Below are 225084 nucleotides of genomic sequence, written 5' to 3'. Positions count from 1 at the left end.
CGGTGCACGAACTGCGGTCGGGTGGCTCCGATCGCGGAGGCCGTCGTCTACGCGGACGCCCCCGGCCTCGTCGCACGCTGCCGGTCGTGTGATCACGTCCTGGCAGCCATCGTCGACGCCGGGGACAAGGTCTACCTGAGCCTGTCCGGGCTGAGCGCCATCGCACTACCGAAGTGACCGACATCCCCACCACAGAGCCCGGAGTGCTGATGGCCGACGCCTTGAGCGCTGTCGTGGACGAGCTGACGTCCGACCCGTCCAACGCCTGGGCACGTGACCTCGGCTACCGCCCGGTGTGGGCCGGGTCCACGTCAGCGCGGATCGCGATCATCGGCCAGGCGCCGGGCCGGCGCGCCCAGGAGAGCGGCATTCCGTGGGACGACGCGAGCGGCGTACGTCTGCGCTCGTGGCTCGGTGTCAGTGACGACCAGTTCTACGACCCCGAGCTGTTCGCCGTCGTGCCGATGGACTTCTACTTCCCGGGCAAGGGCACGTCGGGCGACCTGCCCCCGCGTAAGGACTTCGCCCCGCGGTGGCATCCGCGGATCCTCGCCGCGATGCCGGACATCGCGCTTCGCGTGCTCATCGGTGCCTACGCGCAGCGGTACTACCTCGCGGGGCGGGCCCAGGCGAACCTCACCCAGACCGTGCGCTCCTATCGCGAGTACCTCCCCGCCGAGTTCCCGCTGGTGCACCCGTCCCCGTTGAACTACGGCTGGCACGCCAAGAACCCGTGGTTCACGGACGAGGTCGTTCCCGAGCTGGCCCGCCAGGTCTCGGTCCTGCTGGAACCCCGACAGAAAGTGTGACGATGATGATCGATCTCGAGGCCGAAGCAGCAGCCCGTGAAGAGAACAACGCCGCGCTCATCGCTGCTCTGGACCAGAAGAGCCTCAGCGACGTGGAGTCCACCTGGCAGCTCGATGTCCTCAACGACGCCGAGCACGGCCGCTGGATCGCCACGCTCGGCGCCGAAGCGATCGCCGAGCTCCCGTACCGGTTCGTGGGCGGTCGCGTCGTGCTGCTGTCGACCTGGGTCGACCCCGCCTACCGCAACAACCGCGTGGCCACGGAACTCGTCGCCCGTGTCCTGGACGAGATCCGCGAAAGCGGGAAGACGATCACCATCATCTGCCCGGTCGTGGGCGTGTTCATCGCCCGCCACCCCGAGTACGCCGACCTCATCGACGAGGTCCGTCCCGGCGCCGGCGCCCACCCCGAGCGTGAGCCCGCGGAAGACGACCACGACGAGGAGCTCACGGCGTTCGAGCGTGACCTGGCATAGCCGTGGCAGTGATCAGCCGGACCGGCCGCAGGAGATCGCTCCGGCTGGCGTTCCTGTCGGCGGTGGTCTCGTTGGCGGCCGTCTTCGCCGCGTCGGCCGCGCCGATCCCGCTGTTCAACACGTACCGGGCCGAGGACGGGTTCACCAACGCCGACATCTCGCTGGCGATCGTCGCCTACGACCTGCCCACCCTCGCCGCACTGCTGGTGCTGGGACAGCTGTCCAATCATCTGGGTCGACGGCCCACCTCGATCGCCAGCCTGGGCCTCCTCCTGCTGGGCTGTCTGCTGCTGCTGAACGTGCACGACACCGGCGCCCTGCTGGCCGGCCGGCTGCTCATGGGCCTCGGCGCCGGGCTGGCCAGCAGCAGCGTCACCTCCTACATCGTCGACGCCGCACCCACCAGGCCGGCGTGGCTGGCCTCCGTCGCCTCCAGCCAGACGCCCATGCTGGGTCTCGCCGTCGGCGCCATCGGCTCGGGTGCCCTGGTCCAGTTCGGCCCCTGGCCGCGCGAGCTCGTCTTTCTGGTGGCCGGCGGCCTCGTGCTGCTGTCCGCCGCGCTCGTCGCCATCAGCCCGGAGACCGTGACTCCGACGCCGGGTGCCTGGCGATCACTCCGGCCCAGCGTCAGGGTTCCGGCCCGCGTCCGGCGGCTACTCCCCGTCGCGGCCGCGGTGTTCCTGTCGACCTGGGCGACCGGGGCCTTCTACCAGGCCTTCGTGCCAGCGCTGGTCGAGGATCGACTCCACACCCGCAGCCCGCTCGTCCTGGGACTGGTGTTCGCCGCCTACATGGCCCCGAGCGCGCTGGGCGCTCCTCTCGGCGGCCGGTTCACACCAGCGGCGGCCCAACGCCTGGGCATGCTCGCCTTCCTCGCCGGAATGATCGGCATCATCACCGCGATCGCCACCGGCGCGCTGGCGTTGTTCATCGCCGCGACCATCGTCGCCGGCGCCAGCCAAGGCGTGGCCATCAGCGCCGCCACCCGCGGCCTGCTGCACGGAAGCACCGTCGCCGATCGAGCTCCGATCTTCAGCGCCATCTATCTCATCTGCTACAGCGCCGCCGCCTTCCCGAGCCTCCTCGCCGGCCAGCTCTCCCAGACGTACTCGTTGCCGCAGATCGCGACCGGGTACGGCGCACTCGCCATCGTCGCCACCCTGTTCACCGCCGTCGCCGCACGCAATCCACGGTGAGTGAGCCGAGGTGACGTCGTGGCGTGGCCACGCGGGTCTCCATGGTCCAGTTCCATCGCACCGCAGCGTCGGGTCGCGCGGGCTTCCGTGGCGCGGGTCCAGGACCACTGGAACCGGCGTTCGATCGTTCGGGCCGGTAGCCTTGCGTGCGTGACCAGGTCGCAGAGCGCTGAAGAGGTGTCGAGGCTGACGCCGCGCGGCGCGGCGACGAGGCAGCGCATCATCGCGGCCGCGGCCGAGCTCATGTACGTGAAAGGGGTCAGCTCGACCACTCTGGACGAGGTCCGCGCCGCGAGTGGCACGAGCAAGTCCCAGCTCTACCACCACTTCGCCGACAAGGAGCAGCTCGTGCGCGCCGTGGTCGCACTGCGCGCGGAGCAGATCATGCAGCGCGAGCAGGCCGCGCTGCTACGCCTCAGATCGTTCAACGGGCTGCTGCGGTGGAGGGACGCTCTCGTCCAGCGCAACGCCCTGCAGAAGGGCGCGCACGGCTGCATGCTCGGCTCGCTCGCCGTCGAGGTGTCCGACCAGGACGACGTCGCCCGATCGGCCCTGGCAGAGACCTTCGGCGAGTGGGAAGGGCTCATCGAAGCCGGCCTGCGCCGCATGCAGGAGGCCCGGACACTGGCCGCCGACGCCGACCCTCGGAAGCTCGCGACCGGGCTGATGGCAGCGCTGCAGGGCGGCTACCTGCTGGCCCAGGCTGCTCATGACATCGCACCCATGGAGACTGCGCTCGACATGGCCCTCGGCCAGGTCAGAACCTTCGTCACCACCTGAGGGGCACGCTGCTCACCCGGCGGAATGCGAGCGAACATGGTCTGGACTATATAGTCCATGTAGGTTCGCGCCCGACGAGCTGGAGCGACGCGGTGTCAGGAGAAGCCACAGTGAGCCCCGAGATGAATGTGCGAAAGACCAGCAACACAGGAGCGTACGAGGCCGTCGTCGATGGACAGGTCGTCGGCATGATCGTCTACCACGCGCAAGGAACCGGTCGACGCGTGACGCTCAGCCACACGATCGTCGAGCCCGACCATCGCGGGCGGGGAATCGCGACCGGGCTGGTGAGGCACGTCCTGGACGACCTGCGTGCACAGGACCTGAAGCTCACCAACTACTGCCCGTTCGTGGCGGACTACATCGCCGATCATCCCGAGTACAAGGAACTGGTCGACAGTCGGTTCCCGGGCCGTGCGACGGTGCCCGGCCGCCCTCCGCGCGAGCGCTCCGCCTGAGGGCGACGTGGGCCGGCCGCGTCGGGGGACCAGTTCGTCAACGACCTGCGTCGCCGGTCTGATCGAAGATCTGGCCGATCGGCTCGCGCTTCTCGGCCTGGAAGGCGTCCTCGGCCCGGCCGTATGCCCAGTAGGCCGAGAGCGAGAGGTGTGATCGGTCCAGGCCTCGCTCGGTCATCAGGTAGGGCCGCAGGGACTTCATCGCGCCGCGCTCGCCGTGTGCGAAGACCTGCACGTGTCCGCTGTGCCAGGTGATCTCGCGAACGGCGTCGTGCAGCAGCGTGGTGGTGCCGGCGTGGGCGCCGTTGCGGTGCAGCCACTCGACGCCGATTCCGGGTGGCGCGGCCAGCGCGAGGTGGTCGTCGTCGCCGTCGACCTCGATGACGGCGACACCGCGGGCGTCGGGCGGCATGGCCTCGAGGGCGCTCGCGATGGCCGGGATGGCGGCGTCGTCGCCGGCCAGCAGGTGCCAGTCGGCCGCCGGGTCGGGGGTGTAGCCACCGCCGATGCCGGCGAGCACCAGGGTGTCACCCTTCTCGGCCGCGGCCGCCCACGGGCCGGCGATGCCCTCGTCGCCGTGGACCACGAAGTCGATGGTGAGCTGACCGCTGGTCGGGTCGAAGCGCCGGATGGTGTAGGTGCGCATGCTGGGCAGCTGCTCGGCCGGGAGGGTGCGGCGCAGTTCGAAGAAGTCGTAGGGCGGGGTGAGGCCGGTGCCCGGGTGGGCGAAGTAGAGCTTGGTGTAGGCGTCGGTGAAGTCGTTGCCGGCGATCGTGGCGTAGCCGGGACCACCGGCGACGATGCGGCGCAGCCGGGGACTCAGCCACCAGCCGTCCTCGACCGTGAGCACGCTCTGCGCGCCCTTGCGGCGCGGGGCGGGCGTCGATGCGGTGGCCATGGAGAACCCTTCAGTGCTCGGAACGTGCCTTCTCATCGAGCCTAGTCAGGCGCCCTCAGGCGGCCCGGCGGCGTCGAGGGCCGGCGCCAGCGGCGTCAACGCGGCCCGGACGAGGTCGGGCAGCGAGCCGGACGGCACGACGAGCCCGCTGATCGGTGAGTTCGCGGAGGTCGACCGCAGCCACTCCTGCAGCGCGACCTTGACGGCCGCACTCACGCCGGCGGCCAGCACCGTGGCGGTGAGCCGGTCGATGTCGCCGGCGCGTTCGAGGATGGCGTCGGCGACCGGGCCCTCGATGGTGGTGGCGGTGTCGGCGTAGGAGTCCCGCAGGGCGGGGTGGGACGTGATCATCAGCAGCACGTCTCGCGCGTGCTCCCCGGGATCGGTGTACTGCTCGACGACGGCGTCGATGACCGCGTGGGCGAGCGGGTCCCGTGCGGGGCGGGCGGCGATGGCCGCGCCGATCCGGGTCCCGCGTTCCGCGGTGACCGCGGCGACGATCGCCTGCTCGCGACTGGAGAAGTAGTTGTTGTACGTCCGCGGTGAGACGCCGGCCGCCTCGGCGATGTCGTCGACGCGGACGTTCTCGGGGCCGAGCTCCAGGGCCAGGCGCAGCGCCGACCGGCTGAGCGCTGCTCTGGTGGCCAGCTTCTTCCGCTCGCGCAGGCCGGGACTGTCCGCCGTCACCATCTCAGCATTCCACGACGTTGCCGTCACGCAAAATTGCGTGCACGCAAGTTTGTGTTAGCGTCCTGCCATGCGCTGCAAAGGAATGACCTACGACACCGGCTTCATCCGCAACGGCGGCACCTCCGTGGAGACCTTCGACCCCGCGCGGGTGCGGCGGGAGCTGGCCATCATCAGGGACGATCTGCACTGCACCGCCGTCCAGCTCGTCGGCGGCGACTCGGAGCGGCTCGAGCTCGCCGCCCGCTGGGCCGCTGAGCTCGGATTGGAGGTCTGGTTCTCGCCCTACCCGCTGGAGCTGACCACCGAGGAGATGCTCGCCCTGTTCGCCGACTGCGCCGAGCGGGCCGAACGAGTCCGGGCCAGTGGTGCGGACGTCGTGTTCGTGACCGGCGTCGAGCTGAGCCTCATGAACCAGGGCTTCGTCGCCGGCGACAGCACCGACGAGCGGGTCGCCGGGCTGCTGGGCGACCCGGAGGGCAGGGCCGAGAGGCTCGCCGGCGTCCAGCGCCGGCTGGGCGGGTTCCTCCGCGAGGCCGTGGCCACCGTCCGCAAGCACTTCGGCGGGAAGGTCACCTATGCCGCCATCCCGTTCGAGGGCGTCGACTGGGACCTGTTCGACGTCGTGACCCTCGAACTGATCCGTTCCGCGGAGGTCGCCGACCGGTTCCGCGACGGCGTGCGCTCGCTCGCCGCCCAGCCGAAGCCGGTCGCCGTCACCGGCTTCGGCACCGCGACCTGGCGCGGCGCCGGTGACGTGGCGCCGCGCAGCATGGAGATCATCGAGAACGATCCGGACACCGGGGTCCCGCTCCGGCTGACCGGCGACCACGAGCGCGACGAGACCGGCCAGGCCGCGTACCTGAGCGAGCTGCTGGAGATCTTCGACAGCGAGGGCGTCGACAGCGCCTTCGTGTTCCTCTTCGCCCTGCACAACCTCCCGCACCGCCCGGACGGTCCTGCGCGTGAGGACCTCGACCTCGCCAGCCTGGGCATCGTCAAGGTGCTCGAAGGCCGCAACGGCACCACCTACCCCGACCTGCCCTGGGAGCCCAAGGCCGCCTTCGCCGCGGTGGCCGACAGCTACTCCCCATGACCATTCGCCGCTCAGGTCCCGCTGACGATCACCAGCTCGTTGCCTTCGGGGTCGGCGACCCGCCGGCGTTCCTCCGACTCGTCGAGGAGCCGGCCACCGGCGGCGACGATCGTGGCGAGGTGCGTCCGCGCGAGGTCCGCCGGCACGGCGAGCTCGACGTGGATGCGGTTGCGCTGCCGGCGACGCTCCGTCTCCGACGTGTCGATCTCCTGGAACACCAGCTCCGGGTTCAGCCGCCGCGGATCGTGGATGTCGTTGACCCCGGCGCGCCGGTCGGGGGTGTAGCCGAGGGCGGCGGCCCAGAACCCGCGGACCGCGGCGACGTCGGCGGCGTCGAGGAAGAGCTGGGCGAAGCGCGGCAGCCCCGGATCCGCGGTGGCCCCGAGCTCGCGGGCAGCGGTCTGGAGGTCGTCGGCGAGGTCGGTGAAGTCGAGCCCGAGGCCGTGGGCGTCGTCCTCCCACTGGTCCTTGCCGCTGTCGATGATCACGAGCCCGGGACGCAGATCGACCAGCAGCGGGAAGCCGGCCTCGTGGGCCAGCGCCGCTGCCGCGGCGGCCAGGTCGCCCTGCTGCGCCGGCGAGGTGACGCGGTAGCACGCCATCGCGCTGAACACCGCCTGCCAGTCGGACGTCCCGGTACCGTCGCCGAGCGCCGCGCCCGGCACCAGGTCGACCTCGTTGCCGTCGGGGTCGGCGTGACAGACGCCGAACGGTCCGGACGCCTCGCCGAGGCCCGCCTGTTCGACCGCCGCGGCCGGCCGCACCACGTCGAGGTGGATGCGGTTGCGCAAGGGCTGTGGCTCGGCCGACGGCCGGATCCTCAGGGCGGGGTCGCGCCGCAACGGATCGGCCAGGCCGCCGTCCTCGCCGGGCGCGTAGTCGAGCGCGCGCTGCCAGAACCGCCTCACCGCGGCCGGGTTCGCGGTTTCGATCACGACGCTCAGGTGCTGCAGCACGGCAGGGTTCGCGGACAGCCCGAGATCGCGCGCGGCCGCCGACACCGCCTCGGCGTGCTCGCCCGCGTCGAGGCGCACCCGCAGGCCCGTCGCGCGGACGTCTACCACGAGCTCGGCCGGCAGCTCCGCGATGCGCCCGGCCAACGCGGCCCCCTCGATCAGCGACGGCGCGTCGAACCATGCCGTCGCAACGCCGTCGACCACCCGCCAGTCCGCTCCGAACTCGGTCATGCCCGGCACTGTAGGCCCTCTGCCGGCAGCAGAGCGCTGTCGGAACGCGCGCCTCCGACCCGTAGGCTCGCGCGGTGGACCAGCGGCAGCCGCTCGGGCGGGCATTGAGGAACGTCGTGGCGGCGAACGTCAGCTCGAGCCTGGGCGACGGCATCGCGAAGGTCGCGGCTCCGTTGCTGGCGGTGCGGCTGACCGACGATCCACTGCTCGTCTCCGGCATCGCGGCGGTGGCGCTGCTGCCGTGGCTGATCTTCGCCATCCCGGCCGGGATCCTGCTCGATCGCATCGACCGGCGGCACGCCATGACGCTCGCCAACGGCGTGCGCTCGCTGCTCGCGGTGCTCCTGCTGGTGCTGTTCGCCACGGACGCGTTGACGATCTGGTGGCTCTACGTCGTCGTGTTCGTCTACGGGGCGTTCGAGACGGTGTACGACGGCGCGCTCCGTGCGGTGCTGCCGTCGATCGTCGCCAAGCCGGACCTGCCGCGGGCGAACTCGCGGGTCGAGGCGGGGGAGATCGTCGTCGAGCGGTTCCTGTCCGGCCCGCTGACCTCGGCGCTGTTCGCGGTCTCGGTGGTGGTGCCGCTCGGCATCAACGTCCTGACGTACGCGGTCGCCGGCCTCCTCGCCGTGTTCCTCCCCGTCGCGGCCGCCGGCGCGCACCGCACCGACCCGACCGGCGAACCGCACGTCGCCTGGTACCGGCAGTTCAGCGACGGGTTCCGCTACCTCATGGGCCAGCCGATGCTGCGCCGGCTCTGGATGATCAGCGTGGTGGTCGGGCTGCTGTTCTCGGCGGCGACGGCGACGATGGTGCTCTACGTGCTGGACCGGCTCGGCCTGCCGGAGGCGTGGTACGGCGGGTTCATCCTGGCGGGCGCGGTGGGCTCGCTCGGCGCCGCCGCGATCGCCAACCGGCTGAAGGAGCGGTACCGGGCCGGGCCGGTGATGGCCGTGGCACAGACCGTCGCGCTGGCGGCGCTGGTCCTGATGGGCGCGGTCCCGGTGCTCGGCGTGGTCGCGTTCGGCTACCTCGTGTCCGCCGGCGGCACGACGGTGTGGAACATCCTGGTCATGTCGCTGCGCCAGGCTGCGATCCCGAGCCGGCTGCTGGGCCGGGTCCACGGCACCTGGCGCACGTTGCTGTGGGGCACCATGCCGCTCGGTGCGTTGCTGGGCGGGCTACTGGCCCGGATCGATCTGCGTGCCCCGTTCCTGATCGCCGGCGGGGCGGCGACGCTGGTCACGCTCGCGTCGTTCCGCTTCCTGTCCAGCCTGCCCAACCCCGAGGAACTCGACGACGCCGACGCGCTGTCGCCCCTCGGGCCGTAGCACCGCCTCAGAGATCGTCGAGGTACCCGTCGTCGAGGGCGACGCGGGCGATGTCGAGCTTGCTTCGGACCGGACGCCCCGCGGCGGTGTACTTGGCCTTGACCCGGTCCAGGTACTGCTTGGCGGTGTCGCGTTTGACGCCGAGCGTGTGGGCGACGGCGTCGAGGGTCAGGCCGGAGGCGTAGAGCACGAGCGCCCTCTCCTCCTGGTCGCTCAGCTTGGGGCGGGCCGAGTCGCCGGCGATGATGCCGGCCAGCTCGGGCGTCATCCACTGGCCTCGCCCGAGCACCACCCAGACGGCGGCCAGGATGTCCTCTTCGGAGTCCCGCTTGCCGACGACACCGCTGACCCCGGCCTGCACGACCGACCTGATGAGCGGTGCCGAGGCCAGCGCGGAGAGCACCAGCACGCGGATCCCGGACGCCACGATCGCCGCGACGTCGGCCGGGTCCGCGCTCGGTCCGCGGTCCACGCTCAGGTCGAGCACGAGCAGGTGCGGCCGGGTCTGCCTGTCGGCGGTCGCCAGCCAGCCGAGGAAGTCGGGAAGCGACTCGAGGCTGGACACGATCCGGAGATCGCCGTGCGAGCCGAGGAGCTCCTCGGTGCGACGGCGTTGCAGCAGATGGTCCTCCACGAGGGCCACGCGCCAGTACCCCGGCTCTGGTGCGGCCTCGTCATGCCCGTCGGTCACGCGGCCGCGCCCACGGAGATCGCGCGGCCCGTCACCGACGGCGTCTCGTCGGGTCTGGCCACACAGAGTTCCAGCAGATCCTGGTCACCGAGCCCTCGATGGGTCAGAGGTGATCCGGCCGGCAGCCCGACCCGTGCGGGGACCGCGGCGAGGCACCCGCGCGGGCCGACGATCATCAGGCGGAGCCCCCGGCGGTCCGGAAAGAGCCCGAGGCTCAGCTCGGCGCCCTCGGGCGTGGCACGCACGGCCGCGACGATCACCTGTCCGAGGGACTCGGCCTGCTGCTCGTCGGCGGCGTCCTCGGTGCACCCCCGCACCGTCAGGGACACCGACCTCGACCGGGCGTCCTCCATGGCCTGCCCGATCCAGCGGTTCATCCGGACGATCTCGGGGTTGAGCAGCAGCACCTGACGCAGGTGGCGTTCGGCCTCGGCGCACTCGATCCGCACCCGGCGCTCGGCGGGATTCGCGTCGCCCTCGGCGATCCGGCGCAGGATCGCCAGCGCCCGCCGCACACCGGCCGCGGTCCAGCGCGCCCGAGCCGCGGCGACCGTGTCACGAGCCGCACTCTCGGCCCGGGCGTTCGCGGACTCGCGCTGGTTCTGCTCCCGCCTCACTCCGATGCTGTCCATGACGGGGGAGAAGAAGAGCCAGCAGACGAACAGCCCGAGCAAGGCCGCGGCCCCGGCCGGCACGATGCCCGCGGCACTCGGCGCGAGGTGCCACACGGCGTAGGTGGTCGCGATGGTCGTCAGGATCAGCAGAGCGCTCCCGGCGACGAGCGGTGCCTTGGACCGCACGGTGACCAGCAGCAGGATCAGCGGGGTGGTCATGGTGATGGTCGCCCAGTCGTTGACCTCGGCGGAGCCGAAGTCGACGCCGACGAGGCTCGCCACGAACGTCAGCGGGATGCTCGCCACGACCAGCAGGGTCAGCCAGCCCGGCAGTGCGCTCCCGTCGCGGCAGGAGCGCCAGGCCGCCAGCGACAGCGAGCCCACCACGGCCAGCATCAGGCACTGGCCGAGGGCGGAGTCGGGCCGGCTGATCACCACACTGGCCAGGCCGAACGCCGTCAGGACCGCGGCCCAGATCCAGCAGGCGGTCCGCTTGATCTGTCCCACGACCACCGCCGCGTCCGTGGTGTTCGCCTCTGGATCCGCGGCCGCCGGCGACACCCGATCCAGGGGGATGCTCAACGTCGTGGCGGTGCCCGCGCCGGGCGCGGTGCGGATGGCCACGTCGATGCCTGCGTCCCGGGCACGGGCGACGACCGACTCGGCCAGCCCCCGGCCGGGGATCGGCCGGCCGTCGAAGCCGGCTCCGTCGTCGGAGACCCCGACGATCAGCACCGAGCCGTCGACGTGGACGTCCAGGCGTACGTAGTCGGCGCCGGAGTGCTTGGCGGCGTTGCGAAGGAGCTCGTGCACCGCGCCCCGCACCGCCGTCGGCACGGACCCGGACACCCGGGCGGCGTAGTGCTCCAGCTGGTCGTCGGTCAGGCCGCGTCGGTGCACGTCCAGGGGCCGGGCGGCCTCGGTCGGCGCCAGCCGGAAGCCGGGGGCGTCGTCGAGCCGTCCGTCGAGCCGTCCCTCGAGCTGTGCCTCGACCGTCCGGACGTCTCGGGCGCACCGCTCCCGCACGAGCGCCGTGTCCCTGACGGCGCCGCCGCCGCTGGCCACGGCGCTCAGGGTGTTGATCATCGTGTCGTGCAGCGTCCGGGCGTCCTCGGCCGCGGTGTGCGCCACCGCGCGCCGGACCATCAGCTCACGGCGCTCGTGGGCGACGGCCGCCTCCTGGAGGTCGGTGTCGCGGGTCACCTTCTGCAGTCCGTTCATGAGGACGACGGCGGCGAGCGTCAGTGCCGCCGCGGTCGCGACGACGATGGCCAGGCGCTCCGTGCCCCCATCGGTGTGCCAGAGGATGGAACCGGACGTGATGACGCCCAAGGACAGCACCGATAACCAGCAGGCGGATCGTCGGGGAATCATCAGGATGGGTGTCGCGGTGGTGATGATCGCCCCCCAGACGGTCACATAGGAAAAGGTGCTGCTCGGATCGCCGATCGCCCGGAAATCGACGAGTGTCGCCGCGTAGAGCGCGACGAGCGACGGCCACGCCCGCATTCGGCGCGCGACGATCGGCACGGCGATCGCGAATACCGTCAGATGGCTGAGGGCGATGGGCCACAGGGGTAGCGAGATCTCCGACGCCAGCGCCGCACCGATCGAGACCAGCTGCCACGAGGCGATGCCTCCGGCGATGGCCTGTTGCATCGAGTCGTCGAGCGTGTGCGCGGCCCATCCGTGCTCGCCGGCGTCGTCCCGCATGATCCCCCCGTGACCGTTCCTCGCCGCCGTCACAAACCGGCAGGCGAGTGCAGAAAATGCCGCGAACACGATATCCAATCGTCCCGGCTTCGCGCGCGGACAATTGGCCCATGTGTGCCGCACGTGTTTGCCTTTCTGCCGAATTGTCCGAGTCATTCCGTGACCCCTGAATGGGGGTCAATAGGGCAGACGTGCCGGGCATTCGCCGCGACGGTGTTTCGGGCCGATCTAACGTACGACCGTGTCCGCGGGGGAAATTCGACGCTTGGATCCAGGGCTCACCGGCACGGCCCATCTCGACTTCCTGCGCCGGATCTGTGTGGCACCCGAGGTCAGCGCGGCCTTCGCGGCGCAGCTCGCTGGTGTCGCCGACGACGACGCGCTCGCTCACCTCGGCCGGGCCGAGCGCGACGGCCTCGGTGAGTGGCTGGCCGGCGGCGACGCCGGGGTTCCCGCGCTGTTCAGGCTCGCACCCGCGGTCCGGGCCGCGCTCCGTGACGACCTGCACCGCTCGAGCCCGGCCCTCGCCGACGACCTGCGCCGGCAGTACGCCGACTGGTGCCTGCGCAACGACGACCCGTTCGCGGCGACCGTCGAGGCGATCCAGCTCGGTGACCTGTCGCTGGCCACCCGTGCGCTGCGGACGTCCTTCCTGTCCATCTGCCGGCAGCACGGCGAGGCGATGATCAGCCTGTTGTCCGCGGTACCACCGGCGAACCTGAGGCGACACCCCTTCCTGGTGGCGTGCCTGGCCGGGCTTCTCGACGCCGGCGAGGGCACCCGCACCCGCGGCCGGGACCTGTTCGCCCAGGCCTACAACGGCTCCAAGCGCCGCGGCGGCCGCTACGACGAGACGACCACGCTCGTAATGGGTGTCGTCGAGGCCGCGTCGGCGCGGATGATCGGCCGGCGTTCCGCCGCGACCGCCGCCCTCGGTCGCGCGATGGACGCGTACGGCCGGCTGTCGGCGGCGCAACGCCACGACCTCCGGCGTGAGCTCCCGTCGCTCCTCGTGGTGATCGGGCACACCCACGAGCAGCTGGGCCAGTTCCGCCAGGCGGTGACGGCCTATCGGGCAGCGCACGCGTCGGCTCGAGTCCACCCGGCCGACGAGCTGCTCACCGCTCCGCTGCTGGCGGGGGTCCACGCGGTCGGCGGCACCATGACACTCGCCGACGAGCTGATCGCCCGCGCCCGCGACCTCGGCTGGCCGGCGCGACGACATGGCGGCGCCGGCGTCCTCGACCGGCTGGCCGAGGCGATCGCCGCACTGGAGCGGTTCGACCTCCTCGCCGCCGAGCGGTGCGTCGACGCCGCGGAACGGAGCGTGGCCGGCAATGAGTGCCGGGCATCGCTCGCGCCGGTCCGGGCGTTCGTCGACGCCGCCCGTGGCCGGCCCCTCGAAGGGCTCGCCCGGCTGCGGGGGAGCCGGGCGAGCCGCGGCGCGATCGAGCGGTCACCCGCCGCGGAGGCGCTGCTCGACACGTCCCAGGCACTGCTGCACCTGGCCGCGGGCGAGGTGGCCGACGCCGAGGTCCTGCTGACGAGGTGTCCGGCTCACCTGCCAGGGGTCGCCGTCGTCCGGTCCCTCGTGGCCCTGTGCACCGGCGCACCCGCCGGTGCGGCCGTCGGCACCGAGGGGATGCGGCCGGCCCCGCTCGATCCGCGCACCGAGAGCATCCTGCTGCTGGTCCACGCCGCGGCGGCCGTGCGCTCGGGTGACGACGGGCCGGCCCTGACGAGCATCGCCGCGGCTGCCGCCCTGATGACCGCCAACGGCCTGCACACACCGCTGGCCTTCCTGCCGGCCGGCGATCTCGGCGCCCTGGTCCGGCTCGCCGAGGCGGCGAGGGACGACGCAGCGGTCGCCGTCCTGACCGCGCGCTCAGCGGGCCGGCCGGTGCCGAGCCTGTTCCCGTCCTCCTGATGCGCGTCGCAGGCGAGCGGTACAGTTCGGCACTGTCAGTGCTCGGCAGGGGCAGGGTGACAGGTCGAAGGAGGCGGGCCCACGGGCGTACATGTCGTCGACACGAGCGAGGTCGACGCTCCCGTGCAGTTCGATCACTATCGGCTGGCTCGCTCCGCTGCCGAATTCGGCATCGCGGCCATACAGCCGGGGGTGGCGACGCGCGCCGGCCATGTCGCGTCCTCGACGACCTGGAGCGGGCACCGCAACATCGTGCGCTCCGCCTCGGTCGACGACCCGCATCTCGCGCGCATCGTGCCCATCCGTCATGGCGGCAGCGTGGTCAGCGCGAGCGTCAGCAGCGCGCCCATGGAGATCGTCGCCGACGGCCGGCGCACGGAGTGCGCTCCCGGCGTCCTGGTGCTGGGGTGCGCTGGCCAGGTGCTGGAGGAGCGCCTCGTGGAGCGCGGCTCGGTCGCGACGGTGCGGGTCGACCGTGACGACCTGCGCCTCAGCGACCGCACCCTCGAGGCGGCCGTCACCGGCAACGCCGGCCGCGAAGGGTGGCAGGCGAACTTCGTCACGGCCGCCGGCCATACCATCGCGGGTCTGTGGGAGGACGGGTCACAGCCCGATCCCGCGGGCATCGACGGCTACGCGGCCGGCGTCATCGAACTGCTGATCCGCTCGATCGCCGGCGCCCGGACGGACGCCGTCCCCGTCGACCCGAACCGCCGGCGCCAGATCGCCGAGGAGTTCATCGAGCGCCACCTGCTCGATCCGACGCTGAGCGTGCAGTCGGTGGCCTCGTTCCTGCGCATCTCGCCACGTCAGCTGGCCCGCGACCTCGACGGCGGGCCCAGCGTGACGGTGATGATCCTGCGAGCCCGGCTGCGCCACGCGGACCGCCTGCTCCGCAGCCCGGCGCACTCCGAGCTGATGCTCGCGCAGATCGCCCAGATCTGCCATTTCAGCTCACAGGCCCGGTTCAGCCACGCCTACAAGGAACATTACGGGGTGACGCCGCGAGAGGTGCGCGCCGCCGCCCAGGCCCACCGGCGCGCCCAACGGTGACATAGGGCCTCTCGTTTACCTTGCGTCGACGCTGACTTGTCGAAATGAGCCATCGCTCTGCCGTGGCGTCGATGTGGAAAACACTGCTGTAACTACGGCATTCCACCATTTCGAACGCCACCCTTGTGTCACTCATTTACTCTGAGGCGACGTCGACTTGTCGTGCAACGCCACGCGTGCTGGGGGGCACGTCGGCTCGGCAGGTCCGACGCGAACCTGATCATGACGGCACGCTGCTCCGGCGCGTGCAGGGGAAGGGCATGGGGGATTCGTTGATGACCTCGATGAAGACGAACGCGACAACGGGCAGGAGACGCCGGCTCGGTCGGGCCCTGCGGCTTCCAGCGGCCATCACGCTGGTCGGTGCGGGGCTCGTGGTCCTGCCGGGCGGACTGCTGCCCGCGCAGGCCGATCCCGGGGACGGTCTGGTGACCGTCCGGGTGGTGCAGGAGGTCAACGCCAACGGCCTGGTCGACTCGACCATCATGGAGCCGCCGCTGATCGGGGTGACGGTCACGCTGACCGACGCCGACGGCAACACCCAGACCGGCACCACCGACGATGACGGCCTGGCCGTCATCGACCCGACGACGGGGCCGCTGACCGGCGGCAACTACCGGGTCGACGTCACCAACCCCCGGCCGGGGACGTACTTCCCGGGCTTCGCCGCCAACGGGCAGAGCCCGCAGGCCGACCCCGTCACGGCCGCTGACCTGCAGAACCCGAACAACGCCAAGCTGTCCACCGCGACGGAGTTCGTGAACGTCGCCGAGGACGAGGACGCGTTCGTCAACACGTCGTTCTGGTACCCGGCGTACTACTGCCAGGAGAACGCGCCCGTCTGCGACGCGGTCCAGCCGTGGGACGCCCCGCCGCAGGCGGTCAGCCAGCCCACCGAGCGCACGCTGATCTCGGCGCCCTACCGGCTGAACCAGCAGGACCAGCCGATCGCCACCAAGGCCGACACCGGCACGGTCTTCGGCATCGCCTACGACCGCGAGCGGCAGCGGATCTTCTCCGCGGCGTACGCCAAGCGCGGGTCGGGGTACGGCCCGGGCGGGCCCGGCGCCATCTACGTCACCGACCTGAGCTCGACGACGTTCCCGCTGGCCGGGACGACCAGCCAGTTCGCGACGGTCCCGAACCCCGGTGCCGACAACCACGCGATGACGACCAACCAGGACTACGGGTTCTTCGACAACCCCGGCAAGGAGTCGCTGGGTGACATCGACGTCACCAACGACAGCCGCTACCTGTTCGGCGTCAACCTGTTCGACAAGACCGTGTTCGTCTACGACCTCGAGGACGACTCGTACCAGGACTCGTACCCCATCCCGAACCCGGGCTGCGGCGACGACTGGCGCCCGATGGGGACCGGGGTCGGTCTCGACACCAGCTACGTGGGTGGCGTCTGCTCCGGGCAGAGCGCCCAGGACATGGACGAGATGACCGCCCACGTCTACGAGTTCGACCCGGCCACCGGTGACTTCGGCGCGCAGGTGGTCGAGCAGAGCCTGGCCTACGACCGCGGCCGCGGCTACAACGGCACCACCTGCACCGGCGCCGTCGAGGGCGGCACCGTGGGTCGCTGGTACTCGTGGGTCGACGGGTTCCCGGCCGGCCCGAACGAGCAGCGCGCCAACGGCTGCGACAACATCGGCGGCATCTCGACCGGCAACTACTGGATCGCCTACCCGACCCCGATGCTGAACGACATCATCGAGGAGACCAACGGCGACCTGATCATCTCCTTCCGCGACCGGTTCGCCGACCAGGTCGGATTCCAGGCCGCGCGGCCGAACGTCAACGGCGTGTTCTCGTTCGCCGGTGAGCCCGGCGCGGGCGGCGACATCGTCCGCGGCTGCAAGCTCTCCGACGGGACGTTCGCCCTCGACCCCAACTTCGACCCGGGGACGCAGACCCTCGCTCCGGGGAGCGTGTGCACCGACAACAACGACGGCAGCACCAACAACGGCAGCCAGCCGACCACCTACCGGGAGTACTACACCGGCGACTGGCGCACCGGCTACCACGAGGAGGCCTTCTACGGCGGCATGGCGCTGTCGCGGGTCGAGCCCAACGTGATCAGCTCCGGCTTCGACTCCACGGGTGAGGTCTGGACGCAGGGCATCTCGGCGGTCAACCGCAACGGCGCCCTGCCGGTCGGCAACCTGGGCGTGCGCACCGACGACAACACCGTCGACAACTTCGGCAAGGGCGGCGGCATGGCCGACCTCGAGGTGCTGTGCGACGAGGCGCCGCTGCAGATCGGAAACCGGGTCTGGCTGGACTCCGACGACGACGGCATCCAGGACGCCGGCGAGACGCCCGCGCCCGGCGTGACCGTGCACCTGTACGACGCCGACGGCAACCTGGTCGGCGAGACCACGACCAACCCCGACGGCACCTACCTGTTCGACGACTCCAACGTCGACGGCGGGCTGCTGCAGGACACCGACTACGTCGTCCGGCTCGACAACCCTGCCGACTACGACGTCGACGGGCCGCTCTACGAGTACGCCCCGACGCAGTCCGGCGCCGGTGACGACGACACCATCGACTCGAACGGCGTCATCCCCGACGGCGGCACCTATCCCGAGGCCCCGGTGACCACCGGCGGCGCGGGCGAGAACGACCACACCATCGACTTCGGGTTCGTGATGCGGGCACCGGAGCTGGACATCGAGAAGTACGACACCACTGGCGGCGCCACCGAGGGCGACGCCGACACCCCGGCCGAGGCCATCGCCTACGAGCCGGGCGAGAGCCGCACGATCGACTTCGCGGTCACCAACAGCGGGAACATGGAGCTCGCCGACGTGACCGTCAGCGACGAGACCATCACGGGCGGAGCGGTGACAGAGATGTCCTGTCTCTTCCCGGGTGACTCGGAGCCGACGGCCGGCAGCCAGAGCGGCTCCACCTGGACGGCGGAGTGGGCGGCGACCCACGCCGACCCGCCGACGGCGACGTGGGCAGCCGGTGCGTCCTTCACCTGCACGGCGACGCTGACCCTCGACGGGGACGCCGCACCGCACGCCGACGCGGCGACGATCGACGCCACCGTGGTCGAGACCGGCGAGGCGCTGACGGACCGCGACGACTACCACGCCTTCACCGGTGACGTTCAGCTGGTGAAGTACGACGGCCGCGGCGACTTCGTGCCGACCCAGGACGACGCCGGCATCCCGCAGAAGCCCCTGCTGGACGGCGCGGACCGGGACGCGAACACCGACGACACGGCGGTGACCTACGTCGTCACCCCGCCGAGCACCGACACCGGCCCACAGCCGGTGACGTGGGCCGTCACGAACACCGGGACCACCTGGCTCGGCGACATCGAGATCACCGACGAGACGCTCGACGGACCCGCGCTGCAGGACATCAGCTGCGACTTCTCACCCGTCGGCGGACCGGCCTCCGGCACCACCTGGGCAGGGCCCTGGGAGCCGGGGACGACCTTCTACTGCGAGGGCACGCTGACACTGGACGGCGAGGGCGAGAACTCGACCCACGGCGACCGGGCCACCGTCGACAGCACCGTCGTCGTGCCGGAGCCGAACCCGGACTACGACCCGGACGAGCCCGGCTCGAACCCCTTCACCGACCAGCCGCTGACCGACGGCGGCAACCCCGTCCTCAGCGACGTGCACCCTGACGACGACGACACCTACCACGGTCAGACGACCGTCCCGGGCGTCGACCTGGGCAAGGGTGACGGCGACGCGTCGGCCGGCGTGATCGCCAACGACGCGGACACGATGGACGACGGCCAGGCATACACGCCCGGCGAGACTCGCGACATCGTCCTGAGCCTCACCAACCCCGGTGAGACCGCGCTGTACAACGTCACCATCACCGACGAGTCGACGGCCGGCGCCGTGATCGAGAACCTCGTCTGCGTCTTCCCGGGGCAGAGCGAGCCGACCGAGGGCACCCTCGACGGGACGACGTGGACGGTCTACTGGACCGGCACCTTCGACGTCGACGACGGGGTCGCCTGGGAGCCGGGCGAGTCGTTCTCGTGCACCGCGACGCTGACGCTGGACGGCTCGGCGGATCCGCACGCCGACAATGCCGTCGTGACGACGAACCTGTCGCCCGAGGGGGTGCCCGGCGACCCGGAGAACCCGCTGCCGGAGACCCCGGACGGCCCGGCCGACGAGGACCCGTACCACGCCTTCACCGGCGACATCCAGGTGATCAAGTACGACGGCACCAAGGCCGACCCGGAGATCGGTTCGGGTCCGGCCGACTGGGTCGTCCCGGTCAAGCCGCTGGAGGACGAGGCGCAGGACGCCAACACCCCGGACACCGCCGTCAACTACCCGGCCGACGTGGCACAGCCCGTGCGTTGGGTGGTCACGAACACCGGCGGCACCTGGCTGACGGCGATCACGCTGGCCGACGTCACCGGTGCCGGACCGGCCGTCGGTGCGTGGACGTGTGACCTGTCCGGCGTGGGCGGCCCCGAGGCGTACTCGTTCACCGACTCCGGTCCGTGGGCCGGGCCGCTGGCGCCGTCCGCGTCGTTCTTCTGCACCGGTGACCTGACCCTGCCGGCGAACGTCCTGCACGCCGACACCGTCGACGTGACCGGCACGGTGGTCCAGCCGCTCTTCGACGACGAGGGCGAGCCCATCGTCGACGGCGACGGGGTGCCCGAATACGCCACGGACGGCGACGGCAACCCTGTCGCCAGCGACATCGTGGTGGACGACGACGACCCGTTCCACGCCCAGACCCCTGACGTCAGCCTCGTCAAGGGCGACGGCGACGCGTCGGCCGGTGTGATCGCCAACGACGCGGACACGATGGCCGACGGCCAGGCCTACACGCCCGGCGAGACTCGCGACGTCGTCGTCAACCTCGAGAACACCGGCGCCGTGCCGCTGTACAACGTGACCGTCACCGACGAGAGCACCGCCGGCGGCGCCGTCGAGAACCTCGTCTGCGTCTTCCCGGGCCAGACCGAACCCACCGAGGCCACGCTCGACGGGACGACGTGGACGGTCTACTGGACTGCCACGTTCGAGGGCAGCGACCCGGTGGCCTGGGCGCCGGGTGAGACCTTCTCCTGCACCGCGACGCTGACGCTGGACGGTTCCGCCGACCCGCACTCGGACATCGCCACGGTGACGACGAACCTGTCGCCGGAGGGGGTGCCGGGTGACCCGGAGAACCCGCTGCCGGAGACGCCGGACGGTCCGTCCGACGACAACCCCTACAACGCCTACACGGGCGACATCCAGGTGATCAAGTACGACGGCAACGAGGCCGACCCGGAGATCGGCACCGGCCCGGCGAGCTGGGTCGTCCCGGCGAAGCCGCTGGAGGACGAGGCGCAGGACGCCAACACCTGGGAGACCGCCGTCACCTACCCGGCCGACGCGGAGCAGCCGGTCGACTGGGTGGTCACCAACACCGGTGGCACCTGGCTCACCGCGATCACGCTGGCGGACGCGACGGGTTCGGGCCCGGACGTCGGCGCCTGGACGTGTGACCTGTCCGGTGTCGGCGGCCCCGAGTCGTACTCGTTCACCGAGTCCGGTCCGTGGGCCGGGCCGCTGGCGCCGTCCGCCTCGTTCCTCTGCACCGGTCCGCTGACGCTGCCGGCCGACACCCAGCACGACGACACCGTCGCCGTGACCGGCACGGTCGTCGAGCCGCTCTTCGACGACGAGGGCCAGCCCATCGTCGACGAGAACGGCGTGCCCGAGTACGCCACGGAGGACGACGGCAGCCCCATCGCCAGCGAGATCGTGGTGGACGACGACGACCCGTTCCACGCCCAGACCCCTGACATCAGCATCGTCAAGGGCGACGGCGACGCGTCCACCAACACCATCGCGAACGACGCGAACACCATGGACGACGGTCAGGCCTACGCTCCGGGCGAGACCCGTGACGTCGTCATCAACCTCGAGAACACCGGGTTCGTGCCGCTGTACAACGTGACGGTGACCGACGCCCTGACCGCCGGGGACACGACCGTGCTCGGCCTGTCGTGTGTCTTCCCCGGCCGGACCGAACCCACCGACGGCACGCTCGACGGCACGACGTGGACGGTCTACTGGACCGACACGTTCGCCGTCGACGACCCGGTGGCCTGGCAGCCGGGGGAGACCTTCTCCTGCACCGCCACGCTGACGCTGGCCGGTTCCGCCGACCCGCACTCCGACACGGTCGCGGTGACGACGAACCTGACGCCCGAGGGGGTGCCCGGCGACCCGGAGAACCCGCTGCCGGAGGTGCCCAACGGTCCGTCGGACGACGATCCCTACAACGCCTACACGGGCGACATCCAGGTGATCAAGTACGACGGGAACAAGCCCGACCCGGAGATCGGCTCGGGCCCGGCCGACTGGGTCATCCCGGTCAAGCCGCTGGACGACGAGGCCCAGGACGCCAACACCTCGGCCACGGCGGTCGACTACCCGGTCGACGAGGCGCAGCCCGTGCGCTGGGTGGTCACCAACACCGGCAGCACCTGGCTGACCGGGATCACGCTGGCCGACGTCACCGACGCGGGACCCGCCGTCGGTGCGTGGACCTGCGACCTGTCCGGCGTGAGCGGGCCGGCCGACTACTCGTTCACCGAGTCCGGTCCGTGGGCCGGGCCGCTGGCTCCCGGTGCGTCGTTCTTCTGCACCGGCGACCTGACCCTGCCGGAGGACACCCAGCACGCCGACACCGTCGAAGTGACCGGCACTGTCGTCGAGCCGCTCTTCGACGACGAGGGCCAGCCCATCGTCGACGAGGACGGTGTGCCCGAGTACGCCACGGACGACGAGGGCAACCCCGTCGTCAGTGACATCGTGGTCGGCGACGACGACCCGTTCCACGCGCAGACCACCATCGTCGACATCGTGAAGGGCGACGGGCAGGACGGCACCATCGTCAACGACGCCGACACCACCGAGACCGGAGCGGTGTACGACCCGGACGGCGAGACGCGCACCATCATCACGGTCGCGACCAACCCGTCCCAGGTGGCGCTGCACAACGTGGTGCTGACCGACGTCACCACGGCCGGCTCGGCGCCGACCGCGATGTCCTGTGCCTTCCCGGACGGGACCTCGGCCGACGGCACGTACGACGAGTCGACCAAGACCTGGACGGTTCGCTGGGAGGCGACCTTCGCGCCGGGCACCGAGACGTGGCAGCCGGGCGACGAGATCACCTGCACGGCGGAGCTGGAGCTCGACGGCCAGTCCGACCCGCACCGTGACATCGCCAGCGTCTCGGCGGTCACCCCGGGCGGCGAGGACGTCGGCGCCAGCAACCCGTACAACGCCTTCTCTGGCGACATCCAGGTCATCAAGTACGACGGCAACGGGCCCGACCCCGAGGTCGGCGGCGACGGTGCCTGGACCACGCCGGGCAAGCCGCTGGAGGACGCCGAGCAGGACGCCAACGAGCCGGGGCTCGCGGTGAACTACCCGCTCGACGACGACGGCACCAGCACCGGGCCGCAGAAGGTGCGGTGGGTGGTCACCAACACCGGCGCGACGTGGCTCACCAGCGTCGTCATCAGCGACGTCACCGACCTGGGGCCGAGCATCGACCCGTCGTCGATCAGCTGCGAGTTCCCCGACGGCACCACGGCCGGGGTCGTCGACGGCTCGATCACCTGGCAGAACCCGGAGGGCGTGCTGTTCGCGCCCGGCGCGTCGTTCTTCTGCGAGGGCGAGCTGACGCTGACGCCGGACCAGCAGCACAAGGACCACGTCGAGGTGGACGCGGTGATCGTGCCGCCGGCGCCCGACGCGGACGGCAACCCGACCGACCAGCCGGCCCTCGGGCCGGACGGGCTGCCGGTGCTGGCGACCGACCCCGAGACCGGCGGGCCCTGGACGGTCAGCGACAGCGACCCGTTCCACGCCATGAGCCCGGCGGCGCCGGACGAGCCGCAGCCCGACGAGCCCTCGGAGCCGGACGTCCCGTGGCTGCCGGACACCGGTGCCGGCTTCGTGGGCATGCTCCTGGTGGGCGGGCTGATCGTCGCAGGCGGACTCGGCCTGCTCCTCGCCCGGCGACGGATGAGGCAGGAGGCGTAACACCGGGACCCGAGCGTGGTGAGGCGACGACCACCCTGTCGCCTCACCACGCTCGTCCATGTCACGACGACGGCGGTCAGCGCCCGCCGTTGAGGGTGGTCAGGAAGCGGTGCTCGAAGTCCACGGCGTCCGCCGCGGTCGCGAACACGACCGGCCGGCCGGTGGGGGAGAGCACGGTGCGCCCGGCCTGCGGGCCGGTGGTGACGACGTCGAGGCGCCCCGTCTCGAAGGTGACGATGCCGCGGTGGATGACGCTCATCGCGGTGAGCGGGTCCCACCAGGACATGATTCCGGCGTCGATCAGGGGCGTGACCTCGGGGTGGCTGACCAGCCCGAACACGATCTCGGCGGCGGGGGTGCTGCCTTCGGCGCCGAGTCGTCGGACGAACTGCGGCGTGATCGGGACGTCGTTGGTGGCGTCGAGCGGGACCAGCCGGGCCAGGCTGCGCAGCGCCGCCCGGGAGGCGGGCGGGTCGATCCAGTAGTTGAACTCCTGGCTTCCGTCGAACTCCGGCGGGGTGCCGCAGCACAGGTTGCCGCCGACCCGCACCGCACCGCCCATCGAGGTGACGCGGTGAGGTGGCAGCCGGGCCGCGGCGATGTTGGACAGCGGGCCGGTGGCGATCACGTGGGCGGACGGGTTCCGGGTCACGATCGTGCGGATCAGCTCGTGTGCGCGGATCCGGGACGGCTCCTCGCCGGCGGTGCAGCCGGCGAGGACGTCCTCGAAGACCCGGTCGAACGTCTGGCGAAGCTCGGCGGGGAAGGCGTTGGGGGCGCTGTCGGATCCGTCGGCCACCGCGACGTCGTGCAGTCCGAGCCGCTGCAGCAGGCAGCGGGCGTGCCGGATGGCCAGGCCCGGCAGGCCGTTGCCGTTGTTGGTCACGGTGACGGCGCGCAGGTCGATGCGGCCGAGCCGGTCCTCCTGGGCCAGGTAGGCGAGCGTTGCCGCGTCGTCGAAGTCCATGTCCGAGTCGAAGATCACGACCGGCGGACGGGGATCGGTCCCGTCGGCCGCCTCCGCGGCGCCGGCGACCGGCGCCGAGGTCAGCGCCGAGGTCAGCGTCGCCGCGAGGACCAGCGCTGAGGCGACACGGAGACGGGTGTGACTGATGGCCACGGCAGCGTCCTCTCGTCGAGTGCTGCGAGTGTGGCCGGCCGCGACTTCATCACGGCTTCATTGCGGCTTCACCACGAGGGTTCTGATGTGGTCGAGGGCCAGGTCGAGCGCGATTTCCATCGGGGTGGTATCGTGGGCGGCCTGGGCGAGGAGGTAGCCGCCCTGCAGCGCTGCCATCAGCCCGGTGGCGAGCTTCCGAGGGTCGGCGTCGGCGGCCAGTGTCCGGGCCTCCTGCATGCGGCGCAGGCCGGCTTCGATGAGCCCTTCCCACTCGCCGAAGGTCTCTGCCAGGGCCGATCGGGCGACGTCGTCCTGGTCGGACACCTCGACGGCGAGCGAGCCGAGCATGCAGCCGTGCGCGCCCTTCTGCAGAGCGTTGCGCTGGACGAGAGCGTCCCTCCACCGCAGCAGCCCGTTGAACGATCTGAGGCGTAGCAGCGCGGCCTGCTCGCGCTCGATGATCTGCTCCGCGCGCAGTGCGACCACGGCGCGCACGAGCTGCTCCTTGTCGGCGAAGTGGTGGTAGAGCTGGGACTTGCTCGTGCCACTCGCCGCGCGGACCTCGTCCAGAGTGGTCGAGCTGACCCCTTTCACGTACATGAGCTCGGCCGCGGCCGCGATGATGCGCTGCCTCGTCGCCGCGCCGCGCGGCGTCAGCCTCGACACCTCTTCAGCGCTCTGCGACCTGGTCACGCACGCAAGGCTACCGGCCCGAACGATCGAACGCCGGTCCGCCGATGCTCCGCGCCCGCAGCGATCCCGTGCCTCGATAGTGGACTGAGTAGTCCCAATCGAGATCCCTGTAGATCGGTGTCTACCGGTCGACGCCAGGGACGGACCGCACCATCGCGACAGGTGTAAGTGGACTTGACCGACCAGTTCCGCGGAGACTAGGTTCGGGCCGTGCGGAGGCGCCTGATGAAAGCGATCGTGGTGACGGACGAGGCCGCCGGAACGGCCGGGATGAGGCTCGTGGAGCGGCCCGAGCCGGACGCGGAGAGGCTCGCCGGCCTCGAGGGCGCGAGCTACGGTGACGTCGTCGTCGAGGTCCATGCGTCGGGATTCACCGGGAACGAGCTGGAGTGGCCGTCGACCTGGGTCGATCGCCTCGGCCGCGACCGGACGCCGTCGATCCCCGGTCACGAGCTGGCCGGAGTGGTCACCGCCCTCGGCTACGGCACCACCGGCCTGTCGGTGGGGCAGCGGGTGTTCGGTCTGACGGACTGGACTCGTGACGGCACCCTCGCGGAGTACACGGTCGTCGAGGCGCGCAACCTCGCGCCGCTGCCCGGCGACATCGACTTCACGGTCGGCGCGGGCGTCACCATGGCGGGCCTGACCGCCTGGCAGGGGCTGTTCGAGCACGGCCGCCTCGGGGCAGGGCAGAGCGTCCTCGTGCACGGCGCGGCCGGTGTGGTCGGCTCCATGGCGGCCCAGCTGGCCCGCCAGGCCGGCGCCCACGTCATCGGCACCGGACGCGCTTCCGGCCGGACGGCCGCACTCGACTTCGGCGCGCACGAGTTCGTCGACCTCGAGAACGACGCGCTGGAGGACGTCGGCGGCGTCGATCTGGTCTTCGACGTCCTCGGCGGCGACATCGGGCGGCGCTCGGCAGGCCTGGTTCGGGCCGGCGGCATGCTGGTGACGGTCACCGGTCCGCCCGAGGCGCGGCCCGCCGAGGGTCTGGCGGTCGACTTCGTCGTGGTCTCCGATCGCGCGCAGCTGGGCGAGATCGCCCAGCGGGTGCGGGAGGGACGGCTGCGGACGAACATCGGCCGGGTCGCGTCCCTCGACGACGCCGTCGCGGCCCTCAACCCGGCCGAGCGGGTCACGGGGAAGACGGTCATCCGCGTGCGGCCGTGAGAGCGTTCGAGAACGAGACGACGATGTCGTGCAAGCACGCGAGGATTTCGATGCAAGGAGGCGTCTCATGAAGGCGATCGTGGTGACGGACGAGGCTGCGGGAACGGCCGGGATGACGCTGGCGGAGCGTCCGGAACCGCAGGCGGCGGGCAACGACGTCGTCGTTCGGGTGCATGCCTCCGGATTCACCCCGGGCGAGCTGACGTGGCCCGGGACCTGGACCGATCGGCTCGGCCGTGACCGGACGCCGTCGATCCCGGGGCATGAGGTCGCCGGCGTGGTCAGCGCGCTCGGTTACGGCACCAGGGGGCTGTCGGTGGGGCAGCGGGTGTTCGGGCTGACGGACTGGACGCGTGACGGCACGCTGGCCGAGTACGTGGCGGTCGAGGCGCGCAACCTCGCGCCGCTGCCCGGCGACGTCGATTTCACGGTGGGTGCGAGCCTGCCGATCTCGGGTCTGACGGCGTGGCAGGGCCTGTTCGTGCACGGCCGGTTCGAGGTGGGGCAGAGCGTCCTCGTGCACGGCGCGGCCGGCGGAGTCGGCTCCATGGTGACGCAGCTGGCCCGTGAGGCCGGCGCCTACGTCATCGGTACCGGACGTGCCGCCGACCGGGAGGCCGCGCTCGACTTCGGCGCGCACGAGTTCGTCGACCTCGGCACCGAGGCCCTGGACGACGCCGGCAAGGTCGACCTGGTCTTCGACGTCATCGGTGGCGACATCCAGAAGCGGTCCGCGGGCCTGGTCCGGGCCGGCGGCATGCTGGTGACCATCGCCGGTCCGCCCGAGGCGCAGCCGGCCGACGGTCTGGCGGTCGACTTCGTCGTCGAGGCCGATCGCGCGCAGCTGGGTGAGATCGTCCAGCGGGTGCGGGCTGGGCGGCTGCGGACGAACATCGGCACCGTCGCGTCCCTCGACGACGCCGTCGCCGCCTTCAATCCTGCCCAGCGACCCCAGGGGAAGACGATCATCAGCGTCCGTCCGTGAGGTCTCGCGGCGGCCCCGGGACCAAAACGCACCCCCGCGGTGTTCTTCCAGTAGGCGCCGCAGCCAGCGACGCTCGAAGAGGAGGATCGTGCTACACGACTACAGCAAGACCCCGGAGGCGCTGAGCCGCCTCACGGACAGCCAGTACCGCGTCACCCAGCAGGACCGGACCGAGCCGGCGTTCCGTAACGAGTACTGGGACCACCACGAGCCCGGCCTCTACGTGGACGTGGTCTCCGGCCAGCCGCTGTTCTCGTCGACCGACAAGTACGACAGCGGCACGGGATGGCCGAGCTTCACGAAGCCGATCGCGGCCGACGCCGTTCGCACCAAGACGGACAGGTCGCACTGGATGACGCGCACGGAGGTGCGCTCGGCCGGAGCCGACAGTCACCTTGGGCATGTGTTCGACGACGGGCCGGCCGAGGCCGGGGGCCAGCGGTACTGCATGAACTCGGCCGCGCTGCGCTTCATCCCGGTCGCCGACCTCGAGGCCGAGGGCTACGGCGAGTACCGCGCGCTGTTCGACACGGCCGACACCATCAGCACGAAGGAGGACGCATCGTGACCAGCGGGATCAACGACACCGGACAGATCACGCGCACCCCGGGCACCGAGACGGCCGTGCTGGCCGGCGGGTGCTTCTGGGGCATGGAAGACCTCATCCGCCGCCAGCCCGGCGTGCTGGAGACCCGCGTGGGCTACACCGGCGGTCAGAACGACCATGCGACCTACCGCAACCACCCAGGCCACGCCGAGGCCGTCGAGATCGTCTTCGATCCCACGAGGACGACCTATCGTGACCTCCTGGCGTTCTTCTTCCAGATCCACGACCCGTCGACGCTGAACCGTCAGGGCAACGACCTCGGGTCGAGCTACCGGTCGACCATCTTCCCGCTCACGCCTGAGCAGGAGCAGGTCGCCCGCGACACGATCGCCGACGTCGACGCCTCGGGCCTGTGGCCCGGCAAGGCGGTGACGACCATCGAGCCCGCCGGTCCGTTCTGGGAGGCCGAGCCCGAGCACCAGGACTACCTGGTGAAGTACCCGAACGGGTACACCTGCCACTTCCCGCGGCCGGGCTGGGTGCTGCCCAGGCGCGCCGCCACCTCCGGCTGACCTCGCGGTGGTGGCGCGCTCAGGTGATGGGCGCGCCACCGCAGCAACGGCTTGGCACGGTCGTCGTCACAAGTGGTCCTCGAGGGCGACGACGGTCGAGCTGAGGTGATGCACCGTCAGTTCGCGTGCGGCGTCGAGGTCCTGCTCGATGAAGGCCCGCAGCATGCGGCGATGCTCGGCGTTGGAGACCTTCATCAGCGAGGGGACCGCGTGGAGCGAGAGCGCGACGTAGGGACTCGAGGCCACCCGCAGCATCGTGACGATGCGCGACAGCCAGCTGTCGTCGGACGTGACGAGGCTGTCGTGGAACCGCTGGTTCAGCTCGGCGAAATGGGAGACGCCGGTCTCGACGTCCATCTCGTCGCACAGCTTCTCGAGCTCCTTGGTGCGGCCGGTGTCGAAGAGCGGCAGCGATCGCTCGACGAGCCTGGGCTCGAGCAGGATGCGCAGGTCGTAGATCTCGCGCACCTTGGCGAGCTCGAGCCGCACCACCGTGGCGCCGCGGTGCGGTGCGAGCTCCACCAGTCCCTCGGTGTGGAGGCGCCGCATGGCCTCGCGGACGGGGGTCACGCTGACGCCCAGTTGCTCGGCCACGTCGCTCTGGACGACACGAGACCCGGCCTCGATGCGCCCGGTGAGGATGTCGGTGCGCAAGGCGTGGTAGGCGAACTCCTCGGACGTCGTCGGTCTGTTGGCGCGCACCGGGGCCGGGCGATCGTCCATCCGTCATCCACCATCCCCGTGGTTCGTGCCGCAGGGGAGTGGACCGGACGCGGCGATGTCGTCGAAGGAGGCTCTGACCTCGGGCGTCGACATTCCGCTTGCCAGGAGCGCCCACAGCAGGATCCGGGACTTCCGGTGGTCCAGCGTCCCGCTGAGTATCGCTCCCCGCTTGGTCAGGTCCATCTCCGAGCCTTCGAATCCGTAAGTGTGACGAAGCGTACCGCCGGCCCGCGTCCGCGAGCCCACGACGACCGGAATGTCACGGGCCGTCTTCTCGATCTCCGCCGCCATGGACGCCGAGACATGGCCCACGCCGAACGCCGCGATCGTCACACCGCGGGCTCCGGCCTTGCGCACCGCCCGCAACGTCGCGCCGTCGTCGCCGATGTGGGTCTCGAGAATCGGCACGTACGGATCCGAGGTGGGCCGTTCCAGCCTCGCCCGGGCGACCGGCTGCCGGTGGAGGGTCACCCGTCCCTCGATGAGTGATCCGGCCGGTCCGGCGACCGGGGACGAGAAGGCGCCCAGGGCGGTGCTGTGATCCTTCCGGACGGCGCGAGCCCGGTGGATCTCGTCGTTGAGGACCACGAGGACGCCAGCGTCGCGACCCGGCTCGCAGGCCGCCACCCGGCATGCGGCGACCAGGTTCGCGGGGCCGTCGGCCGACGGCTGCCCGGGTGGGCGCATGGCGCCGGTGAAGACCAGCGGCTCGGGCCGGTTCCAGTACAGGTCGGCCAGGTAGGCGGTCTCCTCCAGCGTGTCGGTGCCCTGAGCGACGACGACGCCGGCGGCACCGCCGTCGACCTCGGCCATGGCCCAGTCGACCGCTGCGAGCACGTCCTGTGCTGAGAGGGAGGCGCCCGGAAGCTTCGACAACGTCGTCGTCGAGATCCGGGCGACGAGGGCGAGCTCAGGAATGCTCGCCACCAGCGACTCCGCGCTGAGCGTGGGGACGACGCCGCCGCGTCCGGCGACCGCCTCCATCGTGATGGTGCCCCCGAGTGCCCCCACCGACACCCTTAGCGAACTGGCGTTGAGGTCCACCGTTCGATCACCGACTTTCTCGTCCTTGCCTGCGGATCCGGCCGCCGCTATCTTATCTCAGGTAAGATATACGATCCCTCCCAAGGAGTGTGATTGTGACCTACGAGACGAGCGTCGTTGGCGGCACACTGATCAACTCCCAGGGCCGGGCCAGGCTCAACGTCGGCATCACCGGCGGCGTGATCGGATACGTCGGGCCCGAGGTACCGGAGAGCCGGACCACGATCGACGCGGATGGACTGGTCGTCCTGCCCGGCGGGGTGGACAGCCACGTGCATCTCATGGATCCGTCGTCCACCGATCGCGAGGACTTCCCGACCGGCACGGCCGCGGCGGCCCGGGCGGGCGTGACGACGATCATCGAGCACACGCACGCCGGGCCGGTCCGGACGGTGAAGGACCTGACGGAGAAACGCGAGTACCTCGACGGCCGCTCCAACGTCGACTACGCACTGGCGGCCCATGCCTGGCCGGGCTACGGCGAGCACGTCGACCCCCTATGGCGCGCCGGCATCGCGTTCTTCAAGGTGTTCACCTGCACCACGCACGGCGTTCCGGGCCACACCCCCGCCGACCTGAGCCGGCACCTGAGCGCGACGTCGGACGCCGGCGCACCGAGCCTCATCCACTGCGAGGACGAGTCACTGACCGAGGACGCGCAGTCCGTGCTCCGGGGCGAGGGCCGCGAGGACTTCGGGATCCTCCCGGAGTGGCGCAACCGGAGCGCGGAGATCATCGCCACGGCGGTGGCGGCGACCCTGGTGCGGCGCAGCCGGGCGGCGGCGACCATCGCGCACGTCAGTCATCCGGAGGTGCTCGACTACATCGCGGCCGAACGGGAGCGCGGCGCCGACCTGGCGGCGGAGGCATGTCCTCAGTACTTCCTGCTGCGTGAGGACGAGGTGCACGACCACGGGGCGCTGCGCAAGTTCACCCCGCCGGCCCGGGCCCGTCATCGTCACGACGAGGACCGGATGTGGGAGCTCCTCCGCGACGGCGCCCTGACCCACGTGTCGTCCGACCACGCCCCGTCGACGCTGCAGCAGAAGGGCTGCGGCAGCATCTGGGACGTCCACTTCGGGCTTCCCGGCATCGACACCACGTTCCCCGCGTTGATCGACGCCGTCGCGCGCCAGCAACTCGCGTGGGAGGACGTCGCGCGCGTCTACGCGGAGATGCCCGCGCGCCGCTACGGCCTGTGGCCGCGCAAGGGCGCGATCCGGGTGGGCTTCGACGCCGACCTGGCCCTGGTCGACCCGGCCGGCACATGGCGCCTCGGCAACGAGGACGTGGTCTCCAAAGCAGGTTGGTCCCCTTACGCGGGCCGAACCTTCACCGGACGGGTCGTTCGCACCGTCCTTCGCGGTCAGACCGTTGCAGAGTCCGGTACCGCCCACGACCGGCGCGGCGGCGCGTGGCTGCCCGGCGCCGGCGCGAAGGGAGCGTAGACGATGACCACCACGACGCACGGCACGTCCTTCTGGGACCGGATCGGCCCCTACTCGGGCGCCAGGAACAAGCTCGCTCTCGGCATGTTCGCGGTCCTGCTGCTGTCCTACGTGCTCAACGCCATGGACCGGCAGCTCTTCTCGATCCTGGCGCCGGACGCACGCGACGAGCTGGGCCTGACGGTGCCCGAGATCGGGCTCGCCACCACGATCTTCACCCTGGGCATGGGGCTCGCCGCGCTGCCGACGGGGTTCCTGCTGGCACGGCTGAAGCGCCGTTCGGTCGTCCTGGTCGGCCTGGTGATCTTCTCGGCCGCGATCGTCCTGACCGCCTTCGCGCAGGGTCTGGCCGACCTCCTCGTGTACCGGTTCGTCCTCGGCATCGGCGAGTCGATGCAGCTCACGGCGCTGCTGGCCATCGGGACGACCTACTTCCTCAACCATCGCGGGATCGCGGCGTCGTCGCTGAACTTCACCTTCGGGATCGGCGCGATCATCGGACCCAACCTGGGGGCGGTGATCCTGAGCGCTCATGGATGGAAGGTGCCGCTCGTCTCGTTCGGCCTGGCCGGCATCCCGGTCTTCATCCTCATCGTCGCCCTGGTCCGCTCGTGGTTCACGGAGTACGACGCGGCGGACGACGGTGGCCGCGCGGCGGTGCGGCCCGCCGACGTCCCGGTCGATCCGGTCACCCATGCGGCCGAGCCGGGCGCATCGAGCCTGCTCGACCGAGGCCCCGTGCTGCTCGCGGTCGCCACCGCCTTCGCGGGCCTGGCGATCTACGGATACCTGGGTCTCTACCCGACCTATCTGCGCGAGCAGCTCGGGTTCAGTCCCGAGGACGCCGGCTTCGCCGTCAGCCTCTACGGCCTGGGCGCGGTGCTCTCACTCGTCGGAGGATGGCTCGGCGACCGCTACGACTTCCGGATCGTCCTCGCCGTGTCCCTGGTGGTCTCGGCGGTATCGGGCTATCTGCTGTTCACCGAGATCTCCTCGCTGGCAGCACACGCCGCGTTGTCCTTCGTCTTCGGTGGCGCGATCTCGGGCATGGTCTACGCGAACCTCTCGGCCGGGATCATCAAGTCGATGAAGCGCTCGCTGGCGAGCCGGGGCTCCGGCCTGTTCGTCACCGCGCTGTACCTCCCGGCGGCGTTCGCCGGATACCTGCTGGGAACCCTGTCCGACCACCTGGGCTGGACGGAAGCGGCGCTCATCCAGCTCAGCGCCTTCTCGATCGTTTCGGCGGTGCTCTCCCTGGCGGCCCGGCCGAAGGTCCGTTCAGGGGACGCCAGGTAACCCATCAACAGTCACGTCGAAGGAGGGTTCGATGACCGACCAGCAATCCAGAGACGACGCCACGCAGAGCCAGCGACTGAGCCGGCGGAACTTGATCAGGGGCGGTGGTGCCGTCGCGGTGGGCGCCGGCCTCGCCGGGCTTCCCTCCGCCGCTCACGCCGGCGAGTCCGCAGCCGAGGGCGCGGCGGCTGCGACCGAGCCGGGCGTTCCGGTCCCCGGGTGGGATCGGGTGGGCATCATCGAGGGGACCGGAGGTGGCACGGTTCCCTACCGGGCCCCCGCCGGACTGCTCGACTTCCTGGACCCGAACGAGTACCTCCACAACATGGAGATCGTCTCGTTCGTCCCCGGCATCCAGATCAGCGGGGGCGAGCCGCTGATGACCATGTGGGCCGAGGGTTCACGGCGGCTCATCGCGGGCGGCAGCGGCTTCCTGGACGTCACCGACCCCAAGAATCCGGTCGCCGTCGGCCAGGGCCGGATCCCGGGCCAGAAGATCGTGGTCTACTCCGACGAGATCGACAAGTGGCTCGTGGTCACCAGCCACCAGCGGGCCCTGACGGCGCCGAACCCGCAGTACCCCCGCGGCAAGTACCACCCGGAGTACGCGCAGACGGCGTGGGACGACAACGGCTTCAAGGGCATTCGCGTCTACGACGCGTCGGACCCCGAGAACGTCACGCTGCTCTCCGAGTTCAGCACGGGGGCGAGCGGGAGCGGCACCCACCACAACTTCTACGACGGCGGCAGGTACGCCTATCTCGACTGTGGCTTCGACGACACCCTCCGCATGGAGAGCAGCGAGCGGGTCCTCAGCAACGGCGTCATGATCGTCGACATGTCCGACCCCACGAAGGTCGAGGAGGTGTCGCGCTGGTGGGTCCCCGGCCAGCGATTCGATGAGGAGGAGGAGTACAACAAGTACCCCTTCGCCGGCGACCAGACCTCGTGGACGGGCAACCACGGCGCCATGACGGTTCCCAAGAGGGTCGAGGACGGCGGCAAGGTCGGCTACGGCGGCTGGGGACGGTTCGGGATGTACGTCCACGACCTGTCGGACATCAGGAACCCGAAGGTCTACGGCAAGTTCGAGCACCCGCTCGAGAACGCGGGCGGCATTCCCTACCACACCATCTATCCGACGGTCGTCCCGCCGGGGGCCAACCCGCGCCTGCGGAACAAGGTCATCGGCGTCTACGAGGGCCTCGAGCCGGACGGCCGCGAGCCCTGGCACACGAGCTACGTGCTGGACGTCAAGAACCCCAGGAACCCCAAGCTCGACGGCATCTTCCCCCGTCCGCTGCCGCCTCGCGACGCGCCCTATGACGACTTCAGCCAGTCCCGCGGCCGGTTCAGCGCGCACAACTGCCAGGGGTGGGTCGCGCCGGGGCCGATGCGGCCGGAGATCGTCGCCCTGACCTACTTCTCCGCCGGGCTCCGCCTCTACGACATCAGCGACACCACCGATCCGAAGGAGGTCGCGTACTTCGTTCCCGCCCGGATCGGCGAGGACCTCAACGACTACACGACCTGGCGGCGGGGCACCTCGGAGACCGTGTTCATCGAGTGGGACCGCAACCTCATCTGGCTGGGCACGCGGCACGGCACGTACTGCCTGTCGTCGCGGGCGCTCGGCACACCGGTCCTGAAGCCGCAGCGGGTCCGCGAGTGGTCGGTGCCGCACGTGAACCGGCCCACGCTCTGAACGGGTCCTCTCGGAGGCCGTGAGCCAACGGTCCGGACGCTGCCGAGGTCCAAGGAGGCGCCCCTCACCTGCGGGAACGCAGGTGGGGGGCGCTTTCGTCCGTCGCGGTGTCGAAACGGGCCGGAGTCCTTCGTAGAGGAGGTGGACGGCCGCCCAGGAGGGGCGCCCGGGGTAACGGAAGGACGTTCCTCATGACCACCATGACGGAGCCGAGGACGGTCGTGACACCCGGCGCCGGCCGCCGGATGTGGGCGATCCTGGGGCTGGTGCTGCTGGCCGACGCGCTCGACGTGATCGATGCGACGGTCACGAACATCGCGGCGCCCACCATCGCCGGCGAGCTCGGTGGCGGTGCGGGTCTGATCACCTGGCTGGGACCGGCGTACATGCTCGCCATGGGCGTGCTGCTCGTGCTCGGCGGACGGCTGGGCGACAAGTTCGGCCAGCGCAGGCTCTTCCTGATCGGCATGGGTGGGTTCACCCTGGCCTCGGCGGTCGCCGGGTTCTCGCCCGACCCGGCCCTGCTCATCGTCGCCCGGGTGGCCCAGGGAGCGTTCGGCGCGCTGCTCATCCCGCAGGGCATGGCGATCATGACGAAGGCGTTCAGCCGCGAGCTGCTCGCCAAGGCGTTCGGGCTGTTCGGCCCGGTTCTCGGTCTCTCCAGCGTCGGCGGCCCGGTCCTGGCCGGGTTCATCATCAGCGCCGACCTGTTCGGTCTGTCCTGGCGCCCGATCTTCCTCGCGAACATCGTCCTCGGCGTCGTCGGGCTGGTCCTGGCGGCCAGGATCCTGCCGCGCGACGACGGCGACCGCTCCACCGTCGTCGACGGCTGGGGCTCGGGCTTGCTGGGAGTCACCATGATCGGGCTGCTGTACGGCCTGATCGAGGGCTCGACCCACGGCTGGGGCGCCCTCGCCGTCGGCTCGATCACCGTCGGCGTCGCCTTCATCGCCGTCTTCGCCCGGCGTCAGCGCACGGCCACCCACCCACTCATCACGCCCTCGCTCCTGAAGAACCGGGGCTTCACCTCCGGAATGGTCGTGGGCCTGGCCGTCTTCGCCGCCGGCAGCGGCCTGCTCTTCGTGCTGTCGCTGTTCCTGCAGGTAGGGCTGCATGCCGGCCCGCGGGACGCAGCGCTCGGCATGGTGCCGCTCACCCTGGGGCTCATCGTCGCCGCGTTCGCCGCCATGGCCGGCCTGGTCGCCACGCTCGGCCGCAGGCTCGTGGTCATCGGCCTCGCCGTCGACCTCGTCGGGTGCGGCTGGGTGCTGGCCCTCGTCGACCACTCCGGGACGAGCCTCGGCCTCTGGGCGCTGGCCCCGGCGTTCTTCGTCATCGGCATCGGCACCGGCCTCTGCTTCGCCACGATCCCCGCCGTCGCTCTCGGCGACGCGAAACCCGACGAGGCCGGCAGCGCCAGCGGTTCGCTCAGCTCGATCCAGCAACTCGCGTCAGCCATCGGCTCGGCCGTGGTCGCCTCGATCTTCTTCCACGCCGCGACCTCCGGCTTGGACCACGCCATGAAGATCGGCCTCGTCGTCGTACTGGCCGTCACCGCCCTCTGTCTCCCGGTCGTCGCCCTGATGCCCCGGACGGCACCATCGCAACCCCAGGAGTGAGCTCGCCGGAGCGGGCCGGCCGGCGTCAGCCGGTCTGGGCCCCCGCGGACCAGTCGGGCAGCTGCTGCAGCGCCCACCCGTTGCCGTCCGGGTCGGAGAAGTAGACGAACCGGCCCCACGGCTGGTCGTCGACGTCGCTGACCTCGATGCCGCGCGCCAGCAGGTCGGCCCGGGCGGCGTCGGCGTCGGCCACCACCATCTGCAGGTTGTCCAGCGACCCGGCCGCCATGCCGGTCAGCCCCTGGCCGATCGCGATCGAACAGGCCGATCCGGGCGGCGTGAGTTGGACGAACCGGACCGTGTCGCTGACCGCGTGGTCGTGGTCGGCGTTGAAGCCCGCCCGTACGTAGAACTCCTTGGCCCGGTCGACATCGGTCACGGGCACGGCCACCAGCTCCAGTTTCATGTCCATGGCGGGAGCGTAGTCCCGGCGGCTCTTCAGTACTTGACGGCGCCGACAGTGTGGCCGCCGGTAGGGGATGACCTTCCTCGACCGCGTCTGGGCAAGGGGTCGTTCAGCGACCACGGGGCGTTCGTCCGGCAGGTCGAGCAGGTCTCGGCCGACTGGATGCGGGCCGGTCGCCTCACCCGCCAGGACCGGCAGGCGGTGCTGGTCGCCGCGGCCCGGGCTCGCGACGAGCTGCGGCCGTAGAACGCGGTCCACGCCGGCCCGGTTGCGTCGTGAGGGACTTGTTCCCGCCATAGCGGGGAAGAACTCCCTCCCGACGCGAGCCGAGGGCGATGCGGGTCGCCTAGATGGTGCCTCGCTCGACGCCCGCGTCGATGAGGTCGAGCATGCCCTCGACCCCGCGGCGCGAGGCGTCGACGTCGGCCGGGCCGGGCCAGCCGACGAACTCGTAGGTGAGCTCGGCCGTCCCGTCCGGGGCGTCGTCGAAGGTGACCGTCACGAGCTCGCTCGGCGACTCGAACCGCAGGGCGACGCGGCGCGGCGGGTCGGCCTCGGCGTACCCGAACCCGAAGGGGATCTCGCTCCGGTCCGCGTCGGAGATCATGACGGCCTCCATCCGCCCGCCCGGCCGGGCGTCGACCCGCATCCGGTCGGCGGGGGTGCGGTAGCCGGGCACGACGAACCACTGCTCGAGCTTGCTCGGCTCGACGAACGCCGCGTAGAGCCGGGCGGCGGTGGCGTGGAACCGGCGGCGGACGGTGAAGCCGCCGCTGTCGTCCTGGTGCTCTGTGTCGCTCATGGTCACCATCGTGGCCGCGCCGCGGTGACGGCCGGAAGTTCCAATCCGGGCCCGCGACACCGGACCAATCAGGCCGTGTGGTCCAGATCACACTGTCGTTCGCGTGCTGTTGCCGCTGCCCGGCCACTCGTCCTTCACGTGGGGTCCTGCCGAAGGCACAGGGAGGCGCCGGGGTGGGCGCTTCGGAAGACGGGGGAATCATGGTGCGCCGCACGCTTGCGTTACTTGCCGCGCTCACGGGGTCGGCGATCATCACGGCTGGTTGCGGGGCGGACGACCCGACGACCACCTCGACGACGTTGACCTACTGGGTCGCGCCGATGACGAGCTCGCTGGAGCAGGACGAGGCCGTCCTCGAGCCGTTCCTGGAGGAGTTCACCCGCTCGACCGGCATCGAGGTCGACGTCGAGGTGGTGCCGTGGAGCAGCCTGTGGGACCGGATCATGACCGCCGTCAGCAGTGGCCGAGGCCCCGACGTCGTCACCATCGGCAAGGCGTGGACCGCGTCGTTGCAAGCCACCGGTGCGCTGCTGCCGTTCACCGACGAGGTGATGGACGAGATCGGGGGAGCGGACAAGTTCGTGCCGGCGACGCTCGAGTCCGTCGGTGTGCCCGGCGAGCCGCCCGCTGCCGTTCCGCTGTACACCACCGCCTACGCGTTGTTCTACAACACGACGCTCTTCGAGGCAGCCGGCATCGCGACCGCCCCGGACACCTGGCAGGAGTTCGTCGACGACGCGAAGCGGCTCACCGTCGACACGGATGGTGACGGCGAACCCGACCAATGGGGCGTGACGATCGTCGGTGGCAGTGGCATCACGGCCGCACACCAGGCGTTCATCCTCGGCCGCCAGCAGGGAGGCTCCCTGTTCGACGACGACGGCGATCCTCAGTTCGACAGCGATGCACAGGTGGCCGCGGTCCAGCGCTACGTCGATCTGATGGCCACCGAGCATGTGGTCGCGCCCGGCAACGCCGAGTACACGTCGGCCGTCGAGGCCATCGACCAACTCGTCTCCGGCGGGGCGGCCATGTTCTTCGGACAGTCGGTGCACGAGAGCGTTCTCGCCGACATTGGCTTCGAGGACTACGCGGTCGCGCCGCTGCCTGTCCTGGATCCGCTGCCGGCGGGCGGCCGCGACGTCCGGAGCTTCGTGGGTGGCAGCAACATCGCGGTGTTCGCCGACACCGGCCACCGGGATGCTGCCCTCTCCCTGGTGGAGTTCCTCACCAGGCCCGGCGTTCAGGCGGACTGGACCGCGCAGATCGACACGCTCCCGGTGGTGACCGCGGCCTACGACGAGGGCGACGACCTGGCCGAGGCCACCCGCGTCTTCGCCTCCGTCCTGCGGGACCATGCCGAGGCGATGCCGCAGGTGCCCGACCACGCCCAGATGGAGACCCTGGTGGGTGGGGCCATCACCGACCTCATCGCCCAGGCCGCCACCGGCCCGGTGACCGAGGACGACGTACGGGCGGCTCTCGCCGAGGCGGACGCCCAGCTGACGGCGTCTCGTTGAGCCGTGGTGCGAAACGGTGGCTGCCCTACGCGCTGATCGGGGCGGCGCTCGTCGTCGAGCTCGTGGTGCACGTCGTACCGGTCCTGCTCGGCATCTGGTTCGCCTTCACCGGGCTGGACCGGGCGACGATCGGCGACTGGACCGGAGCGCCCTTCGTCGGTCTGCAGAACTTCCGCACCGGACTGGACCCGGTGGGCCCGATCGGTGCCGCTTTCTGGGCGACGCTGGCCCGGACGGCGTTGTTCACGATCATCGTGGTGCCTGTCGCATGGTCGATCGGTGTGGTGGTCGCGTGGCTCATGGCGACGCCGTTCCGCGGCCGAGGCCTCCTGCGGGTGCTCTTCCTGGTGCCGTTCGCGGTGCCGGGATTCGCGGCGGCCATCGGGTGGTCGTTCATGTTCGGCCGGGACCACGGCGCCGTCAACCGGTTGCTCGTCGACGATCTGGGGGTTCTGTCCGACCGGCCGTTCTGGTTGATCGGTGACCACGCCTTCTGGGTGGTGGCGATCGTCTGGATCTGGAACGCCTGGCCGCTCGCCTACCTCATGTCGTCCGCGGCGATGTCGGCGATCCCGGCCGACGTCCACGACGCGAGCGTGCTCGACGGTGCCTCGCGCTGGCGGCAACTCTGGAGCATCAGCCGGCCGATCTGCCGGCCGGTCGACGCCGTCGTGATCCTCGTCCTGTCGCTGGGGGCGTTCAACGAGTTCGGGATCCCGTTCGTGCTCTTCGGCCCTCGTCCGCCGGAGTCGGCGACGCTCCTCGCGGGGCTCGTCTACGGCAACTCCTTCGCCAACGCCGAGTTCGGGGTCGGTGCTGCGATGAATCTGCTGGTCGCCACCTTGTTGGTGGCCGGCGTCCTCACCTATGCGCGCACCGCGATGCCCCGCGGGAGTGGCCGTGCGTGAGGGGGCGGGGTTCCGGTGGTTCCGCAGGGTCGCGTTGACGGTGGTCGCGCTGTTCACGGCCGCTCCGCTCTGGGTGATCGTGTCGTCGTCGATCGTGCCGCCGGCCGACGTGCGCGGACCGTTCCACTGGATCCCGAGGAGCGTCACCCTCGCGCCGTACCTCGACACCTGGGCGACCACCGGACTCGGCCGCTCTCTGGTGAACAGTGTGGTCGTCGCGGCCGCGGCGACCGCTGCGTCCGTCGTCGTCGCCGTGTTCGCCGCGTATGCCATCGCGAGGTTCGACTTCGCCGGCCGGCGCGCCTTCGGCCTCCTCGTGCTGAGCACCCAGGTGATGCCAGCGATGGTCGTGTTCCTGCCGCTGTTCGTCGTCTACGCGGCCTTCGACCGGTGGTGGGGCATCGGCCTGATCGGGTCGCACGGCGGCCTGATCCTGACCTACCTCGCTTTCTCCCTGCCGGTCTGCATCTGGGTGCTGACCGGTGTGTTCGCCGACGTCCGCCGCGACCTCGAGGACGCCGCGGCCATGGACGGACTGGGCCGGGTCGGGACCCTCCTGCGGGTGGTGCTGCCGATCGCGCGGCCGGCGCTGGCGGCGGTCGCGGTGCTGTCGTTCGCGCTGGCCTGGGGCGAGGTGATGATGGCGTCCGTCCTGACCACCCAGGACACCAGGACGGTGGCCGTGGGGCTGCAGTCCTATCTGTCGGCCCCGTCGGTCCAGTGGAACCAGCTGATGGCGGCCTGCGTCATCAGCTCGATCCCCGCGGTGGCCGGCTTCGTGGCCATCAGACGGTATCTGATGCGTGGGTGGACGCACCCGCTGTAGTACTGGTCAGAGCCCCGTGCGCGGTGGCAGCAGGCCCTTGTTCCGGGCTGCTTCGACGGCTTCCTCGCGGTTGTTCACCCGCAGCTTCCGGTAGATGTTCTTGCGATGGTTGCGGACGGTGTCGGGCGAGAGGTGGAGCGCGGCCGCGATGGCGGGAATCGTCGTGTTGACGACGAGCAGCTCCAGCACTTCCCGTTCGCGCTCGCTGATGCTGGAGGGCGGCCTGGCGAAGCGGAATGGCGTCGCGGGAAGTCCGGCGAGCTGGCCGAACATCGCGCCTGCGCCTGGGGCGTCCGAGGCCGCCAGCTCGTCGCGAACCCGTTGATCGGTGAGGGCGAGAGTGAAGAGCCACTGATCCGGTGACTCGAGCATTTCGATGGCGGCTCGACGGATCACGCCGGCCCGGTCCTCGTCCGTCGATCCGGAGCGGATGGTGCTGCCCGCATGGATCAGGAGCAGGGTGATCCTGTCTCGCATCGACGTGGCGGCCGGCCAGTCGTCGGGCCGGCTGAGCGTGCGGACCATCGTCTCGCGGCGGAGCACCTCGTTGAACCTGGCCTTGGTGACGATCTCGATGGGGGAGGAACCCATGGTCCGGATCAGCTGTTCGGCGTGATCGGTGTCGCCCAGGCTCAGCCAGAGTTCCGCCTCCGCGGTGTCGAGCAGGATGTGCATCAGCCTGGCCGGGGCGCCCCGGAAGCGGAGTTGCGCGCTCCGATGCCGGTGGATCTCATCAATCGCCACCCGCTGAGTGCCGAGCAGGAGTGCGGCCTTGGCCCGGATGTGGAGCAGGCAGGCGCCGCCGAAGTTGTCGGGCAGGAATGTCCGGGAGACCGCGTTGCGCTGGTGATACTCGGCCCAGTCGAGGCGGTCGAGGGCGAGCAACGCGCGTGCCGCCGCCAGCATGGACCGATCCAGCGGGTGGTAGATCCAGGTGTTGGTCTCGTCGTCGAGGCCGGCGGCTCTCTCCACCCAGTGCGAGGCGACGGGCGCTTCGCCGCGCAACGCGAAGATCAATGCGAGATGCGCGGCGGCAGGGATCCGGCGAGGTCCGGCCATCGAGTTGGTGATCTCGAGGAACTCCGCGGCGCGGAGCAGCTCACCGGCGAACAACAGGCCGACACCCAATTGGAAATAGACCCCATCGCGATGGTGCGCGCCGGCATCGTCGAGGGACTCGATCCGATCGGCGAGGTCGACCAGTTCGTCGAATCTATTCCGTCGACGCAATGCCACCAGCAATGCCGCCAAGGCACTCATGCGCAGATCGGGGTCGTCGATGAGGTGGACGGATCTGAGCAATGGGTCGAGGTGGCGATCGCCGCGGAGCTGGTCGCTCGGGGTGAATTTCCGGATCGCCTCCGACCCGAGGACGTAGATCGGATGCTCGTCGGCGATCTCGGGCGTGATGATGGCGGCCGCCTGCAGCAGGAGCTCTCCGTTCGTGCGGACCACCAGGGGCCAGTCACGGTCGAGAATGCGTGCGGCAGCAGGGGCGTCACCTCTGTCGATCGCCGCCCGGAGCTCGTCTTCGATCATGTCGCTGCCCACCCCCGTATCCCCTCGGCAGCGGAGCCTATACCTGATCGCCGGTGTGTTCGCCGTCACACCGCCGTCGTCCGCGGACCCCGCTGAACCGCCTGTTCGGCCGCTCGCATGAGGTGAATATCCGGATATGAGCGGTATGTCTGAACTTTTCCACCGTTATGTCCGAATCGAGTGATCCGTGATATCCGCAGGATGGCGACCGTGGGACCCCGCAATTCGGACGGGCTAAAGGGGGGCTAGTCATTCCGGTGCAAGGGCTATTTAATGCGATAACCCTTCTGATTCGCGACATTTTCGCGATAGATGTTTCCCCGGCGCTTCGAGCGATAAACGAGCGCACATCGGACATCGATAGAGCCATTGGTTGATCGGCCGCCGACGTGGCTGTGCCGCGTTGCTGGAGGGAGCAGACGATGTATCACACCCCAGGGATCACGACCGGGATCGGCGGAGGCGCCGCCGGAGCCGGGGCGCTCGCCATGACGGGAGCCACGACGTTCGCGTATGTGGCCGCCGGTGTGACGCTGCTCCTGGGCGGCCTGCTGCTCCTGCGCACCTCGCGAATGCGCCGCGCGGCGACGACGCAGGACTGACCCGTGTCCGCTGTGGAGGCCCGCGCGCTGTCCGCGCCGTTGTTGTCGCCGTCCCGGGTCGTCCGCCTCGCCCTGGCCGCCGGCCTCGTGCTGCTCGGCGTCCATCTCGTGATGAACGCCGCGTCGTTCCGGCTCCTCGAGAGCCGTCTCGCCGGTCTGGTCACCGCGGTGGTCTTCGGCCGGGACGTCCATACGATGACGGCCGAGCCGGTCTTCGTCATCCAGCGGGTCGTCGGGGACGACACCACCTGGTTCGCGTTCACACTCACACCGCAGTGCAGCGCGTTGTACTTCCTGATCCCTCTGACCTTCATCGGGGCCTTCGTGCTCGCGTCGGGCCGGTCGACGGTCACCACGCTCCTGGTCGGGATCGTCGCCGCCGGTGCTCTCCTCGAGCTCATCAACCTGGTACGCATCGAGGCGCTGGTGTTCGCCCTGCTCCAGGGTGGCTCATCGATGTTCGGCTGGGTCCACGACACGGTGGGCTCGGCGGCGATGGCCGCTGGTTTCGCGGTCGCGCTCATCGTCTTCTTCAAGCTCGGCTTCTTCGGCCGCCGGGATCGACGTCGCCGGGCACCTGTGAGCGGGGCGCGGCATGTACGCCATTGAGACTGCCGCCAGCGTCGTCATCTGCTTGTCGATGGTCTATCTCCTGATGCTGATGGGCGCCGGCCTCGTCCAGCTCCGCCGTGCCCGCGCGCGCCTCGCGGTGCAGGGCACGGCGACGTACGGCTCGGCGGTCGTCGCGACCCCGGTCGAGACGCCCGTCTACTTCCTGGTGCCCTGCCTCAATGAGGAGGCCGTGATCGGGCAGACCGTCGCGGGCCTCACGAAGCTGGCCGGGACCACGACCGTCGTGATCGACGACGGCTCCGACGACCACACGGCCCGGTGCGCGGAGCAGGCCGGCGGTTTCGGCGTCGAGGTGCTGCGCCGGGACCTGCCGGAGGCCCGGCGCGGCAAGGGCGAGGCACTCAACGCCGGTGTCGCCTGGGTTCGTCGCCGGGTCGCCGAGCTGGGCCAGGACCCGGAGCAGGTGATCGTCTGCGTGATGGATGCCGACGGTCGTCTCTCCGACGGTGCGTTGGATCATGTCCTGCCACTCTTCGCCGACGAGAAGGTCGGGGGAGTACAGCTCCAGGTGCGGATTCGCAACCGCGGCTCGTTCCTGACCCGGTTCCAGGACTACCAGTTCTGGGCGATCGCCGCGGTCACGCAGTTCGGGCGGCAGGCGACGGGGACGGTGAGCCTCGGCGGCAACGGCCAGTTCGCGCGATTGTCGGCCCTGAACATGGCCGGCGAGAAGCCCTGGTCGGCCTCGCTCACGGAGGACCTCGACCTCGCGATCACCCTTGCGCTCCAAGGCTGGGAGCTCCAGAGCACGCCGCACGCCTCCGTCGACCAGCAAGCCGTGGAGAGACTCGGGCCGCTCGTCCGTCAGCGCACGCGCTGGTACCAGGGGCACATGATGGCCATCCTCCGGCTGCCGGAGATCTGGCGATCACGTGAGCTGAGCCACGGGAGGGCCCTCGAGCTCACCTCGTACTGCCTGGTCCCGTGGCTGCTCGACCTGCCGTGGTCGATCCTCTTCCACTACTGCCTGATCATGCTCGTGCTGCGGTGGAACGATCTGTCGATCCTCAGCAGTGGTGACGGCACCGCGACGGTGATCATCGCGGCCGCCTTCTACCTGCTGGCCTTCGCGCCCGCGCTCGCCACCGGGTTGATCTATCACCGACGAGACCGGCGATGGGGACTGCTCAAGAGCCTGGCGATGGGCAATGCGGTCATCGTCACGAACTACCTCTCCTTCGCCTGCGTCTGGCGTGCACTGTTCCGGATCCTGCGCGGGCAGACGTCGTGGGACAAGACCTCGAGGATCCGGGAGACCGGAGGACAGCCGTCGCCTGCAGCGACGGGTGCGGCTGCCGCAGTCGCACCGGTCCTATCGACACAAGCGGGCGTCGACGGCGCCGGTGAGTGGAAACCGTCGAGAGCGAAGGGCTCTCGGCTCGACAGGAAGAGAGCACAATGAGGAAGACACTGCACAGGGCATCGCGGGTGCTCGCGACAGCCGGGTTGTGCGCGGGACTCGCGTTCTCGGGCTCTGCCGTCGCAACCGCCGAGCCCGCGACGGGCACCGGCACACAGGCGAACCTGCTCTACTCGGTCAACGGCTCGGCGTTCTCGGACACGCTGACCGCGCAACGTGGTGATGTGGTCACCGCGCGACTGTTCTACAACACGACGAAAGCCACGAATGTCACGGACGCGTCGCTGACGACCCAGATCCCGGACGGGTTCACCTACGTGCCGGGCAGCACTCGCAACGTGCTCGCCCCGTCGGGCGACTTGGCGGCCGGGATCGCCGGGACCGAGACCAAGATCGCGACCATCGACGACTCGGTGTGGTCGGGCGGCGACCTGCAGGTCTCGCCGTCGGCCGGCTTCTACGGTGAGCCGAACGACTCGCAGACCGGCCTGCTCCGCATGGGCCTCAAGCGCTACCTCAACTTCAACCAATGCCAGTGGTTCGCGACGGACAACTCGATCGACCGGATCTCGAGCGCCGTGCCCACACCGAACGGCAACTTCTCGGCCCACACGAACGTGTCGAACACCGCTCAGACCACCCCCGACTGCACGACGGTGTCTGCCGGTTTCACGCTCAACACGAACCAGAGCACCGTGCTGGCCTTCGACCTGCTCGGCACTCGGTACTTCAATCTCACTCAGTGCCAGTGGTACGACCCGGACAACAGCATCGACCGGATCACCAACTGGCTCCCGACGCCGAACGGTAACTGGTCCGCCATTTCAAACGTGTCGAACACGGCTGACACCACCGCCAACTGCAACACTCCGACGTCGGCTCTGACACTCAACCCCAACCAGAGCACGGTGTTGCCACTGGATCTGACCAGCGGCCGGTACCTCAATCTCACTCAGTGTCAGTGGAACTCGACCGAGGACACGACCGACCGGATCACCAGCCTGGTGCCGACACCGAACGGCAACTGGTCCGCTGGCACGAACGTGTCGAACACGGCCGGCACCACCCCCAACTGCACGACGTCGGCCGGTTCGCAAGGCGATCTGGCCCTCAACCCGAACCAGAGCGACGTGCTGCCGCTGGACCTTTCCGACACGACGCGCGGCGAGGGGTACATCCAGTTCGCGTTCACCTCTGACGCGCCGGTGGCTGCGTCCTGCGACGCCCCGGTCTCGCTGCCGGAGACCACGTCGACCAACACGGGCACGCTCAACGGCGCCGGCACCGGCTCGCCGGAGTCGTCGGCGACCGTCACCCTCGAGGCGTACGCCGACACGGCGGACGACTGCCCGCTGTCGGCGATCGACGACGAGGCGACCACCATCCGCTACACCCCGAAGGAGATCGACGTGCTCGGCAACGACACCGTCCCGTCCGGGGTGACGCCCACGGTCACCGGACCGACGTCAGGCCCGGCGAACGGCTCGGTCGCGTACAACGGCGACGGAACCTTCACGTACACGGCCAACCGGGGCTTCCTCGGCCCCGACTCGTTCACCTACACGATCACCGACGGTGCGGGAAACACCTCGGTTGCCACCGTGACGGTCATCGTGACCGACGAGAACGGGAAGTTCCCGCTCGTCACCCCGCTCATGGCCGCGGCAGCCGGCGTGCTCGGCATCGGGTACCTCGGTCTGCGCCGCCGCCGCGAGGCCGCGTCGCACTGACCTGGTTCCACCCACCCAGGAGACGGGGTGCCCGGTGGTGCGGGTCGCCGGGCACCCCGTCGTGCGACAGGACGTGCTGTGTGATCGGGGGAGCAATGGTGATGAGACTGACCGACGGACGCAAGCGGGTGGCGTTCCTCTACGGAACCAGGCCCGAGGCGATCAAGATGGCGCCGGTCGTGGCGGCGGTGCGGCGAACTGCGGGGTTGATGCCCGTCGTCGTCACCTCGGGGCAGCATCGGGAGATCCTGGACCAGGTCAACGACCTGTTCGGCATCGTCCCCGACCGCGACCTGGACCTGCTGCGGCCGGGGCAGACACTCGACGGCGTGATGGCCGGCGCGCTGCGCGGGTTCGGCGACTACCTGGACGAGCGGCCGGTGGACGCCGTCGTCGTCCAGGGCGACACGAGCACCGCGTTCGCGGGCGCTCTCGCGGCCTACCACCGCCAACTCCCGGTCGTGCACGTCGAGGCCGGGCTACGCACGCAACACCTGTACTCGCCGTTCCCGGAGGAGGGGAACCGCCGGTTCATCGGCGTCGTGGCGGACCTGCACTGTGCCCCGACCCGGGCCGCGGCGGCCAACCTACTGGCGGAGAACGTGCCCGCGGAGCGGATCATCGTCACGGGGAACACGGTGATCGACGCGCTCATGTGGGCGGTCGAGCGCCAGCGGGTGACCGAGGATCCATTCGTCGACGCCGCGATCGCCGCGGGACGGCGGATCGTCACCGTCACCCTGCACCGGCGTGAGTCGTGGGACGGCGGCATCCGCGCGGTCGCCGACGCGGTGGCTCGCGTCGCCCGGCGGCATCCCGAGGTGCTCGTCGTCCTCCCGATGCATCCCAACCCCGTCGTCCGCGCGGAGCTGCGACCGCTGCTCGACCCGGTGCCGAACGTCCACCTCGCCGCGCCGATGGCCTATGCGCCCTTCTGCCGGTTGCTCGCCGGCTCGGCTGTCGTCGTCACGGACTCCGGCGGTGTCCAGGAGGAGGCGCCGACCCTGAACGTCCCGGTGATCGTCACCCGGGAGACGACGGAACGGCCGGAGGCGGTCCACGCGGGCGCGGCCGTGCTCGTCGGGACCGACCGCGACCGCATCGCCACGACGCTGGAGGAGCTGCTCGCCGACGAGCTCCTCCACCAGCGGATGGCGTCGGCGCCGAGTCCGTTCGGGGACGGGCGCGCGGCCGAGCGGATCGCGGTCGCGATCGGCGACCTGCTGTCCGCGGGCCGGCTCGCGGCCACGGACGACCGCGTGGGCGCGTTCGCCTCGTAGTCGTCCGGCCTCCGTCCGGGGTCACCCGCCGCGCAGGGGTCGGCGGGTGACCCGGGCTGGAGGGACTCGTTCCCGCTAGGGCGTGTCTGGCGGATCAAGGCGCGTTCGACGGATCAATGGGCCCGCGGCCCCGGATCCCGGTTGATCATGGAGAAGGTCGGCTCCAGAGGCGCGCCAGACCCGACCTTCTCCATGATCAACAACAGCCGTTGGCGCGGCGTGGCCCTGAGGGTGCCTGACGGACACCCCCGTGGCCGCCTCGTGTCGCGGCCTTCGGCCCGACAACCTCATGCTCCCCACGCGAGTGAGGACGTCCGCCGATGACAGTCGTTCCGATGATCATGTTCTCTCACGGCGGTGCCCGGGTCAGTACTTGTTGCGGTTGGGCAGGCCGAGCTCGTCGCGGAAGGCGTTCTCGGTGTAGTCGAAGTCGTAGTCGGGGTCGATCTCTTCGTCGGTCTCGCCGTCGTCGTCGTGGTCGAAGGGCAGGCCGACGTTCTGCCGCTCGATCAACGGCGTGCCGTCGGAGTATTCCTCGTCGTCGCCGAACTCGTCGCTCGAGCCGCTGCGGTACTGGTTGATGTGGCCCAGCTCGTGGAAGAAGAAGACCGACGGCGGCGTGATGTCGTAGTCCTCGGTGTAGCCCATGTCGTAGCCGGGGGAGGTGTGGTTGACGTCGAGCTCGACGCGGAAGTCGTCGCCGGAGTAGGAGGCGCTGTTGTTGCCGCCGGGGTGCTCGCCGATGGTGACCTTGTCCTTGCCGAACCCGAGGAAGCCGGAGTCGTCGTAGTGCTCGCCCATGCGTTCGAGCATCTTCTGGCCCGTCGGGCCGGACGCCATCATGTGCAGGTCGGCCAGCACGCGGTCCCGGAACTCCGGTGAGCCCCCGACCTCGATCTCGAGCCAGCGCAGGTACTCCTCCTCGGACGGGATCTCGACGATGACGACGTGCTCGTCGCCGGGCGCGCTGTCGCCCTCTTCGGCGTAGACCGTGTCGGACCCGAGCTCGCCGTCGATGGTGTCCTTGCCGCCGCCGGCGTAGACGGTGTCGTTGCCGGTGCCGCCGAAGATGCGGTCGTCGCCGTAGCCGCCGGAGATGGTGTCGTGGTGATCGCCGCCGAAGACGCGGTCGTCGCCGGTCGCGCCCTCGAGGTAGTCGCGTCCGTCGCCGCCGATGACGACGTCGTCGCCGTCCATGCCGTAGATGACGTCGTCGCCGAGCCGGCCGGCGAGCACGTCGTTCCCGGCGCCGCCGTCGACGTAGTCGTCGCCGCGGCCGCTGCTGACGTAGTCGTCGCCGGTGCCGGTCTCGATGGTGTCGATGCCGTCGCCGCCGAACACCTCGACGTCGCCCTCGGAGCCCTGGGCCTCGACGGTGTCGTCGCCCGCGCCGGTGGCGAACCGCACGTGGACGGCCGTGCCGCGGGGCACCAGGATCTCGTCGCTGCCGCGGCCGGTGTTGATGACGACCTCTTCACCCGCCGCGATGCGCTCGGTCGTGACGTTGCCGGACGCGTCGGTGATGCTGACCACCGTCTCGCCGGTGTCGGGGTCGATGGTCACCTCGACGCGGTCGTCGCCGTCGCCCGTGGTGACGACGGTGGTGCCGTCGAGCGAGGTGGTCTGGACGCCGTAGGTGGTGCCGGTCGGGACGTCCCAGCCGGGGTCGGTGCCCTCGGCAGCGTCGGACCACGACTCGGCCAGCGCGTAGACGTCGCGGCCCAGTTCGAGGAGGGTCGCGTCCCGGGTCCGCACCAGGGCGATCGCGTCGTTGACGATGCCCTCGGCGGTCTCGAACTCCGTGTGGACGTGGCTCAGGTCGTCATCGTCGTTCCACGGCGTGAACGTGACCATGCCGTCGACGCGTTCGGCGGACTTCGTGCCGGCCGCGGCCCGGGCGAAGCTGGCGTCGAGGTCCTCCTGGGCGTCGCGCACGTCGGTCTTGAGCTGGCCGAGCAGGTCGGCGATGAGCCCGTAGGTGTCCGACGCGCTGCCGAGTGCGGTGGCGACCCCTTCGGCGTGGGCGAAGTAGCTGTCGGCCATGGCGCACTCCCAGTTGAGGCGGAGCTCCGCCTCGCGGTTGCGCTGGTTGGTCGCCTCGGTGCCGAAGTCGGTCGCCAGGGTCCGCCAGGCGTTCTGGGCGGTGTCGAGGTAGCCGGTGTCGGCCTGCAGGTCCCAGACGTCGGGGAGCGTGACGGTCATCGTTCGCCTCCGGTGGTCATGACCCGGCGCCGACGGCGTCCGGCGGGAGATCGGCGGCCGGCGAGCAGACGAGCCTGCGGCCGGGGGTGTGGTCGGCCATGGTCGGGGCGCCGCTGCCGCCGGTCTCGCCGGGGTCGGGGGCGACCTGGACGCAGAACGACCACGACGTGGCGTCGGCCGGCAGGGTGTCGGGGCCGGGCACCTCGAAGGTCCCGGCGTCGGGCGCGATGCGCCGCAACGGGGTCAGCGCGAAGGCGCGGCCGGTGAGGCTCTGGCCGGGCTCGAGGCGCACCGCGGGCGCGCGGTACGCCGTGCCGGTGTCGCCGCCGGTGGTGGAGAACACCTCTTTGGTGACGAGGATGCTCCCGGAGTCGTCGGCGTAGACCCAGCTGGACTCGGCGGTGTCGGGCAGCGGGACGTCGACGGACGGCGTGATGTCCGCGGGCCGCCGCTCGACCACGAGCACGGCGACGTCGGCGTTGTTGGTGACGGTGTAGTCGGCGACCAGGCCGGACGTGCCCGGCGGGTACTCGGGCCCGGTGGGCGCGCCGGCACCGAGCCGCGCGTCGAGGACGACGTCGAGCTCCACGGGCGGCGACGGCGTGTCGTCGCCGTCGCCGTCGTTGCCGGGGTCGCCTCCGTCGCAGCCGGCGAGGACGCTCACGGCGACCACCGCCACGAGCGCTCGTCGCAGACGCATCGCCGGTCCTCTCGTCCTCGCATGGCCGCCGTCCCTTCGACGCGTCACGGCTTCCTGCGGTTCAGGACCTCGTCGATGTCGCGGGAGGCGCGCTGGATGTTCTCGCCGTCGGACTCGAGGACGGCGCTGATGTTCTCGACCAGCCGGGCGGTGGAGTAGACGGCGGTGGTGTAGCTCTCGTGGATCATCACCCCGACGGTCGCCTGCCCGAGGGACCCGCGGTCGAACGTGCCCTGCTCGGCCACGGCGGCGCCGGACTCGGTGAGGTCGCGCGACGAGGTGAGCATGCGGTTGCCGACGTCGTTGAGTGTCTCCGGGTTGGCCTTGACCGTGCTCATGACATCGTCTCCCGAGTCGAAGGTTCGGCTCGTGCCCGTGTCCGAGCGATCTTAACCGCTGTGACGAGGTTGGGTGCGTTCGGGCAATTCAATCGCCGTCTCACCACCCATCGGTACCGGACAGCCGGCGTCGGCACGGACGGGACGTTCGGCTCTAGGCGCCGAGCGGCCGGAGGGCTATCGAACGAGGTGGGCCGCCTCGCGCCCAGCCCCTGCTGAGAGGCGGCCAAGTCCCCGCGCCGGGTGTGGCCCCCCGTTCCGACCCCGGCGCGGGGGCGCCCCGCTCGGGGGGGTGCCCCTGCTCGGGGGACGGGTCAGTCCGGACGGAGGTCCGTGACCGACAGGCCGTGCCGGGTGTGCAGGCGCGCGGCCACGAGCGAGCGGTGGCAGGCCTCCGGGTCGCGTTCGACGCAGAACAGGGCGGCGGTGGAACCCGCCGGGAGCGCCGCCGCCAGCTCGGCCACCAGCGCGTCCATGTCGAACGGGTCGAGGATGTCCCGCGTGTAGCGCTCGGCGTACTCGGTCGCGAGGACGACGCGGTTGCGCTTGCCCACGCCCTGGCGGTCGTCCTCGCGGTACTGCGCCCGGCGCATCTCGGTGGTCGGCGTCAGCTCCGTCACGTGCCGGTAGCCGACGCCCGCCGCGGCGAGCGTCTCCTGCAGCCGCGCCGAGTTCGCCCAGGCGTACTCGGGTCCCCGGACGCCGCGGCGCTGGCGGAGGTCGAGCAGCAGCCTCACTCCGGCGCCGCCGAGCGTCTCGAGGAACGTCGCCTCGGTGAAGCCGTAGACGCCGATCGTCGCGATGGCGGGCTGGGTCACGCCGGCCCGCCGTCGCCCTGTCGTGGCACGAGGAACGGCTGGTCGACGGCCCAGAGCCACGACCCGTCCGGCTGCCGGCGGGCGACCTCGACAGCCAGCTCGCCGGTGGTGAGCGTGGCCACCGTCAGGGCGAGGTCACCGCTCACCAGTGCGGGATGCCGCATACCGGGCGAGAGTACAGGCGCGGCCGCGACGAACTGCTCGTACACCTTGCGGATCTCGGCGTGCCCGGTCGCGATGCTGCCCGGCGGGAACGCCAGCACGGCGTCCGGCTCGTACAACGCCACCAGTCCGTCGACGTCGCCCGCGTTGCCGCGCTCGATGAAGTAGCGGCCCAGGTCATTCGGCTCGGTGGCCGTCTCGTGTGTCATGCGATCCAGCCTCGCAGCGAATCACGACATCTCATGTCGTGTATTCCGTAGAGTTCTCGCATGCGCGCCGACCGGCTGGTCTCGCTGATCCTCCTGCTGCGCCAACGCGGCCGGGTGTCCGCGACCACCCTGGCCCGCGAGCTCGAGGTGTCGACGCGCACCGTCCTGCGCGACATCGAGGCGCTGTCCGCGGCCGGCGTCCCCGTCTACGCCGAACGCGGCCGGCGCGGCGGGTTCGCGTTGCTGCCCGGGTTCCGGACCGAGCTGACCGGACTGAACCACGACGAGGCCCTCGCCCTGCTGGTCGCCGGCTCGCGGCGCGGCGAGCAGGCGTTCGGCCTCGGATCGGCGCTCGCCTCGGCCATGCGCAAGGTGGTCGACGCGCTCCCCGAGAACCATCGCGACACCGCGACCGGCGCGGCCGCGCGACTGCTCGTCGACCCCGAGACGGACCTCCTGTCACGACGGGTGGGCGCCGAGGAGGTGCCCGCCGCGACCATGGCCGAGGTCCGGCGCGCGGTGCTGGCCGGACACCGGCTGCGTCTGCAGTACGCGGCGGCGGGCCGCGCGCCGGCGTGGCGCACCGTCGACCCGATCGGCCTGGTCACCATCCGCGACCAGGGATACCTGCTGGCCACGCGATCCGGCGCCGACCGCACCTACCGGCTGTCGCGCATCCTCGCCGCTGAGGAGCTGCCCGAGCCGGCGGAGCGCCCGGCCCGGGTCGACCTGGACCGCATCTGGCAGGAGCGGAGCACCCGGTTCCGGACCGGCGGCGACCAGGTCACCGTGCTGCTGCGGGTGGACCCGGCGCGGCGGGAGGACCTGGAGCGGACGGCCCTCGCCGTCCGCTCCTCGGAGGCGGGCGGCGACGGATGGCTGCGGGTCGAGGTGACCTTCCAGGACGCGGAGCACGCGGAATGGGCGCTCTGGCGGCTCGGCACGGACGCGGAGGCGCTGTCGCCGTCGTCGTTGCGGACCTCGCTGCGCGACCGCGCCGCTGCCATCGTCGCCCACTACGACGCCTCCAGCTGAGCGACGACGGCGTCCGCTCGGTCCTCCTCACCCGGGCGGGGTGAGCCGCGCGGCGCGCCGCACCGGCACGGTGGGACCGCGACCGGCGAGGAGGGGCCCGTGCCCGAGGAACTGGCATCGTGGGCGGACGGCCCGGCGAGGGCCGCCATCACCGCGTTCGTCCAGCGCGTCACCACCAGCGGCGGCGACGGGTACGTGGCGCCGGCCGAGCGGGTCGCCGTCGTCGACAACGACGGCACGCTCTGGACCGAGAAGCCGATGCCGATCGAGCTCGGCTTCATCATGCGGCGGCTCGCGGCGGCGGCCGAGCGCGACCCGGACTTGCGCGGCGTGCAGCCGTGGAAGGCGGCGGTGGAGCGCGACCACGGCTGGCTCGGCGGCGCCGTCACGCGGCACTACGCCGGCGACGACTCTGACCTGCACGTGCTGCTGGGCGGGTTCCTCCAGGCCTTCGCCGGGATGTCGGCCGAGGACTACCTCGCGGCGTCAGGGGAGTACCTGCGCGGCGGCACGCACCCGACGCTGGGCCGGGGCTTCCGCGAGTGCACGTTCGCGCCGATGGTCGAGCTGCTGCGCTACCTCGAGGCCCACGGGTTCACCGTCTACATCGCCTCGGGCGGGGACCGCGACTTCATCCGTTCCGTCAGCGACGAGATCTACGGCATCCCGTCGGAGCGCGTCATCGGCACGTCGAACGCGCTCGCCTACCAGGAGGACGGCGACGGCGCGTCCGTCGTCTACCAGGCTCAGCCCGACGTGTTCGACGACGGGCCGGTCAAGGCGGTGCGCATCTGGAGCCGGATCGGCCGGCGGCCCATCCTGGCGGTGGGCAACGCCAACGGCGACATCCAGATGCTCGAGTTCACGGGCGGTCCCCGGCTGCCCGCCCTGCGGCTCGCGGTCCTGCACGACGACGAGGAACGCGAGGCCGCCTACACGCAGCGAGCCGACGAGCTGCTCGACCGAGCGCACCGGAAGGGATGGACGGTGATCAGCGTCCGCTCCGACTGGACGACGGTGTTCTGACGGGTCTCCTGCGGATGCCGGTGCCAAGGTATCGATGGCGGGTGGTTCGGTGGTGCCAGGGCACCACCGAACCACCCGCCATTCACGACCGGGGCCGGGAGCGGCCCGTTACTGCTTCTGCTCGGCTGCGTCCGCGGCCGCGATGGCGGCGTCGACGTCGAGGTCGACGACGGCGTCGATGACCTGCTGCAGCGCGGCGGCGGGAAGCGCGCCGGGCTGGGAGAAGACCAGGTGGCCCTTCTTGAAGGCCATGAGGGTCGGGATCGAGGTGATCTGCGCCCAGCCGGCCAGATGCTGCTCGGCCTCGGTGTCCACCTTGCCGAAGACGATCTCGGGGTGCTTCTCGGCCGCCTGCTCGTACACGGGCGCGAACTGGCGACACGGGCCGCACCACTCGGCCCAGAAGTCGACCAGGACGATGTCGTTGTCCTCGACGGTCTGGGCGAACGTCTGGCTGGTCAAGGTCGTGGTGCTCATGTGGAGGGTTCCCTTCGTGACGGTCGGAAGCCGTCACCTACACAACCCACACGGGGGAGCGGTCATTCCATCCGCTGCCGGAGCAGCTTCGCCGCGATCAGCGAGAGCAGCAGCATCGAGAGCATGACGCCGCCGGCCATGATCTCCGAGCCCAGCTGCGCCATCGAGGCCGCATCGCCGACGATGACGCCCACGGCGCCGACGCGGGCCACCCAGGCCCAGCCCTTCTCGCCGCGCCGGGAGAAGTGGCGGGCGAGGACGAGGTGGGCGGCGGTGAGGGCGATGAACGCGACGGTGCCGGCCAGCAGGTGCGCGACGGCGTGCCAGCTCAGGGTGTCGGGCGTCTCGTCGAAGCCGACGGGCCAGCCGCCGCCGGGATCCATGACGAACACCCCGGCCAGCACGTAGCCGGCGCCGTAGACGGCGGTGAGCCGTGGCACCCACCGGCTCGGCAGTGCCCGCCTCAGGCCGGCCGCACCGGCGATCACGAGCAGCCCGGCGACGATGAAGTTGGTGATCTGGATCCAGCCCGCCGGCCCGACGGCGAGCATGCTGAGCGGGTACTTCGTCAGGTCGAAGCCGTCGTGCGCCACGACCTGGGAGAGGGAGACGACGGCCCACAGCGGGCCGGAGAGTGCGAGGGCGCCGAGCAGCCGGCGGGTGGTGCCGAGGGTGCGGACGTCGGTCGCGGGGGCGGTGATGGTGGTGGCGGTCATGGTCGTGCCTTCCTGGGGCGGCGGCCCGGCGGGCCGCTCTTCGCCCGTAGGTCGAACGGCGCGGCCGCGGATCGACACCGTCACGGCGCGAGCTCGTCCGCCTTCGCCCGCAGCACGGCACGCTCGGCGTCGTTCTCGCACAGCTCGACGGCGCGCAGGTACTGCTCGCGCGCCTCCTCGCGGCGGTCCAGGCGCGAGAGCAGCCCGGCGCGGACGGCGGGCAGCAGGTGCGAGCGCTCGAACGCCGGCGCCCCGGCGAGCCGATCGACCAGCGCAAGTCCCGCGGCGGGTCCGTCGGCCATGGCGACGGCGGCAGCGCGGTTGAGGTCGACGACGGGCGACGGCGCCAACCGGCCGAGGGCGCCGTAGAGCATGACGATGCGGCCCCAGTCGGTCTCGGCGACCGACGGCGCCATCGCGTGGCACTCGGCGATGGAGGCCTGCAGGCCGTACGCCCCCAGCCCTCGGCTGCCGCCGTCGGCACGCGCGGAGGCGGCCAGTGCCGCCCGGCCGCGGCGGATGGCGGCGGCGTCCCAGAGGCCGCGGTCCTGGTCCTCGAGGAGCACCGGCCGGCCCTGGGCGTCGATGCGGGCCGGGAACCGCGCCGCCGTCAGCTCCAGCAGTGCGAGCAGGCCGAGGACCTCACGCTCGGGCGCCAGCGCGGCCAGCACGCGGGCCAGCCGCAGCGCCTCCTGCGCCAGGTCGGTCCGGATCCAGCTGCTGCCGGACGTGGCGGAGGACCCCTCGGTGAAGATGAGGTACACGACGTTGAGCACAGAGCCGAGCCGGGCCGGCCGCTCGGCCGGCGCCGGCACCTCGAACGGCACCCCCGCGGCGGCGATGGTCTTCTTGGCGCGGGTGATGCGCGCCTGGACGGTGGCGACGGGCACCAGCAGCGACCGGGCGATCTCGTCGGTCGTGAGCCCGCCGACGACCTTGAGGGTCAGCGTCAGGCGGGCCTCCTTCGACAGCACCGGGTGGCAGGCGGTGAAGACGAGCGCGAGCCGGTCGTCGTCGATCGCGTCGGGGTCGAAGAGCTGGTCGGCGCCGGAAGAGGACTCGTCGAGCTGGCGGGCCATCGCGGCGTAGCGCTCGTCGGCGCCGGCCCGGCGCCGGAACGCGTCGATCGCCCGGCGCCGGCCGACCGCCGTCAGCCAGTTGGCCGGCTTGTCCGGGACGCCGTCCGTGCTCCAGCTGACGAGCGCCTCGGCCAGCGCCTCCTGGGCGACGTCCTCGGCGAGGGCGAAGTCGCGGGTGTAGCGGGTCAGCGCGCCGACGATGCGCGCTGACTCCGAACGCCACACGGCCTCGACCGCACGTCGCGTCTCACTCACCTGAGGTGCGTTCCCCTCAGAGTTGACCGGTGACCTCACGCCAGGCGCGCTCCTTCTGGACCCACTCGTTGTCCTGCGGCAGTTCGTCGATGCTGGTCACTCTACGGATCTCGACCTTGGTGCCGTCCGAGTAGGGAATGCGCTTGGCCCACTCCGTCGCCTCCTGCTTGGACGCGACGTCGAGGAGGTAGAAGCCGGTGAACAGCTCCTTGGTCTCGCCGTACGGCCCGTCGGAGACGACGGGCGTCTCGCCGGTGAAGTCGACGACGACGCTCGCCTCGGGACTCGGGTCGAGGCCCTCGGCGGCGAGCAGCACGCCGGCGCTGATCAGCTCCTGGTTGAACCGCCCGATCGTCTCGAGCACCTCGCCGAAGTCGAAGCCCTCGCCGGTGGCGAAGGCTGTGTCCGTCGGCCGGAAGATCATCATGTACTTGGCCATCGTGGGTCTCCTGTCGTTGCGATGCATGGTGCCGCACCGAGCGGTCACCGTTGTCCTCCTCAGGTCGAACGGGCGCGGCGCGGATCGACATCACCCGTGGGCGCGTTCTTCGACGAAGGCCTTGATCCCCTCGAGCCAGGTGCGGATGCCCTCGGCGAGGGCCGCGTGGTCGAGATGCGGCGCGACGGCGGACGCGTCCATCGACTCCGCGGCGCGGATCCGGGTGTGCCCCGACGGCGTGCGGTCGAACTCGTACACGCACGACGCCGTCAGGCCCGGAGCGGCGTTGGACCAGCTGAGCCGGGACGGCCGGTCGGTGATCGCGAACCGCGACTCGACGGGGTGCCCGCCGGCCCGCCACCGGAACGCCCGCCCGGCGTCGGCCGGGGCGTCCGCCGGGCCCTCGGTCTCGGCGTCGGTGACGTCGGCGCGGAAGCGGGGCCAGTTCGCCACGGTCGCGAGCGCGTCCCAGACCTCCTCCGGGGATGCGGCGACGTCGATGCCGCCGGTGGCGTGGGCCGGGGCGGCCGGGTCGACCCGGCCTTCCTCGGCGAGCCGGTGTGCGTCCTTGCGAGCTGTCATGATCGGAACCACCTTCGATAATTCGTATCGATACGCTGTATCGATACAATAGAGAGAATGGTCCGGTATCGTCAACGCGTGCGGTTCGACCAGACGGTGGCGGTGCTGTGGGGCGACGACTCCCGGCCCATCGGGCGGTCCGGCCTGACCATCGCCGACTACGTCGCGGCCGCCACGGCGCTGCTGGACGAGGCCGGGACCGAAGGGCTGTCCATGCGAGCGGTCGCCGAGCGGCTCGGCGTGCGGACCATGGCCGCCTACGGCATCGGCAAGAAGCAGGACCTCGTCGCGCTGGTGGTCGACCGGGTGTACGCCGAGGCGTACCCCGCCGGGACCGGGCCGCGGACCACCGGCTGGCGCGACGGGCTGACCGACGTCGCCCGGGCCAACCGCGCGCTCGAGCTGGCCCATCCGTGGCTGCCCGAGCTGCAGTCGGTGCGCTCGCTCATGGGCCCGCACGAGCTCGCCAAGCGCGACCGCGAGCTGCTCCCGCTCGAGGACACGGCGCTGAGCGACGGCGAGCGGGACCAGGTGATCACGCAGCTCCTGCTGCACGTCTCCGGCACCACGCGCATCGAGACGGCGCTGCGGCGCGAGCGGGCCGGCAGCGGCCTCACCGACGACCAGTGGTGGCGCGTGGTCATGCCGCTGCTCGAGAACATCGCCGACCCGAGCGAGTTCCCGGTCGCCGCGCGCGTCGGCCTCGCCGTCCAAGCCGAGAGGAACGGCCGGTTCTGGGGCGAGTCGGCCTTCGAGTTCGGCCTGGAACGCCTCCTCGACGGGTTCGCGGTCCTGATCGACCGGCGCGTTGCAGGCTGAGTGCCGTCAGCTCGGAGCGGTGACCGGGACTCCGTTGTTCTGGGCGGCGTCCGCCAGGCGCTCGTCGTAAGTCACGATCGTCTCCAGATCGTCGCCGAGTTCGAGGGCGGCAGCCAGATGGATGGCGTCGAGAGGGCGCAGAAGCGTCGGGTCCAGCCGTCCTGCTTCCTCGAACGTGGAGGTGGCGAGCTGGATCAGGGTGATGGAGTCGAGCACGACCCGGGCTTGTACGACGCGGTCTTGGAGCCAGGCGCGCTAAAGCTGCTGTCTCCGCCTCGGCGACGACGAGCTTCACGAGTGCGGAGGTGTCGAGGTAGTGGGCCACCTCAGAGCCGCTCGTCTCTCATGGCCGCGAGCTCGTCGGACAGGCTCGGTCCACCCGCGGGCGCGGGCAGATCGCTGAGCCGGCGTCGCGGGGGACGGGCGCGTCCGGCAGCGAGCAGTCGTTGCAGCGACGAGGACGGGATGGCAGACAACTGAGCGACGGGCCGCCCGCGATCGGTGACCTGTATCGTCTCGCCCGCCGCGGCCTGGGCAACGAGGGCAGACGCGTTCTGCTTCAGTGAAACTCATCACGGGGAGGGAGCGCCGAAGGCCGCGCTCCAGCCGCCGTCGACGCCGAGGGACTGGCCGCTGATGTAGGAGGCGTCGGGGGAGAGCAGGAAGGCGACCACGGCGGCGATCTCGGCCGGGTCGGCGATCCGGCGCAGCGGCGGGCCGTCGGCCAGTTCGCGCTCGGCGGCCGCGGGGTCGGGGGCGGCGGCGAGGTGCGCCTCGAGGCTCGGCGTCCGGACTCCGCCCGGGGCGACGGCGTTGGCACGGATGCCGGCCGGGCCGTAGGTGACGGCGACGCTGCGGGTGAGGGCGTCGACGCCGCCCTTGGTGAACTCGTAGGCGGCGTGGTCGCGGTGGCTGGCCCGGCCGTGGATCGACCCGACGTTGACGATCGCGCCCGGACCGCCCTGGGCGGTGAACGTTTCGACGGCGGCCGCGCAGCCCCACACGTAGCCCAGGCCGTTGACCTCGACGACCTCGCGGACCGTCGCCTGGTCCAGGGCGTGCAGCGGCGTCAGCCTCGTGATCCCCGCGTTGTTCACCCAGCCGCGCAACGGCGCCAGCTCGCGCGCCCGCCGGGCCGCCTCCGCGTGCGTCGCGTGGTCGGCGGCGTTGCCCTCGACGACGGCGGCGCACGGCCCGGTGCCGTCGTCGTCCGGGGCGACCTCGACGCCGACGACGGTCCAGCCGTCGGCGGCCAGCCGCTCGGCAATTGCCCGGCCGATGCCCCGTCCCGACCCGGTGACCACGACGCTCCGGCTCATCCCAGCTCCTCCAGCAGGTCTCCCGCGTGTGCCGTCAGCCGCTCCAGCGCCCCGGCCGCCAGCGGCGTCTGCCAGGCCTGGTAGGCGCCGCGGTCGTACGCGTCCGCCGTCGGCAGATACACGAAGCCCGGCCGTTGGTGAGGTTCAGCGCCAGCACGGCCCGGCCGGGGAACCGCATCCGCAGCGAGCGCTGGAACGCCGAGTACGCCTCGCCGGGGTGCGCCGCCAGCAGTGCGTCGCCGATCCGCCAGGCTCAGACCGGATGCCCGACGGTGGTGCCGCCGTCGAGGTAGCCGTCGCGCAGGTGCCGGGCCCGGCGCAGCCGCTCGTCCCGGCTGCGCGGGTCGATGCCGGCCCACTGCCGCTCCAGCTCGGCCAGGGTGGGCAGCGGCCGGACCGGCAGGTCGGTGACGGAGTGGCGGGCGACGAGGGTGGTGGTCGTCTCTGGACGCGCGGCCGGGCGCCAGACCGCCAGGGACGCGCCGGACTCCACCGTTTCGGTCAGCGCCAGCTCGGTGCCCGGGGGCGGCAGGCCGGCCAGCGCGCCCAGCACCGCGTGCCCCAGCGCCCGGCCGTGCCGGTCGGCGACCGCGGGGTCGCCGGTGTATTGCTCGGCCGGCGCGAGCTCGCCGGACGCGCCCTGCAGGAACAGGCACGGCGCCGCGGTGGCGCCCTCGACCAGCTCGCGTATGGCGCCCGCGTAGTCGGGTGAGACCAGCGTGTTCTGCCAGGCCAGCGTCGTCGGATGGCAGGCATAGTTGACGACGGTGGCCAGCATGCGGCCCGATGGCGACGCGGTCAGCCGTCCGACGACGACGGTGTCATCGGCGGCCGCCGCGGGGTTGGCCCCCACGACGGCGCGGCCGCCGAGGTCGAGCTCCCGGTCCGCGGCGAGGGCGCAGCGGCCTGTCGTCCACTCCAGGACGGCGGGCGCCAGGGCTCCGATCGCCTCGCGGCCCGCCTCGACCGCCGCGGCCGCGAGCCGGTCCAGGTAGGCGGGGACGAGCGCGCCGCCGTCGAGGTCGGCGTCGCCCGCGCACAGCACCGGGCCGGCGTGCGTGTGCGAGAGCGCGATCAGCAGTCTTTCCTCTGTCAGCTCGAGCCCGTCGAGCACGGTGGTGCGCACCCGGCGTTCGTCCTCGACCCGCCGCCACCAGGTCCCGTCGACCGCGATGAGGACGAGGGGTGCGTCGCCGTCGTCGCCCGGGTCGGCCGACACCGCGAGGGCCGTCAGCGTCAGCGGCCGGTGCACCCCGTCGGCGATGTCGGTCTCCGCCGGGCCCCAGTTGCGGGTGCGGATCCCGGGCGGCGGCGTGATGTCGCGGCGGGCGACCCCGGCCCGCCCCGAGAACGCCGGCACGTGCACTCGCGACCCGATGCGGACCATGCTCGAACGATGCGTAAAACGACGTTCCATGTCAACGCCGGGTGAGGCTCGCCTCGCCCCTCCCGTGCCCGTTTCGCCCCGCTTTGGTGGGCTGTGGACCGCGATGATCATCAACGATCCGCTACATCACCACGATTACCCGAGCCTCGACACGATTGCAGGCGTGTTGAGGCTCGGGTAATCGTGGTGGGCGGCCCAGAGCGCCAGCAAATCCCACATCGTGGACTGTCGACGGGTCGCTGCCATCGAGGACGCGGCACCCACAAGAGCAACTCCGCGCCTTGGCGTGGCCGGGCGCGAGCACTTAGCGTGTGGAGTCGTCGACACCGGGAGGCGCCCGCCCATGTTGATCGAGCACGACGGCATCCGGCCGGAGGTGGACCCGTCCGCGTACGTCGCGCCGATGGCCGTCCTGTCCGGCGACGTTCACATAGGCCCGGGGTGCCGGATCCTGTTCGGTGCGGTGCTGACGGCCGACGGGGGACCGGTGCGCCTGGCCGCCAACTGCGTCGTCATGGAGAACGCGGTGCTGCGCGGCCGGGCCGGGCATCCTCTCACCCTGGGAGAGAACGTGCTGGTGGGCCCGCACTCGCACCTCAACGGCGCCACCGTCGACGATGACGTGTTCCTCGCCACCGGGGTGTCGGTCTTTCCCGGGGCCAGGATCGAGAGCGGCGCGGAGGTGCGCATCAACGCCGTCGTGCACGTGAACACCCGGGTGCCGGCCGGCGCGACGGTGCCGATCGGGTGGATCGCGGTCGGCGACCCGGCGGAGCTGTTCCCGCCGAGCGCCCACGACGAGTACTGGCCCAAGCTGAAGGCGCTGGATTTCCCCGGCACGGTGTTCGGCGTGCCGCGCGAGGAACTCACCATGGGCCGGATCGCCGCCGCGTACGGCGAGGTGTTCGGGCGGCACACCGGCGACACGGTCCTCGAGTGAGCGTCGCTATACTGCTGCCCATCGTTCCGTTTCTTTGATTGCTCTTCCAATAATTTGAAGGAGCGGCACCATGATCCGGAAAGTCCTGGTCGCCAATCGTGGTGAGATCGCGATCCGCGCGTTCCGCGCCGCCTATGAGCTCGGTGTGCGCACCGTGGCGGTGTTCCCGCACGAGGATCGCAACTCGCTGCACCGGCTCAAGGCCGACGAGGCGTATGAGATCGGCGAGCCGGGTCACCCCGTGCGGGCCTACCTGTCGGTGGGCGAGATCGTCCGGGCGGCGACGGAGTCCGGTGCCGACGCGGTCTACCCCGGCTACGGGTTCCTGTCTGAGAACGCCGGCCTGGCCGAGGCCTGCGCCGAGGCCGGCATCACGTTCATCGGCCCGCCCGCGGACATCCTGAGGCTGACGGGCAACAAGGCGCACGCCGTCGCCGCGGCGCGCGAGGCCGGCGTGCCGGTGCTGCGCTCGTCGGCGCCGTCGGCCGACCCCGAGGAGCTGCTGGCCGCCGCCCGGGACATCGGCTTCCCGGTGTTCGTCAAGGCCGTCGCCGGCGGCGGCGGCCGGGGCATGCGCCAGGTGGCCGACGCCACGCAGCTGCCCGAGGCGCTCGACACCGCGGCGCGCGAGGCCGAGGCGGCCTTCGGCGACCGCACGCTCTTCCTCGAGCAGGCCGTGGTGAGCCCGCGGCACATCGAGGTGCAGATCCTCGCCGACGGGCGGGGCGACGTCATCCACCTGTTCGAGCGCGACTGCTCGGTGCAGCGCCGGCACCAGAAGGTGGTCGAGCTGGCGCCGGCGCCCAACCTCGACCCGGCCGTGCGGGACCAGATCTGCGCCGACGCCGTCCGGTTCGCCCGGCACATCGGCTACCGCAACGCCGGCACCGTCGAGTTCCTGCTCGACCCCCAGGGCCGGCACGTCTTCATCGAGATGAACCCGCGCATCCAGGTCGAGCACACGGTGACCGAGGAGGTCACCGACGTCGACCTCGTGCAGTCGCAGTTCCGCATCGCGGCGGGGGAGAGCCTGACCGATCTCGGCCTCGCACAGGACACCGTCACCGTGCGCGGCGCGGCGCTGCAATGCCGCATCACCACCGAGGACCCAGCCGACGGGTTCCGCCCCGACACCGGCACCATCAGCGCCTACCGCTCGCCCGGCGGCTCCGGCATCCGGCTCGACGGCGGCACCACCCACGCCGGCAGCGAGATCAGCCCGCACTTCGACTCCATGCTGGTGAAGCTGACCTGCCGCGGTCGCGACTTCGACGCCGCCGTGGCCCGCGCCCGCCGCGCGCTGGCCGAGTTCCGCATCCGCGGCGTGCGCACGAACATCCCGTTCCTGCAGGCCGTGCTCGACGATCCCGACTTCCGCGCCGGCGGGGTCACGACGTCGTTCATCGACGAGCACCCGCACCTGCTCGCGGGCCGGGCGTCGGCCGACCGCGGCACCCGGCTGCTCAGCTACCTCGCCGACATCACCGTGAACCGCCCGCACGGCGAGCCGCCCCGGGTGCCCGACCCGCGGCTCAAGCTGCCCGCCGTCCCGAGCGGAGCGCCGCCCGCCGGCTCGAAGCAGCGCCTCGACGAGCTGGGGCCCGACGGGTTCGCCGCCTGGCTGCGCGCGTCGCCGTCGCTGCACGTCACCGACACGACCTTCCGCGACGCGCACCAGTCGCTGCTGGCCACCCGGGTGCGCACGAAGGACCTGGTCGCGGCCGCGCCGGTGGTGGCGCACACGCTGCCGCAGCTGCTCTCGCTGGAGTGCTGGGGCGGCGCCACCTACGACGTCGCGCTGCGGTTCCTGGCCGAGGACCCGTGGGAGCGGCTGGCCGCTCTGCGCACGGCGGTCCCGAACGTCTGCCTGCAGATGCTGCTGCGCGGGCGCAACACCGTCGGCTACACGCCGTACCCGGTCGAGGTGACGACGGCCTTCGTGCAGGAGGCCGCCGCCACAGGTGTTGACGTCTTCCGCATCTTCGACGCGCTCAACAACGTCGAGCCGATGCGCCCGGCCATCGACGCCGTCCGCGAGACCGGGACGGCGCTCGCCGAGGTCGCCATGTGCTACACCGCCGACCTGTCCGACCCGGGCGAGACGCTGTACACGCTGGACTACTACCTGCGGCTGGCTGAGCAGATCGTCGCCGCCGGCGCGCACGTGCTGGCCGTCAAGGACATGGCCGGGCTGCTGCGCCCGCCCGCCGCGGCCCGCCTGGTGACGGCGCTGCGCCGCGAGTTCGAGCTGCCGGTGCACCTGCACACCCACGACACCGCCGGCGGGCAGCTGGCCACGTACCTCGCCGCCGCCGAGGCCGGGGTCGACGCCGTCGACGGCGCCGTCGCGTCCATGGCCGGCACGACGTCGCAGCCCTCGCTGTCGGCCATCGTCGCGGCCGCGGAGGCGTCGGAGCACCCGACGGAGCTGGACCTGCGCGCCGTCGGCGACCTCGAGCCGTACTGGCAGGGTGTGCGCGGGCTGTACGCGCCGTTCGAGGCCGGCCTCAGCTCGCCCACGGGCCGCGTCTACCACCACGAGATCCCCGGCGGGCAGCTGTCCAACCTGCGCACCCAGGCCGTGGCCCTCGGACTGGGCGACCGGTTCGAGGAGATCGAGGACCTGTACGCCGCCGCCGACCGCCTGCTCGGGCGCCTGGTCAAGGTGACGCCGTCGTCGAAGGTGGTGGGCGACCTCGCGCTGCACCTGGTCGGCGCCGGGGTGTCGCCCGAGGACTTCGCCGCCTCGCCCGACGCCTACGACATCCCCGACTCGGTCGTCCGGTTCCTGCACGGCGAGCTCGGCGACCCGCCCGGCGGCTGGCCCGAGCCGTTGCGCACCAAGGCACTGGCCGGCCGCCCGTACACCCCGGCCGCCGCCGAGCTGTCCGACGACGACCGCGCCGGCCTGGACGGCGACCGCCGCGGCACGCTGAACCGGCTGCTGTTCCCCGGCCCCGCGCGCGAGCACCAGGCGCACCGCGAGGCCTACGGCGACACCAGCGTGCTGTCGACCCGCGAGTTCTTCTACGGGCTGCGGTCCAACCAGGAGTACCCCGTCGACCTCGAGCCCGGCGTGCGGCTGCTCATCGAGCTGCAGGCCATCGGCGAAGCCGACGAGCGCGGCGTGCGCACCGTCATGGCCACCCTCAACGGCCAGCTCCGCCCACTGCAGATCCGCGACCGGTCGATCGCCTCGGACCACGCACCCGCCGAGAAGGCCGACCCGGCCAACCCGCGCCACGTCGCGGCGCCCTTCGCCGGCGTCGTCACCCTCACGGTCGCCGAGGGCGACACCGTCGAGGCCGGCGGCACTGTCGCCACCATCGAGGCGATGAAGATGGAGGCGGCCATCACCGCCTCGCAGGGCGGCACCGTCCGGCGGCTCGCCGTCGGCCCGGTCCAGCGCGTCGACGGCGGCGACCTGCTGGTCGAGCTCGCGTGACCCAGTTTTCCTGACCAGCACCAACACCTTCGAGGAGACACGACATGCAACTGATGCGCATCGGTGAGCGGGGTGCGGAGCGCCCGGCCGTCCGCGGGGACGACGGCGTGCTCTACGACCTGTCCCCGGTCACGAGCGACATCGACGGGGCGTTCCTGGCCGGCGACGGCGTGAACCGGGCGCGGGCGGCGCTGGCGGCCGGCGAGCTCCCGGCCCTGCCCGACGGCGACGGCGTGCGGGTAGGCGCGCCGATCGCGCGGCCCGGGAAGGTCGTGTGCATCGGGCTGAACTACCGCGACCACGCCGCCGAGACCGGCGCGGCCATCCCGGCCGAGCCGATCGTGTTCATGAAGGCCCCGAACACCGTCATCGGCCCCGACGACACCGTCCTCGTCCCCCGCGGCAGCGTGAAGACCGACTGGGAGGTCGAGCTCGGCGTGATCATCGGCGCGCAGGCCCGCTACCTCGACAGCCCCGACGACGCCGCCGGCGTGATCGCCGGCTACGCGATCAGCCACGACGTGTCCGAGCGGGAGTTCCAGCTCGAACGCGGCGGGCAGTGGGACAAGGGCAAGTCCTGCGAGACGTTCAACCCGCTCGGCCCCTGGCTGGTCCCCGCCGACGAGATCACCGACCCCGCCAAACTCGGCCTCAGGTTGTGGGTGAACGGCGAACCACGCCAGGACGGCACCACCGCCGACCTCATCTTCGGCATCGACCACGTCATCTGGTACCTGAGCCAGTTCATGGTCCTCGAACCCGGCGACCTCATCAACACCGGCACCCCCGCCGGGGTCGCCATGGGCATGCCCGGCCAGCCCTACCTGCGCGCCGGCGACACCATCGACCTCGAGATCGACGGCCTCGGCCACCAACGCCAGACCCTCCAGGACGCCTGATCCTTCCGGCGGCCCGACGGGGTCAGCTCGCCCCGGCGCGCAGGCCGCCGCCGGGGAACGCTCCGGTCAGCGCGCCGCCGGCCAGTACCCCGACCCCGGCCACGAGGACGTCGTCGATCCCCCTGGCCGGGGTCCGCGGCGTCGCGTAGTCGGCGGGGTCGTCGAGGCGGTCCGGGTCGAGCACGACGAGGTCGGCGTGGCGCCCGGGCGCGATCCGTCCCACCGTCGCGAGGCCGAAGCGTTGCGCGGGGCGGGCGGCCAGGTGCACGGCTGCCTGGCCCCAGGTGAGGTCGCCGCGGTCGCGTACGTGCCGGGCGAGGACCCGGGCGAACGAGCCCCAGCCGCGCGGGTGCGGGTGGGTGCCGACGTAGACGCCGTCGCTGCCGACGGTGTGCCGTTCGTCGCGGACCAGCAGCGCGAGCTCGTCGACGCTCCGGCCCGGCGGCAGGTGCATGACGACGGTGGCCTCGAGCCGGGACCCGATCAGCAGGTCCAGGACGAACGCCTGCACGTCGCCGCCGTGCCGGTCGGCCGCCGCGGTCAGCGTGAGCCCTTCGGCCCAGGCGTACTCGCCGGTCCCGGCATGGGCGACGGTGGTGCGCCTGGCCCAGTCGCGGCTCACCGGGCTCGCGAGCAGCCGGGCGCGGACGCCGTCGTCGCCCAGCACGGCCAGGATGTCCGGCACCGGCCGGTCGAGCAGGTCCGGCGGGAGCACGGGCATGCTCAGCAGCGTGCAGCCGGCCCGGTAGGGGTAGGCGTCGAAGGTGAGGTCCGCCCCGGCGGCCCGGGCCTCGTCGAGCAGCGCGACCAGCGCCGCCCCGGGCCCGTGGTAGTGCGAGATGTGCCCGCGCACGCCGCTGGCCAGGCAGATCTCGCGTACCTCCGCCACGCCGGCGGCCGCGTTGTCCTCGTAGCCGCCGCGCATGTGCGTCACGTACAACCGGCCGGCCGCGGCGACCGGGCGGCACAGCGCCGCCAGCTCCTCGGTGCCGGCGAACCGGCCGGGGACGTAGTCCAGTCCGCTGGACAGGCCGCAGGCGCCCTCGGCCAGGCCGGTGGCGACCAGGTCGGCCATGGCCGCGAGCTCGGCCGGGGTCGGGGCTCGGTCGGCGCGGCCGAGCACCTCGGCGCGGACGGTGCCGTGCGGCACGAGGGAGGCGACGCGGACCGGGACCCGCCCGTCGTAGCCGGCCAGCAGCGCGCCGACCCCACCGCCTCGGTAGTGCGGGTGCCGGCCGAGCAGCCCGCCGAAGTACTCCGTGGCGTAGGCGCCGTCGCCGGGTGCGTAGGAGACGCCGTCCTGACCGGCGACGACGGTGGTGACGCCCTGGCGCAGGAGCGCGAACTGGACGTCCGGCGCGAACACGGCGCCGTCGGCGTGCGAGTGGACGTCGACGAAGCCGGGGAGGACCAGCCGGCCGGTGCAGTCGACCACCTCGGCGTCGGTCGTGTCCCCGGCGGCCCCAGGGGCGACGACGGCGGCGATCCGGCCGGACCGCACGACGACGTCCGCGCGGTACGGCTCGCGCCCGCTGCCGTCGGCGACGAAGCCGCCGGTGACGAGGACGACCTGGTCGGAGGAGCGCACGAGGACCCAGCCTAGGACGCTGCGCGACCTCACACTCCGCCGCCGTCGTTCGTCAGAGGGGAGGAACCGATCGACAGGAGGAAGCATGAGGATCGCGGTAGCCGGGGGAACCGGCCGCCTGGGCCGGCACGTGGTGGACGTCCTGACGGAGGCGGGTCACGAGGCGGTGCCCATGTCGCGGACGACCGGCGTCGACGTCGTCACGGGCGAAGGGCTCGCCGAGGCGCTGGCGGGAGCGGACTGCCTGATCGACGCCGCCACCGGGCCGTCGCCGGTCAGGGACGAGGCGGCGGCGTTCTTCACGGCGTCGGCGGCGAACCTGCAGCGTGCGGCCGAGCAGGCCGGGGTGCCGCGGGCGGTGGTGGTGTCGATCATCGGCGTGGACAAGCTCACCACCAGCTACGGCGCCGCCAAGCTCGACCAGGAGAAGGCCTGGCTGGACGGTCCGCTGCCGGTCCGCATCCTGCGCGCCGACCTCTTCCACGAGTTCGTCCCGCCGGTCATGGAGTGGGGCCGTCAGGGCGACGTCGTCTACGTCCAGTCCAGCCGGCGCCGGCCGGTCGCGGCGCGGGCGGTGGCCGAGACCCTCGCCGCCTACGCGACCGCCGTCGACGCGCCGGACCGGCTGGAGGTGGCCGGGCCGCGGGTCGAGGACGCCGCCGACCTGGCGGCCACGCTGGTCGCCCGAACCGGCGACCCGGCCCGCGTCGAGGCCGTCAGCGCCTCCGCCGACGACCCGGACGGCCTGCTCTACGAGGCGGGCCGGATCCTGCCGGGCCCTGACGCCGTCGTCGCCGGTCCGTCCTTCGCCGAGTGGCTGGCGACCGCAGACGGCAGTCAGGCCACGGGGACGACGTAGGAGTCGACCTGGGCGATCAGGTCGCCGCGGAACGTGAACAGGTCGCTGTAGGCGAACCGGAACGGCCCGTGCTCGCGGTGCCGCCCGGCGCCGGTGCCCGTCACGACGACGACGTCACCGGCGCCGACGGTCCGCTCGACGGTCAGCTCGGGACTGCCCTCGAAGGCCGGGTTCTCGATCTCGTCGTCGAACTCGGCCTTGCCCTGCGTGCTGCGCACGCCGTGGATGTGCCAGACGACGTCGTCGGTGAGGCAGGCGAGGATCGCGGCGTGGTCGCTCTGCCGGAAGCCGTCCATGTACCGGTGGACGGTCTGCTCTCGGGTGCTCATGGAGTGCCTTTCCGTGGGGTGCTGGTGCGCGCGGTGAGGACGGCCTCGAGCCGGTCGAGGATGCCGGCCAGGCCGGTGCGGGCCTGTTCGGTCCGCAGCTCGGGCGGCAGCCGCCGCTGGTGGACGACGAGCGTGGTGCCGTCGCCGGTGGGCTCGAGCCGGATGTCGGTGGTGATCCCGGTGTACGGCTCGGCGAGCACCAGGCGTGCCGGCGGGTCCACGACCTCGTACCGGAAGCTCAGCTGCCGGCTGCCGCCGTCGGGCCCCCAAGTCTGCAGCGAGAACGTCCCGCCGACGCGGAGGTCGACGGCGACGGAGTCCGGCGCGACGGTGGCGTGGGCACCGCCCCAGAACGCGGCCAGGTGCGCGGGCGTGGTGAACATCTCCCACACCAGGGCCGGCTCGGCGTCGAGGTGGCGGGTCGCGATCAGCTGGTCGCCGTCGAGTCGCACGTGCCCCGTCATCGCTGCCGGTCCGCCCTCACCGAGGCGAGGTGCGTCTCGAGGGCGTCGAGGCGCGACTCCCACTGGCGCTGCTGCTCACCGATCCAGCCGGCCAGCTCGCCCATCCGCTCGGCGTCGAGCCGGCAGGGCCGCCGCTGGCCGTCGACCCGCTGGTGGATGAGGCCGCACCGCCGGAGGATGCCGACGTGGCGGGAGACCGCCTGGTGGGTGAGGGCGAACGGTTCGGCGAGCTCGCCGACGGTCGCCTCGCCCTGGGCGAGCCGGCTGATGATCGCCATGCGAGTCCGGTCGCCCAGGGCGGCGAAGACGGCGTCGAGGTCGCCGTCGGCGTCGAGGGTCTGCGTCACGGAGATGACACTATCCGCAACGAATCCCTTGTGCAAACATTCTGTTGCAGAAGCGCCTACGTCCCGAGGTCGTCGGAGCGCCCGGCCCGCAGCCGCGACCAGTGGGAGGTGGGGCGCCCGCCGGTGCTCAGGAGGGCGTCGCCGAGCGGCCAGGACTGCGGCCATCCGTCCGGCGAGTCCTCGTGCCGCTCCTGGCGCCCGTACACCGTCAGGTCCATGAGCGAGTAGCTGTTGTCCATGACCTCGACGCCGCGCTGGGTCGTCCAGTACGTCTCGAAGACGCGGTCGCCGTCGCGCAGATAGCAGACGAGGTGCATCATGCCGACGTGCCGGCCGACCAGCAGGGTGTCGAGCGTGGCGCCCTCCGCCGCGTACCACGGCATCGGCCAGTCCATGAAGTCGTGGTAGCGGCGGCTCTCGGCGTACGGGCCCTGCGCCACGACGGCGAAGGTGATGTCGCGCGAGTGCAGGTAGGACAGCTCGAGGACGTGGCCGGCGCACCAGGTGCAGCCCTCGCACTGCCCGGAGGCGGGATCGCCGGGGTACCACATGAAGTAGTACGCGACGAGCTGGCTGCGGCCCTCGAACGCCTCGAGCAGGGTGACCGGGCCGTCGGGGCCGGTCAGCTCGAGGCCGGCGTCGACCTCGACCATGGGGAGCCGGCGCCGGGCGGCGGCGATCGCGTCGCCCGCGCGGGTGTGCTCCTTCTCGCGGACCCTGAGCTGGTCGATCTCGGCCTCGAAGGTGGCGCGGTCGGCGACCACGGGCCGTGCGGTGTGCGGGGTGTTCATGACGTGCTCCTTTCACTTGGGGGTGCGGGTGAAGCCGGCGGCGGCGGTGACGACGCCGACGATGGTGAGGACGGCGATGCAGGCGAACGCGGCGCGGAAGCCGTCGAGACCGGAGCCGGCCACGAGCACCGTCGACACGGCGGCGACACCGGCGGCGCCGCCCACCTCGCGCATGGTCTCGACGAGCCCGGACGCCAGCCCCGCCTCGGACCGCGAGACGCCGGACAGAGCGCCGATCTGCAGGGCCGGGCCGCAGAGCCCGAACCCGAGTCCGGCCAGCAGGAAGGCCGGCAGCACGTCCGTGACGTAGTCGGCGGCCGCGGGCACCCGGGTCAGCCACAGGGCGCCGACCGCGAGCAGCGCGAGACCGGCGACCAGCACCCAGCGCACCCCGGCCCGGGCGACGAGCCTGGCGCCGACGATGGCGGCCCCGACGATGGTGACCGTCGTCGCCAGCCAGGCCAGGCCGGTCTCGATCGGCGAGTAGCCCAGCACCTGCTGCATGAGCAGCGAGCCGATGAAGATGAACGCGAGGAGCGCGCCGAACGCGAGGAACCCCGTGACATTGGCGACGACGAGGTTGCGGTTGCGCACCGTCGACGGCGGCACCAGCGGGCGGGCCGAGCGGGCCTCGATCCGGACGAACGCGACCAGGAGCGCGGCGGCCGCGGCGAACAGCCCGAGGGTCGGCGCGGTGGCCCAGCCGTGGCCGGCGCCGTGGTGCAGGGCGTAGACGAACAGCAGCAGGCCGCCGGTCACCGTGGTCGCGCCGGGAAGGTCCAGCGGCGTGCGGCGCTCGAGGCTCCGGTCGGGGGAGAGGAACAGCGCGGCGAGCACGACGATCGTCACGCCCGCGGGGACGTTGACGAGGAACGCCCAGCGCCAGCCCGGACCGGCGGTCAGCAGCCCGCTGGCGACCACCCCCACCGACCCCGCGACCCCGCCCACGGCGCCGAAGAGGCCGAGCGCGCGGTCACGGGGCCGTCCCTCGGCGAACGTGACGGCGATCAGCGACAGCCCGGCGGGGGTGATGAGCGCCGCGCCGAAGCCCTGCAGACCGCGGGCCGCGATCAGCAGGGCGGGGTCCTGCGCCGCCCCGGCGATGAGCGACGCGACCGTGAAGATGGCGAGGCCGGTGATGAAGATGCGCCGCCGTCCGCGCTGGTCGGACAGGCGTCCGCCGACCAGCAGGAAGCCGCCGAGCAGCAGGCCGTACGCGACGACGACCCACTGCAGGACGCTCTGGCCGGCGCCCAGGTCGGCCTGGATCGACGGCAGCGCCACGTTCACGATGGCGACATCGATGCCGACCATCAACTCGGCGGCGCAGGCCAGCCCCAGGACGAGCCCGGGTCTGGTGGTGGCCTCGGTGCGGGTGGCTTCGGTACGGGTGGGGGAGGGGGTGCGGGGCAGGGTCTCGAGGTTCGACATCGTCGTTCCTTCGTTCGGCTGGTTGTCGTCCAACCGACGAAGAAAGGCCGCTCACATCGACATCGCCCGAAAATACTTCGAGAGATCTGCGTCGCCCCAGTCCAGACACAAAGTCGATCATGGAGAAAGTCGGGTTCTCGGGCCCTCGGAAGCCCCGTTTCTCCATGATCGACGCCGGGCTGGGCGGGCGGCCGGGCCGCCGCCGCGGGTCAGAGGGCGTCGAGGCGACCGGCGAGGTAGCGGCGCTCGGCCTCGGACGGCGCCAGCCGGAGCGCCTCTTCGTATGCCGCCCGGGCCTCGGCCACGCGGCCGTCGCGGCGCAGGAGGTCGGCGCGGGTGGCGGGCAGCAGGTGGTAGCCGTCGAGGTCGCCCGCGGCCGCCAGGTCGTCGACCACCGCGAGGCCGGCCGCGATGCCGTCGGTCATGGCGACGGCGACGGCCCGGTTCAGCTCGACCACCGGAGACGGCGCGAGCCGGCCCAGTTCGGCGTAGAGGGCGGCGATCTGCGGCCAGTCGGTGCTCGCGGCGTCGGCGGCGCCGGCGTGACAGGCGGCGATGGCGGCCTGCAGCTGGTAGGGCCCGCGCTGTCGCAGCGCCAGCGCGTCGTCGAGGACGGCGACGCCCTCGTCGATGAGGGCGCGGTCCCACCGGGAGCGGTCCTGGTGCTCCAGGGTGACGAGGACGCCGTCGTCGGTGCGTGCCGCCCGCCGGGCCTCGGTCAGCAGCATCAGCGCCAGCAGGCCGCGCGGCTCCGGCTCGCGGGGGAGCAGCCGGACGAGGACGCGGGCGAGGTGGATGGCCTCGGCGGTGAGCGCCCGGCGCCCGTCCTGCTCGTCGTAGCCCTGGTTGAAGATCAGGTACAGGACGGCGAGGACGGAGGCCAGCCGTCGCGGCAGCAGGTCGGCGGGCGGGACGCGGTACGGGATGCCGGCCTCGGCGATCTTGCGCTTGGCGCGGACCAGGCGCTGCGCCATGGTGGTCTCGGCGGTGAGGAACGCGCGGGCGATCTCGGCCGTCGTCAGGCCGCACAACGTCCGCAGCGTCAGGGCGACCCTGGCGTCGAACGGCAGCGCCGGGTGGCAGCAGGTGAAGATCAGCCGCAGCCGCTCGTCCGGGATGTCCTCGGCGGCCGATACGGCGGACGCGGCCGGATCGGCCGGCTCCGGCGCCAGGACGGCGATCTCGCGCAGCTTCGTCCGCCCGGCGGCGTCGCGGCGCAGCCGATCGGTCGCCCGGTTCCGCGCCGTCGTGGTGAGCCAGGCGCCCGGCCGGCTCGGGACACCGTCCCGGGACCAGGTCGACAGCGCGGCCGCGAACGCGTCCTGCGCGCAGTCCTCGGCCAGGTCCCAGTCGCGGGTCAGGCCGATGATCGTCGCGACCACTTGGCCCCACTCGTCCCGGTAGGCCGCGTCGACGGCGGCCCGGACGGCGGCCCGGACGGCGTCGGCCGTGTCGCCGGCCGTGGTCATTCCCAGACGGGGCGGATCTCGACGCTGCCCCACTGCGCGTACGGGTGCCCCGACGCGATGGCGATGGCCTCGTCGAGGTCGGCGCACTCGATCAGGACGACGCCGCCGACGAAGTCCTTCGTCTCGGCGAACGGCCCGTCGGCGACGAGCGTCTCGCCGTCGCGGACCCGGACCGTCGTGGCGTCGGCGACCGGCCGCAGCCGCACACCGAGGCGCTCGGCGTCGCGTCGCTGCAGGTCGGCCTCCCACGCCTGGTGGACGGGATCGGCGGCCATCTCGGCCTGGCTCGGCATCCGGGTCTCGTCGTCGCAGATCAGCAGCATGTATCTCATGCGCCTGAGTCTTGCACTCCCGCCGCCGCCTTCCACTCGTCGGCGAGCAGGGCGTAGCCGAAGCCGTCGAGCCACTCGCCGGAGCGGTGCAGGGACTCGCGGACGTTGTGCTCCTCGCGGCGCATGCCGACGCGCTCCATGAGCCGCCACGACGGCTCGTTGTCGGCGAAGCAGAGGGCGCTGACGCGACGCAGGCCGAGCCCGTCGAAGCAGATCCGCAGCAGCTCGCGCACCGCCTCGGTGGCGTAGCCGTGGCCCTGCTGGGCCGGGTCGAAGACCCAGCCCAGCTCGGCCTGGACGCCGCGGCCGCCGTCGGCGACCTCGGCCTGGGCCCAGGCGTCCTCGACCCGGAGCATGAGGTCGCCGATGACCCGACCGTCGTGCTCGACGATCAGCGTGTCGGCCAGCCGTTGGGGTGTGGCGAACCGGGTCCGGAAGACGTCCTCGTCGACGGGGAGCTCGGTGATCCACCGGGCCACCTGCTCGAGCCGCCGGTAGGCGAAGACGGCGTCGGCGTCGTCCGCCGTCCCGGGACGCAGGACGAGCCGCTCGGTCCGGGCCGGCCAGTCGAGCTTCCGCAGCGCCGCCGCCGGTTCGGGGACCGCCCGGACCGACAGCAGCGTGGTGCCGAGGTCGCGCAGCCGTGCCAGCAGGCCGTGCAGCTCGGCCTGGTCGGCGACCGGGCCGGTCAGCGTCGTGGAGCCGTCGCCGTGGTGGTCGGGGCGCAGGCCGCCGAGCTGCGTGGCCCAGTGCTCGTCGACGTGGCCGTCGACCCGGAACTCGTAGATGCTCATCGAACGCCGAGCGTATCGGGCCGGGCGGCGACGGCGTCAGCGGCACCACCCGCCGGGCGCGGGTCCCGCCACAGCGCGATGCCGAGCCCGATCAGCGCTACGCCGACGGGGATAGCGGCCATGCGGGCGGCGGCGTGCGGGAGGAGCGGGACGGCGAGGGCCGCCGTCGTGCCCGCCGCCAGCAGGACCGAGGCCCAGCGCGACAGGATCCGGGCGCGGAACGACGCGATGCCGAAGCAGACGCCGCCGGCGAGGTAGAGGACCGCGGCGACGGGGTTGGCCACCGTCACGGCGCCCAGGTCTCCGGTGTCCTCGCCGGCGAAGATGCCGAGGAAGCTGGTCACGAAGCGCGGGGCGTCGTCGGTGAGCTCGGGGAGGACGAGGACCTCGATGAGCGAGAAGGAGACCACCGTCAGGTAGAAGCCGCCCAGGAACAGGTACCCGACGAGGCCGAGGACGCCGGCCGCGCGCACCTGCCGGAGGTAGAGGCCGGTCAGGCCGGCCAGCCCCAGGACGGCCATCACCATCGTCAGGAACGAGGTGAACGCCCAGGCGCCGGTCCCGACGACCTCGAGCGTCTCGTCGGGGTGGATGAACTGGATGAGGCCGTAGATCAGGCCGGAGGCGGCGGCGCAGAGGCCGGCGGTCCTGGTGAGGGCGGCTGGGGTGACGGTCATGACGGTGCTCCTCGGCTCCTTCGCCGGCCGGTGCCGGCGGACCCCTCGACGCTAGGAACGGACGTGGTGAGCGCACATCACCAGATGTGGTGAGGTGCGTGGTGATCCGGCTCAGAGCAGCCCGAGGTCGGCGGCGCGGCCGACCGCCGCCCGCCGGGTGTTGACGCCGAGCTTGGTGAAGATGTGCTTCGGGCCCGGTCAGGTTCGTGGCGAGCAGACGGAGGACCTCGAGCTCCCGCCGGCTCAGGCCGTCGCTGTCCTGATCGCCGACGGGGCCTGGGTCGTCCTGAGCGGTGGCGAGCAGCCGCCGCGCGTGATCGGCTGAGTCCGGCCGGAGTGCGGCAGCCCGGAGCAGCTCCACCATGGGCGGCCCCTCGTCGAGGAACAGCCGCACGTACCCGGCCGGAACGGCGCGGGCCAGCGCGAGCGCGAGCCGTTCCTGCGCCTCGCCGGGACGGTCGGGAGCCTGCTGGGCCAGGGCCTGCAGCACGAGCACCTCGGCCACCGTCTCGTCGTGTCCGCGCGGCTCGGCGTGGGCGAGGACGCGGTCGAGCAGGGCGGCGGCCTCGTGGGTCCGGCCCTCGGCGAGCAGCAGCCGGGCGAGCGTGAGCAGCCCGAACTCGGCCAGGTACGTGACGGCGTCGCCCTGCGTGACCTCGTGCTCGCGCGCCCACGCCCGCGCGTCGGCGAGCCGGCCCTGGGCGATCCACACGCGGGCTCGCTGCGCCGCGATGGGCCGCACCGGCGGACCGAAGCCGCGCAGGTAGAGGGCCTCCGCCCGGTCGATCAGCTCGGCCGCTCCGGTGAGGTCGCCCTGCGCCCGCCGCACCCCGGCCAGTGCGAGGAACCACCGGTGCCGGTTCTCGATGAGCGTGCCGGCCTCGCCGAGCTCCTCGGCCGCCCGCAGGTGCTCCTCGGCCGCCGTCAGCTCACCCTGCTCGCGCAGCACGTCGGCGAGCCCGACCTGCAGGTCGCCGATGGTCGTCGGTGCCGGGCCGGCCATCGTCGACGCCGTCGCGAGCGCCTGTTCGTAGAGCCGGCGGGCCTCGCCCGGTTGCCCGCGGGCGACCTGCAGGCCGGCCAGGACGACGGTCCCGCCGAGGGCGTCGGTCAGGTTGCCGGCCGCACGCAGGCTGTGTACCGCCGTCGTGAAGGTGTCGACGGCGTCGACGAGATCGCCGCTCGCCCAGGCGGCGAGGCCGAGGAAGCCCGCGGCGCCGCCCCGGGCGACGTGGTCGTCCGGGGCGGCCAGCGCGAGGGCGCGGCGCGCGTGCTCCACGCTGCCCGCGATGTCGCCCCGGGCCTGGGCCGCCGACGCCCGGTAGACCTCGATGGAGGCGGGGAGGGTCCGCAGCTCCTCGGGGTCGCCGGGCGGCTCGCCCGGCTCGGCCGTGCCGCCCGTCTCCAGTGCCCGCTCGGCGTCGAGCAGCCGCGCCTCGACGCCGTCGAGGTCGCCGTCGACCAGCCGGGTCCACGCGACGCTCACGCTCAGGACCGGCCGCCGCCTGACCACGTCGTCGGGGATCGCGGTGAGCCAGCGGCGCAGCATCCAGTCCTGCCGTCGCCGGCGGACCTCGGGCAGGGCTCGCTCGACCAGGTCGGCGGCCCGCGAGGGGTCGGCGCCGGCCAGGGCGTGCCGCACGGCGTCGTCGAGGAGCCCGTGTTCGGCGCACCACGCGCCGGCGGCGCGGTGCAGGACGGCGACCCGCTCCGGATCCGCGGCGGTCAGCCGCGCCCTGAGGGCGTCGGCGAACAGCTGGTGGTAGCGATACCACTCGCGCCGCTCGTCGAGCGGGACGACGAACAGACCGGCCCGCTCGAGCGTCTCGAGCATCTGGTGCCCGCCGGATCCGCCGGTCAGCGCGTCGCACAGCGACCCCGTCAGGCCGCGCAGCACCGCGGTGTCGAGGAGGAACCGCCGGACCTCTTCGGGCTGGCGGCGCAGGACCTCCTCGACGAGGTAGTCGAGGACGAACCGGTGGCTGCCGGTGAACGCGTCGACGAACGCGCCCGCGTCGGACCGGCCGCGCAGCGAGAGCCCGGCCAGCTGCAGCCCGGCGGCCCAGCCCTCCGTCCGCTCGCCGAGGGCGGTGACGTGGACCGGGCTCAGGTCCAGCGCCATCACCTCGGTGAGGAACGCCTCGGCCTCGTCGGGGGTGAAGCGCAGGTCGGCCGCGCGCACCTCGACGAGCTCGTCCCGGACGCGGAGCCGGGCCAGCGGCAGCGGCGGGTCCGCGCGGGTCGCGATCGCGACCCCCAGCCGCGGCGGCGCGTGCTCGACCAGGAACGCCGTCGCGTCGTGGACGGCCGCCGCCTCGATCACGTGATAGTCGTCGAGCACCAGCACGGTCTCGCCGTCCAGCCCGTCGATCTCGTTGACCAGACCGGTCAGCACCGCGTCCGTGGGGATCGTGCCCGCGGGTCCGGGCGCGACCGGCGAGCCGAGCGCCGCCGTCACATGGGCGAGGAACCGGGCGGGGTCGTTGTCGCCGTCGTCGAGCGAGACCCAGGCGACCCGCAGCCGCGGCCCGGCGGCCGCGAGCCACTGGCCCAGCAGCGTCGTCTTCCCGAAGCCCGCCGGCGCCGCGACCAGCGTCAGCCGGGCCCGCCCCGCCCCGTCGGCCCGCCCCGTCGCCTCGAGCCGCGACGTCAGGCGCGGCCGCGGCACGAGCGCCCGGCGCGGCGCCGGGACGTGCAGCTTCGTGGCCAGGACGACCATGCGAGGAGCATACGAGTGCGCCGGCGGCCGCAGCCGACGATGGGCCGGACTATCTCGGGACCTTCGACCCGGTGACCCGCACTCGCGTCGGCCGTAGGGTCGCGGCTTCTCGTCAAGGCAAGGGGGTCGTCATGGACTCGACCCGGTTCTCTCGCGGTGAATTCGGCTACCTGATCGGGGTGCCGCTCGCCTGGGCGGTGCTCCTGCTCTTCCACCCCGTCGGCGGTGAGGACGAGTACTACGCCGGCGTGCAGGGCCACGCCGACCGCTGGCTCGTCGTCCACATCGGGATGATGCTCTTCATCCCGCTGATGGCCGGAGCGATCCTCCTGCTCGTCCGCGGGATCGAGAGCAGGGCGGCCACCGTCTGCCGGATCGCGGCGCCGGTCTTCGCGCTGTTCTACGTCGCGTGGGAGGTGCTGCTGGGCATCGGCACGGGCATCCTCGTGAAGGACGTCGAGGATCTCCCCGCCGACGAGCGCGCCACGGGGGAGGAGATCGTCAACGACTTCACCGAGAGCATCCTGGTCCGCGACTTCGGCGTCTTCGTCGCCGTCGGGAACCTCGCGCTGCTCACGACGATGGTCGCGGCCGGGATCGCGCTGCGAGGACAGCCCGGCGTGTCCGTGCCGGTCTCGGTTCCGGTCCTGCTCATCGTGAGCGCGTTCCTGATCTCGGCGCACCCGCCGCCCTTCGGGCCGATCGGGCTGCTGCTGTTCGTCGTCGCCGTCCTGCTGTACACGCGCAGCCTGCAGGCAGCGCGGGCTCCCGCCGCGTAGCGGCGCTACCAGGCCGTCCAGCCGCCGTCGACGACGAGGTTGGCGCCGGTCATGTAGCGCGACGCGTCGGCGACCAGGAAGATCGCGGCGCCGTTGTACTCGTCGGCCTCGGCCATGCGCCCGATGGGGATGCGCGCGGTGTAGTTGGCCTGGAACTGCGCGTCCTGGGTGTCGCGGGCGACGCCGGCCGGGGTGAGGGTGTTGACGCGGATGCCGTGCTGCGCCCAGTAGGTGGCGCAGTAGCGGGTGAGGTTGTAGATGCCGGCCTTCGCGGCGCTGGCGGCAACCGGCTTGACGAACGGGACGCCGGTCTCGGCCCCGAGATGGGCGTAGATCTCCTGGACCGGCGAGACCAGGCCGTAGATCGAGCCGACGTTGACGATGGAACCGGACTTGCCGACCCGGCGCATCGCGGCGCCGAAGGCCTGCGTCATGAGGAACGTGCCGACCAGGTCGACGTCGACGACCTCCCGGAAGAGCTCCTCGGGGAAGTCCTCGAACGGACCGGACGCCTGCGCCGGCGCGCTCGGCTGGGTGTCGAGACCGGCATTGTTGATCAGCGCGTCGGGGACGTCCCAGAGCTCCTCGATGCTCGCCAGCGCCGCCTCGACGGCCTCCTTCTCAGTGACGTCGACGGGGACCAGCGCGAGCCGGTCACTGCCCGCGAGGTCGCCGAGCACGGACCGGGCCCGCTCGGGGTCGACATCGCGGGAGAGGACCGCCACCCTGGCGTCGCGCTCGTGGAACGCGCGCACGAACTCCGCGCCGATCTGCCCGAGCCCGCCGGAGACGGCGACGACCTTGTCCGCGACCGAGAAGAGGGGATCCGCCATGGCTCACACCCTAGGCGCGCGGCCCGTCGAGCGGCCGGTAGTGGACGTCGAGGGCGTCGAGGCGCCGCTCGTGGGCGCGCAGCCGGCGCAGCAGGTCCGCGGGGTCGCGGCGAGCGGCCGCCGTCCACCCCACCTCGGCCAGGGCGGCGAGCCGCGGGAAGGCCTGGTACTCGACGGCGTCGGGGGTGGGCATGTACTCGGTCCAGAGCTGGCCCTGCACCCCGAGCACCCGCCCGAGCAGTGCGGGGTCGAGGCCGGCCACCGGGTCCCAGGCCGCGACGTCGTCGACGGTGACGACGGGGCCGGCGGCGAGCGGCTCGTCCGGGCCGGCGGCCTGGTAGTAGTCGAGGTAGGTCACCTCGCACGGGGCCAGCACGACCTCGTGGCCGGCCGCGAGCGCCTCGCCGCCCTTCGCGAGGTTCCGCCAGGCCATGACGACGGTGTCCGCGGGCATGCCGCCGTCGTCGACGACCTCGTCCCAGCCGACCACCCGCCGGCCGGCCGCGGTCACGTCGTCGTGGAGTGCGCGCAGGAACCAGCTCTGCAGCTCGTCGACCGAGCCCAGCCCCAGCTCGGCGGCACGGGCGGCGGCGGCTGGGCTGGCGCGCCACTCGGTGCGCGGGACCTCGTCGCCGCCGAGGTGGATCCACGGGCTCGGGAAGACGTCGAGGACGGCCCGCAGCACCTCGCGGGCGAAGCCGAGCGCCTCGTCGGTGGGCGCCAGCACGTGGTCGGAGATGCCCCAGGTGCGGCGCACCTCGACCGGCTCGCCGGTGTTGCCGAGCTCCGGGTACGCGGCCAGCGCCGCCTGGACATGGCCGGGCAGGTCGATCTCGGGGACGACGGTGACGTGCCGCCGGGCGGCGTAGGCGACGATCTCGCGCAGGTCGTCGACGGTGTAGAAGCCGCCGTGCGGGGTGCCGTCGTACTCGCCGGTGTTCTTGCCGACGACGGTCTCGGCTCGCCAGGCGCCGACCTCGGTGAGCCGCGGCCGCGACGGCACCTCGAGGCGCCAGCCCTGGTCGTCGGTCAGGTGCAGGTGCAGCACGTTGAGCCGGTGCAGCGCCGCGACGTCGATCAGCTTCAGCACGAACGACACCGGCATGAAGTGCCGCGCGACGTCCAGATGGACGCCGCGCCAGCGGAAGCGGGGCGCGTCCTCGACGAGGCAGCAGCCGACAGCATTTCCGGGTGCGGGTGAAGACAGCAGCAGCTGGCGGAACGTCTGGACGGCGCGGGCCAGCGCCGCGGGGGTGCCGCCCTCGATCAACACCCGGTCGGGCGCGACGGTGAGCCGGTAGCCCTCGGGGCTGCCGAGAACGGGTTCGGTCAGCCGCAGGACGACGGAGGCGGCGGGGTCGTCGGCAGGGACGACCCCCGCGCCGCGCACCGCGTCGTGCAGCAACCGTGCGGCCGGCTGGGCGTCGCCGTCGGCACCGATGACCAGGCCGGGTCCAGCGGCGAACACGCCGGGTCGAGGGTCGTGGGTCAACGGCAGCGGGACGAGATCGGTCACGCGCTGCAGGATGTCACGGCGCGACCTGTCGGTGCCGGGCGGGAAGATGAGCGGGTGCAGCCCGTCGTCGTCCCCGAGCCCGATGGCACCGTCCGTGTCGGCGAGCGGCGGGTCGCGGCGGGCGAGCTGCCCGCCGTCGTCCGCGAGACAGCCGCGGAGGCGCGCTGGACCTGGGACGACACCAACCGGTGGTACCCGGGGCTGCTCGCCGCGGGGGTGCGGGTCGAGCGGGCCCACGACCTGCGGCTCTCGCACCGGATCCTGCGGCAGTCGGCGCTCACCGACTGGCCGTCGGGCGACGACGAAACAGCGGCGCCCGGCCCGTGGGACCTCATGAACCCGACGACGCTGATCGCCGCCGCCGACGCGCCGGCCATGTTGTTCGGCGGCCCGGGCGAGCGGAAGGAGACCGCGGCCGAGCCGGACCCCGTCGCCGAGCTCCGGCTACAGAACGAGGTCGTCGCCGCGTCGGCCGCGAGCGGGCGGCTGCGGCTGCTGCTGGCGGCGGAGTCGGCGGGCGCGCTGATCGCGGTCGAGCTGTTCCACACCGGGCTGCCCTGGCTGGCCGACGTCCACGACGCGATCCTCACCGAGGCGCTCGGGCCGCGGCCGCGGCTGGGCGAGCGGCCCGCGAAGCTCGAGGAGCTGGCCGGCCGCATCCGCGCCGCCATCGACGCCCCGGCCAGCCTCAACCCCGACTCGCACCGCGACCTGCTCAAGGCCATGGAGCGCGCGGGGGTCGGCGCGCGGACGCTGCGCAAGTGGGAGCTCGAGAACATCGACCACCCCGTCGTCGAGCCGCTGCTGGAGTACAAGTCGCTGTACCGGCTGCTCACCGCCAACGGCTGGACCTGGCTCGACGCGTGGGTGCGCGACGGGCGGTTCCGCAGCGAGTACGTCGTCGGCGGCGTCGTCACCGGCCGGTGGGCGTCCAGCGGCGGCGGGGCGCTGCAGCTGCCGAAGAACGTGCGCGGCGCGGTCGTCGCCGACCCCGGCTGGACCTTCGTCGTCGCCGACGCCGCGCAGCTGGAGCCGCGGGTGCTCGCCGGCATGGCCGCCGACGAGGTCATGGCGGCGGCCGGCATCGGGCCCGACGGCCGGGGCGCGGACATGTACGCCGGCATCGTCGCGTCCGGCGCGGTGGCGACGCGCGAGCTGGCGAAGGTCGGCATGCTCGGCGCGATGTACGGCGGCACCACCGGGTCCAGCGGCCAGGTGCTACCGCGGCTCGCCAAGGCGTTCCCGCGGTCGCTGGCGTTCGTCGACGAGGCGGCGCGGGCGGGGGAGCGGGGAGAGATCGTCACGACGCACCTCGGGCGCAGCTCGCCGCCGCCGGGCGCCACGTGGCACGAGCTGCAGGCCGGCGCCTACCAGGACGACGCCGGCGAGGACGACGTCGCGAAGGCCCGGTCGTACTCGCGCGGGTGGGGCCGGTTCACCCGCAACTTCGTCGTCCAGGGCACGGCCGCCGAGTGGGCGATGTGCTGGCTGGCGTCGATCCGGCGGCGGTTGTGGGCGCTGGGTATCGACGACGGCGTCAGCGGTGCGGCCGGGCGCGTCCCGGCCCCGTTCGCCGGGCGGCCGCACCTCGTCCTCTTCCTGCACGACGAGGTGGTCGTGCACACCCCGGCGGCGCTCGCCGACGCCGTCGCCGACGAGGTCCGGGCCGCGGCGGCCGAGGCGGGCCGGCTGCTGTTCGGCGACTTCCCCGTGCAGTTCCCGCTGAGCGTCGCCGTCGCCGACCGCTACGCCGACGCCAAGTGACGCCGGCCCGGCCGGCTCGGCGAGCTCAGCGGGTGACCGTCGTCTCCTGTTCGATCCGCGACAGCTTGTCGGGGTTGCGCACGTAGTAGAGGCCGCTCACCAGGCCGTCGTCGACCCGCACCGTCAGGATCCCGTCGACCCGCCCGTCGATCCGGGCCAGCAGCGCCGGGTGCCCGTTGACCTGCACCGGCTCGACGGTCATGCCGGCGCCGAACCGCGTGAGCCCGGCGCGGAGCAGGTTGCCGACCTTCTTCGCCCCGACGACGGGCTTGCGGACCGCCTGCGCGACGCCGCCGCCGTCGCCGAGCGCGACCACGTCCGGCGCCAGGATGTCGAGCAGCCCCTGCAGGTCACCGGTGTCGATGGCGCGCTGGAACGCGTCGAGCGCCGCGCGGGTGTCGGCCCGCGAGGCGGCCGTGCGTGGCCGGCGGGCGGCGACGTGGCCGCGGGCGCGGTGGGCGATCTGCCGGACGGCGGCCGGGGTCTTGTCGACGGCGCCGGCGATCTCGTCGTACTCGAGCGCGAACACGTCGCGCAGCACGAACACGGCCCGCTCGGTGGGGGTGAGGGTCTCGAGGACCAGCAGCATCGCCATCGAGACGCTGTCGGCGAGTTCCACGTCGTCGGCGACGTCGGGCGCCGTGAGCAGCGGCTCGGGCAGCCAGGGGCCGACGTAGTCCTCCTTGCGCCGGTGCAGGGTGCGCAGCCGGGTCAGCGCCTGCCTCGTCGCGACCCGGACCAGGTAGGCGCGCGGGTCGCGCACGGTGCTCTGGTCGACCCCGGACCAGCGCAGCCAGGTCTCCTGCAGCACGTCCTCGGCATCGGCCGCCGAGCCGAGCATCTCGTACGCGACGGTGAACAGCAGGTTCCGGTGCGCGACGAACGCATCGGTGGCCGCGTCCTCACTCATGTCCTGATCCTTCACCTCCATATGACGCCGCCCGGCCCGGTTCTGTGACATCCGAGGCCTTGTCAACGAAAGAACATTGCGTGCAATATATTGAGATGCCCATTCCTGCAGAACCCGCCGCCGCGATCGACCGGCGGTTGCTGCGCGACGACGTGTACCGGCGGTTGCGCGACGCGATCGTCGAGGGGCAGCTCGCCCCCGGTGAGCAACTGCGCGACGGTGAGCTGGCGACCTGGCTCGGGGTGAGCCGCACGCCGGTGCGCGAGGCGCTGCTGCGGCTGGGCGAGGCCGGGCTGGTGGTCGCGCGGCCGGGCCGGTCGACGACCGTCAGCTCGATCGAGGAGCGCGACGTCCGCGATGCGCGGGACGTGGTCGCGGCCATGCACGAGGTCGCCGTCCGCGAGGCCGTCGCCGGCCTGACCGAGACCGACCTCGCCGCCATGCGGGCCGCGAACGGACGGTTCCACGCGGCCGTCCAGCACGGCGACGTCGACGCGGCGCTCGCGGCCGACGACGAACTGCACGGCGTCCCCGTCGTCGTAGCCGCGAACCGGGCGGTCGCCGTCGTCCTCGAGCAGTTCACGCCGGTACTGCGCCGGGCCGAGCGGCTGCGGTTCTCGACGCTCGGCGGCCGGGCGTCGGTCGCGCGGCACGAGGAGCTCATCGACCTCTGCGCCGCCGGTGACGCCGGGCGCGCGGCCGCCGTCGCCTTCGACACCTGGCACTCCCTGCCCACGGCCCGGGAAGGGGGCTGACCATGGCGCTCTCCGACTTCCCGCGCCACCCGCTGACCTTCGGGCCGAGCCCCGTCCACCCGCTGCCGCGGCTGACCGCGCACCTGGGCGGCGCGAGCATCTGGGCCAAGCGCGAGGACTGCAACGCCGGCCTGGCCTACGGCGGCAACAAGACCCGCAAACTCGAGTACATCGTCCCCGACGTGCTGGCGCAGGGGGCCGACACGCTGGTCTCGATCGGCGGCTACCAGTCCAACCACACCCGCCAGGTCGCCGCCGTCGCCGCGTCGCTCGGGCTGAAGGCCGTGCTCGTCCAGGAGCGCTGGGTCGACTGGCCCGACGCGCTGAACGACCGCGTCGGCAACATCATGCTCAGCCGCATCATGGGCGCCGAGGTGCGCCTCGACCCGGCCGGCTTCGGCATCGGCTTCAAGGAGTCCTGGACCCGCGCGATCGCGGACGTCGAAGCGCGCGGCGGCCGGCCGTACCCGATCCCGGCCGGTGCGTCGGACCACCGGCTCGGCGGCCTCGGCTTCGCCCACTGGGCCTACGAGGTCGAGCAGCAGGAGCGTGACCTGGGCGTCTTCTTCGACACGATCGTCGTCTGCGCGGTCACCGGCTCGACCCAGGCCGGCATGATCGCCGGCTTCGCCGCGCTCGAGAAGGCAGGAGGACGCCCACGCCGCGTCGTCGGCATCGACGCCAGTGCCACCCTCGACGCCACCCGCGACCAGGTCGCCCGCATCGCGCGGAACACGTCCGAGCTCATCGGTCTCGGCCGGCCGCTGCGCGACGACGAGATCACCGTCCTGCCCGGCTGGGCCGGCGACGAGTACGGCATCCCGGTGGAGTCGACGCTCGACGCCATCCGGCTCACCGGGCAGCTCGAGGGCGTCATCCTCGACCCGGTCTACGAGGGCAAGTCCATGGCCGGCCTGATCGACCTCGTGACCAGCGGCGACATCGCATCAGACGCGACGGTTCTCTACGCCCACCTGGGCGGCCAGCCGGCGCTCAACGCCTACAGCGGGCTGTTCACCCACACTCAGCGCGTGGATAGCTGACGGGGTTCCCCCGTCCCCCTGCTGCCCATTCTCTTAGCCGCGGGGACCCGCCTCAAGCGGACCGATGGCGCTTCGCGCGGAGGGACCGCTTGACCCGGTTCCCCGCGGCCTAAGAACGGGCAGCTATCAGGGGGACGGGGGAGTCTGGCGACGGGTGGGCGGTGGCTCGCTGGCTGCGGTTGGTCGTCTTCGATGGTGGTGGCCGACTTCGATAGCGCCAGCCGTCCTCTGAGCTCTGGCGCGGCCGCAGAGGACGGTTCTTGCTATCGAAGACGGCTGGCGCTATTGAAGTCGGTCCTTTGACGGGCGTCGTAGGCGGGTTACTACTGCTATGGCGGTAGTAACGTGCCCTCGGCGGCGGGTGGGTGCCTGCTTGCTGGTCTGCCGTCACGTCGTGGTCTGGTGTCACGCGAAACGGCCGGAACGGGCTCGAACGCGTGACGGGGGACCAGGACGTGACGCCAGACCACGACGCGCCGCCACGGAACCGGCGAGGCGTGCCCAGGGTCTTCCCGTCCCCCTGATAGCTGCCAGGTTCTTGGCCGCGGGTGCACGGGTCAAGCGGTCCTCCACGGCGCGAAGCGCCCACCGGTCCGCTTGAGGCGTGTGCACGCGGTTAAGAGACTGGGCAGCAGGGGGGCGGGGAGCCCCACCTCACCACCCCGGCAGAACCTCGAGGCAGCCCGCTTCCGGGCGCTCTGCGATGGCGCCACGGATGGTCCCGGCCTGCCCAGAAACCGTTGTCCAGGCGGCTGTCACGGAGCCATTGACTTGAACACAATATCACGTATCCTCCATTAGCACCGTCTCGTCATGAGTCGCGCGATCTTGTCCGGTATCGAGCTCGAGTTCGACCGCTGGAGGTTCGCCATGCAGAAGAGTCGTGTTCGCCGAGTTCGCCACACCACGCTGCAACTGAGTGCATTGTTGCTGGCCACAGGCCTGTTCGCCGTCGCTTGCGGTGACGGCGACGAGGGCGCGAGCGCCGGGGCCGCCGGCGAGGGAGACGTCGACACCACGCCCGTGGTGATCGCCTGGAACTCCACTCCGGACGAGTCCTACCTTCCCCTGCTGATGGCCATCGACGCCATGCAGGAGCAGGGATACGACATCGAGGCGCAGGTGATGTCGGGCTCCGACGTCAGCTTCCAGAGCCTCGGCGCCAACCAGATCCAGTTCACCGCCGACTCACTCCCGCCCGCCGCGCTCAGCGTCGAGCAGGGTGCGCCGATCAAGGCGATCGGCACCCGCAACGCCAACCTCGTCGTCTGGGTCGCCGAGAAGGACTTCGAGGACTGCGCCGACCTGGACGGCGAGCAGGTCGGCATCTACTCCGAGACCGGCGGCTACACCGTCCTCATGCGCATGTACTTCGACCAGGAGTGCGCCGGGGTGGAGCCGCAGTACACCACCATCCCGGACTCCCCGCTGCGGGCGCAGGCCGTCGCCGAGGGCCGGATCAAGGGCACCGCCCTGGGCCTGCCGGACGCGGTGAAGCTGCAGGACGAGTACGGCGCGGACGCGTTCTTCGTCGTGCCGCTGCGCGAGAGCCTGCCCGGCGTCGGCGACGAGTACGTCTACACCAACGACCAGACGCTCGAGGAGCACCCGGCGATCGTCGAGGCGCTGCTGACGGCCCAGCTGGAGGCGATCCGGTCGATCTACGACGACCCGGACTCGCTGGACGAGCTGGTGCCACAGTTCCTGCCCGACGCCCCGGACGCGTCGGTGGCCAAGCAGTTCGCCGAGGACCAGATCTGGTACGCCAACGGCGGCCTCGGCGGACCCGGGCTGGAGAACACGCTCGAGGCGTTCGACCTGCCTGGATCGCCGGACGACCTGCAGGCGCCCGATCCGCTGGCCGCCGTCATCGACGAGATCTCGACCTCCTCGCTCACGGAGTTCTAGCCGTGGCGGCCGGAACTGCAGCTGTGACGGCGACGGCGGCCGGCTTCCGCCTGCGGCCGCTTGCCGCCCTGCTCCCGCTGGCGGTGCTCGCCGCCGGGGTGCTGGTGTGGGACCTGGTGATCGTGGGGCGGGGGAACTTCGCCACCCCGACGGCCGGCGAGGTGCTCGCGGCGATCCCGCGGGTCTTCACGTCCTCGGCGGCGTGGCAGGCGCTCTGGACGAGCGACCTGTCGCTGCTGGCGGGCTACCTGATCGCCGCCGCGCTCGGGGTGCCGGTGGGCCTGCTGATGGCCCGCAACGCCACGCTCGACCGGGTCCTCATGCCGTACCTCGAGATCGCGGTGGTCATCCCGATGGCGGTGATGATGCCGGTGGTCATGATCGCCCTCGGTCTCACCCGGACCGCGCAGATCGTGGTGATCGTGCTCTTCGCGCTGCCGTTCATCGTCGCGGCCACCCGCGGCGGCGCCCGGACCATCCCGCGGGCGTGGATCGACATGGGCCGGGTGTTCGGCGCCACCGAGTCGCAGACCTGGCGGCACGTCCTGGTCCCCGGCTCGATCGCGACGGTGGTGGCGGGACTCCGGCTCGGCTTCGCCCAGGCGCTGACGGGTCTGGTCACCGTCGAGCTGACCCTCATCGCGCTCGGCATCGGGACCCAGATCATCAGCTACCAGTCGCACTTCCAGTCCGCCGACCTGTTCGCGTTCGTCGGGCTGCTCATGCTCCAGTCCGTCCTCGTCATCGCGGGACTGCACGCCCTTCAAGCACGGGTCGAGAAGCGCTGATCGACAACCAGGAGGAATCCTGATGGGAACAGGTCTGCGACACGGCACGGCGCACGTCGAGATCTCGGGCGTGGGCCGGACCTTCGCGAGCCGCGGCCGACGGGGTCAGGGCGACCACGTGGCGCTCGCCGACGTCAGCCTCTCGATCCGGCGCTCGGAGTTCCTGGTCATCGTCGGGCCGAGCGGCTGTGGCAAGACCACGCTGCTGAGGATGGTCGCCGGCCTGACAAAGGCGACCACCGGCACCATCACCATCGGCGGCCGCCCGATCGAGGGGCCGGGCCCGGACCGGTCGATGGTCTTCCAGCAGGCGGCGCTGCTGCCGTGGCTGAGCGTCACCGACAACGTCGCGTTCGGCCTGCGCATGCAGGGGCTCTCGGTCAAGGAGCGCACCGCCCGCGCCGCCGAGCTGATCGAGCTGGTCGGCCTCCAGGGCTTCGACCAGCACCTGCCCCGGGAGCTCTCCGGCGGCATGCAGCAGCGCGTCGGCCTGGCCCGGGCGCTCGCCGTCGACCCGAAGATCCTGCTGATGGACGAGCCGTTCGGCGCGCTGGACGAGATCACCCGGCGCCAGTTGCAGGGCGAGCTGCTGCGCATCTGGGCGGCGGACCAGAAGACCAGCCTGTTCGTCACCCACAGCGTCGAGGAGGCGGTCCTGCTCGCCGACCGCGTCGTGATCATGGGCACGAACCCGGGCCGAATCGTCGCGGAGATCGCCGTCGGCCTGCCAAGACCGCGCACCAAGGACGTCACCCAGACGGCCGAGTTCCAGGAGCTGCGGAACGAGGTGTGGCGATGGCTGGAGTCGTAACCGCCCGCGGGCGTGCCGCCGTCGTCGCCTACCTGCGCCGCGACGTCGTGACGAGCCTCGTCGCGCTGGCCGCGGGCGCCGTCGTGTGGGAGCTCGCGGCGCGGGTGCTCCGGGCGGAGTGGCTGCCGACGTTCAGCGCCGTCGTGCAGCGGATCGGCGACCTCACCGGTGACCCGCGGTTCACCGACGCCGTCGTCGAGAGCCTGCGCCAGGTGGTCGTCGGCTACCTGATCGCCGTCGTCCTCGGGGTGGGCGTGGGGGTGGCCATGGGGCTCAACGCCTACGTGGACACGGCGCTGAAGTACTTCCTGGACCTGGCGCTGTTCGTCCCGCCGATCATCATGGCGCCGGTGTTCCTCATCGTCTTCGGCCTGTCCGACACGACGCTGCTCTCGATCGTCGTGCTGTTCGCGTCGACGGTGATCGCGGTCAACACGCGGGCGGCGGTCGCGGGCGCGGAGCTGCAGCTGCGCGACGTCGGGCGGGTGTTCGGCGCCGGCCGGTGGACGGTCATCGGCCGCATCGTCCTGCCCGCCGCGCTGCCGCTGATCTTCGTCGGGCTGCACCTGGGCATCGCGCGGGCGGTGAAGGGCATGATCGTCGGCCAGCTCTTCCTGGCGGTCATCGGCATCGGAGCGCTGTCCGCGCGGTACCAGCAGGCCTTCGACGCGACCGGCACCTGGAGCGTCGCCGTCGTCGTCATCGGCATGTCACTGCTGCTGAGCTGGCTGATCAAGATCGTTGATGTCCTGGCCAACAACTGGGCGTACGGAGGCGCGGATGACGAGGATCGATAGGTACGCGGCACCCACCGAGCTGGTCTACGGCGACGGCGTCGTCGACCGGATCGGTGCCGAGATCGCGCGGCTCGGCGGCCGCCGGGCGCTGGTGGTGACCGACGCGGGACTCGCCGGGGCGGGCGTCGCCGACCGGGTGGGGAGCATCCTCACCGGCTCCGACGGCGTCGAGTTCGCCGGCATCTGGTCCGACGTCCCCCAGGACCCGACGTTCGCCGACGTCGACCGGCTCGCCGCCCGGCTGACCGGCGACGCCGTCGACACCGTGGTCTCGCTGGGCGCCGGGAGCGTCATGGCGGCCGGCCGGTCCGCGGCGGTCGCCGTCGCCGAGGGAAAGCCGGTCGCGGAGGTCGCGAAGGCCGGCGCCGACGGGGCCCGCTCGCTGCTGAGCGTGTGCGTGCCGACGACGGCGGGTTCCGGCGGCGAGGTGTCGCGGCAGGCGACGCTCACCGACGACCGGTCGGGGCAGAAGAGCGGGGTGCGGGGCTGGGCGGCCGCGGCCCGGCTCGCCGTGCTCGATCCCGAGCTGCTGGTGTCGGTGCCGCGCGGCCAGGCGATCGCGTCGGGCATCGACGCCATGGTGCACGCCCTGGAGGCGTACTGGTCGAAGCGGGCCACGCCGCTGACCGACGCCCTGGCGCGGCCGTCGTTCCACACACTGGTCACGCTGCTGCCGGAGTCGCTGGAGAAGCGCGACACGGCGACGCTCGGCCCGCTGCTGCTGGCGTCGACCATGGCCAACCTGGCCTGCGGCAACGCCGGGCTGGGCCTGGTGCACGGGCTGAACAAGGGCATCGCGACGGTGACCCACACCAAGCACTACACGGGCCTCTCGTACGGCATGCTGCACGCCGTCCTGCTGCCGTGGGTGCTGCGCTACAACGCCGGCAGCGGCTCCGCCGAGACCGATCGGCGCCTCACCGACCTCGCCGACGACATCGGCGCCGCGGACCCGCCCGGCGGCACCGGCGGCGAACGGCTGACGACGGCGATCACGGCCTGGCTGGACGGGCTGGGCGCGCCGTCGCAGCTGCCGTGGGAGCGCTGCGACGACGAGGACGTGGAGTTCATCGTCCAGGACACGCTCGGCCGCCCCATGTGGAAGGACAACGCCCGCACGGCGACCGAGGACGACGTACGTGAGCTGCTGAAACTCAGCCTGACCGATTGGCGCGACACCGACCTGGGAGGGAATCGATGAGCATGGGGACGATCACGAAGGACGCGGGGATCGCGGTCATCGGACTGGGGAAGATGGGCTTCCCGATGGCCCGCAACCTCGCGGCAGCCGGCTACCGCGTCGTGGTGTTCGACATCGACGCGGACCGGGCCGCGGCGCTGGCCGAGCACGGCGTCGAGGCCGCCGCGAGCCCCGCCGAGGCGGCCGCGCGATCGGCCGCCGCACTGGTCGTCGTCGGCTTCGACAACGAGGTCCAGGCGGTGGTGTCGGGCGAGAACGGGCTGCTCACGTCGCCGCCGGAGGGCTACGTGATCGCCGTCTGCAGCACCGTCGAGCCGCGCACGTCGACCGACGCCGCCGAGCTCGCGAAGGCCCGCGGCGCCCACGTCGTCGACGCCAGCCTCTGCCGGGGCGAGCCGTCGGCCGAGGACGGCTCGCTGCTGGTGATGTGCGGCGGCGAGGACGAGCACCTCGACTTCATCCAGCCCGTGCTCGAGGTCGTCGGCAGCGACGTCCACCGGCTGGGCGGGGTCGGGGCCGGCCAGGTCGGCAAGATGCTCAACAACTTCCTGCTCTGGAACTCCGTCGTGGCGAACTACGAGGCCATGCGGCTGGGCGCCCGCCTCGGCGTCGACCTCGAGCCGCTGCGGCAGTCGCTGCTGCAGAGCAGCGGCAACAACTGGGCGCTGGAGACCTGGCTGCGCTCGCGGCCCATGCCGTGGGCGGAGAAGGACATGCGGATCATGATGCAGTACGCCGACGAGGCGGCCCTGCCGATGCCGCTGGCCGGGTTGATCCGCGAGACGATCAAGGAGATCAAGATCGTCAAGAACGCCTGGACCGAGGGCGGCGGCCGGAAGTCGAGCATGGACGACTTCACCCGTGCCCACATCTGACGCCACCCTCGACGAGGGCCTCTACCAGGTCGTCTTCGCGGCGAAGTCGGCGCCGCTCGCGCAGTGCCTGCTGCGCGGCGCCGACCCCACGCCGGTCGACTTCACCTACGCCTTCTGGGTGCTGGTGCGCCCGGCGGGGGTGGTGCTCGTCGACACCGGGTTCGGCGAGGACGTCGCGCGGCGCCGGGGCATCGGCTACCGGCGCCGCCCGGTGGACGCCCTGGCGGCGCTCGGCGTCGGCGCGGCCGACGTGAGCGACGTGATCCTGACGCACCTGCACTTCGACCACGCCGGCGGGCTGCGCGACTTCCCGCGGGCCCGGATCCACCTGCAGCGCGCCGACCTCGCGTTCTACACCGGCCCGGCCATGCGCTTCCCGCTGTGCGCGAGCGCCGTCGAGAAGGACGACCTCGCCGCGCTCGCGGAGGCCGACGAGCAGGGCCGGCTGCACCTGCTCGACGGTGCCGGCGTGCTGTTCGACGGGGTGACGGTGCACGACGTCGGCGGGCACACGCCGGGCTCGCAGATCGTCGACGTGACGGCGCCGCGGGGACGGGTCGTGCTGGCGTCGGACGTGGCGCATCTGTACGACAACCTCGAGAAACGGGTGCCGTTCCCGGTGCTCCACGACCTGCCGAGCTGCTGCGAGGCGTTCGAGACCGTGGACCGGCTGGCGGCCGAGGGCGCGGTCGTGGTGCCGGGGCACGACGGACGGGTCATGGGCCGGCACCGGACCGTGCCCGGCGCCGACCCCGGCGAGCTCGTCCGGCTGGGCTGACGGCGTCAACCCACCCACAGCGCAAACCCCACCCACAGCGGCCCTACGCACAGCGGGAGGTGACGTGAGCGACACACCTCGGTCGGGCGACCTGGACGTCGTGGCCCGCCTCGCGGCATCGCTGCGCGGCCGGTTCCGGACCGTCGAGGACATGACGCGGTCGTTCATCCGGGCCGCCATCGCGCAGGGCGTGTTCCGTCCGGGCGAGCGGATCGACCCGGTCCTGATCGGCTCCACCCTGGGCGTGAGCCGGATGCCGATCCGGGTGAGCCTGCGCCTGCTCGAGGGCGAGGGGCTGCTGACGTTCCACCCCTACAAGGGCGCGATCGTCGCGCCGATGGGGGTCCGCGAGGTAGGCGAGATCTACGAGCTGCGCGTGCTGCTGGAGTCGCACCTGCTGGAGAACGCGATGCGCGAGCTCGACGCGCGGGTCCTCGACGGCCTGAACGCCATCGCGGCCGACGCCGAGAGCACGGACGACCGCCGGCTCCGGCTGGACCGGTGCGACGACTTCTACCGGACGCTCTACGCCCACGCGGGCCGGCCGCGGGCGCTGGCCCGAGTCACCCAGCTGCGCCGGATCGTCGGCCGCCACCTGCAGGTGCAGTGCGTCGAGGACCGGCCGGTGCACCTGGGGCTGCTGCCGCTGCTCGAGGCGGGCGACCGGCCGGCCGCGAGGGACTGGCTCAGCACGCACCTGACGCAGGTCGCGGTCCGGATCCAGAGGGTGGTGGGCGATGAGCACTGAACAAGCTGTGAGCACCGAGCGGGCTGTGAGCACCGAGCGAGCGACGGCGGCGCGCTGGCTGCGCGTCTTCACGGTGCAGCGGACCGCGACCTGGCTGACCGCGGGCATCGTGATCGCGCTGGTCCTCGTGCCGCTCGTCACCCTGCTCCTCGCGAGCTTCCGCGCCGACGGCGTCACGTTGCCGTTCGACCCCGGCGCCCGGTTCACCCTCGACGGGTTCGGCCGGGTCGCGAGCGACGACCAGCTGTGGATGCTGACCCGCAACACCGCCCTGTTCACGGCGGCGACGCTGGTGGTGGGCATCGCGATCAGCGTGCTGCTGGCCTGGATCGTCGAGCGCACCGACATCGCGTTCCGCAACCTCATCTTCGCGCTGGTGATCGCGCCCATCGGCATCCCGATGATCGTCGCCGGCATCGCCTGGAGCAACCTGCTGGCGAAGAAGGAGGGGTTCGTCAACACCCTCCTGCGCGGGCTGTTCGGCCTGGACGGCAGCGAGGGCCCGCTGAACATCAACACCGTCTACGGCATGGTGTTCGTCGAGGCGCTGATCATCGTGCCGTTCTCGTTCCTGCTGCTGACGCCGGTCTTCCGGTCCATGGACCCGAGCCTGGAGGAGGCCGCGGCGACGTCCGGCGCGGGCGCGTGGGGACGGCTGCGCCGGGTCGTGGTGCCGCTGCTCTGGCCGTCGCTCGTCGCCGTCGTCATCTACCAGTTCATCACCGTGGTCCAGGCGTTCGAGATCCCGGTGATCATCGGGCTCAACGCCGACGTCCGGGTGTTCAGCACGCGGGTGTACGAGGCGCTGCAGCCGACCGCCGGGCTGCCCGACTACGGCGTCGCCAGCATCTACTCACTGCTGCTCCTCGCCGTCTCGCTGCTCCCGATGATCTGGTACTACCGGCTGATCCGCCGGTCCGAGCGGTACACGACGGTGACCGGCAAGGGCTTCCGGCCGCGGCGGCTGTCGCTGGGCCGCTGGCGCTACCCGGTCTACCTCTTCGTCGGCGGGTACCTGCTGGTCGCGTTCGTGCTCCCCGCGGTGATGATGCTCTGGATGAGCGTCCAGCCGTTCTACACGGCACTGACGCTGGACTCGCTGCGGCGGGTGAACCTCGACGGATACCAGGCGCTGTTCACCGCCGAGGGACTCGGCCCGGTGGTGTGGAACACGACGGTGCTGGGCGTCGTCAGCGCCACGCTCGTCACCGTCCTCTCCGTCGTGCACGCGTGGGTGCTGGTGCGGTCGCGGACCCGGCTGAGCCGCGTCGTCGACTTCCTCGCCTTCGCCACCCACGGCATCCCGGGCATCGTCGTCGGCGTCAGCCTGCTGTTCGGCGGGCTCGTGCTGTCGCGGGTCACGCACATCCCGCTCTACGGCCGGGTGTCGATCCTGGTCATCGGCATGCTGATCGTCACGCTCGGCTTCGCCACCCGGATCCTCGTCTCCGCTGTCTCCCGCATCCACCCGGAGCTGGAGGAGGCGGCCCTGATGTGCGGCGCGAGCTGGCGGCGGACGATGACGCGGATCGTCGGCCGGCTGCTGATGCCGGCCATCGTCAACACCTGGGTGCTCGCGTTCGTGTACGCGATCACCAACCTCAGTCTCACGGTGATCCTCGGGACCAGCCAGAACCGCGTCCTGGCGGTCAACCTGTTCACCTTCTGGAACTTCGGGAAGACGCAGGAGGCCGCCGCCATCGCGGTGATCCTCATGCTGGTCAGCGTCGTCCTCACGATGATCTTCCGGCTGCGGCTCGGCGCGGGCGAGGAACGGTAGGAGGCTGTCGATGAACGATCTGACGAGCGCGGCACCGGGGGCGATCACGCTGACCGGGCTGTCGCGGCGCTTCGTCGTGGACTCCGGCGAGGTCGTCGACGCCGTCGCCGGCGTGGACCTCGACATCCGCCCGGGCGAGTTCTTCACGCTGCTCGGGCCGAGCGGCTCGGGGAAGACGACGATCCTGCGCTGCGTCGCCGGGCTTGAGCGGCCCGACGGCGGCGAGGTGCGGATCGGCGGGCGGCTGCTGGCCGGGCCGGGCACGTTCGTGCCGCCGCAGGACCGGGCCATCGGCATGGTCTTCCAGAGCTACGCCATCTGGCCGCACCTGTCCGTCTTCGACAACGTCGCGTTCCCGCTGCGTGAGCTGCCGCGCAAGCGCCGACCGTCCGCCACCGAGATCGAGCGCCGGGTGGCCGAGGCGCTGGACGTCGTCGGGCTCTCCGTGCAGAGCCAGCGGTCCGCGACCCGGCTCAGCGGCGGGCAGCAGCAGCGTGTCGCGATCGCCCGCGCGATCGTCGGGCGACCCGAAGTACTGCTGCTGGACGAGCCGCTGTCCAACCTCGACGCCGTGTTGCGGGCCGGGATGCGGCTGGAGCTGCGCCGGCTGACGAAGGAGCTCGGCATCACCGCGCTGTACGTGACGCACGACCAGACCGAGGCGCTCGAGATGTCCGACCGCATCGCCGTCGTCGACCACGGGCGCGTCCTGCAGTGCGGCCCGCCGGTCGAGATCTACCGGGCGCCCGCCAACGTCTTCGTCGCCGAGTTCGTCGGCACCGCGAACCGGCTCGACGGCGAGGTCGTCGAGCCCGCCGCGGCGGGAGCGGTCGCCGTCGTGCGGACGGCGATCGGCCCGGTCCGGGTCGTGGCCCGGCAGGAGCTCGGCGCAGGTGAGCGGATCCACGTCGTCGTCCGGCCCGAGAGCCTGCACCCGGTGAGCGGCGACGGCGGCGACGGCGCCAACCACGTCGAGGGCGCCGTCACCGCCGTCAGCTTCGCCGGCGCGCACACCCACGTGCGCGTCGACTGCGCGGGCGTCGAGCTGCGGGCCGAGGTGCACCGCCACGACGACCTGAGCGTCGGCGACCGGGTGTGGTTCCGCTTCGGGCCGGAGATGTGCGCGGCGGTGCCCGACACCGGTGCCGCCGCCGTCGGCACGAGAACCGCGAGCGAACTGTCGTCGACCCCGACTGGAGGGTGAGCAGCGATATGACCAGCGACAACGGGTCCAGCGGCCAGACGAGCGGGGTGGCCACCCGGACCAAGGTGCATCCGTACGAGGCGATGTTCCAGTCCTTCCGGTCCCGGCGCGAGCGGGCCGAGACGGGCAGCGTCGTCATCAAGGCCTCGGAACTGCCGTGGCAGCAGTCGCGCCAGGGCCGCAGCCGGTACTACATCCACATCGACGGCACCGGCTCGGCCGTGCAGGACTGGATGGTGTTCGGCAAGGAGGTGCACACCGAGTCCGGGGCGCACACGCACCAGGGCGGGTTGGTCATCTACGTGACCCGCGGCCACGGCTACAGCGTCTTCGACGGCGAGCGCCTGGACTGGAAGGTCGGCGACCTCCTGGTGCTGCCGATCAAGCCCGGCGGCGTCGAGCACCAGCACTTCAACCTCGACCCGTCCGGCAGCAGTGAGTGGATCGGCTTCGTCTTCCTGCCGTTCCTGCACGCCACCGGGTCGATCCTGACGCAGATCAAGGAGCAGAAGGGCTGGCGGGACGAATGAGCGAGACCCTGTTCGAGCACTGGCTCGCCGAGGCGGTCCGCATCCGCGAGCAGCACCGCGCCGGCGCCAGCCTGCTCACCCGCGACGGCACGACGGCGGAGCTCAACCGCATGGGCGCCATGCGCTGGTACCTGCATCCCGCCATCACCGACACCAGCACCCAGTCGCTCTACGTCCACGAGCTGACCCTGCCCGCCGGGTCGCGCAGCGGCCGCATGCGGGTCCAGGGCGGGATCGTCCACTTCGTGCTCGAGGGCTCCGGGCACACCGTCGTCGACGGGCGCCCGCACAGCTGGGAGGCCGACGACGTCATCGCGCTGCCCATCCGCGAGACCGGCGTCGTCTACCAGCACGTCAACGACGGCGACGGGCCGGCCCGGCTGCTCGTGGTCTGGCCGAACTTCGACTCCGCGCTCGGTCCCGAGGCCGGCGTCGAGCTGACCGTCCTCGAGGACTGCCCCGAGTACGGCTCCGAGCACGGCGACGGGGCGGGCTGATGTCGCACGGGCACTCGGCCGGACCGGGGGCCGCCGACGGGGTCGCGGTCCTCGCGACGCTGCCCGACGCCACCTGGGCGGACCGATGGGACGACATCGTCGTCGACCCGGGCGTGAAGTCGCGGCTGCTCGGGCACGCGCTGTTCAGCCTCACCCAGCGCGCCGGGCGGTCGCGGGTCGCGCTGCCGGTCAGCGGACTGGCGCTGCTGGCGGGCGCGCCGGGCACGGGCAAGACGACGCTCGCGCACGGGCTGGCGAACGAGGCGGCCGGCGTCCTGGCGCGGCGGGGGATCGCGGCCGAGACGGTGTTCGCCGTCGTCGACCCGCACGCGTTCCCCAGCGAGTTCCTCGGCGAGAGCCAGCGCGCCGTCGCCCGGCTGTTCAAGCGGACCCTGCCCGACCTCGCGGCCGACGGCCGGCCCCTCGTCGTGCTGGTCGACGAGGTCGAGGCGCTGGCCCCGTCGCGGCACCACGCGTCGTTCACCACCAACCCCGTCGACGTGCACCGCGCCACGGCCGCCGTCCTCACCGGGGTCGACGAGCTCTCCGCGCGGTGCCCGAACGTCCTCATCCTCGTGACGACGAACGAGCCGCGCGCCGTCGACGCCGCGTTCGTCTCGCGGGCCGACCTCGTCGAATCGTTCGACCTGCCCGGCCTCGAGGCCGCCCAGGTGATCCTCGCCTCGACCCTCCGCGAGTTCGGCACCGGACTCGATGGTGACGCCGACGCGGTGAAGCGGCTGGCCGAGCTCTGCGTCGACCAGCACATGGATGCACGTCAGGTACGCAAGTCGGTGCTTCGCGCCGTCATCGGGAACGGGGCCGACCTCGCGCTGTCGCCGGAGGGGCTGAGTCATCAGGACCTCTGGGACGCAGTGAGCGCGGGATCGCCCGGCTGACCCGGCTCTCTACTCCTGTCCGTTCATGTGGGAGGGCAGTTCGATGACATACCAGCTACGGCGCCGCGGCGCCTTTCTCTCGCTCGGGATCGTGGGCGCGTTGTTGTTCTCGGCCTGTGGCGGTTCGGACGAGTCGTCCGACGGGTCGGGCGGCTCGGGTGGCGACTCCACGCCCGTCGCCGGGGCCGACGGCGGCGAGTGCACCATGGACTCGCTCTACGAGGCCGCCCAGGACGAGGGCACGCTCGTCCGGTGGGGCGGCCAGGACCCCGAGGACATGGCCGTCGTCTACGACGCGTTCTCGCAGGAGTACCCCGGCATCGAGATCCAGGACGCCGTCGTCAATCCCGACGAGACGCCGACCCGGCTGCTCACCGAGCGCAGCGCCGGCAACGCCCCGCCCGATCTCTTCCAGGGCCGGGTCAGCTTCCTCAAGCCGCTCATCGACGCCGGCGCGCTGAACCAGGACCCCGGCTGGGCCGACTGCGGCGCCCGCGACGAGATCATCCAGGCCGACGGCGGCCTGACGGAGAACGTCCAGCCCTGGGCGCTGGCCTACAACACCGACGAGGTGTCGCCGGACGACCTGCCGTCGTCCTGGGAGGATCTGGCCGACGAGAAGTACCAGGGCATGATGAGCGTCGACCCGCGCGGGTTCCCGTTCGACATGCTGGCGCTCACGCTCGGTGCCGACGGCGCCGTCGACCTCGTGACGTCGCTAAAGGAGACCGTCGACCCGACGCTCACCCAGGGCGGCACCGCCGGCCTCGCCGAGGTCGCCTCGGGCGAGATCGCGATCCGGCCCGCGCTCGTCCCCGACATCAAGGCCAGCCAGGCCGATGGCGCCCCCGTCGACTTCGTCTACCTCGACCCCGTCCTCGTCCTCAACGACGCCATCTACATGCCCGAGGGGGTCGAGCATCCGAACGCGGCCATGCTGTTCGCGCTCTGGTACGCCGCCGAGGACGGCGGCCAGGCGATCACCCGCGAGCGCAACTTCCGCGACAACTCCCCGCCGAGCGACATCCCCGACGGCGTCGAGACGGTGGCCGCCGAGACCGCCGAGGACGCCGACGAGGTCGTCACCGCCAACCAGGAGATCGTCGGCATCTGGGGCGGCTGAGCTCTGGCCCCTTCCATGATCATCAACCTTTCGGGTCGTCCTGGCAGCTCGAAAGGTTGATGATCACGGGCCCGGCGACGCTACGCGGGCCAGGCGGGGGAGCGGCCGAGGTAGGCGACCAGCTGGTCCAGGCGCGAGCCACCCTCCCAGGCGATCTCGGGACCGAAGGGCGCGCCCGGCGCGAGCCGAGCCGGCCCCGTCGGCACCACGGTGGCGATCTCGTGCGCGACGTCCAGCACCTCGTCGTCGAAGTCGAGGCTGAGCCCCAGGGTGCGGGCGACGTCCCAGGAGTGCACGACGTAGTCGATGAGGTGGAAGCTGATCGCCTGCGCCGCCGGGAACGGGTGCTCGGTGGTGAACTCCGGCAGCGGGAACGGCCGGTCGAGGACGCCGTCGGCGGCGAAGGCGTCGATGACGTGCCGGGCGGACTCGCGGTAGGCGGCGACGGGGTCGTCGCCGAGGGAGCGCAGCGCCCACTGGCCGAGGTCGCCGTCGCCCCGCGAGGCGGCGGCGAAGCCGTAGTGCTGCGTGGCCATGTGCGTGAGCAGGTCGAGCAGGGTCCAGCCGGCGCACGGCGTGGGCATGGCGAGGTCGGCCGGGCTCGCCTCGGAGACCAGTTCGGCGCTGGTGTGGACGGCGCGGGCGTCGAGGTCGACGAGCACCTCGCCGGCGGGAAGGTTCATCATAGGCATGCGCACATCATATGCATGCGCATATGATTGTGCCATTGGTATCGTTCCGACGTGGACAGCGCGGACGAGCGGCGCGACCTCGCCGCGATGATGTACCCGCTGGTGCGCGCGCTCATCGGCGTCGAGACGCCGGTGCTCGCCGTCCACGGCGTGTCCATGTGGGGCTACTCGGTGCTCAGCACGCTGCGCTCGCTCGGCCCCATGCGCACCCAGGCCGCGCTCGCCGAGGCGATCGGCGCCGACAAGACCCGCATCATCGGCACCCTCGACGAGCTGCAGGAGGCCGGGCTCCTCTCGCGCACCCCCGATCCCGACGACCGCCGCGTTCGGCTGCTCTCGCTCACCGACCGGGGGCAGCGGGTGGAACGGGCGATCCGGGCCGGCATCCGCGAGCGCGAGGAGCGGCTGCTCGCCACCCTGCCGGCCGCCGACCGGCGCGGCTTCGTCCGCGCGCTCGAGGCGCTGTCGTCGCTGCCCGCCGCCGAGATCGAGGAGATCGCGGAGGGCTGACGCACGCCTTGTGCGCACCGGCGGGCGGGTTCAGACTGGAAGGACCTGCAGGGGGGATCATGTGGGCAGCGATCTCCCCGCCCGACGGCCGGCCGTACGCGCTGCGGCTGCGCGACGGGCACCACACCATCGGGCGGGGTGCGGACTGCGACGTCCGGGTCGCCGATCCGGCCGTGGCCTGGCACCACGCGCGCCTCGACGTGGTCGACGACGGCGTCTGGCTGGCCGATCTGGGCTCGAGGAACGGCACGGCGGCCGACGGCGTCGAGGTGGCGGAGCCGATCTGGGTCACCGGGCCCGCCGAGATCCGCCTCGGCCGCACGACCATCCGGCTCTCCGACGACGAGCCCGACCTCCCGTCCCGTGCGGGCACCCCGTGGTACCGGCGTGGCCGGGCCGTCGTCCTCGGGGCCGGATCGTTGGCGACGGCGGCACTGGCGGTGCTGGCGCTGTGGGACGAGGTGTTCCCGGCCGACCAGGAGGACGCCGCCACCATCACCTCCGCCGGGGTGACGCGGCAGCTGGCCCTCGGCGAGTTCGCCGCCACGGTCCCGGACCCCGAGATCACGCTGACCTCGGCCGGCGCGGCCCGCTCCGACCCCGTCGCGCCCGTGGCCGGCACCGGCACCCCGCCGGAACCCGAACCGCCGCCCGACCCCGAACCGCCACCGGACCCGGTCACGCCCACCGACCCCGCGACGCCGACGGACCCGGCGACCCCGACGGACCCCGGGACACCGACGGACCCCGGGACACCGACGGACCCCGGGACCCCCACCGGGACCCCCACCGGGACGCCCACCGCCGCGACCCCGGGCGAGCGGGTGCTGTCGCCGGAGTTCCGCACCGACGCCGCCGCCTGGCCGCCGCCGGACGAGTTCGTCGACGACGTCGCCACCGACCCCGCGCTGCGGCGGACCATCCTCCCCGCCGCGCCGCAGGTCGTCACCCAGCTGGTCTCCGACCTCACCGAGGACGACGGCACCACGCTCCCGGCCGACGAGGTCGCCGCCCGCCTCGCCGACGCGCTGCGCGAGGTGGAGTCCGAGGACGACGACGGCAGGAGCGACCCGCTGGGCTGGGTGGTCGCCGTCGACCTCGAGACGAGCGGGCTGGACGACGCCCAGCTGCTGCTGACCTGGTCGCTCGACGGCATCGACGTGCCGGTCAGCTGGGCGGCCGAGACGATCGCCTATCGCATCACGCCCACGACGGCCCACGACACCGGCAGCGTCGACGTGCGGGTGCCGGACCTCGACGTGCCCGGCACCTACCGCGTCAACCTGCGCCTCGCGCTGGAGTCCGACGGCCGCCTGCTCGACCAGGGCGACCCGCTGGAGCTGCCGGACTAGCCCGGACCGGCTCAGGGCGCCTTGCTCAGCCCGACGCCCCGGTCGGCGACGTCGACGTTCGCGGCCAGCGCCGTCACGTCCGCGTTGGCCAGCAGCCGCGACAGCACTGTCGTGGCGACCGCGGGCAGCGGCGAGGCCGTGACCTCCTCCCACCACAGCGCCGCCACGCCGGCCACGTGCGGCGTGGCCATGGAGGTGCCGTTCAAGCTGCGCAGCCCGCCACCGGCGCGGGCGGACTCGATGGCGACGCCCGGCGCGCTGATCTGCGGGAACGTGTTCGAGAACGGCGCGACGGAGAGCCCGGCGGCCGACTCGGCGAGGGCGCCGACGGAGACCACGCCCTCGGCCGCCGCGGGCAGCGAGACGCCGATCTCGAAGTCGGGGTCGACGCCGCGCTCGCTCTCGTTGCCCGCTGCCGCGACGACCAAGGTGCCACCGGAGAAGGCGGCGCGGCTCTGCAGCAGCTGCATGAGCGCGTCGAACATCCGCAGGTTCGCCCGGTACGCCTCCAGCGCGGCCGACGTGGCCAGCTCGACCGGCCAGCCCTGGTCGACCAGGCGCTTGACCAGCCCGGGGAAGTCGAACCCGAGCGACATCGAGATGATCTTGGCGCCGTTCTGGTCGGCCCACTGGATGCCCTGGAAGAGCATGTCGGAGCTGCCGCTGCCGTCGTCGCCGAGGACCTTGCCGATCAGCGCCGTCGTCACGCCGGGGGCGACACCGATGCGGACGCCGTTGACGTCGCGGCCGAACACCGTCCCGGCGACGTGCGTGCCGTGGCCCTGCTTGTCGCCGTTGCCGGAGCCGGTGAAGTCCCGCTCGGTGATCGTCACGCCCTGGAAGGCGGGATGGGTGGCGTCGATGCCGGTGTCGAGGATGGAGACGGTGACGCCGGCGCCGGTGCGCGTCGACGTGTCGGCGCCGACCGCGGTCACACCCCACGTCGGGCCGGCGGCCGCGGGCGTCGCGGCGGGCATCCCGGTGTCGCCGTCGGAGACCGGCCCGATCAGCGTGGTCGGCATGACGGGGGCGACGGCGCGGACCTCGGGGTCGCGCGCGACGTCGCGGACGTCGCCCTTGTCGAGCGGCAGCACGTCGATGCGGGGCTCGCCCGGCATCTCCATGCCCTCGAGTTCGAAGCCGCCGCCGCCGAACGGCTCGCGGCTGGTCGCGCGGCTCATGTCGCGCAGGATCGTGTACGTGTGCTCCATCGCCAGTGCCCCCCTCGGTCGGCGCCGCGCCGGCCGCGCTGACCGTCCCCGAAGCCGGCCGCAGCAGTGTCTACCCCTCTGCACTACTCGCTGCCGCACCCGCTGACAACCCCTCAGCGTCCGGTTTGTCTGCCATGATCGAGACACGTGATCGCTGGGGGTGAGCGACATGCAAGGACGCGATCCGACGGTGGCAGCGGTGCGGCTCCTGGTCCGGCCGCGAGGGGGCGACGACCGCCCCGCCCGGCTGCGGCGCGAGGTCGACCGCGTGCTCGGCGCGGTCGACGAGCACGACCGGCCGTGGGCGGTCGAGCCGCTGTTCCCCGGCACGCCGGACCCGGAGCTGCGCCGGTACTGGGTGGTCAGCGGGGCGGTCCAGGCGGGCCCGGCGTACGACGAGACCCGGGTCGCCTACGACCTCGCTGCCCGGCTGGCGCGCGAGCTGGACGCCGACGTCGAGCCGGACCTGCCGTCGTCGGCCTTCGGCGCCGAGCCCGATCACCGCGAGGACGCCGACGACGTCGACGACGCCGTCGGAGAGGAGTCGCTCGGCGACACCCGCGGCGTCCACCTGGCCGGCTCCGACGACGTGCACTGGGTGGTCGACGCGGTCCGGGCCGGGGCGGCGTGGGCGCTGCTCCCGCACCTCGGCGGCTCCGCCCGGGGCGCGGGTGTGCTCGTCGGCTCCGTCGACACCGGTTACACCGACCATCCGGAGGTGGCCGGCGCGTGGTCGTTCGACCTCGACTACGACGTCGTCGACGGCGACGACGACGCGCGCGACCCGCTGCGCCGGCGCTGGTACATGCCGCTGGACTCGCCCGGCCACGGCACCCACACCGCGAGCGTCATCGGCTGTCGCGGCGACGGCGTCCTGCTCGGCGTCGCGCCCCGGGTGACGATCGTGCCGATCCGCACCGTCAAGAGCGTCGTCCAGGTGCTCGACGGCGACGTCGCGCGCGCCGTCCACGAGGCGCACCGGCGCGGCTGCAAGGTCATCACGATGTCGCTGGGCGGGCGCGGGTTCTTCGGCCTGCGGTCGGCCATCCGGGCGGCGATCGACGACGGCGTGATCGTCATGGCCGCGGCGGGCAACAAGGTCGGCATCGTCGTCGCTCCCGCCTCGTACCCGGAGTGCATCGCCGTCGGCGCGACCAACGCCGACAGCGAGCCGTGGTCCGGGTCGTCGCGCGGGCCGGCCGTCGACGTGTCGGCGCCCGGCGAGAGCGTCTGGGTGGCATCCGTCGACTCGCGAACGAACCCGCCGGTCTTCGGCGAACGCCGTCACCACGGCACGTCGTTCGCGGTCGCGACCCTGGCCGGGGTGGCCGCGCTCTGGATCGCCCACCACGGCCACGACCGCATCGTCGCGAAGGTCGGCCGGGCGCACGTGCATGCGGCGTTCCTGCAGCTGGTGCGCACGCACGGCCACCGCGAGCCGCCCGGCTGGACGGAGCACGGCTGGGACGAGCTGTACGGGGTCGGCATCGTCGATGCCGCCGCCCTGCTCGCGGCGCCGCTGCCCGACGCGGCCGACCTCGTGCTGCCGGAGATCCCGGCGGCGCCCGAGGCCGCCGACCCGGTGAGCCGGCTGAGCGCCGTCCTGTCCGGGCTCGGCCGCGACGAGGTGCGCTCGCGCGTCGGTGAGCTGCTCGGCACCGCACCGGACGCCGTCGACGACCTGCCGCCGGTGACCGTCAGCGAGCTGGTCTACCGGCTGGGCGAGGACGACGCGCTGCGGGCCGGCCTCACGACCCCCATCGGCGACGTCGAGCTGCCGGCTCGGCCCGGCGCCGAGGCACGGCGGCTGCTGGCCCGGACGGCGTCGCGGGCGCTGCGCACCTCGGCCGGTCCCTAGCTGTTCGCGTGTGGTTCTGGCCATTGGTCTCGTTGTGGTCCAGTTCCGCCGGCCGCTCACTGTTGATCATGGAGAAGGTCGGCTCTTGTGTGCCTCTGGAGCCGACCTTCTCCATGATCTCTCTGTCAGGATCGGTTGTGCCGGGGTGCTGCTCGACGGGGCGGTGTGCCGGTGTGGGCGCTGGGTGACTCATCCATGATCTGTCCCGGCTGGTGGCCGGTGGCTTGGTGTTGACCTGTCCATGGTGCTCACAAGGGGGCGAGGGCCCGGCCGGGAGTGACTTGATAGAAGCCTGGGGTTCACGGCCCCAAGAGAGGTATGTCCACCCGGTCTGAACCGCCCCGGGGTTTCCGGACACTTGGGATCGTGTCTCTACCCGGTTGGGGTGAGACGGTTTCGTGCAGCGTAGTGGGCGGCTTCGACCTCGGCTGGTGTGAGGTCGTCGATGGACTCGTGGGTCCGTTCGTGGTTGAACCAGTGAACCCAGTTCAGGGTTTCGATCTCGACGTGTTCGAGGTCGCGCCAGGGCCCGTCGGGGCGGATCAGTTCGGTCTTGTAGGCACCGATCTGGGACTCGGCCAGGGCGTTGTCGTAGGCGTCACCGACCGAACCCACCGATGCGTCGACGCCGGCTTGGAGCAGCCGGGTGGTGAACGCGAACGAGGTGTACTGGGAGCCGGCGTCGGTGTGGTGGACCAGCCCGGTCAGGTCGGTGATGCCGGCTTGGCGGCGTGACCAGATGGCGTGCTCGAGGGTGTCGAGCACGAGTTGTGTGCTCATGCTGGTGGCGGCGCGCCAGCCGACGATCATCCGGGAGAACACGTCGAAGACGAACGCCACGTAGACGGTGCCGGTCCAGGTCGCCACGTAGGTGAAGTCGGCCACCCACAGCTGGTTCGGGCAGGTCGCGGTGAAGTCCCGATCGACCAGATCAGCCGCCCGCGCGTCGCGCGGGTCGCCGATCGTGGTGCGCACACGGCTGCCGCGCAGGGCCCCGTGCCAGCCGTTTGCTGTCATCAGCCGCTCGATCGTGCACCGGGCCACGTCGTGACCGGCCCGGCGCAGGTGCAGCCACATCTTGCGCGCACCGAAGCGGGCGATGAACCGCTGCTCACGCGCCGCGGCGATCAGTTCGACGATCTGCGTGTCGCGCAGCGCCCGCTTCGACGGCCCCCGGCGCAGGTTGTCGTAGTAGGTGGACGGGGCGATCTGGACGCCGTGCTCGGACAGCACGCGGCAGATCGGCTCGACCCCGAACCGGTCCTTGTGCTCGCTGATGTAGTCGATGATCACCGGTGTGGGCGGTCGAGCTCCGCCGCGAAGAAAGCCGACGCGCTCTTGAGGATCTCGTTCGCCCGGCGCAGCTCGGCCACCTCGCGCTTGAGCTCCCGGATCTCCGCCAGCTCCTGCGTGGTCCTGCCCGGCCTAGCACCGCCGTCGATCTCGGTCCGGCGCACCCACTGACGCAGCGTCTCCGCCGAGCCGATCCCGAGCTTGCCCGCGATGGTGCGGATCGCTTCGAACTCACTCGGGTAGTCACCCCGCTCCACAGCCTCGCCAACCATCCGGACCGCCCGCTCACGCAACTCCCGCGGGTACTTCGAGGGACGTGCCATGACCTCATCCTCCAACTAATGAAGTCTCCGGACACCCCGGGGCGGTTCAGTCCGGGTCCTCGCGACACGTTGCCCGTCACAGGCTTGCGAGCAGAAACGGACACCTCATGGTGACAGTGGGGATCGACCCGCACAAGCAGACCCACACCGCGGTGATCATCGACGAAGCGGGCCGGCGGGTCGGGACGCCGCTGACCGTCGACGATGATCCGTCTTCGGTCGCGAAACTGCTGGCCTGGGCCGGGCGGCGCGCCGCCGGCCGGGCGGTGACGTGGGCGATCGAGGACGGCCGCGCCCTGGCGCGGCGCCTGGCGTCGGCGCTGGTTGCGGCCGGGCAGGTGGTGGTGTGGGTGCCGGTCCGGTTGATGGTCGCCGAACGCCACCACACCGGCCCGCGGGGCAAGTCCGACCCGCTCGACGCGCTCGCCGTCGCCAAGGCCGCACTGAACCCGGACAACGCCCGCTACCTGGCCACCCACCGTGTCGACGACCCCGGCGCACAGCTGGCGCCGCTGGTCGAGCACCGCGACCAGCTGGTCGGCGAACGGACCCGGCTGATCAACACCATGCGCTGGCGGCTGCACCAACTCGCCCCGGGCCTGGAACCGACGACGCTGACCACCCTCAAGGCGCCCCGCGAGCTGGCCGCCCGGCTCGAGGAGTTCCCCGACACCCCGCTGCGGCGAGTACTGCTGGCCAACTGCCACCGCCTCGAGACCCTCACCAGCGACATCAACGAACTCACCCGCGAACTAGGCGAACACACCCGCCGCGTCTGCCCGAACCTGCTCGCCATCCCCGGCGTCGGGCCCGTCGTGGCAGCAACCATCCTGGCCGAGCTCGGCGACCCCACCCGCATCCGCAACGGCGCCGCGCTGGCCCGCCTGGCCGGCACCGCCCCGATCCCGGTCTGGAGCTCCGACACCGAACGACACCGCCTGGACCGCGGCGGCAACCGACGCCTGAACAGAGCCCTCCACACCATCGCCAGAACCCAAGCCCGAAGCCACCGCCCGGCTCAAGCATTGATCGCCAAACACCAGGACACGAAGGGCAAACGCGGCGCGATACGAGTGCTCAAACGCCACCTCACCAACGTCATCCACCGCGCACTCCGCCACGACATCCCACCCACGACCTGCCAACCATCAGCAGCTTGACATAGAAGCGTCATCAAGGATTCGACCCCCTATGGTGTGGTCGATCCTTGATGATCATGGAGACCGGCCGGCGGGACTGGGATGTCTAGCCGGTAGGGGCGGGGAGCTGCGCCGTCACGCGGATCCCGCCGGCCGGGCGGCGGACGACGGTGAGCGTGCCGTCGTGCGCCTCGGCGATGCTCTTGACGATCGCCAGGCCGAGCCCGACGCCCCCGTGGTCGCCGCGGATGCGCTCGGTGCCGCGCTGGAACGGCTCGGTGAGGGTCGAGACCAGCTGCGGGGACAGCCGCTCGCCGGTGTTCTCGACCGTGAGCTCGACCGACTCGGGCCCGACGGCGGTGCTGACCTGCACGGTGCCGTGGTCGGGGAGGTTGTGGACGATGGCGTTGTGCAGCAGGTTCGTCGTCAGCTGCAGCAGCAGGGCGGGGGAGCCGACCGTCGGCGCGACGTCGCCGGAGGTCTCGATGGTGACGCCGCGCTTCTCCGCAAGAGGCAGCAGCGACTCGGTGGCCTCCTCCGCCAGCAGCGACAGGTCGACGGGTTCGCGGGTGAAGGAGCGCTGCTCGGTCAGGCTGAGCAGCAGCAGCGCCTCGGTGAGGTCGATCGCCCGGGTGTTGACGGAGCGCAGGCGGTCGACGAGCTCGCCGACGTCGCGGTCCGGATCGTTGCGGGCGACGTCGAGGAGGATCTGCGTGACCGCCAGCGGGGTGCGCAGCTCGTGGGAGGCGTTGGCGGCGAACCTCCGCTGCTCGTCGACGTGCGCCTCGAGCCGCTCGAGCATGGCGTCGAAGCTGTCGGCGAGCTCGCGGAACTCGTCGCGGCGGCCCGGCAGCCGGATCCGGTGCGAGAGCGACCCGAGCGTGGCCTTGCGAGTGGCGGCCGTGATGCGGTCCAGCGGCGCGAGCATGCGCCCGGCGAGGAACCAGCCGCCCAGCAGGCCGAAGAGCAGCAGGAACGCCATGACGCCGGTCGCCGCCGGGGTGAAGGCGCGCTGCAGGTCGCCGCGGTTGGGGATGAACCCGCGGGGTCCCATGACGACGTCGCGCTCGGGCACGTAGCGCAGCAGGAACACCCACACGGCGGCGAGCAGCAGGGCGCCCGCGACCATGAGGAACCCGGCGTAGCTGAGGGTGAGCTTGAGCCGGACGCTCGGCCCCGGCGCCCTAGTCATGCTCGCCTCCGTCCGGCGCGGCGTCGATGCGGTAGCCGACGCCGGCGACGGTCGCGATCAGCCAGGGTTCGCCGAGCCGCTTGCGCAGCGCCGAGACGGTGATGCGCACGGCGTTGGTGAACGGGTCGGCGTTCTCGTCCCAGGCGCGTTCCAGCAGCTCCTCGGCGCTGACGACGCCGCCGTCGGCCGCGACGAGGACCTCGAGGACGGCGAACTGCTTGCGGGTCAGCGCGACGTAGCGGCCGTCGCGGTAGACCTCGCGGCGGAACGGGTCCAGCCGCAGGCCGGCGATCTCGCGCACCGGCGGCCGGTTGTGCGCCCGCCGGCGGTCCAGCGCCCGGAGCCGGAGCACGAGCTCCTGCAGGTGGAAGGGCTTGGTGAGGTAGTCGTCGGCGCCGAGCTCGAACCCGGAGGCCTTGTCGTCGAGCCGGCCCGCGGCGGTGAGCATGAGGATCGGCATGCCGCTGCCGGAGGCGACGATGCTCGCGGCGACCTCGTCGCCCGACGGGCCCGGGATGTCGCGGTCGAGGACGGCGATGTCGTAGGCGTTGACGCTCAGCAGCTCCAGCGCCGTGTGGCCGTCACCGGCGACGTCGGCGGCGATCGCCTCGAGGCGCAACCCGTCGCGGATCGCCTCTGCCATATAGGGCTCGTCCTCGACGACCAGCACACGCACGCTCTCGATGCTACGAGCCCGCGCATATCGCCGGCATATCGAAAACCGGATACGCGCTGACAACACCGCCTTCTCTTGACTCGGGGCATGCCTTCCAGGAAGTCCGCACGCAAGGCGAGGCGCCGCGTCGTCCCGACCCTCCTGACCGGCCTCGCCGCCGTCGTCGCCACGATCGTCGGTGTCGTCGTCCACCAGTCGCTGGAGTCGTCGTCCTCCTCGGCCGCGGCGCCGTTCTCGCCCCTGACGCCGTCGTCGACCGGTGCGTCCTCGTCGGATGTGGCGCCCCCGCCGGACGCGCCGCCTCCGCCGGAGCGCCCGCGCGAGCGCTCCGGCCCCCTCGGCGAGGCGGACGGCGCCGTCCCCGACGACGCCTCGGTCTTCGACGACGAACTCCCGGCCGTGGCGAACCTCGACCCCGACCTGCTCGACGCCCTGCGCGAGGCGGCGTCCGACGCCGAGGACGACGGCGTGCGCATGGTCGTCAACAGCGGCTGGCGGTCTGCGGCGTACCAGGAGCACCTGCTGCAGGAGGCCGTCGCCGAGCACGGCTCGGAGGAGGAGGCCGCCCGCTGGGTCTCCACCCCGGACACGTCGCTGCACGTCTCGGGCGACGCCGTCGACATCGGGCCGACGGACGCCATGGACTGGCTGTCCCGCCACGGCGCCGACTACGGACTGTGCCAGATCTACGACAACGAGCCCTGGCACTACGAGTTGCGCCCCGACGCCGCCGACGACGGCTGCCCGGACCGCTACGACGACCCCACCCAGGACCCGCGCATGCAGTGACGTGGGCAGCCCGCCGGAACCTCCTACCGCTGGTCGCTCACGAGGGCGTCGTCGAAGTTGAGGCCGGCGCCGGCGGTCAGCGGGTCGTCCACCAGCCGCCAGGCGGGCACGGCGAAGTTGCCGACGCCGTAGCGGCCGCCGAAGTGCAGGCCCAGCACGCGGTGAGTAGCCAGGTCGAACACGGGTGATCCGCTGTTCCCGCCCAGCGTCGAGCAGTCGTGGCGCAGGACGACGGCGGGATCGTCGGTGACGGTGGTCCGGCCGGGCTGCAGCCGTTTCACGTTGTAGAGGTCCATGAAGATCCGCCGCATCGGCTCCGGCTCGTTGCGCCGGCCGTCCCAGGCGGGGTAGCCGACGACGTAGACCTGGCGGCCGACGACCTCGTCGGGGGCGACGGCGGCGATGCGCAGCGGCGACGGCAGCGTCCCGTCGCCGCGCGGCTCGACCCGCAGCAGCGCGAGGTCGACGTCGTCGGCGTCGTGGATGCCGACGACCTCGGTGACGGTGAACTCCAGCCGGGCCGCGCTGCCGGCCTCGCGGACGAGGTCGACGGAGGACGCGCGGCCGCCGATGAACGTCCACGCGCCGGCGGTCCCGCGGGCGAACTCGAGCGCGACGTGCCGGTTCGTCATCACCAGGTCGGGGCCGACGAGGAACCCGGTGCCGACCCAGTCGAAGTCGGGATGCCCGGTGACCTCGATCCGGCCGACCCGGGCGATGGAGTCGCGGATGGCGGCCCGCTGCGCGTCGAGCACGGTCCACTCCGCCGGCGGCGTCCCGAAGTCGCCGCCCTGCACCAGCAGCGCGGGCCGGCCCTCGAGGAGCACGATCGCCTCCAGGCCGAACTCCTCGGCGGGCGTCAGTTCCGCGGCCGGGTCCTCGGCCAGCTTCTCCAGGCCGCGGGCGCCGTCGAGCAGTGCCTCGCCCCGGGCCGCGCGGGCGGCCTGCGCCACCCCGGCGGAGGCCGAGCGGACGCCGTCGTCACCCGGCAGCTCGTCGGTGGACTCCGGGAGCTCCAGCTCCGACTCCGCGCGCCGGCGAGCGCGCTCGGCCACGTCACCCAGGTCGGCGAAGACCCGGTCGACATCGGTGGCCACGGGCGATCTGGGTGCCATGACCGTCCCCCTCGTCTCGTGCGCGGGCGCCTACCGCCCGTGCGGTATCTCGTCCCACACCGCGGGGAAGCGCTGCTCGAGGTCGCCGGCGACGGCGGACAGCTGCGTGCCGACGTTGACGTACGAGCTGGGCTTGCCCTGGAACTTGACGTCGACCCGGCGGGCGCCGCGGTGCAGGGCGCACGCCGTCCAGCCGTCGGTCAGCACCGGCGAGCCGGACGAGCCGCGCTGGGTGTCGGTGAAGTAGCGGACGTCGGTGTCGGTGGTGTCGTACACGACGTTGTTGCGCAGCCCGATGCGTTTCGCCTTGCCCTCGGGGTGCTGGATGACGTTGACGGCGACGTTCTCGGCCAGCTCGGCCTTCAGCGGGTCGGCGCGGATCGGGATGGGCGTGCGCCCGGGATCGGCGGCCAGCCGCGCGACGGCGTAGTCCAGCTCCGGCGACCACGCGACGATGCCGCCGCAGGCCGCCTCGACGCCCGCCGCGCCGTCGTCGTCGAAGTCGAAGAGGACGACGGCGTGCGCGGCCTGCAGCGCGAGGTCGGCGTCGGATGCGCGCGGCGCCGGGCCGTCGAGGGCCGACCGCGCGTTGAGGACGTGGTGGTTGGTGATGACGAGGTCTGGCGCGATCAGCCAGGCGGTCCCGGCGTGCGGGTGGGCGGTCCCGCCTCCGGGGTCGGTGCGCGGGGCGCCGTCCTGGTACGGCGGGACGACGAGGCGCCCCACGGCGCGCCCGGCCGCCGTCCCGCCCGCGAGGAACCCGAATGGCACGGTGTCGTCGCCGAAGACGATCTCCTCGGGCAGCTCGGCCTCGGTGGCGGCGGGCAGCTCCGGCTCGCCGGCGGCGGCGCGGGCGACCTGGTCGCGGGCGCGCTCGAAGACCTCGCGCAGCCCGGCCTCGGCGGTGTTGCGGGCGGCGTTGTGCAGCCAGAGCTGGAGCGGGACCCGTCCGTCCACCAGCCGTTCGACGCCGTTCATCCGCATGAGGTCCGACGCGATCTGCAGCGCCGGGATCGGCAGCTGCGGCAGCGTGGACACGTAGAGCGGCAGGACGCCCTGGAACAGCACCGCCCGCCACTGGGGGTCGGGGTAGGCCGCGAGCGCCGCGTCGCGGACGGCGTCGACCTCGGCCGGTGGCAGGTACTCGCTCATGGTGACCTCACGCCCGGTGGCCGGTCGGGCGGCTTGCGCACGGCGGGCGGGAGGTCGGCGGACATCGCGGCGGCGATCCCGGCCCGCAGCGAGCCGCTGTCGTCGCGGACGGTGAGCAGCTCGCGGGCGAGCTCGTCGAGCCGGCCGCTCCGCTCGGCGTCGTGGAGGAGCTTCTCGACGTCGCCGGCCTCCGGCTCCCGCGACCGGTCGGCCAGCGGGTCCGCGACGCGATAGACGACCTCGGCGACGGCGGGCTGCTCGTGCGCCGCGTCGGCGATGGCCCGCGCGAGCGCCGTCCGGGCCGGCGGGTTGTGCTCGGGCAGCCCGACCAGGTCGAGCGCCCGCGCGAGCACCGCGGGGACCGTCTCGCCCACCGCCGCCGCGACCGCCCGCAGCAGCGACACCTGCCCGGCCAGGACCTCCGCGGGCATCTCCTCGACGCGGTGGGCGAGCTCGGTCACGAGGTCGTGCTGGTCGTGGTCCTCCGCTGCGGCCGCCCCGGGGAGCCGGGTCCGCTGCAGCAGCGCGCCGAGAGCGTCGAGGTCGCGGCCCATCCGGGTCGCCGTGGCCTCGGCGAGCGCGAGGTCGTCGTCGGCCCCCTCCACGTCGCCGGACTCGGACGCGATCCGGGCCGAGAGCAGCAGCAGCTCGAGATAGGCGTCGCCGTTCTGCTCGATGCCGGGCTCGGCCAGCGCGTCCGCCACCACCTGCCGGGCCGCGGCGACGTCGCCGGTGCGCAGCAGGGCCTCGGCGCGGACGGCGTGCAACGGGCTGCCGGTGGTCCACGGCCGGCGGGCGGCGAGCAGCGTCAGCGCCTCGGCGGCGTAGCCCTGGGCGAGCAGGTTCTCGGCCTCCTCCGCCGTGCGGTGCTCCCACTCCGCCTGGTCGTCGGGGGCGGCCGGCTCGGCGGGCATGCTGCGCTGCAGCCGGGCCAGCAGCTTGGCGCTGCGCGGCGGCAGCTCGTCCGCGACCCCGTCGAGCAGCGGCGACAGCTCCGGCAGCCAGCGGACCTGGATCGTATGGGCGCCCTGGCCGAGCCGGAGCCGGTGGTAGACCTCCTCGGCCCGGTCCTCCGGCGTCGCGGACGCCGCGTAGAACGCGACGGCGCGGCGCTCGACCTCGCGGCTGGCGTCGGCGCGGTCCTCGGCGACCAGCCGCAGCATCACCCGTCGCACATCGGCGCGGTGGCGCAGCACGTCCGGCGCGACGCGGTCGACGAGGTCGAGCTCGCGGGCGAGCTCCTCGAACAGCTCGTCCGCCCGGCCGGGCCGCGACACGTCGACCCCGCAGACCGGGGCCAGCACCTGTTCGATGAGCGCGGGGGTGATCCGGCGCAGGACCAGGCCCGGATGGGCGAGACGGCGGACGTCGGGGTTGGTGATGTGGTTGAGCAGCCGGTAGTAGAGCACGCCCTGGATGAGCATGTCGTCGACGGCGCCGAACAGCCGTCGGCGCCGGGCCGGCACGTCGCGCACCCAGTCGCCGTCGTCGCCCGCCCGCTGCATGCGCACGGCCACGTCGGCGGCGAGCTGAAGGCTCAGCGGGTTGCCGCCGATGCGCTCGACCAGCGCACGGGCCACCGGCTGCGTGACGCCGAGGGTCCAGAGCAGGTGCACCGCCGCCTCCTCGTCGAGGTCGCCGAGCGTGAGCGTCGGGACCTCGCCGGCGGGTGCAGCGGGGTGGCCGATGGGCGCCCGGCCGGCCACGACCGCGCGGGTCTGCGGGTAGGCGTCGCGCAGCGCGGTGAACATCGCCCACATGCGGTCGAGGATCGGCGAGGCCCGGTACTGCGCCTCCTCGAACGAGTCGAGGGCGACGATGAGCGGCGGCTCGTCGCCGGCCTGTTGCGGGTCGGCCGCCTGCCGGGCGACCGCGCGCCGCAGCGTCCGGCCGAGGGTGTGCGCGGCCTGCGCGTCCTCGTCGCGGCTCTGCGTGTGGTAGCGGTACTTGGCCTCGCGGCCGAGGCTCGCGCGGGTGGTCGCGTAGTCCTCGAGCTCGTCCAGCTCCTCGAACTGCTGGCGCTGCAGCCGGGACTGCGCCCGGGCGGCCGAGCGGAGCTCTTCGAGGGCGTGCGCCTCGTCCGGGTACTGCGCGGCCAGCTGCCGGGCCATCTCGGCGACCAGGCTGACCGGCTCCTGGATGCGCAGCGTCGCGCTCTCGAAGTCGACGTGGACCCAGGGGATCCGCCGTCCGGGCCGGTCGACGTGGTCGAGGAGGAAGCGGGCCATGAGCGTGCTCTTGCCGATGCCGCCGGGCCCGGTGACGACGAGCGGCAGCTCGCCGTTCGTACGGCCGAGCCAGCCGTTCACCGCGTGCCCCGCATCGCCCATGCGTGCCCGCCAGCGCCGGCCCGGCAGCAGCCCCACGTGCCGGCGGAGGACGTCGAGCTCGCGCGCCCGGCCCGCGAACCCGTGCCGCAGCAGCGAGTGCAGCGGCTCGACCAGCCGCCGGTGGTCGAGGAGCCGCTCGATCTCCGCCTCGTCCGGCAGGCCCGTCACGCCGGGGACGAGGGCGAGCCACGAGACCGCCTCGCGGGCGTGGATCAGCGACTCGACGTCGAGGTTCGCCAGCTCCGGCGGCTCGCCGCGAAGATAGCCGAGCGCCAGTCGTTCCGCGGCGTGGTCGGGCGCCGCGGCGATGTTGGCCTCCAGCGCGCGCCGGGCGTCGTCGGGCCCCGCGAACGAGCGCAACGCCGTCGACCGGACGTCGGGGCGCAGCGTCCACGCCGTCCGCGCCCGGCCGGCCCGGGCCGTGCAGTCGTCGACGAGCTGGAACCCCGTCGTCGCCTCCGTCGCCGCCGTCGCGTCCGCCGTCTGCAGGGTCCGCGGGTCGAAGCTGGTCAGCAGCGCGGCCGCCTGCCGGAGCTGCTGCCGCTCGGGCGCCACCTCGGGCTGCGCCGGCTCGGGGGCACGCAGCCGGTCGCGCAGCCGGGCGGTGAGGTCGTCCGCGGACCAGTCAGCCGGCGTAGACATCGAGCACCCCCTCGGCGGCGGTGGCGATCGCGCGCATGTAGCCGGCCCCCTGCTGCCGGCTCGCGTCGGCCGCCGCGAGCACCTCGCGGACGGCGACGTCGACGTGCTCGGCGAGCCGGGCCTCGTCGACGCCGCCGCCGTTCTGCAGGCGTTCGTGCGCCTCGCGCAGGACGACGGTGAAGAAGTCGCGCAGGTCCTGCTCACCGGCCGGGCTGACGGTGTCCCAGACCACCTGCTTCGGGGGGAGCGGCAGGTCCGCGAGGTTGTCGCCGTAGCCGAGCAGCAGCAGCCGCGGCCGGCGCACGCCCCCGGCCAGCGACATCTCCGCGACGACGGACGAGAGCTGCGCGATCAGCTCGACGGCGTCGGAGCCCGGGTCCAGCTCGTCGCACTGGTCGAAGACGAACCACCACCACTGCTCCGGCGTCAGCTGTGCCTGCTGCGCGACCCACAGCGCCCAGTACCGCAGCCGCTTGATCGGGTCGGCGATCGCGTCGTCCGGCAGGCTCTCGCGGGCGATCTGCAGCTGCAGCTCGCGCATGACGTCCGACGCCGTGCTGGACCGGTCGAGCACGACGCGGGCGTAGGCGAATCCGCAGGGCGCGGCCAGGTGCTGGATGAGCTGGTACGTGTAGGACTTGCCGACGTCGCGGTCGCCGATGACCCGCAGCACGATCGGCTGCGGCCGGCCCGGCTCCGGCACGACCATGCGCCGCAGCGAGCCCCGTACCGGCAGCCGGTCGATGAACACCTGGCCCGACCCCGGCAGCACGCGCGCCTGGTACGGGTCGATCTTGTCCAGCGCCTCCTTCTCGCCGCGCAGCCGCTCGAGGTACTCCGTCAGCTTGGCCAGTTCCGCCGGCTTCGCCACCTGGATCGTCGGCAGCCGCGCCAGCACGCCGAGCAGCCGGATCGACAGCGGCTCGTCGTCGGCGGGGGAGGAGCCTCTCGCCAGGTTGACGATCATGCGCGCGTTGTCGCTGGCCACGTTGGTGACGTGCCAGTTCCCGATATCCTCGGGGAAGTAGGTCTTGAGCGTCTGGAACGGGTTGTCGGTGCCCACGAGGTCGTCGAGGACGAGCTGACAGACCAGGTCCCACTCGTGTTGGTCCAGTGGCATCGTGGACCGCCCCCTTGATGCCCTTCTTACCGACGCTGCTCTCTGTCGCCGCTGCTGATCGCGAACGACGCCTCGCCGAACCCGCCGACGGTCAGGTACGCGACCACCAGCGCGACGACGGCGATGACCCCGCCCAGCCCGACCGCCCACCCGGCCGCGCCGTTGCCGTCGTCGGCCCGCGCCACCGCCCACCAGGTCAACGCGAGCGCCGTCGCGCACGTGAGCAGCGAGAACACGAACAACACGACCCGCCACCGCGGACCCAGCCAGGCCGGCTGACTGGCCGACACCTCGACCCCGGGGAGGACCTGACTCAGGCCCTCCTCGTGCCCTCCCGCGCCGTCGTGCGTCACTTCCTGATACCGCTGCCACACGTCGCGGCGCACGTCTTCGTACGCGCCCATGGCGCCCCCCAGAACGATCTCATCCCCATTGTGAACCCGGAGATCGTTCCTGGTAACCCCTCGGCTACCCTTACTCACGCTGGGGTGTCCGACGTTGCGAGGATAGAATCCTCGTTATGTCGGACATCGATCACGACCGGATCTATCAGCAGGCGGAGGCGCAGGCAGGCTACTTCACGGTGGCTCAGGCGGCCGAGGCCGGTATGGACCCGAGCACCCTGCGCTACCACGCCAGGCCGGGCGGTCGGTATGCGCGGGCGCGGCGCGGCCTGTATCGGCTCAGGCACTTCCCGACGAGCCCGACCGAGCACATCGTGGCGGCTTGGCTTCCGCTGCAGGGGGCGGAGGCTGTCGTGTCGCACGCCAGTGCGCTGGAGCTGTACGAGCTGTCCGACCTGATTCCCGATGCGGTGCACGTGTCGGTACCGCGGGCCAAACGGGGCCAGCGGCCGCGCCCGGGGGTGCGGATCCACACCCAGACCCAGCCCTTCGGTGCCGGTGAGGTCCGCATGGTGGCTGGAGTGACCGCGACCAGCCCGGAGCGAAGCATCGTCGACACCCTCGACGACGGGGGACAGCCCGACCAGGTGGAACAGGCGATCACGGCGGCGCTCCGCAGGGGGATCGCCACGCGACGTCGGCTCAGGGCGGCTGCCGAACACCGTTCGAGCCAGGTGCGCTCCTTCGTGGCCGACGCGATGGCTCGGGAGGCGTCGTGAGGTATGCGACCTCGCCCGCCTTCCGCCGCGCGCTGGAGGATCGCCTGAAGACGGGAGCGGACGGCGACGGTGCGCGCCTCGCCCGCGACCGCAAGCGGATCGTCTTCGATCGTATGCTCGCAAGGCTCGTGGCGGTGGCGCCGGAGCAGTGGGTGCTCAAGGGCGGATTCGCACTGGACCTCCGCCTCGACGATCGGGCACGGTCCACCAAGGACATCGACCTCGCCTGGATGGTCGATGCGGAGGAACTCCTCGACGTGTTGATCGAGGCGGCCACTCACGATCTGGGCGACTACTTCAACTTCGCCGTGGAGCGGACGGACGACTCGCCGGAGCGGTTCGGCGGAACCGTCCGGTTCCGGGTCTCGGCGGACCTCGCGGGCCGCCCGTTCGAGACCTTCGTCGTCGATGTCGGCGCCGGCCTCGACGACGTCGGCAGCGACGTCGTGATGACCCCGGATCTCCTCGGTTTCGCCGGCATCGCGCCTGTGGCCGTGCCGGCCATCTCGCTTGAAGGTCAGGTGGCCGAGAAGCTGCACGCGTACACCCGCAGCTACGAGGGCGGCCGGGTGAGCAGCCGTGTGAAGGATCTCGTCGCTCTCGTCCTGATCGCGCAGTGGTTCACCCTCGACGGTGGCGCTCTTCGACACGGCGTGAACACGGTGTTCTCCGGGCGGGCCCTACACCGGCCGCCACCGCGTATGCCATCTCCGCCCGAGCAATGGCAGGCGCCGTATCGACGGCTCGCCGACGCCGTCGGCCTCGATGGCGACATCGATCGCGGACATGACATCGTGTGCGTGATGCTCGACCCGATCTTGGACGGACGCCTCCGATCCGGGGAATGGTGCCCCGATCTCGGGCAGTGGGCCGACGGCAACGGGAGGCGACGATGACGATGTCCATCGAGGGGTGGCTCGAGGGCTACCGCGAGGCGTGGGTGCGGCGCGACCCGGCGGCGGCCGCGGCGCTGTTCACCGAGGACGCCACCTACCAGGAGGAGCCGTACGCCGAGCCGTTCGCCGGCCACGACGGCATCGCCGGCTACTGGTCCGAGGCCACCGCGACGCAGAGCGACATCGAGGTCCGCTACGGCACGCCGCTCGTCGTCGGCAACCGGGTCGCCGTCGAGTGGTGGACGACGCTGACCAACGCCGGCAGCGACGTCACGCTCGCAGGGTCGTTCCTGCTCCGCTTCGCCGACGACGGCCGCTGCAGCGAGCTGCGCGAGTACTGGCACGCCGGCGGCGGCCGGCGCGAACCGTCCGCGCACTGGGGCCGCTGAGCCTGTACATGGAACGCAGTGCCATGTCAGGGTGCTGCGATGAGCGAGCCGACGCTGCACCTCGACGACGACGGCGTCCGGGTGGCGGCCGCGTCGTACACCTGGACGTGGGACCGCGCGAGCGACCTCGTGACGCTGGCCGACACCCGCGGCCGGACCATCGTGACCGGGCCGCTGCAGCCGGCCGTCGTCACCACCGGCGGCGCCACCACCGGAAGCCAAGGTTGGTCGCCGGGTGAGGTCGACGGCGTCGAGGCGGGGGCCGACGGGGTCACCGTCGGCTATGCGAAGGTCAACGGCGGCGACGCACTCACCGTCCGCTGGCGGTTCGAGGCCGAGCGGTGCTGGCTGGGCCCGGTCACGGTGACGCTGTCCGGGCCGGCCGACGTCGTCTCGCTGCACTGGTTCGCGCGCGCCACCGGAGTCGAGACCGACGAGCCCGCCCCCGGCCTGCACTGCCGCTACCTCGTCCACCCGGGCGTGTCCGGATCGGGCGTGGTGAGCCCGCTGATCCACACCCAGTCGAAGCTCGACACGACGACCTGGCTGGGTCGCGGCGGGGGCGGCATCGTCCGGCCGCGGCAGCAGTGGGGTCTGCCCGTGCACTACGTCTGCGGCCTCGGGTCGACCCCGCACCCCGTCGAGCCCGGTGCGCTGACCACGGGACTGAGCGACGCGTTCTGCCTCGGCCTGGGCGCGTTGCCGGCCGGTGACCTGCTGCTGCGCTTCCGCGACGAGCGGTTCTCGCCGGTCCTGCAGCTGCGCGGCGACCTGTGGGGGCACCTGCGCGGGCCGGGCACGTTCGAGCTGGGCGCGCCGCTGGTGTGGACGGTCGGCGCCGACTACACGGAGGCGATCCGCGGCTACCAGCGTGCGCTCGTCGAGACCGGAGCGGTCGCCGTCGTGCCGCCGTCGCCGCGCAAGGAAGCCGCGGCCACCGCGTCGCAGTACAACACGTGGGGCGCGCAGCTCGCCGCCGGCCGGGCGTCGCAGCGGTTCGACCAGGAGGCGCTCGACACCATCGACGCGCAGCTCGTCGCGTCGGGCCTGGACGTCGAGATGGTCGTCGTCGACGACAAGTGGGAGGGCGAGTACGGACGGCTCGAGCATGCGGCCGACCGGTTCCCGGAGTTCGAGGCGACGCTGGAGCGGATCCGCGGGCGCGGCCAGCTGGTGGGGCTGTGGGCGGCGTTCCTGCGCTGCGACGACCCGGCGACGCACGGGCTGACGACGGCGGACCTGCTGCGCGGGCGCGACGGCGAGCCGATCGTGCTCGGGCCGGCAGAGGCGCCCTATTTCCTCTTCGACGTCACCCGCGCCGGCGTGCGCGACGTGCTGCGGCAGCGGATCGCCGCGTTCGTCGCGCGGTACCGCCCGGCGCTGGTGAAGTTCGACTTCGGCTACGAGATCCCGGACCTCTCGATCTGCGCGCCGGCCGACCCGGCCTACGGCGGCGAGCGGCTGCTGGGCCTGGCCCTCGACGTCGTCGTCGGCGCCCTGCGCGAGGCCGACCCGGACGTCGTCGTCATGTACTACGCGCTCTCGCCGCTGTTCGCGCCCTACACGGACGTCCACAGCGTCGACGACCTGTGGCTGAACGCGCACGAGTACCACGCCGAGGCCGGCCGGCGGATCTTCTTCAGCCGCCTGCTCGCCGACCTCGGCGTCGTCACGTACGGCTCCGGCGGCTACGACTGGGTGCACCAGCCCGACATCTGGCTCGACTCCGTCGCCGCCGGTCCGCTGGGCATGCTCGGCGCGTTCACCCGCGACCTCTCCGACAGCACCTGCCCGCCGTCGCACGTGGCGCTGCACACCGGGCTGTCCCGGCTGTCGCGGCGGAGCACGCGCTTCCGGCTCGACGGTGTCGGCTGCGAGCCGGGTGGCGGGCTCGGCCCGGTGACCGGCGCGCGGTCGTCGTCGTGGGTGCGGCTCGAGGACGGGGTACCGGTGCTGGTGGTGCTGCGCCCGCACGCGTACTTCGGAGCGCCAGGCGTACCCGAGCACGGCGGGCTGGTCGCGACCGACGTCGACGTGGCGGTCGGGATCCTGGGCGACGACGGGGGCGACGGCGGCAGCGGCGGCCTCGCGGGGGCGCGGCGGATCGGCGTGGTCGCCCGGCACGCCGGCCGCGTCGTCCTCCCGTTCGTCGCCGAGGGCGAGCCGGTCGCCGTCGTCGTCCACACCCTGAGCGGCGAGAGGGCCGAGTCGGAGCGACGCGGGACGGCGGACGGCCTGGTCCTCGACCTGCCCGCCGAGGTCGACGGCGACCTCGTCACCTGGGTGGAGCTCACCCGCGGCTAGGGCCGTCCGTACAACCGGGCCGTCAGCGGGGCGAACACGGCGGTGACGGCGGCCGCCTCGGCCAACGCAAGGGCGACGTCGGCGCCGGCCGGGTCGCCCGCCAGCAGCGTCCGCACCGCTGTCACCAGGTGCGAGACCGGGTTGACGTCGACGAACGCGGCGACGGCGGCGGGCAGGGTCGCGGGGTCGACGAACACGTTGCTGACGAAGACCAGCAGGAAGATCGCCATCATCCCGATGCCCTGGACCGCACTGGCGCCCCGCACGACCAGCCCGAGCGTCGTGAACAGCCAGGACAGCGCGAAGGCGAACACCGTCACGAGCAGCGCCGCGGCCAGCACGCCGAGCAGGCCGCCGCCGGCGTCGAAGCCGAGCAGCAGTCCGGTGACGAGGATGACGGCGGCGGTCGCGAGGTAGCGGACGGAGTCGGCGACGACGGCGCCGACCAGCGGCGCGGCCCGCCAGCTGGGGAGCGAGCGGAACCGGTCGACGACGCCGGCCGCACGGTCGGCCTGCAGGATGACGCCGCTCGCCACGGAGGTCAGGAGCACGCCCATGACGAGGATGCCGGGCAGCAGAAATTGCAGGTAGTCGCCGGTCGTGCCGGAGATCGCGCCGCCGAACACGTAGGTGAACATGACCAGCAGCAGGATCGGCCCGATGGTCACGTCGATCAGCTGTTCCGGGACGTGGCGGACCTTGAGCAGGCCGCGCCAGGCGTAGGTGGCGGTGGTCGCGACGGCGCCGGCGCGCGGCGGGCGAGGTCCGGCGGCGATGAAGGCGTCGGCGCTCATGTCCGTGCCTCCTTCCTGGTCAGGGCGAGGAAGACCTCGTCGAGGCTGGGCTGGTCGAGCGAGAAGGCGATGACCGGCGCACCGGTCCGGGCGAGTTCGGTGAGGACGGTGGTGGCGCGGGCGGGATCGTCGACGGCGGCGGTCAGGCTCGCGCTGCCCGGCTCGTGGACGGTGTCGAGGCCGAACGCCGTCCGGAGCGTGCCGGCGGCGACGGTCGCGGCGGCGCCGTCGTCGAGGCGGAGGTGCAGGCGGGCCGCGCCGACCGACGCCTTCAACTCGGCGGGCGTGCCCTCGGCGACGACACGGCCGTGGTCGACGACGGCGACCCGCTCCGCCAGCGCGTCGGCCTCTTCGAGGTACTGCGTGGTGAGCAGGATCGTGGTGCCGTGCGCGGCGAGCGCCCGGACCGTCCGCCACACGTCGGCGCGGCTGCGCGGGTCGAGCCCCGTCGTCGGCTCGTCGAGGAACAGCAGGTCCGGCGTGACGACGATGCTCGCGGCGATGTCGAGGCGCCGCCGCATGCCGCCGGAGTAGTGCTTGACCAGCCGCGTCGCCGCCTCGGTGAGGTCGAACGCCGTCAGCAGCTCGTCGGCCCGCGCCCGCGCCGACCGGCCCGGGTGCCCGAGCAGCCGCCCCAGTAGCACGAGGTTCTCGCGGCCGGTCAGGTCCTGGTCGACCGACGCGTACTGGCCGGTCAGCGCGATCCGCTGACGCACGGCGTCGGCCTCGCGGCGGACGTCGTGGCCGAGCACCCGCGCGACGCCGTCGTCGGGGGTGACCAGCGTGGCGAGGACCCGGACCGCCGTCGTCTTGCCGGCCCCGTTCGGCCCCAGCAGCCCGTACCCCGTGCCGCGCCCGACTTCCAGATCGAGCCCGTCCAGCGCGGTGACCGCGCCGAACCGCTTGCGCAGCCCGGCCGCCTCGATCGCCGCTTCCATGGCGCCTCCTCAGTTTCGGTACCACAATCATAATGAAGTAACTTCACTATATGATGACGCCGATTCCTTACCCAAGTCGGGGTGGGCGGTCAGGTGCGCAGGGTCTGGCTCGGCAGCTGGCCGTAGAGCCGGCGGTACTCGGCGGCGAACCGGCCGGGCTTGGCGAACCCCCAGGTCGCGGCGATCCCCGCGACCGTCGCGCCTGCGCCGGGGTCGGCGCCCTGGAGCTCGCGGTGGGCGTGCTCGAGCCGCACCCGGTGCAGGTAGGCGAGCGGCGACGTGTTCAGGTGCCGGGCGAACGCGTACTGCAGGGCCCGCGCCCCCACGCCGGCGGCCGCCGCGATGTCGGCGAGGCCGATCGGAGTGCCCGCGTGAGCCTCGATGTACGCCGTCGCCCGCCGTAGAGCGCGTGGCGCGACGTATCCCGGGCCGGGCACGTACGCCGTCGTCATCGCGGTATTCGGGAAGGTCGCGAGCGCCGCTGCTGCCGCCGTCCGCACCATCTCCTCCGCGATCAGCGGGTGGGCCGCGGCGGAGTCGTCGGCCATGAGCTCGCGGCCGACCATCGCGCACACGTTGCGGAAGTACTGGCCGAGCCGCGGGGTCACTGGCAGCATCGACTCGAACCGCAGGTCGGAGGGGTCGATGCCGAAGCGTTCGGCGGCGAGGTCGGCGGCGGCCGAGATGGGCAGCCGGAGGATGCCGGCGTCGAGGTCGAGCCACTGGGCGGTCACGGGGGAGCCCGGCGGGAACAGGATGACGTCGCCGGCGATGGCGCGATGGTCCTCGTCGCCGATCGAGACGGCGAACACGCCGTGCAGGACGGACATCGCGAACAGGTAGCCGAACGGCTCGGTCGCGGTGCGGAAGTTGACGGTGACGTGGACGCGGTCGGCGCCGAGTGTGCCGCCACGGACCGCGGCGCGCGCGGACACCACCCGGAACTCCGTGCCGGCGTGGTCGCGGCCGAGGCGCGGCTCGTGCCCGATGTAGATCTGCCGGATGACCTCGGCGGACTCGTTCATGGTCCGCGCGACGACGACGTCGCGCTCGATCGGCACCGTTGCGGAGCCGTTCACCATGAGCCACTCCAGGGTCCGGCCACGGGGACCCGGGTCGGACGCCGCGTCACCGACCGGTCGCCGGCCCGTCCGCCCAGCGTACGCACGTTCTGCCCGGAATGCGCAAGGTTCGGGGCATACGTCGTTCCGGCGTGGCGCGGGGCGGGGCTAGGTTGCGGTTGCGGCCGGTGCGAGGTTTCGGGGGATCTGTGCCGGCCGCCACGTGACCCGAGGCGTTCGAGAGGCGGCCTCGGGTCGTTTGGCCCCCGGTCGCGGTCGGCGTCTGCCGGGCCAGGGGCGCGACCGGGGGCTCACGGATCCCGCCGCCGGGCCTCAGTCGTCCTCCCGCCCACGACCTGCAGCCCGGCGGCGGTCCGGAAGTCTCGCCTGCAGAGCGGCGGTCGCATCGGCGACGGCGGCCAGCTGCTGCACCGTCAGGGCGTCGACGAACAGCTCGCGCACGTCGTGCAGGTGGGTGACCGACGAACGGCGGAACGCGTCGGCCCCGGACGGCGTCAGCACGACCCAGGCGCCGCGGTTGTCCGTCTCACACGGCTCGCGGCGCACGAGGCCGCGCCGCTCCATGCGGCCCAGGTGGTGCGAGAGCCGGCTGCGCTCCCAGGCGACCTCGTCGGCCAGCTCCGACGACCGCAGCCGCCGCCCGCCGGCCTCGCTCAGCGCCAGCAGGACCGCGTAGTCGCCGGAGGAGAGGCCGGACGCGGCCTGCATGCGCGATCCGAGCACGGACCGCAGCTCCGCCGTCGTCTCGACGAACGCGCGCCAGACCCGCAGCTGCTCCGTCGTCGGGCCCCGCCGGGAGGTGCGCCGCGTCACGTTCGTCATCTCGAGCCTCCTTGTTGACATGTCAACCATAGCTCGGAATAATTGACATGTCAATCATGTTGGAGGCGGCATGACCAGGGGTTTCGAGCTCGGGCTCAACTCGTTCGGCGAGGTGGCGACCGATGAGAACGGCCGCCAGTTGAGCGACGCCGAGACCGTGCGGCGCCGGGTCCGCTTCTACCACCAATACTCCACGCTCGGCGCGCTGTTCGTCGGCTCGCCCGAGACCGTCGCGCGCAAGATCGCCACCGTTGCCCGCGATCTGCACCTGACCCGCTTCGACCTCGAGTACGACATCATGCGGCTGCCTCGCGCGGCCCGCGCCCGCACCATCGAGCTGCTCGGCCGCGAGGTCCTCCCGCGCGTCCGCGACCTGCTCGCCGTACCGCCCGTCCCTCTTTCCTCAGGAGCACTGTGATGACCGACCTCAGCTTCGGCCTCGACACCTTCGGCGACGTGCCGGAGAGCGACGACGGCGGTGGCCTGGTGACGTACGGCGCGGCGATCCGGCAGGTCGTCGACGAGGCCGTCCTGGCCGACTCGCTGGGCGTCGACGCCATCGCCCTTGGCGAGCACCACCGCCCCGAGTACTCCATCTCCACACCCGAGACGGTGCTCGCCGCCATCGCGGCGCGCACGTCGCGGATCCGGCTCGGGTCAGGCGTCACGGTCCTGAGCTCGGACGACCCGGTCCGGGTGTTCCAGCGGTTCGCGACGGTGGACGCCGTCTCCGAGGGCCGCGCCGAGGTGATCCTGGGCCGCGGCTCGTTCACCGAGTCCTTCCCGCTGTTCGGCTACGACCTCGCCGACTACGACACGCTGTTCGAAGAGAAGCTGCAGCTGTTCACGCAGCTCCTCGACGAGAAGCCGGTGACCTGGCAGGGCGCGACGCGGGCCGCGCTGGACAATGCCGACGTGTTTCCGAAGACCGACGGCGGCCGGCTGACGGCGTGGGTCGGCGTCGGCGGCACCCCGCAGTCGGTGGTGCGGACGGCGTACTACGGGCTGCCGCTCATGCTGGCGATCATCGGCGGCGCGCCGGACCGGTTCGCGCCGTACCTCGACCTCTACCGCCGCGCGGCCGGCCAGTTCGGCACCGTCGCGCACCCCGTCGGCATGCACTCGCCCGGCTTCGTCGCCGACACCGACGAGGAGGCGCGCTCCGTCTACTACGAGCGGTACAAGGTCAACCGCGACCGCATCGGCCGCGAGCGCGGCTGGCCGCCGATCACGCCGCGCGAGTTCGAGCACGAGATCGAGCACGGCTCGCTCTACGTCGGCTCGCCCGAGACGGTGGCGCGCAAGATCGCCCGCGCGGTCCAGGCCCTCGGCGTCGGCCGGTTCGACCTCATCTACACGGCCGGCTCGCAGCCCGTCTCGGCCCGGCTGAAGGCGGTCGAGCTCTACGGCTCCAAGGTCGTCCCCATGGTCCGCGAACTGGTCGCCGACGGCGTTGCCGACGGCGTGGGGGTGGGCTCGTGAGCGGGCCGGTCCGCGGGGACGTGCGGACGATCGGGATCCTCGGCGCCGGCAAGGTCGGCACCGTGCTGGCCCGGCTCGCCGTCGCCGCCGGCTACGAGGTGCTGATCGCCGGCTCCGGCGCCGCCGAGAGGATCGCGCTGATCGTCGAGGTCGTCACGCCGGGAGCGGTCGCCGTCTCGGGCGCCGAGGCGGCCGCGCGAGCCGACGCCGTCGTGCTCGCCCTGCCGCTGGGGAAGTACCGGACCGTCCCGGCCGAGGAGCTGCGCGGCAAGCTCGTCATCGACGCGATGAACTACTGGTGGGAGATCGACGGCGTCCGCGACGACCTCACCGACCCGCGCACGTCGTCGAGCGAGACCGTCCAGGCGTTCCTGCCGGAGTCGCGCGTCGTGAAGGCGTTCAACCACATGGGCTACCACGACCTCGAGGACGGCGCCCTTCCGCCGGGTTCGCCCGGCCGCAAGGCGATCGCCGTCGCCGGAGACTCCGCCGCCGACCTGGCCGAGGTGACCGCGATCGTCGACGCGCTCGGCTTCGACCCCGTCGTCGCCGGTCCGCTGGCCGAGGGGATCCGCATGGAGCCGTTCACCGAGCTGTTCGGCGCCAACGTCTCCGCCGACGAGGTGCGCGCCATGCTGGACCGCTTCCCGTCGTCGACCCGCGGACTCGAAGTGGCTTCGGCGCGGTCCTGAGCGGCGGAAACATCGATACGCTGGCGCGATGGAGCGCAAACGGGAGCGCGACGACCTGCCGCCGGACGAGCGCGCGGCGATCCTGAAGGAGCGCATCTACATCACGTTCACGGCGCTCGCCGTCGTGCTGGCGCTGCGGGCCCACGCCGTCTCCGCCGGTGAGGCGGCCCTCTCGCTGTCCGTCGTCGTCATCGGCACCGTCCTCGCCGTCTTCGTCGCCGACGTCGTCTCGCACATCGCCGTCCACGAGACGCTGCCGGAGGGTGGGGAGCTGCGGCACATGTCCCGGGTCAGCATCGGGGCCCTGGGGGCGCTGGTGCTGCCCGGCATCTTCATCGGCCTCGCCGTCGCCGACGTCTGGACGATCGAGGGCGCCCTGCGGGCGTCCAGCATCGCCCTGGTCGCCGCCCTCGCCGCCATCGGCTACGCCGCCGCCCGCCGGGCACGGCTCTCCCCGTGGCAGCGCGTCATCGTCCTGTTCGGCGAGGTCGTGCTCGGTCTGGTGGTCATCGGCCTGGAGCTGCTCGCCCACAATCTCTGAGGGGTCGCCCGGCCACGGCTCCGCACGACCCGGATCGTTTCGGATGTTTCGGATAGACTCGAGGCGAGGGAAGGGGGCAAGGTGGCGAAGAGTGCTCGTGGTCATGCCTCCGCCGGCCGAATCGTCGGGGCGACCGCACGGGCCGGAATCGTGGCCAAGAAGACGCCCGCCAGTCGGTCGGTGGTGGCCAAGGCCGGCAAGAGCGTGGCTGGTAGTCGGCTCGCCGGCAAGCCAGCGCCCCGCTCGGCGCCCGCTGACCGCCCCGATTCCGCGCCGATCTCCGGCACGTCTGTGCGCGATGACGTCGGCAGGTTTCAGGATCCTGAACGGCGCCAGGACCTGCGCAAGACCATCGCAGGCATCCAGCGGCTGCCTGACGTGTCCCATCAGCTCGGGCCAGATGGCCAGGCGGCGGCACAGGCCCTGGACAGCCTTCTGAGTCGAGGAGATGTGTTCATCTCAGCAAGCGGGGGCCCGGACCTGAAGCTGCCCCCCGCGTTCCACGATGCACTGCGCAGGATCGTGGATCTGGCGAGTGACGGCAGGCCCGCGTTCCTGATCTTCGCCTCCGCCGATGATCCGGACGAGCTGGAGATCGAACCGGCTGTTCCCGTTGAGCTCACCAGCCAGCAGGCTGCCGACCTCCTCAACGTCTCGCGACCGCACGTCGTGAAGCTCGCTCGGACCGGCGAGCTGCCGCACCGGATGGTGGGGAACCGGCACCGCTTCGACCTCGAGGATGTTCTCGAGTACGAGCGCCGGCAGCGTGAGGTGCGCGACCGAGCCCTTGCGGCGATCGTGCCGGAAGACGGCTACACCGCCGAGGACTTCTGAGCGTGGTTCACCGAACGGCTCCGGTGCGCCCGATCGCCGTTCTCGACGCGAACGTCCTCATTCCGCCGGGTCTTCGTGACCTGCTCCTGTCGGCGGCCGACGTTGCTGTCTTCCGGCCGGTGTGGCAGTCGCAGATCGAGGACGAGGTGCGCCGCAACGGAGCCTCTCTGCTCGCCAAGCGGCACGGAATCGATGAGGACGAGGCCGCGCGCCGCATCGGCGCCGTGTTGGCGAGGATGAACACCGCGTTCCCCGATGCGTGCGCACCGACCGAGCTGTGGGTGCCGCTGGTGCCGGCCATGATGTGCGCCCAGGAGGATCGGCACGTTCTCGCGGTAGCCGCCGGCGCCGGAGCTACTCACCTCATCACGACGAACACGAGCGACTTCCCGGCCCGATCTCGTCCGCCGGGCGTGAAGGTGGTGACCGCTGACCGCTTCCTCCGGGAACGGCTCGAGGAAGACCCGGCACTCGTGATCGAAGCGATCGAGTCGATGTCCGCACGGCAGACCAGACCCAGGCAGACGCCACTTCAGATCGCCGACGCTCTTGTCGGTGGCCAGTACGTTCAGCGTTTCGGACGCGAACTTCGTCGTCTGCTCGCCTGAGCCGTCCTCACTCCGAGGACGCCGCGCAAAGGCGGGTGCGGCCCGAAGACCGCACCCGCTCGTGTGACGCACGGCATCAGGCCTGCGGGCGAGGGGTGAGGACGGCGGCGATGACGGCCGACACCGCGGCGGCGACGACCGCGACGACGAAGGCGTCGGTGAAGCCGCCCAGGGTGTCGCCGACGATGCTGGCCGCGGCCACGCTGGACGTGACCGCCGCGCCGCCGGCGGCGCCGAACTCGTGGAAGGTGCTGACGATGCCCGACGCGACCCCGGCCTCGTGCGGGGCGACCTGGCCGAGCGCGGTCGCGGAGGCGACCACGAAGATGGCGCCGGTGCCGGCTGCGGCGACGGAGACCCCGGCGACGACGGCGGCCGTGTTCAGCCAGAGGGCGGGCACGGTCATCCCGAGCGCCGCCACGACGAGGCCGGCCACCGCGAGCCGCCGGGCGCCGAACCGGGCCATCGACGTGCCGGTGAGGTGGGCGCCGATCATCGTGGCGAGCGCGACCGGCAGGAACAGCAGGCCGGTGCGCAGCGGGCCGTACGTGTGCGCGTGCTGGAAGTAGAACGTCCCCAGGAAGAAGACCGCGATCATCAGCGCCGTCGCCAGCAGGATGAGGAACGTCCCGGTCGCGACCGGCCGCCGGGCGAGCAGCCGCACGTCCATCAGCGGCGAGCCGGCCCGCCGCTGCCAGGTCACGAACGCCACGTAACCGACCAGCGCCACCACGACGAGCAGCCCCGTCGTCGCCGTCAGCCAGCCGTCGTCGCCGGCCTGGATGAGGGCGTAGATCAGCGTGCCGGTCGAGGCCGTGACCAGCAGCGCGCCCAGGACGTCGAGCCGCGGCCGGGTCCCCGCGCGCGCCGCGGCCGCACCGGACCCGCCGGGCAGCAGCCGAGCCAGCGCCACCGCGATGACCAGGCCGATCGGCACGTTCACGTAGAACACCCACGGCCAGCCGGGTCCCGCCGTCAGCGCGCCGCCGAGCAGCACGCCGAGCGCCGCCCCGCCGCCGCCCAGCGCCGACCATACGCCCAGCGCACGGTTGCGCTCGTCGCCGTCGAACAGGGTGACGACCCAGGAGAGCGCCGACGGCGACAGCAGTGCGGCCCCGACGCCCTGGGCGACGCGCCCGGCGATGAGCAGCTCGGACGAGTCCGCCAGTCCGGTGAACAGCGACGCCGCGGTGAAGACCAGCAGGCCGGCCAGCACGACGCGCTTGGCGCCGACGAGGTCCGCGAGCCGGCCGCCGAGCAGCATCAGCCCGCCGAAGGCGAGCGCGTAGGCACTGACGGTCCAGGTCAGGGCCTCGCGGCTGGCACCGAGGTCGCCCTCGATCTGCGGCAGCGCGATCGCGACCACCGTCACGTCCAGGATCAGCATCAGCTGGGCGACGCCGAGGAAGCCCAGGATGCGCCAGCGCCAGGGGTGCGGCGCCACCGTCGCCTCGTTCATGATCCACTCCTCAACTCGTATGCGTGCGTACGAGTTGAGGAACGAGGACGGCTAACTCGTATATTCCCGTACGAGCTAAACTTTTCTTCATGACGACGACCCGACCGACTCGACCGCGCCGCCGGGCCGACGCCGAGCGCAGCATCGCCCGCATCGTCGCCGCGGCCCGTGAGCTGCTCGGACGCGACCCGGACGCGACCATCGACGAGATCGCCGCGGCCGCCGGCGTCGGGCGCATGACGCTCTACGGGCACTTCCCGAACCGCGCCGAGCTGGTCGAGTCCGCCCTGGTCGACGCCCTGCGCGACGGCGAGGAGGTGCTGTCCGCCGTCGACCTCAGCGGCGACGCCCGCGAGGCGCTGGACCGGCTGCTGGCGTCCAGCTGGTCACTGGTCGCGGAGTCGTCGTCGCTGCTCGCGGCCGCCCAGGAGGTACTGCCGGCCGGGCGCGTGCGAGAGCTGCACGGCGCGCCGGCGACCCGGCTCGAGGACCTGATCCGCCGCGGCCAGGGCGACGGCGTGTTCCGCACCGATCTGCCCATGGCCTGGCTGGTGAGCGCGGTGCACTACCTGCTCAAGGGGGCCGCGGAAGAGGAGCGGGCCGGCCGGCTCGACGCTGTCGACATCGCGCCCGTGGTGACGGCATCCGTGCGGTCGCTGCTGGCCACACCTGCCTGAGAACGGACATCCGGCTGGTCCGTCGTGGGGTTGGGGGAGCCTGGCGACGGGTGGGTGGTCGGCGGGCCGCTGGCGTCCGCGATGTGGGATTTCGGGGTGTTTTCTGGGCCGCCCACCAGGCTTACCCGAGCCTCAACACGCCTGCAATCGTGTTGAGGCTCGGGTAAGCCTCGTGATGTGCGCGATCCTTGATGATCATCGCTGTCCACAGCCCGCCGAACAGAACGAAACGGGCACGGAAAGGCGAGGCGGAGCCCACCTCACCACCCCGGCCAACCTCAGGCATCCGCCAGCACGGCGTCGAGCGTCCGCCGCGCCTCGGCCCGCCACCGCGGCCCGTCGCTGTCGTAGGTGATGAGCGCCTTCCACAGCGCCCAACCGCGCGCCCGCGCCCACATGCCGTCGTCGGCGATGGGGCCCATCGCGGCCCGGAACGCCGAGCGGGCCGGTCCGTCGAGGAACGTCCAGCTCAGGACGAGGTCGCAGGCCGGGTCGCCGACGCCGCAGGTGCCGAAGTCGATGACGGCGCTCAGCCGGCCGTCGTCGTCGACCAGCAGGTTGCCCGGCGCACAGTCGCCGTGGAACCAGGCCGGCGCGCCCGTCCACGTCGACGCCACGGCCGCGTCCCACACCTTCCGGGCGGCGGCGACGTCGACGCGCCCCGCGAGCGAGTCCAGCGCCCGCAGGGTCTCGGCCTCGTACACCGTCACCGGGGCGCCGCGACGGAAGTTGTGCGTGCCCGGCGGCGGCCCGCCGCCGGCGTCGGCCGACCACAGCGCCCGCAGGAAGCCGGCCACGTCGCGCGCGAAAGCGGCGGACCCGCCCACGGCGGCGGCCGCAGCCGTCGTCCCGGGGAGCCAGCGGTTCACCGACCACGACCAGGGATACCCGAGCCCGGGCGCCCCGACGGCGACCGGGGCCGGGATCGGGACCGGCAGGTGCGGGGCCAGCCGCGGCAGCCAGCGCTGCTCCTTGGCGACCTGCTCGCGGTAGTGCGCGGCGCTGGGCAGCCGGACGGCGAGCTCGTCGCCGAGCCGGAAGGTCCGGTTGTCGACCCCCTGGACCTCGACCGGCCGGACCGGCAACCCCGACCAGCGCGGGAACTGCCCGGCGACCAGCCGGGCGACGAGGCCGGCGTCGATGGCCGGCGGCTGCGGATCCGTCATCGCGGTCCACCGTAGAGATCTCGGGCGGTCCGGCCCACTGAATTTCTCCGCGGTGCCTGGGTATGGCTCGCCCATGCGTCTCGGCGTGCTCGACATCGGCTCCAACTCGGCCCAGCTCCAGGTGGTCGAGGCGACCTCCGGCGCGCCCCCGCTGCCGGCCCACGGGGTGAAGATCCCGACGCTGCTGCAGGATGCCATCGACGACGACGGCGGCATCGGCGCCGAGGGGGTCGAGCGGCTGGCCGAGGCCGTGGCCACCGCTGTCCGCGACGCCGCCGACCAGCGCGTGGACTACCTGTACCCGTACGTCACCTCCGTGGTGCGCGACGCCCGGAACCGCGACGAGGTCATCGACCGCATCGAGGCCCTGGCCGGGGTGCGGCCGCAGTTCCTCACCGGCGATCAGGAGGCCCGGCTCACCTACCTGGCCGTGCACCGCTGGTACGGGTGGTCGGCCGGGCGGCTGCTGTTGCTGGACATCGGCGGCGGCTCCATGGAGATCGCGCTGGGCCGCGACGCCGAGCCGGACCTCGCCATCTCGCTGCCGCTCGGCGCCCGCCGGCTCACGCAGCTGCTGCTCCCGGACGATCCGCCCAGCCGCGACCAGCTGCGGGCGCTGCGCCGCTATGTCCGCGACACCGTCGGCGAGGTCGCCGACCGGCTGCGCTGGGAGGGCCAGCCGCGCCGCGTCATCGCCACTTCGAAGACGTTCAAGCAGCTCGCCCGGCTGGCCGGCGCCGCCCGGCAGCGCAAGGGCCCGTTCGTCCGCCGCGAGCTGAGCCGCCGCGACGTCCGCCACTGGCTGCCCCGCCTCGCCGCCATGCCGGCCACCGAGCGCGGCAAGCTCCGCGGCGTCTCGGCCGCCCGGGCCGGCCAGCTGCTCGCGGGCGCCGTCGTCGCCGACACGACCCTGACGGCGCTCAACGTGTCGCGCGCGGAGATCTGCCCGTGGGCGCTGCGCGAGGGCATCATGCTCAGCCACCTCGAGGCGATCACCGGCCACGTGGCCGACGTCCCGCTGCAGCCCGTCCGTCACCTCGACGAACACCGTCCGGCCCCGTCGACGGTGACGCCGCTGCACCCAGCCCGCTGACGCGATGGCGCTCCTTCTACGGCCGGAGCAGCAGAAGGAGCGCCATCAGGCCGGGGGAGCGACGGCGGGAAGCGGGCGGACGGCGGGACCGGCCAGGACGCGGCCGTCGGTGCCGAACCGGGACGCGTGGCAGGGACAGTCCCAGGTCCGTTCCGCGTCGTTGAAGACGACCAGGCAGCCCAGGTGGGTGCAGCGCGCCGACACGCACTGCAGGCCGCCCTCGTCGTCGCGGTAAGCGGCGATCGCGCGGGCGCCGTCGGTGACCACGCGGCCGGCACCCGGCGGCAGTGAGTCGACGCCGCGCCGGGCGACCAGGGCGTCGACGCGGTCGCCGAGGAAGCGGGACGCGACGTAGGCGTTGGCCTTGACGAACTCCGCCGCCGACTGCCGGACGGTGACCCGCTGCGGGTCGAACACCCCGGTCAGCGGGTTCTCGACGCCCGTGACGAGGTCGCGGAGCAGCAGCCCGGCCAGCGTCCCGTTCGTCATGCCCCAGTGGCCGAACCCGGTCGCCACCCAGACGTTCCTGGAGCGCGGGTGGAACCGGCCGATGTACGGGACGGAGTCGACGGTGGTGAGGTCGTGGGCGAGCCAGCGGTAGGCCGGCTGCTCGAGCCCGAGCCGTTCCCGCGCCCACGCCGCCAGTTGGACGTAGTGCCGCGCGACGCTGGTCCGGGCGCCGACGCGGTGCGGCTCGCCGCCGACGATCAGCAGGGTGCGTCCGTCCTCCGCCGGTGTGGTGCGGACGGAGTGCCGGTCCTCGCTGCTGATGTACATCCCCGCCGGCAGGCCGGCGCCGTCGTCCGTGTACCCCGCGACCACCAGGTCACGCCGCGGCTCCAGCCGGGCGAAGAAGAGGCCGCGGTCGAAGACCGGGTAATGGGTGGCGACGACGACGTGCCGGGCGCGGATCTCGCCCGCGGTGGTCGTCACGACGCACGGGTCGCCTTCGGTCAGCCCGACGGCCCGGGTCCCGGTGACGACGGTGCCACCGTCACCCGGGATCCGGGTCGCCAGCTCGAGCAGCCACCGGCGCGGATGGAACTGTGCCTGGCCGGTGAACCGGACGGCGCCGGCCACCTCGAACGGAAGCCCTGTCTCGGTCGTGAACGAAGCGGGCAGCCCGGCGGCCGCGGCCGCCTCGGCCTCGCGGTGCAGGTCGTCCACCGACGACGATCGCTCGGCGAACACGTAGGAGTCACGACGCGACCAGTCCGCCTCGCCGCCGACGGCGGCCGCCTCGGTCTCGATCCAGTCGATCGCGAGCTGCTGGCCGGCGCCGTACGCGCGGGCCGTATCGGCGCCGAATCCGCTGGTCAGCGACGCGTAGATGGCACCGTGCTGGCTGCTGACCTTCGCCGTCGTGTGGCCGGTGACGCCGGCCGCCAGCCGGTCGCCGGCCTCGATCAGCGTCACGGTCAGCCCTGCCTGCTTCAGCAGATACGCCGTCGTGATGCCCGCGATCCCCGCCCCGAGCACCACGACGTCCGCGTCGGGCAGTGGCGACGGCGGCGGTGCGAGCGGTGGGTCACCGGTGCTGTCCAGCCAGTACGACATGCCGACCCCATACCCGGGCGTCGCCGGGACACACCGCCGTCAGGCATCGGGCCCGGGCACCAGGGGGATCGTCAGGACGAACGTCCCGGACGGCTGGTCGGAGGTGCCGGGCTCGTAGACGACGTCGCCGTCGTGGGCGCGGGCGAGCGCGCGGGCGATGTAGAGCCCGAGACCGGTGCCGCGGGCGCCGTCGCCGGTGCTGAACCGCTCGAACAGTCGCTCGCGGACCTCGGCCGGCACGCCCAGGCCGGCGTCGGTGACCTCGACCCGGGCGACGCCGCCACCGACGCCGATGCCGACCTCGACCGGCGGCGCGCCGTGGTGCGCGGCGTTGGCGATGAGGTTCTCGACCGCCTGCACCAGACGCCCGGGGTCGGCGAGCACCTCGACGTCGGGGTCGAGGTGCGCGGCGATGACGGCGCCCGGACGGGTCGAGCGGACGGTCTCGATGGCCGTCGCCACCAGCACCGCCAGCGAGGTGGGGGCCGGGCGCAGCTGCAGGGCGTCGGCGTCGAGCCGCGACGTGGTGAGCAGGTCGGTGACCAGGCGCTGCAGCCGGATGGCGCTGCTGGACATGCTGTGCAGCAGCCGGTCGCGGTCGGCGCTGCTGAGCTCGGCCCAGTGCCGGCTGAGGGTGTCGGCCGTGCCGCTGAGGACCGACGCGGGGGTGCGCAGCTCGTGCACGGTGACGGCGAGGAACTGCTTCTGCTCGTCGGCGGCCCGCTGGAGCTGCTCGTTGGCGTCGGCGAGGGCGGCCGCCGAGGCGTCGCGCTCTTCCATGGTGCGGCGGGCCTCGGTCATGTCGCGGGTGACCTTCGCGAACCCGATGTGCTCGCCCATCTCGTTGAACACGGCCGTGATCAGCACGTTCGCCCAGAACGTGGTGCCGTCCTTGCGGATCCGCCAGCCCTCTTCGCCGTACGAGCCCGTGCGCAGCGCCTGCTGGAGCTCGTACTCGGGGTGCTCCTCGTCGCGCTTGTCCTGCGGGTAGAAGATGCGGAAGTGCTGGCCGATGATCTCCGTGGCCGAGTAGCCCTTGATGCGCTCGGCGCCGGCGTTCCAGCTGGTGACGTGGCCGAACGGGTCGAGCATGAAGATCGCGTAGTCGCGGACGGCGTCGACCAGCAGCCGGAACCGCTCTTCGCTGCGGCGCAGCTCCTCTTCGGCGGCGCGCTGCTGGGTGATGTCCTGTACCTGCAGGAAGACGTAGAGCGCCTGGCCGCGGGAGTCGCGGACAGGCGCCAGGGTGGCCAGCACCTTCCGGTGCTCGGCGGTGCCGCTGACGTCGTGCTCGAGGTGGACGACGTCGGCGGACATGCGGGTGATGTCGAACAGCGCGGCGTCGAGGAGGTCGCCGCGGCCACTGGTCAGCCGGCCGTAGTCGAGGCCGACCAGCTCGTGCGGCTTGCAGCCCATGAGGTCGCTGAGCGCGCGGTTGGCGCGCACGATGCTGCCGGTCAGCGTCATGGTCGCCATGCCGATGGCGGCCTGCTCGAACACCTCGCGGAACCGCTCGAGGTGCTCGTCGAGGACGCGCTGGTCGTGGCCGGGAGTGGGCGGGCGGGCGGACGGGTCGGCCGACGGGTCCGGGACGACGGTCATGCGGGCCGGCCGGTCGCGCGGGCCGGGCACGACGTGGCGCTCGGGGAGCCGGGCCAGCAGCTCGCCGGCGAGGCGGTCGATGGGCAGCGACTTCTCGATGAAGCCGGCGGCGCCCAGCTCTTCGGCGCTCTGGGCCAGCCCGCCCTCCTCGAACCCGCTGTAGACCACCACTTGGGTCGAGGGCGAGACGGCGAGGATGCCGGGCAGCGCCTCGAGGCCGTCCATGACCGGCATCGAGAGGTCGAGGAGCAGCAGCGACGGCTGGTGCTGGAACGCCAGGCCGACCGCCTCGGTGCCGTCGCCGCCCTCGCCCACGACCTCGAGGAGGCCCGACAGCCGAAGCCGGGCCGTGACCACGGCCCGAACCTCGGTGGAATCGTCGATGACGACGATGGTCGGCAGCTCCTGCGGCATCCTCTGAGTATGCCCGTTCGTTCCCATCGCTCACGGGGCCATTCGGGTGAGTTTGCGCCGTGGCGCGTCAGCGCAGGTCGCGGAAGAATTCGCGCACGTCGGCGAGCAGCAGCTCCGGCTCCTCGAGCGCCGCGAAATGGCCGCCGCGGTCGACGTCGTTCCAGCGCGTGATCCGGTTCTCCGTCTCGGCGTACCGGCGGATGGCGACGTCGTGCGCGAAGACCAGTGCCGCCGTCGGCACCCCGGAGATCTCCTTCGTGACGCCCCAAGCCGGCGCCTGCGCGTACCCGGCGTAGGCCGCCGACCCTCCGGTGCCGGTCAGCCAGTAGAGCATGACGTTGGTGAGCAGGCGGTCCCGGTCGACGACGGTGAGCGGGTCGGCCTCGCGGGGGTGGGTCCACTCGCGGAACTTGTCCATGATCCAGGCCAGCTGCGCGACGGGGGAGTCGACGAGCCCGTACGCGAGGGTCTGCGGCCGGGTCGACTGGATGGCGATGTAGCCGAACTCCTCCTGCATGAACGCCTCGATCCGGGCGACACGGTCCTTCTCCAGATCGGTCAGGGTGGCGCGCTCGTCGTCGGGCATCGGGAACGGCGCGATCGGGCCGGGTCCGCCGTTGGTGTGCACGCCGACGACGCGGTCGGGCGCCACCCGGGCGACGGCGGGCGAGACCGTGCCGCCCATGTCGCCGCCCTGCGTGCCGTAGCGCTCGTAGCCGAGCCGGCTCATCAGCTCGGCCCAGGCGGCGCCGATGCGCTCCATGGTCCAGCCGGGCTCGTTCAGCGGGCCGGACAGCCCGTACCCGGGCAGCGAGGGGATGACGACGTGGAAGGCGTCGGCCGCGTCGCCGCCGTGCGCGACGGGGTCGGTCAGCGGGCCGATGAGGTCGAGGAACTCGACGATCGAGCCCGGCCAGCCGTGGGTGAGGACCAGCGGCAGCGCGTCGTCGTGGGGCGACCGGACGTGCAGGAAGTGGATGGTCTGACCGTCGATCTCGGTCGTGAACTGCGGGTACGAGTTCAGCTCACGCTCCGCGACGCGCCAGTCGTACTCGTGGCGCCAGTACCGCGCCAGGTCGCGTAGCCAGCCGGTCGGCACGCCGGTGTCCCAGCCGTCGCCCGGCAGCGGCGCCGGCCAGCGGGTGGCGTCGAGGCGGGCGTGCAGGTCGGCGAGCTCCGCGTCGGTGATCTCGAGGCGGAACGGGGTGATGGTCGTGTCGCTCGTTGTCGTCATACCTGCACGCTACGGGCCGGTTAGGACAGCTATGGCCCTAGCCGCGTGCGAGAATTCCGAGCATGAAGGAGACGTCCGCGCGCCTGCTCCGGCTGCTGGCGCTGCTGCAGTCCGCCCCCGACCGCAGCGGCGCCGACCTGGCCGAACGCCTCGGCGTCGACGCGCGCACCGTCCGCCGCGACGTCGAGAAGCTCCGGTCGCTCGGCTACCCGGTCGAGGCGACGGCGGGCCTGGCCGGCTACCGCCTGGGCTCCGGCGCCCAGCTGCCGCCGTTGCTCCTCGACGACGACGAGGCGGTCGCCGTCGCCGTCGGGCTGCGCACGGCCGCCGGTGGCACCGTCGCCGGCATCGAGGAGAGCTCGCTGCGGGCGCTCACCAAACTGGAGCGGATGCTGCCGTCGCGGCTGCGGCACCGGGTCGGCACGCTGCACGCCGTCACCGTGCCGCTGCCCGCCGGGGCCACGCCGGTCGACCCCGACGTGCTGACGGCGGTGGCCGCGGCCTGCCGGGCGCACGAGCAGCTCCGCTTCGACTACGTGGCGGCCGACGGTGCGTCCGCGGTGCGGCGGACGGAGCCGCACCGGCTGTTGCACACCGGCCGGCGCTGGTACCTGGTGGCGTGGGACCTCGACCGGGCCGACTGGCGGACGTTCCGGGTCGACCGGCTGCGGCCGCGGATCCCGACCGGGCCTCGCTTCACGCCGCGCTCACCACCTGATGTGGAGGTGAGCGCGGCGGGGATCGCTGCGGGGGGTTATCGGTACGTGGCGCGCATCGTGTTGCACGTGCCGCTTGCCGTGGCCGCCGACAGGGTGGCGCCGTCCGTCGGGACGCTGTCGGCGGAGGGTGGTGACGGCGACAGCTGCGTCCTGGTCGCGGGGTCCAACTCGCTGGACGAGATCGCGGTGTGGGTCGCGCTGTTCGGCTTCGAGTTCGAGGTGCTCGAGCCGCCGGAGCTGGTGTCGCGGGTGGCCGAGTTGGCCGGGCTGCTCTCTCGTGCCGCTGGTCGGTCCTGAGGTTCTGCGGTGGGGTCCTGACGTGGGTCGGGCCCTGCTGTTCTTCATTGTCGAGGGCGCGGCGACGCGCCTCAAGTCTGCGCGCGCCGTGGTGGGGTCGCCGCTGTGGTGGGGGCGCTGGACTTGACCCGCGCCGCCGCGCCCTCGCCTTTCACAGCACCAGGGCCCCCTCCCGGAATGGACCCGGCCCTCAGACCCGCTGGTGTTCTGTTCCGCTGGCCGCTGACGGTTGCGCTGTGGTGTTCGGCCATTGGTCTCGCTGTGGTCCAGTTCCGCCGGCCGCTCACTGTTGATCATGGAGAAGAGCGGCTTCCGAGGCCCGTTTAAGGCGCCCTTCTCCATGATCAACAAGGATCGACCACGTCATGGTGGGGTCGATCCTTGATGATCATGGGCGCGGGCGCTCGTCGTCGAGGTCGGCCTCGAGGTCGGCGATCATCGAGTCGAGCCAGGCGCCGAGGGCCTGTGGGCGCTCGGCGGGCGGGATGCCCTCGCGGCGGACGTGCTCGGCGAACTCGGTGGCCAGGCCGATGGCGTCGAGGTCGAGGTTGTGGCCGTCCCAGTCGGGCTCGGACGGATCCACTTGTTGCGACGTCGGCATGCGGTCCCCGTTCTCCGCGGCGCCCGGCGGAATTTTCCTGGACGTTACGCCGCGATACCCACAAACCGTAATGCACACACGTCACACTGGTCGCGGCCAAGATTGCCGAACGGCTCGGCAAAGATCGACGAAACGGCAGCGCGGGCAGCGTGGCCGGACGACGATGGTTCCGAGCGCGACATTCACCGGCCGAATCCGCATGCCCGCATCCGGGATGGGTATGTGCGCGTGGGGTGTTGTGTCGGTGATGAAGGGGTGGGGCCGAATGGCTGCAGGGGACATTCACACGGTGCCGCGCGGTGATCGCTGGGCGAACGTCTTCGAGGACGGCGAGCGACTGATCGTCAGCGCCGGCACCAAGGAGACGGCGGCGCGCATGGGTCGCGAGCTGGCCCGGCTGCGCGGCGTCCGCCACGTCATCCACGAGCGCGACGACCTCTCCGACCGCCCCGCACGCAGCCGCGACCTCGTCCACGGCTGAGCGCCCTTCAGGTCCTGGCCTCGTCGGGGTGCAGGGCGCCGAGGACCAGCGCGAGGCCGTACTCGAACTCGGCCGCCTGGTCGAAGTCCGGCCGCCCGGCGTACGCGACAGTGACCTCGGCGAGGTGCGGGTACTCGGCGGCCGGCAGGTCGCGCAGCAGCTGACCGGCGATCTGGTCGAGCTCGGCGGCGCCGGTGTACGGCAGGCTCAGCTCCTGCAGCACGAACCCGTAGACGTAGCTGTCGATCAGTGAGATGGCGCGCGCCGCCAGCACGGGGGAGAAGCCGCCGGCCCGCAGTGCGCCCAGGACGGCGTCGTGGTGGCGCAGCGTCGACGGGCCCGGCGTGCTGCGGGAGTCCATGAGGCCGACGGCCCAGGGGTGCCGCCGCAGAGCGGCCCGTGCCGAACCGGCCCGCGAGCGCATCGCCGCCGCCCAGTCGCCCCCCGCGCCCGGCGACGCAACCGGCAGGTCGATCTCGGCGAAGACCGCGTCGACCATGCCGTCGAGGATGTCCTCGCGCCCGGCGACGTGGTTGTAGAGCGACATCGCCTCGACGCCCAGCTGCCCGGCCACGGCGCGCATGGTGACCCCGGCCGCGCCCTTCTGGTCGGCCACCGCGACGGCGGCCGTGACCACCCGCTCCCGGTTCAGCGGGATGCGCTCCCTCATGGTGAGACCCCCACGGCTTGACCTACTTACTTTGTAAGTCTAGCGTTACTTACTAAGTAAGTCCGACGAGGGAGCAGGGACATGAGCAGTGACGGCATCCGCAGGGTCTGCGTCGTCGGCGCTTCGGGCAAGCTCGGGCAGTACCTGGTCCGGCAGGCGCTGGACCGCGGTTACGAGGTCGTCGGGGTCTGCCGTGAGCGCAGCGTCGCGAAGCTCGACGCGTTCGCCGGCCGCATCACCGTCGTGCCCGGCCCCACCAACGACCCCGCCGTGATCGGAAAGGCCGTGGCGGGGTGCGACGGCGTGCTGACGGTGCTCGTGCCGTGGGGCGTGCACCAGTACTCCTCGGGCACGGCGCAGGCGGTGCTCGACCACGCCGACCCGGGCGCGCGGCTGGTCTTCTCGTGCGGCTGGCACGTCCCGCGCGACGAGAACGACCACTACACCCGACGGTTCCGGGCGACGGTCCGCATCACCTCGCGGCTGGCCAGGCTCGCCCGCGTCATCGACGTCGACGACCAGGTCGAGGCCGCCCGGCGCATCTACGCGAGCGACCGGCGCTGGACCCTCGTCCGCGCCAGCGACCTGGAGGAGGGCGAGAGCCAGGGGCTGCCGGTCTGGCGCCGCCACGTCGGCGACCCGGTGCTCGCCAGCAACCTGACCCGGCGGGTCGACTTCGCGCTGTTCATGATCGAGGCGCTCACCGACGACTCCCTGATCCGCGAGGCGCCGGCCATCGTCGGCCGGCTGGCCCCCAGCGCCCAGGGCGCCGCGACGACGTCTCCCTAGCCGGCCACCTGGCCCCGGCCAGCAGTCGATGGGCCGCCGCCGTCGCGAGCATGGTGCCCGCCGCGACGAGCCAGAAGGTGCGAGGGCCGTGCGCGAGAGCTGCGCCCATGAGCGGCGGCCCGACGGTGAGGGCGATGCCCCAGGTGATGCCGTAGACCGAGAAGTAGGCGGCCTTGGCATCCGCCGGCGCCAGCCGCGCCACGAGCGTGGAGGCGTACCCGAGCAGCAGGCACTCGCCCAGGGCGATGACGACCGCCGAGATCGTGTAGCCGGTGAGGTCCGGGAAGGTCCCGGCGACGGCCAGGCCGGCCGCGACGAGCAGGTACCCGCAGACCATGCGCCGGTCCGGGTCGGCGTGACGGCGCAGCACTGGCTGGCCGGCCAGGATGACCAGGGCTCCCAGCGCCGCGAGCAGGCCCGCCTCGGCGGGTTCGCGACCCGCGGCCGCGAGGGCGAACGGCAGCGCCATGGGGACGGCCAGGTAAACGGTGGCGAAGGCAGTGCCGGTGACCGTGAGCGCGAGGAGGCGCCGGTCCGTCCAGGGGCGCGCCCGCGTCGACGGGTCACGGGGGTGGCGCGGTGTCGACGGCATCGCGGTGGCGATGAGCACGGCGCACGCGAGCGCCGTGGCCGCGTCGACGGCGAACAGCCAGGAGAGCCCGGCGCTGCCCACCGCCGCCGCGATCAGCCCTGCGACCAGGCCGGCCGCCGACAGCGTGACGGCGAGCAGCCCGTAGGCGGCAGGAAGGAGCGGGTCGGGTGTGACGTCGGCGATCAGGCCCTGGCTCGCCGGCTCGTAGATCTCGAAGCACAGTCCCAGCAGGACCGCCCCGGCCAGGGCGACGGCCAGGCTGGGTGCGACGGCGACGACGAGCTGGGCGCCCGCGGTCCCGCACAGGCCGATCACCACGGCTGCCTTCGACCCGGCCACCGCGACGAGGCGTCCGCCGAGCAGACGCGACACGATGGTCGCCGCCCCGAAGGCGCCGACGGCGAGGCCGGCGACACCCACGGATGCGCCGTGGTCCTGTACCAGGAGAACCGCGAGGAACGGCATCGAGAAGGCGCCGAGACGGTTGACGAATCGGGCGGCCAGCAGCACCTTCACGGTCCTCGGCAACGTCATGGGCATCGACCGTAGAGCCGGTGACTAGACTGTTCAAATGCGTTTTGACAGTCACGTGGTGGACCTGCTGACGATCGCCGCCGAGCTCGTCAACGCCCAGACCTGCGACCATGCCGGCGGCCGGCCGGCGCATGCTCCGACGGGTCCTGGCCTCCGCGACGAGCTGGGCCGGATCCTCGTGCGGGACGAAGGGCGGCCCGTCGTCGAGGACCGTGACGTGCGGGTGCTCGCCCGCTTCGCGCACGACGCACGGCGGATCTTCGAGGCGGCGGCCGACGAGGACCTCGGCTCGGCGGCGGTCGCGACCAACGCCCTGCTGTCCTGGGCTCGCCCGATGCCGAGGCTGGACCCGCACGACGACACCTGGGACATGCACTTCCACGGCCCGTCCGACCGGCTCGGCGACGGCTGGGCCGCGGGTTGCGCGGCCGCGCTCACCATGGCCCTGGGCAGCGCGGGAGTCGGACGGCTCGGCGTCTGCTCCGCACCGGTCTGTGATCGCGTCTATGTCGACCGGTCGAAGAACGGCACCCGCAGCTTCTGTGGCCTCACCTGTCAGAACCGCGTCAAGAACGCCCGGCACCGCCAGAGCCGGACGACCTAGGCGAGCAGCCGCCGCGCGGTGTGCTGGTCGGTGACCAGAACGTCGATCCAGCCGCCGCGGATCGCCCCGCGGATGGCGTCGACCTTGAGCGGCCCGCCGCCGACCCCGATGCGCCGCGGCACCTGCCGCAGCGCGTCGGCGCTGATGCCGAGCACGCGGTCGTGCAGCCCGGAGTGGACGGGGGCGCCGTCGCCGTCGAAGAAGTTCAGGCAGACGTCGCCGACGGCGCCGCCGGCGGACAGCGCATCCAGGTCCAGCGCCGGGAACGCCGGGCCGGACGGACGGCGCAGCGGTGACGTGCTCATGCTGCCGATGCCGAGCAGCACCGTCGTCAACGAGTCCCACGCCGCGACCGCGCGGGAGATGTGCGGGTCCGCCAGCAGCCCGTCGCGCACCTCCAGGGACGCCACGACGCCGGGCGCGACCAGGTAGACGGGCTCGGCGCCGGTCAGCTCGGCCAGCCGGTCGGTGAGCCGGGTCGCCTGCACCTGCACGGCCGGGTTGCCGATGGCGCCCAGTATCTGCACCACCACCTCGGCCGAGCGGGCGGGGACCGGCGCCATGGCCTCGACGACGGCGAGCAGCGAGAGCGACCGCGACGAGATGCCGATGCGGTCGCCGGGCAGCAGCGTGCTCTCGACGTACGCCGCGCCGGCCGCGCCGACGGCCCCCAGCACCGACGCCTCGTCGTCGGACTGGGTGCCGGCGATGACGACGTCGCGCAGGCCGTACCGCTCGCGCAGCGCGTACTCGAGCTCGGCGAACACGCCGGGCGGGGTGACGACGACGGTGCGGACGACGCCGAGGCTGACGGCCTCTTTGAGCAGTCGCGACACCTTGGACTGGGTGACGTGCAGGCGGGTCGCGATGTCGGGCTGGCGCAGGCCCTCGACGTGGTACATGTGCGCGACCTTGAACAGCAGGGCGAGGCGCTCGGACGGGATGCTCGGCACCGCGGCGACTCTACCGACGACGGCGGATTCAATCACTTGAGCGCTCCCGCCGTCATGCCGGCGATGAAGTACCGCTGCAGGAACAGGTACGTGACGATGACCGGCAGGCAGGTCAGCGTGACGGCGGCGGCGATGGCGGCGCGGTCGGTGTTGTACTCGCCGACGAAGAACATGATCCCCGACGCCACCGGCCGCAGGTTCTCGTGCTGGCCGTAGAGCAGCGGGATGAGGAACGCGTTCCACGTGAACATGAACTGGAACACCGCCAGCGACAGGATGCCGGGCCGGGCCAGCGGCAGCATGACGTGCCAGAACACCCGCAGTTCGCTGGCCCCGTCCACACGAGCGGCGTCGCGCAGTTCGCCGGGCAGGCCCAGGAAGAACGCCCGCATGAGGAAGACGCCGAACGGCAGCCCCAGCGCCAGCGACGGCACGATGATGCCCCAGTAGCTGCCCAGCAGCCCGAGGTCGCGCACCACGTAGTACTGGGGGATCATGATCGACTGGAACGGGACCATGACGCCCAGCAGCATCAGCACGAACAGCAGGGTCGTGATCTTCGTGCGCACCAGCGTCAGCGCGTACGCCGCCATCGACGCCAGCAGCACCACCAGCGGCACCACGAAGGCCACGTACAGGAACGTGTTGCCGAGGTAGGCGCCGAACCGGCCGGTCACGAACGCGTTGTAGTAGTTGTCCCAGTTCAGCTCCGTCGGCAGGCCGAACGGGTCGCGGCCGATGTCGGCGGAGTTGCGCAGCGAGGAGATCCAGATCCACACGAACGGGCCGACGAAGACCAGCGCGGCCCCGATGAGCGCGGCGTAGCGCAGCGCGGTCCAGCCGCCGCGCCGAGGCCGATGGGGCGACGGCGTCAGCTCGCGGTCCGCGGGTGGTGCGGTGAGTGTCGGGACGGCCATCGTCACACCTCGCTCGTTCGCTCGCGCAGCCGCACGAAGACCACGGTCACGATCAGGCAGATCATCGTCAGCACCACCGACAGCGCGGCGCCGTAGCCGACCTGGTTGTCGGCGAACGCGTTCTGGTACGTGTACGTCGCGATCAGCTGGGTGCTGTTCTGCGGCCCGCCGCGGGTCATCACCCACACCATGTCGAAGGCCTGGAAGTTGTGGATGAGCAGCAGCGACGTCACCAGCGTCACGGCGTGCGACAGCTGCGGCACGATGACGTGGCGGAAGCGCTGGACCGCGTTGGCGCCGTCGACCTTCGCGGCGTCGAGCAGCTCCGCCGACACGTTGTTGAGCGCCGCGGAGAAGATGACGAACGAGAGCCCGATCGACGCCCACACCGACGCGGCCAGGATCGCGTACACGGCGACGTCCGGGTCGCCCAGCCAGCCGCGCTGCAGCGAGTCCAGCCCGACGGCGTCGAGGATCCGGTTGAGCACGCCGAAGCTGGGATGGTAGATCCAGCCCCACACGATGCCGACGACGACGGTCGGCAGCACCTGCGGCATGAAGTAGAGCGTCCGGAACACGGCGAACCCGCGGCCCGTGCCCCAGGCCAGCAGCGCCAGCCCCAGCGAGACCGCCAGCGACGCCGCCGTCCCCAGCCCCACCCAGAGCAGGGTGTTGCGGACGCTGACGCCGAACAGCCGGTCGTCGAGCAGGTCGGCGTAATTGGCCAGCCCGACGAACGTCTTGACCGGGTTGACGCCGTCCCACTCGTGCAGCGACAGCCAGACCGACTGCACGAGCGGGACCAGCACGAACACCAGGTACAGCACGACCGCCGGGATGAGGAACGCCGCGGCCAGCCGGGCCGCCGGGCTCCACGCCCGCGGCGACCAGCGGCGTCGCCCGGGCCGCCCGCCCGCGGCCGGTGGACGCGCCGCGGGCGGGGCCGCCGGTGGCGCGGCGGTCCTGCTCACAAGCCCTCCTCCCAGGCCGCCTGGAGGTCGTCGGCCTGCTGCTGCGGCGTCTTGTCGCCGGCGATGATGGCCTGGAAGCCCTCGGTCATCATGTTGAGGAACGGCGCCGCGGCGAGGCCGTGGTTGACCTGGTAGCCGAGGTTCTTCTCGGGGTCGCCGTCGCCCGACGCGGCGGTGGCGATGCGCTGCTGCAGCTCGTTGGTGTCGTAGGCCGACGAGTCGAACTGCACCGGCGGCACCAGCTGGGCCTGCTCGACCCAGATCGCCAGCGCGTCGTCGCTGAACACGTACTCGAGGAAGTCCTGCGCGACCTCCGGCTCGTTGGCGCTGGCCGACAGCCAGAACGCGCCGCCGCTGCCGGCGGAGTAGACGCGGTGCTCGCCGTTCAGCGACGGCAGCGGCATCATGCCGAGCTCGCGGTCGGGCAGCGCCTCCGCATGCGTCCCCGTCGCCCACGAGCCGTTGACCAGCAGGAACGCCTGCTCGCCGGTCCACAGGTCGGTGGCGTCCTGGGCCTTCAGCGCGTTGACGTTCTCGCCGAACACGCCGGCCTGGTTCCAGTCGACGAACACGGTCTGGATGGCCTGGACCATCTCGGGGCTGTTCCAGGCGCCGTCGTTCTCATAGACCAGCTTGCCCAGCGCGTCGCTCTGCATGATGTTGCACGCGACCTGCGAGAACAGCCAGAACGACGTGTAGAAGTCGCCCTGCCCGTAGGCCACGGGGACGATGCCCAGGCCCTTCGCGGTCTCGGTCAGCGCCAGTAGGTCGTCGAGGGTCTCGGGGATCGTCAGGCCGTGCTGGTCGAGCAGCGACTTGTTGTACCACCAGCCGCTGACCTCGGACTCGTTCGGCAGGCCGTAGAGGACGCCGTCGAACGTGGCCTCGCGCAGCGCGAACGGCGCGATCGACGATGTCCAGCCGGCCTGCTCCGCGATGTCGTCGAGCGGCGCCAGCAGCCCGGCGTCGACGAGGATGCCGGCGTTGCCCTTGCCGACGGAGTAGTAGACGAGGTCGGGGCCGTCGCCGGACGCCATGGCCGTCTTCGCCAGCGCGGTGAGCTGGTCGTACTGGACGATGTTGCGGTCGACGGTGACGCCGTCGTTGGCCGCCGAGAAGGCCTCGTTGATCGCGTCGAACGAGGTGTTCACGGGCTCGGTGGTGAACGAGTCCCAGACGGACAGCGTCGACTCGCCTTCGGCGGCCTGCTCCTGCCGGCCGAAGCCGCAGCCGCTGAGGGCGAGGCCGAGGCCGCCGGCCACGGTGGCGCCGAGGAAGGAGCGCCGCGAGAGGTGGGTGCTGGTCATGGGGAGTCTCCCTTGACTCGACGGGGGTCGGGTGGCGTGTGGGGCGCCGGGGTCAGGCGCGGGGGGCGAGATGCAGGGTTTCCGCGACGCGCCGGACACCGAGCTCCGGACTCGTCAGGACGGGGACGCCGCCGGTGTCCAGGCCCGCGGCCGCACCGGCCATGGACGCCTGGGCGAGGACGACGACGTCGTGACGTGCGGTCTGCGCGAGGACGGCCGCGGCGACGAGGGAGTCGTGCGTCGCGCGGTCGCCCGAGCTGACGGCCGCGAACGCGCCCTCGACCAGGACCTCGTCGAGGTCGATCTCCACGCCCAGGAGCGCCGCCCGCTCGCGCAGCAGCGCGGCGGTCGGGGCGAGGGTGGTCGGCAGGGTCGCGACGACGGCGACGGACCGGCCGGCCTCGACGGCGCGGTCGGCCATGGCCTCGTCGATCCGCAGCACCGGGATGCCCAGCTCCTGCTGGAGCGCCACGGCGAAGCCGGAGATCGAGGAGCACGAGAACACCAGCGCCTCGGAGCCGGCGGCGACCGCCGTCCGCCCGAGCGCGCTCAGCCGGCCGGCGACGTCGCGGCCCTCGGGATCGGCGCCGAGGTCCGCGACGATCTTGTCGTCCAGCAGGTGCTGGACCTCGACGCCGGGCAGGTGGGTGGCCGCCAGCTCGGCGAACACCGGGATCACGACGGCCCCGGTGTGCAGGAACGAGATCCGCGTCATGGCTGCTTCCTCCGGAAGTGGGTGAGCTGGGTCAGTGCAGGAGCGGGAGCCAGACGGACATCTCGCCGGGGCCGCGGTTCCCCCAGACGGCGTACGGGACGAGCGTGACGTCGACGGGTCGAGGCGCGGTGTCGCCGAGGTCGGCGAAGAGCCGCCCGTCGGGGACGGAGACCGGGATCGTCGCCGCCCGGCCCTCGAGCAGCACGTGCCCGGCGAACTGCCCGTCGCCGGCCCGCTCGGTCAGAACGGCGTCGCGGGGCAGGTACACCGTCTCGATGCCGGTGCCGGCGGGAAGGTCGGCGGTCTCGACGCAGTAGACGACCGGCCCGCGGGCGACGGCGACCTGGTTGGTCGCCTCTTCCACGAAGTGGTGCGCCGCGACCAGGCGGGGCCGGATCGGCAGCTCGACCACGATGGTGTTCGCGGTCCACGTGCGGTCGATGACGGCGTACCCGTGCTCGACGGCGTCGGCGGGCTCGCCGTCGACGCTCACCCGGGCGCCGGGCGCCCAGCCGGGGATCCGCACCCGGATCGCCCCGCTCACCGGCGCCGACGCGCGGACGTCGAGGCGCACCGTCCCCTCGGCCGGGTACTCCGTGGTCTGCTCGACGGTCACGTCGACGCCGTCGAGCCGCGCGGTGACGGTGCCGGCGACGTATTGGTGCACCCACAGGTCCCGCTCGCCCTGCGAGGCGACGTAGTAGGGCAGCTCGGCGATGAACCGGGCCACGTTCGGCGGACAGCAGAAGCATGCCGTCATGAACTCCTGGCGGACCCGCTGCTCCGACGGCGGCGGCGTGCTGTCGGTGGGGTTGCCGGCCCGGCGCAGCGCGTACGGCAGCGCGCGGACCTGGCGCAGCGGGTTGGTGTAGAAGTACGTCTTGCCGTCCAGGCCGATCATGGCCGGCAGGGCGTTGTAGAGGACCCGCTCGATCTCGTCGGCGTACTTCGCGTCGCCGGTGAGCGCGAGCATCCGCCAGGCCCACATGATGAGGCCCAGCGACGCGCACGACTCGTTGTACGCCGTCGTGTGCGGCAGCTGGTAGGCGCGGCCGTAGGCCTGGTGCACGCGGGTGACGGACCAGAAGTCCTGCGCGCCGTCGGGGGAGGCGCCGTCGTACAGCGCCCCGCACCCGCCCGTGAGGTAGATCTTCGTGCCGACGAGGTCGTCCCACATGCTTTCCAGGGCGGTGCGCATCTCGGCGTCGCCGGTCTCGAGGACGTAGTCGGCCATGCCCGCGTACAGGTAGTTGGCCCGGACGGAGTGGCCGACGGCCTTGCGCTGGTCGCGCACCGGCAGCACGTCCTGGTTGTCGTCGCTGCCCTCGCGGCCCTTGCCGCCGTGCAGGTCCAGCAGCGCACCGGCGAGGTCGAGGTACTGCCGGTCACCGGTGGCGCGGTAGACCTCGACCAGGCCCATGTAGTGCGACGGGCAGATGTTGCAGTCGGCGAGCGTCGCGGGGTCGGCGTCGAGCACCGAGCGCAGGTAGCCGGCCACGTTGGTCGCCAGCGTCAGGTAGGCGTCGTCGCCGGTCATCCGGTGGTGGACGCAGGCCAGCGTCATGAGGTGGCCGAAGTTGTAGGTCTCGAAGTCCATCCGCCGCTGCAGCGGGCGCAGGTCGCCGCCGGTGCGCTCGGAGATCGTGGTCTTCGTATGGACGTAGCCGTCGTCCTGCTGGGCGGCGGCGATCGCCTTCGCGGCCCGGCGGATCCAGTCCGAGAACGGCGACTCGCCGCCGGCCTCGCCGTCGACCACGACCGCCGCCTCGAGCCACTTGTAGAGGTCGCCGTCCATGAACGGCGGGCCGACGTGCGTGCCCTCGACCTCGCCCGCGGCCACGAGGAAGTTCTCGTAGGCGTGGGCGATGTCCGCGTCGAACATGATCTCGCCCATGGTCGGGATCGTGACGGCGAGCGCCTGGTCGCGCAGCCGGGCGAGCGGGCCGCCGCCGGTGATCGCCGCCGACCGCGGCCGGAGCGAGGTCATCGTCGCGAAGGGACTGCTGCTGGTGTCGGTGAGCATCCGTGTCCTTCAGAGTCGTCGGGGCCGGGCGGTGCGGACGTCGTCGAACAGGTCGTCGTGGCCCTGCTGGCCGCCCTTGAGGACGACCTCGACGGGCCGGTCGAACGGGGCTCCGCTCGCGTGGCAGAGGGCGACGTTGCCCCAGGGCAGCGCGGCGACCGCCAGGGAGTCGGCGCCGAGCCGGCGCAGCACGTTGCCGGAGGTGTCGCCGCCGCAGACGATCAGCCGGGTGCGCGGGTCGCGGGCCAGGCAGGCGGCGCCGATGCGGGCCAGCCGCTCCTCGATCTCGCTGCTGGTGGCCGTTCCCGTGCCGGGCGTCGCGGGCCGGGTGGTGTGCACGACGACGTCGTCTCCGGCGGCGTGCAGGGCGACGGCCTCGTCGACGGCGCCGGGCGTGAGCAGGTGGACGGTCGTCCAGCCGGCCCGCTCGGCCGCCACCACCTGCGCGGCCGTGCGCGGCGAGCCGCTGCCGCTCAGCACCAGCGTGGGACCGGGCGACGGCGTCGTGCTCGTGGGTGGGGGCGTGGCCGCGCGGCCGAGCGCCCGGCCGATGCCGAGGCTCAGTCCGCCGGCGCCGAGCACGAACGGGGAGTCGCCCGCGAGGACGGCCCGGCCGATCAGCTCGAGATGCTCGTCGGTGAACCCGTCGCAGACGACGGCGGCATCGTCGCTCTCCTGCCAGAAGCGGGCGACGGCGTCCGCTCCGGCCTCGTACGCGGTCCAGGGCAGCGACCCGACCGGCAGCGCCGTCTGCGCGCCGAGGTGCCGGGCGAGGTCGGACTCCGTCATCGGCGTCACCGGATGGGTCGACATGGTCGGCTGCCGGTCCAGCCGGTATACCCGCTCGCCGTCGCGGGCGAAGTGGTGGCCGAAGACGGTGTAGCGGCCGAAGTCGGGCTGGGCGAACAGCGCCGGGACGGTCGCCGGGCCGAACACGTCGCGGGCGATCTCGAGGACCCGGCCCAGGCTCCCCACGGACGGCGAGGAGTCCGCCGTCGAGCAGGCCTTGTACTGCACGACCGGGACGCGCAGGTCGCGCAGCAGCACGAGCGCGGGCCGCACCTCGGCCTCCAGCTCAGCCGTCGGCAGAGACCGCGCGACACCTGCGATGCCCACCACGTCCGGGTCCCCGCCCAGCGCGCCTTTCACGCCGTCGGCCGAGGTCACCAGGACGCCGTCGCACCCGGCCCGGCGGAACTGGACCAGCGCGTCGACAGAGCCGGTGAAGTCGTCGCCGTAGAAGCCGGCCGCGGTCATGGCCTCGCCCCGAACTGGGCGAGCGACGCCGCCAGCGCGGGGGAGCGCTCGGCCCGGTCGGCCAGCGCCTCGCCGGTGACCGCGGCGTCCCACGCGTCGCGCATGGCCGTGACCCCGGCGCCGGAGCCGCCCGGGTGCGCGTGGATGCCGCCGCCGGCCAGCACCAGCAGGTCGCCGGGGTCGCCGACCCGCGCGTACGTGACGTCGGCGATGGCCGGCGTCTGGCCCGACGAGAGCACCGGCACGACGTGGTAGCCGCCGAGCAGTGGGGCGCGCACGTCGGTGATGGACGCGACGACCTCGTCGTCGGTCTCGTAGAACTTGTTCGCGATGCCGTTGGTGTGCAGGTGGTCGACGCCGACGAGGCGGGCCAGCTTCTGGAACACTCGGAACGCGATGCCCAGCTGCGGCGACCGGGCGAACGCGCCGAACATCGCCCGGTGCCCGTGGATGGGCAGCTCGGACCGCTCGCGCAGGTACTGCACCCCGGCGAAGCCGACGGAGTTGATGACGATCATGACGCAGCTACCGCCCGCGGCCCGGACGAGGTCGTGGTTGCGGGCGAGGTTCGAGATGTCGTCGGTGATGTTGAACGCGTACATCGGCATGACGCCGGTGCGGTCGGCGGTGCGCTTGAGCACGTCCATGACGACGCTGACCCGCTCGGCCAGCGGGAACCCCGGCGGGTTGCCCTGCAGCTCATCGTCCTTGATGAAGTCGATGCCGGCCAGCGCCAGCTCCTCGACCAGCTCGGCCAGTTCCTCGGGGCCGAGGCCGATGCTCGGCTTGACGATGGTGCCGATGAGCGGACCCCGGTCGCCGCTCTTGCCGACGAGCCGCTTGGTGCCGTCGACACCGAAGGCCGGGCCGGCGTAGACGGAGCCGAAGACGTCGGGGACGTCGAGGTCGACCAGCCGCAGCTCGCCCAGCTCGCGCAGCTCGAACAGGTTGCCGGCGACGGCGGCGAGCAGGTTGGGCACCGACGGGCCGAAGTTGACGACCGGGAACTCGACGACGATGCGGGAGCGGCGGGCCGCGGACCAGTCGCCGACGGCGCCGGGGAGCGGCGGGCGGCCGCTGAGCGGCAGCTCCTCGATGGACCGGACGGTGGCGGCGTGCCGGGCCTTCAGCTCACCGGTCTCGCGCGCCACGGCGACGAACGTGCCGCTGGACTGCTCGCCGGCGATGACGGCGGCCGCCTTCTCCAGGGGGAGCGCGGTCGCGATCTCGTACGTCGCCAGGACGTTCACCGTCACGCTGCCTCCATTGGCACATCTCAGATGGTGCATATCTATGCGCAAGCGCATGTTCGTGCAGTGACCATACAGTCGGGCCAGGGCTCGCGCAAGTGGTCAGACCATAGGAGTAGGTTCGCTCTCGTGACCTCCGTCATCGACCTCGACGCACTGCGTGCCGCGGTGGGATCCGCCCAGGTCAGCGAGCGCATCGCCGACCGAGCGCGGATGGCCCACGACGCCTCGCACTATCTGCTCACGCCGGCCGCGGTGGTGACGCCGTCGTCCGTGCCCGAGGTGGCCGCGCTGCTCGCGACCGCGCACCGCGACGGTGTGCCGCTGACGTTCCGCTCGGGCGGGACCAGCCTGTCCGGGCAGGCCGGCACCGACGCCGTCCTCGTCGACACCCGCCGGCACTTCGGTGGCGTGACGGTGCTCGACGACGGCGCGCGGGTGCGGGCCGAGCCGGGCGCCGTCGTGCGCCGGGTCAACGCCGCGCTGGCGCCGTATCGCCGCCGGCTCGGGCCCGACCCGGCCAGCGAGGCCGCCTGCACGGTGGGCGGCGTGGTCGCGAACAACTCCTCCGGCATGACCAGCTCGACGACGGCGACGGCGTACCGCACGCTGGCCGGGCTCGAGCTGGTGCTGCCCAGCGGGACCTACCTCGACACCGCAGCGCCCGAGGCCGACGGGCGCCTGGCGGCGCTGGAACCGGCGCTGCACGCGGGACTGGCGCGGTTGCGTGACCGGCTGCGTGCCGACACCGTGCTGCGCGGGCGCATCGAGCACCAGTTCTCGATGAAGAACACCATGGGCTACGGCCTCAACGCCTTCCTCGACCACGACACCCCGGCCGACATCCTGGCCCACCTGGTGGTCGGGTCCGAGGGGACGCTGGCGTTCGTCGCGTCGGCGACGTTCGACACGCTGCCGGTGCTGCCGCACGTCGCGACGGCACTGCTGGTGTTCGACGGCATCGACGCCGCCGTCGACGCGCTGCCCGCGCTGGTCGGGGCCGGAGCGGTCGCCGTCGAGCTGATGGACGCGACGTCGCTGCGGGTGGCCGCCGCCGACCCGGGTGCGCCCGCGGTCATCCGGTCGCTGCGCATCGAGCAGCACACGGCGCTGCTGGTCGAGGTGGCGGCGGCGTCCGATGTGGAGCTGGCGGCGATGGCGGCCGGCGTCGGCGCCGTCGTCGACCGGCTGCCGCTCAGCGTGCCGGGCGGCCTGTCCTCCGACGCGGGCGAGCGGGCCGCCGCCTGGCACGTGCGCAAGGACCTGTACGCGACGGTGGCCGGTGCCAGGCCGCAGGGGACGACGGCGCTGCTCGAGGACATCGTCGTGCCGGCTGCGTCCCTGGGGCCGGCCGTGCGCGACCTGCAGACGCTGTTCGACCGGTACGCCTACGGCGACGCCGTCATCTTCGGGCACGCGCGCGACGCGAACCTGCACTTCATGATCACGCCGCGGCTCGACGACCCGCGCGAGCTGGACGCCTACGCCGCCTTCACCGAGGACCTCGTCGACCTCGTACTCGGCGCCGACGGCTCGCTCAAGGCCGAGCACGGCACCGGGCGCATCATGGCGCCGTACGTCCGCCGGCAGTACGGCGAGGAGCTGTACGCCGTCATGCGCGAGGTGAAGGCGCTGTGCGACCCGCGCGGCGTGCTGGCGCCCGGGGTCGTGCTCGACGAGGACTCGCAGGCGCACCTGCGCCACCTCAAGACCGTGCCGCCGGTCGACCCCGCGCTCGACACCTGTGTCGACTGCGGCTACTGCGAGCCGGTGTGCCCGTCGCGCGGGGTCACGACGACGCCGCGACAGCGGATCGCGCTGCTGCGCGAGATCGCGGTGGCGCCGCCCGCGGTGCGCGCGGAGCTGGAGAAGGAGTACGAGTACCTCGCCGTGCAGACCTGCGCGGCGGACTCGCTCTGCGTCACCGCGTGCCCCGTGAAGATCGACACCGGGCAGGCGATGAAGGCCCGGCGGGCCGACGGGTTGGGGCCGGTGGCGCAGAAGGCCGGCTCCGTCGCCGCTCGGCACTGGGGTGTCGGCGTGGGTGCGGCGCGGGCCGGGCTTCGGGTCGCCTCGGCGCTGCCCGACTCCGTGGTGTCCGGGGCGTCGTCGCTGGCCAGGGCCGTGCTGGGGACGGAGTGGATCCCGTCGGCGGACGGTGGGCTGCCGGGGCCGGGCCGGCCCCGACCGTCGGTGTCCGTGGGCGCCGGCCCGTCGTCGGCGGCCGAGGTGGTGTTCTTCCCGGCCTGCATCGGGGCGCTGTTCGCGCCCGAGGGCGACGGCGAGGGCGCGACCGCGGCGTTCCTGGCGTTGGCGAAGCGGGCCGGCGTGGCGGTGGCCATCGCCGCCCGGACGCCGTCGCTGTGCTGCGGCACCCCGTGGTCGTCGAAAGGGCTGAAGGCAGGCGCGGCGGTCATGGCGCAGCAGGTGTTCGACGCGCTCTGGCCGCTGACCGCCGGCGGCTCGCTGCCGGTCGTCGCCGACGCCTCGTCCTGCTCGCACGGACTGGCCGGGCTGGCGTCGCTCCTGCCGTCGCCGGACGCGGAACGGTGGGCGCGGGTGCGCGTGGTGGACGTGGTCTCGTTCGTGCGGGCGGAGGTGCTGCCGCGGCTCGGGCCGGTGGCTCCGGACCGGCTGATCGATCGGCTGGTGCTGCACCCGACGTGCGCCAGCGTCCACCTCGGTGAGGTCGACGACCTCGTGGCGCTGGGCAGCGCCGTCGCGCGCGAGGCCGTCGTGCCCTCGAACTGGGGCTGCTGCGGCTTCGCCGGCGACCGCGGACTGCTGCACCCCGAGCTCACCCGCGCCGCCACGGAGGCCGAAGCCGGCACCGTCGCCGCCGCCGGGGAGGCCGACCAGTACGCCTCCTGCAACCGCACGTGCGAGCTGGGGATGACGCGGGCGACGGGCAGGCCCTACCGCCACGTCCTCGAGCTGCTCGAGGAAGCGACCCGCCCGAAGCGCAACTCGGGGAAGTGAGCGCCGGTGCCGACGGTGCGCGGGCGGGCCAGCTCGGCCCAGAGGAGCTCGCGGCTGCGGTCGGCCTGATCGGGGTCGGCGTCGCCGAACGAGTGCCACGTCGGCTCGGCCAGCTGGACCGGGCAGGTGATGGCGTCGCCGACGAGGATCGCGCGGTCGCCGCCGCCGGAGACGACGACCGCGAGGTGGCCGGGCGTGTGCCCCGGCGTCGCGACGACGTCGACCCCCGGCGCGATGGTGTGGTCGCCGTCGACGGTCTCGGCGTCGGTCGTGCCGGCGCGGAGGCCGGCCCGGACGTGATCGGCCAGCTCACCGTCGTCCTCGCCGGCGCCGAACCACACCGTCGCGGCCGGGAACACCGTCCGGCCGTCGTGGTCGAACAGCCACCCGACGTGGTCGGAGTGCAGGTGCGTGCAGACGACGTCGGTGACGTCCTCGGGTCGCGTGCCCGACGCCAGCAGCGCCGTCGGCAGCTGGCCGCCGACCAGCGCCATGCCGTCGGGCAGCTCCGTCCGCGCCGGGCCGAGGCCCGCGTCGACCAGCACCACGCGGTCGCCGGTGCGGACGAGGAAACAGCCGATCGGCAGCCAGGCGACGCCGTCGGGGCCGAAAGGGGCGGGCGGCGGATCGGGGACCGGGCCGCGGGTGAAGTACGCGGGCCGGGCGACGAAGGTGCCGTCGGACATCGGCAGCAGTTCGAGGTCGCCGATCCGCATCGCGCCTCCCGTCGTCAGCCTTGCTGGTCTGCCTGGGTCGCCGTCCGGACGAAGCTCGCCAGCTCCGCGGCCATGGGGGCCGGCTCCCAGCTGTGGAACGCGCCGGGCATCTCCTTCTTGACGCTACCCGGAACGGCGGCCAGCACGGAGGCGGCGGCGACGTGCATCTCGTCGAACGTCTCGGTGCCCAGCAGGTACTCGACCGGCACCCTGACGTCGGCGAACACCTCGGCGTGCGGGCCGGAGTCGGCCCACACCAGCGACTCGCCGTCGGCGCGGTAGCTCACGACCATGGCGACGAACTGCGGGTACATGGGGTCCTTGCGCGACTCCTCGAGCCAGACCGGCGGCATGTCCTTCATGTAGTGCGCCAGCGCGCCCTCGAGGTCGCCGGCGTCCATGCGGCGCTCGACCTCGCCGATCCACTCCGCGACGGTGCCGACGGGAGCGATGGGCGCCTCCCACAGTGCGAGCGCGGTGACGGGGAGGCCCTGTGCGGCGGCGGCCAGCGAGATGGAGCAGCCCGACGAGTGCCCGCACAGCGCGGCGCTGCCGCCGAGGACGTCCATGAGGGCGCGGAGGGCGGCGAGCTCGCGGTCGAGGCCGATGGGTGCGGTGCCGCCGTCGTCGCCGGGGATGCTCTCGCCGCGGCCGATGCGGTCGTAGACGACGGTGGCGACTCCCTGCTTGGCGGCCAGCTCGGCGGTCTCGGTGGTGATGGGGTCGATGGCGCGGAACGGGCCGGCGCCGGCGACGAAGATCAGGCCGGGGCCGTCGCCGTAGCGGTCGAAGGCGATGCGGTCGCCCAGGTCGGTGGTGAGGAACTCGGTCATGACGGGGTGCTCCTTCGTGTGCGTGTCGTCAGCGCTGCCGCAGCGAGATGGCGACGTCGTCGCCGGGGCCCTTGCCGATCGCCTTCCGCAGTGCGGCCTTGACGGGGAGGATGTGCGTCCCGTCGCCCATCGGCAGGATGGTCGTCTCGAACGGCTCGCCGTCCATGTGCCCGGCGACCTTCACCGGCTTGCGGGTGCCGAAGATCTCGGCCGAGTTCGCCACGACGACCACCACCCAGCCGCCCGGCTCGACGTCGCCCTGCGTGAGGGTGGCGGTGAATTCTGTAGCAGTGGAGGACATGGATCTCACCTCGGCTTACGCTCATACTGGACCGTCCAGTATGGCCAGACTAGACTGTCCAGTATGATGACGTCAACAGGTGGCGTCGGAAGGGGAGAGCGATGGCGGAGGCGGGCGCCCGGCCTTGGGCGCGGTCCGACGAGAAGCACCTGGCGATCGTCCGCGCGGCCCGCGAGGTGTTCCTGAGCAACGGGTACCTCGGCACGAACATGGACCTCATCGCGTCCCGGTCCGGGGTGTCGAAGCAGACGGTCTACACGCACTTCGGCAACAAGGAGGCGCTGTTCCTCGAGATCGTCGGCTCCATGACGGGCGACGCCGGCGACCTCGTCCACCACGACCGCCCCGAGCTCGGCGCCGACGAGGACCTCGAGGCGTTCCTGGTCGCGTTCGCCCAGCGCCAGCTGCTCGTCGTCATGACACCCGACCTGCTGCAGCTGCGCCGGCTCGTCATCGGCGAGGTCGGCCGGTTCCCCGAGCTGGCCAGGGTGCTCTACGAGCGCGGCCCGCAGCGGGCCATGGACGAGATCCGGGCGATGTTCGAGCGACTCCGCGACGCCGGCCGCCTGGCCGTCGACGACCCCGCGGCGGCGGCCGAGTGGTTCAACTGGCTGGTCATGGCGGCGCCGCTGAACCGCGCCATGATGCTCGGCGACGACGCCGTCCCACCCGAGGACGACCTGCGCCGCCACGTCGAGGAGGCGGTCCGGATCTTCCTCGCCGCCTTCCCTCCGCCGCACTAGATTGCGGCTCGCGTCGCCAAGGCCTAGTCGAAGGTCACCTTCGTCAGGTCCTCCGAGATCTGCCAGACGCGGGCCGCGGTCTCGGTGTCGCGCAGTCGGCTGTAGAGGCGCTGCTCCGCGGGCGGTCCGCTGAGGTGACCGAGCCCGCTGGGTCCGTAGAAGCGCCCGCCCTCGGCGTCCGGTGAGGTCGCGGCGTGCAGCGCGGGCAGCAGCGCCGTCTCGGGGGTGCCGAGCAGGATGCCGTGCCGGGACAGCCAGCGGATGAGCCGCACGTCCCGGGTGTCCTGGTCGCGGCCGAGCTCGGGGCGGGCGGCGAGCAGGTTCGTCGGGGCGACGCCCGGGTGGGAGAGGTTGCTGGTGATGCCCCATCCGCGGGCCCGGCTGCGCCGGTCGAGCTCGAGGCCGAAGTACCCGAAGGCGATCTTGGACTGGCTGTAGGCGCGCGCCGGGTGGTACGAGCGCTCCCAGTCGAGGTCGTCCCAGTTGATGGCGTTGCGGTTCGCCGCGATGCTGATCTGCGACGTCACCCGGGCACGGCCGGCGCGCAGCAGCGACAGCAGGTGGCCGGCGAGGGCGAAGTGGCCCAGATGGTTGGTGCCGAACTGCAGCTCGAACCCGTCGGCCGTGGACTGGCGGGTGGGCGGGGTCATGACGCCGGCGTTGTTGACGAGGACGTGGATCGGGCGGCCCTCGGCGCGCAGGGTCTCGCCCAGCGCGGCCACGGACGCCAGCGACGACAGGTCCAGGTCGCGGAGCGAGACGTCCGCCCGCGGGTGCCGCTCGCGGATCGCCGCGATCGCCGCCGCGCCCTTCCGCGGGTTGCGGACGGGCAGGACGACCTCGGCGCCGGCCGCGGCGAGCCGCGTCGCGAGCTCCAGCCCGATGCCGTCGCTGGCTCCGGTGACGACGGCGCGGGTGCCGGTGAGGTCGGGGACGGTGATGTCGGGGTGACGGCGTCGCATGGGGTTCTCCTCGTGGTCGGGTCACCTCGAGACTGCGGCGGTCGCGGGACGGCTACCACGGCCCGCTCATCCGGGGATCGGCGATCCGTGGCTACGGGTGCGGGCCCGGCGGTAGAAACGAAGCACCAGACGAGGGGAGACGCACATCGTGATCGATCGGGCCGGGCTGGCCGAGTTCCTCCGGCGCCGCCGCGAGGTCCTCCAACCCGAGGACGTCGGCATGCCGCGCGGGCGGCGCCGCCGGACCGCGGGGCTGCGGCGCGAGGAGGTGGCCGTCCTCTGCCACATGTCGACCGACTACTACTCGCGGCTCGAGCGCGAGCGCGGCCCGCAGCCGTCGGAGCAGATGATCGCCTCGATCGCGCAGGGCCTGCACCTCTCCCTCGACGAGCGCGACCACCTGTTCCGCCTCGCCGGCCACAATCCGCCGGCCCGGGGCGCCGTCAGCGAGCACATCAGCCCCGGCCTGCTGCGCATCCTCGACCGCCTCGACGACACGCCCGCCGAGATCATCACCGAGCTCGGCGAGACGCTGCGCCAGAGCCCGCTCGGCATCGCCCTCACCGGCGACTCGACCCGGTTCACCGGCCCGGCCCGCAGCCTCGGCTACCGCTGGTTCACCGACCCCGGCGCCCGGGCGGCCTACCCCGAGGAGGACCGCCGGCACCTCTCCCGGGTCTACGCCTCCGGCCTGCGCGAGATCGTCACCCTCCGCGGCCCGGCGTCGCGCGCGGCCCAGCTCGCCGAGCTGCTGCTGCCGCGGAGCGAGGAGTTCCGCACTCTGTGGGACGGGCACGAGGTCGGCATCCGCCCCGGCGAGTTCAAGCGCTTCCTCCACCCCGAGGTGGGCCTGCTGGAACTGCACTGCCAGACGCTGCTCGACCCCGACCAGTCGCACCGCCTGCTCGTCTACACGGCCGCGCCGGGCAGCGAGAGCCACGACCGCCTGCGGCTGCTCTCCGTCATCGGCCCGGTCGCCTCTCGAGTTCCGTGATCAGTCCCGTCGTGTGGCTCGGGTGAGCGGGTGAACGGTGTGGGATCGCTGCGCCGACGATGTGAGATCACTGTCGCGGACGCGACAGTGATGGCGCAGCGTTTCAGCAGCGATGCCACGGCGATCGCTGCATGGTGACCCGGAACGGCCCGTCGCGCCGGCGTGTCGTCGGCTCGGCCACGGTGTGGCGACGCTGCACCCGGTGGGTGGGCGAACTGTCGCCCTGGCAACAGCACCGCCACCCACGTCCGGCAGCACCGCCACACCGTCGACGCCTCGCCCGCACCGCCGGATCGCGGAGCACGCGGCAGGCACGCGCCCTCGCGTCGGGTCGAGGAGCCCTTTCCCCACACGTACGAAGAGGTCGATGATCATTGGCCGCCGCCGGCCTCGGTGGGCAGGGTCGTCCTCGATGTCGAGAGCCGGCCTCTGCGAGTCTCGAGGACGATTCTTGCCATCGAGGATGCCCACGGCCTGCGCCGCCACCGCCCACGTCACGACGTGAGACCAGCCCGCCCGCCGATCGGGGTGCGGCCGAGCAGGATCCACGTGCAGACGATGACCAGTCCCGGCCCGGCCGCGATGGCGGCCAGCCCGACGACCCCCGTCAGCACGTAGGCGACCGCCACGAGAACGACCAGGACCAGCGCGATCGTGCCGGGGATCCGCGAGACGGCGCGGTCGGCCCAGGCGAGCCAGCCGATGCCGGCCAGCGAGACCAGCACGCCGTACCAGGGGATGTACGGGCCGAAGTCGGTCAGCATGAAGTACACGTACAGGCCGTTCTCGTCGAAGTAGTCGGCCTCGTTCCCGCCGGGGCCGTAGTTGCCGAGCGCGCCCTTCCACGCGTAGCCGAAGGTCAGGCCGGCGGCCGCGACGACCAGGCCGGCGCTGACCACGCGCGCGGCGACCGAGCGCGGCAGTGCCGGCTCGACGTGGGTGCGCCACGCGGCGTGGAACACCAGCAGCGCGGCGACGGCGGCGAAGCCGACCAGGAAGCCGGCGTAGTTGCCGAAGCGGTCGATGTCGGCCATGTCGGCGGGCGAGACGAGGTAGTCGCGGCCGTCGGCCATGGCGTCCTTCTCGCCCTGCGGCCGGACGTCGAGCAGGGCGGTCGCCGCGAAGCCGAGCACTCCGGCGGCGATGCCCCAGACCAGCCAGGCGCGCTCGCGCAGCGGCGACCGGGCCGGCGCCGCGGCCGGGGCGATGGTGGGCAGTCCGTGCGTCATGGTGTGTTCCCCCCGTGGGACGGGACGGCGCGATCCGCCGTCGAGACAATTGGTCACCCTAGCAGGGTGGTGAATTTGCTGCGACCGCCGTGAGGAACCCCCGCAAGCTATGGTTAGGCTGGCCTGAGTTAGGGTCGCCTGCATGAGACTGACCGCGCGTTCGTCCCGGTTCGTCACCGTCGCGCTGGCCCTGGCGCTGGCCGCCGGTCTGACCGCCTGTGGCGGCGACGACTCCGCGCCCGCGTCCGGAAGCGAGATTGCAGGCGAGACCGGCGACGGCGCCCAGGCGATCACCGTCGACCACATGTTCGGCAGCACCGAGGTCACCGGCGTCCCACAGCGGGTCGTCACCATCGACCTGCAGTGGACCGACGTCATGCTGGCCATGGGCGTCGAGCCGGTCGGGTACTCCGTCGACTCGTTCATGCCCGAGACCGGGGTGCCGTGGCAGGACCTGCCGGCCGACGCTGTCGGCCTGCCGCTCGACGACGGCCCGCCCATCGAGCAGATCGCCGAGCTGCAGCCCGACCTCATCGTCGGCAGCTACTCGATCGCCGACGAGGGCGTGTACGACCAGCTCTCCGGTATCGCGCCGACCATCGCGGGGCTCGACGCGCAGCAGGTGACGCCGTGGCAGGACCTGCTCCGGACGGCGGGGGAGATCCTCGGCGAGCCGGACCGCGCCGAGGAGATCATCGCCGACGTCGACGGCGAGGTCGACGCCGTCGCCGCGGACCTGCCGGGCCTCGAGGGCAAGACGTTCACGCTGGCGCAGTACATCGTCGGCGACTCGATCTACGCCGTCGCCGACGAGCAGGACGGCTCGAGCGTGTTCTTCCAGCAGCTCGGCATGACGATGTACGGGCCGGTCAAGGACGAGGGCGAGTCGTCCGGCGACACCCGGATCATCGTCAGCACCGAGCGGTCGGACCTGCTGCAGGCCGACCTGCTGGCGTTCCTCGTCAACGGCGGCGACGAGAGCGACCTCGCCGACATCCCCGGCTTCGACCAGCTGCCCGGCACGGTCGCGGTGCTCGACTACCCGACGATCGTCGGGCTGAACACGCCGTCGCCGCTGTCGCTGCCGTACTCGCTCGAGCAGCTGCGGCCGTACCTCGAGGAGGCGTCCGGCGGTCCCGGTGCGGGGTGACGGCGCGCGCCCGGCGCCGCGGGTGCGCGGCGTCCGGCTGAGCTACAGCGAGCTGCGGGTGGCCGGCTGCGAGCTGGTGACGCCGCGGATGCGCCGCATCGTGTTCGACGGCGACGGCCTGGCCGCGTTCACGCCGGTGGCGCCGGACCAGCAGGTCAAGCTGTTCTTCGCTCGCGACGGCGGCGCGCCCGAGGTGCCCGATCCGCCGGCCGCGCTCGACGACGTCGCCGGCTGGTACCAGCGCTACCTCGCCTTGCCCGACGACCGGCGGCCGTGGATGCGCACCTACCCGATCCGCCGGCACCTGCCGGACGAGCGGCGCGTGGTCGTCGACTTCGTGCTGCACGGCGACGGTGACGGCGGGCATGGCGGGCACGACGGACCGGCGACGGCGTGGGCGGCCGGCGCCCGGCCGGGTGACGTCATCGGGCTGTACGGACCGTCGGTGAGCCACGTCCGCACGCCCGGCGCGCACGACTGGAAGCTCTTCGTCGGCGACGAGACGGCGCTGCCCGCGATCAGCGCCTGGCTGGAGTCGCTCGGGCCGGACGATCACGCCGTCGTCGTCGCCGAGGTCGCCGGCGCGTCGGAGGAGCAGGCGCTGGACTCCGCGGCGTCGGTCTCGGTCACGTGGCTGCACCGCGACGGCGTCCCGGCCGGCCGGTCCGGGCTGCTGCTCGGCGCCGTCCGCGCGATGTCATGGCCCGGCGGCGACGTGTTCGCCTGGGTGGCCGGCGAGGCGTCCGTCGTGCGCGAGATCCGCCGGCACCTGGTCGGGGAGCGCGGCCTGGACCGGACGGCGGTGACGTTCGCGGGCTACTGGCGCACGCACCTCGCCCAGGACGCCGCGCCGACGGCCGAGGAGCTGGCCGACTACGCCGACGACGTCGGCTCGGGCTGATCACTCCGCTCGCGGTCGCGATCGGAGCCGAGGTCGCCGACGGTGTCGCGGTCGCGATCGGAGGGTGTCGGTGCCTGCCCGTAGGGTGGGGACCCTCCCTCACGGGGCGGGGTACGGCCAACGCCGGCGCGGCCGACGGCGGCCCGGTGTGCACGCACCACGGCGACAGCCACGACCAGCGCGAACACGACGAACCCGGTCCACACCATCGCCTGCGTCGTGTTGAGCGGAGCGCCGTCGACGCCGCGGGTGCGCCCGCCGTCGCGGCCCGACGCGGCCACCACCAGCAGCGTCACCACGGTCGCGGCGACGGCGGCCCGCGCCGTCCACCGTCCGGCCAGGTCGAGGCGGCCGCGGTGCGGGCGGTGCGCCGGCGCCAGCAGCCGGATCAGGAGCAGCGCCGCGACCGGCAGCTGCAGCAGCCAGACCGTCGTGCGGAACCAGCCGTCGTACCAGACGTTGGTGCCGTAGAGCAGGGTGTGCCAGACGCTCAGCACGTAGACGACGATGATCGACGCGTGCAGCGTGCGCCACACCCGCGGCCCGAGGGCGCGGCGCGCGTAGAAGGCCAGCCCGAGCGGGACCGCCAGGTACAGCGCCAGCAGCCCGATGAGGATCGCGATCAGCCCGGTGCCGCTGCCGTACGCGCCCGGGACGAAGGTGTTCACGAACGCCGACCACGTGCGGCCCGCCACCCCCAGCCCCTCGGCGTTGCCGCGGACCTCCTCGGCGAAGAACCAGAACGCGTGCATGAACATCAGCACGACGGTGGTGAGGCTGGTCGTGCGGTGCCACTTCTCCAGCCGTGCGGGCGACACCGGCAGCCAGGACGGCGGGCTGCTCGACCGGATCATCCCGAGCATCACGGTGATCCACGCCCACAGCAGCCCGGACCAGCCGAACGCCTGGCACAGCCAGTACATCCAGTAGGTGTCGGCGCCGCCCAGCAGGAACGGCATGACGTCCACCGTCGCCGACGTGCCGGCGTCGACGCGCTGGTACAGCCAGGCGAACAGCAGCAGCGTGACGACCAGCGCGGCGCTCGCGTCGAGCCAGGCGGCCCGCAGGTCCTGCCGGAACGCCGCCCCGTCGAACCACGAGCTGCTCATGCGCCCTCGCTCTCTGCCGCCTTTGGCAAGTTGCTGACGAACTTTGACCAGTGGCGTCACAAAGTAGGCGACTCCGGGTCAGACCGCCAGCAAGGGTCCACGGCTCGACGCGCTCAGGCCGCGGCCCCGCTGAGCTCACCCAGCGTGTGCCGGACCGGACAGGTGGCCTCGAGCAGCGCGCGGTCGTGCGACGCGATGAGCGCGGCCGCGCCGGTCTCGACGTGCCGGGCGATCACCCGCATCACCACCGCGGTCGTCGGGGCGTCCAGCATCGCCGTCGGTTCGTCGCAGAGCAGCACCCGCGGCGACCCCGCCAGCGCGCGGGCCAGGCAGGCGCGCTGCAGCTGCCCGTCGGACACCTGGTGCGGCAGCCGGTCGAGCAGGTCGGGGGAGAGCTGCACGAGGTCGGCGAGCTCGGCGATCTGCTCGGCGTGCGCCTCGGCCTTCGGCGTGCGCAGCCCGGCGGCGAACGAGAGCGGCTCGGCGATGATCCGGCGCAGCGTCAGCCGCGGGTTCGCCGACGATCTCGGCGACTGCACGACGTACCCGATGGACCGGCGCACCGCCGCCGGCACCGCGAACCGGGTGCCGCGCAGCTCCGTCCCGTCAATCACGACCGTTCCCGACGACGGCGCCAGCAGCAGCGCCGCGACGCGCAGCAACGTCGTCTTCCCCGAGCCCGACGGCGACAGCAGTCCGACGGCGACACCGCCCGGCACGTCGAGCGTGACCCCGTCCAGCACCGGCCGGCCGGCGCCGGGGTAGCTCGCTGAAACGTTCCGAAGGCTCAGCATCAGGACCTCCCCGCGGGAACACAGGCGACCAGGTCGGCGGCGGTCGCGACCGGTCCAGGAGCGCAGGCCAGCCCGACCCGCGTGTGCCAGGCGCACACCCCGGGCTCCGGATCGACCAGCGACGACGGCGTCCCCGGCGCGGGCCGCAGCCCGTTCTCGGGCAGCGCCGCCAGCAGCGTCGCCGCGTAGTCGTGGCGCGGCTCGTGCAGGACGGTCGCGGCCGGGCCGACCTCGAGCAGCCGGCCCGCGTACATGACGCCGACGGTGTCGGCGACCGTCCGGGCGGCCACGAGGTCGTGCGTGATGAGGACGACGGCGCTGCCGTTGCGGGCCTCCTCGGCCAGCCGGGCCAGCACCAGGTCCGTCGTCTCCGGGTCCAGCGCCGATGTCGGCTCGTCGGCCACCAGCACGTCCGGGTGCAGCGCCAGCGTCAGGGCGACGAGCACCCGCTGGGCCATGCCGCCGGAGAGCTCGTGCGGGTACCGGTGCGCCGTGCCGGGCGGCAGCCCGACGTCGGCGAGCACCTCGTCGACGCCCGTGCGGACGCCATGGAGTCGCAACGTTTCAGCCATGGTCGACCCGACGGTGCGCACCGGCGTGAGGTGCGTCGCGGCCGACTGCGGGATCAGCCCGACCCGCTTCCCGCGCAGCGGTTGAAACGTCGCGTCGGACAACGCGAGCAGGTCCAGCGAGCCGAGCCGGATGGACCCCGACGTCCGGGTGCCGGCCGGCAGCAGCCCGGCGATCGCCTGGGCCAGCACCGACTTGCCGCAGCCGGACTCGCCCACGATCGCCGTCACCTCGCCCGGCGCCACCCGCAGGTTCACGCCGTCGGCGGCATGGACCCAGCGCCGCGGCGTGCCCGGTAGCGGGATCCGGATCGACACGTCGTCGAGCAGCAGGCCGGTCATCGCGTCACCTGCGCCTCGACGGCCCGCTTGGGCATGGCGGCGTCGCGCAGCCGGCCGCCGATGCCGGCGATGGCCAGGCAGGTCGCGGTGAGCAGGCCGGCCGGGAAGACCAGCAGCCACCAGCCGCCGGCCAGGATCGCCGAGCGGGCGTCCTCGAGCAGCGTGCCGAGCGACGGGTCGTTGGGCGGCAGGCCAACGCCGAGGAACGAGAGCGCGCTCTCGTGCCAGACGGCGTGCGGCAGTAGCAGCACGACGGCGATCAGCGCCTGCGGCACGACCGCCGGCAGCAGGTGCGTCGACCAGACCTGCACCCGTGAGGCACCGGACACGATCGACACGGCGACGTGTTCTCGGGTGCGCACGGACAGGATCTCGGAGCGGACGATGCGGGCCACTTGGGTCCAGTGCGTCAGCCCGATCGAGACGACGATCGCCCACCACTGACCCCGCCACAGCGAGGCGATGACCACGCCGAGCAGCAGGTGCGGCAGCGCGTTGGTGGCGTCGACGAGCCGCATGACGACCTTGTCGACGCGCCCACCGGCCGCGGCTGCCACCGTCCCCACCAGCACGCCGACGACGGTGGAGACCACCGCCGCCAGTGCGGCGAGCAGCAGCGACACCCGCAGCGCCTGGGCGCACCGGACGAACAGGTCGCGGCCGAGCAGGTCGGTGCCCAGGAGGTGCTCGCCCGACGGCGGGCGCAGGTAGCCGTCGAGGTCCACGACGCGCGGGTCGACGTCGGAGAACAGCGGCACGACGGTGGCATAGAGCGCGACCGCGACGAGCACGGCGACGGACACGACGACGGTGCGCCGGCCCGCCGGGCGGCGGGTGCGCTGCCACCGTCCGGCCGGCCAGCGGGGGACGGTCCGCCAGGCGCGCTCGCCCGCCGTTGCGGGGTCACGCGGCGGCGCGTCGACCAGGGTGGGTTCAGGCATCCTCGACCCTCGGATCCACGAAGAGGTAGAGCGCGTCGGCGAGCATCGAGCCGATCAGCACGGCCAGGCAGGTCAGGGTGGTGACGGCGGCCAGCAGCGGGAAGTCGCCGCTGACGGCGGCGTCGACGGTGGCGGACGCCAGGCCCGGCCACGAGAACACCGTCTCGACCAGCAGCGCGCCCGTGACCAGTTCCGGCAGCCGGGCGCCGATGACCGTCACGAACGGCAGCAGCGCGCCGGGCAGCGCGTGCCGCCACACCACCGTCCGGTCCTTCAGGCCACGGCCGCGCGCGGCCGTCACGTGGTCCTCCGTCAACGCGGCCAGCACCGACGAGCGGACGTTGAGCATCAGCCAGGGCAGCTGCGACAGCGCGAGCACGGACGCGGGGAGCACGATGTGCCGGGCGATCGAGCCCCAGGTCGGGTCGGCGCCGCCCTCCGACGCCCCGCCGACCGGCATCCCCAGGCCGAGCGAGAACACGCCGATGACCACCAGCGCGACGACGAACGGCGGGATGCCCTGCAGGGCGTAGCCGAGCCCCGTCGCAACGCGGTCGGTGAGCGAGCCGGGGTAGCGGGCCGCGCGGACGCCCAGGACCAGCGACAGCACGACGGCGAGCAGCAGCCCGGTGCCGGCCAGCATCAGCGTGTACGGCAGCCGGTCGGCCAGCACCTCGGAGACCGGCCGGGCCATCGACCGCGACTGTCCCCAGTCCCAGTGCAGGACGACGTCGCGCGCCCACCGCCCCCAGATCGCGATCCACGAGTCGTTCAGCCCCAGCTCGTCGGCCAGGGCCTCTCGCTCGGCGACGCTGGTCCGCTCGTACCGGGCGCCGAGGTAGGCGACCAGCGGGTTGAACGGCGAGATCGAGGCCAGCCAGAACGTCACCATCGAGACGACGGCTGTGACGGGCAGCGCGATCAGCAGCCGGGTGCGGACCAGCCGCCCGGCCGCGCGCCACCGGTGGTGCGGTGGCGCGGGGGCTTCGGTTGCGGGGGTGGTGACGGCCATCAGGACCTGCGGGTCCAGTCGGCGATGTTCACCCACGGGCCCCAGGCGGTGCCGTGCTCGTGCGGCTCCAGCATGGTGTCGAGGCCGTCCCACTCCTGGCCGACGGACGCCTTCTGGACGTAGGTGTGGTCGAGGAAGACCAGCAGCACCATGGACGGGTCGGCGACGTAGAGCTCCTGGACGTGCTGGTAGGCCTCGACCCGCGCGGCCGGGTCGACGGAGGTGCGCCCGGTGTGCAGGGCGGCGTCCATCTCGGGGTCCGCGTACTGGCTCGGATTGTCGTAGAACGCTCCGGCCGCCGGGTAGGACGAGTGCAGCGCCTTGTAGATCTGCGAGTCGACGTCGTACGGGGTGTCGCCGCCGCCGAGCAGGATCGCGTCCTGGCCGGCCCGCGGCTCGGCCTGGTCGAAGTCGACGCCTTCGATGGTGACGTCGAACCCGAGCGGCAGCACCTCGGAGGCGAACGCGGCGGAGAGGTCGCGGCGGACCAGGTCGCTGGGCCGGTACATCAGCGTGAACTCCGCCCGCCGGCCGTCCTTGACCCGGATGCCGTCGGCGCCCATGACCCAGCCGGCCGCGTCGAGGAGCCGCGCCGCCTGCTCGACGTCGTAAGGGAAGACGGCGTCGGCGTTGTGGTACTCGCCGTACTCCGGCGGGATGAACGTGTGCGCCGGGCGGCCGGTGCCGACGAGGACGCCGTCGATGATCGCCTGCCGGTCGATGCCGATGTTGAGCGCCATCCGCACGGCCGGGTCGGACGTGACGGGGTTGTCGGCGGGCAGCGACAGGCCGCGCCAGTCGGCCGACGTCGCGTGGAAGATCTCGAACTGCTCGTCGTTCTCGAACGTCTCGGTGAGCCGCGGCGGGAGGACGGAGCCGTCGAACTCGCCGGCGGTCATCCGCTGGGCGCGGGTGTTGTCGTCGGCGGCGAGGACATAGGTGATGCGGCCCAGCTCCGGTGCGCCGTCGCGGTAGTCGTCGTTGGCGACCAGGACGAGGCGGTCGGTGCTGAACGATTCGATCACGTAGGGCCCGGTGCCGACGGGCTCCTGGTTCAGCGGCGACTCCGCGACCTGCTGGCCGGCCGTGATCGACTCCGATGGCGCAATGCCGATGAGCAGCGCGGTCCGGAACGAGACCTGCGACTCCTTCAGGGTGAACCGGACGGTGGTGTCGTCGACGGCCTCGACGGACTCGAGGTTCACCAGGTCGCCGGCGATGGGCGAGGCGCTGGCGGGGTCGGCGACCGCCTCGTACGTGGCGACGACGTCCGCGGCATCCAGCGTCGAGCCGTCGGAGAAGGTGACGCCGTCCTGGAGGGTGACCGTCCAGACGCGGGCGTCGGCGGAGACCTCCGGGTCGGCGGCGGCGAGGTTCGGGACCAGCTCGGGCAGCTCGGTCGGGCCGCCCTCGAGGGTCAGCAGGCCCTCGTTGACCGTCCCCATGCCGGTGTTGCCGAACCCGGCGATCGGGTTGAGCGACTCCGGGATCGACGCGGTGAGCAGCGAGATCTCGGCGCTCGGACCGGGGCTGTCGCCGTCGCCGCTGCTGTTCTCACCGCCGTCGGGGTCGGGCGCGCCACAGGCGGCGACGGTGAGCACGAGGGCGAAGAGGCCGACGAGGCCTGGTCGGATCATGGCAACCACCTGTAATGGATATCGGATACAGCGAGCCGTGTGGCGATACGGTCGCATGTGCGACAGTGTCGCGTCAAGACTCGTTCTCGTCTCGTGACGTCCGGGAGTGGCGCCGCGCGAACAGCAGTTGAACTGCGGTGATACGCGTGGTGTGGGCGGTAGGGTCGGTGGGTGCGGCTGGCGCAGGTGAACGTCGCCCGGCTGCGGTGGGACCTCGGCTCGCCGCACCTGGCCGGGTTCGAGGCTGCCGTCGACGGCGTGAACCTGCTGGCCGAGGCGAGCCCCGGGTTCGTGTGGCGGCTGCGCGCGGCGCACGGCCCGGTGCCCGTCGCCGACGGCGATGCGCGGCTGGTGGTGAACGTGTCGGTGTGGCAGACCTACGAGCACCTGCACGCGTTCGTGTACCGGAGCCGGCACGGCGGCCTGGTCCGGCGGCGGGCCTCGTGGTTCGAGCCGACGCCGTCGCCGTACGTGGCGCTCTGGTGGGTGGCCGACGGCGCCGAGCCCACGATGGGCGACGCGCTGCGCCGCCTCGACCACTTGCGCCGGTACGGCCCGGCGCCGCAGTCCTTCGGCGTCCGCCGCCGCTTCACCCCCGACGGCCGCCCCGTCCCTCCGCGCCGCTCATGATCATCAACCTTTTGCGTCGTCAGGACAGCACAAAAGGTTGATGATCATGGGCGAGGGCGGGCGCCGTCAGAACATGCGGGTCAGGGTGCGACGGCGGAGGGCGAGGCCGACGTGGACGGCGAGCGCCGCGTACAACACCACGTGCCCGCCGACGTGGACGGCGAGGGCGGTGTCGTCCGAGACCACGTCGAAGGGCGGCTGCCACTCGCGGTCCTCGGCGACGTCGCGCTCCTCGCCGGAGAGGTACAGCAGCGCGAACCCGGACGCCGGGACCACGAACAGCGCCGCATACATGAGCCGCTCGACCCACGCCTCGACCCGGCGGTCGCCGTCGGTCAGCCGCGAGGACCACGGCGGCAGGGGAGTGCCGGCCCGCCAGGCCAGCCGCACCAGCGTCAGCACCACGATCACCCCGCCGAGCCAGCCGTGCACGAACACGGCCGCCTCGTCGGAGTCGCTGTCGTCGGTGCCCGTCACCCACGCGGACACCGCGTCGATGCCGTAGCCGATGGTGAACTGCAGGACCAGCGCGGCCACCGTCAGTCAGTGCAGCGACTTGGTGACGAGGCCGTACCCGGACGGTCCGTTCCGCAGCGGCATCGCCCCACCCTAGGCGGCGGGCACCCGACGAGTCAGCGGTGCAGTGCCTTACGCGCCAGCCAGTTTCCCAGCAGCTGCGCCAGTTGGACCATCCCGATGATCACCAGCACGGTGACCAGCGTGACCTCCCAGTTGAACCGCTGGTAGCCGTACACGATGGCGAAGTTGCCCAGCCCGCCGCCGCCCACGTAGCCGGCCAGCGCGGACATGTCCACGATGCCGATGAGCAGGAACGTGTAGCCGAGGATGAGCGGCGCGAGCGCCTCCGGCACGAGCACCGTCACCAGGATCCGCAGCCGCGACGCGCCCATCGCGCGGGCCGCCTCGACGACGCCGGGGTCGGTGGCGACGAGGTTCTGCTCGACGATGCGGGCGGTCACGAACGTCGCCATGATCGACATGGCGAAGATGACCGCGTCGTTGCCGATCGTGGTGCCGACGACGGCGAGCGTCACCGGCCCGACCGCGGTGATGAAGATGATGAACGGGATCGGCCGGACGACGTTGACGGCGACGTTCAGGATGGTGAAGACGACGGCGTTCTCGAGCAGGTTGCCGCGCCGGGTCGCGTACAGCAGCACGCCCAGCACCAGCCCCAGCAGGCCGCCGGCGCCCACCGTCACGCCGACGATGTAGAGGGTCTCGCGGACCGACTCCCACAGGATCGGCGACAGCTCCGACCAGTCGCGGTTCACGAGCGCACCCCCGCGACCGCCGCCGTCCCGAGGTCGTCGACCTCGGTGCGACCGCGCAGGTCCGCGATCAACGCGGAGATCGCCTCGTCGGAACCGCTCAGCTCCAGCGTCAGGGAGCCGAACGGGCGCTCGTCGATCTCGGTGATGCCGCCGAACACGATCGTGCCGTCGACGCCGTGCGACCGCAGGGACGCCGTCACATCGACGCCCGCCTCCCTGATGGTGACGGTGATCATCCGGCCGGGGTGACGGTGTCGCAGGCGGTCCAGCGCCTCGGGCGTCGGCCGGTCCTTCAGCGTCGTCGCGACGAACCGGCGGGTGGCCCGCTCGCGCGGCGCGGCGAACACGTCGTAGACGGGGCCGTGCTCGACCACCCTTCCGGCCTCCATGACGGCGACCCGGTGGGCGATCGAGCGGATGACGTCCATCTCGTGCGTGATGACGACGATCGTGACGCCGAGCTCGCGGTTGACACGTCTCAACAGCGCCAGCACGTCCTGCGTGGTGTCCGGGTCCAGCGCGCTGGTGGCCTCGTCGGCGAGCAGGATCCGCGGTGACGTCGCCAGCGCCCGGGCGATGCCGACCCGCTGCTTCTGCCCGCCCGACAGCTGCCGCGGGTAGGCCTTCGCCTTGTCCGCGATGCCGACGTAGTCGAGCAGCTCGGCGACCCGCGCGGCCCGCTTCTCCCGCGGCCAGCCGGCGACCTTCAGCGGGTACGCCACATTGCCGGCGACGGTGCGCGAGTTCAGCAGGTTGAACTGCTGGAACACCATGCCGATGCCCGCCCGCACGCGGCGCAGCTCGGTCTCCCGCAGGGCGGTGACGTCCTGACCGTCGACGAGCAGCCGGCCGGACGTCACCGCCTCGAGCGCGTTGACCAGCCGGACCAGCGTGCTCTTGCCGGCACCGGAGTAGCCGATGACGCCGAAGATCTCGCCCGCCTCGATGTCGAGGCTGACGCCGTCGACCGCGCGGACGGCGGCGGCTCCGGACCCGAAGACCTTACTGACGTCCTGGAAGCTGATCAGGGGAGCCATCAGTGCGCGGCGAGGTCCGTCTGGATGCCGTCGAGGATGTCGCTCAGCTCGCCGGCCGGGTTGTCCGTGAACACCGCAGTGCCGCCGGACGCCTGCGAGGACGCGTCCTCGACCTCCGGCGAGTGGTACAGCTCGACCAGCCTTTGGAACGTGTCATTGTCGACGTCGTCGGACCGGGCGACCCACACGTTGATGTACGGGCGGGCGCCGGGGCTGTCGGCCTGGTCCTGGTACAGCGCGTCCTTGGGCTCCAGCCCGGCATCGGCGACGAAGTCGTTGTTGATCACCGACGCGTCGACGCTGCTGAGCGCCGCCGCCGTCTGCTCGGCGGCGACGGGGGTGACGGTCACCTTCGACTCCGCCTCGACGACGTCCGACGGCAGCGACGTCGAGCTGCCGCCGCCCTCGAGGGTGATCAGGCCGGCGTCCTGCAGGACGAGCAGCGCGCGGGCCTGGTTGGTCTCGTCGTTCGGGATCGCGACCTGGCCACCGTCCGGGATGTCCTCGATCGACTGGTGCTTCTGCGAGTACAGCCCAAGCGGGTAGATCGCCGTCGCGCCGATGGGCGTCAGGTCGTCGTCGTTCGACACGTTGTAGGCGGCCAGATACTGCAGGTGCTGGAACTGGTTGAGGTCGAGCTGGCCCTGCGACAGCGCCGGGTTGGGCTGCGTGTAGTCGGTGAAGTTCACCAGCTCGACGTCGATCCCCTCCTCGTCGGCGAGCTCGGTGAAGGCGGACCAGTAGTCCTCGCTGGCGCCGACCACGCCGATGCGGATCGGGTCGCCGGACTCGCCGGACGCGGTCTCGGTGTCGCCCCCGCCGCACGCGGCCAGCAGGGTGGCGGCAGCGGCGGTGGTGGCGAGGGTCAGGGTGAGGCGGCGGTTCATGGCGTGCGTACTCCTTGATGAGGGTGACGGGTGCGCGGGATGGGCGCGGAAGGTCCCCGGTTCCGGGCGCGACGGGGTCGCCGGCCGGTCCCGGTGGGGTGGGTGGTGACGGGTGGTGCCTCAGCGACGCACGGACGGCGTCAGTGGCAGCGGCGCATTCGCATCGGACACGGGCGCATGCACATGCCGCGGCCGGACGGGGCCGTGGTCACGAAGCGGGCGGTGTCGGACGAAGCGCGAGACATGCGTCCATCTTCCCGTTTGGACCAGTGGTCTCCAAACTGAATCTCACATGATGAGCAGAACGCGCTTGAAATGTGAGACAACCCACGCCCCGACAGAGTTGATCATGGAGAAGGTCGGCTCTCCGGTCAGGCCAGGGCCGACTTTCTCCATGATCAACTCGGGTCCGGCTACACGGGCGGCTGGTTCTGCGCAGCGGCGAGCTGGGCGCGCTCGCGCCGCGTGGTCTTCACCGTGCCGTAGATGCCGTACGCCAGCAGCGCCAGCGCGGCCAGCAGGATCGACGCCGTCCAGGGGCGCGACACGAACTGCCAGAACGACGAGTCCGCCAGCAGCATGCCCTGCCGGAGGTTGGACTCGAACCCGGCGCCGAGCAGCAAGCCGATCGCCGCGGCCGCCGTGGAGTACCCGTAGCGGATCATGAAGTAGCCGATGATCCCGAAGCCCAGCAGCACGATCACGTCGAACAGCGACTGGCGCAGCGAGTAGATGCCGACGTGGGTCACGACGAAGACCAGCGGCAGGATCACCCGCCGGTCCAGGTGGATGACCCGCAGCAGCAGCCGGGCCAGCGGCCAGCCGAACGCGAGCAGCAGCAGCGACCCGCCCAAGAGCCCCGCCACCGTCGCGTGCAGCAATTCCGGCGACTCCTGCATGAGCATGGGGCCGGGCACGAAGCCCTGCAGCATCAGCGCGCCGAGCACCAGGACCATCGAGTCGCTGCCGGGGATGCCGAGGCCGAGCGTCGGCACCATCTCGCCGGCCTGCGACGCGTTGGCGGCGGACTCGTTGGCGGCGACGCCCTCGATGCTGCCCTTGCCGAACTTCTCCGGCGTCTTCGACGTCAGTTTCGCCTGCTGGTACGACATCACCGCCGACGCCGTGCCGCTCATGCCGGGGATCGCGCCGATGAGCGTCCCGATGAGCGCGCCGGTCGCGACCGGCCGGTAGATCGGCTTCAACGCGCGGAAGCCGGGGAAGCGCGCCATGGACTTCGAGGTCGGGAGGATGTCCTCCCAGTTGTAGTTCTGGCGCATGCTGCGGATGATCTCGCTGATCGTCACCAGGCCGAGGACGGCGGGGATCGTCTGGAAGCCGCCGCGCAGTTCGGGCACGTCGAACGAGAACCGGGCGACGGCGTTGACCGGGTCGGGGCCGACGAGTGAGATCGCCACGCCGAGCGCCGCCGCCATCAGCCCCTTGATGACGTTCTTGCCCGTCAACGACACCACAGCGACCAACCCCAGGCAGTACAACGCGAACAGCTCGGGGGAGAGGAACGTGTAGGTCAGCGTCGACAGCGGCACCACCAGCAGCACGAAGAACGGGATGCTCACCAGTTGCCCCAGCACGGCGCCGAACAGGGTGCTGCCCAGCGCCAGCCCGCTCTTGCCCTGCTTGTGCAGCGCGTAGCCGTCGATCGCCGTCAGGAACGCGGCCGGCGACGCGGGCACGCCCAGCAGCACGGCCGGCAGACTGTTCGAGAACGAGACGGCGACGCTGATCGTCACCAGGAACGCGACCGCCGTGACGGCGTCCATGCTGAAGGTGAGCGGCACGACGACGCCGATGCCCAGGCCCGACCCGACGCCGGGCAGGACGCCGCAGCAGGCGCCCCACACCACGGCGACGGCGATGGCGAACAGCACCGCCGGGTGCGTGAGCAGCTCGACCGCGTGGCCGAGCGAGTTCAGCGCGAGGTCCATGCCCGCTCCCAGTCCGTCACAGCGTCCGTCACAGCCGCACCCTGGGGATGAGGTCGGCGAAGAAGAGGTCGACGGGGCCGGCCGGGTACTGCACGCCGAACACCCGGTTGAACAGCACCCACATCACGATCGTGAAGACCACCGGGACGACGGTCAGCTTCATCCAGGAGCGCACGCCCATGGCGACCAGCCCGAAGACCGACAGCAGCAGCGACGACACCATGAAGCCGACGCGGGGGAGCAGGAACACCCAGCCGAACCCGGCCGCCCACATGACGAACGAGCGCAGCGGCGACGCCGGCAGCCCGAACTCGTCGCCCGCGCCGTCCGACGGCACCTGGTTCCCCGACCGCCGCCACGCCAGCAGCCGCCGTCCGATCAGCAGCAGTGCGCCGACGATCAGCCACGCGCCGAGCACGATCGCCAGCCCGTCAGAGCCGATCGGGTCGCTGACGCTGCCGCGGTGGATGTCGCGCGACGACACGATCAGCAGCACGCCGATCCCGCCGCCGGCGGCCGCGACCGCCATGTCGATGCGCCGGTCGACGGTCGGGTCCGGGTCCTCCACCGTCGGCGGCAGCTCCGGCTCCACCGGTTCCTCCGTCGACGACGGCGTCAGCTCACCTTCCGCCGGCCTCGCGTCCTTGCGCTGGGCCGAGCTCATCCGTCCCCCAGGAGGCGCTGGGCGTTGCCTGACACGATGAGCGCGCGGTCCTCGCCGGACAACCACGCGTACGACTCCAGCCGCCGCACGGGGTCGTCGTCGCCCATGTCGGAGGGGTAGTCGGTGCCGAGCACCACCTGCGACGCACCGACCTCGTCGACCAGGTACCGCAGCGCCGGCTCCGAGTGCGTCAGCGTGTCGAAGTACAGCGCCTTCAGGTAGTCGCTCGGCACCCCCGCCGGCTGCGTGATCTCGGCGCGCACCCGCCGCCCGTGGTCGATGCGCCCGATGCCGAACGCGGTGTACCCGCCGCCGTGCGCCAGCACGATCCGCAGGTCAGGCAGCCGGTCCAGCACGCCGCCGAGCACCAGGGACGCCACCGCGACCGCCGTCTCGTACGGGTTGCCGATGAGGTTGTGCAGGTAGTGCCCGCGCACGGCGTCGCCGCAGCGCGGGAAGACCGGGTGGATCAGCACGAGCGACCGCAGCGCCTCGGCGGCCTCCAGCACGGGGAACAGCGCCTCGGCGTCCCAGTTCACGCCGTTGACGTGCGTGCCGACGGCGATGCCGGCGAAGCCGAGGTCGTGCGTGCGTTTCAGCTCCGCCAGCGCCAGGTCGACGTCGGGCAGCGGCAGTGCGGCCAGCCCGCCGAAGCGGTCCGGGAACGCCGCCGTCATGGCCGTGATCTCGTCGTTGACGGAGCGCAGCGCAGCCGAGCGCTGCGCCCCGTCGCGACCGTACTGGTACAGCGGCGGCAGGACGGAGACGAGCTGACGAGCCACGCCCATCGCGGTCATCCGCTCGACCCGGCGCTCCGGTGGCTCGAGGTGCACCGGCGACCCGAACGCCACCGACTTGCCGTTCAGCGACGCGACCGGCCGCCCCTGCTCGTTCAGGGACATCGGGACTCCGAACCAGTCCTGTCCGTGTTCCGCGGCGGACACCGCCGACTGCGGGAACAGGTGGGCGTGGACGTCGATGCCGGTCGGCCGCTCTGCCATCGTCACTCTCCCGAGAGGAACGTCGTCACTGCTGGTCGTAGTGGAGCCCGAGCTCGCGCACCACCGGTTCGGCGAACTCGAGGGTGTTGTTCACGATCTCCATGACCTCGTCGTGCGTGTAGGTGACGCCGATGGCGCCGGGCAGGTCGGAGATGCGCTGGGCGTACTCGTCGGTCTCGGCGGCCGTCTTGAACAGCTCGTACAGCCACTCGCGGTGCTCGTCGGGGACCGACGCCGGAATCAGCAGGCCGCGCACGGAGCCCCATGGCTCGTCGGCGAGCCCGATGTCAGCGGTGGTCTGGGCGTCCGGGAACGCGTCGGCCGGCTCGTTGCCGATGGTGAGCATGACGTCGATGCGCCCGGCCTGGTAGTGGCTCTGTGCCGTGCCGGGCAGCAGCATGGTGATGTCGGCCTCGCCGGCGCCGACGGTGGTGGCCGCGACCTCGAGGTCCTCGACCGGCAGCACCTCGACCTCGTAGCCGCCCTCCTGGATGAGCCGCATCATCGCGATCTCCAGCTGGCTGCCGACACGCGAGGCGAACCGCGCCTGGCCCGGGTTGGCCTTCGCCCACTCGACGAAGCCCTCGTAGTCCGTCCAGGGCGCGTCCTTGCGGGTGGCCAGGACGAACGGCGAGGTCTCGGTGACGATGACCGGGTTCCAGTCGTCGATCGTCATGCCCAGCTCGTCGGTGATCGGCACCGTCAGCAGGTCCAGCGCGCTGCCGGTCATGGCGCCGACGACCAGGGTGCGGCCCTCGTCGCCGCCCTGCTGGCCCTCGACGAACTGGATGGCCTCCCAGGTGCCGTGCGTCGGGCTCGGCCGGTCCAGCACCTGCACCGGTACCGGCGAGATCTCGTCGAGCAGGCTCTGCATGGTGCGGGCATAGAGCCCGTCGTCCGAGCCCGGCTCGTCGGCGTTCAGGATGGTGAGGTCGCCGTCCGGGAAGCCGCTGGGCAGCGGCTGCAGGACACCGTCCACGTACTCGGGTTCCCAGTCGGCGTCCTCGGACGCGCCGCCGCCCGCGGCGGCCGTGTCGTCGTCACCGCCGCCCTCGCTCACGCAGGCCGCAAGGGCCAGCGCCGCCACGCCGGCCAGGGCGGTGGCTCTCACACAGCTCGCGAGTCGCATGCCTGTTTCCTCCCCGGCCTCAGTCCGGTGAAAACGGGCGTGAGACCTGCGCCATTGCAGTCGTATTCTCTGCATACAACGTGCACGATAGACCCGAGCCCAGGGGCCGTCAAGGACCCGTAACCAGGCTGTATCCAGCGACGACGGTCTTTCCGTTGACCCGTCGTCCGGCCGGGGAATACGCTGCATACAAAGCACACACGTCGTGTTCGCGCCGGAGGAGACCAGGTGGAGTTCGCGTTCAAGCTCAGCATTCACGGGCAGCATCCGGGCACGGACTTCCGCGACCTGGTCGACCTCGCGGTGTTCGCCGAGGAGGTCGGTTTCGACGGCGTCTACGTCATCGACCACCTGCTGCTGCCCGGCTCGCGGCTGTCCGGCTACACCAACGCCCCGGCCGACCAGCCCTACTTCCTCGACGCCTGGGTCGCGCTCGCCGCCATCGCGCAGGCGACGCACCGGGTGAAGGTCGGCCCGCAGGTGACGCCCATCGGGCTGCGGCACCCGGCGCTGGTCGCCCGCGCCGCCGCGACGCTCGACCAGGTCTCCGGCGGCCGGCTGCTGCTCCAGCTCGGCGCCGGCCACCAGCGCGTCGAGTACGCCTCCTACGGGTTCGAGTTCCCAACCCTGGACGACCGCATCACCCGGCTGCGCGAGGGCATCGAGGTCATCCGCGCGCTCTGGGAGACCGACGGCCCGGCCAGCTACCGCGGCGAGCACTACCTGCTCGACGAGGTCCCGTTCTTCCCGAAGCCAGTGCAGGAGCGCCCGCCCATCTGGCTGGGCGGCGCGTCGGCGCGCATCCTCGACCTCGTCGCCGAGCTGGCCGACGGCTGGAGCCCGGCAGCGCCGCAGGGCAAGGGCATCACGCCCGCGGTGTTCGGCGACGCGCTGCGCTCCATCCGGTCGCGGGTCACCGACGGCCGGCACGTTACCGGCGGCGCGCTGTTCTACACCGTCGTCGACGACGACCCCGCGCGCGTCGAGGCCGCGCTCTCCATCCTGCGCCGCCGCGCCGACTGGGCCGACTACACCGTCGACGACTTCCGCGACCGCGCCATCGCGCTGGCCGGCAGCGCCGACACCGTCGCCGACGCCATCGGCGAGTACGCCAAGCAGGGCCTCGAGCACATCAGCCTGGCCGTCGTCCCGATCGACGACCACGAGCTGACGCGTGCGACGCTGCGCCGGCTCGGCGAGGACGTCATGGGGCGGTTCCGGTGACGACGGCGCCGCTGCTGGTCGTCGTGTTCGACAGGCCCGACGGCGGCCGAGTCGCCGTCGGGAACGACGAGCTGGGCTGGTTCGACCCCGGCGGCGACGGCGACACCACGGGCCGGGTGGTCGCGGCCGCGGCACGTGCCGAGGAGCTGCGCCGTCTGATCGACGCGGGCGAGCTGCCGCCGGTCGAGCCGGGCCGCAGGCTGCCGCCGTCGCCCGCCCCGGTGCAGGTGTTCGGCGCGCCGGTCAACTACTACGCCCACAAGGGCGAGCTGGGCGCGCGCAGCCCGTCGGGCGACGCGACGACGCGCGAGCTCGGCCTGTTCGTCAAGGCGGTCGGCAGCGTCTGCGGGCCCGACGACGCCATCGAGCTGCCCGCGCTGCCCGGCCGCGAGAGCCACTACGAGGGCGAGGTCGCCGTCGTCATCGGCCGCGGCGGCGGGTCGATCCCCGCGGAGCGCGCGCTCGAGCACGTCGCCGGGCTGACGGCGGCGCTGGACATCACGCTGCGGCTCGAGGAGGGGAAGCGCGAGGAGCGGTCGCTGCGCAAGTCGTACCGTACCTTCACCCCGCTCGGGCCGGCGCTGCTGCCGTTGTCGCAGGTCAGCGCCTTGTCCGAGGTGGAAGTAGCGCTGACGCTCAACGGCGAGCCGCGCCAGCACGGCACGCTCGACCAGCTGATCTGCGACATCCCCGAGCTGGTCGCCATGGCATCGGCCGTCGTCGATCTGCGCCCCGGCGACGTCATCCTCACCGGCACGCCCGCCGGGGTGGGGCCGCTGCACGACGGCGACGAGGTGTCGGTGAGCGTCACAGGGCTGCCGCCGTTGCGGCTGCCGGTCCGCGCTGCCGTGGGCGTCCGCGCATGAACGCCGTCGTCGTCTTCAGCGAGCGGCTCGGCGCCCTGGGCGAGCCGGAGCAGCGGATCGCCGCGGAGACCGGAGCCGAGCTCGTCGTCGAGCCGCTGTGGACCGAGGAGCAGCTGATCGACGCCGGCGGCCGGGCCGACGTGCTGGTGCTCGGCGCGGTCGAGCCGGTGACGGCGCGCGTGGTCGAGGCGCTGACCCGGACGACGCTGCTGGTCCGGCGCGGCATCGGGGTCGACAACGTCGACGTCGCGGCGGCCACCGGGCGGGGGCTGCCGGTCGCCTACGTGCCCGACGCCAGCGTCGAGGAGGTCTCCGACCACGCCGTCGCGCTGCTGCTGGCGGCCGAGCGCCGGCTGTTCGCCGCGGTCGACGCCGTGCGCGACGGCGACACCCCGGCCGCCGGTGCCGCCGTCGGGACGGCCCGCCGCTTCGCCGACCTCGTCGTCGGTGTCGTCGGGTTCGGCCGCATCGGGCAGGCCGCGGCGCGCAAGCTGGCGCCGTTGGTGCGGCGGGTCGTGGCCGCGGACCCGTACGGGTCGCCGTCGGCCGCCGAAGAGCTGGGCGTCGAGCTGGTCGAGCTGGACGAGCTGTTCGCCGCCAGCCACGCCGTCACGCTGCACGCGCCGCTGACCGACGCGACCCGCGGGCTGGTCTCGGCCGAGCGGCTCGCGCTGCTGCAGCCGGGCGCCGTCGTCGTCAACACCGCCCGCGGCGAGCTGGTCGACGAGGCCGCCCTGGTCGAGGCCGTGCGGGCCGGGCGGGTCGCCGTCGCCGCCCTCGACGTCACCGCGCGCGAGCCGCTGGCCGCGGGCGACCCGCTGCTGAAGGAGCCGGGCATCGTCCTGACCGGGCACACCGCGGCGAAGGGCCGGCGGTCCGGGCGGCAGCTGCGCGACGAGGTGGTCCGCGCCGTCCTCGACGGGCTGGCCGGACGGGCCCCGCGACACCTGGCCGACCCGTCGGTGCTGGCGCATCCGGCGTGCGCGCTGGCGGGCGACGCAGGGGGTACGGGCGATGCGTGACGTTCGGGTCCGGGGGGCGTGGTGTGATTCATGCTTCGAGTCGATCGGCCGGCCCGGGCCGCCGGCAGGGACGGAGTGGCGGACATGACCATGCAGGACGGCACCGGCCAGGCGGAGGCGGCGTCCCCGTTCGCGTCGCGCGCCCTCACCGATCTGTGGCGGCGGCAGGGCCGGTCCCTGGCGACGTCCGAGAGCGTCCACAAGACGCTGCGCGAGGCGATCCTCACGCAGGTCCTCGGCCCCGGCACCCGGCTGGCCGAAGAGGACCTCGCCGGCGGCTTCGGCATCAGCCGCACCCCGGTCCGCGAGGCGATCCTGCGGCTCGAGGCCGAGGGGCTGGCCGAGCGCAGCTCCGGCCGCACCGCGTACGTCACCGAGATCAGCCCGCGCGAGATCGTCGAGATCTACGAGGTTCGCGGCGCCATCGACGGCCTGTCGGCGGAGCTGGCCGCCACCCGCATCGAGCCGCCCGCGCTGAGTGGCCTGGAGTGGACCAACCAGCAGATGCGCGAGGCCGGCGAGCAGGGCGACTTCGTCACCATGGCCCGGCTCAACCTCGAGTTCCACGAGCAGCTGGCGACGGCGTCGGGCAACGGCTTCCTGCTGCAGATGCTCGTCGCCGTCCACGACCGCGTCCGCCGCTTCCCCGGCACGACGTTCGCGCACGGCGACCGGTGGCGCGAGGCGGTCGAGGAGCACGACGCGCTGCTGGCGGCGCTGCGCTCGCGAGACGCCGAGGCGAGCGCGCGGCTGGCCCGGGCGCACATGAACCGCTCGCGCGACGTGCGCATCGCGACTCTGGACGACTGACCGGATCGAGGAGATCCCATGCCCCTGGTGGCCGACTGGCGCCGCGACGTCGACTACGACGAGATCCGGCGGACGCGACGGGCCCGGCTGTCGGCCGCGATGGCGGCCGCCGGCGTCGACGCGCTGGTGCTGTTCGAGAACGCGAACGTCCGCTTCGCCGCCGGGCTGCGGCCGCTGTACGCGCCGAACTTCCAGGTCCGCCAGGCCGTCGTCGTGACGGCGGACGACCCCGGCGCCGTCGTGTTCGTGCACCAGGACGACACCCCGCACCGTCGCGCCACCATGCACTGGATGGACCCCGCCGACATCCGCGAGTTCCCGACCGGCGTCGTGCTGGAGGGCGGCGGAGCGGCGGGGCTTGCGCCGATCGGCGACGCGCTGCGGCAGCTCGGGTTCACGTCCGGGCGGGTCGGGACCGACATCGGGACGCCGGCCAGCCTGGCGAACCTGGGCGCGCTGATCGAGGGCGTCGCCGCCGGATCGACGCTGGTCGATGCCAACGGTCTGCTCAACCAGGCCCGCATGGTGAAGTCGCCGGGCGAGGTGGTCCTCATGCGGCACGCGTCGGCCATCGTCGACTCCGCCATGCGGCGGGCGGTCGCCACGCTGGCGCCGGGCGTGCGCGAGTGCGACGTGCTGGCCGAGGTGATGCACGAGTTCTACACGCACAACGCCGAGGTGCCGCAGTGCAACCTCATCGTGTGCACGGGCGACAACACCGCGCCGATGCAGCGCTTCGCCGGCGACCAGATGATCCGCTACGGCGACCTCGTCTTCATGGACATCGGCGCCTGCTTCAACGGGATGTTCTCCGAAGAGACCCGCACCGTCGTCGTCGGCACGCCGAACGAGACGCAGCGCGAGGTATACCGGCTGGTGCACACGCTGCATTCCGCGTTGATCTCCGCCGTCCGGCCGGGGGTCACGGGGGAGGACCTGCAGGCGGTGGCGGGTGAGGTGCTCGGTGGTCACCGGTTCGGCGGCAACCTGCAGAAGATGATCATCGCGCACGGCATCGGCGTCGGCTACGCGGAGTCCCCGTACATCGCGCCGCCCGGCCGGCCCACCCCGAAACTGGTGCTCGAGGAGGGCATGATGCTGGCGATCGTGCCGACGGTGCTGGTCGAGGGCGTCCCTGGTGGAGCCGGCGTGCGGCTCGAGGACGTCGTCGCCGTCTCCTCGTCGGGCGCCGAGCTCCTGACCGTCCACCCCTACGACGACACCCTCCTCGCCTGACCCGCAGGCGCCGCCCCGAGAGGCGGGCTACTCGGAGGCGGCGGCCAGCCCCGCGCGGCGGCCCAACACCGCGCCCGCCGAGAGGCCGGAGCCGCCCGGGTAGTTGCCGTAGAAGATGCCGCCGACGGTCTCGCCGGCGGCGTAGAGTCCGGCGATCCGCTGCCCCGTCCGTCCGATCACCCCCGCCTCGCCGTCGACCCGCAGGCCGCCGAAGGTGAACGTGATGCCGCAGGTGACCTCGAAGGCGTAGAACGGCGGCTGCTCGAGAGGGACCGCCCAGTTGCTCTTCGGCGGCCACAGGTCGGCCGCGGCCTTGCCGTCGCGCGACGTGGGGTCGAACGGGGCGTCCGAGGCGGCGGCGTTGAAACGGTCGACGGTGCGGCGCAGGCTCGGCGCGTCGATGCCGGCACCGTTGGCGAGCTCCTCGATGGTGTCGGCCATGACGCGCGGCGCGACGGCGGGGTCGTACTCGGCCGGGTCGACGAGGCCGATGGTCTGGCTGTCGAAGACCTGGAACGCGCGGCGCGACGGCTGGGCGAGAATCTCGCGGCCGTACTTGGCGTAGGTGAAGTTGCGGAAGTCTGCCCCCTCGTCGAGGAAGCGCTCGCCGTGCAGGTTGACGACGATGCCCAGCCAGTAGCCCTGCTTGGTGGCCCGGTTGCTGAGCTCGGGGTCGCCGGCGTGCGGGTTGGTCGAGGCGTCCCAGGCGGTGGCGTGCGCGCCGCTCCACTCGCCGGCCGAGCCGGCCCACGAGGTGACGGCGGTCTCGAGCAGCTCGCCGGTGTTGAACGGGGTGCCGCGCACGTGCGCGAGGTCCCAGCCGGGGCCGAGGTAGGCGGCGCGCAGCCGCGGGTTGGCCTCGAACCCGCCGGACCCGAGGACGACGGCGTGGGCGTCGATGCGGACGGGCTGCTGCTCGCGCAGGTCGTAGGCGAGGACGTGGTCGACGCGGCGCAGGCGCTCGTCGAAGCCGAGGTCGACGACGGGGGTCTCGAACCGGAACGTCACGCCGGCCTGCAGGCAGGCCTGGTAGAGCCGGTCGACCAGCACCGGGCCCTGGCCGTCGACGCCGAGGAAGAGGCCGCCCCAGAACTGCCAGCGCCCGTCGACGTGGTGGGACTGGCGGTCGTACATGAGCGTCCACGGCACGCCCTGGTCGCGCAGCCAGCGGGCGGTCTCGGCCGACCCGTCGATGATCTGCTGCGCCAGGACGGGGTCGGTGCGCCCGCCGGTGATGCGGTCGAGGTCGCGCTCGAACTCCTTCGCGGAGTACGTCGGCAGGTCGGTGTTCGGCCGGACGCGCTCGCGCATGCCGTCCTCGCCGAGGATGTCGGCCAGCGTCTCGACGGAGTCGACGCCGATGCGGTAGGCGCCGGCGGTGTAGAAGGAGTTGCCGCCCATGCGGTCGTGCGGCGCCTTCTCGAGCACGACGGTGCGCCGGCCCTCCTTCGCCGCCGACAGGGCCGCGGTCAGCGCCGCGTTGCCCGTCCCGACGACCACGACGTCCGCTGCCTGGTGACCGTCCCGCACCGTTCCCATGAACCCTGCCCTACACTCAGTGTGTGCTTCGTATACAACGGACACATTAGTGGTTCCACGGCAGTCGCGCCAGGGAGGAACTGCGGTGATGCAGGCGTTGGTGAAGACCCGTCCCGGCCCCGGCCTGGAGCTCGCCGAGGTGCCCGTGCCACGGCCCGGCCCCGGGGAGGTGCTCGTCCGGGTCGCCGTCGCCGCCGTCTGCGGCTCCGACGTCGCCCGGTACCGCTGGAGCCGCAACTACGAGGCCGGCGCGGCGAAGGACATGACCCGCGACCTGCCGCGGATCCTCGGCCACGAGTTCTCCGGGACGGTGGAGACGGGCGCCGACGGTGTGCCCGACGGCGCCCGGGTCGCGATCCGCAACATCCTGGGCTGCGGCCGGTGCCGGTCCTGCGTCGTCGGCTACGCGAGCACGTGCACGAAGCGGCGCACCATCGGCGTGCACACCGACGGCGGCTACGCCGAGTACGCCGTCGTCCCGGCGGCCAACTGCACGGTGCTCGACGACGGGTTCGACCTGCACCTGGCCGCCGCGCTGCAGCCGTTCGCCATCGCCACGCACGCCGTCGCCAAGGCCGGCTTGGCTCCGGGTGAAACGTTCGCCGTCTGGGGCCTCGGGCCGGTCGGGCTCGCCGTCGTCCTGGCCGCGACGCTCACCGGGGCGAGCGCCGTCGCCGGCTTCGACCTCAACCCCGGGCGCGTGGCCGAGGCTCGGGCGCTGGGCATCCCGGCGTTCGACCCGCGCGAGACCGCCCCGGCCGACGTGCTGCCCCCGCGCTCCGTCGACGCGCTGTTCGACGCGGCCGGGGCGGGTGCCGTCGTGCTCGAGCAGGCCCGGGCCCTGGTGCACCGCGGCCCCGTCGTGCTGATCGGCAACCTGCCCGGCCGGGTCGACGCCGACCTGATGCCGCTGATCATGGCCGAGCAGCGGATCCTCGGCGTGCGGTCGTACTCGGCGCCCGCGTGGGACCGGGCCGTCCGCACCGTCGCGTCGACGCCGTTCCACCGCACCCTCGGCGACGAGGTCCCGCTCGGCCCCGTCGCGCTGGAACGTTTCGAGCTGGCCGCGTCCGGCGCCGGCCGTCCGTTCGCCGTCGTCCCGCATCCGGTGTGACGGCCCCGGAATAGGGCCGCTCGCGGCGGCGCTGCTGATCGACATGGACGCGACGACGGAAGCAGTGCAGCGCCGCCTGCGAGACGAAGAGGAGATCTGGCTGACGACGGTGCGCTCTGACGGCCAGCCGCAGACGTCGCCGGTCGGCTTCCTCTGGGACGGCGAGCGGTTCCTCGTCCTCACGCAGCCGGACAGCGCGAAGGTGCGCAACCTCGGCGCCAACGCGCGCGTCTCGCTGCACCTCGACATCGACCGGGCCGACGGCGACGGCGGCGGCGTGCTGACCGTCGAGGGCGCGGCCGTCGTCGAGGCCGGGCCGCTCACCGGCGACGAGGCCGCCCGCTACGTCGCCAAGTACCGCGCGACCATGGACCTGGTCGGCGTCACCGCCGACGAGTTCCTGGCCGGCTACTCCGCCGTCGTCCGCATCACGCCGACTCGCACCCGCGCCTACTGACGCCCTAGGTGGGTGGCTGCTCGCGGGGGATCAGCGGGAACCGCGGCCGGTCGCCGGCCAGAACCCGTTCGGTCTCCTCGACCATCAGCCCGAAGAACCGCGGCTCGGCGGCCGCCGTCACGCCGGCGATGTGCGGGCTGAGGAAGACGTTCGGCAGCGACCGCAGCGGCGAGTCGACCGGCAGCGGCTCCGGGTCCACCACGTCGAGGCAGGCGATCAGATCGCCGTGCCGCAGCCGGGCGATCAGCGCCTCGGTGTCGACGACCGGGCCGCGCGACACGTTGACGAACACCGTGCCGGGCCGCATGAGCCCGATCTCGCGCTCGCCGATCAGCCCGCGGCTGCGCTCGGTCAGCGGCACCAGGCTGATCACGACGTCGGAACGTTTCAGCACGTTGTCCAGCGACGTCAACGTGATGTCGTAGGCGTCGGCGAGCTGGTCAGGCACGCCGGGGTCGTACGCGAGCACGTCGACATGGAACGGTTCGAGCAGCTCCAACAACCGGCGCCCGATGACACCGAGCGCGATGACGCCGACGGTCCTGCCGGTCAGCTCGCCGTTCAGGTAGCCGAGATCGGCGAGGAACGCCGTGCGGTCGGGCCAGAGCAGCTCGCCGGCGACCAGCCTCCGGAACAGCGCGCCCGCATTGCGCAGCCCGATCATCGACAGCGCCAGCGCCCACTCGGCGACCGGCGGCGACGATGCGTTCGTGGTGTCGACGACGGTGATGCCGCGGCGCCCTGCCACCTCGACGTCGACCCGGGCCGCGAACCGGTCGCCGTGGGTGTCGCCGATCATGACCAGCCGGTCCGCGTGCGCCAGGATCTCGCCGGTCACCCGCGGCGAGCCATAGCTGACGATCAGCGCGTCGAGGCCGGGCACGAACTCGCGGAGCCTGCGCACCGACTCCGCGTCGTCCGGCGGCGGGCCGGCGGTGCGGTCGGGGCCGTCGTACTCCAGCCAGCGCACGTCGGCGAAACGTTCCAGTCGTTCGACGGTGGCGGCGTCGACGTAGCGGGCACGCGCGGCCGCCGTGACGGCGATGCCGACGACCGGACGGCGCCCGGATCCGTCCGTCATGGGCGCACGCTCCGTTCCGCCAGCAGGGCCGCCAGGTTTCCGCCGAGGATCAGCGCGAGGTCGTCGGCGGGCAGGAAGCCGGCGTGCTCGCGCAGCACCTCGAGCGATTGCCGGTAGCTCACGTGCGCCAGCAGCGACGGGTGGTCCGACGCCCAGACCATGCGCCGCGGTCCCCAGGTCTCGTGGAACGCGCGGACGATGCGCAGCCGCTCGGTGTACGGGTAGTCCCACGGGCGGTCCGAGCCGTAGTAGTAGCCGGACACCTTGACCAGCAGGTTCGGCAGGTCCTCCGAGTCCAGCGCGAGCCGGAGCCCGTCCTCGATGCCGCCTGGGTGCAGCATGACCACGGCCAGGTGGTTGACCAGCAGCGGAACCTCGGGGAAGCGGCGGGCGACGTCGCGCAGGTCGTCGAGCCAGACGGGCGGGGCCGCCAGGCTGACCGTCAGCCGGTGCGCCGCGGCGACGGCGAAGAAGGCGCGGCCCTCGTCGGAGAGCAGCCAGCCGTCGTTCTCCGGCCGGAGGTAGTGCGAGACGCCCGCTGGCTGATACGTGTCAACGAGCTTGCGCAACCGGTCGGCGGCGCCCGAGCGGTGGTAGTCGGCGCCCCAGCGGCTGTCGACGTCGACGATGTGGTGGAAGCGGTCCGGATGGGCGCGGACCGCCTCGGCACCGTAGTCGTTGTTGTCGTCGGCGCGCTCGATGCGGGCGTTCACCAGCAGCGCCTGGTCGACGCCGTGCTGGTCCATCTGGAACAGCAGGTTCTGGTAGCTGCCGCGGCCGGTGTCGTCGGGCACCCGCGGCTCGTACGGCCAGCGCGGCCAGACGTGCGTGTGCGAGTCGATGATCACGGTGGCTATCCCTTCAGCGATCCGGCGGCGACGCCCTTCATCACCTGCTGGTTGATCGACAGGTAGACGACGAGCGTGCCCAGGATGGTCGTGCTGATGGCGGCGAAGAGCGGGCCGTACGCCACCGAGCCGTACTCGCCGTTGAAGTTCAGCAGCCCCACTTGAACCGTTGCGAGGTCGGAGCGGGTGTTGAAGGTCAGCGCGATGAGCAGGTCGTTCCACACCGAGAAGAACATCAGCAGCGCGACGGTGAACAGCCCGTTGCGGATCATCGGCAGTCCGACCGACAGGAAGCAGCGCAGCGTCCCGCCGCCGTCCAGCGCGCACGCCTCGAACAGCTCGCGTGGGACCGCTCGGAAGTACGTGGCCAGCAGGAACACCGTCAGCGGCAGGCCATGCCCGACGTAGGTGATGATCAATGGCCAGAGCGAGTCGGTCAGCCCGAGCCGGTAGTAGATGGTGAACAGCGGCAGCAGGATGATCTGCGCCGGCACCATGATGCCGGCGACCACGAACAGCAGCACCTTCGTGCGGCCAGGCCAGAGCATCACCTCGAGCGCGAACGCCGCGCCCGCGCCGAGCGCCAGGATCAGCAGCAGCGACGGGACCGTCACCATCAGGCTGTTGAGCAGGTTGGTGCCGAGGTTGCCCGTCGTCATCGCGGTGACGAAGTTGTCGAAGCCGAAGCTGGTCGGCAACGACCAGAGCGGCTCGTTGAGGAACTGCTCCTGCGTCTTGAACGAGCCGCTCAGGATCCAGAAGATCGGGTAGATCTCGATCACCAGGATCACCGCGATCAGCCCGCGGACCAGCCACTTGCGGGTGGTCGCCGGCAGGCCCGGGCGTGGCGGGCCGGGGTGGCGCGGGGGCGGGGCGTCCGCCGTCGCCGTCGTCAAGGTCTGGGTACTCACGTCGTCCTCCTCTCTAGCTCTGCGTCAGGTCTCGCCGGGACGACCGGAAGATCAGCAGCGTGACCGCGAGACAGAGGACGGTGATGAGCAGGGCGATGGTGCTGCCGTAGCCGTAGTCGCTGTACAGGAACGACGTCTGGAACATGTAGAGGTTCAGGGGTGTCGTCGCCGTGCCCGGGCCGCCGTTCGTCAGCGCGACGATCGAGTCGAACACCTTCAGCGACGAGTTCAGGCTGAAGATGATCGACGAGAGCAGCACCGGCAGCGACATCGGCAGCACGATGTAGCGGAACATCGAGAACGAGCGGACGCCGTCCATGCGGGCGGACTCGATGACCTCCTGCGGGATCTCGATCAGTCCGGCGTAGAGGAGGACGGCGTAGAACCCCATGGTCGTCCAGAGGTCCATGATGATGATCACCCAGAAGGCCGTGCCGCCGGAGGCGAACCAGTCGAACTGGCTCACGCCGAACAGGCCGAGAAAGGCGTTGATCGGACCCTCCTGCGGCACGGTCCCGAAGAACTTGCTGAACAACAGCCCGATCGCGACCGACGGCAGGACCACCGGGAAGAACACCAGCGTCCTGATCAGCGACGAGCTCCGGCGCAGCACGAACACGTACAACAGCGCGAGCAGGTACCCGAGCACGATCTGCCCGGCAGTGCGGACCAGCGCGTACTTCACGGTGAACCAGAGCGCCGAGTGGATCACGGGGTCGTCGAACAGCCGGGTGAAGTTGTCGACGCCCACGTAGTCGAAGCCCTGGATGACGTTGCCGGTGAAGAACGAGTACACCAGCGACCACACCACCGGGACGATCATCACCCCGATGTAGACGAGCAGCGCGGGGCCGAGCAGGAGCGCGACGGCCCGTTTGCTGCCGAGTACCTGACGCATGCTGTCCCTTCCCTGCTCAGCCGGCGTCGACGTCGGCCTGCAGGATCTGCATGTACTGGTCGGCCGACATCGCGCCCGTGACCAGCGGCGCGGCGTTGTTGCTGGCGTCGGTGACGGCCTTCTGCGGGAACAGCGCCTCGAACCACAGGACGGTCTCGTCGGTGTTGTCGATGAGCGTCTGCAGCTCCGCGGTCAGCGGCGGGACGTTCTCGGGCGGCGCGCTGAGCTTGAACCCGGAGAACGTGCCCTGGTTCTCCATGACGTTGTCGGCGAAGTTGTTCGCGATGCAGGTCAGCCAGTCGCCGACGGCGTCGTCGTACAGCTTCGAGGACATGGCGGTGGGGGAGCCGACGTTGGCCGGGAGCTGCGCGATGGTGCCGGCGCCGCCCTCGACCTCCGGGAACGGCATGAAGCCGATGTTCTCGGCGCCGACGTTGTTGAGCTCCGGGTCGTTGATCTTCGACAGCATGGACGTCAGCCCGTACATCATCGCGACGTCGCCGTCGAGCAGCTGCTGCTGCGCGGTGTCGAAGTCGAGGTTCGTGATGCCCTCGGTGAAGAAGCCCGACTCGCCGAGGCCGGCGACCGCCTGGGCGGCCTCGACGTACTCGGGGTCGGTGAGCTTCGCGTCGCCGGCCTGGATCGCGTCCATCGCCTCCGGACCGATGGCGCGGAACAGATAGGCGCCGATCCAGCGGCTGATGGTCCAGCCGGTCTTGCCCGACGCGGTGAACGGGGTGATTCCGGCGTCCTTCAGCGTCTGAGCCGAGTCGAGCAGGCCGTCCCAGGTCGTGGGGACCTCGAGGCCGTTGTCGGCGAAGAGCTGCTTGTTGTAGAAGATGCCCTCGATATTGAACTGGAACGGCAGCGACGGGAACGCGCCGTCGAACAGCTTGTCGACGGTGGAGCGCGCGGCCGGCGTCACCTGGTCGATGACGCCGAGGTCGGTGAGGACCTCGTCGAAGTCGGCGACCTGACCGGCCTCTTGCAGCGCTCCGCCCGGGACGATGAACGGATTGTTCGCGGCGAAGAACACCGGCAGGGCGTCCTGGCCGGCGAGCAGCTGCACCTTCTGCTGCATGTTCGTGCCGGGCGTCTGCTCGATGGCCAGCGGCAGGGCGTCGTTCTCGGCCTTGCAGGCGCCGGCGGCGAGGTCGTTCAGCGCGGCCGGCACCTGAGCGTTCTCGGTGGTGAACAGCGCGGACAACTCGGAGGCGCCGTCGCCGCCGCCCCCGCCGGAGCCCGAGGCCGAATCGTCGCCGCCGCACGCGGCCAGGACGGCGACCACACTGGCCGACGCCAGCAGGGCGGCGCCACGTCGGCGCCGGGTGACAGCTGTGTACACCTGTGCCTCCCTCTGGAGATGGTGTCCGCGGCGACGAGGTTCCGTCAGACGCGGAATTGAAGCGTTTCAGCGATGGGCACGCTAGTGTGGGGTCGAAGCTGTGTCAAGGCATGCCCGGTGAGGCGGTCGAGAGTGCCTTCACCAGCATGGTCGTCCCCGGCGGGTGTTCTGCGGGGTGGCCGGGGCCGGCGTGCCCGAGATCGATGAAACGTTCTACATCTCGGCCCGGCGCCGGTGTCGCGGGCGTCAGCGCTCGATCCGCTCCAGGTGCAGCATCCGGGCCAGCACGCGGTCGAGCTCGTCGTCGCGGAAGATCTTCTTCCAGTCATCGCGGACGATCGACTCGCGACCGTAGTCCATGGCGATCAGGCAGGCGTCGGAGAACGGGTTCGACCCGCGCAGCGAGTTCGCCAGCGCGACCTGGGTGTGGCCGAGCAGCATCGCCCGGGCGGCCGGCTCGGGGACGCCCATGGTCGACACCGCCTCGTCGAGCGCCTCCTTCAGCAGTGCGCCGATCATGCAGGCGATCGTCTCGACCAGGGTCGGCTCCAGCTGGGCGAGCTGCTTGACAGTCACCCAGTGCACGTCCAGCACCGGCGCGTACATGGCCCGGATCACCGTCTCGGCCCGCTCGCGCGCGCCGTCACCGTCGGTCGAGGCGCCGGGCACGTCGATGGCCGCCACCACGTCCTGCGGCGCCGCGATCCCGCCGAAGGTGTCGGCGTACTCCTCGGGGGTGTGCCGTTCGAGGAAGACCGACGGGTGGCAGGGGTGCGCGACCGCCTGGACGACGTCGTCGCGGCGGGCGAGCAGGCCGGCGTACACAGCGGCCGGGTCGAGCGTCAGCACGATCGCGCCGGGCTCCAGCCGCGGCACGACGGCGCCGGACACGGCAGCGAGCGCGAGGTCCGGCACCGCCAGGATCACCACGTCGGCGCCGGTCACCGCCTCGTCCGTCGCCGTCACGGTCCGCCCGGCCGCCGTCACCCGCTCGATGCCGGCCGGCGACGTCTCCGCGTAGCGGACGGTGTGCGGCGTGCGCTGCAGGTTGTCGGACACTCGCATGCCCATCTTGCCGCCGGCGCCGATGACCGCGATGGTGAGGTTCTCGCTCATGTGCTGCTCCTGAAGGGGTATTGGAACGTGTCAATCCGAGCCGCGGAACGGCCGGAGCCGTTCGCACGCGGGGCCGGATCAGGGGGCGGTGCTGTCGCGCACCACGAGCTCGGGCTCGTAGACCACCTCGATGTCCTCGGCGTCGCCCGCGATGACGCCGAGCAGCAGGTCGACCGCCGCGATGCCGAAGACCTCGTGCGGCGAGCGGATCGAGCTGATCGGGATGATCGACGAGGCCGCGAACTCGATGTCGTCGTAGCCGATGAGGGCGACGTCGTCGGGCACCCGCACACCGCCGCGGATCAGCGTCTGCAGGATGCCGATGGCCAGCAGGTCGTTGACCGCGAAGATGCCGTCGGGGCGGAGCGGCACGGGTCGCGCGAGCAGTTCGCGCGCGACGGCCTTGCCCCCGGCGATGGTCCGGTCGGGGATGTTGAGGACCTCGAGCGTCGCCGACCCGCTCTCGCGCACGGCGTCACTGGCGCCCTGCAAGCGGTCGCCGACCTGCTTGATGCCGAGCGGCCCGCCGATGAACGCCAGCCGCTGCCGGCCGAGGTCGATCAGGTGCTGCGCGGCCAGCCGTCCGCCCAGCACCTCATCGACGGCGACGTAGGGCAGGTCGGTGCCCTCGACCGGGCGCCCGAACAGCACCGCGGGCGTCCCGCGCGAGCGGACCTGGGCCAGCCGATCCTCGATGGGCTCGTACGACGCGATGAGCATGCCGCGCACCCGGTGCTGCTCGAACATCTGCAGGTAGGCGTCCTCGCGTGCGCGGTCGGCGTGGGTGTTCGCGATGAACACCGACAACCCGGACTCGGCGGCGCGCTTCTCGACGCCCTCGGCGATGCTGGAGAAGAACGGGTTGCTGACGTCGGGGGCGAGATAGGCGATGGCGTTGCTGCGCCCCAGCCGCAGCTGCCGGCCGGCGCTGTTCGGCACGAACCCGAGCGTGTCGATGGCGCGCTGGATGCGCTCGGCCTTCTCGGCCGACACGCGGTCGGGGTGGTTCAGGTAGTGCGAGACGGTGCCGTTGGAGACGTCGGCGAGCAGCGCCACGTCTCGAATGCCGATCTTGCGCACCTGTGTTCCTCCTCTGCCGCCGTCGACGGTCATTCGAGCCGCCGGTGCGTCCGATGGCCGGCCGGCTCTGGCATCCTGATCGCGTGACGAGCCCACTGGCCGCCGGGGCGGCGCTGGAACGTCTGTTCACCGGGACGGTCTGGGCCGAGGGGCCGGTCTGGCTGCCCCGGACGCAGCGCTTGCGCTGGAGCGACATCCCGAATGATCGCATCCTCGAGTGGGACGCGGCGACCGGCGAGACGACGGTCTACGGCACCGGCGTCGAGTACACCAACGGCCGCGTCCTCGACCTCGACGGCCACGTCGTCCAGTGCTCGCACGGGCGGCGCCGGGTGGAGCGCGACGTCGGCGGCATGGTCACCCCGATCGTCGACAGCTTCGAGGGACGACGTTTCAACTCGCCCAACGACGTGGTCGTGGCCGGCGACGGCTCGATCTGGTTCACCGACCCGCCGTACGGCATCCACGAGAGCGGCCGCGAGGGCCACCCGGGGGAGCAGGAGTACGGCGGCTGCTTCGTGTTCCGCTACGACGAGGCGAGCGGCGAGCTGAGCGCCGTCGTCACCGACATGGTGCACCCCAACGGACTGGCCTTCTCGCCCGACGAGTCGGTGCTGTACGTCGCCGACACCGGCTACCTGGACGGCGGCGACGACGCGCCGCGGTCGATCCGCGCCTACGACGTGGCCGGCGGCCGGTGCGGGAACGGGCGGGTGTTCGCGACGGTGCGCCCGGGCGCGTCCGACGGCTTCCGCGTCGACGAGGAGGGTCGCATCTGGTCGTCCAGCGCGGACTCCGTGCAGGTCTTCACGCCCGACGGCGTCCGGGTCGCCCACGTGCCGGTGCCGGAGAAGGTCTCGAACGTCTGCTTCGGCGGCGCCGACGGCACGGAGCTGTTCGTGACGGCGAGCACCAGCCTGTACCGGATCCGCACCACGACCCGGTCGGCGACGCATCACCGCGGCACCGCCTGATCCGGCCGGTCCGGGCGGTCCGGCCGGTCCGGGCGGTCCGGGCGGTCCGGGCGGTCCGGGCGCGGCCGGGCGTACTCGGTGCGCCAGTCGTGCTCGGGCCGGTAGCCGAGCCGGTCGTGGGCCCGGTCGATCGAGATCAGCGTCTCGAACTCGCCCAGCTCCCGCCTGACTGAAACGTTCGGAAACCAGCGGCGGGCCAGATCGGCCGACGGGATGCTCAGCCCGGTGTCGGCCGCCGCGACGGCGTACACCTCCAGCCCCGGCCGGGCCGCGTCGAGCGCCAGCGCCACTGCCGTCGCCGCGTCGCGCACGTCGACGTACGAGCCGAGCAGGTCGCGCCGGTACTCCGGGTCGCCGGCCCGGGCGAACGTGTCGTAGCCGTCCGGGGTGACGATGTTGGTGAACCGCAGCGCTGTCATCGACAGCTCCGGGTGCCACCGCACCAGCTGGCCGGTCATCGTCTCCTCGAGCACCTTGACCAGGCCGTACGTGTTGTTCGCGGCGGTGTGTTCCTCGTCGAGGGGGAGATACGGCGGCGGCTCGGCGAACGGGAAGCCCATGGCCGTGATGCTCGATGCGTAGACGACGGTGCGCACGCCGGCCCGGAGCGCCGCGAACAGCGTGTTGAACGACGCCGTCAGGTTGGCGTGGAACGTGGTGACGTCGGGGACCAGCCCGTTCACCGGGATGGCCGCCAGGTGCACCAGTGCGTCGACGCCGTCGTGCCGCGCCGTCACGCCGAGCAGCGCGTCGAGGGTCTGGCCGTAGTCGGCCAGGTCGACCCGGGCGAACCCCGGCCCGGCCGGGCCCGCGAGGTCGAACCCGACGACGTCGTGCCCGCCGGCCCGCAACCGTTCCAGCGTGGCCGTCCCGAGCCTGCCCGAGCTGCCGGTGACCGCGATCCGCACCGGCCACATCCTGGTCCAGACCTTGAATCGTGTCAACATTCGACGCCCGTATCAGCGACGGCAGCCGTCCAGGCTATTGACACGTTTCACCTGGACTCCCTACGTTCTTGATTCGATTCAAGCCCGGTCGCTCGCTTTCAAGGAGGAAACGTGAGTCTCGTCAGGCGCTATCCACGATCCATGTCCCGCGGGCGCCTGGCCGCCGCGGGTCTGACGGCCGCCGGTCTGCTCGCGGCGGCGGCCTGCGGCCCGGCCGGAGGCGACGGCGACGGTTCGGGCGATGCCGATGCGGCCGGTGGCGCGAGCGAGTTCTCCGTGCTCAGCGCCGTCGAGGCGCCGTACACCCGCGACGCGCTCGACGTGATGGCGGCCGACCAGTGCGCGGCCGAGAACGAGGCGCTGCCGCTGGCCAACAGCACCGTCCCGCAGGCCGACGTCACGACCCGGGCGTCGCTGCTGGCGAGCCAGGACGCGCTCCCCGTCCTGTTCCCGGCGTCGTCGGAGAGCGTGCGGCCCGACGGCGACCTCGTCGAGGGCGGGCTTGTCGTCGACTACGAAGAGGTGCTGACCGAGCTCGGCATCATGGACGACCTGCTGCCGTCCGCCGTGTCGGCGATCAAGAAGGCCTACGACGGCCGGCTCGCGACGCTGCCGTTCCAGTTCAACATCGAGGGCATCTTCTACAACAAGCAGATCTTCGCCGAGCAGGGCATCGAGGTGCCCACGACGTTCGGCGACCTGCTCGCCGTCTCGCAGCAGCTCCAGGACGCCGGCATCCAGCCGTTCTCCGTGGCCGGCGCCACCGGCTGGCCGGCCACCCGCTGGATCAGCACCTACCTCTTCCGTGACGTCGGCCCGGACGCCATGGAGAAGGTCCGCGACGGCGAGGCGAAGCTCACCGACCCCGAGTACGTCGCAGCGGCCCAGGCGATCGCCGACATGGGTGCGGCCGGCTTCTTCGGTGAGGGCGTGGGCTCGATCGACTACGACACCTCGCGCAACCAGTTCGCCACCGGCGAGGTCGCGATGATGTACGGGCTGACGTCGCTGCTGTCGAACTTCAACGACCCCGCCCAGACGCCCATCGGGTCCGAGAACGTCGGCTTGATGTCGTTCCCCGAGGTCGAGGGCGGCGCCGGAAGCATCGAGCAGTTCCCCGCCAACGCCGGGACCCCGATGGCGATGTCGGCCAAGCTCTACGACGACGAGGTCGGCGCGTGGCTGACCTGCATCACCGCGAACTACGGGTCGGCGCTGCTGGCCGACCAGGGCGGGATCTCCGGGTTCGTCGTGTCGGAGCCGGTCGCGGACGTCCCGCCGCTGACGCAGGACGTGCAGACGCTGATGGAGTCGGCGACCGACGGCGTGCTCTGGTTCGAGGCACTGTTCGACGAGAAGTCGCGCGACGTCGCCAAGTTCGGCGTGGCACAGCTCATCACCGGCGATCTCAGCCCCGCCGACTACATGGCGAGCGTGCAGGAGTCGCTCGACGCTGCAGGATGAGTCGGGCGGACTGGCGGTGAGAAGCGTCTTCGACGATCGCAAGACGATCGTCATCCTGCTGGGGCCCGCGCTCCTCGTCTACACGGCGGTCAAGCTCGTGCCAGTCTTCTGGACCGGCGGGCTGTCGTTCTTCGACGGCAACCTGGTGCGCGGGTTCCAGTTCACCGGCCTCGACAACGTGAAGCGCTTCATCGAGGACCCGGTGGCGCTCGACGCGACCTGGTTCACGGTACGGATCGCGATCCTGCTGACGATCGGCCAGGTGATCCTCGGCTACGGGCTGGCGATCCTGTACACGTTCTCGCTGCGGCGGTCGTCGGCGCTGATCCGGACCATCGTGTTCTTCCCGATCGTGCTGCCGACCGTGGCCGTCGGGTTGCTCTTCACGCGGTTCTTCCAGTTCGCGCCGGAGTACGGGGTCGTCGACACCGCGCTCGAGGCGGCGGGAGCCGAACCCGTCGACTGGTTCGCGACCGGGACGGGGTCGGTCGTCGTGCTCGTGATCATGGAGCTCTGGCGGACGATGGGGTTCTACGCCGTCCTGCTCTACGCCGGGCTGATGGACATCCCGGAGGAGCTGCTCGAGTCGGCCCGGCTCGACGGTGCCAACGGCCTGCGGCTGGTGCGGCACATCGTCGTCCCTCTGTCGCTGCCGGTGCTGCTGTCGACGGTGATCTTCAGCTTCAACGCGACGCTGAAGATCTTCGACTCGGTGGTCGCGCTGACCAACGGCGGCCCCGGCACTGACACGACACCACTGACGCTTCACATGTTCCGGACGGCGTTCTCGTACAGCGAGTACGGCTACGGCGCGACGCTGGCGACGGTGCTGACGCTGATGTGCTTCCTGGTCACGATCGTGATCTTCAACTCGTCGCGCCGCGACATCACCCAGGGATAGGGGGCGCCGTGTCCGTCGCCACTCTCGATCCGCCCCGTCCGGCCCCTCCGGACCGGACGGCGACCGGCTCGCCCGGCGGTCGGCGCCGCCGGCCGGTGCTGCGCCGGCTGCCGGTGTGGATCGCCATCGCCGTCATCCTCGTCATCGAGATCTACCCGATCTTCTGGCTGCTGACCAGCTCGTTCAAGACGCAGACGGAGTTCCTCGGCGAGCCCGCCTGGTCGCTGCCGTCGTCGCTGAACCTCGACAACTACGTCGAGGCGCTGACCACCGGCCAGATCGGGCGGAACCTGCTCAACACCGTGATCGTCACCGTGCCGTCGCTGCTCGTGATCCTGCTGCTCGGCTCGGCCGCCGGCTACGCGCTCGAGGTGATGGTCTGGAAGGGCCGGCACCTCACGCTGCTGGTGTTCGTCGGCGGCATCATGGTGCCCGGGCAGATGATCATCGTGCCCTTGTTCGTCGCGTACTTCCGGCTCGGCCTCACCGAGACGTACGCACCGCTGATCATCACCTACATCGCCCTCGGCCTGCCGCTGACGGTGTTCATGATGGCGGCGTACCTGCGGGCCGTCCCGCGCGAGCTGTTCGAGGCAGCGGCCATCGACGGTGCCGGGATGCTGCGGTCGTTCTTCTCCATCGGCCTGCCGCTGATGAAGAACGCGATCTTCACGATCGCGCTGATCGAGTTCTTCTCGATCTGGAACGACCTGCTGGTCGCGCTGACGTTCACGACCAACCCGGAGCTCGCGACGATTCAAGTGGGGCTGCTGAACTTCCGCGGCGAGTTCGGTTCCATCGAGTACGGCCCGTTGTTCGCCGGCATCTGCGTCAACGTCTTCGGCACCCTGGTGCTCTATCTGTTCCTCAACCAGCGGATCATGCGCGGGCTGGCCGGGGGAGCGCTCAAGGGCTGACGCGGCGACGGGGTCAACGCAGCCCGCGGGCGGTCAGTTCGGCGCCGACGGCGGCGAGGTTCTCGTGCGTCATCTCGGAGTACTTGCGCGACAGGATGACGCCCTGCGCCCCGCCGTCGAGGGCGGCGCCGAGCGAGCGGCGGATCTCGTCGGGCGTCGTCTGCTTGACGTGCTCGGGTGTCGGGACGTTGACGTCGAGGCCGGGGTAGACGACGGCCTGATCGCCGACCGCCGCGACCGTGCGCCGGGTCTCCCTGGCCACGTAGTCGGGCGACAGGCCGCGGGCCGGCAGCTCCTCGAACGGCATCGCCTCGTCGTAGCCGAGCACACCGCGGACGAGGTCGTACACCGTCTGCTCGGAGACGCCCTCGAACAGCCGCGCCGTCACCGTGCTGACGTAGTGGTGCAGCCGGTAGCCCGCGCAGTTGTTGTAGAGGACCGGCTTCACGAAGTCGCTGTAGGTCGCCATGCGGCCGAAGTCGACCTGGGAGCGGTAGACCGGCGAGAACGAGTTGTGGTGCCACACGTGCCAGCCGACCTGGACGTCGGGAGCGAGGAACTTGACCGCGCCGTACAGCCGGGCCTGAAACGCTTCATAGCCCTCGTGCCACAGCTGGTCCCACGCGACGATCTCGGGGTAGCGCATGAGCAGCCGCAGGAACCGGACGAACCGGGTGTCGGTCGCCCCCGCGTCGGCGGCGCCGGTGACCAGCCGGTACAGCTCGAGGTAGCCCTCGCGGGCCCGGCGAGCGTCGATGCCGGCGCGCTCGGCCGCGGCCTCGCAGTGCGCGCAGAAGCAGTACGGGTTGCCGTTGCGCGCGAAGCCGCCGTCGGAGAGCAGGTTGTCCAGCGGGCCGTTGCGCTCGGAGCCCCACATGACGCCGTCGAGCGGGTAGCTCTTGACGTGGTCCTCGACGATCGACAGCCACCAGTTCTGGTAGTCCGGGTTGCGCAGGCAGGCGTACATGTCGGCGCGGCCCCACGCGTCCTGCTGCAGCACCTTGGGCCAGTTCGGCACGTGCTTGGTGAGCCCGGAGTGGGTGTTCTCGAGGATGAACGCGTACACCCGCATGTCCCGCTCGTGCGCGGCCGGGATGACGTCGCCGAGCGCGTCGAAGCCGGCGGTGACGGGGTCGGGTGCGCGGTACGGGCCGAGGACGGTGTCGCCGTAGTACTCGGGGTGCTGCCGGACGTAGGAGCCGCCGAAGTGTTCGTCGTCGAGCTCGCGCGGGCCGTGACCCGGCCATGGCCGGTAGCCGATCTGCCGGCCCTGCACGCCTCGGTCGAACGACTGGCTCGCGACGACGACGGCGTTCGCGCCGGCCTTGTCGCGCAGGACGTCGAGCACGTCGCCGACCCCTTCGTCGACGAACGAGATCGCCCCGATCTGCACTCCCACGAACGTGGACACCTGGCCTCCTTGGACGGGTCGGAGCCTCACGCTATGGTGCTTGATTGGAACGTGTCAATCGGCGTTCACCAGCGGTACAGCGATGGGCTACGCTTCGGCATTGAAACGTTTTGTCCCATGGAGGTGCCGATGACAGCCACGCCGTCCGCTCCGCGAGTGGAGCACCATCGAGAGCCCCTGGGCATCGGCGAGATCCGGCCGAGACTCTCGTGGACGGTGACCGCGAACGGGCCGTGGCGGCAGGCCGGCTACGACCTCGAGCTCACCCGGGCGACCACCGGAGTGCCGGCGGGCGGCGGGTCGTCGGGCGGCGGGCCGTCGGGCGCAGGCGGCCGGGTGCGGACCGAGGTCGTCACCGTCTCCTCGTCCGACCAGGTGCTGGTGCCCTGGCCGGGCGAGCCGCTGGCGTCGCGGGAGCGGGCGACGGTCCGGGTCCGGCTGCACGGCGAGGACGGTACGACGAGCGGGTGGAGCGAGCCGGCCGCGCTGGAGGCAGGACTACTCGAGCCGGGCGACTGGACGGCGGTCCCGGTGGGCGCGGCCTGGGACGAGGACCCGGACAGCGACGACCGGCGGCCGTCGCTGGTGCGGCGCGAGTTCACCGTCGCCGGCACCGTCGTCGCGGCGCGGCTCTACGCGACGGCGCATGGGCTGTACGAGGCGGAGATCAACGGCCGCCGCGTCGGCGACGACACGATGTCGCCCGGCTGGACCGTCTACGGGCAGCACCTGCGCTACTACACCTACGACGTGACGGAGCTGGTGCGGCCGGGCGCGAACGCCGTCGGCGCCTGGCTCGGCGACGGGTGGTACCGGGGCCGGCTCGGCTGGAACGGCGGGTTCCGCAACCTCTACGGCAGCGACCTCTCGTTCCTCGCGCAGCTGGAGCTGACCTACGCCGACGGCCGGGTCGAGACGGTCGCGACGGACGGGTCGTGGCGGGCGGCGCCGAGCCCGATCCTGCGCACCGGCAACTACGACGGCGAGGACTACGACGCCCGGGCGGAGCACGCGGGCTGGTCCGAACCCGGCTTCGACGACGCGGTCTGGACGCCGGTCGCCGTCCGGGAGCGCGACCCCGCGACGCTGCGGGCGCCCACCGGTCCGCCGGTGCGGTGCACCGAAGAGGTCCGCCCCGCCGCCGTCCTCACGACCCCCAGTGGCGGCCGCGTCCTCGACTTCGGGCAGAACCTGGTCGGCCGGGTCCGCCTCCGCGTCACCGGACCCGCCGGCAGCACCGTCACGCTGCGCACCGCCGAGGTCCTGCAGGACGGCGAGCTCTACACCCGCCCGCTCCGCGACGCGCGCTCGGCCGACAGTTACACGCTGGCCGGCCGCCCGGACGGCGAGGAGTGGGAGCCGCGGTTCACGTTCCACGGCTTCCGGTACGCCGAGGTCACCGGCTGGCCGGGCGACCTCGACGCCGCGGCTGCCGCCGGTGACCTCGTCGCCCGCGTCTACCACTCCGACCTCGAGCGGACCGGCTGGTTCGAGTGCTCCGACCCGCTGGTGAACCGGCTGCACGAGAACGTCGTGTGGAGCATGCGCGGCAACGTCGTCGACATCCCGACCGACTGCCCGCAGCGCGACGAGCGGGTCGGCTGGACCGGCGACATCCAGGTGTTCGGGCCGACGGCGAGCTTCCTCTACGACGTGTCCGGCCTGCTGGCCGGCTGGCTGGGCGACGTCGAGCGCGAGCAGCTGCCCGATGGGACGGTGCCGTGGTACGTCCCGGTCATCCCGTCGAAGCAGCGGTGGACGCCGATCCGGCCGGGCGCCGCGTGGGGCGACGTCGCGACATTCCTGCCGTGGACGCTGTACGAGCGCTACGGCGACGCGGGCGTCGTCGCGGACCAGTTCGAGAGCGCCCGCCGCTGGGTCGACTGTGTGGACGACCTGGCCGGGCCGGACCACCTGTGGAACGAAGGGTTCCAGCTCGGCGACTGGCTCGACCCGGCCGCGCCGCCGGACGACCCGGCCGGCGCGCGCACCGACCGGTACCTGGTGGCGACGGCGTACTTCGCGGCCTCGGCACGCCGGGTGGCCTGGCTCGCCGACGTCTTGGAACGTGTCAAGGAACGCGACCACTACACCGCACTGGCCGACGCCGTCCGTGACGCGTTCGCCGCGGCCTACGTCCTGCCCGACGGCCGGATGACCAGCGACGCGCAGACGGCGTACGCGCTGGGGCTGCGGTTCGAGCTGATCCCGGACGAGCTGCGGGCGGCGGCCGGGCGCCGGCTGGGCGAGCTGGTCCGCGCCGACGGCAACCGGATCGCGACCGGGTTCGTCGGGACGCCGCTGGTCAGCGACGCGCTGACGGACGCCGGCGAGCTGGCCACGGCCTACGACCTGCTGCTGGAGCGGGAGTGCCCGTCCTGGCTGTACCCGGTGACCCAGGGGGCGACCACGGTGTGGGAGCGCTGGGACAGCCTCATGCCCGACGGCACCGTCAACCCCGGGACGATGACGTCGTTCAACCATTACGCGCTCGGCGCGGTGGCCGACTGGCTGCACCGCGTGGTGGCCGGCCTGGCTCCGGCCGCGCCAGGCTACCGGCGGGTGCGGTTCCGGCCGCGGCCGGGCGGCGGGCTGACCTGGGCGCGGGCCCGGCACCGCTCGCCGTACGGCGAGGTGTCGATCGAGTGGCGCATCGACGACGGCGCTCTGGTCGTCGAGACGGAGCTGCCGGTCGGCACCACCGGTGTTCTCGAGCTGCCCGACGGGATCAGCGTGGAGCTCGTCGCCGGCCGGCACGAGCATCGGTCGGTTCTCTCGGAGGTGGCGGTATGAGCAGGGTCGCGCTGGGCGGGTCCGGGTTCTCCATCGGGGAGACGCAGGACGAGGCCGCCGCCATCGACACGATCCGCACGGCGTACGACCACGGCGTGCGGCAGTTCGACTCCGCCCGCGCCTACGCGACCGTCGACGACCCGCTGCACAACGAGACGCTGTTCCGCCGGGCGCTCGCCGGCCGCGACGACGCCGTCATCGGCACGAAGGGCGGCCACTTCCGCGTCGACCGCGAGACCTGGGGCGTCGACGGCAGCCCGTCGGCGCTGCGCCGCGACTGCGAGAACAGCCTCACCGCCCTGGGCGTCGACGCGCTGCCGCTGTACTACCTGCACAAGCCCGACCCGGACGTGCCGCTCGCCGAGAGCGTCGGCGCACTGCACGAGCTGCGCACCGAGGGCAAGATCGTCGACGTCGGGGTCTGCAACGTGTCGGCCGAGCAGCTGGCGCAGGCGCTCGCCGTCACGCCGATCGCCGTCGTGCAGAACAAGTTCTCGCCGTACCAGTCGGGCGAGCGCGGTGTGCTGGCGGCCGCCGAGTCGGCGGGGCTGCGGTTCTACGCGTACTCGCCGCTCGGTGGGAAGAAGGACCGCGGCCGGCTGCCGTCGCTCATGCCGGACACCGTCGCGCTGGCGGCGGAGCTGGACGTCTCGTTCCAGCGGCTGGTGCTGGCCTGGCTGCTGGCGCAGAGTTCGGCGCTGACGGTGATCAGCGGGGCGCGGCGGACGGTGACGGCGGCCGACTCGGCCGCGGCCGGCGACGTCGTGCTGGACGAGGGGAGTGCGGCGCGGATCGGCGTCGAGGCCGCCGCGCTGGAACTACCGTGACGCCAGCCAGCCGATGAGGCCGAGCAGGAGCAGGCCGAGGAACAGCACCACGATGACGGCGAGGAGCACGGTGCTGCCGGGCCAGCGGCCCTGACGCTCCTCGGGCTGCTCGAACGCGCTGGGCCGGTCATCGGACGCGCGGTCGCGCGGTTGCTGGGCCGGGTCCTCGTAGCCGCCGCCCTGGTGATCGCTTCGGCCGGTCATGGTGCCCTCCTGCCGGCGGGGTAGGCCGCCGGGCTACTCGTCGAGTACCCAGCAGGAGGTGCGGCAACCGTCAGCGGTCGGTGGCGGCGGGACTCTCGATCTCGATGAGGTCCGCGCTGCCGCCGTCCTGGAGGGTGCTCAGCATGAGGACCGAGCCGGCGATCATGAGGACGGCCACGACGAGCAGCACGGCGAGCTTCGCCGGGGTCCCGGACTGGAGCAGCCAGCGGCGCAGAGGCGCCAGCGCGTGGCGGTCGGACATCGTCGTCCCATCGTCAACGGAGTGCGTCGATTCGACCGTATGTGAGCGGTTCGTCCCCGCGCCATCGAAATGGTCACATTGCCCCGAAAACTGGTCAGATTCGGACGCCGCCGATCACACCCTCGACCACTGTCGATCATGGAGAAGGTCGGCTTTCCGGTCGCTCGGCAGCCGACCTTCTCCATGATCAACGGGGTGGGGCGGGTGGGGTGGCCGGCGGAGAGGTCGGCGTAGAGGTCGGCCGGGTGGGCGGCGGGGCGAAGGCGGCCAGGAAGGTCGCGACGGCGGCGTCGGCGTGCGCCGTCAGGTCGCGCGGGGTGGGCGTGCCCGCCGGGGTGAACAGCGACTCGTTGAACGGCGCGCCGAGCAGCAGCCAGAGGAACTGCTCGGCCGCGACGTCCATGTCGCCGGCGAGCAGTCCGCGCCCGGCGAGCGCGCCGAAGAGCTGGCGCAGCGTCCGGAGCCCGCGCAGCCGGCTGCGCTCGTCCCAGGTGCGGGCGAGGTCGGGGAACCGCTCCGCCTCGGTGGCGACCAGCCGGCGCATGCGCAGCAGGTCCGAGCCGGTGACGGTGGTGACGAACTCGCGCGCGAACGCCCGCAGGTCGCCGGGCAGGTCCGACGTGAGCGCGTCGAGGTGGACCTCGGAGCGGCGCTCGGCTGCCTCGATGTCGCGCCGGATGACCGCGGCGAACAGTTGCTCCTTGCTGGGGAAGTACTTGTAGAGCGTCACCTTCGAGATGGCGGCGAGGGCGGCGATCTCGTCGACGCCCGCGGGGCCGAAGCCGCGGCGCAGGAACACCGTCCGCGCGGCGTCGAGGATGAGCGGCTCCTTCGGGGTGCCGCGACCCCTTGTCGGCTCCATGAACTGAACTGTACAGTACTCGACATCACTAGAGTACTGAACAGTTCAGTATCAAAGCCGAGTGAAGGATGAGTGGTCGACATGCAGGCACGATCCCCCGACGGCACACCGATCGCCGTCCGCCGCAGCGGCGACGGGCCGGCCCTGGTCATGGTCGACCCCGCGGGCGCGTTCCACGGGCTGCGGCCCATGGCCGGCGCGGTGCCGGCCCTGGCCCGCCGGTTCACCGTCCACACCTACGACCGGCGCGGCCGCGGCGACAGCGGCGACGCCCCGGACTACGCGCCCGAGCGCGAGGTCGAGGACCTGGCGGCGGTCGTCGAGCTGGCCGGCGGCGACGCGTACGTCTACGGGTTCAGCTCCGGCTGCGCGGTGGCACTGCGCGCGGCGGCCGCCGGGCTGCCGGTTCCACGGGTCGCGCTGCTCGAGCCGCCGTTCCAGGTCGACGAGCCGGACGACGTGGAGTTCACCGCCGAGCTGCGCCGCCTGATCGAACGCGGCGAGCGGGGCGCCGCCGTCGAGTTCTTCAACCGCGGCGTCGGCGTGCCCGACGAGTTCATCGCCCAGCTGCGCGAGCACCCGGCCTGGCCCGGCCTCGAGGCCATGGCGCACACCTTCCTCTACGACGTCGCGGTCACGGCCTCGATGACGTCGGACCTGCTCGGCTCGGTGAAGGCGCCGACGCTGGTGCTCAACAGCGACGGCAGCGACGACTACCTGCGCGGCGCCGCTCGCGACGTCGCCTCGCGGCTGCCCGCGGCCGAGCACCGCGAGGTCCCCGGCGACTGGCACGGCGTCGACGACGAGGCCCTGGCCGCCCTGCTCGGCGACTGGTTCCGCTGACACCTTCTGGACAGCAGAACAGCCCGCGAGCACGCCGGATCGGGCCCGCGCCGCTCCCTACGCTCGACGCATGGTGGACAGCCTCGGACGCGCAGGGCAGCGCTCGTGATCGGCGGCGAGCAGTCGGTCGACCTCGGCGTGGACGCCGAACGGCTCTGGGCCTACATGACGACGTACGAGAACTGGGCCGAGTACGTCATCGGCTTCCAGGAGCTGAAGGTCGTCGACGAGACGCGGACGATCTGGACGCTGCGCGGCGACGTCGGCATCCTGTCGCGCGCGGTCGAGATCCAGGTCGACCGGGTCGAGCAGGTCGACGGCGAGATCTCCCGGTTCGAGCTCACCGGGCTCACCGAGCGGCTCACCGGCACCGGCTCGTTCCGTGTCGAGCCCTTGGCCGACGACGGCGCCGGCATGGCTCCGGGGGACGCGAGCACCGCGCCGGCCGCAGCTGACCCCGTCGTGACCCGGCCGTCCCGCTGGCAGCGGTTCTGGTTCCGCGTCGTCTCGCGACTGATCGGCCGCAAGCGTCCGACACCGCCGGCGAGCGCACCGCCCGCACCGGCCGCACCGGCCGCACCGGCCGCACCGGCCGCACCGGCCGCACCGGCCGCGACCACGCCGCCGACCGGTGAGGGCAGCCGGCTCACGTTCACGCTGCACGTCAGCCCGGGCGGGCCGATGGCCCCGATGGTCGAGATGCTCATGGCCCCGCTGCTCCAGCCGGCCGCGGACGACATCTGCGCCCGGATCCGTCACGCGCTGGGAGGCACGTATGCAGACCACTGATGTCGTCGTCGTGGGGTCCGGGGCGTCCGGCCTGACCGCCGCCCTGGTCGCCGCCGCCGAGGGACTGCGGGTGACGGTCCTGGAGAAGGCGCCGGTGTTCGGCGGCACCAGCGTGGTCTCGGGCGGGTCGATCTGGGCGCCGGCGAACCGGTGGTTCGCGGCCGAGGGCGGCAAGGACAGCCTGGACGACGCCCTCGTGTACTTGAAGGAGATCACGCTCGGACGGGTCGACGAGTCGCTGCTGACGGCGTTCCTCGACGCCGTCAACCCGATGCTGGACCTCGTCGCCGGTCACGCCGGCATCGAGTTCGAGGCCAACCACGAGCACCCGGACTACCAGCCGGGCCTGCCCGGCGCGCTGCCCGGCGGCCGCACGATCCAGCAGGGCCTGTTCGACACCACGCTGCTCGGCGACCTGAAGCCGAAGCTGCGCGCGGCGCACAGCGGCGTCCCCGTGAAGCGGCTCGAGGTCGACGAGTGGGGGCAGGACACCATCGACCGCTGGGACTGGGCGCTCATCGCCGACCGCGTCTCGAAGGGCATGGTCGGCATGGGCGCGGCGCTGGTCGGCAGCCTGCTGCACGGCTGCCTGAAGCTCGGCGTCGACGTCCACGCGGACAGCCCCGTCACCGAGCTCGTGCAGGACGGGACCGGCCGGGTCACCGGCGTCGTCGCGACCGTCGACGGCGAGACCGTGACCATCGCGGCCACCCGCGGCGTCGTCCTGGCCTCCGGCGGGTTCGAGTGGAACCGCGAGCTCGTCGACCAGTTCCTCGGCAAGCCCATGCACCACCCGGCCAGCCCGCCGTCGAACACCGGCGACGGCCTGCTCATGGCGATGGCCGCCGGCGCGCGCCTGGGCAACATGAGCGAGGCCTGGTGGACGCCGACCGTCCACGCCAAGGGCGACACCTACGACGGCGAGCCGCTCTACCGGCCGACCAGCAGCCTGCGCGCGCTGCCCGGCGGCATCATGGTCGACCGCGACGGGCGCCGCTTCGTCGACGAGGCGATGAACTACAACGACCTCGGCAAGGCGCTGGGCACGTTCGACCCCGGCCACTACCGCTATGCCCACCAGCCCTGCTGGCTCATCTTCGACCAGCGCTTCCGCGACTCGTACTCCGTCGCGACGGTGACGCCGGACGCGCCGACCCCCGCCTGGATGCCGACGGCGGACACCCTCGACGAGCTGGCCGTCCTGGTCGGCATCGACCGGCAGGGACTGGCCGCGCAGATCGCCGAGTACAACGAGCACGCCGCCGCCGGCGCCGACCCGGTCTTCCACCGCGGCGAGTCCGCCTACGACGCCTACCGCGGCGACGCGCGCGTGACGCCGCACCGCAACGTCCGCCCGCTGGGCGACGGGCCGTACTACGCCGTCGAGATCCACCTCGGCGCGCTCGGCACCAAGGGCGGCCCGGTCACCGACGCCACCGGCAACGTGCAGCGGGCGCTCGGCGGGGCGATCCCCGGCCTCTACGCCTGCGGCAACGCCGCGGCCAGCGCGTTCGGCCCGGGCTACCCGGGAGCCGGCGCGACCCTGGCCGCCGGCATGACCTTCGGCTACCTCAGCGCCCGTGCGCTGGCGTCCACGGGGAGCGCGTCGTGACGAGCACGACGGCGAGCGGAATCGGCGCGGCCTTCGACGCGCAGGGGGTCGCCGGGTACGTCGCCGGCCGGACCTGGCGGCTGGCCATCGGCGGCGAGCTCGTCGACGCGGCGTCCGGGCGGACCTATCCGACGTTCGACCCGAGCACGCGGACGCTGCTCGCGCACGTGCCCGACGGCGACGCCGCCGACGTCGAGCGGGCCTACCGGGCCGCGGCCGCCGCCCAGGAGCAGTGGGCCGAGACGGCGCCGCGGCAACGCGCCCGGCTGCTGCGCGACCTCGCGGCGCTGGTCGACGAGCACGCGCTGGAGCTGGCCGCGCTGGACGCCGTCGACCTCGGCAGCCCGCTGCGCTCGATGCTGCTCGACGTCGAGCGGGCGACGGACTCGCTGCGGCTGTTCGCCGACTGGTCGCTGCAGCTCACCGGCGAGGTCGTGCCGGCGTCGGCGGAGCACCTGCACTACACCCGGCGCGAGCCGTTCGGCGTCGTCGGGCGGATCCTGCCGTTCAACCACCCGTTGATGTTCGCCGCAGGGAAGGCCGCCGCGCCGCTGCTCGCCGGGAACGCGCTGATCATCAAGCCGGCGCACCAGACGCCGCTGTCGGCGCTGCGCTTCGGCGAGCTGGCGCAGCAGGTGCTGCCGGCGGGCCTGGTCAACGTCGTCAGCGGGCAGGGCCCCGAGACCGGCGCGGCGCTCGTCACGCACCCGCGGATCCGCCGGCTCGCGTTCATCGGCAGCGAGCGGACCGGGCGCCTCGTCCAGGCCGCCGCCGCCGCTGCCGCCGTCAAGCAGGTCAGTCTCGAGCTCGGCGGCAAGAACGCCATGCTGGTGTTCCCCGATGCAGACCTCGCGGCCGCCGCCCGCAGCGCCGTCACCGGCATGAACCTCGAGGCCAGCACCGGCCAGTCGTGCGGGTCGACGTCGCGGCTGCTGCTGCACGCGAGCATCGCCGATCAGGTGCTGCCCGCGGTGGTTGACGCGTTTCAAGCGCTGCGGGTCGGGCCCGCCCTGGACGAGGCGACGGAGGTCGGGCCGCTGGTCTCCGAGCAGCAGCAGGAGAAGGTCCGCGGCCTGGTCGACGACGCCGTGGCGGCCGGCGCCGTCCTCGAGTGCGGGGGGACGACGGCGTCAGCCGCGGCTCCCACCGAGGCCGGGTTCTACTACCCGCCGACGGTGCTGTCCGCCGTCGACCCGGCCATGCGGATCGCCCGCGAGGAGGCGTTCGGGCCGGTCCTGACGGTGTTCACCTTCCAGACCGAGGCGGAGGCCGTCGCGCTGGCGAACGACCTCGACTACGGCCTCACCGCGAGCGTCTGGACCAGCGACATCAATCGCGCGCACCGGCTCGCGCACGACCTCGAGGCCGGGTTCGTCTGGATCAACGGGTCGTCGCAGCATTTCCCGGGCGTGCCGTACGGCGGCGTCAAGGCATCGGGCATCGGGCGCGAGGAGTGCCTCGACGAGCTGCTGAGCTTCACGCAGGTCAAGTCCGTGAACGTGATGGGAGCACTCGCCCGGCGATAGGCACCACATCGAGCTCGAGGAGGAGTGCGATGGTCCAGGACGTGCAGGCGGCCCCGCGGCCGGGGCGGTCGCCGCGGACGCCGCGGACGCCACGGTCGCCCGGGGGAGCGGGCCGGCTCGCGGCGAGGCTGAGCGGCCGGCTGGGTCAGCTGGTGATCGTGCTGCTGATCGTCAGCTTCGGGACGTTCATGCTCTCGGCGCTGCTGCCCGGCGACCCCGCGGTGGCGATCCTCGGCGAGGACCAGCCGCCGGAGGCCTACGAGCAGGTGCGCCAGCAGCTCGGGCTCGACCAGCCGCTGCTGACGCGGTACTTCGACTGGCTCGGCTCGGTCGTGCGGTTCGACTTCGGCACCTCGCTGATCCCGCCGCACCAGGAGGTGGCCGACCAGCTGCGCGCCGCGTTCCCGGTGAGCCTGCAGCTGGCCGTCATGGCGCTGCTGCTGGCACTCGTGATCTCGATCCCGCTGGCCATGCTGTCGGCGTACCGGCCGGGCGGGTTCCTGGACCGGCTGATCAGCGCCGGGACGTTCGCGATCCTGGCGGTCCCGAGCTTCGTCGCCGGCCTGCTGCTCATCGCCGTCGCCGTCAACCAGCTCGGGCTGTTTCCGCGCGCGCACTGGGTGCGGATCAGCGACTCGGTGCCGGACAACCTGTACCACGCGTTCCTGCCGGTGCTGACGATCGCGCTGCTGGAGATCCCGGCGTTCACGCGGGTACTGCGCGGTGACCTGGTGACGACGCTGCAGGAGGACTTCGTCCTGGCGTCGCGGGCCAAGGGGATGCCGTCGTGGCGGATCATGCTCTTCGACGCGTTCCGGCCGTCGTCCTACGCGATGATCACGATCATCGGGCTCAGCCTCGCCCAGCTCATCGGCAGCACCGTCATCGTCGAGGTCCTGTTCGCGCTGCCCGGCATGGGGTCGCTCGTCGTCGACGCCGCCGGCCAAGGCGACCTGCCGGTCGTCCAGGGAGCGGTCCTCGTGATCGCCTTCACCTACGTCGTGATCAACACCGCCGTGGATGCCGCCTACAGCATCGTCGACCCGAGGATCCGCCGTGGCCAGAGTTGACCAGGAGATCGTGCCGGCCGTGGTGCCGGCCGAGCCGGCCGCCCCCACCGCCCGCCGGCTCGGCCGGCGCCGCCCTTCCCGCCCTCGCCGCAGTGTGGACGTGCTGGCCTGGGCCTGCGGCGTCTGGCTGCTCGTCCTCACGCTGGCGGCGATCCTCGCGCCGCTGCTGCCGATCGGCGAGCACGAGGACTCCGCGCTCACCCTCGCCGAGCCGATCTACGCAAGGCCCGACCTGGGCTCGTCGCACCCGCTGGGCACCAACGCGCTCGGCCTGGACCTGCTGGCCCGGGTCATCTACGGCGCCCGCATCTCGCTGACCGTCTGCACGGCCGCCGTCCTCATCGGCATGACGGTCGGCGGGCTGATCGGCATCACCGCCGGGTACCTGCGCGGCAAGGTCGACGTCGTCGTCGGGATCGTCACCAACTCGCTGCTCGCCGTCCCGACGCTCATCATGCTGATCGCGCTGGCCAGCGTGCTGCGCCCGACGCCGTTCACCATGGCGATCGCGCTGGCGCTGGTGGCGACGCCGGGCATGATCCGGGTCGCGCGGGCCAACACCCTGGCGCTCGCCCAGCGTGAGTACGTCACCGTCGCCCGGGCCCTCGGCGCGCGCCGCAGCCGGATCATCGTCCGCGAGCTGCTGCCCAACGTCGCGCTCTCGATCATCCCGCTCGGCATGATCTACATCTCCGCGCTGATCGTCGCCGAGGCGTCGCTGAGCTTCCTCGGCATCGGCATCCAGGCACCGCGCCCGACCTGGGGCAACATGATCTCCGAGGGCCAGGCCGGCGTCATGGAGCAGCACCCGTTCCTGGTCGTCGTCCCGGCCGTGGCGCTGTTCCTCACCGTCTTCTCCTTCAACCTCATCGGCGAGCGGCTGCGCGGCCGGTGGGACACCAGGCAGGTGAAGCTGTGACGACGACAACCCTCCTGCGGGTCCGCGACCTGCACACCGTCTTCCACACGCCGCGCGGTGACGTCCCCGCGGTCGACGGCGTGAGCTTCGAGCTGGCGGCCGGGCAGACGCTGGGCCTCGTGGGCGAGTCCGGGTCCGGCAAGTCCGTGCTCGGGCGGACGATCATGGGCCTGGTCACGCCGTCGCGCACCGTCGACGTGCACGGCGCCGTCGAGCTCGAGGGCGAGGACCTGCTGCGGGCGCCGGCCAAGCGGCGGCGGGCGCTGCTGGGCGCCGAGATCGCGATGGTCTTCCAGGACCCGCTGAGTTCGCTGAACCCGGTCAAGCGGATCGGCGTGCACCTCACTGAAACGTTGCGACGGCACCAGCGCCTGGACCGCGCGCAGGCCAGGCAGCGGGCGATCGAGCTGCTCGACACCGTCCGCATCCCCGAGGCCGCCCGCCGGTTCGACCAGTACCCGCACGAGCTGTCCGGCGGCATGCGCCAGCGGGTGATGATCGCGATGGCGCTGTCGTGCGACCCCAAGCTGCTCATCGCCGACGAGCCGACGACGGCGCTGGACGTCACCGTGCAGCGGCAGGTGCTCGACCTGCTCACGATTCTCTGCGAGGAGCGGCGCATGGCGGCCGTCCTCATCAGCCACGACCTCGGCGTCGTCGCCGGGCGTAGCGACCGCGTCGCCGTCATGTACGGCGGGCGGATCGTCGAGAGCGCGGCCGCGCTGGCCTTCTTCGGCGGGCAGCGCCACCCTTATGCGCGCGGCCTGCTGGCGTCGCTGCCGCGGCTGGACGGGCCGGCGCATATGGTGCTGTCGACCATCCCGGGCCGTCCGCCGGACCTCGCCCGCTGGACCGGCGGCTGCCACTTCGCGCCGCGCTGCCTCCACGCCGCCGACGACTGCCGCGCGACGGCGCCACCGTTGGTCACGTCGGGCGACGGGCGCGAGCTGGCCTGCTATCACCCGGTGGGAGCGGAAGCTTCAGCTGACGCCGTCGTCGCCGGATCGAGGGGAGAGGGCTGATGGCTGGAACCGGGACCGCGCACCTGCGCGAGCACGACGCGCGGCTGACCGTCGAGGACCTGGTGGTGGAGTTCCGCACCAAGGGCGGGCACACCGTGCGGGCGGTGTCGGGCGTGAGCTTCGACGTGCTGCCCGGCGAGACGCTGGGGATCGTCGGCGAGTCCGGCTGCGGCAAGTCGTCCGTCGCGCGCGCCGTCATGCACCTGCCGGCGCCGGTGTCGGGACGGGTCCGGCTGGGCTCGGTATCGCTCGGGGAGCTGGACGCCGGCGCGCTGCGCCGCAGCCGGGTCGCCATGCAGATCGTGTTCCAGGACCCCGTCTCGTCGCTCAACCCCCGCCGCAAGGTGAAGGACCTGGTGCAGGAGGGCGCGTCGATCTGGGGGCAGGGATCGGCGTCCTCGCGTTCGGCTGCGGCCCGGTCGGTCCTGGACGCCGTAGGCCTCGATCCCGACGTCGTCTGGAACCGCCGCCCGCACGAGCTCTCCGGCGGCCAGTGCCAGCGGGTGTCCATCGCCCGCGCCCTCGTCATGGAGCCCGAGCTGCTCATCTGCGACGAGATCCTGGCCAGCCTCGACGTGTCGGTGCAGGCGCAGCTGCTCAACCTGCTGCGCACGGCCAAGGGCGAGCGGCGGCTGAGCATGCTGTTCATCGCGCACGACCTGGCGGCGGTGAAGAACATCAGCGACCGCGTGCTCGTCATGTACCTCGGCAAGGTGTGCGAGGTCCTGGACGTCGGTGTGCTGGACCGGCCGGTGACGCACCATCCGTACACGCGGCTGCTGCTCGAGTCGGTGCCCGTCGTGAGTGCGAGCCGGGTGGCGCCGGTCCGCGGGTCGGCCGCTGCGCAGGATCTCCCGTCGCCGATCGACCCGCCGAGCGGCTGCCGGTTCCGCACGAGGTGCCCGTTGGCGACCGACCGCTGCGCGGCGGAGGAACCCGTCCTGGAGGCCAAGGCCGACGGCCAGTTCGTCGCCTGCCACGAGGTTCCCTGACGGACCGCCCGCTGTTCATGAGGCTTGACGTTTTCATAACCTGCAACATATATTGCATGTTATGAAAATGTCGGCGCCATCCCTGCTTCCGCTGCTGCGGACGCAGACCCAGGGTGTGCTGCTGGCTTGGCTCTATCTTCACCCGGAGGAACGGCACTCGCTCACCGATCTGGCGCGCCGGCTCGGCGTGAGCGTCAGCACGATTCATCGCGAGGCCGATCGGCTGGTCGAGGCCGGTTTGCTGACCGACTCGCATGTCGGGCGGAGCCGGCTCGTCCAGGCACGCACCGACACCGCCGTCTTCCAGCCGCTCGCCGACCTGCTGGCAGTCACCTACGGCCCGATTCCGGTGCTGACAGGCCTGCTCAGTGGTTTCCCCGGCGTTCTCCGAGCCTACGTCTACGGGTCCTGGGCAGCCCGCTACCAGGGCCATGGCGGAGAACCGCCGAACGACGTCGACGTCCTGGTGGTCGGAACGCCGGATCGCGACGATCTGTACGACGTCGCGGCGGCAGCACGCCAGCAGTTGGGGCGCGAGGTCAACATACGGCAGATCTCGGCAGAGGTCTGGGACGACCCGGAGCCCGCGGGGTTCGTCGCGACGGTCAGGTCGCGGCCGATCGTCGAACTCGACGTACGGGAGAGCGCACCGGCATGAGATGGCCACGGGGCGAGGCGACCATCGAGCAGATGATGAGCGCGGGAGAACTGGAACGCGTGCGGCCGGACGAGGCCCATGTGGCCGCGTTGCTCACGACCGCCCGGGCTCACCTGGCGTCCGCGGAACTGCTCCGCGAGACCGATCCCGCCGGGGCGTACGGCCTGATGTACGACGCCGCGAGGAAGTCGATGACGGCGATTCTGGCCAACCAGGGTCTGCGCGCCACCACTCGCGGCGGGCACATCGCCGTCTATCAGGCCGTCTCCGCACAGCTCGATCCCCCGCTCGGGAAGATCGTGCGGCCGTTCAACCGGATGCGCGCGCGCCGCAACGATGTCGAGTACCCGTCGCCCGAGCGTCCCGCGGTTACGCCTGACGAGGTGGCCGAGGATCTCGAGAAGGCGGCCGCGATCGTCGAGATGGCCGAGAAGGCGATTCCCGGGATGGGCGTCTACTAGAGCCGGAGGCACGGGGTTCACGGGCCGCGGCGGCGCATGATCGTCAGGACTCCCGCGAGGACGGCGGCAGCGGACGCCGCGACCGCGGACATCACGAAGACCACGACGAAGGCGTCCTCGCTGGGGAAGGTGCCGTCCGCCGTCGTCACCACGAGCAGCGTCAGCACCGCCGCCACGACGGCCGAGCCGAGCGAGGTCCCAACCGAACGCAGTAGTGAGTTGATGCCGTTCGCCGACGCCGTCTGGTGCACCGGCACCGCGCTCATCACCAAAGCGGGCATCGCGGCGAACGTCAGCGCCGTCCCGACCGCGACCAGGCAGGCGCCGGCCACGACCTGCCACGGGTGCCGGTCCAGCGCGATCCGGGCGAGGTAGGTCGCGGCCATCACCACGCAGCCGCACAGCAGCACGGCCTCCGCGCCGTAGCGCCGGATCAGCGCGGCCGCCACCGGGGCGAGCGCGCCGAACACCGCCGCGACCGGCGCCATCACCAGCCCGGTCTCGACGACGTCGAGGGCCTGGCCGTAGCCGGTGCTCCGCGGCATCTGCAGGAACTGGGTCGTGCTCAGCAGGTTCACGAACATCGCGAACCCGACCAGGGTCGACGCGACGTTGACGACGACGATGCGCGGCTGCAGCAGGGTCCGCAGATCGACGACGGGGTTCGGGGCGCGCCGCTCGACCGGCACCCACGCAGCGAACACGACCACCGCCCCGACCACACACGACACCGTCGCCCACGACGTCCAGCCCCAGTCCGCGCCCTTGGTGATCGCGAGCAGCGCCGCCGTCAGAGCCGCCCCGAGCATCAGCGCGCCCAGCAGGTCGAAGCTCGGCCGCGCCCGCACGACCGACCGTGGCAGCGTCAGCGGCACCAGGACGAGCAGCACCACCCCGAGAAAGCCCGACAGCCAGAACATCAGGTGCCAGTCGTACGACCGCGCCACCAGTCCGGCCAGCGGCAGCCCCGCGCCCGACCCGATCGCGAGCGTCGCCGACAGCAGCGCGACGCCGAACGGCAGCCGCCGTGGCGGCAGGATGTCGCGCATCAGCGCGATGCCGATGGGGATCGTCGCGACGCCGATGCCCTGCAGGGCCCGGGCCACGATGGCCGGCCCGATGTGCGTGCTCAGCGCGCCCACCACGGACCCCACCACGGCGCAGCACAGGCAGCCCATGATCAGCAGCCGCTTGCCGTAGGTGTCGGCCAGCTGGCCGGCCACCGGGGTCGCGACGGCGCCGGCGATCAGCGTCGCCGTGACCAGCCACGAAGCGGCCGTCGGCGTCGTCGACAACAGGTCCGGCAGTTCGGGCAGGAGCGGCACGACGAACGTCTGCTGCATGGCGGTGAGGACACCGGTGAGGCACAGCACCGCGATGGCCACCCCGGCACGGCGGGGCGGCGCAGAGGCGGGCTCCAAGTCAGAGCACCGACAACCGGCGCGGCCCGGCCGCCACCCCACCCGCCGCCCCGGCCGCCACCCCGGCCGAAGCGCCACCGGCCAGCGACGCCTCCACAGCGCGCGCCGTGCGGGTCAGCTCGTCGGCGATGCCGGGGATGAGCGCGTCGGGGCAGCGCAGGATCGGGATCCCGGTCGCGACGGCGGCAACCGGCCGGCCGGCGTGGTCGCGCAGGGCGACGCCGACGCCGATGAGGCCGCGTTCGCTCTCCTCGTCGTTGACGGAGTAGCCGAGCCGCCGGATCGCTGCCAGCTGGCGCTGCAGCGCGCCCAGGTCGCAGGGACCGGGGCCGTAGGTGTGCGGCAGCCCGCGCGGGTAGAGGGCGGCCAGCTCGGCCGGCTGCAGCCCGGCCAGGATCGCCTTGCCCGCGGCGGTGCAGTGGGCCAGCATCGACAGCCCGGCGCGGGACGCGACGTGGACCTGGTGCCGCCGGGGCGACTCGACGCCGTCGACGAACACGACGGCGGTGCCCTCGAGCCGGGCGAGGTGCACGGTCTCGCCGATGCGCCGGCCCAGCTCGACCAGGGGGAGCCGGGCGGCGTCGATGATGTCCTCGGTGGCGGCGCGGTGCCGGTCGCCGCGCAGCGCCCAGCCGCGCTGGTAGGTCCGGCGGGCGTTCTGCTCCGCGAAACCGTGGTGGACGAGCATCGTCATGAGGCGATGCGCCGTGGATGGAGCGACGCCGAGGGTGCGGGCGGCGTCGGTGACGCGGAGCTCGTCGGAGTCCTGCAGCAGGTGGATCAGGCGCAGGGCGTTACCGACCGATTCGATGGGATACGCGACACTGTGCTCCATGACCGGAGTATGGCCATCCGGGGCGTTCCACGTCAGTATCGTGTCCAGAATTTCTGGCTATTAGAAACCGCTGCCACCCGTAGAACCGCGTTCTTCCTGCGGCAACCAGTCGTCCCGCACGCTGGGACGACGCAGCGATTCTGCGGATCAGAATCCCTCGCGACGCCCGCCGGGCGAGGTCGGGCCGGACCCTAGGCTCGACCGCGGGTCGAGAGTGCCGGCCGCTCCAGGCGCCGATCGCACCGCGACCCCCGCGGACATCCCCGCGGACCGCTCCGCGCTCGACGACGACGCGGCCGGCCGACCGAGCGGCCGGCGGGAAAGGGGACCGACGTGACCGACGAACCCACCGAATTCCGGGGCTGGGTGCGACACCAGGACGTGTTCGAGATCCGGGACCTGCGGCTCACGCCGCGGCGCCCGACCGACGTCGTCATCCGCAACCTGGCGGCCCAGGCCTGCTACACGATCGTCTCCAACGTCGCGGACCTGCCGAGCCACCACGACCGCGCGCGCAGCCCGGGCCACGGCGCCATGGGCGTCGTCGTCGAGGTCGGCCCGCAGGTGCGCCGGGTCAAGGTGGGCGACAAGGTCATCACGCCGGTCTCGCCGGTGTGCGGCACCTGTTACAGCTGCCTGCGCGGCGAGTATCACTGCTGCGGCCACAAGAACGACATCGACTTCGCCCGCCCGGACAACCCGGCGTTCGCGACGATGGACGACGGCACCCCCGTCTGGCAGGACCACACCGGCGGCTTCGCCGAGCTGGCCGTCTGCCCGGAGCCCTGGGTCATCCCGGTCAACGAGTCGACGCTGTCCAACGTCGAGCTCGCGACGCTGGCCTGCTCGTCCGGCCCCGGCTGGGCGTTCGGGCTCATCGGCGCCCGGGTCGAGATCGCGTCGACGGTGGCCGTGCTGGGCGCCGGCCCGCTGGGGCTCTCGCTCATCCAGGCCGCCAAGATGGCCGGCGCGCGGCTCATCATCGCCGCCGAGCGCATCCCGCACCGCATCGAGGCCGCACAGAAGGCCGGCGCGCACGTCGTCATCGACACCGAGAAGGACGGCGACACGCTGGTCGAGCAGATCCGCGAGCTGTGCCGGCCGGTCACGGACAACCCGGCGGCCGGCGGCAAGCAGTACGACGGTTACTACGACGGCAACGGGGCCGACATCATCTTCGAGGCGGCCGGCCTGACGTTCGGCACGCCCACCACGGGCACCCCGGCCGACGACACCGGCGCGCGCCTGGTCACCCAGGGATTCCAGGCCACCCGCCGTGGCGGCTACTTCGTCCACACCGGGATCATCAAGCCGACCAGCGACCCCGAGGTGTGGGGCCCGGCGCCCGGGCCGTTCGACTACCACGGCCGGCGCTACCTGTCGGCGGCGTACGGCGGCGCGAACGCGCTGCGGGACATCCCGCGGCTGGCGTCGCTGATCGAGAACGGGTACCTCGACGCGCAGTCGCTCGTGGACCCGGTGCTGCCGTTCGAGCGCGGCGACGAGGCGCTGTGGACGTCGCTCAACCGCGACAAGCTCCTCCCGATCATCACCTACGAGAACTGATCCAGCGCGGTTCCCAACGGAGGGAATGCCCATGAGGACCACAGTTCACCGCGCCCTCGCCGTCGTCGCCTGCGCCGCCCTGCTGGCCGCGTGCTCCGGCGGCGGCGAGGAGGCGCCGGCGAGCGGCGGGAACGACACGCCGACGCAGAGCCAGGGCGACGACCTCCCGCGCGGCTTCGTCGGGGCCGACGACGCCGGAGGCGCAGCCGCTGGCGACCCGCAACCCGGCGGCACGCTCACGTACACGCTCAACGTCGAGGCGGACAGCCTCGACCCGGCCGGCGAGTTCGGCGCGGGCAGCGCCGGCGGGTCGGAGCTGACGGCGCTCTACGACCTGCTGGTGCGCTACGACTACGAGGCCGGCGAATACGTCCCGCAGCTCGCGGAGTCGCTGGAGCCGAACGCGGACTTCAGCGAGTGGACGGTGACGCTGCGCGACGGCGTCACCTTCACCGACGGGACCCCGCTGGACGCCGACGCGGTGAAGTTCAGCGTCGAGCGCTACCTCGCGACGAGCGGCGGCTGGTCCAGCCTGCTCGGCGACGCGCTGGCGAGCGTCAACGCCGCCGACCCGTCGACCGTGGTGTTCACCCTCACCCGGCCCTGGGCGGACTTCCCGTTCATGCTCGCCCAGGCGCCGGGGAACATCGTGTCGCCGACGGCGGTCGCTCAGTACGGCGACGAGTTCCTGCGCAACCCCGTCGGCGCCGGGCCGTTCGTCCTGGACCACTGGGCACCCGGCGAGGAGCTGGTGCTGACGCCGAACCCGGACTACTGGGGCGGCAAGCCGTACCTCGACCAGCTGCGCTTCACGTCCGCGCAGACGCCGCAGGCGCTGGCCGACCTCATGACCTCCGGCGGCACCGACGTCACGCAGATCCGCGACCCCCACGTCATCCGCACGCTGCTCGGCGACGATTACGGCGGCTTCGTCGACATCACCAACACCGGCAACATCCTCTACATCAACAGCGCGGCCGGTCATCCGGGCGAGGACGTCCGGGTCCGGCAGGCCATCGCGGCCGCCATCGACCCCGAGGCGATCAACCAGCGCGCCTACGACGGCGAGGGGCTGGTCGGCAGCGAGGTCTTCCAGGACGGGTCTCGCTGGGCCAACGACGTCGGCGGTCCCGCGTACGACCCCGACGAGGCGAAGCGGCTGCTCGAGGAGGCCAAGGCCGACGGGTACGACGGCGCCATCGAGGTCACGACGGGGCCGACGGAGCCGGAGGCGGCGCTCACCATCCAGGCGATGCTCAACGCCGTCGGCTTCACGGCCGAGGTGGCGCAGGTGCGCACCGGGCAGGACCTCATCTCGAAGGTGCTGGTCGACCGCGACTTCGACGTGTCAGTCTACGGAGCCAGCGCGACGGACGATCCCGGCGACGTCTTCACCCGCTACTACGACCGCATCGGCCGCGAGGGCAACTTCCTCGGCTACAGCAACCCGGAGATGACCCAGACCCTGCTGGACTTCGCCGCGACGGGCGACGAGGCGGAGAAGAAGGAGCTGGCCGCGCAGCTGCAGGAGATCTGGAACGAGACCATGCCGTTCCTCCCGATCGCCGCGGCGCCGGTCTTCCTGACCTGGCAGGACACGGTGCACGGCGTGCAGCCGTCCACCCAGTTCCAGCTGCTGTTCGACAAGGCCTGGATCGAGCAGTGACGGCCCTGGACCTCACGTTCGCCTGCCTCGACTACGACCGGACCCGCGCGCTGCAGGACGGGCGGGTCCGGCCGGAGGGCATCGCGCTGAACTTCCTGCCGCTGCCGGTCGAGGAGACGTTCTTCCGCCAGCTCAAGCACCACGAGTTCGACGTGGCGGAGATGAGCCTGTCGTCGTACGTGCTGACGCTGGACCGCCCGGACCCGCCGTTCGTCGCGATCCCGGTGTTCCCGTCGCGGTACTTCCGGCACCAGTCGATCTACGTCAACACCGGTTCCGGTGTGACGCGCCCGGAGGACCTCGCCGGCAAGCGGGTCGGCGTGCCGGAGTACCAGATCACCGCGGGCGTCTGGCAGCGCGGCATGCTGGCCGACGAGTACGGCGTCGACCCGTTCTCGGTGCGGTACTTCACCGGCGGCGTCGAGACGCCCGGGCGGTCGGAGAAGATCGCGCTGGACCTGCCGGACGGGGTCAGCGTGCGGCCGATCGGGCCGTCGGAGACGTTGTCGGCGATGCTGGCCGACGGTTCGCTGGACGCCGTGATGAGCGCGAGCGTGCCGTCGTCGTTCGGGCGGTCGCCGCAGGTGAAGCGGTTGTTCGACGACCCCAAGGCGGCCGAGCGCGACTACTACGCGCGCACCGGCATCTTCCCGATCATGCACACCGTCGTCGTCAGGCGGGAGCTGCTGGACCGGCATCCGTGGGTCGCGCGGTCGCTGACCAAGGCGTTCGAGGAGTCGCTGCGCATCGCCTACGACGACCTGCGTTACCGCAGCGCGCTCAAGGTCATGCTGCCGTGGCTCGACGACCACGTCGCCGAGACCGTCAGCGCGCTGGGCGAGGACTGGTGGACCTACGGGCTGGAGCCGAACCGGCACGTGCTCGAGGTGTTCCTGCGCTACTCGTTCGAGCAGGGCCTGGCCAAGAAGCAGCGCCGTCCCGAGGAGCTGTTCGCCGCCTCGGCCGGCTCCGCCTACACCATCTGAGGAGGACCATGACCGAGATGTCGCCGACCGCGGCCGGACGGGTCGCCGTCGTCACCGGGGCCGGGCAGGGGATCGGGGCCGCGGTGGCGCGCGACCTGGCGGCCCGCGGCTACCGGGTCGCCGTCCTGGACCGCAACGGCGCGGGCGCGAAGGAGGTCGCCCGTTCCATCGGCGACGGCGCCGGCGTGCTCGCCGTCGAGGCCGATGTCGCCGACGCGGAGTCGATGGCCGCCGCGCGGGCTGCCGTCATTGACACGTTCGGCGGCGTGGACGTCCTGGTCAACAACGCGGCGATCTTCTCGACGCTGACGATGCGACCGTTCGAGGAGATCGGCCTCGACGAGTGGGACCGGGTCATGGCGGTGAACGTCCGCGGCCCGTTCCTGTGCGCGCGGGCGTTCTCGCCGGACCTGCGGGCGTCGGCGCGCGGGCGGATCGTCAACCTGACGTCCGGCGCGGTGTTCATGGGCCGGCCCGGCTACCTGCACTACGTCGCGTCGAAGTCGGCGCTGATCGGGCTGACGCGGTCGCTGGCGCGCGAGTTCGGCGACAGCGGCGTCACCGTCAACGCGATCGCCCCCGGCTCGACCGAGACGGAGGTGCCGCGCGACACCGTCACGCCGGCCGACGTCGCGCGGATCGTCGCGGGGCAGGCGATCAAGCGCCGCCAGACCGCCGCGGACCTCGTCGGCACCGTCGCGTTCCTGGCCGGCGCCGAGAGCGACTTCGTCACCGGCCAGACCCTGGTCGTCGACGGCGGGATGGTCTTCCAGTGAGTTCGAGGCAGAACGAGAGGTGCGGTCAATGACGCCGGAGCGCGAGTACGACGGGATCATCATCGGGGCCGGCCAGCACGGGCTGATCCTCGGCAGCTACCTGGCCCGGGCCGGGCTGAAGGTGCTGCTGCTGGAGCGCCGGCTCGGCTACGGCGGCGGGCTCAGCACCGAGGAACGCACGCTCCCGGGCTTCTACCACAACCTGCACTCGATCAATCACTTCAGCATCAGCAGCACGCCCTGGTTCCGCGACCTCGGGCTGTCGGCGAAGCTGCGCTACATCACGCCGCGCTACGAGTTCGCCCAGCCGCACTCCGACGGCAGCGCACTGGTGTTCTCGCGCGACCTCGACGAGACCGCCGCGAACATCGCCCGGTTCTCCGTCAAGGACGCTGAAACGTTCCGCGAGTGGAACGTCAAGGCCGAGGAGATGACCAGCCGCATCTTCCTGAAGGAGCGGTTCGCCGAGCCGCTGTCCGAGGCCGACCGCGCGTCCGTGCTGGGCCAGTCGATGCTGGGCAGCGAGTTCCTCGAGCTGACCCGCAAACAGCCGCTCGACGCCGTCAACGAGCTGTTCGAGAACGAGTACGTGAAGGTGCTGTTCCTGTTCAAGCTGTCGCTGTTCGGCACCGTCCTGCATGAAACGTTGAACTCCGGCAGCCCGGTCGGCTCGCTGATCCGCGCGTTCGACCTCACCACCGGCTACGAGCTGGCCGAGGGCGGCAGCTGGAACCTGGCCCGCTCGCTCATGGAGACGTTCATCGCGGCCGGCGGCGAGTTCCGCAACCAGGCGCACGTCGAGCGGATCGTGGTCGATGGCGGGCGCGTAACGGGGGTGTCGCTGGCCGGCGGGACGGAGTTGAAGGCGCGGTTCGTGGCGAGCACGGTCGACGTGCACCAGACGTTCGCCCAGATGGTGGGCGCGGACCATTTGCCGGCCGACGTCGCCGCCCGCGTCGAGGGCCACAAGCACACGCCGTGGACGCTGTTCGGCCTGCACCTCGCTCTGAACGAGCCGCCGCGCTACGCCGCCGCCGCGTTCGACCCGGCCGTCGACCGGGCGCTCAAGTACAACGTCGGTTCCGAGACCATCGAGAGCCTGCTCAAGGCGCACGACGAGGTCGAGGCCAAGCGGGTGCCGACGAACGCGCAGTTCGGCGCCGGCGCGCTCAGCGTCCTCGACCCCAGCCAGGCGCCGCCCGGCCGGCACACGGCGTACGCCTGGCAGGTCGTGCCGTACGACATCGGCGGCGACCCCGACGCCATCGACGACGCCCGGGCCGGCCTGCAGGAGTCGATCCTGGCGAAGTGGCGCACGTACGCGCCGAACATGACGCCGGACAACATCCTCGGCTCGTACACGTACACCGCGAAGGAGTACACCCGCGAGCTGATCAACATGCGCTACGGCGACATCTTCATGGGCGCGCTGACGTCGGACCAGGTCATGTACAACCACTTCGGCTACCGGACGGCGATCGACGGGCTGTACATGGCGGGCTCGGCCTGCCACCCGAACGGCGCCATCACCGGCGGGGCCGGCTACATCGGCGCCTCG

General features: G+C 72.2%; 211 protein-coding genes and 1 other annotated feature (2 of these 212 running past the window's edge). Of the genes, 108 read left to right on the top strand and 103 right to left on the bottom strand.

Translation table 11 applies throughout. The features are described 5' to 3' along the window. The 6 genes from HD601_RS24235 to HD601_RS24210 all read left to right on the top strand — a co-directional run. Window positions 1-177, top strand: partial view of a DUF6510 family protein gene (locus tag HD601_RS24235; protein ID WP_184826246.1) — the 3' portion only. The gene continues 81 nt to the left of window position 1, outside the view; 177 of the gene's 258 nt are visible here — the last part of the coding sequence; its start codon lies off the left edge, out of view; it ends in the stop codon at window positions 175-177. Between the two features lie 32 nt (window positions 178-209). Next, the gene (locus HD601_RS24230; RefSeq protein ID WP_184826244.1) at window positions 210-809 is read left to right on the top strand and encodes a uracil-DNA glycosylase family protein; all 600 of its coding nucleotides are present in this window, start codon (window positions 210-212) and stop codon (window positions 807-809) included. A gap of 2 nt (window positions 810-811) precedes the next feature. After that, window positions 812-1285, top strand: a complete 474-nt coding sequence (locus tag HD601_RS24225; protein WP_184826242.1) for a GNAT family N-acetyltransferase — start codon at window positions 812-814, stop codon at window positions 1283-1285. A gap of 8 nt (window positions 1286-1293) precedes the next feature. Further along, window positions 1294-2481, top strand: a complete 1188-nt coding sequence (locus tag HD601_RS24220; RefSeq protein ID WP_221441262.1) for an MFS transporter — start codon at window positions 1294-1296, stop codon at window positions 2479-2481. 150 nt (window positions 2482-2631) lie between these two features. Continuing rightward, complete coding sequence (locus HD601_RS24215) at window positions 2632-3261, top strand: TetR family transcriptional regulator C-terminal domain-containing protein (RefSeq protein WP_221441261.1); 630 nt, start codon at window positions 2632-2634, stop codon at window positions 3259-3261. A 110-nt stretch (window positions 3262-3371) separates the two neighbouring features. Next, window positions 3372-3719: a GNAT family N-acetyltransferase gene (locus HD601_RS24210; protein ID WP_184826240.1), complete on the top strand. Its 348-nt coding sequence runs from the start codon at window positions 3372-3374 to the stop codon at window positions 3717-3719. A 37-nt stretch (window positions 3720-3756) separates the two neighbouring features. Here HD601_RS24210 and HD601_RS24205 read toward each other — a convergent pair whose 3' ends face one another. Together HD601_RS24205 and HD601_RS24200 are read right to left on the bottom strand one after the other, a co-directional pair. Continuing rightward, window positions 3757-4617: a siderophore-interacting protein gene (locus tag HD601_RS24205; RefSeq protein ID WP_184826238.1), complete on the bottom strand. Its 861-nt coding sequence runs from the start codon at window positions 4615-4617 to the stop codon at window positions 3757-3759. A gap of 45 nt (window positions 4618-4662) precedes the next feature. After that, a complete protein-coding gene (locus tag HD601_RS24200) occupies window positions 4663-5307 on the bottom strand; it encodes a TetR/AcrR family transcriptional regulator (protein ID WP_184826236.1) in 645 nt (214 codons plus the stop codon). Window positions 5308-5374: 67 nt separating this feature from the next. On the opposite strand from HD601_RS24200, the gene HD601_RS24195 reads away from it, so the two are divergent. Next, window positions 5375-6400: a glycoside hydrolase family 113 protein gene (locus HD601_RS24195; RefSeq protein WP_184826233.1), complete on the top strand. Its 1026-nt coding sequence runs from the start codon at window positions 5375-5377 to the stop codon at window positions 6398-6400. 11 nt (window positions 6401-6411) lie between these two features. Here HD601_RS24195 and HD601_RS24190 read toward each other — a convergent pair whose 3' ends face one another. Then, window positions 6412-7587, bottom strand: coding sequence for a VOC family protein (locus HD601_RS24190; protein WP_184826231.1), 1176 nt, complete (start codon window positions 7585-7587; stop codon window positions 6412-6414). Between the two features lie 74 nt (window positions 7588-7661). Between HD601_RS24190 and HD601_RS24185 the strand changes: the two genes are divergently transcribed. Next, window positions 7662-8918: an MFS transporter gene (locus HD601_RS24185; protein WP_184826229.1), complete on the top strand. Its 1257-nt coding sequence runs from the start codon at window positions 7662-7664 to the stop codon at window positions 8916-8918. Window positions 8919-8925: 7 nt separating this feature from the next. Here HD601_RS24185 and HD601_RS24180 read toward each other — a convergent pair whose 3' ends face one another. Together HD601_RS24180 and HD601_RS24175 are read right to left on the bottom strand one after the other, a co-directional pair. After that, window positions 8926-9609, bottom strand: a complete 684-nt coding sequence (locus tag HD601_RS24180) for a response regulator transcription factor (RefSeq protein ID WP_184826227.1) — start codon at window positions 9607-9609, stop codon at window positions 8926-8928. Continuing rightward, entirely contained in the window at window positions 9606-11936 is a 2331-nt protein-coding gene (locus tag HD601_RS24175; protein WP_184826224.1) for a sensor histidine kinase, read from the bottom strand. Before HD601_RS24175 ends, HD601_RS24180 begins: the two co-directional genes overlap by 4 nt. Before the next feature lie 265 nt (window positions 11937-12201). Between HD601_RS24175 and HD601_RS24170 the strand changes: the two genes are divergently transcribed. From HD601_RS24170 to HD601_RS24160, 3 genes are all read left to right on the top strand, one after another. Beyond that, the gene (locus HD601_RS24170) at window positions 12202-13863 is read left to right on the top strand and encodes a MalT transcriptional regulator family protein (RefSeq protein WP_184826222.1); all 1662 of its coding nucleotides are present in this window, start codon (window positions 12202-12204) and stop codon (window positions 13861-13863) included. Window positions 13864-14055: 192 nt separating this feature from the next. Next, window positions 14056-14916: a helix-turn-helix domain-containing protein gene (locus tag HD601_RS24165; RefSeq protein ID WP_184826220.1), complete on the top strand. Its 861-nt coding sequence runs from the start codon at window positions 14056-14058 to the stop codon at window positions 14914-14916. A 275-nt stretch (window positions 14917-15191) separates the two neighbouring features. Next, window positions 15192-22976: an SdrD B-like domain-containing protein gene (locus tag HD601_RS24160; protein WP_184826218.1), complete on the top strand. Its 7785-nt coding sequence runs from the start codon at window positions 15192-15194 to the stop codon at window positions 22974-22976. Between the two features lie 76 nt (window positions 22977-23052). Here HD601_RS24160 and HD601_RS24155 read toward each other — a convergent pair whose 3' ends face one another. Next, the gene (locus tag HD601_RS24155) at window positions 23053-24096 is read right to left on the bottom strand and encodes a nucleoside hydrolase (protein ID WP_184826216.1); all 1044 of its coding nucleotides are present in this window, start codon (window positions 24094-24096) and stop codon (window positions 23053-23055) included. Between the two features lie 57 nt (window positions 24097-24153). Beyond that, the gene (locus HD601_RS24150; RefSeq protein WP_221441260.1) at window positions 24154-24789 is read right to left on the bottom strand and encodes a TetR family transcriptional regulator C-terminal domain-containing protein; all 636 of its coding nucleotides are present in this window, start codon (window positions 24787-24789) and stop codon (window positions 24154-24156) included. Window positions 24790-25014: 225 nt separating this feature from the next. On the opposite strand from HD601_RS24150, the gene HD601_RS24145 reads away from it, so the two are divergent. The 4 genes from HD601_RS24145 to msrA all read left to right on the top strand — a co-directional run bounded on the left by HD601_RS24145 (window position 25015) and on the right by msrA (window position 28063). Next, window positions 25015-25959, top strand: a complete 945-nt coding sequence (locus HD601_RS24145) for an NADP-dependent oxidoreductase (protein ID WP_184826214.1) — start codon at window positions 25015-25017, stop codon at window positions 25957-25959. A gap of 67 nt (window positions 25960-26026) precedes the next feature. Further along, entirely contained in the window at window positions 26027-26944 is a 918-nt protein-coding gene (locus tag HD601_RS24140; RefSeq protein ID WP_184826212.1) for an NADP-dependent oxidoreductase, read from the top strand. Window positions 26945-27032: 88 nt separating this feature from the next. Beyond that, the gene (msrB, locus tag HD601_RS24135; protein ID WP_184826210.1) at window positions 27033-27512 is read left to right on the top strand and encodes a peptide-methionine (R)-S-oxide reductase MsrB; all 480 of its coding nucleotides are present in this window, start codon (window positions 27033-27035) and stop codon (window positions 27510-27512) included. After that, entirely contained in the window at window positions 27509-28063 is a 555-nt protein-coding gene (gene msrA, locus HD601_RS24130; protein ID WP_184826208.1) for a peptide-methionine (S)-S-oxide reductase MsrA, read from the top strand. Before msrB ends, msrA begins: the two co-directional genes overlap by 4 nt. Window positions 28064-28129: 66 nt before the next feature. Here the strand turns inward: msrA and HD601_RS24125 are convergent, their stop codons facing one another. Then, the gene (locus HD601_RS24125; protein ID WP_184826206.1) at window positions 28130-28786 is read right to left on the bottom strand and encodes a GntR family transcriptional regulator; all 657 of its coding nucleotides are present in this window, start codon (window positions 28784-28786) and stop codon (window positions 28130-28132) included. Window positions 28787-28789: 3 nt separating this feature from the next. Then, window positions 28790-29797 (bottom strand): asparaginase, encoded by a 1008-nt coding sequence (locus HD601_RS35995; protein ID WP_221441259.1) that lies wholly within the window; start codon window positions 29795-29797, stop codon window positions 28790-28792. 128 nt (window positions 29798-29925) lie between these two features. Between HD601_RS35995 and HD601_RS24115 the strand changes: the two genes are divergently transcribed. The 4 genes from HD601_RS24115 to HD601_RS24100 all read left to right on the top strand — a co-directional run bounded on the left by HD601_RS24115 (window position 29926) and on the right by HD601_RS24100 (window position 35898). Then, window positions 29926-31278, top strand: coding sequence for a dihydroorotase (locus HD601_RS24115; RefSeq protein ID WP_221441258.1), 1353 nt, complete (start codon window positions 29926-29928; stop codon window positions 31276-31278). Window positions 31279-31281: 3 nt separating this feature from the next. Continuing rightward, entirely contained in the window at window positions 31282-32574 is a 1293-nt protein-coding gene (locus tag HD601_RS24110) for an MFS transporter (protein WP_221441257.1), read from the top strand. A gap of 31 nt (window positions 32575-32605) precedes the next feature. Further along, window positions 32606-34279 (top strand): LVIVD repeat-containing protein, encoded by a 1674-nt coding sequence (locus HD601_RS24105; protein WP_184826204.1) that lies wholly within the window; start codon window positions 32606-32608, stop codon window positions 34277-34279. A 191-nt stretch (window positions 34280-34470) separates the two neighbouring features. Further along, window positions 34471-35898, top strand: coding sequence for an MFS transporter (locus HD601_RS24100; protein WP_184826203.1), 1428 nt, complete (start codon window positions 34471-34473; stop codon window positions 35896-35898). 25 nt (window positions 35899-35923) lie between these two features. Here HD601_RS24100 and HD601_RS24095 read toward each other — a convergent pair whose 3' ends face one another. Continuing rightward, the gene (locus HD601_RS24095) at window positions 35924-36310 is read right to left on the bottom strand and encodes a VOC family protein (protein ID WP_184826201.1); all 387 of its coding nucleotides are present in this window, start codon (window positions 36308-36310) and stop codon (window positions 35924-35926) included. Window positions 36311-36343: 33 nt separating this feature from the next. Here HD601_RS24095 and HD601_RS24090 point away from each other — a divergent pair, with 33 nt between their 5' ends. Further along, complete coding sequence (locus tag HD601_RS24090; protein WP_184826198.1) at window positions 36344-36550, top strand: hypothetical protein; 207 nt, start codon at window positions 36344-36346, stop codon at window positions 36548-36550. Between the two features lie 100 nt (window positions 36551-36650). Here the strand turns inward: HD601_RS24090 and HD601_RS24085 are convergent, their stop codons facing one another. After that, a complete protein-coding gene (locus HD601_RS24085) occupies window positions 36651-37106 on the bottom strand; it encodes an SRPBCC family protein (protein ID WP_184826196.1) in 456 nt (151 codons plus the stop codon). 173 nt (window positions 37107-37279) lie between these two features. On the opposite strand from HD601_RS24085, the gene HD601_RS24080 reads away from it, so the two are divergent. The 3 genes from HD601_RS24080 to HD601_RS24070 are packed head-to-tail and all read left to right on the top strand — an operon-like array spanning window position 37280 to window position 40360. Next, entirely contained in the window at window positions 37280-38626 is a 1347-nt protein-coding gene (locus HD601_RS24080; RefSeq protein ID WP_221441256.1) for an extracellular solute-binding protein, read from the top strand. Next, the gene (locus HD601_RS24075; protein WP_184826194.1) at window positions 38623-39534 is read left to right on the top strand and encodes a carbohydrate ABC transporter permease; all 912 of its coding nucleotides are present in this window, start codon (window positions 38623-38625) and stop codon (window positions 39532-39534) included. The genes HD601_RS24080 and HD601_RS24075 overlap by 4 nt, the downstream gene beginning before the upstream one ends. Next, entirely contained in the window at window positions 39494-40360 is an 867-nt protein-coding gene (locus HD601_RS24070) for a carbohydrate ABC transporter permease (protein ID WP_184826192.1), read from the top strand. The genes HD601_RS24075 and HD601_RS24070 overlap by 41 nt, the downstream gene beginning before the upstream one ends. Before the next feature lie 6 nt (window positions 40361-40366). Here HD601_RS24070 and HD601_RS35025 read toward each other — a convergent pair whose 3' ends face one another. Then, window positions 40367-41899 carry a LuxR C-terminal-related transcriptional regulator gene (locus tag HD601_RS35025; protein ID WP_281386346.1) on the bottom strand — a complete coding sequence of 511 codons (1533 nt, stop codon included), beginning with the start codon at window positions 41897-41899 and terminating at the stop codon, window positions 40367-40369. 422 nt (window positions 41900-42321) lie between these two features. Between HD601_RS35025 and HD601_RS24060 the strand changes: the two genes are divergently transcribed. The 5 genes from HD601_RS24060 to wecB all read left to right on the top strand — a co-directional run bounded on the left by HD601_RS24060 (window position 42322) and on the right by wecB (window position 47504). After that, window positions 42322-42501, top strand: coding sequence for a peptidase (locus HD601_RS24060; RefSeq protein ID WP_184826190.1), 180 nt, complete (start codon window positions 42322-42324; stop codon window positions 42499-42501). A 3-nt stretch (window positions 42502-42504) separates the two neighbouring features. Then, on the top strand, window positions 42505-43110 hold the full coding sequence (locus HD601_RS24055; RefSeq protein ID WP_184826188.1) for an exosortase/archaeosortase family protein: 606 nt from the start codon (window positions 42505-42507) through the stop codon (window positions 43108-43110). Then, window positions 43097-44536, top strand: a complete 1440-nt coding sequence (locus HD601_RS24050) for a glycosyltransferase (RefSeq protein ID WP_221441254.1) — start codon at window positions 43097-43099, stop codon at window positions 44534-44536. The genes HD601_RS24055 and HD601_RS24050 overlap by 14 nt, the downstream gene beginning before the upstream one ends. After that, window positions 44533-46224: a cadherin-like domain-containing protein gene (locus HD601_RS24045; RefSeq protein WP_184826186.1), complete on the top strand. Its 1692-nt coding sequence runs from the start codon at window positions 44533-44535 to the stop codon at window positions 46222-46224. The genes HD601_RS24050 and HD601_RS24045 overlap by 4 nt, the downstream gene beginning before the upstream one ends. Before the next feature lie 101 nt (window positions 46225-46325). Then, on the top strand, window positions 46326-47504 hold the full coding sequence (gene wecB / locus HD601_RS24040; protein ID WP_184826184.1) for a non-hydrolyzing UDP-N-acetylglucosamine 2-epimerase: 1179 nt from the start codon (window positions 46326-46328) through the stop codon (window positions 47502-47504). Between the two features lie 366 nt (window positions 47505-47870). Here wecB and HD601_RS24035 read toward each other — a convergent pair whose 3' ends face one another. From HD601_RS24035 to HD601_RS24015, 5 genes are all read right to left on the bottom strand, one after another. After that, entirely contained in the window at window positions 47871-49706 is a 1836-nt protein-coding gene (locus HD601_RS24035) for a M91 family zinc metallopeptidase (protein ID WP_184826182.1), read from the bottom strand. Between the two features lie 16 nt (window positions 49707-49722). Continuing rightward, a complete protein-coding gene (locus tag HD601_RS24030) occupies window positions 49723-50406 on the bottom strand; it encodes a hypothetical protein (RefSeq protein WP_184826180.1) in 684 nt (227 codons plus the stop codon). A 44-nt stretch (window positions 50407-50450) separates the two neighbouring features. Further along, entirely contained in the window at window positions 50451-50744 is a 294-nt protein-coding gene (locus HD601_RS24025) for a hypothetical protein (RefSeq protein WP_184826178.1), read from the bottom strand. 314 nt (window positions 50745-51058) lie between these two features. Then, a complete protein-coding gene (locus HD601_RS24020; RefSeq protein ID WP_184826176.1) occupies window positions 51059-51562 on the bottom strand; it encodes a DUF488 family protein, N3 subclade in 504 nt (167 codons plus the stop codon). Next, on the bottom strand, window positions 51559-51933 hold the full coding sequence (locus HD601_RS24015) for a YybH family protein (protein ID WP_184826174.1): 375 nt from the start codon (window positions 51931-51933) through the stop codon (window positions 51559-51561). Before HD601_RS24015 ends, HD601_RS24020 begins: the two co-directional genes overlap by 4 nt. Window positions 51934-51993: 60 nt before the next feature. Here HD601_RS24015 and HD601_RS24010 point away from each other — a divergent pair, with 60 nt between their 5' ends. Both HD601_RS24010 and HD601_RS24005 read left to right on the top strand, forming a co-directional pair. After that, window positions 51994-52968, top strand: coding sequence for a helix-turn-helix transcriptional regulator (locus tag HD601_RS24010; protein WP_184826172.1), 975 nt, complete (start codon window positions 51994-51996; stop codon window positions 52966-52968). A 99-nt stretch (window positions 52969-53067) separates the two neighbouring features. Further along, a complete protein-coding gene (locus tag HD601_RS24005) occupies window positions 53068-53994 on the top strand; it encodes a haloacid dehalogenase-like hydrolase (RefSeq protein WP_184826170.1) in 927 nt (308 codons plus the stop codon). Between the two features lie 108 nt (window positions 53995-54102). On the opposite strand, the gene trxA is transcribed toward HD601_RS24005, so the two are convergent. From trxA to HD601_RS23980, 5 genes are all read right to left on the bottom strand, one after another. Beyond that, window positions 54103-54471: a thioredoxin gene (trxA, locus tag HD601_RS24000; protein WP_184826168.1), complete on the bottom strand. Its 369-nt coding sequence runs from the start codon at window positions 54469-54471 to the stop codon at window positions 54103-54105. A 62-nt stretch (window positions 54472-54533) separates the two neighbouring features. Next, the gene (locus HD601_RS23995; protein WP_184826166.1) at window positions 54534-55187 is read right to left on the bottom strand and encodes a DUF998 domain-containing protein; all 654 of its coding nucleotides are present in this window, start codon (window positions 55185-55187) and stop codon (window positions 54534-54536) included. 80 nt (window positions 55188-55267) lie between these two features. After that, window positions 55268-56521, bottom strand: a complete 1254-nt coding sequence (locus HD601_RS23990; protein ID WP_184826164.1) for a sigma-70 family RNA polymerase sigma factor — start codon at window positions 56519-56521, stop codon at window positions 55268-55270. Window positions 56522-56537: 16 nt separating this feature from the next. Next, window positions 56538-56960: a YciI family protein gene (locus HD601_RS23985; RefSeq protein ID WP_184826162.1), complete on the bottom strand. Its 423-nt coding sequence runs from the start codon at window positions 56958-56960 to the stop codon at window positions 56538-56540. A gap of 90 nt (window positions 56961-57050) precedes the next feature. After that, window positions 57051-57542: an SRPBCC family protein gene (locus HD601_RS23980; RefSeq protein WP_184826159.1), complete on the bottom strand. Its 492-nt coding sequence runs from the start codon at window positions 57540-57542 to the stop codon at window positions 57051-57053. Between the two features lie 78 nt (window positions 57543-57620). Between HD601_RS23980 and HD601_RS23975 the strand changes: the two genes are divergently transcribed. Continuing rightward, window positions 57621-58361, top strand: coding sequence for a TetR/AcrR family transcriptional regulator C-terminal domain-containing protein (locus HD601_RS23975; RefSeq protein ID WP_184826157.1), 741 nt, complete (start codon window positions 57621-57623; stop codon window positions 58359-58361). 6 nt (window positions 58362-58367) lie between these two features. On the opposite strand, the gene HD601_RS23970 is transcribed toward HD601_RS23975, so the two are convergent. The 4 genes from HD601_RS23970 to HD601_RS23960 form a co-directional block, all read right to left on the bottom strand. Further along, on the bottom strand, window positions 58368-58577 hold the full coding sequence (locus HD601_RS23970; RefSeq protein ID WP_343076443.1) for a PIN domain-containing protein: 210 nt from the start codon (window positions 58575-58577) through the stop codon (window positions 58368-58370). Window positions 58578-58933: 356 nt separating this feature from the next. Then, the gene (locus tag HD601_RS23965) at window positions 58934-59680 is read right to left on the bottom strand and encodes an SDR family NAD(P)-dependent oxidoreductase (RefSeq protein WP_184826155.1); all 747 of its coding nucleotides are present in this window, start codon (window positions 59678-59680) and stop codon (window positions 58934-58936) included. Then, window positions 59677-59802, bottom strand: coding sequence for a hypothetical protein (locus HD601_RS35020; RefSeq protein ID WP_281386345.1), 126 nt, complete (start codon window positions 59800-59802; stop codon window positions 59677-59679). The genes HD601_RS23965 and HD601_RS35020 overlap by 4 nt, the downstream gene beginning before the upstream one ends. A 131-nt stretch (window positions 59803-59933) precedes the next feature. Next, window positions 59934-61067 (bottom strand): hypothetical protein, encoded by a 1134-nt coding sequence (locus tag HD601_RS23960; protein ID WP_184826153.1) that lies wholly within the window; start codon window positions 61065-61067, stop codon window positions 59934-59936. A gap of 343 nt (window positions 61068-61410) precedes the next feature. On the opposite strand from HD601_RS23960, the gene HD601_RS23955 reads away from it, so the two are divergent. From HD601_RS23955 to HD601_RS23945, 3 genes are all read left to right on the top strand, one after another. Continuing rightward, window positions 61411-62007 carry a gamma carbonic anhydrase family protein gene (locus tag HD601_RS23955; protein WP_184826150.1) on the top strand — a complete coding sequence of 199 codons (597 nt, stop codon included), beginning with the start codon at window positions 61411-61413 and terminating at the stop codon, window positions 62005-62007. A 70-nt stretch (window positions 62008-62077) separates the two neighbouring features. Then, window positions 62078-65452, top strand: coding sequence for a pyruvate carboxylase (locus tag HD601_RS23950; protein ID WP_184826148.1), 3375 nt, complete (start codon window positions 62078-62080; stop codon window positions 65450-65452). 44 nt (window positions 65453-65496) lie between these two features. Further along, window positions 65497-66351, top strand: coding sequence for a fumarylacetoacetate hydrolase family protein (locus tag HD601_RS23945; protein WP_184826146.1), 855 nt, complete (start codon window positions 65497-65499; stop codon window positions 66349-66351). 22 nt (window positions 66352-66373) lie between these two features. On the opposite strand, the gene HD601_RS23940 is transcribed toward HD601_RS23945, so the two are convergent. Further along, window positions 66374-67939, bottom strand: a complete 1566-nt coding sequence (locus HD601_RS23940) for an amidohydrolase family protein (RefSeq protein ID WP_221441253.1) — start codon at window positions 67937-67939, stop codon at window positions 66374-66376. An 85-nt stretch (window positions 67940-68024) separates the two neighbouring features. Between HD601_RS23940 and HD601_RS23935 the strand changes: the two genes are divergently transcribed. After that, the gene (locus HD601_RS23935) at window positions 68025-68798 is read left to right on the top strand and encodes an SDR family oxidoreductase (RefSeq protein ID WP_184826142.1); all 774 of its coding nucleotides are present in this window, start codon (window positions 68025-68027) and stop codon (window positions 68796-68798) included. Here the strand turns inward: HD601_RS23935 and HD601_RS23930 are convergent. The 9 genes from HD601_RS23930 to HD601_RS23885 all read right to left on the bottom strand — a co-directional run bounded on the left by HD601_RS23930 (window position 68777) and on the right by HD601_RS23885 (window position 78151). Beyond that, on the bottom strand, window positions 68777-69127 hold the full coding sequence (locus tag HD601_RS23930; protein WP_184826139.1) for a nuclear transport factor 2 family protein: 351 nt from the start codon (window positions 69125-69127) through the stop codon (window positions 68777-68779). The genes HD601_RS23935 and HD601_RS23930 overlap by 22 nt on opposite strands. Continuing rightward, entirely contained in the window at window positions 69124-69591 is a 468-nt protein-coding gene (locus HD601_RS23925; protein ID WP_184826137.1) for an SRPBCC family protein, read from the bottom strand. Before HD601_RS23925 ends, HD601_RS23930 begins: the two co-directional genes overlap by 4 nt. After that, a complete protein-coding gene (locus HD601_RS35015) occupies window positions 69588-69938 on the bottom strand; it encodes a metalloregulator ArsR/SmtB family transcription factor (protein WP_221441252.1) in 351 nt (116 codons plus the stop codon). The genes HD601_RS23925 and HD601_RS35015 overlap by 4 nt, the downstream gene beginning before the upstream one ends. Window positions 69939-69994: 56 nt before the next feature. Further along, a complete protein-coding gene (locus HD601_RS23915) occupies window positions 69995-70729 on the bottom strand; it encodes a DUF899 family protein (RefSeq protein ID WP_184826133.1) in 735 nt (244 codons plus the stop codon). Between the two features lie 12 nt (window positions 70730-70741). Beyond that, the gene (locus HD601_RS23910; protein ID WP_184826131.1) at window positions 70742-72160 is read right to left on the bottom strand and encodes an MFS transporter; all 1419 of its coding nucleotides are present in this window, start codon (window positions 72158-72160) and stop codon (window positions 70742-70744) included. A gap of 209 nt (window positions 72161-72369) precedes the next feature. After that, window positions 72370-73629, bottom strand: a complete 1260-nt coding sequence (locus HD601_RS23905; RefSeq protein WP_184826129.1) for an RNA polymerase sigma factor — start codon at window positions 73627-73629, stop codon at window positions 72370-72372. Beyond that, complete coding sequence (locus HD601_RS23900) at window positions 73626-73961, bottom strand: YciI family protein (RefSeq protein WP_184826127.1); 336 nt, start codon at window positions 73959-73961, stop codon at window positions 73626-73628. The genes HD601_RS23905 and HD601_RS23900 overlap by 4 nt, the downstream gene beginning before the upstream one ends. Beyond that, entirely contained in the window at window positions 73958-74755 is a 798-nt protein-coding gene (locus HD601_RS23895; protein WP_184826125.1) for a GNAT family N-acetyltransferase, read from the bottom strand. Before HD601_RS23895 ends, HD601_RS23900 begins: the two co-directional genes overlap by 4 nt. A gap of 36 nt (window positions 74756-74791) precedes the next feature. Continuing rightward, a complete protein-coding gene (locus HD601_RS23885) occupies window positions 74792-78151 on the bottom strand; it encodes a winged helix-turn-helix domain-containing protein (protein WP_221441251.1) in 3360 nt (1119 codons plus the stop codon). A gap of 131 nt (window positions 78152-78282) precedes the next feature. Here HD601_RS23885 and HD601_RS23880 point away from each other — a divergent pair, with 131 nt between their 5' ends. Continuing rightward, window positions 78283-78930 (top strand): hypothetical protein, encoded by a 648-nt coding sequence (locus HD601_RS23880; RefSeq protein ID WP_184826121.1) that lies wholly within the window; start codon window positions 78283-78285, stop codon window positions 78928-78930. Window positions 78931-78935: 5 nt separating this feature from the next. Here the strand turns inward: HD601_RS23880 and HD601_RS23875 are convergent, their stop codons facing one another. Both HD601_RS23875 and HD601_RS23870 read right to left on the bottom strand, forming a co-directional pair. Then, entirely contained in the window at window positions 78936-79763 is an 828-nt protein-coding gene (locus tag HD601_RS23875; protein ID WP_184826119.1) for an SDR family oxidoreductase, read from the bottom strand. Between the two features lie 10 nt (window positions 79764-79773). After that, complete coding sequence (locus HD601_RS23870; RefSeq protein ID WP_221441250.1) at window positions 79774-81279, bottom strand: family 20 glycosylhydrolase; 1506 nt, start codon at window positions 81277-81279, stop codon at window positions 79774-79776. Between the two features lie 54 nt (window positions 81280-81333). Here HD601_RS23870 and HD601_RS23865 point away from each other — a divergent pair, with 54 nt between their 5' ends. Then, complete coding sequence (locus HD601_RS23865; RefSeq protein WP_184826117.1) at window positions 81334-83043, top strand: bifunctional 3'-5' exonuclease/DNA polymerase; 1710 nt, start codon at window positions 81334-81336, stop codon at window positions 83041-83043. Between the two features lie 25 nt (window positions 83044-83068). Here HD601_RS23865 and HD601_RS23860 read toward each other — a convergent pair whose 3' ends face one another. After that, window positions 83069-83953, bottom strand: a complete 885-nt coding sequence (locus HD601_RS23860; protein WP_221441249.1) for an RNA polymerase sigma-70 factor — start codon at window positions 83951-83953, stop codon at window positions 83069-83071. A 95-nt stretch (window positions 83954-84048) separates the two neighbouring features. Here HD601_RS23860 and HD601_RS23855 point away from each other — a divergent pair, with 95 nt between their 5' ends. The 16 genes from HD601_RS23855 to HD601_RS23780 all read left to right on the top strand — a co-directional run bounded on the left by HD601_RS23855 (window position 84049) and on the right by HD601_RS23780 (window position 99690). Beyond that, window positions 84049-84708 (top strand): GntR family transcriptional regulator, encoded by a 660-nt coding sequence (locus HD601_RS23855; protein WP_184826113.1) that lies wholly within the window; start codon window positions 84049-84051, stop codon window positions 84706-84708. A gap of 2 nt (window positions 84709-84710) precedes the next feature. After that, window positions 84711-85751: a 1-aminocyclopropane-1-carboxylate deaminase gene (locus tag HD601_RS23850; RefSeq protein WP_184826111.1), complete on the top strand. Its 1041-nt coding sequence runs from the start codon at window positions 84711-84713 to the stop codon at window positions 85749-85751. Between the two features lie 813 nt (window positions 85752-86564). Further along, the gene (locus HD601_RS23845; protein WP_184826109.1) at window positions 86565-87659 is read left to right on the top strand and encodes an ABC transporter substrate-binding protein; all 1095 of its coding nucleotides are present in this window, start codon (window positions 86565-86567) and stop codon (window positions 87657-87659) included. 2 nt (window positions 87660-87661) lie between these two features. Beyond that, window positions 87662-88447 carry an ABC transporter permease subunit gene (locus HD601_RS34205; RefSeq protein WP_184826107.1) on the top strand — a complete coding sequence of 262 codons (786 nt, stop codon included), beginning with the start codon at window positions 87662-87664 and terminating at the stop codon, window positions 88445-88447. 22 nt (window positions 88448-88469) lie between these two features. After that, complete coding sequence (locus HD601_RS23835; protein ID WP_184826105.1) at window positions 88470-89258, top strand: ABC transporter ATP-binding protein; 789 nt, start codon at window positions 88470-88472, stop codon at window positions 89256-89258. Further along, window positions 89243-90055: an ABC transporter permease gene (locus HD601_RS23830; protein WP_184826103.1), complete on the top strand. Its 813-nt coding sequence runs from the start codon at window positions 89243-89245 to the stop codon at window positions 90053-90055. The genes HD601_RS23835 and HD601_RS23830 overlap by 16 nt, the downstream gene beginning before the upstream one ends. Beyond that, window positions 90039-91256, top strand: coding sequence for an iron-containing alcohol dehydrogenase family protein (locus HD601_RS23825; RefSeq protein ID WP_184826101.1), 1218 nt, complete (start codon window positions 90039-90041; stop codon window positions 91254-91256). The genes HD601_RS23830 and HD601_RS23825 overlap by 17 nt, the downstream gene beginning before the upstream one ends. Further along, complete coding sequence (locus HD601_RS23820; protein ID WP_184826099.1) at window positions 91253-92131, top strand: NAD(P)-dependent oxidoreductase; 879 nt, start codon at window positions 91253-91255, stop codon at window positions 92129-92131. The genes HD601_RS23825 and HD601_RS23820 overlap by 4 nt, the downstream gene beginning before the upstream one ends. Beyond that, a complete protein-coding gene (locus HD601_RS23815; protein ID WP_184826097.1) occupies window positions 92118-92909 on the top strand; it encodes an MBL fold metallo-hydrolase in 792 nt (263 codons plus the stop codon). The genes HD601_RS23820 and HD601_RS23815 overlap by 14 nt, the downstream gene beginning before the upstream one ends. Before the next feature lie 64 nt (window positions 92910-92973). Beyond that, complete coding sequence (locus HD601_RS23810) at window positions 92974-93657, top strand: GntR family transcriptional regulator (protein ID WP_184826095.1); 684 nt, start codon at window positions 92974-92976, stop codon at window positions 93655-93657. A 25-nt stretch (window positions 93658-93682) separates the two neighbouring features. Further along, on the top strand, window positions 93683-95437 hold the full coding sequence (locus tag HD601_RS23805) for an ABC transporter permease subunit (RefSeq protein WP_184826093.1): 1755 nt from the start codon (window positions 93683-93685) through the stop codon (window positions 95435-95437). A 10-nt stretch (window positions 95438-95447) separates the two neighbouring features. Beyond that, window positions 95448-96641 (top strand): ABC transporter ATP-binding protein, encoded by a 1194-nt coding sequence (locus tag HD601_RS23800; protein WP_184826091.1) that lies wholly within the window; start codon window positions 95448-95450, stop codon window positions 96639-96641. 8 nt (window positions 96642-96649) lie between these two features. Then, on the top strand, window positions 96650-97171 hold the full coding sequence (locus HD601_RS23795; protein WP_184826089.1) for a cupin domain-containing protein: 522 nt from the start codon (window positions 96650-96652) through the stop codon (window positions 97169-97171). Next, window positions 97168-97668 carry a cupin domain-containing protein gene (locus HD601_RS23790; RefSeq protein ID WP_184826087.1) on the top strand — a complete coding sequence of 167 codons (501 nt, stop codon included), beginning with the start codon at window positions 97168-97170 and terminating at the stop codon, window positions 97666-97668. Before HD601_RS23795 ends, HD601_RS23790 begins: the two co-directional genes overlap by 4 nt. Then, window positions 97668-98567 (top strand): AAA family ATPase, encoded by a 900-nt coding sequence (locus HD601_RS23785; RefSeq protein ID WP_184826085.1) that lies wholly within the window; start codon window positions 97668-97670, stop codon window positions 98565-98567. Before HD601_RS23790 ends, HD601_RS23785 begins: the two co-directional genes overlap by 1 nt. Window positions 98568-98610: 43 nt before the next feature. Further along, window positions 98611-99690 (top strand): ABC transporter substrate-binding protein, encoded by a 1080-nt coding sequence (locus tag HD601_RS23780; protein WP_184826083.1) that lies wholly within the window; start codon window positions 98611-98613, stop codon window positions 99688-99690. Between the two features lie 80 nt (window positions 99691-99770). On the opposite strand, the gene HD601_RS23775 is transcribed toward HD601_RS23780, so the two are convergent. After that, window positions 99771-100382 (bottom strand): TIGR03086 family metal-binding protein, encoded by a 612-nt coding sequence (locus tag HD601_RS23775; protein WP_221441248.1) that lies wholly within the window; start codon window positions 100380-100382, stop codon window positions 99771-99773. Between the two features lie 87 nt (window positions 100383-100469). Here HD601_RS23775 and HD601_RS23770 point away from each other — a divergent pair, with 87 nt between their 5' ends. Next, window positions 100470-100892 carry a MarR family transcriptional regulator gene (locus HD601_RS23770; RefSeq protein ID WP_184830144.1) on the top strand — a complete coding sequence of 141 codons (423 nt, stop codon included), beginning with the start codon at window positions 100470-100472 and terminating at the stop codon, window positions 100890-100892. A 59-nt stretch (window positions 100893-100951) separates the two neighbouring features. Then, on the top strand, window positions 100952-102244 hold the full coding sequence (locus HD601_RS23765; RefSeq protein ID WP_184826081.1) for an FHA domain-containing protein: 1293 nt from the start codon (window positions 100952-100954) through the stop codon (window positions 102242-102244). Between the two features lie 11 nt (window positions 102245-102255). Here HD601_RS23765 and HD601_RS23760 read toward each other — a convergent pair whose 3' ends face one another. Continuing rightward, on the bottom strand, window positions 102256-103455 hold the full coding sequence (locus HD601_RS23760) for a S8 family peptidase (RefSeq protein ID WP_184826079.1): 1200 nt from the start codon (window positions 103453-103455) through the stop codon (window positions 102256-102258). A 169-nt stretch (window positions 103456-103624) separates the two neighbouring features. Here HD601_RS23760 and HD601_RS23755 point away from each other — a divergent pair, with 169 nt between their 5' ends. Beyond that, window positions 103625-105313, top strand: coding sequence for a S8 family peptidase (locus tag HD601_RS23755; RefSeq protein WP_184826077.1), 1689 nt, complete (start codon window positions 103625-103627; stop codon window positions 105311-105313). A gap of 372 nt (window positions 105314-105685) precedes the next feature. Here the strand turns inward: HD601_RS23755 and HD601_RS23750 are convergent. Next, window positions 105686-106929 (bottom strand): IS3 family transposase gene (locus tag HD601_RS23750; protein ID WP_184819234.1). Its coding sequence is split into 2 segments (ribosomal slippage): window positions 105686-106641 and window positions 106641-106929, totalling 1245 coding nucleotides; the frame shifts between segments, so codons are not numbered across the junction. Continuing rightward, window positions 106514-106642: a sequence feature (AL1L pseudoknot), on the bottom strand. It overlaps the preceding gene by 129 nt. Before the next feature lie 107 nt (window positions 106930-107036). Between HD601_RS23750 and HD601_RS23745 the strand changes: the two genes are divergently transcribed. Then, window positions 107037-108089, top strand: coding sequence for an IS110 family RNA-guided transposase (locus tag HD601_RS23745; RefSeq protein ID WP_184822322.1), 1053 nt, complete (start codon window positions 107037-107039; stop codon window positions 108087-108089). 85 nt (window positions 108090-108174) lie between these two features. Here the strand turns inward: HD601_RS23745 and HD601_RS23740 are convergent, their stop codons facing one another. Next, window positions 108175-109260, bottom strand: a complete 1086-nt coding sequence (locus HD601_RS23740) for a sensor histidine kinase (protein ID WP_184826075.1) — start codon at window positions 109258-109260, stop codon at window positions 108175-108177. Next, a complete protein-coding gene (locus tag HD601_RS23735) occupies window positions 109253-109936 on the bottom strand; it encodes a response regulator (RefSeq protein ID WP_184826073.1) in 684 nt (227 codons plus the stop codon). The genes HD601_RS23740 and HD601_RS23735 overlap by 8 nt, the downstream gene beginning before the upstream one ends. Before the next feature lie 87 nt (window positions 109937-110023). On the opposite strand from HD601_RS23735, the gene HD601_RS23730 reads away from it, so the two are divergent. Further along, entirely contained in the window at window positions 110024-110725 is a 702-nt protein-coding gene (locus HD601_RS23730) for a M15 family metallopeptidase (protein ID WP_184826071.1), read from the top strand. 23 nt (window positions 110726-110748) lie between these two features. Here the strand turns inward: HD601_RS23730 and HD601_RS23725 are convergent, their stop codons facing one another. From HD601_RS23725 to HD601_RS23705, 5 genes are read right to left on the bottom strand one after another with little or no spacing between them, the layout of a single operon-like run. After that, window positions 110749-111840: a trypsin-like serine peptidase gene (locus HD601_RS23725; RefSeq protein ID WP_184826069.1), complete on the bottom strand. Its 1092-nt coding sequence runs from the start codon at window positions 111838-111840 to the stop codon at window positions 110749-110751. A gap of 30 nt (window positions 111841-111870) precedes the next feature. Then, the gene (locus HD601_RS23720; protein WP_184826068.1) at window positions 111871-112992 is read right to left on the bottom strand and encodes a trypsin-like peptidase domain-containing protein; all 1122 of its coding nucleotides are present in this window, start codon (window positions 112990-112992) and stop codon (window positions 111871-111873) included. Further along, entirely contained in the window at window positions 112989-115964 is a 2976-nt protein-coding gene (locus HD601_RS23715) for a P-loop domain-containing protein (RefSeq protein WP_184826067.1), read from the bottom strand. Before HD601_RS23715 ends, HD601_RS23720 begins: the two co-directional genes overlap by 4 nt. Further along, on the bottom strand, window positions 115948-117084 hold the full coding sequence (locus HD601_RS23710) for a hypothetical protein (protein WP_184826064.1): 1137 nt from the start codon (window positions 117082-117084) through the stop codon (window positions 115948-115950). Before HD601_RS23710 ends, HD601_RS23715 begins: the two co-directional genes overlap by 17 nt. Before the next feature lie 26 nt (window positions 117085-117110). Beyond that, window positions 117111-117488, bottom strand: coding sequence for a hypothetical protein (locus HD601_RS23705; RefSeq protein ID WP_184826062.1), 378 nt, complete (start codon window positions 117486-117488; stop codon window positions 117111-117113). Window positions 117489-117604: 116 nt separating this feature from the next. Here HD601_RS23705 and HD601_RS23700 point away from each other — a divergent pair, with 116 nt between their 5' ends. The 4 genes from HD601_RS23700 to HD601_RS23685 are packed head-to-tail and all read left to right on the top strand — an operon-like array spanning window position 117605 to window position 121796. Beyond that, the gene (locus HD601_RS23700; protein ID WP_184826060.1) at window positions 117605-118207 is read left to right on the top strand and encodes a type IV toxin-antitoxin system AbiEi family antitoxin domain-containing protein; all 603 of its coding nucleotides are present in this window, start codon (window positions 117605-117607) and stop codon (window positions 118205-118207) included. After that, on the top strand, window positions 118204-119103 hold the full coding sequence (locus HD601_RS23695; RefSeq protein WP_184826059.1) for a nucleotidyl transferase AbiEii/AbiGii toxin family protein: 900 nt from the start codon (window positions 118204-118206) through the stop codon (window positions 119101-119103). The genes HD601_RS23700 and HD601_RS23695 overlap by 4 nt, the downstream gene beginning before the upstream one ends. After that, window positions 119100-119492, top strand: a complete 393-nt coding sequence (locus HD601_RS23690) for a nuclear transport factor 2 family protein (RefSeq protein WP_184826057.1) — start codon at window positions 119100-119102, stop codon at window positions 119490-119492. The genes HD601_RS23695 and HD601_RS23690 overlap by 4 nt, the downstream gene beginning before the upstream one ends. Window positions 119493-119531: 39 nt before the next feature. Further along, window positions 119532-121796, top strand: coding sequence for an alpha-amylase family protein (locus HD601_RS23685; RefSeq protein WP_184826055.1), 2265 nt, complete (start codon window positions 119532-119534; stop codon window positions 121794-121796). Here HD601_RS23685 and HD601_RS23680 read toward each other — a convergent pair. The 4 genes from HD601_RS23680 to HD601_RS23665 form a co-directional block, all read right to left on the bottom strand. Then, window positions 121793-122590: an ABC transporter permease gene (locus HD601_RS23680; RefSeq protein ID WP_184826053.1), complete on the bottom strand. Its 798-nt coding sequence runs from the start codon at window positions 122588-122590 to the stop codon at window positions 121793-121795. The two genes, HD601_RS23685 and HD601_RS23680, sit on opposite strands and share 4 nt — an antisense overlap. Beyond that, a complete protein-coding gene (locus HD601_RS23675; protein ID WP_184826051.1) occupies window positions 122587-123528 on the bottom strand; it encodes an ATP-binding cassette domain-containing protein in 942 nt (313 codons plus the stop codon). The genes HD601_RS23680 and HD601_RS23675 overlap by 4 nt, the downstream gene beginning before the upstream one ends. 89 nt (window positions 123529-123617) lie before the next feature. Further along, complete coding sequence (locus HD601_RS23670; RefSeq protein WP_184826049.1) at window positions 123618-124610, bottom strand: AraC family transcriptional regulator; 993 nt, start codon at window positions 124608-124610, stop codon at window positions 123618-123620. 312 nt (window positions 124611-124922) lie between these two features. Continuing rightward, window positions 124923-125432 (bottom strand): MarR family winged helix-turn-helix transcriptional regulator, encoded by a 510-nt coding sequence (locus HD601_RS23665; protein WP_184826047.1) that lies wholly within the window; start codon window positions 125430-125432, stop codon window positions 124923-124925. A gap of 70 nt (window positions 125433-125502) precedes the next feature. Here HD601_RS23665 and HD601_RS23660 point away from each other — a divergent pair, with 70 nt between their 5' ends. From HD601_RS23660 to HD601_RS23635, 6 genes are all read left to right on the top strand, one after another. Then, window positions 125503-125850, top strand: coding sequence for a hypothetical protein (locus tag HD601_RS23660; protein WP_184826045.1), 348 nt, complete (start codon window positions 125503-125505; stop codon window positions 125848-125850). Then, a complete protein-coding gene (locus tag HD601_RS23655) occupies window positions 125850-126914 on the top strand; it encodes an LLM class flavin-dependent oxidoreductase (RefSeq protein WP_184826043.1) in 1065 nt (354 codons plus the stop codon). Before HD601_RS23660 ends, HD601_RS23655 begins: the two co-directional genes overlap by 1 nt. Then, the gene (locus HD601_RS23650) at window positions 126911-127606 is read left to right on the top strand and encodes an NAD(P)-binding domain-containing protein (RefSeq protein ID WP_221441246.1); all 696 of its coding nucleotides are present in this window, start codon (window positions 126911-126913) and stop codon (window positions 127604-127606) included. The genes HD601_RS23655 and HD601_RS23650 overlap by 4 nt, the downstream gene beginning before the upstream one ends. A 28-nt stretch (window positions 127607-127634) precedes the next feature. Then, the gene (locus tag HD601_RS23645; RefSeq protein ID WP_184826041.1) at window positions 127635-128147 is read left to right on the top strand and encodes a hypothetical protein; all 513 of its coding nucleotides are present in this window, start codon (window positions 127635-127637) and stop codon (window positions 128145-128147) included. Window positions 128148-128297: 150 nt separating this feature from the next. Beyond that, complete coding sequence (locus HD601_RS35990) at window positions 128298-128981, top strand: helix-turn-helix domain-containing protein (protein WP_221441245.1); 684 nt, start codon at window positions 128298-128300, stop codon at window positions 128979-128981. A gap of 2 nt (window positions 128982-128983) precedes the next feature. Next, window positions 128984-129589, top strand: a complete 606-nt coding sequence (locus tag HD601_RS23635) for a VapC50 family PIN domain-containing toxin (RefSeq protein ID WP_184826039.1) — start codon at window positions 128984-128986, stop codon at window positions 129587-129589. 76 nt (window positions 129590-129665) lie between these two features. Here HD601_RS23635 and HD601_RS23630 read toward each other — a convergent pair whose 3' ends face one another. Then, the gene (locus HD601_RS23630; RefSeq protein ID WP_184826037.1) at window positions 129666-131048 is read right to left on the bottom strand and encodes an MFS transporter; all 1383 of its coding nucleotides are present in this window, start codon (window positions 131046-131048) and stop codon (window positions 129666-129668) included. An 89-nt stretch (window positions 131049-131137) separates the two neighbouring features. Between HD601_RS23630 and HD601_RS23625 the strand changes: the two genes are divergently transcribed. Continuing rightward, window positions 131138-131725, top strand: coding sequence for a TetR/AcrR family transcriptional regulator (locus tag HD601_RS23625; RefSeq protein ID WP_184826035.1), 588 nt, complete (start codon window positions 131138-131140; stop codon window positions 131723-131725). Between the two features lie 278 nt (window positions 131726-132003). Here HD601_RS23625 and HD601_RS23620 read toward each other — a convergent pair whose 3' ends face one another. Continuing rightward, complete coding sequence (locus HD601_RS23620) at window positions 132004-132891, bottom strand: aminoglycoside phosphotransferase family protein (protein ID WP_184826033.1); 888 nt, start codon at window positions 132889-132891, stop codon at window positions 132004-132006. A gap of 73 nt (window positions 132892-132964) precedes the next feature. On the opposite strand from HD601_RS23620, the gene HD601_RS23615 reads away from it, so the two are divergent. Beyond that, the gene (locus HD601_RS23615; protein WP_184826031.1) at window positions 132965-133984 is read left to right on the top strand and encodes a Ppx/GppA family phosphatase; all 1020 of its coding nucleotides are present in this window, start codon (window positions 132965-132967) and stop codon (window positions 133982-133984) included. A gap of 45 nt (window positions 133985-134029) precedes the next feature. On the opposite strand, the gene HD601_RS23610 is transcribed toward HD601_RS23615, so the two are convergent. The 3 genes from HD601_RS23610 to HD601_RS23600 form a co-directional block, all read right to left on the bottom strand. Next, window positions 134030-135541, bottom strand: a complete 1512-nt coding sequence (locus HD601_RS23610; protein WP_184826029.1) for an FAD-dependent oxidoreductase — start codon at window positions 135539-135541, stop codon at window positions 134030-134032. 39 nt (window positions 135542-135580) lie between these two features. Continuing rightward, window positions 135581-137557 carry a PAS domain S-box protein gene (locus HD601_RS23605; protein ID WP_221441244.1) on the bottom strand — a complete coding sequence of 659 codons (1977 nt, stop codon included), beginning with the start codon at window positions 137555-137557 and terminating at the stop codon, window positions 135581-135583. 67 nt (window positions 137558-137624) lie between these two features. Further along, entirely contained in the window at window positions 137625-138791 is a 1167-nt protein-coding gene (locus HD601_RS23600) for an epoxide hydrolase family protein (protein WP_184826024.1), read from the bottom strand. Window positions 138792-138853: 62 nt separating this feature from the next. On the opposite strand from HD601_RS23600, the gene HD601_RS23595 reads away from it, so the two are divergent. Beyond that, window positions 138854-139807 carry a helix-turn-helix transcriptional regulator gene (locus tag HD601_RS23595; RefSeq protein WP_184826022.1) on the top strand — a complete coding sequence of 318 codons (954 nt, stop codon included), beginning with the start codon at window positions 138854-138856 and terminating at the stop codon, window positions 139805-139807. A 388-nt stretch (window positions 139808-140195) separates the two neighbouring features. Here the strand turns inward: HD601_RS23595 and HD601_RS23590 are convergent, their stop codons facing one another. Further along, the gene (locus tag HD601_RS23590; protein ID WP_184826020.1) at window positions 140196-140408 is read right to left on the bottom strand and encodes a hypothetical protein; all 213 of its coding nucleotides are present in this window, start codon (window positions 140406-140408) and stop codon (window positions 140196-140198) included. 289 nt (window positions 140409-140697) lie between these two features. Between HD601_RS23590 and HD601_RS23585 the strand changes: the two genes are divergently transcribed. Continuing rightward, window positions 140698-140889 (top strand): DUF2188 domain-containing protein, encoded by a 192-nt coding sequence (locus tag HD601_RS23585; RefSeq protein WP_221441243.1) that lies wholly within the window; start codon window positions 140698-140700, stop codon window positions 140887-140889. Between the two features lie 7 nt (window positions 140890-140896). Here HD601_RS23585 and HD601_RS23580 read toward each other — a convergent pair whose 3' ends face one another. Beyond that, window positions 140897-141559 (bottom strand): TetR/AcrR family transcriptional regulator C-terminal domain-containing protein, encoded by a 663-nt coding sequence (locus HD601_RS23580; RefSeq protein WP_184826016.1) that lies wholly within the window; start codon window positions 141557-141559, stop codon window positions 140897-140899. A gap of 81 nt (window positions 141560-141640) precedes the next feature. On the opposite strand from HD601_RS23580, the gene HD601_RS23575 reads away from it, so the two are divergent. Then, complete coding sequence (locus HD601_RS23575; protein WP_184826014.1) at window positions 141641-142348, top strand: NAD(P)-dependent oxidoreductase; 708 nt, start codon at window positions 141641-141643, stop codon at window positions 142346-142348. Here HD601_RS23575 and HD601_RS23570 read toward each other — a convergent pair. Continuing rightward, window positions 142260-143474, bottom strand: a complete 1215-nt coding sequence (locus HD601_RS23570) for an MFS transporter (protein WP_221441242.1) — start codon at window positions 143472-143474, stop codon at window positions 142260-142262. The two genes, HD601_RS23575 and HD601_RS23570, sit on opposite strands and share 89 nt — an antisense overlap. Window positions 143475-143511: 37 nt before the next feature. Here HD601_RS23570 and HD601_RS23565 point away from each other — a divergent pair, with 37 nt between their 5' ends. Beyond that, the gene (locus tag HD601_RS23565; protein ID WP_184826010.1) at window positions 143512-144078 is read left to right on the top strand and encodes a CGNR zinc finger domain-containing protein; all 567 of its coding nucleotides are present in this window, start codon (window positions 143512-143514) and stop codon (window positions 144076-144078) included. On the opposite strand, the gene HD601_RS23560 is transcribed toward HD601_RS23565, so the two are convergent. Genes HD601_RS23560 through HD601_RS23525 form a run of 8 tightly spaced genes read right to left on the bottom strand, consistent with a single transcriptional unit; the run spans window position 144075 to window position 153477 of the window. Continuing rightward, window positions 144075-145031: a sugar-binding domain-containing protein gene (locus HD601_RS23560; RefSeq protein ID WP_221441241.1), complete on the bottom strand. Its 957-nt coding sequence runs from the start codon at window positions 145029-145031 to the stop codon at window positions 144075-144077. The two genes, HD601_RS23565 and HD601_RS23560, sit on opposite strands and share 4 nt — an antisense overlap. A 32-nt stretch (window positions 145032-145063) precedes the next feature. After that, window positions 145064-145948: a carbohydrate ABC transporter permease gene (locus HD601_RS23555; protein WP_184826008.1), complete on the bottom strand. Its 885-nt coding sequence runs from the start codon at window positions 145946-145948 to the stop codon at window positions 145064-145066. A 2-nt stretch (window positions 145949-145950) separates the two neighbouring features. Further along, on the bottom strand, window positions 145951-146919 hold the full coding sequence (locus tag HD601_RS35985; RefSeq protein WP_184826006.1) for an ABC transporter permease subunit: 969 nt from the start codon (window positions 146917-146919) through the stop codon (window positions 145951-145953). Next, a complete protein-coding gene (locus tag HD601_RS23545; RefSeq protein WP_184826004.1) occupies window positions 146916-148226 on the bottom strand; it encodes an ABC transporter substrate-binding protein in 1311 nt (436 codons plus the stop codon). The genes HD601_RS35985 and HD601_RS23545 overlap by 4 nt, the downstream gene beginning before the upstream one ends. A gap of 52 nt (window positions 148227-148278) precedes the next feature. Further along, window positions 148279-148941, bottom strand: coding sequence for an aspartate/glutamate racemase family protein (locus HD601_RS23540; RefSeq protein WP_184826001.1), 663 nt, complete (start codon window positions 148939-148941; stop codon window positions 148279-148281). Window positions 148942-148972: 31 nt separating this feature from the next. After that, window positions 148973-150964 (bottom strand): glycoside hydrolase family 127 protein, encoded by a 1992-nt coding sequence (locus HD601_RS23535; RefSeq protein ID WP_184825999.1) that lies wholly within the window; start codon window positions 150962-150964, stop codon window positions 148973-148975. A gap of 9 nt (window positions 150965-150973) precedes the next feature. Then, entirely contained in the window at window positions 150974-152221 is a 1248-nt protein-coding gene (locus HD601_RS23530) for a four-carbon acid sugar kinase family protein (RefSeq protein ID WP_184825996.1), read from the bottom strand. Then, window positions 152218-153477, bottom strand: a complete 1260-nt coding sequence (locus HD601_RS23525; protein ID WP_221441240.1) for a RuBisCO large subunit C-terminal-like domain-containing protein — start codon at window positions 153475-153477, stop codon at window positions 152218-152220. The genes HD601_RS23530 and HD601_RS23525 overlap by 4 nt, the downstream gene beginning before the upstream one ends. Before the next feature lie 123 nt (window positions 153478-153600). On the opposite strand from HD601_RS23525, the gene HD601_RS23520 reads away from it, so the two are divergent. Further along, complete coding sequence (locus HD601_RS23520; RefSeq protein ID WP_221441239.1) at window positions 153601-156450, top strand: FAD-linked oxidase C-terminal domain-containing protein; 2850 nt, start codon at window positions 153601-153603, stop codon at window positions 156448-156450. Here the strand turns inward: HD601_RS23520 and HD601_RS23515 are convergent. The 3 genes from HD601_RS23515 to HD601_RS23505 are packed head-to-tail and all read right to left on the bottom strand — an operon-like array spanning window position 156387 to window position 158300. After that, the gene (locus tag HD601_RS23515; protein WP_184825990.1) at window positions 156387-157166 is read right to left on the bottom strand and encodes an MBL fold metallo-hydrolase; all 780 of its coding nucleotides are present in this window, start codon (window positions 157164-157166) and stop codon (window positions 156387-156389) included. The genes HD601_RS23520 and HD601_RS23515 overlap by 64 nt on opposite strands. Window positions 157167-157180: 14 nt before the next feature. Continuing rightward, a complete protein-coding gene (locus HD601_RS23510) occupies window positions 157181-157999 on the bottom strand; it encodes an alpha/beta fold hydrolase (RefSeq protein WP_184825988.1) in 819 nt (272 codons plus the stop codon). A 28-nt stretch (window positions 158000-158027) separates the two neighbouring features. Beyond that, entirely contained in the window at window positions 158028-158300 is a 273-nt protein-coding gene (locus HD601_RS23505) for a DUF1905 domain-containing protein (RefSeq protein WP_184825986.1), read from the bottom strand. 101 nt (window positions 158301-158401) lie between these two features. On the opposite strand from HD601_RS23505, the gene HD601_RS23500 reads away from it, so the two are divergent. Continuing rightward, complete coding sequence (locus tag HD601_RS23500; RefSeq protein ID WP_184825983.1) at window positions 158402-159043, top strand: TetR/AcrR family transcriptional regulator; 642 nt, start codon at window positions 158402-158404, stop codon at window positions 159041-159043. A 23-nt stretch (window positions 159044-159066) separates the two neighbouring features. Here HD601_RS23500 and HD601_RS23495 read toward each other — a convergent pair whose 3' ends face one another. After that, window positions 159067-160005 (bottom strand): SDR family oxidoreductase, encoded by a 939-nt coding sequence (locus HD601_RS23495; protein ID WP_184825981.1) that lies wholly within the window; start codon window positions 160003-160005, stop codon window positions 159067-159069. Between the two features lie 148 nt (window positions 160006-160153). On the opposite strand from HD601_RS23495, the gene HD601_RS23490 reads away from it, so the two are divergent. Further along, complete coding sequence (locus tag HD601_RS23490) at window positions 160154-160999, top strand: helix-turn-helix transcriptional regulator (RefSeq protein ID WP_425503430.1); 846 nt, start codon at window positions 160154-160156, stop codon at window positions 160997-160999. Between the two features lie 494 nt (window positions 161000-161493). Here the strand turns inward: HD601_RS23490 and HD601_RS23485 are convergent, their stop codons facing one another. After that, window positions 161494-162228 carry a hypothetical protein gene (locus tag HD601_RS23485; RefSeq protein ID WP_221441238.1) on the bottom strand — a complete coding sequence of 245 codons (735 nt, stop codon included), beginning with the start codon at window positions 162226-162228 and terminating at the stop codon, window positions 161494-161496. 142 nt (window positions 162229-162370) lie between these two features. On the opposite strand from HD601_RS23485, the gene HD601_RS23480 reads away from it, so the two are divergent. Both HD601_RS23480 and HD601_RS23475 read left to right on the top strand, forming a co-directional pair. Continuing rightward, complete coding sequence (locus tag HD601_RS23480; protein WP_184825979.1) at window positions 162371-163378, top strand: ABC transporter substrate-binding protein; 1008 nt, start codon at window positions 162371-162373, stop codon at window positions 163376-163378. Beyond that, window positions 163368-164279, top strand: a complete 912-nt coding sequence (locus HD601_RS23475) for an SIP domain-containing protein (RefSeq protein ID WP_221441237.1) — start codon at window positions 163368-163370, stop codon at window positions 164277-164279. Before HD601_RS23480 ends, HD601_RS23475 begins: the two co-directional genes overlap by 11 nt. Here HD601_RS23475 and HD601_RS23470 read toward each other — a convergent pair. The 6 genes from HD601_RS23470 to HD601_RS23445 form a co-directional block, all read right to left on the bottom strand. Next, window positions 164252-165388 (bottom strand): ferric reductase-like transmembrane domain-containing protein, encoded by a 1137-nt coding sequence (locus tag HD601_RS23470; protein ID WP_184825978.1) that lies wholly within the window; start codon window positions 165386-165388, stop codon window positions 164252-164254. The two genes, HD601_RS23475 and HD601_RS23470, sit on opposite strands and share 28 nt — an antisense overlap. 113 nt (window positions 165389-165501) lie before the next feature. Beyond that, complete coding sequence (locus HD601_RS23465; protein WP_184825976.1) at window positions 165502-166182, bottom strand: ABC transporter ATP-binding protein; 681 nt, start codon at window positions 166180-166182, stop codon at window positions 165502-165504. Beyond that, on the bottom strand, window positions 166182-167093 hold the full coding sequence (locus tag HD601_RS23460; RefSeq protein WP_184825974.1) for an ABC transporter ATP-binding protein: 912 nt from the start codon (window positions 167091-167093) through the stop codon (window positions 166182-166184). Before HD601_RS23460 ends, HD601_RS23465 begins: the two co-directional genes overlap by 1 nt. Continuing rightward, window positions 167090-168034, bottom strand: a complete 945-nt coding sequence (locus HD601_RS23455; RefSeq protein ID WP_184825971.1) for an ABC transporter permease — start codon at window positions 168032-168034, stop codon at window positions 167090-167092. Before HD601_RS23455 ends, HD601_RS23460 begins: the two co-directional genes overlap by 4 nt. Next, the gene (locus HD601_RS23450) at window positions 168027-169046 is read right to left on the bottom strand and encodes an ABC transporter permease (protein ID WP_184825969.1); all 1020 of its coding nucleotides are present in this window, start codon (window positions 169044-169046) and stop codon (window positions 168027-168029) included. Before HD601_RS23450 ends, HD601_RS23455 begins: the two co-directional genes overlap by 8 nt. Further along, a complete protein-coding gene (locus tag HD601_RS23445; protein ID WP_184825967.1) occupies window positions 169046-170683 on the bottom strand; it encodes an ABC transporter substrate-binding protein in 1638 nt (545 codons plus the stop codon). Before HD601_RS23445 ends, HD601_RS23450 begins: the two co-directional genes overlap by 1 nt. Window positions 170684-170854: 171 nt before the next feature. Here HD601_RS23445 and HD601_RS23440 point away from each other — a divergent pair, with 171 nt between their 5' ends. Continuing rightward, the gene (locus HD601_RS23440; protein WP_184825965.1) at window positions 170855-171313 is read left to right on the top strand and encodes a DUF3291 domain-containing protein; all 459 of its coding nucleotides are present in this window, start codon (window positions 170855-170857) and stop codon (window positions 171311-171313) included. Between the two features lie 66 nt (window positions 171314-171379). On the opposite strand, the gene HD601_RS23435 is transcribed toward HD601_RS23440, so the two are convergent. The 8 genes from HD601_RS23435 to HD601_RS35980 form a co-directional block, all read right to left on the bottom strand. Next, window positions 171380-171850: a cytochrome b/b6 domain-containing protein gene (locus tag HD601_RS23435; RefSeq protein WP_184825963.1), complete on the bottom strand. Its 471-nt coding sequence runs from the start codon at window positions 171848-171850 to the stop codon at window positions 171380-171382. 95 nt (window positions 171851-171945) lie between these two features. Further along, complete coding sequence (locus tag HD601_RS23430) at window positions 171946-172608, bottom strand: ABC transporter permease subunit (protein WP_184825961.1); 663 nt, start codon at window positions 172606-172608, stop codon at window positions 171946-171948. After that, the gene (locus HD601_RS23425; protein ID WP_184825959.1) at window positions 172605-173645 is read right to left on the bottom strand and encodes a methionine ABC transporter ATP-binding protein; all 1041 of its coding nucleotides are present in this window, start codon (window positions 173643-173645) and stop codon (window positions 172605-172607) included. Before HD601_RS23425 ends, HD601_RS23430 begins: the two co-directional genes overlap by 4 nt. Then, window positions 173645-174532: a MetQ/NlpA family ABC transporter substrate-binding protein gene (locus tag HD601_RS23420; RefSeq protein WP_184825957.1), complete on the bottom strand. Its 888-nt coding sequence runs from the start codon at window positions 174530-174532 to the stop codon at window positions 173645-173647. Before HD601_RS23420 ends, HD601_RS23425 begins: the two co-directional genes overlap by 1 nt. Before the next feature lie 413 nt (window positions 174533-174945). After that, complete coding sequence (locus HD601_RS23415) at window positions 174946-176481, bottom strand: tripartite tricarboxylate transporter permease (RefSeq protein ID WP_184825956.1); 1536 nt, start codon at window positions 176479-176481, stop codon at window positions 174946-174948. Between the two features lie 28 nt (window positions 176482-176509). Then, window positions 176510-177145 (bottom strand): tripartite tricarboxylate transporter TctB family protein, encoded by a 636-nt coding sequence (locus HD601_RS23410; protein WP_184825955.1) that lies wholly within the window; start codon window positions 177143-177145, stop codon window positions 176510-176512. Next, complete coding sequence (locus HD601_RS23405) at window positions 177142-178146, bottom strand: amidohydrolase family protein (RefSeq protein ID WP_184825954.1); 1005 nt, start codon at window positions 178144-178146, stop codon at window positions 177142-177144. The genes HD601_RS23410 and HD601_RS23405 overlap by 4 nt, the downstream gene beginning before the upstream one ends. Before the next feature lie 25 nt (window positions 178147-178171). Then, complete coding sequence (locus HD601_RS35980; protein WP_184825953.1) at window positions 178172-179257, bottom strand: tripartite tricarboxylate transporter substrate-binding protein; 1086 nt, start codon at window positions 179255-179257, stop codon at window positions 178172-178174. Window positions 179258-179503: 246 nt separating this feature from the next. Here HD601_RS35980 and HD601_RS23395 point away from each other — a divergent pair, with 246 nt between their 5' ends. The 5 genes from HD601_RS23395 (at window position 179504) to HD601_RS23375 (ending at window position 184433) form a co-directional block, all read left to right on the top strand. Continuing rightward, entirely contained in the window at window positions 179504-180499 is a 996-nt protein-coding gene (locus HD601_RS23395; protein WP_184825952.1) for an LLM class flavin-dependent oxidoreductase, read from the top strand. Continuing rightward, the gene (locus tag HD601_RS23390) at window positions 180496-181365 is read left to right on the top strand and encodes a fumarylacetoacetate hydrolase family protein (RefSeq protein WP_184825951.1); all 870 of its coding nucleotides are present in this window, start codon (window positions 180496-180498) and stop codon (window positions 181363-181365) included. The genes HD601_RS23395 and HD601_RS23390 overlap by 4 nt, the downstream gene beginning before the upstream one ends. Beyond that, entirely contained in the window at window positions 181362-182387 is a 1026-nt protein-coding gene (locus tag HD601_RS23385) for a C-terminal binding protein (protein ID WP_184825950.1), read from the top strand. Before HD601_RS23390 ends, HD601_RS23385 begins: the two co-directional genes overlap by 4 nt. An 84-nt stretch (window positions 182388-182471) precedes the next feature. Beyond that, window positions 182472-183197 carry a GntR family transcriptional regulator gene (locus tag HD601_RS23380; RefSeq protein WP_184825948.1) on the top strand — a complete coding sequence of 242 codons (726 nt, stop codon included), beginning with the start codon at window positions 182472-182474 and terminating at the stop codon, window positions 183195-183197. An 18-nt stretch (window positions 183198-183215) separates the two neighbouring features. Then, window positions 183216-184433, top strand: a complete 1218-nt coding sequence (locus tag HD601_RS23375) for a M24 family metallopeptidase (RefSeq protein WP_184825946.1) — start codon at window positions 183216-183218, stop codon at window positions 184431-184433. Between the two features lie 27 nt (window positions 184434-184460). Here HD601_RS23375 and tcuA read toward each other — a convergent pair whose 3' ends face one another. Beyond that, window positions 184461-185972 (bottom strand): FAD-dependent tricarballylate dehydrogenase TcuA, encoded by a 1512-nt coding sequence (gene tcuA, locus HD601_RS23370; protein WP_184825944.1) that lies wholly within the window; start codon window positions 185970-185972, stop codon window positions 184461-184463. Window positions 185973-186060: 88 nt separating this feature from the next. Between tcuA and HD601_RS23365 the strand changes: the two genes are divergently transcribed. Both HD601_RS23365 and HD601_RS23360 read left to right on the top strand, forming a co-directional pair. Further along, window positions 186061-187086, top strand: a complete 1026-nt coding sequence (locus tag HD601_RS23365) for a zinc-dependent alcohol dehydrogenase (RefSeq protein ID WP_184825942.1) — start codon at window positions 186061-186063, stop codon at window positions 187084-187086. A 43-nt stretch (window positions 187087-187129) separates the two neighbouring features. Next, window positions 187130-187543, top strand: a complete 414-nt coding sequence (locus HD601_RS23360; protein ID WP_184825940.1) for a TIGR03667 family PPOX class F420-dependent oxidoreductase — start codon at window positions 187130-187132, stop codon at window positions 187541-187543. 4 nt (window positions 187544-187547) lie between these two features. On the opposite strand, the gene HD601_RS23355 is transcribed toward HD601_RS23360, so the two are convergent. The 7 genes from HD601_RS23355 to HD601_RS23325 form a co-directional block, all read right to left on the bottom strand. After that, window positions 187548-188624 (bottom strand): NAD(P)-dependent oxidoreductase, encoded by a 1077-nt coding sequence (locus HD601_RS23355; protein ID WP_184825938.1) that lies wholly within the window; start codon window positions 188622-188624, stop codon window positions 187548-187550. Continuing rightward, window positions 188621-189472: an amidohydrolase family protein gene (locus HD601_RS23350; protein ID WP_184825936.1), complete on the bottom strand. Its 852-nt coding sequence runs from the start codon at window positions 189470-189472 to the stop codon at window positions 188621-188623. Before HD601_RS23350 ends, HD601_RS23355 begins: the two co-directional genes overlap by 4 nt. 5 nt (window positions 189473-189477) lie before the next feature. Further along, window positions 189478-190383, bottom strand: a complete 906-nt coding sequence (locus HD601_RS34185; protein WP_184825933.1) for an ABC transporter permease subunit — start codon at window positions 190381-190383, stop codon at window positions 189478-189480. A 13-nt stretch (window positions 190384-190396) separates the two neighbouring features. Next, entirely contained in the window at window positions 190397-191281 is an 885-nt protein-coding gene (locus tag HD601_RS23340; RefSeq protein ID WP_184825931.1) for a carbohydrate ABC transporter permease, read from the bottom strand. A 16-nt stretch (window positions 191282-191297) separates the two neighbouring features. Beyond that, on the bottom strand, window positions 191298-192626 hold the full coding sequence (locus tag HD601_RS23335) for an extracellular solute-binding protein (protein WP_184825929.1): 1329 nt from the start codon (window positions 192624-192626) through the stop codon (window positions 191298-191300). A gap of 246 nt (window positions 192627-192872) precedes the next feature. Next, window positions 192873-193742: a phosphogluconate dehydrogenase C-terminal domain-containing protein gene (locus tag HD601_RS23330; RefSeq protein ID WP_184825928.1), complete on the bottom strand. Its 870-nt coding sequence runs from the start codon at window positions 193740-193742 to the stop codon at window positions 192873-192875. Window positions 193743-193820: 78 nt separating this feature from the next. Beyond that, window positions 193821-194822 carry a substrate-binding domain-containing protein gene (locus HD601_RS23325; protein WP_221441236.1) on the bottom strand — a complete coding sequence of 334 codons (1002 nt, stop codon included), beginning with the start codon at window positions 194820-194822 and terminating at the stop codon, window positions 193821-193823. A gap of 53 nt (window positions 194823-194875) precedes the next feature. Here HD601_RS23325 and HD601_RS23320 point away from each other — a divergent pair, with 53 nt between their 5' ends. Next, a complete protein-coding gene (locus HD601_RS23320) occupies window positions 194876-195796 on the top strand; it encodes an SMP-30/gluconolactonase/LRE family protein (RefSeq protein ID WP_184825924.1) in 921 nt (306 codons plus the stop codon). Here the strand turns inward: HD601_RS23320 and HD601_RS23315 are convergent. Further along, window positions 195778-196704: an NAD-dependent epimerase/dehydratase family protein gene (locus HD601_RS23315; RefSeq protein WP_184825922.1), complete on the bottom strand. Its 927-nt coding sequence runs from the start codon at window positions 196702-196704 to the stop codon at window positions 195778-195780. The two genes, HD601_RS23320 and HD601_RS23315, sit on opposite strands and share 19 nt — an antisense overlap. 180 nt (window positions 196705-196884) lie before the next feature. Between HD601_RS23315 and HD601_RS23310 the strand changes: the two genes are divergently transcribed. Genes HD601_RS23310 through HD601_RS35975 form a run of 3 tightly spaced genes read left to right on the top strand, consistent with a single transcriptional unit; the run spans window position 196885 to window position 200025 of the window. Then, window positions 196885-198207 (top strand): ABC transporter substrate-binding protein, encoded by a 1323-nt coding sequence (locus HD601_RS23310; RefSeq protein WP_184825920.1) that lies wholly within the window; start codon window positions 196885-196887, stop codon window positions 198205-198207. A gap of 16 nt (window positions 198208-198223) precedes the next feature. Beyond that, complete coding sequence (locus HD601_RS23305; RefSeq protein WP_184825918.1) at window positions 198224-199108, top strand: ABC transporter permease subunit; 885 nt, start codon at window positions 198224-198226, stop codon at window positions 199106-199108. 8 nt (window positions 199109-199116) lie between these two features. Beyond that, window positions 199117-200025: an ABC transporter permease subunit gene (locus HD601_RS35975; protein ID WP_184825916.1), complete on the top strand. Its 909-nt coding sequence runs from the start codon at window positions 199117-199119 to the stop codon at window positions 200023-200025. A gap of 13 nt (window positions 200026-200038) precedes the next feature. Here HD601_RS35975 and HD601_RS23295 read toward each other — a convergent pair whose 3' ends face one another. Beyond that, window positions 200039-201436, bottom strand: a complete 1398-nt coding sequence (locus HD601_RS23295) for an alpha-amylase family protein (RefSeq protein ID WP_184825914.1) — start codon at window positions 201434-201436, stop codon at window positions 200039-200041. Window positions 201437-201565: 129 nt separating this feature from the next. Between HD601_RS23295 and HD601_RS23290 the strand changes: the two genes are divergently transcribed. After that, entirely contained in the window at window positions 201566-204229 is a 2664-nt protein-coding gene (locus HD601_RS23290) for a glycoside hydrolase family 78 protein (RefSeq protein WP_184825912.1), read from the top strand. Continuing rightward, complete coding sequence (locus tag HD601_RS23285) at window positions 204226-205056, top strand: aldo/keto reductase (protein ID WP_184825910.1); 831 nt, start codon at window positions 204226-204228, stop codon at window positions 205054-205056. Before HD601_RS23290 ends, HD601_RS23285 begins: the two co-directional genes overlap by 4 nt. On the opposite strand, the gene HD601_RS23280 is transcribed toward HD601_RS23285, so the two are convergent. The 3 genes from HD601_RS23280 to HD601_RS23270 form a co-directional block, all read right to left on the bottom strand. Continuing rightward, the gene (locus tag HD601_RS23280; protein WP_184825908.1) at window positions 205048-205260 is read right to left on the bottom strand and encodes a hypothetical protein; all 213 of its coding nucleotides are present in this window, start codon (window positions 205258-205260) and stop codon (window positions 205048-205050) included. The two genes, HD601_RS23285 and HD601_RS23280, sit on opposite strands and share 9 nt — an antisense overlap. A gap of 70 nt (window positions 205261-205330) precedes the next feature. Further along, window positions 205331-205522: a hypothetical protein gene (locus HD601_RS23275; protein ID WP_184825906.1), complete on the bottom strand. Its 192-nt coding sequence runs from the start codon at window positions 205520-205522 to the stop codon at window positions 205331-205333. Window positions 205523-205709: 187 nt separating this feature from the next. After that, window positions 205710-206384, bottom strand: coding sequence for a TetR/AcrR family transcriptional regulator (locus HD601_RS23270; RefSeq protein WP_184825903.1), 675 nt, complete (start codon window positions 206382-206384; stop codon window positions 205710-205712). Window positions 206385-206465: 81 nt separating this feature from the next. Here HD601_RS23270 and HD601_RS23265 point away from each other — a divergent pair, with 81 nt between their 5' ends. The 10 genes from HD601_RS23265 (at window position 206466) to HD601_RS23220 (ending at window position 216276) form a co-directional block, all read left to right on the top strand. Further along, entirely contained in the window at window positions 206466-207227 is a 762-nt protein-coding gene (locus HD601_RS23265) for an alpha/beta fold hydrolase (protein WP_184825901.1), read from the top strand. A gap of 105 nt (window positions 207228-207332) precedes the next feature. Beyond that, window positions 207333-208016 (top strand): SRPBCC family protein, encoded by a 684-nt coding sequence (locus HD601_RS23260; RefSeq protein WP_184825899.1) that lies wholly within the window; start codon window positions 207333-207335, stop codon window positions 208014-208016. Continuing rightward, the gene (locus tag HD601_RS23255; protein WP_184825897.1) at window positions 208003-209628 is read left to right on the top strand and encodes an FAD-dependent oxidoreductase; all 1626 of its coding nucleotides are present in this window, start codon (window positions 208003-208005) and stop codon (window positions 209626-209628) included. Before HD601_RS23260 ends, HD601_RS23255 begins: the two co-directional genes overlap by 14 nt. Continuing rightward, entirely contained in the window at window positions 209625-211154 is a 1530-nt protein-coding gene (locus HD601_RS23250) for an aldehyde dehydrogenase family protein (RefSeq protein WP_221441234.1), read from the top strand. The genes HD601_RS23255 and HD601_RS23250 overlap by 4 nt, the downstream gene beginning before the upstream one ends. 29 nt (window positions 211155-211183) lie before the next feature. Next, window positions 211184-212224 (top strand): ABC transporter permease, encoded by a 1041-nt coding sequence (locus tag HD601_RS23245; protein WP_184825895.1) that lies wholly within the window; start codon window positions 211184-211186, stop codon window positions 212222-212224. Next, window positions 212211-213143 (top strand): ABC transporter permease subunit, encoded by a 933-nt coding sequence (locus tag HD601_RS35970; protein ID WP_221441233.1) that lies wholly within the window; start codon window positions 212211-212213, stop codon window positions 213141-213143. The genes HD601_RS23245 and HD601_RS35970 overlap by 14 nt, the downstream gene beginning before the upstream one ends. Next, complete coding sequence (locus tag HD601_RS23235; protein ID WP_343076442.1) at window positions 213140-214165, top strand: ABC transporter ATP-binding protein; 1026 nt, start codon at window positions 213140-213142, stop codon at window positions 214163-214165. Before HD601_RS35970 ends, HD601_RS23235 begins: the two co-directional genes overlap by 4 nt. Next, entirely contained in the window at window positions 214165-215157 is a 993-nt protein-coding gene (locus tag HD601_RS23230) for an oligopeptide/dipeptide ABC transporter ATP-binding protein (protein ID WP_184825889.1), read from the top strand. Before HD601_RS23235 ends, HD601_RS23230 begins: the two co-directional genes overlap by 1 nt. A 67-nt stretch (window positions 215158-215224) precedes the next feature. Next, window positions 215225-215815, top strand: coding sequence for a MarR family transcriptional regulator (locus tag HD601_RS23225; RefSeq protein ID WP_221441232.1), 591 nt, complete (start codon window positions 215225-215227; stop codon window positions 215813-215815). A 32-nt stretch (window positions 215816-215847) separates the two neighbouring features. Next, the gene (locus tag HD601_RS23220; RefSeq protein WP_221441231.1) at window positions 215848-216276 is read left to right on the top strand and encodes a HEPN domain-containing protein; all 429 of its coding nucleotides are present in this window, start codon (window positions 215848-215850) and stop codon (window positions 216274-216276) included. Between the two features lie 17 nt (window positions 216277-216293). Here the strand turns inward: HD601_RS23220 and HD601_RS23215 are convergent, their stop codons facing one another. Both HD601_RS23215 and HD601_RS23210 read right to left on the bottom strand, forming a co-directional pair. Beyond that, entirely contained in the window at window positions 216294-217697 is a 1404-nt protein-coding gene (locus tag HD601_RS23215; RefSeq protein WP_184825882.1) for an MFS transporter, read from the bottom strand. A gap of 1 nt (window position 217698) precedes the next feature. After that, window positions 217699-218532 carry an IclR family transcriptional regulator gene (locus HD601_RS23210; protein WP_184825880.1) on the bottom strand — a complete coding sequence of 278 codons (834 nt, stop codon included), beginning with the start codon at window positions 218530-218532 and terminating at the stop codon, window positions 217699-217701. Window positions 218533-218865: 333 nt separating this feature from the next. Between HD601_RS23210 and HD601_RS23205 the strand changes: the two genes are divergently transcribed. The 5 genes in view from HD601_RS23205 to HD601_RS23185 are tightly spaced (at most 31 nt apart) and all read left to right on the top strand, a layout consistent with a single transcriptional unit that may run on beyond the window. Next, window positions 218866-220098: an alcohol dehydrogenase catalytic domain-containing protein gene (locus HD601_RS23205; RefSeq protein ID WP_184825878.1), complete on the top strand. Its 1233-nt coding sequence runs from the start codon at window positions 218866-218868 to the stop codon at window positions 220096-220098. 31 nt (window positions 220099-220129) lie between these two features. Then, window positions 220130-221764 carry an ABC transporter substrate-binding protein gene (locus tag HD601_RS23200; RefSeq protein ID WP_184825876.1) on the top strand — a complete coding sequence of 545 codons (1635 nt, stop codon included), beginning with the start codon at window positions 220130-220132 and terminating at the stop codon, window positions 221762-221764. After that, window positions 221761-222750, top strand: coding sequence for an ABC transporter substrate-binding protein (locus HD601_RS23195; protein ID WP_184825874.1), 990 nt, complete (start codon window positions 221761-221763; stop codon window positions 222748-222750). Before HD601_RS23200 ends, HD601_RS23195 begins: the two co-directional genes overlap by 4 nt. An 8-nt stretch (window positions 222751-222758) precedes the next feature. Continuing rightward, window positions 222759-223526, top strand: coding sequence for an SDR family NAD(P)-dependent oxidoreductase (locus HD601_RS23190; protein WP_221441230.1), 768 nt, complete (start codon window positions 222759-222761; stop codon window positions 223524-223526). 28 nt (window positions 223527-223554) lie between these two features. After that, window positions 223555-225084, top strand: the 5' portion of a protein-coding gene (locus HD601_RS23185) for a phytoene desaturase family protein (protein WP_184825872.1). 78 nt of this gene lie beyond the right edge of the window; 1530 of the gene's 1608 nt are visible here — the first part of the coding sequence; it begins with the start codon at window positions 223555-223557; the stop codon falls past the right edge of the window.

It is taken from the genome of Jiangella mangrovi (assembly GCF_014204975.1).
GTDB lineage: Bacteria > Actinomycetota > Actinomycetes > Jiangellales > Jiangellaceae > Jiangella > Jiangella mangrovi.
This window is presented reverse-complemented; position numbering and strand designations above follow the sequence as displayed.

Excerpts from the sequence above, each read along its gene's own strand:
- HD601_RS24230 (WP_184826244.1), top strand. The coding sequence starts at position 210 with ATGGCCGACGCCTTGAGCGCTGTCGTGGACGAGCTGACGTCCGACCCG.
- HD601_RS24225 (WP_184826242.1), top strand. The coding sequence starts at position 812 with ATGATGATCGATCTCGAGGCCGAAGCAGCAGCCCGTGAAGAGAACAAC.
- HD601_RS24205 (WP_184826238.1), bottom strand. The coding sequence starts at position 4,617 with ATGGCCACCGCATCGACGCCCGCCCCGCGCCGCAAGGGCGCGCAGAGC.
- HD601_RS24200 (WP_184826236.1), bottom strand. The coding sequence starts at position 5,307 with ATGGTGACGGCGGACAGTCCCGGCCTGCGCGAGCGGAAGAAGCTGGCC.
- HD601_RS24195 (WP_184826233.1), top strand. The coding sequence starts at position 5,375 with ATGCGCTGCAAAGGAATGACCTACGACACCGGCTTCATCCGCAACGGC.
- HD601_RS24190 (WP_184826231.1), bottom strand. The coding sequence starts at position 7,587 with ATGACCGAGTTCGGAGCGGACTGGCGGGTGGTCGACGGCGTTGCGACG.
- HD601_RS24175 (WP_184826224.1), bottom strand. The coding sequence starts at position 11,936 with ATGCGGGACGACGCCGGCGAGCACGGATGGGCCGCGCACACGCTCGAC.
- HD601_RS24160 (WP_184826218.1), top strand. The coding sequence starts at position 15,192 with ATGACCTCGATGAAGACGAACGCGACAACGGGCAGGAGACGCCGGCTC.
- HD601_RS24145 (WP_184826214.1), top strand. The coding sequence starts at position 25,015 with ATGAAAGCGATCGTGGTGACGGACGAGGCCGCCGGAACGGCCGGGATG.
- HD601_RS24140 (WP_184826212.1), top strand. The coding sequence starts at position 26,027 with ATGAAGGCGATCGTGGTGACGGACGAGGCTGCGGGAACGGCCGGGATG.
- HD601_RS24125 (WP_184826206.1), bottom strand. The coding sequence starts at position 28,786 with ATGGACGATCGCCCGGCCCCGGTGCGCGCCAACAGACCGACGACGTCC.
- HD601_RS24110 (WP_221441257.1), top strand. The coding sequence starts at position 31,282 with ATGACCACCACGACGCACGGCACGTCCTTCTGGGACCGGATCGGCCCC.
- HD601_RS24105 (WP_184826204.1), top strand. The coding sequence starts at position 32,606 with ATGACCGACCAGCAATCCAGAGACGACGCCACGCAGAGCCAGCGACTG.
- HD601_RS24100 (WP_184826203.1), top strand. The coding sequence starts at position 34,471 with ATGACCACCATGACGGAGCCGAGGACGGTCGTGACACCCGGCGCCGGC.
- HD601_RS24095 (WP_184826201.1), bottom strand. The coding sequence starts at position 36,310 with ATGGACATGAAACTGGAGCTGGTGGCCGTGCCCGTGACCGATGTCGAC.
- HD601_RS24085 (WP_184826196.1), bottom strand. The coding sequence starts at position 37,106 with ATGAGCGACACAGAGCACCAGGACGACAGCGGCGGCTTCACCGTCCGC.
- HD601_RS24070 (WP_184826192.1), top strand. The coding sequence starts at position 39,494 with ATGCGCGCACCGCGATGCCCCGCGGGAGTGGCCGTGCGTGAGGGGGCG.
- HD601_RS35025 (WP_281386346.1), bottom strand. The coding sequence starts at position 41,899 with ATGATCGAAGACGAGCTCCGGGCGGCGATCGACAGAGGTGACGCCCCT.
- HD601_RS24060 (WP_184826190.1), top strand. The coding sequence starts at position 42,322 with ATGTATCACACCCCAGGGATCACGACCGGGATCGGCGGAGGCGCCGCC.
- HD601_RS24050 (WP_221441254.1), top strand. The coding sequence starts at position 43,097 with ATGTACGCCATTGAGACTGCCGCCAGCGTCGTCATCTGCTTGTCGATG.
- HD601_RS24045 (WP_184826186.1), top strand. The coding sequence starts at position 44,533 with ATGAGGAAGACACTGCACAGGGCATCGCGGGTGCTCGCGACAGCCGGG.
- wecB (WP_184826184.1), top strand. The coding sequence starts at position 46,326 with ATGAGACTGACCGACGGACGCAAGCGGGTGGCGTTCCTCTACGGAACC.
- HD601_RS24035 (WP_184826182.1), bottom strand. The coding sequence starts at position 49,706 with ATGACCGTCACGCTCCCCGACGTCTGGGACCTGCAGGCCGACACCGGC.
- HD601_RS24030 (WP_184826180.1), bottom strand. The coding sequence starts at position 50,406 with ATGCGTCTGCGACGAGCGCTCGTGGCGGTGGTCGCCGTGAGCGTCCTC.
- HD601_RS24025 (WP_184826178.1), bottom strand. The coding sequence starts at position 50,744 with ATGAGCACGGTCAAGGCCAACCCGGAGACACTCAACGACGTCGGCAAC.
- HD601_RS24015 (WP_184826174.1), bottom strand. The coding sequence starts at position 51,933 with ATGACACACGAGACGGCCACCGAGCCGAATGACCTGGGCCGCTACTTC.
- HD601_RS24010 (WP_184826172.1), top strand. The coding sequence starts at position 51,994 with ATGCGCGCCGACCGGCTGGTCTCGCTGATCCTCCTGCTGCGCCAACGC.
- trxA (WP_184826168.1), bottom strand. The coding sequence starts at position 54,471 with ATGAGCACCACGACCTTGACCAGCCAGACGTTCGCCCAGACCGTCGAG.
- HD601_RS23995 (WP_184826166.1), bottom strand. The coding sequence starts at position 55,187 with ATGACCGCCACCACCATCACCGCCCCCGCGACCGACGTCCGCACCCTC.
- HD601_RS23985 (WP_184826162.1), bottom strand. The coding sequence starts at position 56,960 with ATGGCCAAGTACATGATGATCTTCCGGCCGACGGACACAGCCTTCGCC.
- HD601_RS23980 (WP_184826159.1), bottom strand. The coding sequence starts at position 57,542 with ATGACAGCTCGCAAGGACGCACACCGGCTCGCCGAGGAAGGCCGGGTC.
- HD601_RS23965 (WP_184826155.1), bottom strand. The coding sequence starts at position 59,680 with ATGAGCCGGAGCGTCGTGGTCACCGGGTCGGGACGGGGCATCGGCCGG.
- HD601_RS23960 (WP_184826153.1), bottom strand. The coding sequence starts at position 61,067 with ATGGTCCGCATCGGGTCGCGAGTGCACGTGCCGGCGTTCTCGGGGCGG.
- HD601_RS23955 (WP_184826150.1), top strand. The coding sequence starts at position 61,411 with ATGTTGATCGAGCACGACGGCATCCGGCCGGAGGTGGACCCGTCCGCG.
- HD601_RS23950 (WP_184826148.1), top strand. The coding sequence starts at position 62,078 with ATGATCCGGAAAGTCCTGGTCGCCAATCGTGGTGAGATCGCGATCCGC.
- HD601_RS23945 (WP_184826146.1), top strand. The coding sequence starts at position 65,497 with ATGCAACTGATGCGCATCGGTGAGCGGGGTGCGGAGCGCCCGGCCGTC.
- HD601_RS23935 (WP_184826142.1), top strand. The coding sequence starts at position 68,025 with ATGAGGATCGCGGTAGCCGGGGGAACCGGCCGCCTGGGCCGGCACGTG.
- HD601_RS23930 (WP_184826139.1), bottom strand. The coding sequence starts at position 69,127 with ATGAGCACCCGAGAGCAGACCGTCCACCGGTACATGGACGGCTTCCGG.
- HD601_RS23925 (WP_184826137.1), bottom strand. The coding sequence starts at position 69,591 with ATGACGGGGCACGTGCGACTCGACGGCGACCAGCTGATCGCGACCCGC.
- HD601_RS23915 (WP_184826133.1), bottom strand. The coding sequence starts at position 70,729 with ATGAACACCCCGCACACCGCACGGCCCGTGGTCGCCGACCGCGCCACC.
- HD601_RS23910 (WP_184826131.1), bottom strand. The coding sequence starts at position 72,160 with ATGTCGAACCTCGAGACCCTGCCCCGCACCCCCTCCCCCACCCGTACC.
- HD601_RS23905 (WP_184826129.1), bottom strand. The coding sequence starts at position 73,629 with ATGACCACGGCCGGCGACACGGCCGACGCCGTCCGGGCCGCCGTCCGG.
- HD601_RS23900 (WP_184826127.1), bottom strand. The coding sequence starts at position 73,961 with ATGAGATACATGCTGCTGATCTGCGACGACGAGACCCGGATGCCGAGC.
- HD601_RS23895 (WP_184826125.1), bottom strand. The coding sequence starts at position 74,755 with ATGAGCATCTACGAGTTCCGGGTCGACGGCCACGTCGACGAGCACTGG.
- HD601_RS23885 (WP_221441251.1), bottom strand. The coding sequence starts at position 78,151 with ATGGTCGTCCTGGCCACGAAGCTGCACGTCCCGGCGCCGCGCCGGGCG.
- HD601_RS23880 (WP_184826121.1), top strand. The coding sequence starts at position 78,283 with ATGGACTCGACCCGGTTCTCTCGCGGTGAATTCGGCTACCTGATCGGG.
- HD601_RS23875 (WP_184826119.1), bottom strand. The coding sequence starts at position 79,763 with ATGGCGGATCCCCTCTTCTCGGTCGCGGACAAGGTCGTCGCCGTCTCC.
- HD601_RS23860 (WP_221441249.1), bottom strand. The coding sequence starts at position 83,953 with ATGAGTGAGGACGCGGCCACCGATGCGTTCGTCGCGCACCGGAACCTG.
- HD601_RS23855 (WP_184826113.1), top strand. The coding sequence starts at position 84,049 with ATGCCCATTCCTGCAGAACCCGCCGCCGCGATCGACCGGCGGTTGCTG.
- HD601_RS23850 (WP_184826111.1), top strand. The coding sequence starts at position 84,711 with ATGGCGCTCTCCGACTTCCCGCGCCACCCGCTGACCTTCGGGCCGAGC.
- HD601_RS23845 (WP_184826109.1), top strand. The coding sequence starts at position 86,565 with ATGAGTCGCGCGATCTTGTCCGGTATCGAGCTCGAGTTCGACCGCTGG.
- HD601_RS23835 (WP_184826105.1), top strand. The coding sequence starts at position 88,470 with ATGGGAACAGGTCTGCGACACGGCACGGCGCACGTCGAGATCTCGGGC.
- HD601_RS23830 (WP_184826103.1), top strand. The coding sequence starts at position 89,243 with ATGGCTGGAGTCGTAACCGCCCGCGGGCGTGCCGCCGTCGTCGCCTAC.
- HD601_RS23825 (WP_184826101.1), top strand. The coding sequence starts at position 90,039 with ATGACGAGGATCGATAGGTACGCGGCACCCACCGAGCTGGTCTACGGC.
- HD601_RS23820 (WP_184826099.1), top strand. The coding sequence starts at position 91,253 with ATGAGCATGGGGACGATCACGAAGGACGCGGGGATCGCGGTCATCGGA.
- HD601_RS23800 (WP_184826091.1), top strand. The coding sequence starts at position 95,448 with ATGAACGATCTGACGAGCGCGGCACCGGGGGCGATCACGCTGACCGGG.
- HD601_RS23795 (WP_184826089.1), top strand. The coding sequence starts at position 96,650 with ATGACCAGCGACAACGGGTCCAGCGGCCAGACGAGCGGGGTGGCCACC.
- HD601_RS23790 (WP_184826087.1), top strand. The coding sequence starts at position 97,168 with ATGAGCGAGACCCTGTTCGAGCACTGGCTCGCCGAGGCGGTCCGCATC.
- HD601_RS23785 (WP_184826085.1), top strand. The coding sequence starts at position 97,668 with ATGTCGCACGGGCACTCGGCCGGACCGGGGGCCGCCGACGGGGTCGCG.
- HD601_RS23780 (WP_184826083.1), top strand. The coding sequence starts at position 98,611 with ATGACATACCAGCTACGGCGCCGCGGCGCCTTTCTCTCGCTCGGGATC.
- HD601_RS23775 (WP_221441248.1), bottom strand. The coding sequence starts at position 100,382 with ATGCCTATGATGAACCTTCCCGCCGGCGAGGTGCTCGTCGACCTCGAC.
- HD601_RS23770 (WP_184830144.1), top strand. The coding sequence starts at position 100,470 with ATGATGTACCCGCTGGTGCGCGCGCTCATCGGCGTCGAGACGCCGGTG.
- HD601_RS23765 (WP_184826081.1), top strand. The coding sequence starts at position 100,952 with ATGTGGGCAGCGATCTCCCCGCCCGACGGCCGGCCGTACGCGCTGCGG.
- HD601_RS23760 (WP_184826079.1), bottom strand. The coding sequence starts at position 103,455 with ATGGAGCACACGTACACGATCCTGCGCGACATGAGCCGCGCGACCAGC.
- HD601_RS23755 (WP_184826077.1), top strand. The coding sequence starts at position 103,625 with ATGCAAGGACGCGATCCGACGGTGGCAGCGGTGCGGCTCCTGGTCCGG.
- HD601_RS23745 (WP_184822322.1), top strand. The coding sequence starts at position 107,037 with ATGGTGACAGTGGGGATCGACCCGCACAAGCAGACCCACACCGCGGTG.
- HD601_RS23740 (WP_184826075.1), bottom strand. The coding sequence starts at position 109,260 with ATGACTAGGGCGCCGGGGCCGAGCGTCCGGCTCAAGCTCACCCTCAGC.
- HD601_RS23730 (WP_184826071.1), top strand. The coding sequence starts at position 110,024 with ATGCCTTCCAGGAAGTCCGCACGCAAGGCGAGGCGCCGCGTCGTCCCG.
- HD601_RS23725 (WP_184826069.1), bottom strand. The coding sequence starts at position 111,840 with ATGGCACCCAGATCGCCCGTGGCCACCGATGTCGACCGGGTCTTCGCC.
- HD601_RS23720 (WP_184826068.1), bottom strand. The coding sequence starts at position 112,992 with ATGAGCGAGTACCTGCCACCGGCCGAGGTCGACGCCGTCCGCGACGCG.
- HD601_RS23715 (WP_184826067.1), bottom strand. The coding sequence starts at position 115,964 with ATGTCTACGCCGGCTGACTGGTCCGCGGACGACCTCACCGCCCGGCTG.
- HD601_RS23710 (WP_184826064.1), bottom strand. The coding sequence starts at position 117,084 with ATGCCACTGGACCAACACGAGTGGGACCTGGTCTGTCAGCTCGTCCTC.
- HD601_RS23705 (WP_184826062.1), bottom strand. The coding sequence starts at position 117,488 with ATGGGCGCGTACGAAGACGTGCGCCGCGACGTGTGGCAGCGGTATCAG.
- HD601_RS23700 (WP_184826060.1), top strand. The coding sequence starts at position 117,605 with ATGTCGGACATCGATCACGACCGGATCTATCAGCAGGCGGAGGCGCAG.
- HD601_RS23690 (WP_184826057.1), top strand. The coding sequence starts at position 119,100 with ATGACGATGTCCATCGAGGGGTGGCTCGAGGGCTACCGCGAGGCGTGG.
- HD601_RS23685 (WP_184826055.1), top strand. The coding sequence starts at position 119,532 with ATGAGCGAGCCGACGCTGCACCTCGACGACGACGGCGTCCGGGTGGCG.
- HD601_RS23680 (WP_184826053.1), bottom strand. The coding sequence starts at position 122,590 with ATGAGCGCCGACGCCTTCATCGCCGCCGGACCTCGCCCGCCGCGCGCC.
- HD601_RS23675 (WP_184826051.1), bottom strand. The coding sequence starts at position 123,528 with ATGGAAGCGGCGATCGAGGCGGCCGGGCTGCGCAAGCGGTTCGGCGCG.
- HD601_RS23670 (WP_184826049.1), bottom strand. The coding sequence starts at position 124,610 with ATGGTGAACGGCTCCGCAACGGTGCCGATCGAGCGCGACGTCGTCGTC.
- HD601_RS23665 (WP_184826047.1), bottom strand. The coding sequence starts at position 125,432 with ATGACGAACGTGACGCGGCGCACCTCCCGGCGGGGCCCGACGACGGAG.
- HD601_RS23660 (WP_184826045.1), top strand. The coding sequence starts at position 125,503 with ATGACCAGGGGTTTCGAGCTCGGGCTCAACTCGTTCGGCGAGGTGGCG.
- HD601_RS23655 (WP_184826043.1), top strand. The coding sequence starts at position 125,850 with ATGACCGACCTCAGCTTCGGCCTCGACACCTTCGGCGACGTGCCGGAG.
- HD601_RS23645 (WP_184826041.1), top strand. The coding sequence starts at position 127,635 with ATGGAGCGCAAACGGGAGCGCGACGACCTGCCGCCGGACGAGCGCGCG.
- HD601_RS23630 (WP_184826037.1), bottom strand. The coding sequence starts at position 131,048 with ATGAACGAGGCGACGGTGGCGCCGCACCCCTGGCGCTGGCGCATCCTG.
- HD601_RS23625 (WP_184826035.1), top strand. The coding sequence starts at position 131,138 with ATGACGACGACCCGACCGACTCGACCGCGCCGCCGGGCCGACGCCGAG.
- HD601_RS23620 (WP_184826033.1), bottom strand. The coding sequence starts at position 132,891 with ATGACGGATCCGCAGCCGCCGGCCATCGACGCCGGCCTCGTCGCCCGG.
- HD601_RS23615 (WP_184826031.1), top strand. The coding sequence starts at position 132,965 with ATGCGTCTCGGCGTGCTCGACATCGGCTCCAACTCGGCCCAGCTCCAG.
- HD601_RS23610 (WP_184826029.1), bottom strand. The coding sequence starts at position 135,541 with ATGTCGTACTGGCTGGACAGCACCGGTGACCCACCGCTCGCACCGCCG.
- HD601_RS23605 (WP_221441244.1), bottom strand. The coding sequence starts at position 137,557 with ATGCCGCAGGAGCTGCCGACCATCGTCGTCATCGACGATTCCACCGAG.
- HD601_RS23600 (WP_184826024.1), bottom strand. The coding sequence starts at position 138,791 with ATGACGACAACGAGCGACACGACCATCACCCCGTTCCGCCTCGAGATC.
- HD601_RS23595 (WP_184826022.1), top strand. The coding sequence starts at position 138,854 with ATGAAGGAGACGTCCGCGCGCCTGCTCCGGCTGCTGGCGCTGCTGCAG.
- HD601_RS23590 (WP_184826020.1), bottom strand. The coding sequence starts at position 140,408 with ATGCCGACGTCGCAACAAGTGGATCCGTCCGAGCCCGACTGGGACGGC.
- HD601_RS23580 (WP_184826016.1), bottom strand. The coding sequence starts at position 141,559 with ATGAGGGAGCGCATCCCGCTGAACCGGGAGCGGGTGGTCACGGCCGCC.
- HD601_RS23575 (WP_184826014.1), top strand. The coding sequence starts at position 141,641 with ATGAGCAGTGACGGCATCCGCAGGGTCTGCGTCGTCGGCGCTTCGGGC.
- HD601_RS23570 (WP_221441242.1), bottom strand. The coding sequence starts at position 143,474 with ATGACGTTGCCGAGGACCGTGAAGGTGCTGCTGGCCGCCCGATTCGTC.
- HD601_RS23565 (WP_184826010.1), top strand. The coding sequence starts at position 143,512 with ATGCGTTTTGACAGTCACGTGGTGGACCTGCTGACGATCGCCGCCGAG.
- HD601_RS23555 (WP_184826008.1), bottom strand. The coding sequence starts at position 145,948 with ATGGCCGTCCCGACACTCACCGCACCACCCGCGGACCGCGAGCTGACG.
- HD601_RS23545 (WP_184826004.1), bottom strand. The coding sequence starts at position 148,226 with ATGACCAGCACCCACCTCTCGCGGCGCTCCTTCCTCGGCGCCACCGTG.
- HD601_RS23540 (WP_184826001.1), bottom strand. The coding sequence starts at position 148,941 with ATGACGCGGATCTCGTTCCTGCACACCGGGGCCGTCGTGATCCCGGTG.
- HD601_RS23535 (WP_184825999.1), bottom strand. The coding sequence starts at position 150,964 with ATGCTCACCGACACCAGCAGCAGTCCCTTCGCGACGATGACCTCGCTC.
- HD601_RS23530 (WP_184825996.1), bottom strand. The coding sequence starts at position 152,221 with ATGACCGCGGCCGGCTTCTACGGCGACGACTTCACCGGCTCTGTCGAC.
- HD601_RS23515 (WP_184825990.1), bottom strand. The coding sequence starts at position 157,166 with ATGCGGATCGGCGACCTCGAACTGCTGCCGATGTCCGACGGCACCTTC.
- HD601_RS23510 (WP_184825988.1), bottom strand. The coding sequence starts at position 157,999 with ATGACCGAGTTCCTCACCACCGACCTGGGCGACCGCATCGCCTTCGAC.
- HD601_RS23505 (WP_184825986.1), bottom strand. The coding sequence starts at position 158,300 with ATGTCCTCCACTGCTACAGAATTCACCGCCACCCTCACGCAGGGCGAC.
- HD601_RS23500 (WP_184825983.1), top strand. The coding sequence starts at position 158,402 with ATGGCGGAGGCGGGCGCCCGGCCTTGGGCGCGGTCCGACGAGAAGCAC.
- HD601_RS23495 (WP_184825981.1), bottom strand. The coding sequence starts at position 160,005 with ATGCGACGCCGTCACCCCGACATCACCGTCCCCGACCTCACCGGCACC.
- HD601_RS23485 (WP_221441238.1), bottom strand. The coding sequence starts at position 162,228 with ATGACGCACGGACTGCCCACCATCGCCCCGGCCGCGGCGCCGGCCCGG.
- HD601_RS23480 (WP_184825979.1), top strand. The coding sequence starts at position 162,371 with ATGAGACTGACCGCGCGTTCGTCCCGGTTCGTCACCGTCGCGCTGGCC.
- HD601_RS23470 (WP_184825978.1), bottom strand. The coding sequence starts at position 165,388 with ATGAGCAGCTCGTGGTTCGACGGGGCGGCGTTCCGGCAGGACCTGCGG.
- HD601_RS23465 (WP_184825976.1), bottom strand. The coding sequence starts at position 166,182 with ATGCTGAGCCTTCGGAACGTTTCAGCGAGCTACCCCGGCGCCGGCCGG.
- HD601_RS23460 (WP_184825974.1), bottom strand. The coding sequence starts at position 167,093 with ATGACCGGCCTGCTGCTCGACGACGTGTCGATCCGGATCCCGCTACCG.
- HD601_RS23455 (WP_184825971.1), bottom strand. The coding sequence starts at position 168,034 with ATGCCTGAACCCACCCTGGTCGACGCGCCGCCGCGTGACCCCGCAACG.
- HD601_RS23450 (WP_184825969.1), bottom strand. The coding sequence starts at position 169,046 with ATGGCCGTCACCACCCCCGCAACCGAAGCCCCCGCGCCACCGCACCAC.
- HD601_RS23445 (WP_184825967.1), bottom strand. The coding sequence starts at position 170,683 with ATGATCCGACCAGGCCTCGTCGGCCTCTTCGCCCTCGTGCTCACCGTC.
- HD601_RS23425 (WP_184825959.1), bottom strand. The coding sequence starts at position 173,645 with ATGGCTCCCCTGATCAGCTTCCAGGACGTCAGTAAGGTCTTCGGGTCC.
- HD601_RS23420 (WP_184825957.1), bottom strand. The coding sequence starts at position 174,532 with ATGAACCGCCGCCTCACCCTGACCCTCGCCACCACCGCCGCTGCCGCC.
- HD601_RS23415 (WP_184825956.1), bottom strand. The coding sequence starts at position 176,481 with ATGGACCTCGCGCTGAACTCGCTCGGCCACGCGGTCGAGCTGCTCACG.
- HD601_RS23410 (WP_184825955.1), bottom strand. The coding sequence starts at position 177,145 with ATGAGCTCGGCCCAGCGCAAGGACGCGAGGCCGGCGGAAGGTGAGCTG.
- HD601_RS23405 (WP_184825954.1), bottom strand. The coding sequence starts at position 178,146 with ATGGCAGAGCGGCCGACCGGCATCGACGTCCACGCCCACCTGTTCCCG.
- HD601_RS23385 (WP_184825950.1), top strand. The coding sequence starts at position 181,362 with ATGAACGCCGTCGTCGTCTTCAGCGAGCGGCTCGGCGCCCTGGGCGAG.
- HD601_RS23380 (WP_184825948.1), top strand. The coding sequence starts at position 182,472 with ATGACCATGCAGGACGGCACCGGCCAGGCGGAGGCGGCGTCCCCGTTC.
- HD601_RS23375 (WP_184825946.1), top strand. The coding sequence starts at position 183,216 with ATGCCCCTGGTGGCCGACTGGCGCCGCGACGTCGACTACGACGAGATC.
- tcuA (WP_184825944.1), bottom strand. The coding sequence starts at position 185,972 with ATGGGAACGGTGCGGGACGGTCACCAGGCAGCGGACGTCGTGGTCGTC.
- HD601_RS23365 (WP_184825942.1), top strand. The coding sequence starts at position 186,061 with ATGCAGGCGTTGGTGAAGACCCGTCCCGGCCCCGGCCTGGAGCTCGCC.
- HD601_RS23360 (WP_184825940.1), top strand. The coding sequence starts at position 187,130 with ATGGACGCGACGACGGAAGCAGTGCAGCGCCGCCTGCGAGACGAAGAG.
- HD601_RS23355 (WP_184825938.1), bottom strand. The coding sequence starts at position 188,624 with ATGACGGACGGATCCGGGCGCCGTCCGGTCGTCGGCATCGCCGTCACG.
- HD601_RS23340 (WP_184825931.1), bottom strand. The coding sequence starts at position 191,281 with ATGCGTCAGGTACTCGGCAGCAAACGGGCCGTCGCGCTCCTGCTCGGC.
- HD601_RS23330 (WP_184825928.1), bottom strand. The coding sequence starts at position 193,742 with ATGAGCGAGAACCTCACCATCGCGGTCATCGGCGCCGGCGGCAAGATG.
- HD601_RS23320 (WP_184825924.1), top strand. The coding sequence starts at position 194,876 with ATGGCCGGCCGGCTCTGGCATCCTGATCGCGTGACGAGCCCACTGGCC.
- HD601_RS23310 (WP_184825920.1), top strand. The coding sequence starts at position 196,885 with ATGTCCCGCGGGCGCCTGGCCGCCGCGGGTCTGACGGCCGCCGGTCTG.
- HD601_RS23290 (WP_184825912.1), top strand. The coding sequence starts at position 201,566 with ATGACAGCCACGCCGTCCGCTCCGCGAGTGGAGCACCATCGAGAGCCC.
- HD601_RS23285 (WP_184825910.1), top strand. The coding sequence starts at position 204,226 with ATGAGCAGGGTCGCGCTGGGCGGGTCCGGGTTCTCCATCGGGGAGACG.
- HD601_RS23280 (WP_184825908.1), bottom strand. The coding sequence starts at position 205,260 with ATGACCGGCCGAAGCGATCACCAGGGCGGCGGCTACGAGGACCCGGCC.
- HD601_RS23275 (WP_184825906.1), bottom strand. The coding sequence starts at position 205,522 with ATGTCCGACCGCCACGCGCTGGCGCCTCTGCGCCGCTGGCTGCTCCAG.
- HD601_RS23270 (WP_184825903.1), bottom strand. The coding sequence starts at position 206,384 with ATGGAGCCGACAAGGGGTCGCGGCACCCCGAAGGAGCCGCTCATCCTC.
- HD601_RS23265 (WP_184825901.1), top strand. The coding sequence starts at position 206,466 with ATGCAGGCACGATCCCCCGACGGCACACCGATCGCCGTCCGCCGCAGC.
- HD601_RS23255 (WP_184825897.1), top strand. The coding sequence starts at position 208,003 with ATGCAGACCACTGATGTCGTCGTCGTGGGGTCCGGGGCGTCCGGCCTG.
- HD601_RS23245 (WP_184825895.1), top strand. The coding sequence starts at position 211,184 with ATGGTCCAGGACGTGCAGGCGGCCCCGCGGCCGGGGCGGTCGCCGCGG.
- HD601_RS23230 (WP_184825889.1), top strand. The coding sequence starts at position 214,165 with ATGGCTGGAACCGGGACCGCGCACCTGCGCGAGCACGACGCGCGGCTG.
- HD601_RS23225 (WP_221441232.1), top strand. The coding sequence starts at position 215,225 with ATGTCGGCGCCATCCCTGCTTCCGCTGCTGCGGACGCAGACCCAGGGT.
- HD601_RS23220 (WP_221441231.1), top strand. The coding sequence starts at position 215,848 with ATGATGAGCGCGGGAGAACTGGAACGCGTGCGGCCGGACGAGGCCCAT.
- HD601_RS23210 (WP_184825880.1), bottom strand. The coding sequence starts at position 218,532 with ATGGAGCACAGTGTCGCGTATCCCATCGAATCGGTCGGTAACGCCCTG.
- HD601_RS23200 (WP_184825876.1), top strand. The coding sequence starts at position 220,130 with ATGAGGACCACAGTTCACCGCGCCCTCGCCGTCGTCGCCTGCGCCGCC.
- HD601_RS23190 (WP_221441230.1), top strand. The coding sequence starts at position 222,759 with ATGACCGAGATGTCGCCGACCGCGGCCGGACGGGTCGCCGTCGTCACC.